The organism is Roseibium suaedae, from assembly GCF_900142725.1.
Lineage (GTDB): Bacteria > Pseudomonadota > Alphaproteobacteria > Rhizobiales > Stappiaceae > Roseibium > Roseibium suaedae.
This window is the reverse complement of record NZ_FRBW01000002.1, coordinates 962,765-1,193,450: the sequence shown is the minus strand read 5'-3', so window position 1 is coordinate 1,193,450 and position 230,686 is coordinate 962,765. Positions and strand designations below refer to the sequence as shown.

General features: G+C 60.2%; 193 protein-coding genes and 1 tRNA gene (2 of these 194 cut by a window edge). 118 read left to right on the top strand and 76 right to left on the bottom strand.

The genetic code is table 11. From position 1 onward, the window contains the following. From ytfR to BUA94_RS12380, 13 genes are all read right to left on the bottom strand, one after another. Window positions 1–202, bottom strand: partial view of a galactofuranose ABC transporter, ATP-binding protein YtfR gene (gene ytfR, locus BUA94_RS12445; RefSeq protein WP_408011931.1) — the start only. 1,355 nt of this gene lie to the left of the window's left edge; 202 of the gene's 1,557 nt are visible here — the first part of the coding sequence; the start codon lies at window positions 200–202; its stop codon lies off the left edge, out of view. 81 nt (window positions 203–283) lie between these two features. After that, on the bottom strand, window positions 284–1,246 hold the full coding sequence (gene ytfQ, locus BUA94_RS12440) for a galactofuranose ABC transporter, galactofuranose-binding protein YtfQ (RefSeq protein WP_073013471.1): 963 nt from the start codon (window positions 1,244–1,246) through the stop codon (window positions 284–286). A 217-nt stretch (window positions 1,247–1,463) separates the two neighbouring features. Further along, complete coding sequence (locus BUA94_RS12435; RefSeq protein WP_073013469.1) at window positions 1,464–2,357, bottom strand: flagellin; 894 nt, start codon at window positions 2,355–2,357, stop codon at window positions 1,464–1,466. Window positions 2,358–2,369: 12 nt separating this feature from the next. Further along, on the bottom strand, window positions 2,370–3,755 hold the full coding sequence (gene flgK / locus BUA94_RS12430) for a flagellar hook-associated protein FlgK (RefSeq protein ID WP_073013467.1): 1,386 nt from the start codon (window positions 3,753–3,755) through the stop codon (window positions 2,370–2,372). 38 nt (window positions 3,756–3,793) lie between these two features. Further along, complete coding sequence (locus BUA94_RS12425) at window positions 3,794–4,255, bottom strand: hypothetical protein (protein WP_073013465.1); 462 nt, start codon at window positions 4,253–4,255, stop codon at window positions 3,794–3,796. A 26-nt stretch (window positions 4,256–4,281) separates the two neighbouring features. Further along, window positions 4,282–4,548 (bottom strand): hypothetical protein, encoded by a 267-nt coding sequence (locus BUA94_RS12420; RefSeq protein WP_073013463.1) that lies wholly within the window; start codon window positions 4,546–4,548, stop codon window positions 4,282–4,284. Next, entirely contained in the window at window positions 4,545–5,801 is a 1,257-nt protein-coding gene (gene flgE / locus BUA94_RS12415; RefSeq protein ID WP_073013461.1) for a flagellar hook protein FlgE, read from the bottom strand. The genes BUA94_RS12420 and flgE overlap by 4 nt, the downstream gene beginning before the upstream one ends. Window positions 5,802–5,813: 12 nt before the next feature. After that, window positions 5,814–6,494, bottom strand: coding sequence for a flagellar hook assembly protein FlgD (locus BUA94_RS12410; RefSeq protein ID WP_073013459.1), 681 nt, complete (start codon window positions 6,492–6,494; stop codon window positions 5,814–5,816). A 305-nt stretch (window positions 6,495–6,799) separates the two neighbouring features. After that, a complete protein-coding gene (locus BUA94_RS12405) occupies window positions 6,800–7,180 on the bottom strand; it encodes a hypothetical protein (protein ID WP_073013457.1) in 381 nt (126 codons plus the stop codon). Between the two features lie 63 nt (window positions 7,181–7,243). Further along, complete coding sequence (locus BUA94_RS12400) at window positions 7,244–7,687, bottom strand: flagellar export chaperone FliS (RefSeq protein WP_073013455.1); 444 nt, start codon at window positions 7,685–7,687, stop codon at window positions 7,244–7,246. A 2-nt stretch (window positions 7,688–7,689) separates the two neighbouring features. Beyond that, window positions 7,690–9,375, bottom strand: coding sequence for a flagellar filament capping protein FliD (gene fliD / locus BUA94_RS12395; protein WP_073013453.1), 1,686 nt, complete (start codon window positions 9,373–9,375; stop codon window positions 7,690–7,692). Window positions 9,376–9,509: 134 nt separating this feature from the next. Next, window positions 9,510–11,066, bottom strand: a complete 1,557-nt coding sequence (locus tag BUA94_RS23975) for a flagellin N-terminal helical domain-containing protein (RefSeq protein ID WP_084081974.1) — start codon at window positions 11,064–11,066, stop codon at window positions 9,510–9,512. A 137-nt stretch (window positions 11,067–11,203) separates the two neighbouring features. Further along, window positions 11,204–11,857, bottom strand: a complete 654-nt coding sequence (locus tag BUA94_RS12380) for an RNA polymerase sigma factor (protein WP_235860577.1) — start codon at window positions 11,855–11,857, stop codon at window positions 11,204–11,206. A gap of 193 nt (window positions 11,858–12,050) precedes the next feature. Here BUA94_RS12380 and BUA94_RS23320 point away from each other — a divergent pair, with 193 nt between their 5' ends. The 3 genes from BUA94_RS23320 to BUA94_RS12370 are packed head-to-tail and all read left to right on the top strand — an operon-like array spanning window position 12,051 to window position 15,718. Next, the gene (locus BUA94_RS23320; protein WP_139251103.1) at window positions 12,051–12,461 is read left to right on the top strand and encodes a hypothetical protein; all 411 of its coding nucleotides are present in this window, start codon (window positions 12,051–12,053) and stop codon (window positions 12,459–12,461) included. 48 nt (window positions 12,462–12,509) lie between these two features. Continuing rightward, a complete protein-coding gene (locus tag BUA94_RS12375; protein WP_073013449.1) occupies window positions 12,510–13,736 on the top strand; it encodes an efflux RND transporter periplasmic adaptor subunit in 1,227 nt (408 codons plus the stop codon). Window positions 13,737–13,747: 11 nt separating this feature from the next. Further along, window positions 13,748–15,718: a MacB family efflux pump subunit gene (locus BUA94_RS12370; RefSeq protein WP_073013446.1), complete on the top strand. Its 1,971-nt coding sequence runs from the start codon at window positions 13,748–13,750 to the stop codon at window positions 15,716–15,718. Window positions 15,719–15,781: 63 nt separating this feature from the next. On the opposite strand, the gene rhaI is transcribed toward BUA94_RS12370, so the two are convergent. Together rhaI and BUA94_RS12360 are read right to left on the bottom strand one after the other, a co-directional pair. Further along, window positions 15,782–17,068: an L-rhamnose catabolism isomerase gene (gene rhaI, locus BUA94_RS12365; protein WP_139251130.1), complete on the bottom strand. Its 1,287-nt coding sequence runs from the start codon at window positions 17,066–17,068 to the stop codon at window positions 15,782–15,784. A 153-nt stretch (window positions 17,069–17,221) separates the two neighbouring features. After that, window positions 17,222–19,324: a bifunctional rhamnulose-1-phosphate aldolase/short-chain dehydrogenase gene (locus BUA94_RS12360; RefSeq protein ID WP_073013444.1), complete on the bottom strand. Its 2,103-nt coding sequence runs from the start codon at window positions 19,322–19,324 to the stop codon at window positions 17,222–17,224. A gap of 186 nt (window positions 19,325–19,510) precedes the next feature. Here BUA94_RS12360 and BUA94_RS12355 point away from each other — a divergent pair, with 186 nt between their 5' ends. From BUA94_RS12355 to BUA94_RS12325, 7 genes are all read left to right on the top strand, one after another. Further along, complete coding sequence (locus BUA94_RS12355; RefSeq protein WP_073013442.1) at window positions 19,511–20,317, top strand: DeoR/GlpR family DNA-binding transcription regulator; 807 nt, start codon at window positions 19,511–19,513, stop codon at window positions 20,315–20,317. Window positions 20,318–20,371: 54 nt separating this feature from the next. After that, complete coding sequence (gene rhaS, locus BUA94_RS12350; protein WP_073013440.1) at window positions 20,372–21,364, top strand: rhamnose ABC transporter substrate-binding protein; 993 nt, start codon at window positions 20,372–20,374, stop codon at window positions 21,362–21,364. 81 nt (window positions 21,365–21,445) lie between these two features. Then, window positions 21,446–23,017: a sugar ABC transporter ATP-binding protein gene (locus tag BUA94_RS12345; RefSeq protein WP_139251129.1), complete on the top strand. Its 1,572-nt coding sequence runs from the start codon at window positions 21,446–21,448 to the stop codon at window positions 23,015–23,017. After that, on the top strand, window positions 23,014–23,997 hold the full coding sequence (locus tag BUA94_RS12340; protein WP_073013437.1) for an ABC transporter permease: 984 nt from the start codon (window positions 23,014–23,016) through the stop codon (window positions 23,995–23,997). The genes BUA94_RS12345 and BUA94_RS12340 overlap by 4 nt, the downstream gene beginning before the upstream one ends. Continuing rightward, on the top strand, window positions 23,994–25,025 hold the full coding sequence (locus tag BUA94_RS12335) for an ABC transporter permease (protein WP_073013435.1): 1,032 nt from the start codon (window positions 23,994–23,996) through the stop codon (window positions 25,023–25,025). Before BUA94_RS12340 ends, BUA94_RS12335 begins: the two co-directional genes overlap by 4 nt. A gap of 13 nt (window positions 25,026–25,038) precedes the next feature. Next, window positions 25,039–25,353: an L-rhamnose mutarotase gene (rhaM, locus tag BUA94_RS12330; RefSeq protein WP_073013433.1), complete on the top strand. Its 315-nt coding sequence runs from the start codon at window positions 25,039–25,041 to the stop codon at window positions 25,351–25,353. A 6-nt stretch (window positions 25,354–25,359) separates the two neighbouring features. Continuing rightward, window positions 25,360–26,733 carry an FGGY-family carbohydrate kinase gene (locus tag BUA94_RS12325; protein ID WP_073013431.1) on the top strand — a complete coding sequence of 458 codons (1,374 nt, stop codon included), beginning with the start codon at window positions 25,360–25,362 and terminating at the stop codon, window positions 26,731–26,733. A 63-nt stretch (window positions 26,734–26,796) separates the two neighbouring features. Here BUA94_RS12325 and BUA94_RS12320 read toward each other — a convergent pair whose 3' ends face one another. From BUA94_RS12320 to BUA94_RS12310, 3 genes are all read right to left on the bottom strand, one after another. Continuing rightward, a complete protein-coding gene (locus BUA94_RS12320) occupies window positions 26,797–28,338 on the bottom strand; it encodes a tripartite tricarboxylate transporter permease (protein ID WP_073013429.1) in 1,542 nt (513 codons plus the stop codon). A gap of 12 nt (window positions 28,339–28,350) precedes the next feature. Further along, window positions 28,351–28,782, bottom strand: coding sequence for a tripartite tricarboxylate transporter TctB family protein (locus tag BUA94_RS12315; protein ID WP_073013427.1), 432 nt, complete (start codon window positions 28,780–28,782; stop codon window positions 28,351–28,353). 124 nt (window positions 28,783–28,906) lie between these two features. Then, complete coding sequence (locus BUA94_RS12310; RefSeq protein ID WP_073013425.1) at window positions 28,907–29,896, bottom strand: Bug family tripartite tricarboxylate transporter substrate binding protein; 990 nt, start codon at window positions 29,894–29,896, stop codon at window positions 28,907–28,909. Window positions 29,897–30,095: 199 nt separating this feature from the next. Here BUA94_RS12310 and BUA94_RS12305 point away from each other — a divergent pair, with 199 nt between their 5' ends. From BUA94_RS12305 to phnN, 7 genes are all read left to right on the top strand, one after another. Next, on the top strand, window positions 30,096–30,767 hold the full coding sequence (locus BUA94_RS12305; RefSeq protein WP_073013423.1) for a response regulator transcription factor: 672 nt from the start codon (window positions 30,096–30,098) through the stop codon (window positions 30,765–30,767). Beyond that, entirely contained in the window at window positions 30,760–32,157 is a 1,398-nt protein-coding gene (locus BUA94_RS12300) for a sensor histidine kinase (protein ID WP_073013420.1), read from the top strand. Before BUA94_RS12305 ends, BUA94_RS12300 begins: the two co-directional genes overlap by 8 nt. Further along, entirely contained in the window at window positions 32,154–33,269 is a 1,116-nt protein-coding gene (locus BUA94_RS12295) for an ABC transporter substrate-binding protein (protein ID WP_084081972.1), read from the top strand. The genes BUA94_RS12300 and BUA94_RS12295 overlap by 4 nt, the downstream gene beginning before the upstream one ends. A gap of 69 nt (window positions 33,270–33,338) precedes the next feature. Continuing rightward, the gene (gene fosX / locus BUA94_RS12290) at window positions 33,339–33,758 is read left to right on the top strand and encodes a FosX/FosE/FosI family fosfomycin resistance hydrolase (protein WP_073013866.1); all 420 of its coding nucleotides are present in this window, start codon (window positions 33,339–33,341) and stop codon (window positions 33,756–33,758) included. Window positions 33,759–33,880: 122 nt separating this feature from the next. Continuing rightward, window positions 33,881–34,573 carry a DUF1045 domain-containing protein gene (locus tag BUA94_RS12285; protein ID WP_073013418.1) on the top strand — a complete coding sequence of 231 codons (693 nt, stop codon included), beginning with the start codon at window positions 33,881–33,883 and terminating at the stop codon, window positions 34,571–34,573. Then, on the top strand, window positions 34,566–35,717 hold the full coding sequence (locus BUA94_RS12280) for an alpha-D-ribose 1-methylphosphonate 5-triphosphate diphosphatase (RefSeq protein WP_073013416.1): 1,152 nt from the start codon (window positions 34,566–34,568) through the stop codon (window positions 35,715–35,717). Before BUA94_RS12285 ends, BUA94_RS12280 begins: the two co-directional genes overlap by 8 nt. Next, window positions 35,714–36,304, top strand: a complete 591-nt coding sequence (gene phnN / locus BUA94_RS12275; protein ID WP_235860547.1) for a phosphonate metabolism protein/1,5-bisphosphokinase (PRPP-forming) PhnN — start codon at window positions 35,714–35,716, stop codon at window positions 36,302–36,304. The genes BUA94_RS12280 and phnN overlap by 4 nt, the downstream gene beginning before the upstream one ends. On the opposite strand, the gene BUA94_RS12270 is transcribed toward phnN, so the two are convergent. Then, complete coding sequence (locus BUA94_RS12270) at window positions 36,301–37,221, bottom strand: AraC family transcriptional regulator (RefSeq protein ID WP_073013408.1); 921 nt, start codon at window positions 37,219–37,221, stop codon at window positions 36,301–36,303. The two genes, phnN and BUA94_RS12270, sit on opposite strands and share 4 nt — an antisense overlap. Window positions 37,222–37,441: 220 nt before the next feature. On the opposite strand from BUA94_RS12270, the gene BUA94_RS12265 reads away from it, so the two are divergent. The 6 genes from BUA94_RS12265 to BUA94_RS12240 all read left to right on the top strand — a co-directional run bounded on the left by BUA94_RS12265 (window position 37,442) and on the right by BUA94_RS12240 (window position 44,417). Continuing rightward, on the top strand, window positions 37,442–38,323 hold the full coding sequence (locus BUA94_RS12265) for a carbohydrate ABC transporter permease (protein WP_073013406.1): 882 nt from the start codon (window positions 37,442–37,444) through the stop codon (window positions 38,321–38,323). A 61-nt stretch (window positions 38,324–38,384) separates the two neighbouring features. Beyond that, on the top strand, window positions 38,385–39,260 hold the full coding sequence (locus BUA94_RS12260) for a carbohydrate ABC transporter permease (protein WP_073013865.1): 876 nt from the start codon (window positions 38,385–38,387) through the stop codon (window positions 39,258–39,260). Window positions 39,261–39,262: 2 nt separating this feature from the next. Continuing rightward, window positions 39,263–40,393 carry an ABC transporter ATP-binding protein gene (locus BUA94_RS12255; protein WP_073013404.1) on the top strand — a complete coding sequence of 377 codons (1,131 nt, stop codon included), beginning with the start codon at window positions 39,263–39,265 and terminating at the stop codon, window positions 40,391–40,393. Window positions 40,394–40,426: 33 nt separating this feature from the next. Continuing rightward, the gene (locus BUA94_RS12250) at window positions 40,427–41,695 is read left to right on the top strand and encodes an ABC transporter substrate-binding protein (RefSeq protein ID WP_073013402.1); all 1,269 of its coding nucleotides are present in this window, start codon (window positions 40,427–40,429) and stop codon (window positions 41,693–41,695) included. A gap of 80 nt (window positions 41,696–41,775) precedes the next feature. Continuing rightward, window positions 41,776–43,299 (top strand): polygalacturonase PglA, encoded by a 1,524-nt coding sequence (gene pglA, locus BUA94_RS12245; RefSeq protein WP_073013400.1) that lies wholly within the window; start codon window positions 41,776–41,778, stop codon window positions 43,297–43,299. Beyond that, window positions 43,296–44,417, top strand: a complete 1,122-nt coding sequence (locus BUA94_RS12240) for a glycoside hydrolase family 88/105 protein (RefSeq protein ID WP_073013398.1) — start codon at window positions 43,296–43,298, stop codon at window positions 44,415–44,417. The genes pglA and BUA94_RS12240 overlap by 4 nt, the downstream gene beginning before the upstream one ends. A 13-nt stretch (window positions 44,418–44,430) precedes the next feature. Here BUA94_RS12240 and BUA94_RS12235 read toward each other — a convergent pair whose 3' ends face one another. Beyond that, window positions 44,431–45,246, bottom strand: coding sequence for a GntR family transcriptional regulator (locus tag BUA94_RS12235; protein ID WP_084081968.1), 816 nt, complete (start codon window positions 45,244–45,246; stop codon window positions 44,431–44,433). A 142-nt stretch (window positions 45,247–45,388) separates the two neighbouring features. On the opposite strand from BUA94_RS12235, the gene BUA94_RS12230 reads away from it, so the two are divergent. From BUA94_RS12230 to BUA94_RS12220, 3 genes are read left to right on the top strand one after another with little or no spacing between them, the layout of a single operon-like run. Next, a complete protein-coding gene (locus tag BUA94_RS12230; protein WP_073013393.1) occupies window positions 45,389–46,360 on the top strand; it encodes a sialic acid TRAP transporter substrate-binding protein SiaP in 972 nt (323 codons plus the stop codon). A 23-nt stretch (window positions 46,361–46,383) separates the two neighbouring features. Beyond that, the gene (locus BUA94_RS12225) at window positions 46,384–46,965 is read left to right on the top strand and encodes a TRAP transporter small permease (RefSeq protein WP_073013391.1); all 582 of its coding nucleotides are present in this window, start codon (window positions 46,384–46,386) and stop codon (window positions 46,963–46,965) included. Window positions 46,966–46,976: 11 nt separating this feature from the next. Then, on the top strand, window positions 46,977–48,254 hold the full coding sequence (locus BUA94_RS12220; protein WP_073013389.1) for a TRAP transporter large permease: 1,278 nt from the start codon (window positions 46,977–46,979) through the stop codon (window positions 48,252–48,254). Between the two features lie 51 nt (window positions 48,255–48,305). Here the strand turns inward: BUA94_RS12220 and BUA94_RS12215 are convergent, their stop codons facing one another. Both BUA94_RS12215 and putA read right to left on the bottom strand, forming a co-directional pair. Then, window positions 48,306–49,175 carry a pyrroline-5-carboxylate reductase family protein gene (locus tag BUA94_RS12215; RefSeq protein ID WP_073013387.1) on the bottom strand — a complete coding sequence of 290 codons (870 nt, stop codon included), beginning with the start codon at window positions 49,173–49,175 and terminating at the stop codon, window positions 48,306–48,308. A gap of 47 nt (window positions 49,176–49,222) precedes the next feature. Then, complete coding sequence (gene putA, locus BUA94_RS12210) at window positions 49,223–52,693, bottom strand: bifunctional proline dehydrogenase/L-glutamate gamma-semialdehyde dehydrogenase PutA (RefSeq protein ID WP_073013385.1); 3,471 nt, start codon at window positions 52,691–52,693, stop codon at window positions 49,223–49,225. Window positions 52,694–52,766: 73 nt separating this feature from the next. On the opposite strand from putA, the gene BUA94_RS12205 reads away from it, so the two are divergent. After that, window positions 52,767–53,270 carry an Lrp/AsnC family transcriptional regulator gene (locus tag BUA94_RS12205; RefSeq protein ID WP_408011929.1) on the top strand — a complete coding sequence of 168 codons (504 nt, stop codon included), beginning with the start codon at window positions 52,767–52,769 and terminating at the stop codon, window positions 53,268–53,270. Between the two features lie 80 nt (window positions 53,271–53,350). Here the strand turns inward: BUA94_RS12205 and iolB are convergent, their stop codons facing one another. From iolB to BUA94_RS12165, 8 genes are all read right to left on the bottom strand, one after another. Continuing rightward, window positions 53,351–54,169, bottom strand: coding sequence for a 5-deoxy-glucuronate isomerase (iolB, locus tag BUA94_RS12200; protein ID WP_073013383.1), 819 nt, complete (start codon window positions 54,167–54,169; stop codon window positions 53,351–53,353). Beyond that, the gene (iolE, locus tag BUA94_RS12195) at window positions 54,166–55,062 is read right to left on the bottom strand and encodes a myo-inosose-2 dehydratase (protein ID WP_073013381.1); all 897 of its coding nucleotides are present in this window, start codon (window positions 55,060–55,062) and stop codon (window positions 54,166–54,168) included. Before iolE ends, iolB begins: the two co-directional genes overlap by 4 nt. Window positions 55,063–55,199: 137 nt before the next feature. Then, window positions 55,200–57,041, bottom strand: a complete 1,842-nt coding sequence (gene iolD, locus BUA94_RS12190) for a 3D-(3,5/4)-trihydroxycyclohexane-1,2-dione acylhydrolase (decyclizing) (protein ID WP_073013379.1) — start codon at window positions 57,039–57,041, stop codon at window positions 55,200–55,202. A gap of 18 nt (window positions 57,042–57,059) precedes the next feature. Continuing rightward, a complete protein-coding gene (locus BUA94_RS12185) occupies window positions 57,060–58,976 on the bottom strand; it encodes a bifunctional 5-dehydro-2-deoxygluconokinase/5-dehydro-2-deoxyphosphogluconate aldolase (RefSeq protein WP_073013377.1) in 1,917 nt (638 codons plus the stop codon). 15 nt (window positions 58,977–58,991) lie between these two features. Beyond that, window positions 58,992–59,771 carry an ATP-binding cassette domain-containing protein gene (locus BUA94_RS12180; protein WP_073013375.1) on the bottom strand — a complete coding sequence of 260 codons (780 nt, stop codon included), beginning with the start codon at window positions 59,769–59,771 and terminating at the stop codon, window positions 58,992–58,994. Window position 59,772: 1 nt separating this feature from the next. Continuing rightward, entirely contained in the window at window positions 59,773–60,915 is a 1,143-nt protein-coding gene (locus tag BUA94_RS12175; RefSeq protein WP_175558033.1) for an ABC transporter permease, read from the bottom strand. A gap of 168 nt (window positions 60,916–61,083) precedes the next feature. Next, complete coding sequence (locus BUA94_RS12170) at window positions 61,084–62,025, bottom strand: sugar ABC transporter substrate-binding protein (RefSeq protein WP_073013373.1); 942 nt, start codon at window positions 62,023–62,025, stop codon at window positions 61,084–61,086. A 134-nt stretch (window positions 62,026–62,159) separates the two neighbouring features. Further along, window positions 62,160–62,978 (bottom strand): MurR/RpiR family transcriptional regulator, encoded by an 819-nt coding sequence (locus BUA94_RS12165; protein ID WP_073013371.1) that lies wholly within the window; start codon window positions 62,976–62,978, stop codon window positions 62,160–62,162. Between the two features lie 121 nt (window positions 62,979–63,099). Between BUA94_RS12165 and iolG the strand changes: the two genes are divergently transcribed. Next, on the top strand, window positions 63,100–64,098 hold the full coding sequence (gene iolG / locus BUA94_RS12160; protein ID WP_073013369.1) for an inositol 2-dehydrogenase: 999 nt from the start codon (window positions 63,100–63,102) through the stop codon (window positions 64,096–64,098). Between the two features lie 163 nt (window positions 64,099–64,261). Here iolG and BUA94_RS12155 read toward each other — a convergent pair whose 3' ends face one another. Beyond that, complete coding sequence (locus tag BUA94_RS12155; protein WP_139251102.1) at window positions 64,262–64,954, bottom strand: TetR/AcrR family transcriptional regulator; 693 nt, start codon at window positions 64,952–64,954, stop codon at window positions 64,262–64,264. 143 nt (window positions 64,955–65,097) lie between these two features. On the opposite strand from BUA94_RS12155, the gene BUA94_RS12150 reads away from it, so the two are divergent. The 13 genes from BUA94_RS12150 (at window position 65,098) to BUA94_RS12090 (ending at window position 84,627) form a co-directional block, all read left to right on the top strand. Then, complete coding sequence (locus tag BUA94_RS12150; protein WP_084081966.1) at window positions 65,098–66,330, top strand: efflux RND transporter periplasmic adaptor subunit; 1,233 nt, start codon at window positions 65,098–65,100, stop codon at window positions 66,328–66,330. A gap of 5 nt (window positions 66,331–66,335) precedes the next feature. Then, the gene (locus BUA94_RS12145) at window positions 66,336–69,479 is read left to right on the top strand and encodes an efflux RND transporter permease subunit (RefSeq protein ID WP_073013364.1); all 3,144 of its coding nucleotides are present in this window, start codon (window positions 66,336–66,338) and stop codon (window positions 69,477–69,479) included. Between the two features lie 13 nt (window positions 69,480–69,492). Continuing rightward, window positions 69,493–71,031, top strand: a complete 1,539-nt coding sequence (locus BUA94_RS12140; RefSeq protein WP_235860543.1) for an efflux transporter outer membrane subunit — start codon at window positions 69,493–69,495, stop codon at window positions 71,029–71,031. Window positions 71,032–71,211: 180 nt separating this feature from the next. Then, window positions 71,212–72,057, top strand: coding sequence for an asparaginase domain-containing protein (locus BUA94_RS12135; RefSeq protein ID WP_073013361.1), 846 nt, complete (start codon window positions 71,212–71,214; stop codon window positions 72,055–72,057). A gap of 104 nt (window positions 72,058–72,161) precedes the next feature. After that, window positions 72,162–73,595, top strand: coding sequence for a sigma-54-dependent transcriptional regulator (locus tag BUA94_RS12130; protein WP_073013860.1), 1,434 nt, complete (start codon window positions 72,162–72,164; stop codon window positions 73,593–73,595). Further along, the gene (locus tag BUA94_RS12125; RefSeq protein WP_073013359.1) at window positions 73,592–75,631 is read left to right on the top strand and encodes a sensor histidine kinase; all 2,040 of its coding nucleotides are present in this window, start codon (window positions 73,592–73,594) and stop codon (window positions 75,629–75,631) included. Before BUA94_RS12130 ends, BUA94_RS12125 begins: the two co-directional genes overlap by 4 nt. Before the next feature lie 224 nt (window positions 75,632–75,855). Then, window positions 75,856–77,565 carry an OFA family MFS transporter gene (locus BUA94_RS12120; protein WP_084081964.1) on the top strand — a complete coding sequence of 570 codons (1,710 nt, stop codon included), beginning with the start codon at window positions 75,856–75,858 and terminating at the stop codon, window positions 77,563–77,565. A gap of 81 nt (window positions 77,566–77,646) precedes the next feature. Further along, on the top strand, window positions 77,647–78,552 hold the full coding sequence (locus tag BUA94_RS12115) for a LysR family transcriptional regulator (RefSeq protein WP_073013355.1): 906 nt from the start codon (window positions 77,647–77,649) through the stop codon (window positions 78,550–78,552). A 120-nt stretch (window positions 78,553–78,672) separates the two neighbouring features. Then, a complete protein-coding gene (locus tag BUA94_RS12110) occupies window positions 78,673–79,152 on the top strand; it encodes a formate dehydrogenase subunit gamma (protein WP_073013354.1) in 480 nt (159 codons plus the stop codon). After that, a complete protein-coding gene (locus BUA94_RS12105) occupies window positions 79,149–80,705 on the top strand; it encodes a formate dehydrogenase beta subunit (RefSeq protein WP_073013353.1) in 1,557 nt (518 codons plus the stop codon). Before BUA94_RS12110 ends, BUA94_RS12105 begins: the two co-directional genes overlap by 4 nt. A gap of 5 nt (window positions 80,706–80,710) precedes the next feature. Then, complete coding sequence (gene fdhF / locus BUA94_RS12100; protein ID WP_073013859.1) at window positions 80,711–83,581, top strand: formate dehydrogenase subunit alpha; 2,871 nt, start codon at window positions 80,711–80,713, stop codon at window positions 83,579–83,581. Between the two features lies 1 nt (window position 83,582). Then, complete coding sequence (gene fdhD / locus BUA94_RS12095; protein WP_073013352.1) at window positions 83,583–84,410, top strand: formate dehydrogenase accessory sulfurtransferase FdhD; 828 nt, start codon at window positions 83,583–83,585, stop codon at window positions 84,408–84,410. Further along, entirely contained in the window at window positions 84,400–84,627 is a 228-nt protein-coding gene (locus BUA94_RS12090; RefSeq protein ID WP_073013351.1) for a formate dehydrogenase subunit delta, read from the top strand. The genes fdhD and BUA94_RS12090 overlap by 11 nt, the downstream gene beginning before the upstream one ends. Here the strand turns inward: BUA94_RS12090 and BUA94_RS12085 are convergent. The 13 genes from BUA94_RS12085 to BUA94_RS12025 form a co-directional block, all read right to left on the bottom strand. Then, window positions 84,624–85,619, bottom strand: a complete 996-nt coding sequence (locus BUA94_RS12085) for a LacI family DNA-binding transcriptional regulator (protein ID WP_073013350.1) — start codon at window positions 85,617–85,619, stop codon at window positions 84,624–84,626. The genes BUA94_RS12090 and BUA94_RS12085 overlap by 4 nt on opposite strands. Window positions 85,620–85,685: 66 nt before the next feature. Next, the gene (gene rbsK / locus BUA94_RS12080; RefSeq protein ID WP_139251100.1) at window positions 85,686–86,612 is read right to left on the bottom strand and encodes a ribokinase; all 927 of its coding nucleotides are present in this window, start codon (window positions 86,610–86,612) and stop codon (window positions 85,686–85,688) included. Next, the gene (rbsD, locus tag BUA94_RS12075) at window positions 86,609–87,019 is read right to left on the bottom strand and encodes a D-ribose pyranase (protein ID WP_073013348.1); all 411 of its coding nucleotides are present in this window, start codon (window positions 87,017–87,019) and stop codon (window positions 86,609–86,611) included. The genes rbsK and rbsD overlap by 4 nt, the downstream gene beginning before the upstream one ends. Then, the gene (locus tag BUA94_RS12070) at window positions 87,016–88,014 is read right to left on the bottom strand and encodes an ABC transporter permease (RefSeq protein WP_073013347.1); all 999 of its coding nucleotides are present in this window, start codon (window positions 88,012–88,014) and stop codon (window positions 87,016–87,018) included. The genes rbsD and BUA94_RS12070 overlap by 4 nt, the downstream gene beginning before the upstream one ends. A 2-nt stretch (window positions 88,015–88,016) precedes the next feature. After that, window positions 88,017–89,585, bottom strand: coding sequence for a sugar ABC transporter ATP-binding protein (locus tag BUA94_RS12065; protein ID WP_084081954.1), 1,569 nt, complete (start codon window positions 89,583–89,585; stop codon window positions 88,017–88,019). Window positions 89,586–89,661: 76 nt separating this feature from the next. After that, complete coding sequence (locus BUA94_RS12060) at window positions 89,662–90,582, bottom strand: sugar ABC transporter substrate-binding protein (RefSeq protein ID WP_073013346.1); 921 nt, start codon at window positions 90,580–90,582, stop codon at window positions 89,662–89,664. Between the two features lie 318 nt (window positions 90,583–90,900). Next, window positions 90,901–91,647 (bottom strand): copper homeostasis protein CutC, encoded by a 747-nt coding sequence (locus tag BUA94_RS12055; protein ID WP_073013344.1) that lies wholly within the window; start codon window positions 91,645–91,647, stop codon window positions 90,901–90,903. Window positions 91,648–91,675: 28 nt separating this feature from the next. Then, the gene (locus BUA94_RS12050; RefSeq protein WP_073013342.1) at window positions 91,676–92,884 is read right to left on the bottom strand and encodes an MFS transporter; all 1,209 of its coding nucleotides are present in this window, start codon (window positions 92,882–92,884) and stop codon (window positions 91,676–91,678) included. 48 nt (window positions 92,885–92,932) lie between these two features. After that, window positions 92,933–94,375, bottom strand: coding sequence for a M81 family metallopeptidase (locus BUA94_RS12045; protein ID WP_073013339.1), 1,443 nt, complete (start codon window positions 94,373–94,375; stop codon window positions 92,933–92,935). Window positions 94,376–94,401: 26 nt separating this feature from the next. Further along, complete coding sequence (locus tag BUA94_RS12040) at window positions 94,402–96,321, bottom strand: beta-N-acetylhexosaminidase (RefSeq protein ID WP_073013337.1); 1,920 nt, start codon at window positions 96,319–96,321, stop codon at window positions 94,402–94,404. 29 nt (window positions 96,322–96,350) lie between these two features. Beyond that, a complete protein-coding gene (locus BUA94_RS12035) occupies window positions 96,351–97,121 on the bottom strand; it encodes an SDR family oxidoreductase (RefSeq protein ID WP_073013335.1) in 771 nt (256 codons plus the stop codon). 43 nt (window positions 97,122–97,164) lie between these two features. After that, the gene (locus BUA94_RS12030) at window positions 97,165–98,028 is read right to left on the bottom strand and encodes a MurR/RpiR family transcriptional regulator (protein WP_073013333.1); all 864 of its coding nucleotides are present in this window, start codon (window positions 98,026–98,028) and stop codon (window positions 97,165–97,167) included. 24 nt (window positions 98,029–98,052) lie between these two features. Next, window positions 98,053–98,439 carry a RidA family protein gene (locus BUA94_RS12025; RefSeq protein WP_073013331.1) on the bottom strand — a complete coding sequence of 129 codons (387 nt, stop codon included), beginning with the start codon at window positions 98,437–98,439 and terminating at the stop codon, window positions 98,053–98,055. 121 nt (window positions 98,440–98,560) lie between these two features. On the opposite strand from BUA94_RS12025, the gene BUA94_RS12020 reads away from it, so the two are divergent. From BUA94_RS12020 to BUA94_RS12010, 3 genes are read left to right on the top strand one after another with little or no spacing between them, the layout of a single operon-like run. Continuing rightward, complete coding sequence (locus BUA94_RS12020; RefSeq protein ID WP_073013329.1) at window positions 98,561–99,052, top strand: hypothetical protein; 492 nt, start codon at window positions 98,561–98,563, stop codon at window positions 99,050–99,052. Window positions 99,053–99,087: 35 nt separating this feature from the next. Further along, entirely contained in the window at window positions 99,088–100,557 is a 1,470-nt protein-coding gene (locus tag BUA94_RS12015; protein ID WP_073013328.1) for a M81 family metallopeptidase, read from the top strand. Then, complete coding sequence (locus BUA94_RS12010; RefSeq protein ID WP_073013326.1) at window positions 100,538–101,653, top strand: D-TA family PLP-dependent enzyme; 1,116 nt, start codon at window positions 100,538–100,540, stop codon at window positions 101,651–101,653. Before BUA94_RS12015 ends, BUA94_RS12010 begins: the two co-directional genes overlap by 20 nt. 64 nt (window positions 101,654–101,717) lie before the next feature. Here BUA94_RS12010 and BUA94_RS12005 read toward each other — a convergent pair whose 3' ends face one another. From BUA94_RS12005 to BUA94_RS11985, 5 genes are all read right to left on the bottom strand, one after another. Then, entirely contained in the window at window positions 101,718–102,842 is a 1,125-nt protein-coding gene (locus BUA94_RS12005; RefSeq protein WP_073013325.1) for an ABC transporter ATP-binding protein, read from the bottom strand. Between the two features lie 104 nt (window positions 102,843–102,946). Continuing rightward, the gene (locus BUA94_RS12000; RefSeq protein ID WP_073013323.1) at window positions 102,947–104,182 is read right to left on the bottom strand and encodes an ABC transporter substrate-binding protein; all 1,236 of its coding nucleotides are present in this window, start codon (window positions 104,180–104,182) and stop codon (window positions 102,947–102,949) included. A 43-nt stretch (window positions 104,183–104,225) separates the two neighbouring features. Further along, window positions 104,226–105,083: a carbohydrate ABC transporter permease gene (locus tag BUA94_RS11995; protein WP_073013321.1), complete on the bottom strand. Its 858-nt coding sequence runs from the start codon at window positions 105,081–105,083 to the stop codon at window positions 104,226–104,228. Beyond that, window positions 105,080–105,964 carry a carbohydrate ABC transporter permease gene (locus tag BUA94_RS11990; protein ID WP_073013318.1) on the bottom strand — a complete coding sequence of 295 codons (885 nt, stop codon included), beginning with the start codon at window positions 105,962–105,964 and terminating at the stop codon, window positions 105,080–105,082. The genes BUA94_RS11995 and BUA94_RS11990 overlap by 4 nt, the downstream gene beginning before the upstream one ends. Window positions 105,965–105,974: 10 nt before the next feature. Then, window positions 105,975–107,156, bottom strand: coding sequence for a Gfo/Idh/MocA family protein (locus BUA94_RS11985; protein ID WP_073013316.1), 1,182 nt, complete (start codon window positions 107,154–107,156; stop codon window positions 105,975–105,977). Window positions 107,157–107,586: 430 nt separating this feature from the next. Between BUA94_RS11985 and BUA94_RS11980 the strand changes: the two genes are divergently transcribed. The 10 genes from BUA94_RS11980 to BUA94_RS11935 all read left to right on the top strand — a co-directional run bounded on the left by BUA94_RS11980 (window position 107,587) and on the right by BUA94_RS11935 (window position 126,843). Further along, a complete protein-coding gene (locus tag BUA94_RS11980; RefSeq protein WP_073013314.1) occupies window positions 107,587–108,339 on the top strand; it encodes a GntR family transcriptional regulator in 753 nt (250 codons plus the stop codon). 17 nt (window positions 108,340–108,356) lie between these two features. After that, window positions 108,357–109,382, top strand: coding sequence for an SIS domain-containing protein (locus BUA94_RS11975; RefSeq protein WP_073013311.1), 1,026 nt, complete (start codon window positions 108,357–108,359; stop codon window positions 109,380–109,382). Continuing rightward, window positions 109,379–110,566: an N-acetylglucosamine-6-phosphate deacetylase gene (nagA, locus tag BUA94_RS11970; protein ID WP_073013309.1), complete on the top strand. Its 1,188-nt coding sequence runs from the start codon at window positions 109,379–109,381 to the stop codon at window positions 110,564–110,566. The genes BUA94_RS11975 and nagA overlap by 4 nt, the downstream gene beginning before the upstream one ends. Continuing rightward, on the top strand, window positions 110,563–111,477 hold the full coding sequence (locus BUA94_RS11965) for an ROK family protein (RefSeq protein WP_073013307.1): 915 nt from the start codon (window positions 110,563–110,565) through the stop codon (window positions 111,475–111,477). The genes nagA and BUA94_RS11965 overlap by 4 nt, the downstream gene beginning before the upstream one ends. A 369-nt stretch (window positions 111,478–111,846) precedes the next feature. Then, window positions 111,847–117,318, top strand: coding sequence for a hypothetical protein (locus tag BUA94_RS11960; RefSeq protein ID WP_073013304.1), 5,472 nt, complete (start codon window positions 111,847–111,849; stop codon window positions 117,316–117,318). Window positions 117,319–117,444: 126 nt separating this feature from the next. Beyond that, window positions 117,445–119,133 (top strand): ATP-binding cassette domain-containing protein, encoded by a 1,689-nt coding sequence (locus tag BUA94_RS11955; RefSeq protein WP_073013301.1) that lies wholly within the window; start codon window positions 117,445–117,447, stop codon window positions 119,131–119,133. 2 nt (window positions 119,134–119,135) lie between these two features. Then, window positions 119,136–121,355 carry a peptidase domain-containing ABC transporter gene (locus BUA94_RS11950; RefSeq protein ID WP_073013298.1) on the top strand — a complete coding sequence of 740 codons (2,220 nt, stop codon included), beginning with the start codon at window positions 119,136–119,138 and terminating at the stop codon, window positions 121,353–121,355. Beyond that, complete coding sequence (locus tag BUA94_RS11945; protein ID WP_084081952.1) at window positions 121,352–122,710, top strand: HlyD family type I secretion periplasmic adaptor subunit; 1,359 nt, start codon at window positions 121,352–121,354, stop codon at window positions 122,708–122,710. Before BUA94_RS11950 ends, BUA94_RS11945 begins: the two co-directional genes overlap by 4 nt. 12 nt (window positions 122,711–122,722) lie before the next feature. Further along, window positions 122,723–123,670 (top strand): response regulator, encoded by a 948-nt coding sequence (locus BUA94_RS11940; protein ID WP_073013857.1) that lies wholly within the window; start codon window positions 122,723–122,725, stop codon window positions 123,668–123,670. Window positions 123,671–123,933: 263 nt separating this feature from the next. Next, on the top strand, window positions 123,934–126,843 hold the full coding sequence (locus BUA94_RS11935) for a hybrid sensor histidine kinase/response regulator (RefSeq protein WP_175558032.1): 2,910 nt from the start codon (window positions 123,934–123,936) through the stop codon (window positions 126,841–126,843). On the opposite strand, the gene BUA94_RS11930 is transcribed toward BUA94_RS11935, so the two are convergent. Together BUA94_RS11930 and BUA94_RS11925 are read right to left on the bottom strand one after the other, a co-directional pair. After that, window positions 126,838–128,370: an efflux transporter outer membrane subunit gene (locus BUA94_RS11930; RefSeq protein ID WP_084081950.1), complete on the bottom strand. Its 1,533-nt coding sequence runs from the start codon at window positions 128,368–128,370 to the stop codon at window positions 126,838–126,840. The genes BUA94_RS11935 and BUA94_RS11930 overlap by 6 nt on opposite strands. A gap of 221 nt (window positions 128,371–128,591) precedes the next feature. Continuing rightward, the gene (locus BUA94_RS11925; protein ID WP_235860542.1) at window positions 128,592–130,208 is read right to left on the bottom strand and encodes a sulfatase-like hydrolase/transferase; all 1,617 of its coding nucleotides are present in this window, start codon (window positions 130,206–130,208) and stop codon (window positions 128,592–128,594) included. A gap of 105 nt (window positions 130,209–130,313) precedes the next feature. On the opposite strand from BUA94_RS11925, the gene BUA94_RS11920 reads away from it, so the two are divergent. After that, window positions 130,314–131,240, top strand: coding sequence for a lysylphosphatidylglycerol synthase transmembrane domain-containing protein (locus BUA94_RS11920; protein WP_073013285.1), 927 nt, complete (start codon window positions 130,314–130,316; stop codon window positions 131,238–131,240). On the opposite strand, the gene BUA94_RS11915 is transcribed toward BUA94_RS11920, so the two are convergent. Beyond that, on the bottom strand, window positions 131,237–132,001 hold the full coding sequence (locus BUA94_RS11915) for a CDP-alcohol phosphatidyltransferase family protein (protein WP_235860541.1): 765 nt from the start codon (window positions 131,999–132,001) through the stop codon (window positions 131,237–131,239). The two genes, BUA94_RS11920 and BUA94_RS11915, sit on opposite strands and share 4 nt — an antisense overlap. A 227-nt stretch (window positions 132,002–132,228) precedes the next feature. On the opposite strand from BUA94_RS11915, the gene BUA94_RS11910 reads away from it, so the two are divergent. From BUA94_RS11910 to BUA94_RS11895, 4 genes are read left to right on the top strand one after another with little or no spacing between them, the layout of a single operon-like run. Beyond that, on the top strand, window positions 132,229–133,194 hold the full coding sequence (locus BUA94_RS11910; protein ID WP_073013283.1) for a zinc-dependent alcohol dehydrogenase: 966 nt from the start codon (window positions 132,229–132,231) through the stop codon (window positions 133,192–133,194). 38 nt (window positions 133,195–133,232) lie between these two features. Next, on the top strand, window positions 133,233–133,631 hold the full coding sequence (locus tag BUA94_RS11905; RefSeq protein WP_073013281.1) for a 6-pyruvoyl trahydropterin synthase family protein: 399 nt from the start codon (window positions 133,233–133,235) through the stop codon (window positions 133,629–133,631). Next, window positions 133,628–134,680: a glycosyltransferase gene (locus BUA94_RS11900; RefSeq protein WP_073013279.1), complete on the top strand. Its 1,053-nt coding sequence runs from the start codon at window positions 133,628–133,630 to the stop codon at window positions 134,678–134,680. The genes BUA94_RS11905 and BUA94_RS11900 overlap by 4 nt, the downstream gene beginning before the upstream one ends. After that, the gene (locus tag BUA94_RS11895; protein ID WP_073013277.1) at window positions 134,677–135,474 is read left to right on the top strand and encodes a class I SAM-dependent methyltransferase; all 798 of its coding nucleotides are present in this window, start codon (window positions 134,677–134,679) and stop codon (window positions 135,472–135,474) included. The genes BUA94_RS11900 and BUA94_RS11895 overlap by 4 nt, the downstream gene beginning before the upstream one ends. 15 nt (window positions 135,475–135,489) lie before the next feature. Here the strand turns inward: BUA94_RS11895 and BUA94_RS11890 are convergent, their stop codons facing one another. Further along, window positions 135,490–136,047: a cytochrome b gene (locus tag BUA94_RS11890; RefSeq protein ID WP_235860540.1), complete on the bottom strand. Its 558-nt coding sequence runs from the start codon at window positions 136,045–136,047 to the stop codon at window positions 135,490–135,492. A 453-nt stretch (window positions 136,048–136,500) separates the two neighbouring features. Here BUA94_RS11890 and BUA94_RS11885 point away from each other — a divergent pair, with 453 nt between their 5' ends. From BUA94_RS11885 to BUA94_RS11830, 12 genes are all read left to right on the top strand, one after another. Then, window positions 136,501–137,130: a TetR/AcrR family transcriptional regulator gene (locus BUA94_RS11885; protein WP_073013275.1), complete on the top strand. Its 630-nt coding sequence runs from the start codon at window positions 136,501–136,503 to the stop codon at window positions 137,128–137,130. Between the two features lie 106 nt (window positions 137,131–137,236). After that, window positions 137,237–138,472, top strand: a complete 1,236-nt coding sequence (locus BUA94_RS11880) for a metal-dependent hydrolase family protein (protein WP_073013854.1) — start codon at window positions 137,237–137,239, stop codon at window positions 138,470–138,472. 81 nt (window positions 138,473–138,553) lie between these two features. Next, window positions 138,554–139,777, top strand: a complete 1,224-nt coding sequence (locus BUA94_RS11875; RefSeq protein WP_073013273.1) for an ABC transporter substrate-binding protein — start codon at window positions 138,554–138,556, stop codon at window positions 139,775–139,777. A 135-nt stretch (window positions 139,778–139,912) separates the two neighbouring features. After that, the gene (locus BUA94_RS11870) at window positions 139,913–140,779 is read left to right on the top strand and encodes a branched-chain amino acid ABC transporter permease (RefSeq protein WP_073013271.1); all 867 of its coding nucleotides are present in this window, start codon (window positions 139,913–139,915) and stop codon (window positions 140,777–140,779) included. Between the two features lies 1 nt (window position 140,780). Further along, complete coding sequence (locus tag BUA94_RS11865; RefSeq protein WP_073013270.1) at window positions 140,781–141,665, top strand: branched-chain amino acid ABC transporter permease; 885 nt, start codon at window positions 140,781–140,783, stop codon at window positions 141,663–141,665. Continuing rightward, window positions 141,662–142,423 (top strand): ABC transporter ATP-binding protein, encoded by a 762-nt coding sequence (locus tag BUA94_RS11860; protein ID WP_073013268.1) that lies wholly within the window; start codon window positions 141,662–141,664, stop codon window positions 142,421–142,423. Before BUA94_RS11865 ends, BUA94_RS11860 begins: the two co-directional genes overlap by 4 nt. After that, window positions 142,423–143,121 carry an ABC transporter ATP-binding protein gene (locus BUA94_RS11855; protein ID WP_073013266.1) on the top strand — a complete coding sequence of 233 codons (699 nt, stop codon included), beginning with the start codon at window positions 142,423–142,425 and terminating at the stop codon, window positions 143,119–143,121. Before BUA94_RS11860 ends, BUA94_RS11855 begins: the two co-directional genes overlap by 1 nt. Before the next feature lie 222 nt (window positions 143,122–143,343). Continuing rightward, window positions 143,344–144,069, top strand: coding sequence for a GntR family transcriptional regulator (locus BUA94_RS11850; protein ID WP_073013264.1), 726 nt, complete (start codon window positions 143,344–143,346; stop codon window positions 144,067–144,069). Window positions 144,070–144,295: 226 nt separating this feature from the next. Beyond that, the gene (gene dctP / locus BUA94_RS11845; RefSeq protein WP_073013262.1) at window positions 144,296–145,357 is read left to right on the top strand and encodes a TRAP transporter substrate-binding protein DctP; all 1,062 of its coding nucleotides are present in this window, start codon (window positions 144,296–144,298) and stop codon (window positions 145,355–145,357) included. A gap of 17 nt (window positions 145,358–145,374) precedes the next feature. After that, entirely contained in the window at window positions 145,375–145,890 is a 516-nt protein-coding gene (locus BUA94_RS11840) for a TRAP transporter small permease subunit (protein ID WP_073013260.1), read from the top strand. Between the two features lie 4 nt (window positions 145,891–145,894). After that, window positions 145,895–147,208 (top strand): TRAP transporter large permease, encoded by a 1,314-nt coding sequence (locus BUA94_RS11835; RefSeq protein ID WP_073013258.1) that lies wholly within the window; start codon window positions 145,895–145,897, stop codon window positions 147,206–147,208. 101 nt (window positions 147,209–147,309) lie between these two features. Further along, the gene (locus BUA94_RS11830; RefSeq protein ID WP_073013256.1) at window positions 147,310–148,269 is read left to right on the top strand and encodes a dihydrodipicolinate synthase family protein; all 960 of its coding nucleotides are present in this window, start codon (window positions 147,310–147,312) and stop codon (window positions 148,267–148,269) included. 77 nt (window positions 148,270–148,346) lie between these two features. Here BUA94_RS11830 and BUA94_RS11825 read toward each other — a convergent pair whose 3' ends face one another. The 4 genes from BUA94_RS11825 to BUA94_RS11810 all read right to left on the bottom strand — a co-directional run bounded on the left by BUA94_RS11825 (window position 148,347) and on the right by BUA94_RS11810 (window position 154,745). Then, on the bottom strand, window positions 148,347–150,080 hold the full coding sequence (locus tag BUA94_RS11825) for an ABC transporter ATP-binding protein (RefSeq protein ID WP_073013254.1): 1,734 nt from the start codon (window positions 150,078–150,080) through the stop codon (window positions 148,347–148,349). Window positions 150,081–150,416: 336 nt separating this feature from the next. Next, window positions 150,417–152,570: a TonB-dependent siderophore receptor gene (locus tag BUA94_RS11820; protein ID WP_073013252.1), complete on the bottom strand. Its 2,154-nt coding sequence runs from the start codon at window positions 152,568–152,570 to the stop codon at window positions 150,417–150,419. 156 nt (window positions 152,571–152,726) lie between these two features. Further along, window positions 152,727–153,611 carry a helix-turn-helix domain-containing protein gene (locus BUA94_RS11815; protein ID WP_073013250.1) on the bottom strand — a complete coding sequence of 295 codons (885 nt, stop codon included), beginning with the start codon at window positions 153,609–153,611 and terminating at the stop codon, window positions 152,727–152,729. 81 nt (window positions 153,612–153,692) lie between these two features. After that, window positions 153,693–154,745, bottom strand: coding sequence for a LacI family DNA-binding transcriptional regulator (locus tag BUA94_RS11810; RefSeq protein WP_175558031.1), 1,053 nt, complete (start codon window positions 154,743–154,745; stop codon window positions 153,693–153,695). A 247-nt stretch (window positions 154,746–154,992) separates the two neighbouring features. Here BUA94_RS11810 and BUA94_RS11805 point away from each other — a divergent pair, with 247 nt between their 5' ends. The 8 genes from BUA94_RS11805 to BUA94_RS11770 all read left to right on the top strand — a co-directional run bounded on the left by BUA94_RS11805 (window position 154,993) and on the right by BUA94_RS11770 (window position 164,931). Then, entirely contained in the window at window positions 154,993–156,789 is a 1,797-nt protein-coding gene (locus BUA94_RS11805) for a heparinase II/III domain-containing protein (protein ID WP_073013246.1), read from the top strand. Beyond that, on the top strand, window positions 156,786–157,769 hold the full coding sequence (locus BUA94_RS11800) for a carbohydrate ABC transporter permease (protein ID WP_073013244.1): 984 nt from the start codon (window positions 156,786–156,788) through the stop codon (window positions 157,767–157,769). The genes BUA94_RS11805 and BUA94_RS11800 overlap by 4 nt, the downstream gene beginning before the upstream one ends. Continuing rightward, complete coding sequence (locus tag BUA94_RS11795) at window positions 157,766–158,638, top strand: carbohydrate ABC transporter permease (RefSeq protein ID WP_084081948.1); 873 nt, start codon at window positions 157,766–157,768, stop codon at window positions 158,636–158,638. The genes BUA94_RS11800 and BUA94_RS11795 overlap by 4 nt, the downstream gene beginning before the upstream one ends. A 2-nt stretch (window positions 158,639–158,640) precedes the next feature. Next, the gene (locus BUA94_RS11790) at window positions 158,641–159,816 is read left to right on the top strand and encodes a glycoside hydrolase family 88 protein (protein ID WP_073013242.1); all 1,176 of its coding nucleotides are present in this window, start codon (window positions 158,641–158,643) and stop codon (window positions 159,814–159,816) included. Window positions 159,817–159,849: 33 nt separating this feature from the next. Continuing rightward, window positions 159,850–160,971, top strand: a complete 1,122-nt coding sequence (locus BUA94_RS11785) for an ABC transporter ATP-binding protein (protein WP_073013240.1) — start codon at window positions 159,850–159,852, stop codon at window positions 160,969–160,971. 22 nt (window positions 160,972–160,993) lie between these two features. After that, window positions 160,994–161,689 (top strand): DUF624 domain-containing protein, encoded by a 696-nt coding sequence (locus tag BUA94_RS11780; RefSeq protein ID WP_073013239.1) that lies wholly within the window; start codon window positions 160,994–160,996, stop codon window positions 161,687–161,689. Window positions 161,690–161,750: 61 nt separating this feature from the next. Beyond that, the gene (locus tag BUA94_RS11775; RefSeq protein WP_073013852.1) at window positions 161,751–162,992 is read left to right on the top strand and encodes an extracellular solute-binding protein; all 1,242 of its coding nucleotides are present in this window, start codon (window positions 161,751–161,753) and stop codon (window positions 162,990–162,992) included. Between the two features lie 109 nt (window positions 162,993–163,101). Then, window positions 163,102–164,931 (top strand): DUF2264 domain-containing protein, encoded by a 1,830-nt coding sequence (locus BUA94_RS11770; protein ID WP_073013238.1) that lies wholly within the window; start codon window positions 163,102–163,104, stop codon window positions 164,929–164,931. 12 nt (window positions 164,932–164,943) lie between these two features. Here the strand turns inward: BUA94_RS11770 and BUA94_RS11765 are convergent, their stop codons facing one another. Further along, window positions 164,944–166,257 carry an NAD(P)/FAD-dependent oxidoreductase gene (locus tag BUA94_RS11765; RefSeq protein WP_175558030.1) on the bottom strand — a complete coding sequence of 438 codons (1,314 nt, stop codon included), beginning with the start codon at window positions 166,255–166,257 and terminating at the stop codon, window positions 164,944–164,946. A gap of 249 nt (window positions 166,258–166,506) precedes the next feature. On the opposite strand from BUA94_RS11765, the gene BUA94_RS11760 reads away from it, so the two are divergent. The 8 genes from BUA94_RS11760 to BUA94_RS11725 all read left to right on the top strand — a co-directional run bounded on the left by BUA94_RS11760 (window position 166,507) and on the right by BUA94_RS11725 (window position 178,119). Further along, window positions 166,507–166,899 (top strand): Nif11-like leader peptide family natural product precursor, encoded by a 393-nt coding sequence (locus BUA94_RS11760; protein ID WP_073013237.1) that lies wholly within the window; start codon window positions 166,507–166,509, stop codon window positions 166,897–166,899. Between the two features lie 110 nt (window positions 166,900–167,009). Then, entirely contained in the window at window positions 167,010–168,500 is a 1,491-nt protein-coding gene (locus tag BUA94_RS11755; RefSeq protein ID WP_073013236.1) for a radical SAM family RiPP maturation amino acid epimerase, read from the top strand. Between the two features lie 89 nt (window positions 168,501–168,589). Continuing rightward, on the top strand, window positions 168,590–169,510 hold the full coding sequence (locus BUA94_RS11750; RefSeq protein ID WP_073013235.1) for a GNAT family N-acetyltransferase: 921 nt from the start codon (window positions 168,590–168,592) through the stop codon (window positions 169,508–169,510). Between the two features lie 124 nt (window positions 169,511–169,634). Then, window positions 169,635–170,405 (top strand): CPBP family glutamic-type intramembrane protease, encoded by a 771-nt coding sequence (locus BUA94_RS11745; RefSeq protein ID WP_139251099.1) that lies wholly within the window; start codon window positions 169,635–169,637, stop codon window positions 170,403–170,405. Window positions 170,406–170,453: 48 nt separating this feature from the next. Next, entirely contained in the window at window positions 170,454–171,704 is a 1,251-nt protein-coding gene (locus tag BUA94_RS11740) for an NHLP bacteriocin system secretion protein (protein WP_073013233.1), read from the top strand. 35 nt (window positions 171,705–171,739) lie between these two features. After that, the gene (locus BUA94_RS11735) at window positions 171,740–173,881 is read left to right on the top strand and encodes an NHLP family bacteriocin export ABC transporter peptidase/permease/ATPase subunit (RefSeq protein WP_208980058.1); all 2,142 of its coding nucleotides are present in this window, start codon (window positions 171,740–171,742) and stop codon (window positions 173,879–173,881) included. Next, window positions 173,878–176,643, top strand: a complete 2,766-nt coding sequence (locus tag BUA94_RS11730; protein ID WP_073013231.1) for an ATP-binding cassette domain-containing protein — start codon at window positions 173,878–173,880, stop codon at window positions 176,641–176,643. Before BUA94_RS11735 ends, BUA94_RS11730 begins: the two co-directional genes overlap by 4 nt. After that, window positions 176,644–178,119: an AprA-related methyltransferase gene (locus tag BUA94_RS11725; protein WP_073013230.1), complete on the top strand. Its 1,476-nt coding sequence runs from the start codon at window positions 176,644–176,646 to the stop codon at window positions 178,117–178,119. It abuts the gene before it with no gap. Here BUA94_RS11725 and metX read toward each other — a convergent pair. The 6 genes from metX to mnmA all read right to left on the bottom strand — a co-directional run bounded on the left by metX (window position 178,102) and on the right by mnmA (window position 184,745). Next, complete coding sequence (gene metX / locus BUA94_RS11720) at window positions 178,102–179,229, bottom strand: homoserine O-acetyltransferase MetX (protein ID WP_175558029.1); 1,128 nt, start codon at window positions 179,227–179,229, stop codon at window positions 178,102–178,104. The genes BUA94_RS11725 and metX overlap by 18 nt on opposite strands. Continuing rightward, window positions 179,216–181,189: a RiPP maturation radical SAM C-methyltransferase gene (locus tag BUA94_RS11715; RefSeq protein WP_073013228.1), complete on the bottom strand. Its 1,974-nt coding sequence runs from the start codon at window positions 181,187–181,189 to the stop codon at window positions 179,216–179,218. Before BUA94_RS11715 ends, metX begins: the two co-directional genes overlap by 14 nt. Window positions 181,190–181,411: 222 nt before the next feature. Next, window positions 181,412–182,098, bottom strand: a complete 687-nt coding sequence (locus tag BUA94_RS11710; protein WP_139251098.1) for a hypothetical protein — start codon at window positions 182,096–182,098, stop codon at window positions 181,412–181,414. A gap of 251 nt (window positions 182,099–182,349) precedes the next feature. Next, window positions 182,350–182,426 (bottom strand) — tRNA-Met (locus tag BUA94_RS11705). A gap of 433 nt (window positions 182,427–182,859) precedes the next feature. Beyond that, window positions 182,860–183,576, bottom strand: a complete 717-nt coding sequence (locus tag BUA94_RS11700; RefSeq protein WP_084081945.1) for a class I SAM-dependent methyltransferase — start codon at window positions 183,574–183,576, stop codon at window positions 182,860–182,862. Beyond that, window positions 183,573–184,745: a tRNA 2-thiouridine(34) synthase MnmA gene (gene mnmA, locus BUA94_RS11695; protein WP_073013224.1), complete on the bottom strand. Its 1,173-nt coding sequence runs from the start codon at window positions 184,743–184,745 to the stop codon at window positions 183,573–183,575. Before mnmA ends, BUA94_RS11700 begins: the two co-directional genes overlap by 4 nt. Before the next feature lie 279 nt (window positions 184,746–185,024). On the opposite strand from mnmA, the gene BUA94_RS11690 reads away from it, so the two are divergent. The 9 genes from BUA94_RS11690 (at window position 185,025) to flhA (ending at window position 196,725) form a co-directional block, all read left to right on the top strand. Further along, window positions 185,025–187,622: a flagellar hook-length control protein FliK gene (locus BUA94_RS11690; RefSeq protein WP_139251097.1), complete on the top strand. Its 2,598-nt coding sequence runs from the start codon at window positions 185,025–185,027 to the stop codon at window positions 187,620–187,622. 30 nt (window positions 187,623–187,652) lie between these two features. Then, window positions 187,653–188,318 (top strand): flagellar hook assembly protein FlgD, encoded by a 666-nt coding sequence (locus BUA94_RS11685; protein ID WP_073013222.1) that lies wholly within the window; start codon window positions 187,653–187,655, stop codon window positions 188,316–188,318. Window positions 188,319–188,615: 297 nt separating this feature from the next. Then, window positions 188,616–188,891, top strand: a complete 276-nt coding sequence (gene sciP / locus BUA94_RS11680) for a CtrA inhibitor SciP (RefSeq protein WP_008194991.1) — start codon at window positions 188,616–188,618, stop codon at window positions 188,889–188,891. Between the two features lie 428 nt (window positions 188,892–189,319). Beyond that, on the top strand, window positions 189,320–190,933 hold the full coding sequence (fliF, locus tag BUA94_RS11675; RefSeq protein ID WP_073013221.1) for a flagellar basal-body MS-ring/collar protein FliF: 1,614 nt from the start codon (window positions 189,320–189,322) through the stop codon (window positions 190,931–190,933). A gap of 2 nt (window positions 190,934–190,935) precedes the next feature. Beyond that, window positions 190,936–191,988, top strand: a complete 1,053-nt coding sequence (gene fliG, locus BUA94_RS11670) for a flagellar motor switch protein FliG (protein ID WP_073013220.1) — start codon at window positions 190,936–190,938, stop codon at window positions 191,986–191,988. A gap of 36 nt (window positions 191,989–192,024) precedes the next feature. Next, entirely contained in the window at window positions 192,025–192,714 is a 690-nt protein-coding gene (locus tag BUA94_RS11665; RefSeq protein ID WP_208980057.1) for a FliH/SctL family protein, read from the top strand. Continuing rightward, complete coding sequence (gene fliN, locus BUA94_RS11660; protein ID WP_073013218.1) at window positions 192,711–193,049, top strand: flagellar motor switch protein FliN; 339 nt, start codon at window positions 192,711–192,713, stop codon at window positions 193,047–193,049. Before BUA94_RS11665 ends, fliN begins: the two co-directional genes overlap by 4 nt. A 17-nt stretch (window positions 193,050–193,066) precedes the next feature. Continuing rightward, window positions 193,067–194,425 (top strand): sigma-54-dependent transcriptional regulator FlbD, encoded by a 1,359-nt coding sequence (flbD, locus tag BUA94_RS11655; protein ID WP_073013217.1) that lies wholly within the window; start codon window positions 193,067–193,069, stop codon window positions 194,423–194,425. Between the two features lie 137 nt (window positions 194,426–194,562). Further along, window positions 194,563–196,725: a flagellar biosynthesis protein FlhA gene (gene flhA, locus BUA94_RS11650; protein ID WP_073013848.1), complete on the top strand. Its 2,163-nt coding sequence runs from the start codon at window positions 194,563–194,565 to the stop codon at window positions 196,723–196,725. A 34-nt stretch (window positions 196,726–196,759) separates the two neighbouring features. Here the strand turns inward: flhA and BUA94_RS11645 are convergent, their stop codons facing one another. Then, window positions 196,760–196,999: a hypothetical protein gene (locus BUA94_RS11645; RefSeq protein WP_073013216.1), complete on the bottom strand. Its 240-nt coding sequence runs from the start codon at window positions 196,997–196,999 to the stop codon at window positions 196,760–196,762. Window positions 197,000–197,145: 146 nt separating this feature from the next. On the opposite strand from BUA94_RS11645, the gene BUA94_RS11640 reads away from it, so the two are divergent. Beyond that, window positions 197,146–197,757 carry a GNAT family N-acetyltransferase gene (locus BUA94_RS11640; RefSeq protein WP_073013214.1) on the top strand — a complete coding sequence of 204 codons (612 nt, stop codon included), beginning with the start codon at window positions 197,146–197,148 and terminating at the stop codon, window positions 197,755–197,757. A gap of 37 nt (window positions 197,758–197,794) precedes the next feature. Here BUA94_RS11640 and mtnA read toward each other — a convergent pair whose 3' ends face one another. After that, window positions 197,795–198,895 (bottom strand): S-methyl-5-thioribose-1-phosphate isomerase, encoded by a 1,101-nt coding sequence (gene mtnA / locus BUA94_RS11635; RefSeq protein WP_073013211.1) that lies wholly within the window; start codon window positions 198,893–198,895, stop codon window positions 197,795–197,797. A 266-nt stretch (window positions 198,896–199,161) separates the two neighbouring features. Here mtnA and BUA94_RS11630 point away from each other — a divergent pair, with 266 nt between their 5' ends. Further along, window positions 199,162–199,767: a hypothetical protein gene (locus BUA94_RS11630; RefSeq protein WP_073013209.1), complete on the top strand. Its 606-nt coding sequence runs from the start codon at window positions 199,162–199,164 to the stop codon at window positions 199,765–199,767. 66 nt (window positions 199,768–199,833) lie between these two features. Here BUA94_RS11630 and BUA94_RS11625 read toward each other — a convergent pair whose 3' ends face one another. Next, entirely contained in the window at window positions 199,834–200,808 is a 975-nt protein-coding gene (locus tag BUA94_RS11625; protein WP_073013207.1) for a metallophosphoesterase family protein, read from the bottom strand. A 425-nt stretch (window positions 200,809–201,233) separates the two neighbouring features. Here BUA94_RS11625 and BUA94_RS11620 point away from each other — a divergent pair, with 425 nt between their 5' ends. Then, window positions 201,234–201,791 carry an NUDIX domain-containing protein gene (locus tag BUA94_RS11620; protein ID WP_084081941.1) on the top strand — a complete coding sequence of 186 codons (558 nt, stop codon included), beginning with the start codon at window positions 201,234–201,236 and terminating at the stop codon, window positions 201,789–201,791. Window positions 201,792–201,804: 13 nt separating this feature from the next. On the opposite strand, the gene BUA94_RS11615 is transcribed toward BUA94_RS11620, so the two are convergent. Beyond that, window positions 201,805–202,773: a glutathione S-transferase family protein gene (locus BUA94_RS11615; protein WP_073013205.1), complete on the bottom strand. Its 969-nt coding sequence runs from the start codon at window positions 202,771–202,773 to the stop codon at window positions 201,805–201,807. Between the two features lie 370 nt (window positions 202,774–203,143). Here BUA94_RS11615 and BUA94_RS11610 point away from each other — a divergent pair, with 370 nt between their 5' ends. Next, window positions 203,144–203,641 (top strand): GNAT family N-acetyltransferase, encoded by a 498-nt coding sequence (locus BUA94_RS11610; RefSeq protein ID WP_073013204.1) that lies wholly within the window; start codon window positions 203,144–203,146, stop codon window positions 203,639–203,641. A 217-nt stretch (window positions 203,642–203,858) separates the two neighbouring features. Here the strand turns inward: BUA94_RS11610 and BUA94_RS11605 are convergent, their stop codons facing one another. From BUA94_RS11605 to BUA94_RS11590, 4 genes are read right to left on the bottom strand one after another with little or no spacing between them, the layout of a single operon-like run. Further along, the gene (locus BUA94_RS11605; RefSeq protein WP_073013203.1) at window positions 203,859–205,931 is read right to left on the bottom strand and encodes a hypothetical protein; all 2,073 of its coding nucleotides are present in this window, start codon (window positions 205,929–205,931) and stop codon (window positions 203,859–203,861) included. 16 nt (window positions 205,932–205,947) lie between these two features. Next, entirely contained in the window at window positions 205,948–208,779 is a 2,832-nt protein-coding gene (locus BUA94_RS11600; RefSeq protein WP_073013202.1) for a DUF4159 domain-containing protein, read from the bottom strand. Between the two features lie 5 nt (window positions 208,780–208,784). Further along, window positions 208,785–209,705 carry a DUF58 domain-containing protein gene (locus BUA94_RS11595; RefSeq protein ID WP_073013201.1) on the bottom strand — a complete coding sequence of 307 codons (921 nt, stop codon included), beginning with the start codon at window positions 209,703–209,705 and terminating at the stop codon, window positions 208,785–208,787. Window positions 209,706–209,734: 29 nt separating this feature from the next. Continuing rightward, the gene (locus BUA94_RS11590; RefSeq protein ID WP_073013200.1) at window positions 209,735–210,751 is read right to left on the bottom strand and encodes an AAA family ATPase; all 1,017 of its coding nucleotides are present in this window, start codon (window positions 210,749–210,751) and stop codon (window positions 209,735–209,737) included. Between the two features lie 324 nt (window positions 210,752–211,075). Between BUA94_RS11590 and BUA94_RS11585 the strand changes: the two genes are divergently transcribed. The 5 genes from BUA94_RS11585 to BUA94_RS11565 all read left to right on the top strand — a co-directional run bounded on the left by BUA94_RS11585 (window position 211,076) and on the right by BUA94_RS11565 (window position 215,104). Beyond that, the gene (locus BUA94_RS11585) at window positions 211,076–211,669 is read left to right on the top strand and encodes a DUF1285 domain-containing protein (RefSeq protein WP_073013199.1); all 594 of its coding nucleotides are present in this window, start codon (window positions 211,076–211,078) and stop codon (window positions 211,667–211,669) included. A 68-nt stretch (window positions 211,670–211,737) separates the two neighbouring features. Further along, on the top strand, window positions 211,738–212,412 hold the full coding sequence (locus tag BUA94_RS11580) for a CoA pyrophosphatase (RefSeq protein WP_408011926.1): 675 nt from the start codon (window positions 211,738–211,740) through the stop codon (window positions 212,410–212,412). After that, window positions 212,412–212,672 carry a DUF6111 family protein gene (locus BUA94_RS11575; protein ID WP_073013198.1) on the top strand — a complete coding sequence of 87 codons (261 nt, stop codon included), beginning with the start codon at window positions 212,412–212,414 and terminating at the stop codon, window positions 212,670–212,672. Before BUA94_RS11580 ends, BUA94_RS11575 begins: the two co-directional genes overlap by 1 nt. Continuing rightward, window positions 212,673–213,908, top strand: a complete 1,236-nt coding sequence (locus BUA94_RS11570) for a CCA tRNA nucleotidyltransferase (RefSeq protein WP_073013197.1) — start codon at window positions 212,673–212,675, stop codon at window positions 213,906–213,908. Between the two features lie 104 nt (window positions 213,909–214,012). Further along, on the top strand, window positions 214,013–215,104 hold the full coding sequence (locus tag BUA94_RS11565; RefSeq protein WP_073013196.1) for an HD-GYP domain-containing protein: 1,092 nt from the start codon (window positions 214,013–214,015) through the stop codon (window positions 215,102–215,104). A 42-nt stretch (window positions 215,105–215,146) separates the two neighbouring features. Here the strand turns inward: BUA94_RS11565 and hemF are convergent, their stop codons facing one another. Both hemF and BUA94_RS11555 read right to left on the bottom strand, forming a co-directional pair. Then, complete coding sequence (hemF, locus tag BUA94_RS11560; protein ID WP_073013194.1) at window positions 215,147–216,073, bottom strand: oxygen-dependent coproporphyrinogen oxidase; 927 nt, start codon at window positions 216,071–216,073, stop codon at window positions 215,147–215,149. A 108-nt stretch (window positions 216,074–216,181) separates the two neighbouring features. Then, window positions 216,182–216,649, bottom strand: coding sequence for a tRNA (cytidine(34)-2'-O)-methyltransferase (locus BUA94_RS11555; protein ID WP_073013845.1), 468 nt, complete (start codon window positions 216,647–216,649; stop codon window positions 216,182–216,184). A gap of 145 nt (window positions 216,650–216,794) precedes the next feature. Between BUA94_RS11555 and BUA94_RS11550 the strand changes: the two genes are divergently transcribed. The 12 genes from BUA94_RS11550 (at window position 216,795) to BUA94_RS11495 (ending at window position 229,347) form a co-directional block, all read left to right on the top strand. Beyond that, the gene (locus BUA94_RS11550; RefSeq protein WP_328586297.1) at window positions 216,795–218,639 is read left to right on the top strand and encodes an ABC transporter ATP-binding protein; all 1,845 of its coding nucleotides are present in this window, start codon (window positions 216,795–216,797) and stop codon (window positions 218,637–218,639) included. Window positions 218,640–218,748: 109 nt separating this feature from the next. Then, window positions 218,749–219,159 (top strand): DUF2177 family protein, encoded by a 411-nt coding sequence (locus tag BUA94_RS11545; RefSeq protein ID WP_328586296.1) that lies wholly within the window; start codon window positions 218,749–218,751, stop codon window positions 219,157–219,159. Window positions 219,160–219,319: 160 nt separating this feature from the next. Continuing rightward, on the top strand, window positions 219,320–220,639 hold the full coding sequence (locus BUA94_RS11540; RefSeq protein ID WP_073013189.1) for a methyl-accepting chemotaxis protein: 1,320 nt from the start codon (window positions 219,320–219,322) through the stop codon (window positions 220,637–220,639). Between the two features lie 394 nt (window positions 220,640–221,033). Continuing rightward, a complete protein-coding gene (locus tag BUA94_RS11535; protein WP_139251096.1) occupies window positions 221,034–221,465 on the top strand; it encodes a hypothetical protein in 432 nt (143 codons plus the stop codon). Further along, a complete protein-coding gene (locus BUA94_RS11530) occupies window positions 221,458–223,296 on the top strand; it encodes an ABC transporter ATP-binding protein (RefSeq protein ID WP_073013185.1) in 1,839 nt (612 codons plus the stop codon). Before BUA94_RS11535 ends, BUA94_RS11530 begins: the two co-directional genes overlap by 8 nt. A 326-nt stretch (window positions 223,297–223,622) precedes the next feature. Next, window positions 223,623–224,183: a ubiquinol-cytochrome c reductase iron-sulfur subunit gene (petA, locus tag BUA94_RS11525; RefSeq protein WP_073013182.1), complete on the top strand. Its 561-nt coding sequence runs from the start codon at window positions 223,623–223,625 to the stop codon at window positions 224,181–224,183. Between the two features lie 24 nt (window positions 224,184–224,207). Next, window positions 224,208–225,473, top strand: a complete 1,266-nt coding sequence (locus BUA94_RS11520) for a cytochrome b (RefSeq protein WP_073013180.1) — start codon at window positions 224,208–224,210, stop codon at window positions 225,471–225,473. Between the two features lie 27 nt (window positions 225,474–225,500). After that, entirely contained in the window at window positions 225,501–226,343 is an 843-nt protein-coding gene (locus BUA94_RS11515; protein WP_073013178.1) for a cytochrome c1, read from the top strand. Window positions 226,344–226,496: 153 nt separating this feature from the next. Beyond that, window positions 226,497–227,372 (top strand): S-methyl-5'-thioadenosine phosphorylase, encoded by an 876-nt coding sequence (locus BUA94_RS11510; protein ID WP_073013176.1) that lies wholly within the window; start codon window positions 226,497–226,499, stop codon window positions 227,370–227,372. Between the two features lie 56 nt (window positions 227,373–227,428). Then, window positions 227,429–227,977 carry an adenine phosphoribosyltransferase gene (locus tag BUA94_RS11505; RefSeq protein WP_073013174.1) on the top strand — a complete coding sequence of 183 codons (549 nt, stop codon included), beginning with the start codon at window positions 227,429–227,431 and terminating at the stop codon, window positions 227,975–227,977. A gap of 2 nt (window positions 227,978–227,979) precedes the next feature. Further along, window positions 227,980–228,636: a 5,6-dimethylbenzimidazole synthase gene (gene bluB / locus BUA94_RS11500; protein ID WP_073013172.1), complete on the top strand. Its 657-nt coding sequence runs from the start codon at window positions 227,980–227,982 to the stop codon at window positions 228,634–228,636. Between the two features lie 231 nt (window positions 228,637–228,867). Next, the gene (locus BUA94_RS11495; RefSeq protein WP_073013843.1) at window positions 228,868–229,347 is read left to right on the top strand and encodes a GNAT family N-acetyltransferase; all 480 of its coding nucleotides are present in this window, start codon (window positions 228,868–228,870) and stop codon (window positions 229,345–229,347) included. A 45-nt stretch (window positions 229,348–229,392) separates the two neighbouring features. Here BUA94_RS11495 and BUA94_RS11490 read toward each other — a convergent pair whose 3' ends face one another. Further along, entirely contained in the window at window positions 229,393–229,875 is a 483-nt protein-coding gene (locus tag BUA94_RS11490; RefSeq protein WP_073013170.1) for a MaoC family dehydratase, read from the bottom strand. Beyond that, on the bottom strand, window positions 229,872–230,345 hold the full coding sequence (locus BUA94_RS11485; protein ID WP_073013842.1) for a MaoC family dehydratase: 474 nt from the start codon (window positions 230,343–230,345) through the stop codon (window positions 229,872–229,874). Before BUA94_RS11485 ends, BUA94_RS11490 begins: the two co-directional genes overlap by 4 nt. 197 nt (window positions 230,346–230,542) lie before the next feature. Between BUA94_RS11485 and mbfA the strand changes: the two genes are divergently transcribed. Continuing rightward, on the top strand, window positions 230,543–230,686 hold the 5' end (the start) of the coding sequence (gene mbfA, locus BUA94_RS11480; RefSeq protein ID WP_073013841.1) for an iron exporter MbfA. Its footprint extends 840 nt past the window's final position; 144 of the gene's 984 nt are visible here — the first part of the coding sequence; the start codon lies at window positions 230,543–230,545; the stop codon falls past the right edge of the window.

Sequence of the window (230,686 nt, the reverse complement as noted above, 5' to 3'; positions counted from 1 at the left end):
GGTGAACGCCGGTGAGGCATTTGATCAGGGTGGACTTGCCTGCGCCGTTTTCGCCGAGGAGGGCATGAACCTCGCCGGCCTTGAGCACGAAATCCACGTTGTCGAGGGCCAAGGCTCCCGGAAAGGCCTTCGTGATGCCCAGGCCGTGCAGCAAGGGCGCACTGGCTTCAAGGCTTTGAGCGCGGTGAGTGGGGGTCTGCACCATCCAGCTCCAGATAAAAGCAATCGGTCAAAGAGAAATGGACCAGACAGGCTGCATCCTGTCTGGTCCTTAAGGTCCGGCTTAGTAGCCGAGGCCCTTCTTTTCTTCGTAGATCTTCTTCGGGTCGTCAGCCTGGGTGTAGAGCTTGGACTCGGTCTGGATGAACTTTGCCGGCTGGGTGCCGTCCTTGAAGAAGGCATCAAGGGCGTCGAAAGCCGGGCCTGCCATGTTCGGCGTCAGTTCCACCGTCGCATTGGCTTCGCCTGCTGCCAGAGCGAGGAAAATATCCGGAACGGCGTCAATGGAGACGACGAGAATGTCCTTGCCCGGCTGCAAGCCTGCTTCCTTGATGGCCTGGATTGCGCCGACAGCCATGTCATCGTTGTGAGCATAGAGGGCGCAGATGTTCTTGCCGCCATCTTCCGCCTTCAGGAAGCTTTCCATGACTTCCTTGCCCTTGGTGCGGGTGAAGTCGCCGGTCTGGCTGCGGATGATCTTGAGGTTGTCGTGGCCGGCAAGTGCCTGCTCGAAGCCGTTCTTGCGGTCGATCGCCGGAGAGGAACCGGTGGTGCCCTGAAGCTCGACGACGTTGCAGGACTTGTCCTTGACTTCAGCCACCAGCCAGTCGCCAGCCACCTTGCCTTCATGAACCAGATCGGAGCCGACGGCGGTCAGATAGAGGTCCTTGTCGCTGTCCACCATGCGGTCGAGAAGCACCACAGGGATTTCAGCTTCCTTGGCTTCCTTCAAGACGGCATCCCAGCCCGTTGCAACCACTGGTGCGATCAGGATAGCATCCACACCCTGGGCAATGAATGAGCGCAGGGCCTTGATCTGGTTTTCCTGCTTCTGCTGGGCATCGGCAAACTTGAGGTCAACGCCGCGCTGTTCCGCCTGCTGCTTTGTCAGGGTCGTTTCAGCGGCGCGCCAGCCGGACTCAGATCCGATCTGCGAAAAGCCGACGGTCAGGGCGAAAGCGGAAGTCGAGGCGAGCGAAAGGGTTGCGAGGAGCGTGGCTCCCGCCAGAGCAGTCTTGAAAGTCATTGGTTCCTCCCAGAACAACAAATGAGGCCTAAGCCTGATCTTTAAAAATCATATAGTATTACTTTTGTAAAGTATGAAAGAGAGTCACCTCTCAGATCTCGCACGCAGGTTGCAGTGCGGGAGGGGCAAGAAGCGCAGAATGCCGGAAAGGGAGGACTTTCTGCGAGCGCTTCCAGACAGGGATGAGGCAAGAGAGCCGCAGGCGCGAGCCGGAGAACTATCTCAGATAGTCGAGCACGCTGAGGCTGGTCATCGTGCCGAGGGCCGAGTAGCTGGCCTCAAGCTGGGTCTTGTAGTTCGCGGCTTCGACGGCAACGACAGCGATGTCGACCGAAGCTAGAGTGGTGGCCAGGTCAGTCACGGTTGCCAGATAGTCTTCCTGGTCGCTGATATAGGTTTCCAGGGTTGACGCCTTGATGCCAGCGACGCTCTGCAGGGCCAGGATCTGATCCTGCGCGTCCACCAGCAATTCGGAGGCAGCTGCAAGGTCTTCCGAGGTCAGATCTGTTGCGCTTGCCAGATAGGACAGGGTCCGGATAGCTGTTTCGAAGGCTGTGTTGTCGGCCGTAATGCCGTAATCGAGGGATCGGTCGCTGCTGAGGCGGACCGACTGCACATAGTCGTCGCCCTGATAGTAGTTCGTGTCTTCCGTCGTCAGACCGGTCGTGGTGAGGCCCGATAGATCAACTGGCTTGGTTTCGGTCTCTCCGCCTGCAAAAAGGTAGCGGCCCTCATACTGGGTGTTGAGCAGCGAGGTCAGTTCTTCAAGCATGGCTTCGGCGGTCGCCTGAAGTGTGTCGTCCGTGTTGACGGAAGCTGCTGAGAGCTGGGCGCGCAAGTCGGTCATGAGGTCGCTCATGGAGCCGAGGGCGTCGTAGATCATCTCGATGCGGGAGAGAGCCTGTTCCGCTGTCGAGATGGAGGCCTCCGTACGGGCGGCGGAGACTTCCAGGCTGGCGACTGCGCCAGCAGAACTGCCCAGTCCGCCGTAGTCGGTTGATATCAGTCCGGTGGATTCCTGAATCTGCTTTTCCGCGAGCCGGGCCTGGGTCTTCATTGCATTTTGAAGAACGGTGGAGGTCTGGCCGAAAGTTGCAACGCGCATGCTCATGGTCAACGCTCCTTACTGTACTGCGGCCAGCAGGTCCTCGAACATCTCCTTCAGGATGCTCAGGATCTGGGAAGACACGGAATAGAGTTGCTCGAGTTCGGTCAACCGGACCGTCTCTTCATCAACGTTGACGCCATAGGTGGAGGAGATGGTGTCGGTGACCGTTGTCAGCTCTGTCTGGGCCAGTTCAAGGGCCTTGTCGGCCGCGTTCGACTGGGAGACGATAAGTGACAGGATGTCGGTCGCATAGGAGGCAAAGTCCTCCTGTCTGGCGCTCAGTGATCCGGCCTTGTCGAAGGATGTTTCGCCCTGAAGCGCATCGAGCAAGGCTTCCGCAGTCTCCGCTGCGGTGCCGCTGCTGCCGCTGAGGAGCGTGGAGGGGTCCGACAGCATGTCCTGATTGACGGCGATATCACTTGCTGATGTTCCGGTCAGGAGATCTGGAATGACCGCATTCAGGGTCGTGATCAGCGCATCCGACAGTTCGTCGAGCATGTCCTGGGCAGCAGGCAGCGTCTCATCGCGAAGCTCCAGGAGGCTGCCGATCGTGCCCGTGCTGATGCTGTCGGTGATGTCGTTGCCGTCGACAGTGATGCCCGAGAGCCCTGAAGACGTGCCGTCATAGCTCTGGCTGGCGGTGATTGTGGCTGTCTCGTCGAATGACAGGGTATGGGCCGTGGAGTCCACCAGTACCTGTCCGGAGGTGGTGTAGACCTTCATGCTCCCGTCGCTTCCAAGGAAGCTGGTCACGCCCAGATACTGGGACAACTCCGCAAGGGCGGTATTGCGCTGATCCTCGAGATCTCCCGTGCTTGCTCCGCTGGCCTTTGCCGCCACGATCTGGTCGTTCAAGGCGTCGATGGCCTCAATGGCAGCATTCGCCGCATCGACACTGGTGGCGATGTCGGAATCTGCGTTTGAGCGCAGGTCCTGAATGGTCGAGGACAGGTCGTTGAGTTCGGTCGTCAGCGTTTCCAGCGCGCTGAGCGTTGAATAGGCAAGACTGGTGCTTTCCGGGGTTCCGGCGAGGTCTGAAACGGCGGTTTCGACATTCGCCAGCATATTCGCAAGCGACGTGCCGGTATCGTCTGAGCTCGTAGTCGACCCCATCGCAGACTGGAGCTGGTCCAGATAATCGGCAGTCTTCTCCGCAGCGGCGGTCTCCGAGGTGGCTGATGTCAGCTGCTTCATAAGCAAGGTGCTGACACCTGAGCTGATGTCGCCGATGGAAACACCACTGCCGGTTCCGGCACTGGTGAGCGCTGAGGTCGTGGCGCTTTTCTTGGTGTAGCCTTCCGTGTCCGCGTTCGCGATGTTGGACGCGGTGACAGACATCTGCACCTGCGTCGCGGCAAGCGAGCTGGAGGCGATTTTCGCAGCTGCAGACAAGGACGTCATGGTAGAAACCTTCTGGTCTCGGGGTTGATGGCCGGGTTCTAGGCCTCTCGTACAGGCCGTAGGGAGACAGGGGCCGCAGGGCGGTCCTTGTATTGTCCGTTGCCGCCATAGACCGCCGGTGGCTTCCGCTCTTCACGGATCACCTGCATGATCGTGTCCACGCGCCGGCGGTTGCTGGTCATGGCCTTTTCAAGATGCTTGTTGTTTTCTGCCAGGCAGACGGAAAGCTCGCGGTTGCGCTCCAAAAGCTCCTCAAACAGCATCGGCGATGCTTGCAGCAAAACGTTCTTCTGGGTGCGAAACAGCTTGATCCAGTTCTCATAGTCGTGGATCAGCTCGCGCTTGCGGGCCAGAAGGTCGTCGATCGCGGGCTGGGCTTCTTCCTGAAGGCGCCGGGATTCCTCGCTGGTCACCGAGATCAGCTCATCCGCGACGCTGATCATGTGCAGGATGGAGCTGTCGATCTTGGCGATGGTGGCCGAAGACAGAGAGATCTGCATGGGAGGAAGGCCTCTTCTTGTGAAAGTCAGGGGGTCTTGGTCTTGATGCGCTGGGCCTGAACCGCGTAGGCGCCTGCGACCCGGCTTGCGGAATGGGCTCGGGACTGGGTGCTGGACACCTCGGCTTTCCCGGCGCGCATTTCCCGCAGGAGGTCCTGCAGATCGTGCTTCAGCAGCAAAAGGTTCAGCCGGGCAGCCGGAGTGTCCAGATTCCGTGCAAGCCGCCGGATTTCCGAAGAAAGCCGGCGAAGCCGAACCAGATTTTCCTCAAGCTTGCCCGGGAGATCTGTCATCTGACGGCATCAAGCAGCGTGTCGAACATGTCACTTGCGGTGGACATGATCTGGGAGGAGGCGGAATAAGCCTGCTGAGCACTCAGCATGCTGGAGAATTCCTCGCTGGTGTCCGTCGTACTGGCTTCCAGCCATCCGCCATTGATTGTGCCGGCACCACCTTCCCCTGCCTCATGCAGCGTGCTGTTGCCGGAGGCGGAGCTTCTCGCATAGACGCCGTCGCTGAGTTCGGTCAGACCGTTGGCATTGGCAAAGGTCGCGACGGGAATCTTGTAGATGACGCGCTCTTCGCCATTGTCGAAGAAAGCCGTCACGGAGCCATCATCAGAGATCTCGATGGAGGTCAGCGAGCCATAGGCCAGACCATCTTGGGTGATCTGCTGGATCTCGATGTCGGGATCGGTGTCGTCAGAAGCGTACTGAGACAGGCCATCGGCACTGCCAACCGTGCCCAGATCGAGGGAAATAGTGCTGTCTGCCGCACCGGTGGTCCAGCCGGAGATGGTGAACTCGGCAGGGCTCGGATCGGTCGAGGCCAGGGTGCCGTCATCATTGAAGACGATCTCGATGGCACTGGTCGAAGAGGTGCCGATGGTTTCGCCCGAGCTGGAGAGTTCAGGGTCTCCGACTTCCATCGACCAGGTGTTTTCAGCCGTCTTCGTCCAGGTGACGGAGACGGTGCTGCTCGTGCCAAGGGAATCATAGACTTCGAACGTGGTCTCGAAGCTGTCTCCGACTGCGGCGTCTGCGGGCAGGTTCGCCTGGAAGCTGACTTCTGACGTCGCATCGACCGAGCTCTTCACGCTGTCGATGTCGATGGCCACAAGCGAGCTTTCGCTTGTTCCGCCAATCACATCCCCATCCGCGTCGGTAGCCCAACCCATTAGGTAGTAGCCGTCGTTGACGAGATAGCCTTCCTCGTCGACTTCAAACTCACCGTTACGGGTGTAATAGGTCTGGCCGCCGTCCGTGTCGTTGGAGACAACGAAAAAGCCGTCGCCTTCGATTGCAAGGTCGGTAGAGCTGCTGGAGGCGACAAGCAGGCCCTGTTCGGTGATGTTCGAACGGGTGGTGGCAGTCACGCCGCCGCTGCTCGAACTGCCGCTGCCGGCAACGAGGCTGGAGAAGCTGGTGTTGGTGGATTTGTAAGCCGTGGTTTCGGAGTTCGCGAGGTTGTCCGAAATATTGGAGAGGGCCTGGCTCTGTGCGTAAAGCGCGGAGATCGCGGAATTGATGGCGCCCATCAAGCTCATGTCTGGAACTCCTTAGCTTGCCAGGATTTGAAGGACGTTCTCGACCGAGAACGACGCATCGCCGATCTTCAGGAGACTGTCGTCGTCGGAGACGTCGAGGCCGGTGACCTTGCCGATCACGGTGGTCGACCCATCGATGGAGTCCCCATCGGAATCGGTGGCCTCGATGCTCAGGGTGTAGGTGCCGCCATCTTCGAGCTGTGTGCCGTCTGTGGTCGTGCCGTCCCAGGAGAAGGAGTGGGTGCCCGCATCGGTTTCACCGCTGCCGGTCCAGACCACATCGCCGTTTTCATCCAGGATATTGATGGTCGTGGAGGCTGCATTGGAATCGAGCGTGTAGGTCCACTCAGCCGAGCTGTCTTCGAGGCTCGTGGTGCTGCCTGTGACTTCAACGGTCTGACCGATGTAGCCGAGTCCGCTGGACGACAGGGTGCTGGAAAGCGTCGAGGTGATGCTTTCCAGATTGTCTGAAATAGCTGTCTGGGTGTCATAGCTCGCATAGGCGACCAGCTTGTCCAGATAGGAATCCGTATCGGCCGGATCGAGCGGGCTTTGGTTCTGAAGTTGTTCGACCATCAGCTGCAAGAAATCCGAGCTGGTGATACCTAGCGTGGAGGAGCTGGAGCTTGTGGAAGACGTTGACGTGCTCGTGCTGCTCGTCGATGTATAGTAATTGACGGAAGAAATGCTCAACGTTTTGTCTCCGTGCAATATGAAAACACTGCAAGGGACGCTGGTGAGCCAATTTTTCCTGCTCTACGATCCCTTTTGTTTTTAAAACGGACCAGGGCCAAAGATCAGGCGAAGAATTTTCTTTTATTTACTGGGAAATTACTGCCCAATACAATGTGCCGGTAGGAAATACCTGCCGGGTAAATAGTGCTCTTGTGGAGTGGGGCTGTTTTGTGAAGTTAACCGTGCCTGGGCATTAAAAAAACCCGGCGCTTGGGCCGGGCTTTGAAATGTCTGGGTCGTGCACTAGGGCAGAGCAGGCAGTGTCAGGCGATGATATCCGTCTTGCTGCCCGTCGTTGCCGTATCTGCAGATGTGGAATTGGCGCTGGAGAAGCTTTCGCTGATCTGCTCGGCCAGACCATAGGCAGGATGAGTTGGATGCAGTTCGTTTTGCTGCCGCTGTTGGAAGGCGCGGTTGGCAATACGGTCTGCCAGACCTGCCGGCGCGCGGAGTGGCGCAGCGCGTGTGATGTAAGTTTCCATCGTATTGACCTCGGCGAGAAGCTCGCGAGCCTCCTCGGACGTGCTCAGAAGTGTTTCTGCGTGTTGGCGGATGCGCTCGGGCCAGGAACCAACTGTGCCGCCGAAACGGTCCAGGTGATCCTCGAAGATCTCAAGCGACATGCCAGCTTTGTGCGCGGTCATTCCGAATCCGACGTTGGGTCAATTTCCCAAATCGTACATGTCCGGAATGTGTCTGTCTATGTCCTAGGCATTTCTGACAATATCATGTTTTATCTCGAATTCCCGCATAAGTGGTTCCAGTGATCTTTGCGACAGGCTGGTCATCTCGGCCCAGGCATTGCGCAGTTCGAGAAGGCCGCTTGCAAGCTGTTGAAGCCGACGGTTTGCATCGGGCTTGCCGATCACCGAATTGATGGCGGAAATGTTGCGCGTGTAGGTGTCGAGGAGCTGCTTGGCCACCGGCCCTCCGGTCTTCAGATCCAGGTTCTGGCGGAGCCCCTGCAGAATGCCGACCGCACGCTGGGAACGCAGATGCGCCTGTTCATACTCCCGGTCCATCAGGTGCCTCGATGTTAGAATCAATGCGTTGAGCACTTCGTCGAAAAGCAAGGTCACTGCGGCCAGAGGGGGCACGGCGACAGCAGCCTGACGATAGGCGCCGATTGCGCGGTTCATGGCATAGCTCATGATCAATCATTTCCCGAGTTAAGAAGGGCTTCTAGATAGTCCAGGGTGGATTCGGCTTCCTCGATGGCCACCTGGTAGGCCGCATAGCGGGCTGCAAGCGTGTCCCGATAGGTTTCCGCACGGCTGCGGATATCATCGGCATCTTCCTGCAGGTCTTCGTTGGTTTCGGTGAGACTGACCATCATGTCTTCCAGGATGCCGTCATCGGAATTGGAATAGGACTCGATGGCCGAATAAAGCTTTTCGACAATCCCGCTGGAGAAGGTGAGATCTACCGACTGGCTTTCATCGCCAGTGAAGACGAAGGTGATGCCTTCATAGATCGATCCCTCGGCGCCCTTGATACGGGAGCCGCTGATGGTGAAGAGGCTGCTGTCACCGTCGACGGAAACACTGCTGATATTGCCATCGCTATCGACTTCGATGTCGAGGCTGAGGCTTTCCGGCATGTTGGAGGAGCGGTTGAGCAGAGCAATATCCGTGGAAGTGGATGTCATCTGGAAAGCGAGCAGGTCCTCGATGGCGTCCACGTCTGCCAGGAGGGCTTCGTTCAATGTGGTCTCATCCAGAACGAGATAGTTGCTTTCGTCATAGGACAGCCCGAGCAGGGCCATGGAATCTGTATCGATGACAGTGGACAGCGCGTCCGCGATCGCCGTGTTGACGGCGCGCAGCGTGCTGTCCCCAAAGAGCACGGCATCATCGGATGCCCCGCCTGCAGACGAGGTCGCTTGCTGGGTGACCGCCCATTCGCGATAGAGGTTGTAGGCATCCACGAGTGCGGTGATCGCCGACTTGATCGAGGTGAGGTCGTTGGAAATCTCCACCGAGATGGAGTCTTCCTCTCCTGTCTCCTGATAGAGATTGAAAGTCACGCCATCGACCAGATCGTCGATGGTGTTGGTTGTGCGGGTCACCTCGATCCCATCGATCTTGATGATGGCCGATTGGGCTTCCTGCAGCTCGCTGGTGAAGCTGCCGTCCTCGTTGGTCAGGCCAAGTGAGCCTGAAACATCATCTCCGGAAACGTCGGTCAGAACGATTTCCTGACCGGTTTCGTCCGCGCTGAGAATGAGCCGGTAGCTGCCTTCCGAGACTTCGAGCACCGTTGCAGAGACGCCGGAAGTGTCCGAGTTGGCGTTGATCGCCTCGGCGATCTCCATCAGGGTCATATCCTCGGAAATCTCGATCTCGACGGCTTCCATGTTCTCAAGCTGAAGGCTGAAAGTGCCGCTGAGCCCGAGTTCGGCTGTCTTGTCCTCGACGGCTGTGCCGGCAATCTTCTGTGCCGACGCGAGCTGGAGGATCTGCAGGTCATAGGTGGTGATCGTTGCATCGGCCTCGGCGGTGACAACGACGGCGCTCTCGGCGTCCACATCTCCTACGGCGGTCAGATAGGCTGCGCGGGTGGAGAAGATATCGTCATTGGCGGTCAAGCTGTCTGCGGTGCCGCGAATGGTTTCCGCTGCGCTGACGATGTCCTGCAGCAGGGACTGCATTTCCTCGTATGCGGCGATTGTCGCTTCATTGTCTGCGATCTTGACATCGATGGAGTCCGCGCGCGTTTCCTTCGCGGCGACTGCAACTTCGATGAGGGCGTCCCAGTCCGTGTCGGATGAACTGGTGGAATAGCTGTAACTGGTGGAGGTGGTCGTCGTTGATGACGTCGTCGATGTCGTTGTTGTCATGGAGGACGATCCTGTAAATCCGGAGGCCAGACGGGCGGAGTGCCTGGCGCAGGCGATAAGGTCCCGGGCTGCGGGTAGGGAAAGGCGGATGCCTCATTGCGGGGTTAACCCGCAGCCCGGAATTCCGCAGCGGATTACTGCAGCAGCTTTAGGAGGTTCTCAGGCATTTCGTTGGCCTGGGAAGCAGCTGCGACAGCTGCCTGAACCTTCACGCTGGCTGCAGACAGCTTTGCCTGTTCCGTCGCGATATCCACGTCGGCGATGGCAGATTCTGCTGCTTCCAAGTTCTCGATGCTGGTTTCGAGCTGGGTCGAGCGGAACTCGAAGCGCGACATGGTCGCACCCATTTCTGCACGTGCCTTGGAGACGTCGTCGATTGCCATGTCGAGAACGGCCAGGGCTTCAGCTGCGCCTTCCTGGGTCGAGACATCCAGTTCCTTGATGCCAAGGGACTCGGTCGTCAGCGTCGTCAGCGTCAGGGTAATGGTGTCGGTGTAGTCAGACCCGACGACGACATCTGCACCCGTGCTCGCGGATTCCGTGGTCGTACCCGTGGCTGCTACGACGCCGGTGGAAGTTTCCGTCAGCCCGAGGTCGCTAGCATCAATGCCAGTGAAGTCGCTCAGGGTCAGAGAGGCATCGCTGCCTTCTTCTCTGGTCGAAATGGTGAGGTTGCCGTCGTCATCCACGGATGCGGTGGCGCTGTAGTCGTTGGCATCAGCCAAGGCGCTGTTGATCGCGTCTGCCACATCCTGTGCGGACAGGGTCTGGGTGGAGGTGCTGTCTGCATCGCCAAGCGTGACTTCGACTGTTCCGATCTTGAAGGAGGCTGTTTCGCCCGCTGCAATGGTAACGGACCCCTCGGTGGAACCCACCGCGCTCGTTTCGGTCAGGCCGAGGCTGGAAGCGTCGAAGGACGAGGCGCCACTTGCCGAGAAGTCGGAAACGGAAATTTCGAGGGCGCCCGTATCGGTCAGGACGAGGTTGCCGTCAGTGTCCAGGCTGGCGTTGGTGGCCCCGGTTGCGGTGTTGATGGCACTGACGATCTGCGCAGCAGTAATGGTCTGTGCGGATACGGAGGTGTCGTCACCAAGCGTGACGGTCGTCTCCGTGCCGTCGATTGTCAGCGTGAAACTTGCGGTTTCACCTGCCGCGAGGCTGAGGTCTGCGAGAGCGGTGGTTCCGGACAGGCTGGCGTCGGAGGCGGTGACGTCAGACAGAGCGCCTGTCGCGGTCGCGGCGGTCTCTACCGTGTCGTCGGCGAAGTCGCTGGTGCCATCCAGAAGGCTCTGGCCGTTGTAACGGGTCGACGTCGAGATGGCGTCAATTTCGTCCTGCAGCTCTTCGAATTCTGCCTGGATATAAGCGCGTTCCGTGTCGGTCACCGTACCGGAAGCAGACTGGGAGGCCAGCGTCTTCATACGTTCCAGAATGTCGCTGACGTTGGCAGCGCCGCCATCGGCGGTCTGAAGGATGGAGATACCGTGGGAGGCGTTGGTGGAAGCCTGCTCCAGAGCGGTCACGTCGGAAGAAATCTTGGTGGAGATCGCGAGACCGGCTGCATCGTCAGATGCGCGGGTGATGCGCGAGCCACTTGCCAGCTTGGCGAGGGAGTCGGACTGGCTCTCCGAGTTGGCATTCAAGTAGCGAACAGCGGTGTTCGCGGCAGTGTTGGTCGAGATAACGGGCATCTTCAACTCCTGATGACATTGGGGCCACGCCCCATTTCTCAGGCGCGGTCTTGGCGCTGAAAACGCGCGCCTGACCCTTCAACGGAAGTAGAGTCCGTAATCAGGCGAAATAAAATGCTCTGACCCGTTCCGAATAGTTAATACTTCGTAAATGTAGATAAGATCTCGCCGCCTGTATTTCGTAGCAAATGGCGGAGTTTCTGCCTTCCGCGCTTCAGCAGAGCTTCGACGGCGGAGATGGAGGTTTCCATGATCTCCGCAATTTCTCCGTTGCTGAGATTCTCCGTATAGGAAAAAACGAGCGCGATCCGTTGTTGATCCGGGAGCTTTCCCATGGCTTCCTGCAGCAGGTCGCTGGCTTCCTGCCGGGCAAGCGACTGCATCTGGTCGCTCCGGTCATCCTCCAGCTCCGGCAAGGTTTCCATGGTCTCGATCCGGGGGCGGCGCAGAAGATCGATGCAGCGGTTGGAAATGACCCGGTAAAGCCAGGTCGAAAATCGGGCGCGGCCTGCTTGCCAGACGGCCCGTCTGGTCCAGACCTGCAGGAAGGCATCCTGGACCACATCCTCCGCATCGGATGCGTTGCGCAGGATTCGGTAAGCCACCGCGTATCCGCGATCCACGTGTCGGTCGACAAGGGTGCGAAAAGCGGTCTCGTTGTCCTGGCGGATCAGTTCGAGCAGGTCTTCATCGGGTAACGTGGACAGGTTCAGGCTTTTCGCCTTTACGATCTCGGCCTTGCGGGCGTCAGCAGCCTTCTGCGCCTCATCTGCGTCGAGATCCTTTTTCATTGATGGCAAGCCCATCTTCTCTGCCCCTGTCGTCCCTGAAGAATGGAGCTCCGCTGATCCACTCATGGTTCTTGAACGGGGGCTGGTGCGAAATCAGGCGCTAAAAATTCACTTAAATCGTTGTTTTTTATAGGAAAAATCTTCCTACTGCCCGGCAGGATTTGCCCAGTCAATAGGAGGTGGGACCCGCCGTGTGGGCAAGCAAGCAAGGGCGCAAGAAGAGCGGTGGAGGACATGGAGCGAAGCAGCTGGCAGTTTTAAAGAGAATTTGTCTTCATTAACTAAATGTAAAATGCTCTTCCTTTTGGGGTTTTTCCTCTATTTTTCATGCTTTCCTAAGAAAATTTGTATTCCATTTTTTTGTATTTTTTCGCAAGATTCATTTATTTGTTTCATCCATTCTTTTGGTTTCCTTACTTGTCGTTTTGTTTCTCCTGATTTCTGTTTGGACTTTACGTTACATTGTTCTGTCTTGAGCTTTGCGGGACAGCTCTATATGCCTGTGCAGCGCCTTGCGGACGGGTGCGCAGCAGATGGTGGGCTGTGCTGGCGCAATGCGGGAGTTCCCTTCGGTGATCCCCGCGCTTTTCCGCAGCGCAGATAGAAGTCCGGCGACATGCGCGCTGGATGCGTTCTGTGCGGAAGATGATTTATGAAGCGAAATTCGGCTCTCAGGGCCACCATCAAGCTGCTGGCTTTTCTCGCGCTCATCGTGGCTGGAGGCCTGACTTGGGCCTATGCGACAGGGCGTCTGGATGAACAGGATCCACTGTCTGCGTATCTGGTCTCGACAGTTTCAAAGGGGACGGTTGAAGAGACTGTCCTGGCGACCGGTATTGTAAAGCCTCAAAATCTCGTGGCGGTTGGGGCCCAGGCTTCAGGCCGCATCACGGCTCTGCACGTGTCCCTTGGTCAGACGATCAAGGCAGGCGATCTTGTCGCCGAGATAGATTCTGTCAGCCAGCAGAATGCCTTGCTGGAAGCGGAGGCTGCCAAGGCCAAGACCGAAGCCGAACTGGTGGAAAAGGAAGCCGAGCTGGTTCTGGCGCGGCAGACCCTCAAGCGCGAGCAGAGCCTTGCGAACATGAAGATCTCCGCAACCTCCGATCTGGATAGCGCTGTTGCAGGCGAAAAAACCATTCTCGCCCAGATGGATTCACTCCGGGCACAGATCAAGTCAGCGGAAGTTGCAGTTGCCGCTGCCGAGGTCGATCTTGGCTATACAAAGATCAAGGCGCCTTCGGATGGGACGGTCCTTGCCATCGTGAGCCAGGAAGGCCAGACGGTGAACGCGGTCCAGTCGGCCCCCACGATCATCGTCCTGGGTGATCTCAACACCATGGCTGTCCGCACCGAGATTTCCGAAGCCGACATCGTCAGGATCCAGGCTGGTCTGCCGGTGACTTTCTCCGTTCTCGGGGCTCCGGATGTGACTTATTCCGCCAAGCTGGAGACCATCGAGCCGGCACCCGAAAGCATTGTTGACGACAGCAGCCTGCCGGACTCTTCTTCTTCCTCCACGACCTCGACCTCCGCGATCTATTATATCGGTGTCTTCCATGTGCCGAACCCGGAGGGCAAACTCAGAACCTATATGACGGCGGATGTCCGTATTCAGCTTGGCCTGGCAGAAAACGTGCTGACAGTGCCCTCTGCTGCCTTGCAAAGCCGCGATGCTGACGGGCGCTACACGGTGCTGGTCGCAACAACCGACGGCGCCATTGAGCAGCGCAAGGTCGAGATCGGTCTCAACGACAAGATCACGGCGGAAGTGCGCTCGGGACTTGATGAAGGCGATCGGGTGATCTCCGGGCAAAAGGCGGCCGGCACGGCTTCGCAGACCTCTACGCGTGGCGGTCCGCCGCCAATGGGCCTTTAAGGAGCTGCGTCATGCTGAAATTGCGCGGTGTCGGCCGGGCCTATCCGTCGGGTGATGGAGAAGTCGAGGTTCTGAAGGGCGTCGATCTGGACATCGGCCGGGGTGAGTTCGTCGCTATCGTCGGCCAGTCCGGGTCTGGCAAGTCGACGCTTATGAACATCCTCGGGTGCCTCGACCGGCCTTCGAGCGGCAGCTATGAGGTCAATGGTGTCGAGATTTCCATGCTCGAGCCGGATGATCTGTCCCGTCTGCGGCGGGAGCATTTCGGCTTCATCTTCCAGCGCTATCACTTGCTGCCGGAGCTGAATGCCATCGGCAATGTAGAAATTCCCGCTATCTATGCCGGGCTGGATGCCAGCCACCGCAGGGAGCGGGCGGTTTCCCTATTGGAACGTCTGGGGCTTGGCGACAGGACCACGCACCGGCCCGGTCAGTTGTCTGGCGGTCAGCAGCAGCGCGTCTCCATTGCCCGCGCCCTGATGAACGGTGCCGATGTCATCCTGGCCGATGAGCCGACCGGAGCGCTGGACAGTCAGAGCGGTGCGGATGTTCTGGCCGAGCTGAAGGAATTGCACAGGAGCGGCAAGACCATCATCCTGGTCACTCATGATACGGACATTGCGGCGACGGCAGAGCGGATCATCGAGATCCGCGATGGCCTGATCATCTCGGACAGCGCCAACCTGGTAGATGGTGGTCAGGGCGGACCAAGCGAAGAGGCACAAACCTCAGCGGGCCCGTCTGGAAGGGCTGGGAGCCAGATGAACTGGTTCCGCTCCCGCATCGACCGGGCTGGAGAGGCCCTGCGCATGGCGGTCCGGTCCATGTTGGCCCGCAAGGTCCGTGCGCTTTTGACCATGCTCGGGATCATTATCGGCATTGCCTCCGTGGTCTGCGTCGTGGCGCTTGGTACCGGTTCCCAACAGAAGGTTCTGGCCAACATCAGCAGTCTGGGTACCAACACGCTCGAGATCTTTCCCGGCAAGGACTTCGGCGACATGCGCTCCGGCAAGATCACCACGCTGGTCGTTGGGGATGCGGATCAGCTGGCACGTCAGCCCTATGTGTCTGCTGTCACGCCAACGGTCTCGACCAGCGCCACCCTGCGCCATGGCAACGTGGAAGCGACAGGCCAGATCAGCGGTGTGGGCGAGGGTTATTTCGTTGCCAAGGGGCTGACCCTTCAAGAGGGGCGCTTCTTCGACGGTTCCAGCGTCACCAGCCGCCAGCCGGACGGGGTGATTGACGAAAACACCCGCAAGTCACTCTTCGCGGATCATATAGGCAGCGTGATCGGACAGGTGATCCTGGCGGACAATGTGCCCGTGCGGGTGGTTGGCGTCGTCGCCAAGCAGCAGGGCTTCGGCGACAGCCAGAACTTGTCGGTCTATTTGCCTTACACCACGGTCCAGACCCGCCTTCTTGGCAGCACAAGTCTCAGAAGCATCACGGTGCGTGTGTCCGATCAGGTGGACATGAGCCTTGCCGAGCAGGCCGTGACCGACTTTCTGACACGGCGGCACGGCACCAAGGACTTCTTCATCCTCAACACGGATGACATCCGGAAAACCATTACCAGCACGACCCAGACTCTGGCCCTGCTGATTTCCGCCATTGCGGTGATCGCGCTGATCGTCGGCGGCATCGGGGTGATGAACATCATGCTGGTCACGGTGTCCGAACGGATTTCGGAGATCGGTGTGCGCATGGCTGTCGGGGCGCGGCAGGGCGATATTCTGCAGCAGTTTCTGATCGAGGCCGTGCTGGTCTGTTTGATCGGCGGCATACTCGGTATCGGGGTCGCGCTGGCGTTCGGTTATGCCTTCAGCTTGCTCAGCACCGATTTCAAGCTGGTCTATTCGACGCAATCAATGGCCGCAGCCTTTGCGGTGTCGAGCCTGATCGGTGTCGTTTTCGGCTATCTACCAGCCCGCAACGCTGCGAGGCTGGATCCCGTCGCCGCGCTCTCCGGAACGCGTTAAGGAAAAAGCCACGGCAGAGGCTCGCGAAAGCTCCTGCCGTGGCTTTTAAGTTGATATCCCAGCCTAGACGATGCCGCCGCCAGCGCCGGAAACCGCCGGACGGATGCCAGCGACCTTTGCCCGGTATCCTGCTGCCCGGTAAGTGCCGACCGGATCGATGGCACCGCCCTGATCCAGTCTGGCCATGGCGAGGATGGGTTCCACGTCCGTGCGGAAGGCGGTCTTCAGGGTGCCGGTCGCCATCAGGGCGTCGTTGGTTTCCTGGAAACCGTCCAGAGCCTTGCGGTCCACCAGCAGAGCCTGGGCATAGGCCCGCTGAACTTCCATGGCGCTGACCATCAGGCTTTCGATCGGATCGGTCACATTGTGTGACTGGTCCAGCATGTGGGCCGGGTTGAAGCCAGGTGCCTTGCGGGTTTCCGCATCCACCAGCTCGTTGAAGACAAGGAACAGCCGGTAGGGATCGATGGAACCGGTGTCCAGATCATCGTCGCCGTATTTGCTGTCGTTGAAATGGAAGCCGCCCAGCTTGCCGAACTGGATGAGGCGGGCAACGATCATCTCGATGTTGACGTTCGGCGCATGGTGGCCAAGATCGACGAGGCAATAGGCCTGATCGCCGAGCTCCTTGGCAATCATGTAGTTGGTGCCCCAGTCCTGCACGACGGTCGAATAGAACGCCGGTTCATACATCTTGTGCTCGGTGAAGAGACGCCAGTCGGCCGGAAGAGCCGCGTAGATGTCTTTCGCCGCGCCCAGATAGCGTTCGAACTGGCGGGTGAAATTGGCCTGGCCCGGGAAGTTGGAGCCATCGCCGATCCAGATGGTCAGGGCCTTGGAGCCGATGGCCTTGCCGATCTCGATACATTCGAGATTGTGCTCGACGGCCTGAGCGCGGGTTGCCGCATCCGTATGGGAGAGCGAGCCGAACTTGTAGGACTTCTCCTGACCGACCTGATCCTGGAAGGTGTTCGAGTTCATGGCGTCGAAGGTCAGGCCCAATTCTTCGGCCTTGGCGAGAAGCGCTTTCGGGTCTTCCTTGTCCCACGGAATATGCAGGGACACGGCCGGCGTCGCGCGGGTCAGCTGCTGAATGACGCCGCAGTCTTCCAGCTTGTCGAAAATATGCCGCGGCTCGCCAGCCCCGGGGAAGCGGGCAAAGCGCGTGCCGCCGGTGCCCACACCCCAGGAGGGAACGGCAACGCCATAGGCCGAGACCTTGGCCTTCACGTCGTCGATGTCGATCCCCCGGCGGGCGAGATGGCCGCCGAGGTTGTCATAGTCCTGCCGCAGCGCGCTTTCGCGGGCGGAATTGTCCTTCTCCAGGACGTCTTTGCCGATCATGGTCATGGACAGACCTTTCCATTCTACTCCCACTTCATCCTGAGGAAGCGCGCAGCGCTGTCTCGAAGGATGGGCGGTGTGTTCCGTGCTTGTGGCCCATCCTTCGAGATGGGCCATGGGCCCTCCTCAGGATGAGGAAGGCTGGTGAGCAGCGTGTCCCTAGCGCGTGAAGGATTGGACGTTGCCTGCGTCCACATTGATGATGTTGCCGGTCGACTTGGCGGAGTTTTCCGAAGCGAAGAAATAGGAGGCTTCGGCGATGTCTTCCGGCAGAACCGAGCGCTTGAGAAGCGAGCGCTGGCGGTAGTGCTCTTCAAGATCGGCGGTGTCCTTGCCATAGGCCTGAGCCCGTTCCTTGAGCCAGTCGCCCGACCAGATCTTCGAGCCGCGCAGAACCGCATCCGGGTTGACCACATTGACGCGAATGCCATCGGGTGCACCTTCCAGCGCCAGGCAGCGGGCCAGATGGATTTCCGAAGCCTTGGCCGTGCAATAGGCGCTGGCGCCCGGGGAAGCGGCAAGACCGTTCTTCGAGGCAATGAAGATGATCGATCCGCCGACCTTCTGGGCCTTCATCACCTTGAATGCTGCCCGAGAAACCAGGAAGTAGCCAGTCGACAGGATCGACATGTTCTTGTTCCAGAGGTCGAGGCTGGTTTCCTCAATCGGTGCGGAGGAGGCGATGCCGGCGTTGGAGACCAGAATGTCGATGCCGCCGAAAGCCACACAGGCATTGGCATAGGCCGCGTCCACAGCCGCTTCGCTGGTCACGTCCATGGTGACGGTTTGCACAACGTCCGAGGTGTAGCGGTTGGACAGCTGCTCGGCCGTCTGGGCGAGAGCAGTTGCATCGATATCAGCGAGAACCACGCAGGCGCCTTCCTTGAGGAAGCGTTCTGCCGTTGCCGAACCGATGCCGCCCGCGCCGCCGGTGACGAAAGCCACCCGGCCCGCCAGGCTCTTCGGCTTGGGCATGCGTTGAAGCTTTGCTTCTTCCAGCAGCCAGTATTCGATGTCGAAGGCTTCCTGTTCCGGCAGGCCGCAATAGGTGGACACACCGGAAGCGCCGCGCATCACGTTGATGGCGTTGGTGTAGAATTCGCCGGAGATGCGGGCGGTTGCCTTGTCCTTTGCAAAGGTGATCATGCCAACGCCGGGAACCAGATAGACAACAGCGTTGGGGTCGCGCAGGGCAGGGCTGTTGGCGTGCTTGCAGCGCTCGTAATAGGCAGTGTAGTCGCGGCGGTAGGCGTCCACGGCATCCGGCAGCCCGGCGAGGGTCGCCGCCACATCCGGGTTCTGCGGATCGAAATCGACCACCAGCGGACGGATCTTGGTGCGCAGGAAATGGTCCGGGCAGCTGGTGCCGAGAGCGGCAAGCGCTTCCATGTCCCTGGCGCAGACGAATTCCAGAACAGCATCACTGTCATCGAAGTGACCGGCCATGTGCTGCTGGCCGCTGACCATGCCGCGGATGGCGGGCATCAGTTGGGCGGCAATAGCGCGACGGTCTTCAGCGGCGAGAGACTGAACCTTCTGGCCGCCAAAGGCTGCCTTGCCGGCAAGCTTGCCTTCAAACCAGCCGATGGCCTTGTTGATGATCTCGACGGTGGTCTCGTAGCATTCCTTGGCATCATCGGCCCAGGTGAAGAGACCGTGGCTTTCCAGAACGACGCCGCGCGCGCTCGGGTTTTCCAGGCAGAATTTCTCCAGCCACAGACCCAATTCGTAGCCGGGGCGCTTCCAGGGCAGCCAGCCAATATCGGCTCCGAAGATCTCTGCGGTCAGGTCCTTGCTGTTTTCAGAAGCAGCAATAGCGATGATCGCGTCCGGGTGCATGTGGTCCACATGCTTTCGCGGCACATAGGCATGCAGCGGGGTGTCGATGGAGGCCGCGCGCGGGTTCAGGTTGAAGGTGCAATGGGGCAAATAGCCGACCATCTCGTCTTCAAACTCGACGCCCCGGTAGAGGTCCTTGAGGGTTCTGAGCTTGTCCATGTAGAGGGTGGCAAAGCCGTCCATCTTGATGGTGCCGACATCGCCGCCGGAGCCCTTGACCCAAAGCACTTCCGCCATTTGGCCGGTCAGCGGATCCTTTTCCATCGCCTTGGCCGAGGTGTTGCCACCACCATAATTTGTAATGCGCTTGTCAGAACCGAGCAGGTTCGAGCGGTAGAGCAGCAGCTCGGATTGGCTCATGGCCGACGCTTTTGCGTCGTCCCAAAGGTTCGCGAGCCGGGATCCGGTGGCGGAATTCTGCATATTTTCCTCCCAAGGGGTGTCTGGCAATCACCAGGAATTTGCCCGAAGACTTGCTTTTGGCAGATCCAATGTCAATCAGTTTCGATCAAAAATGATCAAAATACGCGCTGCATTGCAGCAATATGACGAATTTTGATTGACACTGCTTGGATTAGATGGAAGCCTTGGTTGCATCAGGAGGACTTCATGCACGAGAAAGAGCGTCACAGGATCATATTGTCGGCCGTCCAGGACCGTCCGGTCGTGACCGTGGCCGAGCTTGTGACGCTGACGGATTCCTCCGAAGCGACGATCCGCCGGGATATTGCCTCGCTGCATGTTCAGAAGAAGCTGCGTCGGGTTCGGGGTGGCGCCGAGTCCATCACGCCGCCGCAGTTTGTGGGACTTGCCGGCCGGCCTTTCAGCGTCAACGAGGCGCTGCATGGGCTGCAGAAGCGGGCGATTGCGCGGGCGGCGGTCGAGCTTTGTGATGACGGCGATCCGATCATCATCAACGGCGGCACGACGACATTCCAGATGGTCCATCCGCTGGCAAGCAAGCGGATGCAGATCTTCACCAATTCGTTTCCGATCGCCGAGCATCTGCTCAAGCATTCGAAGAATACCATCATCCTGTCCGGTGGCGTCATCTACCGGGAGCAGAACATCATCCTCAGCCCCTTCGACAATGACGTGACGCGGAATTTCTACGCCAAGCGCATGTTCATGGGGGCTCAGGGCCTGGGGCCGCTGGGGCTGATGGAGGCGGATCCGCTGCTGATCCAGGCCGAGCAGAAGCTGATCGGGCAGGCGGACGAACTGGTGGTCCTGGCGGATTCATCCAAGTTCTCGAGCCGCTCCAGTCTGATCCTGTGTCCGCTGGAGCGCGTGGCGACAGTGGTCACCGATGAGGGAATTCCGGACCATGCGGCCCAGATGCTGGAGCATGCGGGCATCCGGGTGATTGTCGCCGCCGCAGGTGCGGCGCAGGAGGCTGCCACGGCCAGTGGCTGATTTGGTTTCCAGCCGGCGAGGAGGAAATGCCGGCGGAAGTTTGGGAGGAAGACTATGAAATTGTTCAAGACTTTGCTTGCTGCGACCGCCGTCGCCGCAATTGCTTTCACCGCGCCGGCTCACGCTGAAACCAAGCGTATTGCGCTTGTCGTCAAGGCGCTGGGCATCGGCTTCTTTGAAGCTGCCGCCAAGGGCGCGGAAGAAGCTGCCAAAGAACTGGGCGATGTGGAGATCATCTACACCGGCCCGACCGATACGACCGCCGAAGGCCAGATCGAGGTGATCAACGCCCTGATCGCCCAGAAGGTTGATGCGATCGCCATTTCCGCGAACGACCAGGATGCGCTTGTTCCGGCCCTGAAGAAGGCCATGCAGCGCGGCATCACGGTTGTGTCCTGGGATTCCGGCGTCGCACCGGAAGGCCGCCAGCTGCACCTCAACCCCTCGTCCAATCCGCTGATCGGCAACATGATCATCAAGCTGGCTGCGGACAATCTGCCTGAGGGCGGCGATGTGGCGGTTCTCTCTGCTTCCGCGACCGCCACGAACCAGAACATCTGGATCGAGGAGATGAACAAGGTCAAGGGCAACTACCCGGGCATCAATGTTGTCGGCACCGTCTATGGCGACGACCTTGCCGACAAGTCTTACCGCGAAGCCCAGGGCCTGATGCAGACCTATCCAGATCTCAAGGCGATCATCGCTCCGACTTCGGTCGGCATCGTGGCCGCTGCCCAGGCCGTGACGGATGCGGGCAAGGTCGGCCAGGTCAACGTAACCGGTCTTGGCCTGCCGTCCGAAATGGCTGGCCACATCAAGTCCGGCGCTTCCAAGTCCTTTGCGATCTGGAACCCGATTGACCTCGGCTATGCAGCAACCGTGCTGTCCTACAACCTTGCCACCGGCAAGGCGGAAGCCAAGCCGGGTGCTCAGATCCCGATGGGCCGCATGGGCACGCTGACCCTGGACGACACCAACTCCGGCGCCATGGCCGATCCGTTCGTCTATGACAGCTCCAACATCGACCAGTTCAAGGACATCTTCTGAGATCCCTTGGAACAGTTCTCAGCGGTCCGGCGTTTGCCGGACCGCTTCATTCTCCTTTGAAATTCTCGAGTGTCTTGGGACATGGTCATGCTTGCCAAAAGCCCGGAAAAAGAACCGGCAGCAGGTGGGGTGCGCGCGGATGCTGCGCTTGAGACCCGTGCTGTTCTTTCCCTTGCCGGGATCACGAAGTCTTTTCCGGGTGTGAAAGCCCTGTCCGGCGTTGCCCTTGATCTCTATCCAGGTCAGGTCACGGCGCTGATCGGTGAAAATGGCGCCGGGAAGTCGACCATCGTGAAGATCCTGACCGGCATCTATCAGCCGGACGAGGGTGAAATCCGGGTTGATGGCGAGACCGTCCAGTTTCCCACGGCAGAGGCGGCCGCCCGATATGGCGTGACTGCAATCCATCAGGAAACGGTGCTCTTTGAAGAGCTGACCGTTGCTGAAAATATCTTCATCGGCCATGCGCCGAAAACCCGGTTCGGGCTGATCGACCGCAAGCAGATGCTGCGCAGTGCCCGCAGTCTTCTGGAGCGTATCGGCGCAAAGATTGATCCTTCCGTTCCGCTCAAGGATCTGGGCATCGCCAACCGGCACCTGGTCGCAATCGCCAGGGCTCTGTCCATCGACGCCCGCGTGGTGATCATGGACGAGCCGACAGCCTCTCTCTCCCACAAGGAGATCGAAGAGACCTATGAGCTGGTGGACAGGCTCAAGGCCGAGGGCAAGGCCATCCTTTTCATCAGCCACAAGTTCGATGAGATCTTCCGCGTTGCCGACCGCTACACCGTCTTCCGGGACGGGGAGCTTGTCGGCTCCGGCCTGATGCAGGGCGTGGACGAAGGTCAGCTGGTCAAGCTCATGGTGGGCCGTCCGGTCGATCAGGTCTTTCCAAAGCGCACTCCAAATCTCGGAGACGAGGTTTTGAAGGTTGCGGGTTACGCGCATCCCTCCGAATTCGAGGATATCAATTTCAGCCTCCGGTCCGGGGAGATCCTTGGTTTTTACGGGCTCGTCGGCGCAGGGCGCAGCGAGTTCATGCAGGCGCTCTTCGGCATCACCAAACCCTCCAAGGGGGCGATCCGCATCGACGGCGAAATCGCGGTGATCCGAACGCCGAATGAGGCAATTGGCAAGGGCATCGTCTATGTGCCGGAGGACCGCGGCAAGCAGGGCGCGGTCAAGGGCTTGCCGATCTTCCAGAACGTGACCCTGCCGTCGCTCGGTCAGGTATCCTCCAGAGGCTTTCTCAAGATGGCAGAGGAGTTCAAGCTGGCGCGGGACTATACCCAGCGGCTGGATCTCAGAGCTGCCGCGCTTGATCAGGATATCGGCGAATTGTCCGGCGGCAACCAGCAGAAGGTGATCATCGCCAAATGGCTGGCGACCAAGCCCCGGGTGATCATTCTCGATGAGCCGACCAAGGGCATCGACATCGGATCGAAGGCCGCTGTCCATGACTTCATGGCGGAACTGGCCGGGGAAGGACTCGCGGTCATTCTCGTCTCCTCCGAAATTCCGGAAGTCCTCGGCATGTCCGACCGGGTCATCGTGATGCGGGAAGGCCGGATTGCCGCCGAGTTCGAGGGCGAGGGGCTGACCCCTGAAAATCTGGTCCGGGCCGCAGCCGGCATCGAGGAGGCACGGCCATGAGCGGGCGTATTCATATCAGCCGTGAAGTCGTTCTGGGCGGTGCCATGCTGGTCCTGCTCGGGCTGATCGCAACGCGGTTTCCAGCTTTCGTGGAACCGGGCAATCTGGCGAATGTCTTCAATGACACGGCGCCGCTGATCATTCTGGCTCTCGGCCAGATGGCGGTCATCCTGACCCGGTGTATCGATCTGTCCGTTGCTGCCAATCTGGCCCTGACCGGTATGGTTGCGGCCATGATCAACACGGCCATGCCGGATCTGCCGATCCCGCTGATCCTGCTGGTGGCGGTCAGCCTTGGCGTGGCCATGGGTCTCGTCAATGGTCTCTTGGTCTGGCGCCTGTCGATCCCGCCGATTGTCGTGACGCTCGGCACCATGACCATCTACCGGGGGATCATTTTCCTGATTTCCGATGGGCGCTGGATCAATGCGCATCAGATGAGTGACAGCTTCAAGGCCTTCCCGCGTCAGGTTCTGCTCGGGTTGCCGGTCCTGTCCTGGATCGGGATCCTCGCTGTCATCGCGATCTTCATTCTGATCACCCGGACGCCTCTTGGCCGTGCCTTCTATGCCGTTGGTGGCAACCCGAATGCTGCGCAATATGCCGGTATCAACTCCGGCTTCACCCAATGCGCCGCCTTCGTTCTGTCCGGCGCACTGGCCGGTCTGACAGGGTATCTCTGGGTCGCTCGCTATGCGGTCGCCTATGTCGATATCGCAGGCGGGTTCGAGCTGGACGTGGTGGCTGCCTGCGTCATTGGCGGCATCTCGATTGCCGGCGGTGCTGGGTCGGTTGCCGGGGCTGTTCTGGGCGCGCTGTTCCTGGGCATCATCAAGAATGCCCTGCCGGTCATCAATATTTCCCCTTTCTGGCAGCTGGCGATTTCCGGCTCGGCGATCCTGATCGCGGTCGCTGTCAACGTGACGCAGAACCGGCCCAAGGGCAGGGTGATCCTGAAGAAAGCGGAGCACGCGGTATGACATCTGTGGCCCAGACCCAAGCCTCCGATCAGATCCCTCAGGGGCGGCAGATCCCCGACCGGCTGCGCACACCGATGCAGCGGGCCCTTGCCAGCTGGGAAACCCTGCTGCTGGTGGTCTTCGCGCTGGTCTTCTGTATCAATTCCTTCGCCTCGCCCTATTTCCTCGATCCCTGGAACCTCTCGGACGCGACCTTCAACTTCACGGAAAAGGCGATGATCGCCTTCGCCATGGCGTTGCTGATCATCTCGGGGGAAATTGACCTGTCGGTGGCTTCGATCATCGCGCTGGCGTCCACGGCCATGGGACTTGCGGTGCAGATGGGGGCGGACACGCCTGCCCTGGTCGGGATCGGCCTTCTCACTGGCTTGCTCTGCGGCGCGGTGAACGGTGCCCTGATCACCGGCCTCGGCCTGCCGTCCATTGTGGTGACCATCGGCACCATGAGCCTCTTCCGCGGCATTTCCTATATCGTCCTCGGGGATAAGGCCTTCACCGGCTATCCGGACAGTTTCTCCTGGTTCGGCCAGGGCTATGTCTGGTGGGTGTTCTCCTTTGAGCTGGTTCTGTTCTGTCTGCTGGCGGTGGCCTTCGGCATACTGCTTCATGCAACGGCCTTCGGACGCTCGGTATATGCTATCGGCAACAATGATGTGGCGGCGCTCTTTTCCGGCATCCGTGTGCCCCGCATCAAGTTCGGCCTGTTCCTGCTGACGGGTCTGATGTCGGGTCTTGCCGCTGTCTGCCTCACCTCGCGCCTCGGCGCGACCCGGCCTTCCATCGCGTCGGGCATGGAGCTGGAAGTGGTGACCATGGTGGTTCTTGGCGGGGTCAATATTCTCGGCGGCTCCGGTTCCATCGCAGGCGTCGTGATCGCGGCTCTGGTCATGGGGCTTGTGACTTTCGGTTTCGGACTGCTCAATGTTCCGGGCATCGTTATGTCCATCTTTATCGGCATCCTGCTGATCGCAGTGATTGCCTTGCCGAGGCTTGCCCGCCGGTTCTTCCCGCGCCGCGCAGCCAGTTGAGAGGTCTTCAAGTATGGAAAAATACGCGTTCCGCATGACGCTGAAGCCCGGATGCGAGGCGGAGTACAAGAAGCGCCATGACGAGATCTGGCCGGAGCTGTCGCAGCTCCTGAAGGATGCCGGGGTCTCGGATTATTCGATTCATCTGGACCGTGAGACCCATGCTCTTTTTGGCGTTCTCTGGCGGGACGATGATCACACCATGGATCAGCTTCCGCTGCAGCCGGTCATGAAGAAGTGGTGGGCCTATATGGCTGACATCATGCTGACCCATCCGGACAATGAACCGGTAGCGGTGCCGCTCGAAACCGTCTTCCATATGGATTGAGCGGTCATGAAGGAAATCCATACGGTCGGTGTCATTGACATTGGCAAGACCAACGCGAAGGTGGCGGCTGTCGATGCCCGGCTTCTGAAGGAAGTCGCCGTGCGCACCCGGCCGAACACCGTTTTGCGGGAGGGGCCTTATCCCCATTATGGCATTGATGGGCATTGGGCTTTCATCCTGCAGAGCCTTCGCGACCTGAATGAAGAAGTGGGCCTTGATGCCTTGTCCGTCACGACCCACGGGGCCTGCGTGGTTCTGCTCGATGGAGAGGGCGGGCTGGCAGCCCCCGTTCTGGATTACGAGCACGATGGCCCCGACAGTCTGACGGCAGCCTATGATGCGATCCGACCCGCCTTTGCGGAAACAGGCTCGCCGCGGCTTGGCATGGGGCTGAATGCGGGCGCGCAGATTTTCTGGCAGCTGGACCGGGATGCCGGTTTGAAAGACCGGGTGCGGCAGGTTCTCACCTATCCGCAATACTGGTCCTTCCGGCTTTCAGGCGTTGCGGCCAATGAAGTGACCTCGCTTGGATGCCATACGGACCTGTGGGATCCGAATGCCGGTCGCTATTCCACGTTGGTCGAAAGTCTGGGTCTTGCGGGCAAGATGGCGCCCGTGCGTCTGGCTGGCGATTGTCTGGGGCCGGTGACGGAGGCCGTGAGGAAGGCAACAGGACTTGCTGCCGATACGCCGGTCTATTGCGGCATTCACGATTCCAATGCTTCGCTCTATCCGCATCTGCGCCGGCGAGAGGCGCCTTTTTCCGTCGTCTCCACGGGCACCTGGGTGATTGCCCTGTCCATTGGCGGCAAGCCGGTTACCCTCGACCCGGAGCGGGACACGCTCATCAACGTCAATGCGCTGGGGTACCCGGTTCCCTCTGCAAGATTCATGGGCGGGCGTGAGTTCGAGCTTGTTTGCGGCGGTCTTGAGGGTGAGCTGACAGATGCCGACTGGGATCAGGTGCTGCGGGAGAAAGTCTTCCTGCTTCCCGCTATCGAGCAGCGCTCTGGCCCGTTTCAGGGGCGCAAGGGCGGCTGGAGCGTGCCGGAAGATCAGTTGACGCCTGGTATGCGAAAAGCCGCAGTCTCGTTCTATCTGGCGCTGATGACGGCAGAGTGCCTCCGTATGATCGGTGCGGATGGGCCGGTGATTGTCGAAGGACCCTTTGCCCGCAATGAGCTTTACAGGTCGATGCTGGAGGCTGCGGCTGGCCGGCCGGTGATTGCCGAGGGCAGCTCTGCGACCGGGACCAGCATTGGTGCGGCCATGCTGGCTCTGGGCCAGGTCTCGGGCGACGCAACTGTAGTGGCAGCTCAAGTTCTGGCCGATCCAGTGTTGATCGACTATGCGCGGGCCTGGCGATCGGCAGTCAACTGAAGGCAAAAAAACACCCGCTGCATCCAGGATGCAGCGGGCGCAGGTTTTAGGGATTTGGGCGCGTTAGTCTGTGAGCGCGCCTTCTTCATCCTTGGCCATCCGCTTCATGCGTGCCTTCATGACCTTGCCGAAGATCATGGGCAGGACGAAGCCGATGATGGCGAGAGCCCAGAGCGAGGCCGACAGCGGGCTGTCGATCAGGGTCCACCAGTTGCCGTTGTCGATGGTGATCGCACGGCGCATGTTGCTTTCCATCGCATTGCCAAGCAGCGTGCCGAGGATCACGGGCACGAGCGGGACATCCAGCTTGCGCAGAACCCAGCCCATCACGCCGAAGCCAACCATGACATAGAGGTCGAAGGTGGAGCCGGAGATGCCGTAGATCCCGACAAAGCTGACCATCGCAACGATCGGCATCAGGATGCGCGGCGGCACGAGCAGCAAGCGGGTGAAGATCCCGACCATCGGAATGTTCAGCGCCAGCAGCATGAAGTTGGCGATGAAGAGCGCTGCGATCAGGCCCCAGACAACATCAGGCTTCTGCGAGAAAAGCAGCGGACCCGGGGTGATGTTGAGGGCCAGAAGCACGGCGAGCAGCACGGCGGTGGTTCCGGAGCCCGGAACGCCAAGCGCGAGCATGGGAACCAGAGCACCCCCTGCGGCCGCGTTGTTGCCCGCTTCCGGAGCGGCAACACCGCGCGGGTCGCCCTTGCCGAAGGTGCCTTCACGGTCGACCAGCTTCTTTTCCATGGAATAGGAAATGAAGGAGCCCAGCGAAGCGCCTGCACCCGGCAGGACACCGGCGAGGAAGCCGAGGAAGCTGGTGCGGAACATGGTCGGCAGACAGGACTTCAGAACCGCCCAGCTCGGCATCATCCGGCCGATTGCCATCTTGCGGCCTTCCGCGTCGGAGGAACCATGACGGTGCTCCAGGAAGACGAAGACTTCGGACAGGGCGAAGAGGCCGACGATGGCGACCAGGAAGTCGATCCCGTCATAAAGGTGCACTTCGCCGAAGGTGAAGCGGGGAACACCGGTCTGGGTGTCGACGCCGACCATGGCCAGGCCAAGGCCCAGGGCCGTTGCGATTGCGGTCTTGGACTGGTTGGTCGAGGACACGCCGCCAAGGGTCGCAAAGGCGAGGGTGAAGAGGGCGAAATATTCCGCCGGACCGAACAGCAGGGCGATCTTGACCAGCTGGGGAGCCAGAAGGATCAGGCCCCAGGTGGCGAAGAACGAGCCAATGAAGCTGGCGATGCCTGAAAGGGCGAGCGCTTCACCGGCTCGGCCTGCCTTTGCCATCGGATACCCGTCGAGACAGGTCATCATGGCAGGCTCGTCGCCCGGAATGTTCAAGAGGATCGATGAGATGCGGCCGCCATACATGGCGCCGTAATAGACCGAGGTCAGCAGGATCAGGGCCGGGGTCGGGCCGAGGCCAAGCGAAAAGGCCAGCGGAATCAGGATCGCAACGCCGTTAGACGGTCCAAGACCGGGCAATGCGCCGATGATCGTTCCGAGGAAACAGCCGAGCAGAGCCAGCAGCAGGTTCTGCCAGGTCAGCGCGATGATGAAGCCATCGGCAAGGGAAGAAAGCGTCTCCATGGACCAGCTCCATCAAAAGCCCAGAGGACCCTTGGCCAGGGAAAGGCCGAGGATCAGGTGGAAAATGACGTAGATACCGACAGACGTGGTGGCACCGGTGATGACGGATCCGAGCGGCTTGGAGCCAAGGCGCCAGGTCAGGTAGGCGCCGGCTAAAGCCGTTCCGATCACGAAGCCGACGACCGGCAGCATCATGGAATAGAGAAGCAGGATCACGACAGCGGCAGCGATCTCGAGCAGGCGAACCGGGTTCGGCCAATGCGGATCCGGATCCGGCTTCAGGATAACGGTGATCGAAGCCAGGCCAAGAACGGCGGCAATGATCAGGGGGAAAGCTTTCGGCCCGACGGCGTCGGACAAGAAACTTTCTTCGATATTCATGGCTGCCCAGGCATAGCCGATCGAAAGGGCGAGGCCGATGATGCCGAAGATGCGGTCGCTCATTGGGATCTCCTCGTGCAGGTGGTTCTTCACGGCCGGAACAGCCGCCACCCGTCATATGTCGGATAACGCAGTGGAGCGGCGCTTACGCCGCTCCAGAACCCTCGAAAGGGGCGGTTGAAACCGCTTACTTGATGATGCCGATCTCGCGGGAGATGTCCTGGATCTGCTGCACGGAGTCTGCAACGAACTTCTGGAATTCCGCGCCCTGCAGGTCGAGCGGAGCCATGCCGTTTGCAGCCATGGTCTGCTTCCATTCATCGCTGGCATAGAGCGTGCCGATCTTGGAAACCCAGCCGTTGTAGGCTTCATCGGACATTTTGCCCGGAGCGTAGAAACCGCGCCAGTTTGCGCCGATGGCCTCGATGCCCTGTTCACGTGCGGTCGGGAACTTGGCGAATTCGCCTTCCAGACGCTCGGGAGCCAGAACTGCGATCACGCGGATGTCGCCAGCGTCCACGAAGCCCTTGGCTTCGGAAATGTCACCGGTGAAGGCATCAACGGAACCTGCCAGAAGCTGGGTCACGGCTTCCCCGCCGCCATCGAACGCGATGTACTTGACCTTGCGGACGTCTTCCACGCCTGCAGCCTTGGCAGCGATGAGAACCTTGAGGTGATCCCAGCCGCCAACAGCAGAACCGCCAGCAACGGAGACGGAGTTCGGGTCATTCTTCATCTTTTCCAGCAGCTCCGGGAGCGTCTGGATCGGGCTCTTTGCAGCCACGGCGATCACGCCATAGTCAGCGCCAACGGAAGCAACCCAGCGGACCTGGTCCTGGGTGTTGCCCGGATAGGCGCCCTGTGCGAGGCGGGTCGAGGTTGCCGAAGAAGCAGCAACGATGAGGTCATTGTCGCTGTCGCGCTTGGAAACGACATAGGCGTAGGCTGCGCCGCCACCACCACCAGCCAGGTTGGATACCTGCATGGTCTTGTCGATCAGCTTGAGGTCCTGAAGCGTCTTGCCAACCTGGCGGCACGTGAAGTCCCAGCCACCGCCCGGGTTTGCCGGTGCAACGCATTCCGGGTTTTCCGGCATGAAGTCAGCAGCGTTCGCGCTCAGGGCAGACACGCCAAGGACGGCAGCCGCCAGAAACAGGCGGGTCGATTTGAAAGCCATTGTAATGTTTCCTCCAGTCATAGCAGCCGTTCCTCCTGGCTGCTCTCCTCCACCGTCCGGCTAGGCCCGAGGCAGGACAGCTCCTGCGGAACGGCCAATCTGTGTTAGCTCTTGAAACTGTCGTGAACCTGTCACAGGCTCAGTGAGCTGTTGCGCGGATCTTCGCCTTGAGGCAGAACCGGCATAAGGAGACGCGGGCGTGCGATTGTTGCTGGTGGAAGATACGCTGGATATGGCCGAGGCCATTTCCATCAGGCTGGGGCAGGAGGGCATGGCCTGTGACGTTGCCCATTGCCTCGATGAAGCCAGGGCTTTTTTGGATGTGCAGCGCTATGACGTGGTCGTCCTGGATATCAACCTTCCCGACGGACTGGGCACAGACCTCTTGCAGGAACGCCGCTCCATGGGGGACCGGACACCGGTCCTGATGCTGACCGCGCAGTTTTCAGTCGATGACAGGATCTCTTCGCTGAACCTCGGAGCTGACGATTATCTCATCAAGCCCTTTGACCAGCGGGAGCTGGAGGCCCGGATCCGCGCTCTCTACCGGCGCGAACAGGGCGACAAGCGCCATGAGATCCGCCTTGGAAACCTGACCTTCAATCCATCTGCCAAGGTTCTGCGCAAGGACGATGTGCCGATCACACTGACCCGGCGTGAATTCACGCTTCTCGAGATGCTGGTGCGCAATCGGGGCAAGGTGATGAACAAGGAGCGCCTGTTCGAGGGGTTGTTCTCCTTTTCCGATACGGATGTCGGCCTGAACGCCATCGAGCTTTATATCGCGCGGCTGCGCAAGAAGCTTAGCGGCAGTTCCGTCCATATCGAGACCCAGAGGGGTTTGGGTTACAAGCTGGATGTAGATGGCTAGGAAGCTGTTCTCCCTCGGGTCCAGCTCGCTCACCATGCGTGTGGCCCTGGCGGTCACGTCGCTTCTGGTGATCGGCGGAGTTCTCGTGTCGATCGCGGCCTTTGCCTATGGCCGGCAGGCGGCCCAGGAGGCCTATGACCGGCTGCTGCTCGGGGCGGCCAATGATATTGCCGGATCGATTTCGGTGGTGAATGGCGAAGCGGTCGTTGATCTGTCTGCCTCCGCGTTTCAGTTGCTTGCCCTCGCGCCCGATGACCGGGTCGCTTACCGGGTGATCGGGGTCGATGGCCAGACCCTGACCGGATATGACGAACTGATTGTGCCCCCAGGTGCCGATGGAAGCGGCGGCTCCCGGTTCTTTGATGGAACCTTCACGGGTGAACAGGCGCGCTATGTGGTGGTGCTGCGGCGTATCGCGGAACGCAGCCTCAACGGCACCATTCAGGTGATCGTGGGCCACACGATGCTGGCCCGCAATGCCCTGGCGCTGGACATTACCCGCAAGGCACTGCTGGCGGCTGTGGTCTCGGGCATCGCGATGCTGCTGCTCGCGGTCTTTGTCGTTCGCTCGGCCTTGAAGCCCCTTGAACGGATCGCCCAGACCATTGCCGGCCGCGATCCCCATGACCTGACGCCAGTCGACCCCCACGTGCCGCGGGAAGCAGCCGTTCTGATCGGTGCGCTCAATGGCTTCATGGCGCGTCTGGATCGCCAGATGAGCACCATGCGCAATCTGATCTCGGACACGGCCCACCAGTTGCGCACACCCGTCGCTGCGCTTCGGGCCCAAGCGGATCTTGCGGCGGAAGTCGAGGATGATGAGCGCCGCAGGGCTGTTGTTGCGCGCATCCATGCCCGTTCGGTCAGTCTTGGCCGGTTGCTCGATCAGCTCCTGAGCCGGGCCCTCGTCATGCACCGCGGCGACAGCGCCCGGCGCGAGGTCCTGGATCTCAGGGACGTGGCGCTTGATGTCTTTGAAAGCGGGGATTTCAACATTCTTGCCCCTGATGCGGGCGTGCGCCTTGCCATCGGTGAGGAGCCCGTTGCCGTGCTGGCAGATGCCCCGTCCCTGCAAGAGGCGGTCAAGAACCTCGTGACCAATGCGATCAAGCACGGAAAGGCGCCGGTGGAAATCGGCGTGAGCGCGGATAACGGCGAAGGCTGCATCTGGGTGCGCGATGCGGGTGGTGGCTTGCCGCCTTCTGTCGAAGAGGCGCTGGGAGAACGTTTCCTGCGCTCTGCCGTGTCCCGTGGCGACAGTTCCGGCCTTGGGCTGGCCATTGCGCTGGCTGTTGCCGAGGCATTCGACGGGCGTCTCTCCTTCACGCGTCCAGAGACCGGAGGCTTCCGCGTGGCCGTTATGCTGCCGCTCAAGGAGGACAGCAAATGAGGTCCTTTGTGCCGCTTTATCTGAGCCGGGTTTTCCGTCTCTCCATTTTCTGCCTGGCGCTCCTCGCCCCTTCCGGGCTCGTTCGCGCCGGGGAGCCCGAGATCGTCGAGACCTTTGGAGCTGCAGATGCGCCGGGCCGTCTGGTGATCCGGTCCACGATTGATCTGCGGATCTTCGGGCAGGTCGTCGATGCCTATCTCGAAACCCGTCCGGATCTGCAGATCGTCTACCAGCAATGGGGCTCCAACGATCTTTATCAGGACAGCGTCGAGGGTTGCCATGGCGGGGATGATCCTGCCGACATGGTCATGAGCTCAGGCGTCCATCAGATGGTCAGGCTGGTGAATGATGCCTGCGCGCTCAGCTACCGGTCGCCTGCAACGGCTAATCTTCCCTCAGCCTTGCGCTGGCGGGACGAGCTTTGGGGCGTGACGCGGGAGCCGGTCGTGATGGTCTATAACCGCCGTCTCGTGCCGCCCTCCGAAATCCCGCATACCCGCTTTGACCTGCTCGACCTGCTGCGTCCGTCCCTGTCCCGCTATGCAGGCAAGGTTGCGACCTATGACATCGAGCAATCAGGTGTGGGATATCTCTTTGCCTTTGCCGATTCCCGTGAAGCGACGACGTTCGGCGCCTTGCTGGAATCCTTCGGCCGCACGGATGCGGTGGCAACCTGTTGTTCTGCCGAGCTGATTTCCGGCGTTGCGGACGGAACTTACCTGATCGCCTACAATGTGATCGGCTCCTACGCCATGGAGCTTGCCTATGGCGATGACCGCCTGGGCGTGGTCCTTCCCGAGGATTACACGCTGGTTCTCTCCCGGGCGGTGATGATCCCGAAGCAGGCGCATCATCCGGTCGAAGCGCAGGCCTTTCTTGAGTATCTTCTGTCCTCAGCCGGTCAGACCGAGCTCCAGCGGGCGCGTCTGATCATGCCGCTCATAGGTGAAGTCGGCGCAGAAGGTGAGACGATCAGCGAGACTGCCCTGCGGTCGATTAGCCTGTCTCCCACCTTGCTTGTGGCTCTGGACCGGCAGAAGCGCTCGCATTTCATCAGCCGCTGGCGGGAAACCTTCGAAGTGGCCCGCCCGCCTGAATCCGATCCGCAGTAAAGCCCGCGTGGCCACGGGCCTGCCTGAATTCACGGGCACAAGTGCCGGGCTTGGATCTTGGAGGTTCGCTTGGCCACCGGTTTGTCTCATATCACCTTCATCGTCTCCGACCTGGAGCGGATGAGCCTTGTTCTGACCTCGGTGCTGGGCGCGCGGGAGGTCTACTCCAGTGGCGAGGACATGTTTTCCATCTCCCAGGAGAAGTTCTTTCTCGTGGGAGATGTCTGGGTTGCGATCATGAAAGGCGCCCCCCTGACTGAGCGGACCTACAATCATGTCGCCTTCCAGATTTCCGAGGAGGACTATGACGATTGTGTGCGCAAGATCTCCGAGTTGGGACTGGATATGCGCCCGCCGCGTCCGCGCGTGGAGGGCGAGGGGCGCTCGATCTATTTCCACGATCATGACAATCATCTGTTTGAGCTTCACACCGGAACGCTGGATGAACGTCTGAAGCGCTATGCCCAGCTGGCTGCTGCGGGAAAATAGCGCCTTTCCGGGCTTCTCTTTTGTGTCAGGGCGGCTATCTTTCAGGTGCCTGCCATTCGTCGTGCCCGCGTCGCATTCTCCATGCACCCTCGGGCAAACTCACCTGCCGAAGACCGGATTTCATGCGCGCCGCCCTTTATTTTACGCCCTCTGCCGATTCTGATTTAACCCTTGCCGCTGCCGATTGGCTGGGGCGCAATCCGTTCAACGGAGAGGAGATCCGGTCACCTTCTTCTGCCGCAGATGATCTCGTGGCCGCTCCCCGGCGTTACGGATTTCATGGCACGCTGAAGGCGCCCTTTGCCTTGGCAGAAGGCTATGATCTGGCGGGGCTGGAGAGGGAAGTTCAGGCTTTTTGTGCGGAGCATCGGGGCTTTCGTGTGCCGGAGCTGGCACTGGGGCGGCTCGGGTCGTTCTTCGCGCTCGTTCCAGCAATGCCTTGTGCTGCCCTCACTGAATTTGCGGCCAATGTGGTCCGCCATTTCGAACCCTTCCGTGCTCCCTTGACGGAAAAGGATCTCGAACGGCGGCGCAAGTCGGCCCTTTCCCCGCGCCAGGATGCCCTTATGTGCGAATGGGGTTATCCTTACGTCTTTGAAGAATTCCGCTTTCACATGACCCTCACCGGATCAGTGCCGGCCGATCAGCTGGATGAGGTGGAAGTGGTGCTCAAGTCCCGTTTTGCCGCGTTCATCGGCAAGCCGCTTGAGGTGGATGCCCTGGCGGTTTTTTCCGAGCCGGAACCGGGGGCGCCGTTCCAGGTTCAATCCCGTCCTCTCTTGATCCCTGCCGAAATCGAGGAAACACATGCCTGAGCGGTCAAAAGACATCGTCTTCAAGAATGCCCGCCTGGTCCTGCCTGATACCGTGATCCACGGCGCGCTTCTGGTGCGCGATGGCTTGATTGCCGACATCACAGCCGGCAGCACCGAGGTGGATGGGGTGGACTGTGACGGAGACTGGTTGATCCCGGGTCTGGTGGAACTGCACACGGATCATCTCGAGGTTCATTATGCACCGCGCCCGGGCGTGAGGTGGAATCCGCTTGCAGCCGTTCAGGCTCATGATGCCCAGATCACTGCCTCCGGCATCACGACTGTGTTCGACGCCTTGCGGGTCGGCATGGATGAAGATGCCAGGATCACGGCAGCGGACATGCGGCTGCTGGCGGATGCGATCGAGGAGGGCCAGTCCCGCGGACGGCTCAGGGCTGATCACTTCATTCACCTGCGGTGCGAAGTCTCGGGTGGTGACATTATGTCAGGCGTGCGCCTGTTCGAGACCGATCCGCGGTTCCGTCTGGCGTCTTTGATGGATCATACGCCGGGGCAGCGCCAATTCGTCAGCCTTGCCGCCTACAAGCTCTACTATCAGGGCAAGACCGGCATGTCCGATGAAGAGTTCAACATCTATGCTTCCAAGCGCCAAGCCCAGGCTGCGCAATGGTCGGACATGAACCGCAAGGCGATTGCTGCGCTTTGCAAGGAACGTGGCATCGTTCTGGCAAGCCATGACGATGCGACCCTTGAACATGTGAGTGAAGCGATTGGGTTCAACACGCTGGTGGCCGAATTCCCGACAACGCTGGAGGCGGCCAGAGCCTCCCATGATGCTGGGATGAAGGTGCTGATGGGGGCGCCCAATGTGGTGCGGGGCGGGTCTCACTCGGGCAATGTCTCGGCGCGGGATCTTGCGGCTGAAGGTGTTCTTGACATCCTGTCGTCCGATTACATTCCCTTCAGCCTGTTGCAGGCAGCCTTCCAGCTGACCGAGAGCATTGAAGGTCTCTCCGTGAACCAGGCCATCAACATGGTCACGAAGTCACCGGCGGAAGCTGTTGGCCTGACGGACCGCGGGGCGATCGAGGTCGGCCGCCGGGGCGATGTGGTGCGGGTTCATCTCGAGGGGGACGTGCCTCTTGTCCGGTCTGTCTGGCGGGAGGGGCAGCGGGTATCGTGAGCGAGGCCGGCTTTTCTCTCAATGGCACGTCCGGTGTCTTCTTCGCGGTCGTCGGCTCCAGCGGTGTCGGCAAGGACAGTCTGATTGCCTATGCCCGCAAGGAACTGGACACAGATCCCCGGTTTGTCTTCACCCGCCGGACTGTCACACGGACGGCTCATGCGGAGCTGGAGGATCATGACAGCCTGTCACTTGACGAGTTTGAACGGCAGGAAGCGCAGGGCCGGTTCGCGATGACCTGGGAAGCCCATGGCCTGCGCTATGGCCTGCCCGCGTCAATTCTCGGCGATCTTGCGGCGGGAAAGGTCGTCACGGCCAATCTGTCCCGGAAGATGCTTGAGGCCGCCCGGAAAATCTTTGACCGCCTTCAGATCGTCGAGATCACGGCACCTGCAGAGATCCGCGCCCAGCGTCTCGCTTCGCGGGGGCGGGAAAGTGCGGCCGCTGTCGAGGCACGGCTCAATCGAACTGTCGTGCCGGTCGCCGGGCAGAATGTGACCCGGATCGAAAATGCGGGCACGCTGGCGGAAGCCGGGGAACAGCTTGCCGCCCTGCTGAGGGATCTTGCTTATGGGTCCGAGCCTTAAGCAGGCTGCGCCTGACGCTGAGGGTAGTGAATCAGGCCATCTTCCTCGCCCTTGGGAAAGGCACCGTCGCGGTGTTGTTGCAGGTTCTGGACATAGCCGCGCGGACTGGTGCCGATGTGGCGTTTGAACATGCGCGAGAAATAATAGACGTCCTGATAGCCAACCTGGGCAGCGGATTGGCCGACGCTATGGCCTGAGCCGAGGAAATGCATTGCCCGCTCCATGCGCTTGAATTCCTGGAACTTGCGGGGCGTGGAGCCGATGCGCTTGCGGAACTCCCGGTGAAAGTAATCCGGATTATAGGGCGCTGCCTCGACCACCCTGTCGGCAATGTCAGGATTGAGGGGATCGGCGCTGATCTGAGTCGCGGCAAACATGATTGCCAGCGCAAGGGAATCGCCGGTTGCCATTAGTCCCTCTTCCTGATGCTGCCAGGCGATGAAGGCATCATCGATGAAGCTGGTCAGCAGGAACATGAACATGTGGTGCTGGGCCAGCGTGGTCGAGCTCGCCGGAGCGGATTGCCGGTAGTGGCGGGCGAGCGGCTCCAGCAGGGGCCACTTGGACAGATGGACTTTCCGGTGCAGCTTCATCTGGTCGGTGAAGTCGTGCTGGTTGAAGATCTTCAAGGTGAAATGCTGGGCGATGCCGAGATAGGTTTCCGTGCCCGGATTCCAGCCACGGAAGCGGACACCGCGGGGAATGAGCAGCGCATCGCCGGGAGCGATTGAAATCTCTTCCCCCTCGATCAGATACCGGCCTTCCCCCTCCAGCCCGATGATCAGATCCTCCACCACATTGGTCTTGTCGATGTACCAGGAGGGCGAATGCTGCATGGGGATGGTTGACCGCGTCAGGGTGAGCGAGAGCGCCTGCGGCGGAATTTCGGCAAGAATGCTACCTTCGATTTCGTCCATCTTTTTGTCCGGAAATGTCAATTTCATGAAGGGTAATTCAAGGTCATAAACAGGGCAAGACGAGAGCGAATACCCTAGCTGTCAACGGGAGGAGGCGGCCGGCGTTGCCTTTCGGGCCTTGTGTCTGAAAGTCTGATCGCCTGTTGCAACAGCCAAATAATGCACGAAATCGAACTTGATACGCAGGCCTGCGCTTTGTGCTGCGGCCGGGAGGCGTGCCATGGGCAATAACCGGTTTCTCGGGCTTGCCTATCTGGCGCCATACTTGATCGGGCTGTTCGCCTTCACGGCCATCCCCTTCATCGCATCGCTCTATCTGAGCTTCACCGATTACAACCTGATCAGCGCGCCGAAGTGGGCGGGGCTCGACAATTACATCGACATGTTCACCCGCGACCGGACCTTCAAGAAGTCGCTGTGGGTCACGCTGATCTATGTCTTCACGACGGTGCCGTTGAAGCTGGCCTTTGCCCTGTTCATTGCCTACATCCTGAACTACCGGCTGGCCTTCATCAATTTCTTCCGCACCGCCTATTATGTGCCCTCGATCCTGGGCGGATCGATCGCGATTGCGGTCCTTTGGCGCTATATCTTTGCCGATGCTGGTCTGGTGAACATGTTCCTGACCTCGCTTGGCTTCGAGGCGGTCAACTGGTTCGGCGATCCGGCCAACGCCCTCTTCACCATCACGCTTCTGCGCATGTGGCAGTTCGGTTCCGCGATGGTGATCTTCCTGGCGGCGCTCCAGTCCATCGACAAGTCGCTCTATGAAGCGGCAGCGATCGACGGTGCGGGCAAGGTGCGGACGTTCTTCTTCATCACCCTGCCGCTGATCACGCCGGTGATCTTCTTCAACCTGATCATGCAGATGGTTCAGGCGTTCCAGGAGTTCAACGGCCCCTACATCATCACCCAGGGTGGTCCGCTCAAGTCCACCTATCTGCTGCCGCTCTACATCTATGACGAGGCCTTCAAGCGCTTCGACATGGGCTATGCCTCGGCGCTCGCCTGGGTGCTCTTTGCAATCATCATGGTTCTGACAGTTATCGCCTTCTGGTCTTCCCGGAAGTGGGTCTATTACGCTGGCGACAAGAGGAGCTGATCCAATGGATGCACGGACAACTCCCTCTGATCCCCTGTTCAGAGACGACGATACGCAGGAAATGCTGGCAGCGTCCCGGGCCATGGCCGCACGGCAGCTGCGCAACGAACGGATTTCGGCTATCATACGCTATGCGTTGCTGACCGCAGTCGGTTTCGTGATGCTCTATCCGCTGATCTGGCTGATCGGGGCATCCCTGAAGACCAATTCGGAGATCTTCGCGAACCCGGGCTTCATTCCGGATAGCCCGACCTTCGATGGCTATGTGAAGGGCTGGCAGACGTCCACGCCCTATACCTTCGCCCATTTCTTCTGGAATACGTTCCTGATCATCTTTCCGAAGACGCTCGGGACCGCGATCTCCTGCACGGCTGTGGCTTACGGATTTGCCCGGTTCGACTTTCCGGGCAAGAAGATCCTGTTTGCCTCACTGATCGCGACGCTTCTGCTGCCAAATGTGGTCACCCGCATTCCTCAGTATCTCCTGTTCCGGGATCTTGGTTGGCTGGACAGCTTCATGCCCCTGTGGGTGCCCTCTGCCCTGGCCGGTGACGCGTTCTTCGTTTTCATGCTGGTGCAGTTTCTCCGGGCCATCCCGCGTGACATGGAAGAGGCAGCCCGTGTCGATGGCGCCAACAGCTTCCAGACGCTGCTGTTCATTGTCGTGCCCATGCTGGCCCCGGCGCTGATCTCGGTCTGCCTGTTCCAGTTCATGTGGACCATGAACGACTTCCTGGGGCCGCTGATCTACATCTCCTCGGTTGACAAATATCCGGTCAGCCTGGCGCTGAAACTGTCGATCGACACAACGGAAGCCTTTGAGTGGAACCGTATCCTGGCCATGTCCGTCCTGGCACTGGCCCCGGCACTGATCGTGTTCTTCCTGGCACAGAAATACTTCATTGAAGGCATCTCCACCGGTGGGGTGAAGGGATAACCATGGCGCGCTTGCAACTCAGAAATCTCGAAAAAGTCTACGGCAACCAGTTCAAAGCGGTGCATGGCATCAACCTGGATGTCGAGGAGGGCGAGTTCATGGTGCTGGTCGGACCGTCCGGCTGCGCCAAGTCCACCACCCTGCGCATGATCGCCGGACTTGAAACCATCTCTGGCGGTGAAGTGCGGATCGGCGACCGGGTCGTCAACGACCTGGCCCCTGGCAAGCGTGGCATTGCCATGGTGTTCCAGAATTATGCGCTCTATCCGCATATGAAGGTGCGTTCGAACCTGTCCTTCGGTCTCAGGATCCAGAACATGCCAAAGGCGGAGCGGGAAGCGGCAACCCAGGAAGTCGCGCGGATCCTCGAGATCGAGGAACTGCTCGACCGGCTGCCGAAACAATTGTCCGGCGGCCAGGCCCAGCGTGTGGCGCTTGGCCGGGCCTTGATCAAGAAGCCGGAAGTCTTCCTGTTCGACGAACCTCTCTCCAATCTGGATGCCAAGCTGCGGGCTTCCATGCGGGTCCGGATCATCGATTTGCACCGGCGCCTGAAGCAGGAAGGCAAGCCGGCCACCGTGGTCTATGTGACCCATGACCAGACCGAGGCCATGACCATGGGCGACCGGATCTGTGTGATGAAAGAAGGCCGGATCATGCAGGTCGCTGATCCGAAGGCGCTCTATAACCGGCCGGCAAATCTCTTCGTTGCCGGGTTCATCGGATCTCCGGAAATGAACCTGATGCAGGGCCGCCTGGAAGATGTGAGCGATCCCGTCTTCCGCATCGATGGACAGGCCGTGGCCCTTGGCCGTGAACTCGGGGCCCGGCTGACCCTGGGGTCTGCGTCTGATGCGACAGTTGGTGTTCGCCCACAGCATTTCGAGGTGGTCCGTGGTGATACGGATAGCGGCCTGAATGGCCGGATCTCTCACGTCGAATTCATGGGCCATGAGGTCTATCTGCATGTGGATCTGGGCGGCGTCCGGGTCGTCGCTGTTGTTGGCGCTGCGGAATACGAGGCGCTGGACCGGTCGTCCGGCCAGCTGCGGCTACGTCCTAACGCAGCGTCGATTCACGTTTTCGATACGGCAAGTGGTGAAAACATATCGCTGTCCCGGCTGGCGGCGTGAAGCGCCTGAAAGTTCTATTGGGAGGAATGGAAGATGAAGAACTCGCTTTTCCTGAGTGCCGCGGTTGCCGCTCTTGTGGTGACCTCTGCCGCCGCGCAGGCCGCTGACCTGCGCATGTCCTGGTGGGGTGGAGACAGCCGTCACACCGCCACCCAGGAGGCATTGAAGGCCTGCGGCGCCAAATATGGCCACACGATCAACCCGGAGTTCACCGGCTTCAAGGGGCACCTTGAGAAGCTGACGACCCAGATCGCTGGCGGCACAGAGGCCGATATCATGCAGGTGAACTGGCCCTGGCTGCCGCTGTTCTCGCCGCATGGCGAAGGCTTTGCCGATCTGAATGAGCTGTCCGGCACGATCAAGCTGGACAACTGGACCAAGGAGCAGCTCGAGAGCGCGACGGTCGAGGGCAAGCTGAACGGTCTGCCTGTCTCCACAACTGGCCGGGTCTACATGTTCAACAAGACCACATTCGAGAAAGCCGGCATTCCGGTGCCGACCAGCTTTGCCGAGCTGATTGCTGCGGGCAAGGTGTTCGAGGAAAAGCTCGGGGCTGACTATTATCCGTTCCAGTCCAGCCAGGAAAATGCCGTCCTGCTGATCAGCCAGATCGCGACCCAGCTCTCCGGCAAGGATCTTGTCGATCCGGAAACCGGCAAGGTGTCCTGGACCAAGGATCAACTCGTCCTGGCAATCAATTTCTATCAGTCCCTGGTCGATGCCCATGTGGTGCCGAGCTGGAAGGAAGCGGCCTCCGACGGCAACATCATGCTCCATGAAGACCCGCGCTGGGCGAACGGAGAGGTCGGCGGTTCCTATGAATGGGACTCCACCTATTTTAAATATTCCGATCCGCTGAAGGCCAGCGGCGGCGTGCTCGAACCGGTCAAGATCCTGAAGGTCGACGGTGCCGTAACCGAAGGCGTCTACCGCAAGCCGTCCATGCTGTTTTCGATTTCCAAGAACTCGAAGAACAAGGAAGCTGCTGCCCAGATCGTCAACTGCCTGATGAACGAACCCGAGGGTATCACGGCCCTTGGAGCGACCCGTGGCCTGCCCGCCTCCAAGGCGGCTGCCACGCTGCTGTCGGAAGCCGGCCAGGTCAACCCGATCCTGCTGAAGGCGAACGAGATTGTCATGGCCAGCGAAGGTCCGAGCATGTCGCCCTACAACGAGCATCCGCAGATCCGCGACATCTTCAAGGACACGATGGAAGAGTTCGCCTATGGCGCGATCAGTGCGGATGAGGCGGCCGAGCGCATCATCGAGGATGCAAACGACACCCTGTCCGAACTGAACTGACATCTGAAATCCGCCAGCCGCCTCGGGGCGGCTGGCCTCATATGAGCGGTTCGTCTTGCCAGAGATCCGATAAAAGTTTCATGCCCCAGACATTCCTCCGCCTCTGCGCCGCCGGCTCCCGATCTGCGGCCATCGTTCTTGCCTTGCCTGATGCCAGGTATCATTTGCCCCGGCAGGTGAACTGGCGCCTGTCCTCGCAGCGTGGGAACGTGCAGCTTGGCGAGACCCGCACGGTCATGGTCTGTCTGCATGATCTGGAACCTGGAACACGCTACCGGTTCGAGGCGGAAGGGGAACTGCTCGAGTTCCGCACCGAACCTTGCGCCGGAGCGGTCAGACTTGATCAATTCGGTGCCTCGGAAGATGCGGAAGATAACCGTGAAGCCTTTGCCCGCGCGATTGCCGCTGTTCTTCATGGCGGAACGCTGATCGTTCCCCGTGGTACGTGGAAGACCGGACCTGTTCAGCTCAAGTCGGCCATGACCCTTTATCTGGAAGACGGGGCGGTTCTTGCTGCAATTGGCGAGCGGGGAGGCTGGCCGGTTCTCGAGGCTCAGGATGACGATGGCAAGATGCTCGGCTCCTGGGAGGGCCTGCCTGCCCGCTGCTATGCGGGTGTCGTGAATGCGGTCGGTGCGCAGGCGCTTTCGATCACCGGACAGGGTGTCATCGACGGCGGCGGTGACCGGGGGGATTGGTGGACCTGGCCCAAGGAAACTCGTGAGGGCGCAAGGCGGCCACGGCTGATGCATCTGATCGGCTGTGAGGAGGTGCTTCTGCTCGGAGTGACGATCTGCAACTCCCCCTCCTGGACCGTTCATCCGCAAGGCTGCAACCGCCTGATTGCTGCCGGACTTCATATTTCCAATCCACCGGACAGCCCCAACACGGATGGCCTTGATCCGGAGAGCTGCACGGATGTGCTGATCGAAGGCGTCCGGTTCTCGGTCGGGGACGATTGCATCGCAATCAAGTCCGGCAAGCGCACCGCCTCCCAGATCTGTCACCTTGCACCGACACGCGGCGTTACGGTGCGCCATTGTCTCATGGAGCGCGGTCATGGCGGTGTCGTTCTGGGCAGCGAGATGAGCGGCGGCATTCATGATGTGCTGGTCGAGGACTGCGAAATGGTCGACACCGACCGGGGCCTGCGCATCAAGACAAGGCGGGGACGGGGCGGCACGGTCAGTGGTGTCACCTTCCGGCGGGTCGATATGGACGGTGTTCATGCCGCGCTGACCGCCAATGCATTCTATTTCTGCGACCCGGACGGTCACGATGCCTGGGTTCAGGACCGGGCGCCTGCTCTGGTCGATGTCACCACACCCGAAATCCGGGACATCTTGGTCGAAGACGTCCGGCTGAAGAATGTCAGCGTTGCAGCGGGGGCGTTCCTGGGCCTGCCGGAAGCACCGATCACGGGGATCCGGGTGAGGGACATGTCCGTGACCTATGCGCCCGATGGGCAGGCCGGCGTTCCGGTCATGGCCGACGGCGTCCGTTCCATGCGCCATATGCCTCTGGTCATCGAGAATGCGGAACTGATTTGTGAAACAACGGGCTCCGGCCCTCAGCTTGAGATATGCGAGGGAGTGTCGTCATGAACCCGCTTGAGTTTTTCGACCGCTATGCAGAGCGCTACCAGCCCTACAAGGGCGGCAGCTGGTGCTACGAAGATGGGTTGATCTATCGCGGGCTTGCCCTGCTGCACAAGGCAACCGGTGACCAGCGGTTCCTGGATCATCTGCTGCGTCTGGCCAATGCCCAGATTGCGGCTGACGGAACTCTGCGTGGTTATGATCCGGCCGAATATAATATCGACAATGTGATGTCAGGCCGGTGTCTGTTCTATCTCGCTGATGTGAGCGGCGATCCGCGCTACATGGCCGCCGCTGACCGCCTGATCGGACAGCTCCAGACCCATCCGCGCACGCAGTCGGGCAATTTCTGGCACAAGCGGATCTATCCAAGCCAGGTCTGGCTGGACGGGCTCTATATGGGGCTGCCCTTCCAGATCGAATATGGCCAGAGGACTGGTTCCGGTGCGCTGGTGAATGACGCGCTCGATCAACTCGTCCGGGCGCTGGAACTGACCGGACGTGGCGATGGGCTCTATGTTCACGGGTATGACGAGGCCCGCAAGCAGGCTTGGGCGGATCCGGTGACCGGTCACTCTGCCGCCTGCTGGGGCCGGGCGCTGGGCTGGCTTGCCATGGCCCTTTCCGATGTTGCCGCGCTGACCGGTTCGGAAGTGTTCCGGGCCAAAGGCCTCGAGGCACGCAGCCGCGATTTGTTCGAGAAGCTTTTGACGTTGAAGGCCGGGGACGGTCTTTGGCTTCAGGTGATCGACCAGCCGGATCTTCCGGGCAATTACTCCGAGAGCTCAGCATCCGCGATGTTCGCCTATGCATTCCTGCGCGCGGGAACAGCGGGGCTCTGGGCCAAGGGCGAGGCGGAAGGCCGGAAAGCTCTAGCGGCAGTGATCACCTCTGCCCTGAAGACCGGTGAAAATGGCGAAACCGGCCTGCAGCAGATCTGCCATGTGGCCGGCCTCGGCGGCTTTTCCGGCACCTACCGGGACGGCTCGCCCGCCTATTACATCACCGAGACCATTGTTGCGGACGATTCCAAGGGTGTCGGTCCGCTGATGATGGCGGTCTCGGAAGATCTGGCCAGCCGCAGTGCCCATGGGGCACAGGGCGGGGCCCGGGCGTCTGCCTGAGAAGATCGGCTTCTCAGGCAGCGCTATCTGGAAGATTGTCCGGGTCGATGTCGATGATGAAATATTGCGGGTTCTGCGCAACGCCCATGGCGATATAGCTGCGCAGGCCGGTCAGGTGAGTCGCCATTTCACTGGCCGCCTTGTTCAGGTTTCCCGCCTTGATCTCCTCGACTATCGCCGAATGTTCGCGCACGACCAGCCCCATACGGCCGGCCTGTGCGAAGGTGAGCCGGCGGAACCGGTCCATCTGCACCTTGATCTCCTGCACATGCTCCCAAACTCTTGGAAGTCCCGCAATGTGTCCGATCAGCTCGTGGAATTCGTCATCAAGGTGATGAAACCTCGAGACGTCCTCGGAACTGGCGACGTCTGCCTGCAGCGCGAGGTGGGCATCCAACAATTGCCAGTCCTGGGGTGTGGCTCTGGAGGTGGCCGTCCTGACCAGCATGATTTCAAGCGCCCGTCTCGACAGCATGGCTTCCGGCAGGGCGGAGACCGGAATGCGGCCGACATAGGATCCTGACTGGGGAACGACTTCCACCAGCTGCTCTTCCGCAAGGCGCAGGATTGCCTCCCGCACGGGTGTGCGGCTGACGCCTTCAAGATGCGCGATGGCATTTTCGGAAATGGGGGTTCCCGGCAGGAGGTCCAGCTCCACGATGGACGTCCGTATCTTTTGATAGAGCCTTTCGCCGATCGAACTGCCAGACCGCACAAGCCAGTGGGCCGGACCGCTGGGACCGGTGTTTGGCGCACGGATCCGCCGTTTTCGAGGGCGCGGAGAGGCCTGATCTTCGGGAGTTTCGGTTAAGGGGACGTCCGACGTCATACTTATTGCTGCCCTGCGTCATATCTGCGAGCTTGATTTCGCAGCTTATCTTGCATACCAGTTAATAGCGCGGTTGTCCGTTCTGAAAAGAGCGGGGCCCGCAAAAACCAGAGGGAGACTGGTTTTCTAGAGGAGGATTTCTATGATCAAGTCGTTCAAGGCAGCCCTTGCTGCCGGGTGCATTCTTTTGTCTGGTGCATCCACTGGTTATTCTGCCGAAGAATTGAAATGGGCCCATGTCTATGAAGACGGCTCGACCTATCATCAGCAGGCGCTTGTGGCCGCTGCCGAAATCAAGGAGCGCACGGAAGGCCGCGTAGACATCAAGGTGTTCCCGGCCTCGTCCCTTGGCAAGGAAGTGGAGATCAACGAGGGCCTCGGCATTGGCGCCGTGGACATCATCTACACCGGCCCGAGCTTCGTGGAACGCTACTACGGTCCGATTGCGATTTCCGACTATCCCTTCATCATGCGTGGCTATGACCACTGGAAGACCTATCGGACGTCGGATCTGTTCAAGGAATTGTCTGAGGGCTATCACGATGCCACCGGCAATCAGGTGCTGAGCCTGCTCTATTACGGCATGCGTCACGTCACGTCCAACAAACCGATCCTGAAACCTGAGGACATGAAGGGCCTGAAGATCCGCGTGCCGGATTCACCGCTGATGCTCATGTTCCCGAAGGCAGTAGACGCCAATCCGACGCCGATGGCTTTCTCTGAGGTCTATCTGGCGCTTCAGCAGGGTGTTGTGGATGCCCAGGAAAATCCGCTGCCGACCATCAAGTTCAAGAAGTTCTATGAGGTTCAGTCCAACATCAACCTGACTGGCCACCTGCTGAACTCCCTGCTGATTATCGCATCCGATGATGCGCTGAACCGGATCGGGGAAGCGGACGCTGCGATTGTCCGTGAAGTCATGGACAAGACCGCGATGGTCATTTCCGATGAGATCCGCAAGCAGGAAGACGATCTGGTTGCCTGGTTCCGTGAACAGGGCGTTACGGTCAATGAGGTTGATCGCAAGCCGTTCCAGGATGCGGTCCTGCCATACCTGACCGGTGACGGTGTGCCCTACACCATGGAGCAGTTCGAGCGTCTCGGCGCCCTTTGAGGGCAGGACACGGAGCTGTTTTCATGATCAACCAACGAAATGGGGAGGGTGCGCCGGCGGCGCACCCGGACCTGATGACGGATGAGGCCGGCCAGGCCGCTGATGTCTCCGACTTCCGTGTGACGGATGTTCCCGGACTGATTGCCATCTGGGCTCTGACCGTGATCGTCTTCCTGCAATTCTTCACCCGCTATGTGCTGAATGACAGTCTGGCCTGGACCGAAGAACTCGCCCGTTACGTGATGGTGGTCGTTGCCTTCTTCGGGGCGGTGTCCGTATCGCGCAAGGGCCAGCATATTTTTCTGGAGTTCTTCTACCGCTACCTGCCGCTCCGGATTGCCAAGCTGACGGCCGTGGCGATGGAAGCCGTGTCGATGCTGTTCTGGGGCTTCATGGCCTATCAGGCAGTGCTGCTCGGCCAGAAGACCCGCACCAAGATGGCTTCGATCGAGCTGCCGAAGAACCTGCTGTTCTATGCCGCCGCCATCGCCCTGGCCTTCATGGCTCTCTACTCGGCCATCTGGCTGGTCAGAAAGATCCGGCAGCGGCCGGAGGATCTGGTGAGACAGATCGAAAAACAGGCCCTTTCCGAGATCTCTGACTGAGCGGACCCCTCATGGCTCTTGCGCTTCTCTTCATCATTCTCTTTGCGCTGCTGATCGCCGGGGCTCCGGTCGCCGTCGCTCTCGGCGTGGCGTCGCTGACCTATACCCTGATCGAAGGGGTTCCCAGCATGGTGGTGCTGCACCGCATGGTTGGCGGCATCGACAGCTTTCCCCTGATCGCCGTGCCCTTCTTCATCATGGCCGGACACCTGATGAACACGTCCGGCATCACCACCAAGATCTTCACCTTTTCCCGTGCGGCCGTCGGCTGGATGCATGGCGGGCTTGGCCATGTGAATGTCGGGGCCAGTGTCATCTTCGCCGGTATGTCCGGCGCGGCTGTGGCGGATGCGGGTGGTCTCGGAAACATCGAGATCAAGGCCATGCGGGAAGCCGGATATGACACGGACTTTTCCGTCGGCATTACGGCTGCGTCTTCCACGATCGGACCGATCATTCCGCCATCCCTGCCTCTGGTGGTCTATGGCGTCATCGCTGACACGTCTATCGGCCGCCTGTTTGCAGCGGGGCTGATCCCGGGCCTGTTGATGGCCTTCTCGCTGATGATCATGGTCGCCTATTACTCGCGGATCCGGAAATATCCGCGCGATGACCGTTTCCGCTTTGATGTCTTTTTCCGCACGCTCTGGGCTGCTCTCCTGCCGCTTCTGACACCGGTCATCATCGTGGGCGGTATTCTGTTCGGCATCTTCACGCCGACGGAATCGGCCATTGCCGCGGTCGCCTATGCGCTGTTCCTGGGGTTGTTCGTCTACCGGACCCTTGATTGGCGACGGGTGCTCAGAGTGTCCATGGACACGGTCGAGACGACAGCCTCGGTAATGATGATCGTTGCCACCTCGACGATCTTTGCCTGGATCCTGACAGCCAATCAGGTCGCGGAAGTCTTCGCCTCCGGCCTTTTGGATCTGACGGAAAACAAGACGGCCATCCTGCTCCTGATGATGCTGATCGTTCTTGTGATCGGCTGTTTCATGGAGACGATTGCCGCCATCACCATCCTGACGCCGGTGCTCTTGCCGGTGGCCTTGTCGGTGGGCGTGGATCCGGTGCATTTCGGCATCATCCTGATCCTCAACCTGATGATTGGACTGCTGACGCCGCCTGTCGGGATGGTGCTTTATGTCCTGTCAAAGGTCTCGGCGGTGCCGTTCGAGCGCTGCGTGGTGGCAACGGCACCTTTTCTGATCCCTCTGATCTCGGTGCTGCTGCTGCTGACCTTTGTGCCGGAGCTGACCCTCTGGCTGCCGTCGCTTATCTACAAGTGATCTGAAAGGTCCCGGTTGCGCACATAGACCGGGGCCTTTCAGGCTGTCTCCTCAGGCCTGTAAGGGCCGGGCAGATCCCTGGAAGCGCTGATGGGCTTCCGAAATGGCCTCCGGGATCAGCCGGGGCAGGGCGTCATGATGTTCCAGGATGGTCCGGCTGGTCCCGGTCAGTGATGCTTCCTGTTTCAAAGCTGCCGGACTGCGCGGGTCCTGACGCAGCATCGCGGAAGCGCCGAACAGGGTCTGCTGAACAAGGCTCTCGGCAAGGCTCAATGGCATGCCCTCGGTATAGAGCGTCATGATCATCTGCTCTGCGAGGGAGAAGACAAAGCCCGGACCATCGCCGGACACGGCGGAGGCGAGGTCGAAGTGGCTTTCGCTTTCCAGCCAGTTGAACTGACCGACGCTGGCCATCAGTCCGGCCACGGCCTTCAGCTCGGCTTGCGTCAGCGAAGAGGCTCCGCAATGCCCGATGGACATGCCCTCTCCGACCATAACCGGCAGATTGGGCGTGACCCGGGCAACCTTGTCCGTTTCCAGCCTTTCCCGGAGCAGCTCAAGAGAGACGCCCGGAAGGATGGAGACAACGATCGCGTCTCTTGCCAGCTCCAGAAGCGCAGGGCAGGGCTGGTCGAGCAACGTTGGCTTGCCAGCAAGCAAAAGAATGCCCGGCTTCAGCGTCCTTGCCCGGTCCGACCGGCAGAGCAGCCGGATCCGGGAGCGCTTTGGCAAGGTTTCCCGGATCCTGTCGATCTGCGGATCTACAGCCGCAAGGCTTGCCTGCGGGTTCTGTCTTTCCAGCCCTGCCAATATGGCAGTGGCAAGATCGCAGCAGCCGAAGGCCAGAACATCCACATGACCCTTTGCAGATGACGGGCCCCGTTTTTGGGCTTTTTCTTGTTTCGTGGCGGTCTCCAGCATCCATTTTCCCCTTTTGGATTTTGTCAGGATTTCCGTCAGGACAGTTCTTATGATTTCCCTGCAAGTTGTGCCGATTGCACCAGCAGGGCGGCATTGCCCCCTGCAGCTGTGGTGTCGATACAGACATGCCGCTCGTGGGCCACGTGCCCGACATCCGGCAGACCGCCGATCAGTGGCAGGATCGGGCCATTGCGGCTGGCCAGTGCCTGCGCAAAGCTGCGTGCCGTCTGCGCATCGCCCCACCACATCACACCGGAGAAGCCGTTTGCCTCTGCCAGAACGGCCGGATCGACCGGCAAGGGGTGGGCAATGGCGGTTCCGCCCAGTTCCTGCACACGGCGCACCTGTTCTGCCGCAATATCTGCGCCTGGACCCAGGCACAGCACGGGCTCCCGCGGATGGCGGGTCAGGATGTTGCTCTCGCCGGTCGGTCCCGGCATCCCGACGGACGGGCCTTCCTTTGCTGGGGGGGCGGACTTCAGAAGCTTTTCAAGTCCCTTTACCGTTGAGCTGGTCACGCCATCAAGGCTTGCCGCATAGGTGCCAGGTGCCGCGCGGTTCTTGAACCGCGGCAGATAGTTCGGGCCGCCAGCCTTGGGACCCGTGCCCGAAAGACCTTCGCCGCCGAAGGGCTGGGAGCCGACCACTGCGCCGATCTGATTGCGGTTCACATAGATGTTGCCGGCATGGATCGCCTGGCTGACGTCCTTCACGCGCTTGGTGATGCGGCTGTGCAGGCCGAAGGTCAGGCCATAGCCCGTTTCGTTGATATCGGAGATGACCTTGTCCAGGTCTTCCGCCCGGAATGTGGCGACATGCAGGACCGGCCCGAAGATCTCGCGCTGAAGGTCCTTGATGCCGGAGACGCGGATCAGGGCCGGGCCGACAAAGTGACCGGTTTCCGGCGCGTCCAGCTGCTTGATGAGGCGGCCTTCCTTGCGGGCGGTTTCGACATGCTGATCGATGGTGGCCTTGGCTGCCTTGTCGATGACCGGCCCGATGTCCGTGGTCAGCTCCCAGGGATTGCCGAGCAGATATTCATCCATGACGCCCTGGAGCATTGCGATGAAGTCATCGGCAATGTCTTCCTGGACATAGAGACAGCGCAGGGCAGAGCAACGCTGGCCAGCGGACTGGAAGGCCGAGGCGCAGACATCGCGGGCCGCCTGTTCGGGCAGGGCCGTGCTGTCGATGATCATGGCGTTCAGGCCGCCCGTCTCTGCGATCAGTGGCGCGTCTGGGGCCATGCCGCCAGCCATGGCCTTGCGGATGTTGAGGGCGGTCTGGGTGGAGCCGGTAAAGGCGACACCGGACACCCGTGCATCTGAGGTGAGAGCTGCGCCGACGACAGAGCCCTTGCCCAGAACAAGCTGAAGCGCGTCGCGGGGCACACCGGCTTCATGCAGAAGCTTCACGGCGAGGGCGGCGATCAGCGGGGTCTGTTCCGCAGGCTTGGCCAGCACACCGTTGCCCGTTGCAAGGGCTGCCGCGATCTGGCCGGAGAAGATTGCCAGCGGGAAGTTCCAGGGGCTGATGCAGGTGAAGACGCCTTTCGGGTTTTCTGAATGCTTGGCCGCCTGATCTGCATAGTAGCGCAGGAAGTCGACAGCTTCGCGCACTTCGCCGACCGCATCCGACAGGGTCTTGCCGGCTTCTCTCGCAAGTAGATTGAAAAAGGCACCGGTGTTGGCTTCGTAAAGGTCGGCCGCGCGGTTGAGGACAGCTGCCCGGGTTTCGACCGGCGCGCTCCAGCTGCGGGCCGCAGAAAGAGCCTGCTCGACGTCTTCGGCTGAGGCATTGCTGACCGTGCCGAAGGCTTCGCCTGTTGCCGGGTTCACGGCGGGAACACTCTCCCCAGCGCTCAGGTGAGCTGCCAGCAGCGATGTTGCGTTGAGCGGAACGTCCGTGTTGCGGGCAGCCTCGATGGCGGTCAATACACCCCGGCTGGAGATGTCGTGGCCAGAGCTGTTGCCGCGGGACGGCGAGAAGATGTCCGGGCCCGGCGTGACGCTCTTGCCCGGCGTATAGCCGACCGCTTCAAGAGCGGCGAAGGGGCAGGAGACGACGTCTTCCGGAGCGATACTCTTGTCGACGATCTGGTTGACGAAGGACGAATTCGCGCCGTTCTCGAGCAGGCGGCGGACCAGATAGGCCAGCAGATCCCGGTGTGCGCCAACAGGCGCATAGATCCGGCAGCGGGTGCCGTTTTCCTGCTTCACGATGTCATGCAGCTTTTCGCCCATGCCGTGCAGGCGCTGGAACTCAAAGGCGTCCTTGGAAAGGGACGATGCCATTTCCAGAACAGCAGCCATCGTGTGGGCGTTGTGGGTGGCGAACTGCGGATAGACGTGATCTGTCATGCCGAGCAGCTTGCGGGCATTGGCGATGTAGCTTACGTCGGACGAGACCTTGCGGGTGAAGACCGGGAAGCTCGGCAGGCCAACGACCTGGGCATGCTTGATCTCCGCATCCCAGTAGGCGCCCTTGACCAGGCGGATGGTGATGCGGCGGTTGAGCCGCTTTGCCAGGTCATGAAGCCAGTCGAGAACCGGGCCGGCCCGGCGGCTGTAGGCCTGGACCACGATGCCGAACCCGTCCCAGCCGGCAAGGGCTTCATCTTCCAGAACCTTCTCGATCACTTGCAGGGAGAGGACCAGCCGGTCCGCTTCCTCCGCATCGATGGCCAGGTTCATATTGGCGGCTTTTGCCTTGAGGGCCAGCGCCTTGAGCGCGGGAACCAGCTCGGCCAGAACGCGCGCTTCCTTTGCAGTTTCATAACGGGGATGCAGGGCAGAGAGCTTCACGGACACGCCCGGATTGTCGCGCATGTCCGGCTTGGTGCAGGCGCTGGCAAGGGCATCGATCGTGTCGGCATAGCTCTTGTGATAATGGGCGGCGGCCTTGGCGGTCATCGCGGCTTCGCCCAGCATGTCATAGGAATAGGTGAAGCCCTTGGCTTCCTTCTTTTCCGCCCGGTCCATGGCCTTGCGGATGGTTTCGCCCAGAACGAACTGGCGTCCCATTTCGCGCATGCCCTGGGCAACTGCGGCACGGATGACCGGCTCGCCAAGACGCTTCACGGCGCCGCGCACGATCCCGGTCAGGCCCGGCTTCTTGTCGCTCAGCACCTTGCCGGTCAGGGCAAGGCCTATGGTGGAAGTGTTGACCAGCGGCGAGGTGGAGTGGCCCCGGTGTGCATCCCAGTCATGAGGGACGATCTTGTCTTCGATCAGATCGTCAATGGTGGCATCATCCGGCACGCGCAGCAGCGCTTCGGCCAGACACATCAGCGCAATGCCTTCCTCGGTGGACAGGCCGTATTCTGCCAGGAACACTTCCATCAGACCCAGCTCGCCGTCAGCCCGGATCTTGGACACCAGCGCAGCGGCAGCCTGCACGATCGCGGCGCGCTCCTGCGCACTCAGATTTGCTTCGGCGCTCAAGGCCCGCAAAAGGGCGGTCTCGTCCTGAAGCTTCAGGGCATCAATGCGATCAAGCGTGGGATGGGCGGCGAGCATTTTTATTCTCCGATGGAAGTTCGCCTATGATACTGCTGTTCGGGAATTCATTTCGTCTGAAGGATGAGATCTTATGGTCGAAAAAACCAAAGATGATGGCATTGACGATCCAAATGGAATGGCGGACCTCGACAAGATCGACGTTTCGATCCTGAAGGTGCTTGCGGCCGATGCCCGTATTTCGATGACGCAATTGGCAGAAGAGGTCGGGCTGTCGAAAACGCCGGTTCTTGCGCGGGTGCGGCGTCTGGAGCAACTGGGTGTCATCACCGGCTATCGGGCGATGATCTCACCGGTGCGGCTGGGTGTTGCCCATATCGCCTTTGTGGAAGTCAGGATGATGGACACGCGCGAGCCCGCCCTGCAGGCCTTCAATCAGGCCGTTTCGCGCATTCCGGAAGTCGAGGAATGCCACATGATTGCAGGCGGCTATGATTATCTTCTGAAAGTGCGCACGCGGGATATTGCCGACTACCGCCGGGTGCTTGGCGAGAAGATCTCGTCACTCCCCCACGTCTCCGCCACTTCTACATTCGTGGCCATGGAAACGGTGAAGGAAGTGGCGCAGCCGATTTAGGGTCTGAATTTCAAGCTGGCCAAAAAGCAAGAAGCCCGCGCGGGAGGGGGCGCGGGCTTCTCGTATCCGGTGGCCGTTGATCAGGCGTCGCGCTTGGCGATCCAGTCGTGGTCCGGATGGTTCTTGAAACGCCACTTGCGCATCGGGCCGGCCATCACGTTGAGATAGTACATCTCGTAGCCATAGGGCGCGCCGCAGGGGTGGTGGCCCTTGGGGACCAGAACCACGTCGTGGCTGGAGACGGAGACGGTCTCGTCAAGGGTACCATCTTCCGTGAAGACCCGCTGGTGGCCGTAGCCCTGATCCGGGTTGAGACGGTGATAGTAGGTCTCTTCCAGATAGGTCATGTCCGGGAAATTGTCCTCGTCATGCCGGTGCGGCGGATAGGAGGACCAGTTCCCGGCAGGGGTGAAGACTTCCGTCACCAGCAGGCTGTCCGCAACATCGGATTCTTCCATGGCAATCGGGAAGATGTAGCGGGTGTTCGCGCCCTTGCCGCGTACCACCTTTTCGGGCTTGGGCAGGACTCGGGCCTTGTGGCCACCGTTGCCGGGGGCTGTGCACACGCCGATGGTGCAGTCCGTGGTGGCCTTGGCCGACCAGTCGCTGCCGGAGGGGACATAGACGCTGTGGGGAGCGAGCTGCTCGAACACGTTCATCCGCTCGCCCTGCTCGCCGAATTTCTCGCCTGCTGCGGAAATCTCGGCTTTGCCTTCGACCATGACAAGGATGACTTCGAGATCGCCGGTGGTCTCGGACACGGTCTCGCCAGCCTTCAGCCGGAAGAGGCCGAAGCCGACATAGCCCCAGTCCGGGGACTTTGGCCCCTTGGCGCTTTCGATGGTGATGTCATGAACCTTGCCGGCGGTGCCGGCAGGCTTGCGGAGGAGATCGCTCATTTCAGGTCTGCCTCTTTTGCGAGTGTCTTCAGGGTCTTCAGGCCAAGGCTCTGATACTGGAAGGGGTTACGGACTTCCGGATCCTGCTCGGCTTCGATGACAATCCAGCCTTCATAGGCGGAATCCTTCAGGATCTGGATCAGCGGTGCGAAATCGACGCCGCCTTCCTCGTCACCCGGCACGGTGAAGACACCGGCGCGAACGCCATCCATGAAGGACAGGCCCTTTTCGCGGACTTCGTACATCACTGCCGGACGCACGTTCTTGGCGTGGAAGTGACGGACGCGGTCGACGTATTTCTTCAGGATCGGTGCCGGATCAATGCCCTTGCCGCCGAAGTAGCAATGGCCAGCGTCAAACAGCAGCTTGGTGGCCGGACCGGTGGCGGCCATGAAGGCGTCGATTTCTTCCGGGGTCTCGACCACGGTGCCCATGTGGTGGTGGTAGACGAGGTGGATACCCTGGTTTGCGCAGAAGGCAGCCAGTTCCTCGACCTTTGCACCAAAGGCTTTCATTTCATCTGCGCTGAGAACCGGGCTCTGGGACAGATCAGTCTGGGAACCCTGAATGGTGTTCGAGGTCTCGCAGACGATGCAAACCTTGCAGCTGTTGTGCTTCAGTTTGTCGAGATGGGGCTGGATGGCCTTCTTCTCCGCTTCCACGGACTGGGCCAGCAGGTTGAGCGAGTACCAGCCGGAAATGAACTTCAGGCCGTAGCTGCCCAGAAGCTGCTTCAGGGCTTCGGGCTCATCCGGCCAGCGGTGGCCGTTTTCGATGCCGTCGAAGCCGATTTCGGAGGCTTCCTTGAGGATCTGTTCAGTCGGGATATGAGCACCGAGGGTCTGGTCGTCGTCGTTTGCCCAAGCAATCGGGTTGGTGCCGTAGAGGATCATTTCGAAGGTTCCTGAACGAAGGAGAGGGGATCGAACCACTTGCCGGGATTGACCCGGATTTTGTCATTTGCGGGGCGTGCCCGCGTTCAAGTGCCCGGAAGGTTGTCCTCCCGGGCAAATTGTCTTGAGGAGAGAGATCAGTTCACCAGGTTCTGGCGGGTCATGTTCTCCACATAGGAGGACCGGGCCTCCTTGAGCTTTTCGGTCGTGCCCACTTCCGGCACGGCGACATCCCACCAGTGGCCGCCACCGTTCTCGCCCGGACCATGCATCGGGTCCGTGTCGATGACGATCACAGTCGGGATCGCGCGGTCACGGGCCGCCAGGATCTGGGCTTCCAGATCGGCAATATCCTTTGCCTTCACCGAATGGGCACCCATCGAGGCCGCGTGGGCGACGAAGTCGATGTCAGGCTGCTGTTCGACGTTGCAGTCCTTGTAGAGATTGTTGAACTGCTCGCCGCCGGTGCCCATCTGCAGCCGGTTGATGCAGCCGTAGCCGCGGTTGTCTGTCAGCACCACGGTGAAGGGCACGCGGCGCATGACAGCGGTTGCCAGCTCCGAGTTGGCCATCATGTAGGACCCGTCGCCGACGAAGCAGACCACATCGCGCTGAGGCAGAGCGAGCTTGATGCCCATGGCACCTGCAATCTCATAGCCCATGCAGGAATAGCCATATTCCATGTGGTAGCCGGCTTGCGGCGCTTGCCACAGGAGCTTGAGCGCACCCGGCATGGTGCCTGCGGCGCACATGGCGATGGTCTTGTCGGTCGAAGTGCGCTGAACGGCGCCGATGACTTCCGCATCAAGCGGCAGATAGCCTTCCGGAGTGTTCGTGCGGGCGCTGCAATGCGCATCGACCTTGGCCAGCCAGTTCAGGCGGGACTGAGGATCAAAGGCGCTTGCCTTATGGTTGCCGAGTGCCTCGGACAGCTTCTCGAGGGCAATCCTGGCGTCGGCAATCAGGCCGATGGCGCCGTGCTTGCCGGCATCGTAGCCCTGAACGTTGATGGACACGAGCTTGCGGCCCGGTTCATTGAACAGGGTCCAGGATCCGGTGGTGAAATCCTGGAAGCGGGTGCCAACACCGATCACCAGATCTGCGGCCTCTGCCAGTCGATTGGCGCTTTCCGCACCATCCACGCCAGAGGCGCCGAAGTTCATCGGGTGAGACTGTGCAAGAGCCGACTTGCCTGCCTGGGTCTCGATGACCGGAATTCCGTGACGGGTTGCGAAATCGCCAAGCGTCTCTTCTGCCTGCGAATAGATGACGCCGCCGCCGCAGACGATGACAGGGTTCTTGGCTGCCTTGATCAGGGCAACGACGTCACTCAGGTCCTGGGCGTCGGGAGCCGGCCGGCGGATGCGCCAGACGGTCGGCTCGAAGAAGCTTTCCGGATAGTCATAGGCTTCGGCCTGGGTGTCCTGACAGAAGGCCAGGGTGACCGGGCCGCAGTTTGCCGGATCGGTCATGACGCGGAAGGCGCGCGGCAGAGCCGTGAGCAGATGTTCCGGGCGGCTGATCCGGTCGAAATAGCGGCTGACAGCGCGGAAGCAGTCATTGGCAGAGACCGTGCCGTCATCGAAGTCTTCTACCTGCTGGAGAACCGGATCCGGGCGGCGGTTGGCAAACACGTCGCCGGGGATCAGCAGGATCGGCAGCCGGTTCACATGAGCGAGGGCTGCGGCGGTGACCATGTTGGTCGCGCCCGGCCCGATGGAAGAGCAGACAGCCATGGCGCGGGTGCGCTTCTTGGCCTTTGCATAGGCGATGGCGGTGTGCGCCATCGTCTGTTCGTTCTGACCGCGCCAGGTCGGCATGGCATTGCCAGCCTTTTCCAGCGCTTCTCCGAGGCCTGCGACATTGCCATGGCCAAAGATGGCCCAGACACCGTCGATGAAACGCTCGCCGTCTTCGGTCATTTGGGCCGATAGGTAGCGGATCATTGCTTGCGCGGCGGTGAGACGGATCGTGCTCATTACGCGTATTCCTCGAAATCAGTTTTGGTTGTGCCGCTTCATCCGGGCGTCATCCCAAATGCGGCACAGTCTGGTGAAGCGGGCGGTCATGTCAGAGATGGCGTCTTCGCTGGTCATGTTTCCGGCGAGCCACTTGCGGGCAGCATCGGCAAAGATCGTACGGCCAACCGCAAATCCTTTCACGAGATCGAAACGGGCAGCTTCTGCAAAGCTGGCGGCGAGAGCCTCTTCCGGTGCGTCGAGGCCGAGGACCACGATACCACGGGTATTGGGATCGTTGCGGGTGATAGCGTCGCAGGCCAGTGCCCAGGCTTTCTCCGTCGTCATTGGCTCCAGCTTCCACCAGTCCGGGTAGAGACCGATGTCATACATGCGCTGGATCACCTTCGCGGTGGTCTCGTCATCCACTGGGCCAACCTTGGACGGGATGACTTCCAGAAGCACTTCCAGACGGTTGCGGCGGGCGGCAGAGAAAAGACGGATGAGCGTGTCTTCCTGGTCTGCCTTCATCTCGTCCGTGTCGTCCGGATGGTAGAAACACAGCACCTTGACCACGTGCTCGACCGGCCATTCGGACAGGCCGCCGAAGTCGGGTCCAAGTTCCGGCTCAAGGGTCAGCGGACGGGAAGCCGGCCATTCGACCGGGTGACCAATCCAGAGCCCAGTCCCGGCAGCCTCATAGAGAGCTTCCCGGCCAAGACGGCTGTCGCAAAGAATGCCGTAGCCAGACCTGCCGCCGGCCACATCGCGGGCGGCCTTCAGGCATAGGCCCTTGAACTCGCCGATCTTGTCATGGGAAACGCCGGCCGCATCTGCCATCTCTTCGAGCTGAATGCGATGGTCGAAGGCAAAGACCCGCATTTCCGGCCAGTCCAGATCCCGGTTGGTTGCCCAATGGATCTGTTCCAGTTCGCCGTCCTTGCGCAGGGCAGGGGTCTTCACACCGCGCTTGAGGAAGAATTGCAGCTCTTCCCAGCTCGGATAGGCGGGGGTGCAGCCATGGCGGCTGACAGCAAAGGCGCCACAGGCATTGGCATAGGTCAGACTGGTAACCCAATCGCAGTCGGTCATCCAGCCGGTCAGGAGGCCGGACATGAAACCGTCGCCAGCGCCCAGCACGTTGAACACTTCGATCGGGAATCCCGGCCCGGACAGGCCTTCGTCCAGAGTGTCTGGAACATCGCCGGTAAAGGCGGCAGCGCCCATGGCTCCACGCTTGCAGACGAGCGTTGCCTTGGAGACCTTGCGGACATTGCGCAGTGCCTCGATGGTGTTGGTCGAGCCGCCAGCGATATGGAACTCTTCTTCCGTGCCGACGATGAGGTCGAAGAGATGCAGGGTCGACTGCAGCTTTTCGGTGACCTGGGCAGATTCGATGAAGCGGTTTTCACCGTCGCCATGGCCGGACAGGCCCCAGAGGTTCGGGCGGTAGTCGATGTCGAGTGCGGTGCGGCCGCCGGTTTCCCTGGCAAGACGCAGTGCCTTCAGGACAGCAGCTTCCGTGCGGGGATTGGACAGATGCGTTCCGGTTGCCACAACGGCGCGCGCCGAGGCGATGAAGTCAGGGTCGATGTCATCTTCACACAGCGCCATGTCAGCACAGTTTTCGCGGTAGAAGATCAAGGGAAACTGATGTTCATCGCGGATGCCGAGCAGCACCAGAGCCGTCAGCCGCTCCGGATCCGTCTTCACGCCGGTGACATCCACGCCTTCACGCACAAGCTGCTCACGGATGAACCTGCCCATGTGCTCGTCGCCGACACGGGTGATCAAGCCGCTTTTCAGGCCGAGCCGCGCCGTGCCTGCTGCCATGTTGGTGGGCGAACCGCCAATATACTTGTTGAAGGAGGCCATATCCTCCAGGCGCCCGCCGATCTGCGCGCCGTAGAGATCCACGGAGGATCGGCCAATTGTGATGACATCTAGTTTCTTCAAGGGTCTATCCGTTCGTCAAACTGTTCCGCCGAGGGAACCTTCCAGTTCTGCCAATTCCTGACCTCCCGCCATCAGATCCTGCAGCTCCTCCGCTGCAATTTCGCCTTTCCTTGCTGTGCCGAGCGTCTTGCCCCGGTTTAGAACCGTGAAACGGTCTCCGACCGCCATGGCGTGGCGCACATTGTGTGTGATGAAGACAACCCCGATGCCCTTCTTGCGGACCTTGTCGATCGTGGCGAGCACATTCGAGGTCTGGCGCACGCCAAGTGCCGAGGTCGGCTCATCGAGGATCAGCACCTTTGCGCCGAAATAGACGGCGCGCGCGATGGCAACGGTCTGGCGTTCCCCGCCTGACAGGGTGCCGACAGCCTGATCGGGAGAGCGCAGATGGATGCCCATCTTCGCCATTTCTTCCATGGTCACTGCATTGGCGAGGCCAAAGTCGAAGAACTTGAAGGGGCCAGCCCGACGTTGAGGTTCGCGGCCCATCCAGAAATTCCGGGTCACGGACATCAGCGGGATCATCGCGAGGTCCTGATAGACCGTCGCAATGCCCGAGGTCATGGCCTCGCGCGGGTTGTCGAACTTCACTTCCTTGCCATCCATCAGGATCTGGCCCCTGGTGGGCTTGTGGACCCCGGACATGGTCTTGATGAAGGTGGACTTGCCAGCTCCGTTGTCGCCCAGCAGGCAGTGGCATTCGCCGGGCAGGACCGACACTGACACGCCGTTCAGGGCGATGACCGGGCCGAACTGCTTCTCGATGTTGACGAGTTCGATAAGGGGAGTCGTCATGTCAGCGTTCTCCCGTGATCATTCGGCGGATGTATGTGTTGAGGATCACTGCCAGCAGCAGGATCACCCCGAGGAACACGCGGAAGAGGGAACTTTCCACGCCTGCAAAGAACAGCCCCTGTTGAACGACACCGAAGATCAGTGCGCCGAGGGCTGCCCCGACCACCGAGCCATAGCCGCCTGTCAGAAGCGCTCCGCCAATCACGACCGAGATGATGGCTTCGAATTCCTTCAGCAGACCGCGGTCGGCAGCAGCTGATCCGAATTCCATGACCTGACAGGTCGCAAAGACCGTGGCGCAGAATGCGGTCAGCATGAACATCAGGATCTTCACCCGGTCGACGGGAACGCCGACGTAGCGTGCAGCCTGGGCATCGCCGCCTGCAGCAAAAATCCAGTTTCCAAAGCGTGTGCGGGTCAAAAGGATATGGCAGACGATGATCAGGAGGAGGGCCCAGATGAGCAGCATGGGTATGCCCTCAACGACCGGCTGGCCAGCCTTCGGACCCGCAACGAACTTGCCCACGACCCCCATGTCGGCGAGCCATACAAAGAGTCCGTTGAAGACCTTGCCACCAAACAGCCAGGCAATCGGATCGCCTTCCGCCGCTTCGCGCACGCCGCCGATGATGGTCTTGCGGGTGGTGGTGATGGAAATGAAGATGGTCAGGCCGCGAAGGATGTAGAGGAAGGCGAGCGTGACGATGAAGGAAGGCAGTCCGGTCTTGATCACCAGATAGCCGTTGAGGGCACCGATCAGCAGTGCCAGCGCAAAGGCGGTCAGGATCGAGACCCAGGCCGGGAAGCCCCATTGCACGGTCATCAAGGCGATGATGATACCGGAAAAGCCGATCATCGAGCCGACGGAGAGGTCGAATTCCCCGGCGATCATGAGCAGGCAGGCGCCGACCGCGATGATCGCGAACTGGGCGGACACCGTGCCCCAGTTGATAATGCCTTCAGGGGCGAACATGCCGCTGCTGCCCGCGATGGAAAGGAAAAAGGCGAAGACGAGAACGGTGCCGCAGATAGCGCCAAGCTCGGGCCGGATCAGGGCCTTGCGCAGCGGAGAAATCTCGCGGAGCCGCTCGTCCTTGATCGCTGCGGTGATCTGTTCGGGTGTCTGGCCGCTGGTTTCAGCCATTGCATCCTCCTGCCAGCCGCGAGCTGAGCCCGGGCCGTCCGACTGTCTGCTCCCGCAAGAGCAGCTAACGCTGTTGGTGATCCTGATGGAATGAATGCCTCTCGAGGGGAGGCTCCGGCGTCACACAATGGGGCGTGACGCCGGTCCGCCTAAGCGGAAGGCTTGTCCTTAGCGGTACTCACCTGCGTATTTTTCGACCAGTCCGATGTTGTTCTTCGTGACAAAGCCGGGGCCCGAGTTGATCGAGTTACCCGGAACAACGCCGTAGCGGGTCAGGTTGGTCAGGATCACGACCGGCAGGTAGCCCTGAAGGTAGGGCTGCTGGTCGATGGCGAATGCAATGACGTCGGACTTGATGGCTGCGGCGATTTCGCTGGAAAGGTCGAAGGTGCCGAAGTGGATGGTGCCGGACTTGCCCATTTCTTCAAGGGCGGCGAGGGTCGGGTGGGCAGAGGTCGGCCCGAGGGTCAGGATGCCGTTGGTGTCCGGGTTTGCCTGCAGATAGGCCATGACCTTGGACTTGATTTCAGCGGGATCCTGGCCGCTGTCGATCATCTGGTTGCCGAGCTCGACGCCAAGCGCATCGGCATAGCCCTGGCAGCGCTCAACTGAAGCCGGGTTGGTGATGTAGTGGTTTACACAGAGGAACTTGGTGACGCCGGCTGCCTTTGCCTTTTCGCCTGCGCCCATACCTGCTGCGTGTTCAGGCTGACCGACATGCATCAGGGCACCAATGGCCTTGGACTGCTCTTCGGAGCCGGAGTTGATGGTGATGACCGGAATGCCCTTGGCCACAGCATTGGACAGCGGGCCCGACAGAACATCATAGTCTGCAATCGTCGCGATGATGCCATTCGGGTTGGAAGCGGTCGCCTGCTCGATGATGCGTGCCATATCGGCAAGGTCGCCCGTCGGCGGGTTGAGATATTCAACGGTCACGTCCATCTGGTCGCCAGCAACCTTGATGGCGTTCTTGATGGTATTCCACCAGCTGTCGCTGTCCGGAGCGTGGCTGACCAGAACATAACGTTCGCCTTCAGCCTGAGCTGGCATTGCTACCGAAGTCAGGGCAAGGGCGGCGGCTGCCATTGCCAGGAATGTCTTTTTCATTGTGTCCCTCCCAGAACATTTGACCTGACCGGAGTGCCGGTCAGAAATTTTCTATGGCCAGCCACTCCTCGGGCTCGGCCATGAAATGGAATATAAATTCCAATTCCAGAATCGCGCAATGAAATTTTTCTATGTCAGGCTTTTTCCCGACGGGCACCGACTGAAACCGCAAGCGCAATGGCGAGCGCGAAGCTTGCGGAGAGGGCACGGAAGTCGCCGACATCAAGCTCGACGACCAGCAGGCTGGTTGCTCCCATCCGGACAAGGGGGCTTGTGACCAGATCGGTGATGGCGATCAGATCCGCACCCTGTCGCTGTGCGGCCTCTGCGATTTCCAGGGTTTGCTCGGAATAGGGGGCAAAGGTGACCGCGAGCACCGCATCGCCCTTCTGGATTGTGTGATCGAAGCGGATGTTGCCGATGCCGGTATGAAGGACGCTTGGGACCTGCATCTTTTCAAGCGCATAGGCGAGATAGGAGGTAACGGGAAACGCCCGGCGGAAGCCCACCAGATGGATAGTCCGCGCCTTTGCGAGGGTTTCCACCGCCTTTTCCAGCGCTGCGGGGTCAATGGAACTCATCAGGTTCTCGAGGGATGCCCGGCCAACCTCGACAAATTCGGCCAGGAGAGCCGACGGGGTTTCTCCGCCATGCTCACGCAGCTTTGCAAGACGTGTCCCGTAATCAGGCCATTTTTGCGAGAAATCTGTGCGAAACAGCTTCTGCATCTGGGAGAAACCAGAAAAGCCCATCTCCTGGCAGAAGCGCATGAACGCGGATGGCTGAACATCCGCGCCTGCAGCCAGTTCCGCGACGGTTGAAACGGCGACCCGGTCCGGATTGGCGGCAATGTAATCGGCACACTGCTTCAGGCGCTTTGGCAGGGAATCTGCCCTTTCCCCGAGCCTTTCAATGAAGGCGTCGATGGTCTGCGGTGCCGGGTCTGTCGTCATCGGTTGTCTTTTCGGTCTTGACACGTTCTATTGAAAGTGATTTTGGAATTTTTATTCCAAGCTGGCAACCCTGATGACCGGAGACCCGGTCCTGCCAAGTTCTTCCGGGAGGATACAGATTATGACGCTCAACGTTGCGCTGCTCGGTGCGGGCCGCATCGGCAAGGTTCACGCGAAGGCCATCGCAGCCACCGAAGGTGCGCGTCTTGTTGCCGTCGCTGATGCAGTTGCGGATGCTGCCCAGGCTCTTGCTGCCGCATATGGCGCAGATGTGCGCAGCATCGATGCGATCGAGGCTTCGGATGATGTGAATGCTGTCATCATCTGCACCCCGACGGATACCCACGCCGACCTGATCGAACGCTTCGCCCGCGCCGGCAAGGCCATCTTCTGCGAGAAGCCGGTCGATCTGTCCGTGGAACGCGTGCGTGCGTGCCTTAAGGTTGTCGAGGAAACCGGCGCTGTGCTGATGCTCGGCTTCAACCGCCGTTTCGACCCGCATTTCCGCGCAGTTCGCGCCGAGATCGATGCCGGCCGTATTGGTGCAGTCGAGATGGTCCAGATCACGTCCCGCGATCCGGGTGCTCCGCCGCCCTCCTACATCAAGTCCTCGGGCGGCATTTTCCGCGACATGACCATCCATGACTTCGACATGGCCCGCTTCCTGCTGGGTGAAGAAGTCGACAGCGTCATGGCAACCGGTTCGGCTCTGGTGGATCCGGAAATCGGTCGTCTGGGCGATTTCGACAGCGCTTCCGTCATCCTGACAACGGCCAGCGGCAAGCAGTGCACGATTTCCAATTCCCGCCGTGCGACCTATGGCTACGATCAGCGCATTGAAGTTCATGGTGCGAAGGGTGCGGTGAGCGCCGAGAACCAGCGTCCGGTTTCCATCGAGGTGGCGACCGCTGAAGGCTACACCCGTCCGCCGCTGCATGATTTCTTCATGACCCGCTACACCGAAGCTTATGCAGCTGAAATTGCGGCCTTCGTGAAGGCTGTCGACGGCGGTGCCCCGGCAAGTCCGAACGGCAAGGATGGACTGGCGGCGCTCCTGATTGCAGAAGCTGCTCTCAAGTCGATCGCTGAAAAGCGTGCGGTCTCGATCAGCGAAATCTGATCGCGCGGAGGTCCAGGAACTGGCGGTCGCCGCCAGTTTCATCTTGGGACCTCCCGGTCGTTTCCTGATGCGAAGGACAGGGATCTGTTCGTGAGACACTCAATGGATGCGCCTTGGGCTTTGCCCCGGGCGCATTTTTTGTTTCCGCGCGTGTCTTTCGTTCTCAGCGAGGGCTAAGACCGCGGGCAATCACTTTCATCAGCGTCTTTCGGTATTTGAGATCATTGCTGAAAGATTCGGGCACTCCCGGACAGGTGAGCGGCATGGCAACACGCACCGCAATCATCATGTCGATCAGGATTTTTGCCGCTGCAGACACATCATCTGTCTCGATCCGGCCTTTTTCCACCTGATCGGTGATCCAGTCGGTCAGGAGCGTGTGTGTATTCACACCACCATGTTCCGTGATCATCTCGTCCAGTTCTTCAGTCGCGGGAGTTTCCATGAAGAAGACCCGGAGAATCGCGTTCTGGCGGGCGAACTCCTCTTCGGTCTGGTTGAAACGGCAGATTTCCATCAGCGCCTCCTCCAGGGGAAGGTGATCGTAGTTACCCGGCAGGGCGATGATGGCTGTGCGGTGTGTATCTATCATCTCCTTGAAGAGGCTGGTCTTCGAAGGGAAGTAACCGTACAAGGTCCTTTTTGAAATGCCGCAGTGCGAAGCGACAAGATCCATTGTCGTTCCGGCATATTGATGATCGACGAATATTCTAAGCGCTGCGTCAATGATCGCAGATTTTAGCTCGCAATCGTCATTAATTCTTGGTCTTCCGCGACGATTACATATTGATACAATTTTCCTGTTTGCCGGTTTCGAGGTTTGGGGCGACAAGGATGTGTCATTTCGGTCATTCATCTTAAAAAGTTCCCCCAGCACTCGCGATTATCATTTGACTCGCCCCTCGCTTCGACATTAATGGTACTCGCAAGTTTCCTAAAACTCAATGAACGTGGCAGGTGTGTGACGTGATTAGCGGTGCCGGTACGCAGAATGCTCCAATGGGCAAGGCGTTTAGTTTTTCCCGTCAATTCAAGGTCGCAACCGCGGCAGCGCTTTTGTCCGCTGTTGCTCTTGCTGGATGTAACGAGCAAGGCGGCGACAAGAAGGCAGGCGCAGGACCTGCGGCAATGGGCGGCAAGCCTGAAGTTGGTGTTGTCGAACTGCATCCGCAGTCTGTTGCCATCACGGCCGAATTGCCAGGTCGCGTCAGCGCGGCGCTGATCGCCGAGGTTCGTCCCCAGGTCAGCGGCATCGTCAAGGAACGTTTGTTCCGGGAAGGTTCCGAAGTTGAGGAAGGGCAGCTGCTCTACCAGATCGACGATTCGACCTATCGCGCCGAATATGACAGCGCCCTTGCCAATCTGGAAAAGGCCGAGGCTTCTGTCCCGAGCGCCCAGACCAAGCTTGACCGGTATCAGGATCTGATCAAGCAGAACGCTGTTGCCAAGCAGGACCTGGATGACACGATTGCAGCGCTTGCTGAAGCCAAGGCGGACGTAGCTGCAGCCAAGGCAGCTGTCGAAGCTGCACGGATCAACCTGGACAACACCAAGATCAAGGCGCCGATTTCCGGCCGCATTGAAAAGTCGTCCCTGACGGTCGGTGCGCTCGTAACGGCGAACCAGACCACCGCGCTGACGACAATCCGTCAGCTTGATCCGATCAATGTGGATGTGACTCAGTCCAGCACCAATCTCCTGAACCTGCGCAAGGCAGTCCGGGACGGCCGGGTGAAGCTCAGCGGTGACAATGTTCAGGTCCGCCTGAAGCTGGAAACCGGTGAAGACTACAGTGAAAATGGGCGCCTGGAATTCTCCGAAGCCTATGTGGACGAAACCACCGGCACTTACACTCTGCGCGCCGAGTTCCCCAACCCGGATCGCCTTCTTCTGCCGGGCATGTATGCCCGCGCTATCGTGGAAGAGGGTGTTGCCCAGGATTCCTTCCTGGTTCCCCAGCGCGGCGTTTCCCGCAACACCCGCGGCGAAGCTGTCGCTCTTTTCGTCAATGACGAGGGGAAAGTCGAAGAGCGTATCCTCGACGTGAAGAGCAACATCGGCACCAACTGGCTGGTGTCCGACGGCATCAAGGACGGTGAACGCGTCATCGTCGAAGGCAGCTTGTTTGTGCGCTCTGGCCAGGAAGTCACCACTGTGCCGGTCACGATCGATGAGACGACCGGTGAAGTCCGGACCCGGGGCACGGCCTCCGGGAACTCTGACGGGAAATAACGCTGATGTCCGCTTTCTTCATTAACAGGCCGATCTTCGCCTGGGTGATTGCGATCGTCACGATGCTGGGCGGCCTTCTGGCCATCACCGGCTTGTCGATTTCGCAATACCCGCAGATCGCTCCGACGACTGTGAACATCAATGCCACCTATCCGGGCGCAGATGCCGAAACAGTTGAAAACTCGGTCACCAAGGTGATCGAACAGGGTATGTCGGGGATCGATTATCTCGACTACATGACTGCGACCTCGTCCTCGACGGGTTCGGCTCAGTTGACCCTGACCTTCACCAACGAAGCTGATCCGGACGTTGCGCAGATGCAGGTTCAGAACAAGCTTCAGCTTGTGACGAGCCAGCTGCCGCAGGCGGTTCAGAACAACGGCATCACGGTGACCAAGTCCACCTCGGGCTTCCTGATGGTGCTTGGCTTCGTTTCCAACGACGGCCGGATGACGCAGACTGACCTTGCCGACTACGTCGACAGCACGCTCAACGACACCTTGAAGCGTGTCGAAGGCGTGGGCGAGACGCAGCTCTTCGGTTCCGGCTATTCCATGCGTATCTGGCTCGATCCGGAAAAGCTGACCAAATACTCCTTGATGCCCAGCGATGTCACTTCGGCCATCGAGGCGCAGAACACCCAGGTGTCTGCTGGCCAGCTCGGTGGTCTGCCGCAGGTCGGTGGTCAGCAGCTCAATGCGACGGTTACCGCGAGCAGCCGTCTCCAGACCGTTCAGCAGTTCCGTGACATCATTCTCAAGTCCACCGGCGAAGGTTCGCTTGTGCGCTTGAACGATGTTGCGCGGGTTGAAATCGGTGCTGAAAGCTACACGACTTCCGCGCTTTACAACGGCAAGCCGGCGACCGGTCTGGCGATCAGCCTGGCAACCGGCGCGAATGCCATCAGCACGGCTGAAGCTGTCCGCTCCGCCGTTGATCGTCTGTCGTCGACTTTCCCGGCGGGCGTCGAAGTCGTCTATCCCTATGATACGACGCCTTTCGTGCTGCTCTCCATCGAGGAAGTTGCCCGCACTCTGATTGAAGCCATCGTGCTCGTGTTCCTCGTGATGTTCCTGTTCCTGCAGAACATCCGCGCAACCCTCATTCCGACCCTCGCCGTTCCAGTGGTTTTGCTTGGTACCTTCGGGATCCTTGCGGCCTTCGGCTATTCCATCAACACCTTGACCATGTTCGCCATGGTGCTCGCGATCGGCTTGCTGGTTGATGATGCGATCGTGGTGGTGGAAAACGTTGAACGCGTGATGGCCGAAGAAGGCTTGCCACCCAAGGAAGCCACGCTGAAATCCATGAAGGAAATCACGGGCGCGCTGATCGGGATCGCGACAGTTCTGTCCGCCGTGTTCATTCCGATGGCTTTCTTTGGTGGTTCGGTGGGTATCATCTACCGCCAGTTTTCGGTGACGATCGTCTCGGCGATGGTGCTCTCGGTTCTGGTAGCGTTGATCCTGACGCCTGCACTCTGTGCGACAATCCTCAAGAAGCAGGACAATCACGGTCAGCGGAAGGGTTTCTTCGGCTGGTTCAACCGGAACTTTGACCGCACGGCCAATGCCTATCAGGCTGGTACCGGCGGGATCTTGAAGCGCAGCAAGCGGTTCTTCGTCCTGTTCCTGATCCTTGCAGGCGCCATGGGCTATATGTTCACCAAGCTTCCGGGTTCGTTCCTGCCAGAAGAAGACCAGGGCATCCTGATTGCCAGCGTGACCTTGCCGACCGGCGCGACACAGGACCGCACGCTGCGTGTTCTGGACAAGGTCCGGGGCCACTTCATGGAGAATGAAAAGGACGCGGTTGAAAGCGTGTTCACGGTCGCAGGCTTCGGCTTTGGCGGCCAGGGGCAGAACGTCGGTCTGGCCTTTGTGCGCATGAAGGACTTCGAAACCCGGACATCTCCTGCCCAGACAGCTCAGGCAGTTGCCGGGCGTGCGATGGGTGCCTTCTCGCAGATCAAGGAAGCCCGCGTCTTTGCCCTTGCGCCTCCGGCGATCCAGGGCATGGGCAACACCAACGGGTTCACCTTCTATCTTCAGGACATCAATGGCGCTGGCCATGAAGCCCTGATGAACACGCGAAACAGGCTACTTGGTCTTGCAGGTCAAGACGCCAAGCTGGCTGCCACCCGTCCGAATGGTCAGGAAGACACTCCCCAGTTCTCGGTCCATATCGACAGCGAAAAGGCCCGGGCTCTGGATCTGTCCTTCTCCGACATCAACTCCACGCTTTCCACCGCATGGGGCAGTTCCTACGTGAACGACTTCATCGACCGTGGCCGCGTGAAGCCGGTGTATGTCCAGTCGGATGCGCCGTTCCGTATGCAGCCATCGGATCTTGAACTCTGGCATGTGCGCAATTCGAATGGTGACATGGTTCCCTTCGAGGCGTTCTCAACTTCGCGCTGGACTTACGGTTCGCCGCGGCTTGAGCGCTACAACGGGTCTTCGGCCGTGCAGATCCAGGGTCAGGCAGGGGCTGGTGTCAGCTCCGGTGATGCGATGAACCAGATCGATGAGCTGATGACGCAGCTTCCCTCTGGCTATGCCCATGAATGGACGGGTCTTTCCTATCAGGAACGGCTGTCCGGCGATCAGGCGACCGCACTTTATGCGATCTCCATCCTGGTCGTGTTCCTGAGCCTTGCGGCGCTGTATGAAAGCTGGTCGATCCCCTTCGCGGTCATGCTGTCTGTTCCAATCGGTGTGTTTGGGGCGCTTGCCGCAGCACTCCTGTTCGACCAGAGCAACGACGTGTATTTCAAGGTGGGTCTGCTCACGACAATTGGTCTGGCGGCGAAGAATGCGATCCTGATCGTGGAATTCGCCATCGAACGCCAGAACGAGGGCCGTGGTCTGATCGACGCCACCCTGGAAGCTGCAAAACAGCGCCTGCGTCCGATCCTGATGACATCCTTTGCCTTCATCCTCGGCGTTACGCCGCTGGCAACAGCGAGCGGGGCCGGGTCTGGAGCTCAGAATTCCATCGGCATCGGGGTGATGGGCGGCATGATCGCTGCTACAGTGCTCGGCGTCTTCTTTGCCCCCCTTCTGTTCGTCGTCGTCCGCAAGGTCTTCGGCGGAAAGACTGCCACCACCGCGCCGGCTTCTCCTGATGCCAGCTCTCCTGCTGAATGAGTGTTCTGTCGCCATGTTCCGTAAAAACGTTCCGATGAAGTCCGCGACGCGGTCCCGTGCCGGTGGTCTGGTCAGAGGTGTGAAATATGCTGGTCTGATTTCTGGAACCGCGCTGCTGCTGGCAAGCTGTGCAGTCGGTCCTGACTATCAGACCCCGAACATGCCCCTGTCCTCGAGTTGGCGGAATGCCAATGCGGATACGCCTTCCCGTCCGCCGGAACTTGCGTTCTGGTGGAAGAAGCTCGGTGATCCGCTGCTCAACCAGCTCATCGAGGAAGCCATCGAGAACAATCTCGATGTGCGGAGTTCGAAGGCCAGCGTGCGCGGCGCACGTGCCAGCTATCGTCAGGCAAACGGTGCGCTGTTCCCGTCTCTGGATGGGTCGGCAGGTGCCACGCGCAGCAAGTCGGCAAGCTCCGGCGGGTCCAGCAGTACGGTTGGCAACCTGTTCAACGCAGGCTTTGATGCCAGCTGGGAGCTTGACCTCTTCGGCGCCAACCGCCGGGCGTCCGAGGCCGCAAAATATGGTCTGGATGCTGCCGAGGAAGAACTGCGTGCAACGTTGCTCACCCTCATTGGCGACGTGACCACGAACTATGTGGAAGCACGCGGCTATCAGGCCCGTATCGCCCTGGCTCAGCGCACCGCTGCGTCTCAGAACGAAACGGCCAAGCTGACCCGCAACCGCTTCCAGGTCGGTTCCTCTTCTGGTCTGGACGTTGCCAACGCGGAAGGTCAGGCTGCAAGCACTTCGGCAAACATTCCGACGTTGCAGACGGCTCTTGCCGCTTCCGTTCATCGCCTCGGCGTGCTGACCGGCCGCGAGCCGACCGCATTGACCGACCGGATGAAGCGTGTGGCAAGCATCCCGACGCCGCGTCTGCCCATGCCGTCAGGTGTGCCTGCGACCGTGCTTCTGACCCGTCCTGACGTCCGTCTGGCCGAGCGTCAGCTGGCCCAGTCTACGGCGCTGATTGGTGCGGCTGAAGCCGCCAAGTATCCGGCCATCAGCCTGACAGGCAGCATCGGCACGTCGGCTGCCAAGTTCGGCGATCTTGGCAAGAACTCCTCCATCAGCTGGTCTTTCGGTCCGACGCTTTCCGTACCGATCTTCAATGCCGGCAAGCTGGCAGCTGCTGCGGATCTCGCCCGGGCAGAGCGTGACCAGTCGTTCCTGGCCTACAAGGGCGCGGTTCTGGGTGCACTTGAAGATGTCGAGAATGCGCTCGTTGGCTTCTCCCATGAACGGGTGCGTTTGCGCAGCCTGCAGAAGTCGACCGATTCCTATCGCAGTGCAGCCTCTCTGTCCCAGTCGCTTTACCAGACGGGTGCCGTCAGCTTCCTTGATGTGCTGGATTCGGAGCGCTCGCTCTATTCCGCCGAGGATAGCCTGATCCAGAGCAAGGTCCTGCTGACCACCTATTACATCTCCCTGCAGAAGGCGCTGGGCGGTGGCTGGAGCGGCGAAGTCGACACGACCAAGCCGGAAGTGGTCGATCAGAATGCTGGTCCGCGTCTGGCGCTGACCAAGGCCGAGACCAAGGCCCAGTAACAGGGCGCCGGCTCCATTGGAGCCGTCCTTCAAGATCAGATGCCGGGTTGCAGGTCGCAGCCCGGCATTTTCTGTTTTCGGCCCCTCTTGATCTTCCGCGCCTGCTGGCGGAATAAGGCACCCGAAAGCGGGCGTGGCCGCGATGTTGCGGTGATTGACGCGAGAGGCACAAGACATCCAATGACTGTTCTCCTGATACACACTGGCGGCACGATTGCGATGGGCCACACGCCGCAGGGGCTCACCCCAGTCGATGGTCTGGTGGAGGAGGCTGTACGTCAGCGTCTTGCGCAGGGAGAAGAGCTCAAGACCCATGTGTTCCGTCCGCTGCTGGACAGTTCCGATGTGGGGCCTTCCCATTGGAACGAGATGCTCGACGTGATTGACGCGGAGCCGGATGCGGATGTTCTGCTGACCCATGGCACGGACACGATGGCCTATACCGGCGCGGCTCTGTCGCTGGCGCTGACGGGGTTGGGCCGCCGGGTTGTCATGTGCGGGTCCATGGTGCCACTGCATATGGACGGGGATGCGGAAGCCAATCTGGATCTTGCCATTTCCGCTCTGCGCAACGCCGGAGAGGGGGTTAAACTCGCGTTTTCGGGAGAGCTGCTGCAGGCGGATGGTCTCGTCAAACACGAAAGCCATGCGGCCAACTCGTTCCGCTCGATCCCGCAGGATCCGCTGGAACGTCCCAAGGTCCGGCGTTTCGATCAGCGCAAGCTCGGTGTTCTGACCTTGTCCCCTGGAATGCCCGCAGATCTTCTAACCACATCGCTTTCGGTGCTCGATGGTGCCGTCCTGCGGGTGTTTGGCTCAGGCACGGCCATGTCTGACCCATCAGTTCTCGAAGCCTTGAGCCGGGCGGCCGAAGCTGGCAAGCGCATCCGGGCAGTCAGCCAGTGCGAGACGGGCGGTCTTGCTCCTGGCGGATACGCTGCAGGCGCCGGCTTATGGGCGACGGGCGTTGAAAATGGCGGCAAGCAGACCGTTGAGGCGGCGCTCATCGACCTCTGGCTCAACTGACAGCTTTTTCAAGTCCGGCCATTTCAGGCCGGGTGCTTGACTTTCGGCAGGCGAACATGGTCTCGCTGTAAGGGTAGCGGAGGGGAGGGCCGCAGACCGTGACCATCAGCAAAGATCAAGTTCTGCCGCGCAGCAACCATGCGACCGGACAGCCCGTCAATTCCGGGGCGGGGCCTGCAGCAGGGTCCGGCAAGGAATTCGGCCCGCTCCTTGCCCGCGCCTCCATTCTTGTGGTCGACGATGAACCGGGCATGCGCAATTTCCTAAAGCGGACCCTGGGGCCGCGCTGTGCGCATGTGGATGTCGCCGCGGACGTCGCGGAGGCCACGGCCCTCGTTGATGAGAACCGCTATGACATCGTCATCCTCGACAATGTGATGCCGGGAAAGAGCGGATTGGAATGGCTGGAAGAACAGCGGGCCATCGGCTTCTTTTCTGACGTGATCCTGATGACGGCCTATGCGGATCTGGAAACCGCGATCCAGGCCCTTCGGGCTGGGGCAATGGATTTCGTCCTGAAGCCTTTCCGCTCCAATCAGATCCTCAACGCCATGTCCCGCTGTCTTGAGCGGCGTAATCTGCAGCGGGAAAACTTCGTCCTGCGCCATGAATTGATGGCCGCGAGTGACCATCTTGCCCTGCGTCACCGTCTGATAGGTCACTCGCAAGGGGTGGAGACCATCCGCGAGACCATTACAAGGGTCGCTCCATTGCCGACGTCCGTGCTGATCTGTGGTCCGTCTGGATCGGGCAAGGAAGTAGCGGCCCGTTCCCTGCACGCCCTGTCTGACAGGTCGGGCAAGCCCTTCGTGCCGGTCAACTGCGCTGCCATTCCGGCAGACATGATCGAGGCGGAGCTGTTCGGCCACGTTAAGGGTGCTTTCACAGGGGCTGGCGACTCCCGGGAGGGGCTGTTTCTTCATGCCCATGGCGGGACGCTGTTTCTAGACGAAATCGCAGAATTACCCTTGCCGCTTCAAAGCAAGCTGCTGCGGGCTCTGGAAGATCGCAAGGTGCGGCCGGTCGGGTCCGAGCGTGAGGTCTCCGTTGATCTGCGTTTCGTGTTTGCGACCAACTCAGATCTGGAACGGGCTGTTGCCGAGGGCCGGTTCCGAACCGATCTCTACTATCGCATCAATGTCATGCGCATCGACATGCCGCCTCTGAAAGATCGAGGCGATGATGTGATCGAGCTGGCGGAGCTGTTCCTGACCAAGCTTGCCCAGCAGCTTGGAATGCCGCCCATGGACCTGACAGAAAGTGCAAGGACCGCTTTCCGCCGGTATGACTGGCCGGGCAATGTTCGTGAGCTGCGCAACCTGATCGAGCGCTCCCTGATCCTTGGAAAGTTCCCGGATCTGACACCTGCCGTGCCCGTGGTTCCCGTTGCCGCTGGAGACACGCTGGAGAATATCGAGCGGGATCACATTCTGAAAACCCTCGAGCAGTGTGATGGCAATCGCTCCGAGGCCGCCCGCAGGCTTGGCGTCTCGCGCAAGACCATCGAACGCAAGCTGGCGCAATGGGACGGGCAATGACCCCTGACGAGGGCCGCAGACGTCCGCGGCTGCCTGTCCGCTACCGGCTTCTTGCCATTGCCTTGTTGCCGACGCTTGTCGTTATCCCTGTCCTTCTGGGCGCCACGATGCTGCGGTGGAACGCCAAGTTTGACGGCATCCTGATTTCCAAGGTCCGCAGTGATCTGACCGTCGCCCATCAGTATTTCAGCCGTATTCTGGAAAGCACCAGCGATGATCTGACGGCACTAGGCGAATCCGTTGCCTTTCATGCCGCTGTTGAAACGGCAGTTCCCGGCAAGCCGAACGGTCAGCTCGCCGGTCTTCTCAATACGCGGCGGACGGCTCTGGGGCTTGATTTTCTCTATGCCGCCCGCAGCGACGGCACGTTGATTTCTGCGGCCGGCGGACGAGCGCCGGACCGAGCGGACCTGAAATGGCCTGTCATTGCCAAGGCTGTTCAGGGGGAACCCGCCGTCGCCATCGATATCTTTTCCGGTGCTGAGCTTTCGGAAATTGCAAGCCGTCTTGCCGCCAGAGCCTCGCTGGAGCTGATCCCTACGGAAAACGCGGTGCCCAGTGAAACGGACAGCAATTCCCGGGGGATGGTTGTTCATGCCGCTTCCCCGGTCATGCTTGAAGATGGCGAGCGGCTGCTTCTGGTTGGCGGCATCCTGCTCAACCGGAACCTGGAATTTATCGATACGATCAATGATCTGGTCTATCAGCCCGGCAGCCTGCCACAGGGCAGTCAGGGCACGGCAACGCTGTTTCTGGATGATGTCCGGATCTCGACCAATGTCCGCCTCTTCGAGGGAAAGCGTGCCTTGGGGACGCGCGTTTCTGCGGTGGTGCGCAACTCGGTTCTGGGGCAGGGCCATGTCTGGCTCGACCGGGCCTTTGTGGTCAATGACTGGTACATCTCGGCCTATGAGCCGATCACCGACAGTCATGGCGAGCGTGTTGGCATGCTCTATGTCGGGTTTCTGGAAGCTCCCTTCTGGCAGACGAAGATCATCACACTGGTCATGGTGGTGCTGACGTTCGTGGCAGTGGCAGCTGCGTCCGTGCCGCTGTTCATGCGCTGGGCAGGCGGCATCTTCCGGCCACTGGAGCGGATGACCGACACGATCAACCGGGTCGAGGGCGGGGATCTGGATGCAAGATCAGGCATGCCCGATCTTGGAGACGAGATTTCCCACGTGGCAAGCCACCTTGATGATCTGCTCGACCGGATCCAGAAGCGCGACAGCCAGCTCCGGAGCTGGAACGAAGAGCTGAACACGCGGGTGGAAGAGAGAACCTCCGAATTGCGGGAAGCGAACCGTCAGCTGGAGAGCACCACCAAGCAGCTTGTCATGTCGGAGAAACTCGCGGCCATCGGGGAGATCACGGCAGGCGTCGCCCACGAGATCAACAATCCGATCGCGGTCATTCAGGGCAATCTCGAGGTGCTGCGGGAGATCGTCGGCGACCGGGCAGAGGACGCGCGCACGGAATTCAGCCTGATTGACGAGCAAACCGAGCGCATGCGCCAGATCGTGACCAAGCTGCTGCTGTTCGCCCGGCCGGATGAATTTTCCGGCGGCGAAGAGGCAAGCAGCACCGACGAAGTGGTGCGGGATTGTCTGCCACTCGTCCGCCATCTCATCCGCAAGCAACAGATCTCCGTCCGGGAAGACCTCCATGCCGAAACGCTTGCAGCCATCAGCCGGACGGCCCTTCAGCAGGTGCTCGTCAATCTCATCGTCAACGCCATCCAGGCGATGCCGAATGGGGGAGAGCTGGTTCTAACGAGCGAGGATCAGGTGCAGGAGGGCAGGAATGGCGTTTTGCTGAGCGTTGCAGACACCGGCACTGGCATGGATCCCGAAGTGGCTTCCCGCATTTTCGATCCCTTCTTCACCACCAAGAAGGGGACCGGGACAGGGCTTGGTCTTTCCATCAGTCATATGATCGTTACGGAGGCTGAAGGGACGATCAAGGTCAGGAGCACGCCGGACGCGGGAACCGTCTTCTCCATCTGGCTTCCCGAGTTCTCAGCCTTCGACGATTAGGACAAAATGTCCCGCACTGGACAAAATGTCGCACCCTGAGGGGCCGTTCGGGTCGGATGCCTTGTCGAAAGCGGCCGCATTCTGCCGATTTTCCGTTTCCTTTCAGTTGGTACGCCCATTGCAATCCAGTTCCCGTGTGCCGCGCCTGAGGGGGATGCGAGGAACGCCCGGACCGGATGCCCGCCGGGTTCCGCCGATGCGACGGCCGATTTGGGAGGAACTACATGTTTGACAGTTTGAAGAAGGAGCACATCGTCGCTGGCGATGACTTCAACCGGTGGAAAGTGCCCCCGGCATCCATCGCGATCCATCTGTGTATTGGATCGGTTTACGCGTGGAGCATTTTCAACCCGCCGCTCACCAAGGAATTCGGTGTTGTAGCGGCCTCTTCCGGCGACTGGGGACTGCAGTCCGTTGTCTGGATCTTCTCGGTTGCGATCGTGTTTCTCGGCCTGGCCGCTGCTTTCGGCGGCAAGTGGCTTGAAGAAGTCGGCCCGCGCATGGTTGGCGTTGTCGCTGCCATCTGCTGGGGTGGCGGCTTTCTCATCGGTGGCTTCGGCATCATGACCCATCAGCTCTGGCTGGTGTATCTGGGGTATGGCGTCATTGGCGGCTGCGGTCTCGGGCTTGGCTATGTGTCGCCTGTGTCCACGCTGATCCGCTGGTTCCCTGACCGCCGCGGCATGGCGACGGGCATGGCCATCATGGGCTTCGGCGGCGGCGCGATGATCGCAACGCCGATCAAGGAATGGCTGCTCGGCCTCTACTATCAGGCTCCGACCTATCTGGGAGCGGAAAGCGCAGTCACGCTGGTCACCGAAGGCGGCAAGCGCATGGCTGATGTCAACGGCCAGATGATGGAAGTGGTTGTCGCAACCGCCAAGCAGCTTGCGTCTGCCCCGATCCCGCTTCAGGAAGGCGTCTATGTGGTCGGCTCCGGCAACACCGGCGCAGCCGCAACCTTCTTCACCCTGGGCGTTGCCTATTTCATCGTGATGATGATTGCCTCCTTCTCCTACCGTGTCCCGCGTGAAGGCTGGCTTCCGGCTGGCTGGACCCCGCCTGCGGCCGCTTCCCGCAAGATGATCACCCATGCCAACGTGCATATCGATCAGGCGCTTAAGACCCCGCAGTTCTGGCTGCTCTGGATCGTGCTCTGCTTCAACGTGACTGCCGGTATCGGTGTGATCGGTGTGGCGAAGACCATGATGACCGAAATTTTCGGCAGCACCCTGCCGACAATCGTGAACTCCGCCTTCGCGGCGACCTATGTGTTCATGATCTCGGTCTTCAACATGGTCGGCCGCTTCTTCTGGGCGTCCACCTCTGACTACATCGGCCGCAAGAACACCTATCATGTGTTCTTCGTTCTGGGTGTCATCCTCTACCTGTCCATCCCCTTCGCGGCGGAGCAGGTGTCGATCAACCCGGCGGTGACCTGGCTGGTGATGTTCTATGCCGCAACCATGATCATCTTCACCATGTACGGTGGCGGGTTCGCGACGATCCCGGCCTATCTGGCGGATATCTTCGGCACCAAGTTTGTCGGTGGCATCCATGGGCGTCTTCTGACGGCCTGGAGCACGGCAGGCGTTCTGGGCCCGCTCGCCATCACCAAGCTGCGTGAAATCTCGATCGGCAACTCCGTTCGGGATCTGGCGGGCAAGGTGGATCCGTCTGCCTTCCAGGAAAAGTTCGGTGCCGGTCTTGACCAGCTCGATACACTTGTGGCTGCCAAGACGGTGACGATTGCCCGCCTGATGGAGATTGCTCCGGCAGGTACGGTCGATCCGACCCCGAGCCTCTACAACACGACCATGTATGCCATGGCCGGGTTGCTGGTGATTGCCCTTGTTGCCAACATGATGGTACGTCCTGTGGATGACCGCCATCATATGGAAGCGGGTGCCGCTCCGGCGCCGGGCAAGGCCTGATCCCTTGAGGAATAGGATGCTCCGGCAAATGCCGGGGCATCCGCTCCTTTCGGGGATGGCTGGACCTGCCGGATCTGGGACATGATCGACAAGCTGGAACTGTTCATGGCACTGGCGCGCGAGCGCCATTTCGGACGTGCTGCGGAGGCCTGTAATATCGGCCAGCCGACCCTGTCTTCCGCCATCAAGCAGCTTGAGGATCAGCTGGGTGTTCAACTCGTCCGCCGGGGGTCCAGGTATCAGGGCCTGACACCGGAAGGCGAGAAGGTGCTGGACTGGGCACGCCGGATTGTCGGCGATTACCGGTCGATGCATGCGGATATCCAGGCCTCCCGGAAAGGCTTGTCAGGCAATGTGACGATTGCCGTCATTCCGACGGCCCTCGCCATGGTGCATGAGTTGACCAGCTCGTTTCATGAGGTCTACCCGGATGTGTGCTTTTCCATCCTGTCCAGGACATCGGTTCAGATCCTCGATCTGATCGGTAATCTGGAGGCGGATTTCGGCATCACCTATCTGGAGAATGAGCCGGTGCCGACGATGGTCACCGTTCCGCTGTATCTGGAAAGGTACCTGTTCGTGACCGCAGACGAGGCGCTCTTTGCCGGGCGGGACCGGATCACATGGGCGGAAGCCGGCGGCGAACAGCTTTGTCTTTTGACACCAGACATGCAGAACCGAAGGATCATTAACCGCTATCTGACATTATCAGGCGTGGAGCCCAAGGCGGGGATCGAGACGGATTCCGTTCTGGCCATGGTCTCCCATATCCGCACGGGCCAATGGTCCGGTATCCTGCCGGAGAAACTGGCGGGCGTCTTCAGCGAAGCGGGGTCGATCCGGACCTTGCCGCTCAGCCAGCCGGATGGCACGCAGCTGGTCGGTGCCATAGCCGCGCGGGCCGAGCCGCGCACACCCGTCGTGGAGGCGCTGCTGCGCCACGCGAAGCAGATTTCAACCATTGGTGAGGCCGTCGCGGGCCTTTGATGGCAAGATTTGATCGTTGGGGCCCGGCTTGATCGGGATTTGCAATCGCTCAACGGAAAGTCGGTATTGAACGGGAAAGAGCCATAGGCGACTCTTGTCGGCTATGGGAGGAGAGCCCCAATGAGAGTTGTTCTGTCCGAGAAGGACATTGCCGAGCGGACGCGCGCGGTTGTCGTAGCCCATTCCGAGCTGAAGGGGCCCTTGCTGCCGATCCTGCACGAGTTGCAGCATGAATTTGGTCATGTGCCGGAAGGGGCCCTCAGGGTCATTGCGGACGAGCTGAACCTCAGCCGGGCCGAAGTTCACGGCGTCGCCAGTTTCTACCATGATTTCCGGGAAGCTCCGGCAGGCCGTCATGTCCTGAAGATCTGCCGGGCGGAAGCCTGTCAGTCCATGGGCGCTGATGATCTGGCCGGACAGGCCGAGTCCCGCCTGGACATCGCCTTTGGCAACACGACCGCAGATGGCGCCGTGACCCTCGAGGCCGTCTACTGCCTTGGTCTGTGCGCTTGCGGTCCTGCTGCCATGGTCGATGGCAAGATTGTCGCCCGGCTGGACGCTGGCAAACTCGACACCCTTCTTTCGGAGTGCGGCCAATGAGCGTGACTGTTTACGTGCCGCTGGATGCGGCGGCGATTGCCCTTGGCGCCGATGACGTTGCCGATGCCATCAGCAAGGAAGCAGCTGCCCGTGGTGCGGATGTGAAGATCATCCGCAACGGATCGCGCGGCATGGTCTGGCTTGAGCCGCTGGTAGAAGTGGTGACCGACGCAGGGCGTGTGGCCTTCGGACCGGTCTCGGAAGGCGATGTCGCAGGTCTGTTCGACGCAGGTTTCCTGACGGGCGGTGATCATGCGCTGAACCTCGGCCTTACGGAGGAAATCCCCTTCCTGAAGCGCCAGACCCGCTTGACCTTCGCTCGCTGCGGCATCATCGATCCGCATTCGCTTGAAGATTATGAAGCTCATGGCGGGCTTGCCGGTCTGCGCAATGCGCTGAAAATGTCGCGTGCGGATATCATCCAGCAGGTGACCGACTCTGGCCTGCGCGGCCGAGGCGGCGCCGGGTTCCCTACCGGCATCAAGTGGAAGACCGTCCACGATGCGCCGGGCACGGAAAAATACATCGTCTGCAACGCGGACGAGGGTGACAGCGGCACCTTTGCCGACCGCATGATCATGGAAGGCGACCCCTTCATCCTGATCGAAGGCATGGCGATTGCCGCCATCGCGGTCGGGGCGGAGCATGGCTACGTCTACACCCGCTCCGAATATCCCCACGCCATCAAGGCGATGAATGATGCGATCGAGATTGCCCGCAAGGCAGGTCTTCTCGGTCCCTCGGTTCTGGGCTCCGGCTACGCTTTCGATATGGAAGTGCGCATGGGGGCAGGTGCCTATGTCTGCGGTGAGGAAACCTCCCTGCTGAACTCGCTGGAAGGCAAGCGTGGCGTCGTGCGCTCCAAACCGCCGCTTCCGGCGCTGGAAGGGTTCCTTGGCAAGCCCACTGTCGTCAACAATGTGATTTCCCTGACCTCGGTTCCGGTGATCATGGACAAGGGAGCCGCATTCTACCGGGACTTCGGCATGGGTCGGTCTCATGGTACAATCCCGATCCAGATTGCAGGTAATGTGAAATACGGTGGCCTGTTCGAGACTGCCTTCGGGCTGTCTCTGGGCGAGATCGTCGATGATATCGGCGGCGGTACGGCGACGGGCCGTCCGGTACGTGCGGTGCAGGTCGGTGGTCCACTTGGGGCCTATTTCCCGAGGGATCTGTTCGACACGCCGTTCGACTACGAGGCCTTTGCTGCCCGGGACGGCCTGATCGGCCACGCGGGCGTTGTGGTGTTCGATGACACGGTGGACATGCTGAAGCAGGCCCGCTTTGCGTTTGAATTCTGCGCGGTTGAAAGCTGCGGCAAGTGCACGCCCTGCCGTATCGGCTCCACGCGCGGTGTCGAGACGCTGGACAAGCTCAAGGCCGGCATTGAACCGGAAAAGCAGATCGAACTTGCAAGCGATCTTTGCAACACCATGAAATTCGGATCGCTTTGCGCTCTGGGCGGCTTCACGCCCTATCCGGTGATGAGCGCGATCACGCATTTCCCTGAAGACTTCAAGCCAGCGCCGATGGCACAAGCAGCGGAGTGACGAAGATGGGTCTGGTACACGAAACCGATTACGGTACGCCCGCCTCCAAAGCGGAAAAACAGGTTACGCTGACGGTCGATGGCTTTGAGGTCACCGTTCCTGAGGGCACGTCCATCATGCGGGCGTCCATGGAAGCAGGCATTGCCATTCCGAAGCTTTGCGCGACGGACATGGTCGATGCGTTTGGGTCCTGCCGCCTCTGCCTGGTGGAAATCGAGGGCCGCCGCGGCACGCCGTCGTCCTGTACGACGCCTGTGGCGGACGGCATGGTGGTTCACACCCAGACGGGACGTCTGAAGGACATCCGCAAGGGCGTGATGGAGCTCTATATCTCCGACCACCCGCTGGACTGCCTGACCTGCGCCGCCAATGGCGATTGCGAACTGCAGGATATGGCAGGCGCAGTTGGTCTGCGCGATGTGCGCTACGGCTATGAGGGTGGCAACCACGTCAAGGCGCGGGATACATCCGGTGAGCAGAATGCCCGCTGGATGGCAAAGGATGAGAGCAATCCGTACTTCACCTATGACCCGTCCAAGTGCATCGTTTGCTCGCGCTGCGTTCGTGCCTGCGAGGAAGTGCAGGGTACCTTTGCACTGACCATCGAAGGCCGGGGCTTTGAAAGCCGCGTGTCTCCGGGCATGCATGAGCAGTTCCTGGCGTCCGAATGCGTGTCTTGCGGTGCCTGTGTGCAGGCCTGCCCGACCGCGACCCTGACGGAAAAGTCGGTGATCGAGATCGGCCAGCCCGAACATTCGGTTGTCACCACTTGCGCCTATTGCGGCGTTGGCTGTTCCTTCAAGGCGGAAATGCGCGGCGAAGAGCTGGTGCGCATGGTGCCCTACAAGGATGGCAAGGCGAACCGCGGTCACTCCTGCGTCAAGGGCCGCTTCGCTTATGGCTATGCGTCCCACAAGGACCGCATTCTCGAGCCGATGATCCGCGACAGCATCGATCAACCCTGGCGGGAAGTGTCCTGGGATGAAGCGCTGACCTTTGCCGCCAACAAGCTGCGGGCGATCCAGTTCGAGCATGGCCGGGAGTCTATCGGCGTTATCACTTCCTCGCGCTGCACCAATGAAGAAACCTATCTGGTGCAGAAACTGACCCGTGCCGTGTTCCGCAACAACAACACGGATACCTGCGCCCGCGTCTGCCACTCGCCGACCGGTTATGGCCTTGGTCAGACCTTCGGCACGTCCGCCGGTACCCAGGACTTCGACAGTGTCGAGGACTCCGATGTGGTGGTGGTCATCGGGGCCAACCCGACGGATGGCCATCCGGTGTTCGGTTCGCGGCTGAAGAAGCGTCTGCGCCAGGGGGCGAAGCTGATCGTCATCGATCCACGCCGCATCGATCTGGTGAAGTCACCGCACATTCGCGCCGCGCATCACCTCGCTCTGCGCCCGGGCACCAACGTCGCCGTTGTCACCGCTCTGGCTCATGTGATCATCACCGAAGGTCTCTTCGATGAGGCTTTCATCCGTGAGCGCTGCGACTGGGACGAGTTCCAGGATTACGCCGAGTTCGCGGCTGATCCGGCGCACAGCCCGGAAGCCGTGGAAGCGGTAAGCGGCGTTCCCGCCGAGGAACTGCGCAAGGCGGCCCGTCTTTATGCGACTGGCGGCAATGGCGCGATCTACTACGGTCTGGGTGTCACCGAGCACAGCCAGGGGTCGACGACCGTTATCGGCATCGCCAACCTCGCCATGCTGACCGGCAACATCGGCCGGCGCGGTGTGGGCGTGAACCCGCTGCGTGGCCAGAACAACGTCCAGGGTTCCTGCGACATGGGCTCGTTCCCGCACGAGCTGCCGGGCTACCGTCACGTCAAGAACCCGGAAGTGCGTTCGATTTTCGAGAGCCTCTGGGGCGTCGAGATTTCCGACGAGCCGGGCCTGCGCATTCCGAACATGCTGGACGCGGCTGTCGAAGGCACCTTCAAGGGCATCTACATTCAGGGCGAAGACATTCTGCAGTCGGATCCGGACACCCATCACGTATCCGCCGGTCTTGCCGCCATGGATTGCGTGATTGTCCATGACCTGTTCCTGAACGAGACTGCAAACTACGCTCACGTCTTCCTGCCGGGGTCTACCTTCCTGGAAAAGGACGGCACCTTCACCAATGCGGAGCGCCGGATCAACCGGGTGCGCAAGGTGATGAGCCCGCGCAACGGCTATGCGGACTGGGAAGTCACCCAGCTTCTGGCCAATGCCATGGGCGCAGGCTGGTCCTACAAGCACCCGTCCGAAATCATGGCGGAAATCGCGGCCACCACGCCGAGCTTCGCAAATGTCACTTACGAGATGCTGGAAGAGAAAGGCTCCATCCAGTGGCCGTGTAATGACAAGACGCCGGAAGGCTCGCCGATCATGCATGTGGACGGGTTTGTCCGCGGCAAGGGCCGGTTCATCCGCACGGAATATGTGGCAACCGACGAGCGGACTGGTCCGCGCTTCCCGCTGCTTTTGACCACGGGCCGCATTCTCAGCCAGTACAACGTCGGGGCTCAGACGCGCCGAACGGAAAATGTGGTCTGGCATGAGGAGGATGTGCTCGAGATCCATCCGCATGACGCAGAACAGCGCGGCGTGAAGGATGGCCAGTGGGTCAAGCTTGCGAGCCGGGCCGGGGAAACGTCCCTCCGTGCCAAGATCACCGACCGCGTGGCTCCGGGTGTCGTCTACACGACGTTCCACCACCCGGCGACACAGGCCAACGTGATCACCACCGACTATTCTGACTGGGCGACCAACTGCCCGGAATACAAGGTGACGGCGGTGCAGGTTGGACCGTCCAATGGCCCGTCCGACTGGCAGACCCAGTATCAGGAACTGTCGGACCGGTCGCGCCGGATCGAGGCGGCCGAGTAATATGGACCGCTCCCGCCGTTCCGAGGGACATGCGTACCGCGCAGGCAGCTTTCAGCGTCTGACGCGGGAGCTTGCCTGCGAAACGGCGGTGGCCATCAGCTACAACGGCAGCTCCCATGCCGTTCTGATGGCCACCCCTTCGGATCTTGAGGATCTGGCGCTGGGCTTCACGCTCAGCGAGGGGATTGCGCGGCAGAACCAGATCGAGCGGATCGAGGTGGTGGAGACGCCCCTTGGTGCAGATGTTCAGGTCTGGCTTACGGAAGAAGCTGCCGACACCCTGGCGAAACGCCGCAGGGCTCTGGCAGGGCCGGTTGGCTGTGGCATGTGCGGTCTTGAAAGCATCGAGGCCGCCATGCGCCATGTGCCGGATGTTGCCAGCACTCTCAGGCTTCGCCCAGGGCAGATCGTCGAGGCCGTTGCGCGGATGGAGCGCGGGCAGGAGCTGAACCGTCTGACCCGCGCCGTTCATGCTGCCGGTTTTTATGATCCGGCGACTGGCAGTGTCATCGTGCGCGAGGATGCTGGCCGCCACAATGCGATGGACAAGCTGATCGGTTCGCGCGCCCGGACCACGGGCGGCGTTCCGGCAGAAATCTTTGCGGGCGGGGCTGTGGTCATGAGCAGCCGTCTGTCGATCGAACTGGTTCAAAAGGCTGCGATTGCAGGCTGCGGCATTCTGATTGCCGTGTCTGCGCCAACGAGCCTTGCGGTGTCTGCTGCAGAGAATGCGGGCATGACCCTCGTTGCGCTCGCCCGTGGCGCTGAATTTGATATTTACACCCGGCCAGACCGGATCATTGATGGAGTTATGCCAGATGTCGCCTGATAAACTGGCCCGTATGGCCAATCAGATTGCCACTTTCTTCAAGAGCCGGCCGCATCAGGAAGGGATCGACGGGGTCGCAGCGCATCTCAGCGATTTCTGGGAGCCCCGCATGCGCACGCAGCTGTTTGAGCTTCTGAAGACCAGCCCTGACCTGTTCGATCCTCTTGTGCAGGAAGCGGCCAGCAAGGTCCGTCCGGTCGAAGCCAAGGCAAGCTAAAGAGACTTGGCGCCCGGTGGTGGCGCGGATGTTTCCCGGATGACGAGATCCCCGGCGATGGCCTCATCGCCGGGTTCTTTTTCTGCGCTGTTGAAGAGCCGTTCTACGGCGGAAATGGCAAGAGCTTCAAAGGGCTGGCGGATCGTTGTCAGGCGCGGGACGACGAGTGAGGCAAGCGTGATGTCGTCGAACCCGGTAACGGTCAGTTCGCCTGGCACGTCGACCTTCAAATCCCGTGCGCTTCTGAGGACGCCTATGGCCAGCTGATCGCTGGCAGCCGCAATCGCTGTCGGCCGCTGCGGCCCGGACAGGATCCGGTGGCCAATTTCCTCGCCGGAATCATAGTCGAAGTGCCCTTCGTGAAGGGTCAGTTCAATCGGATCTTCCGGGGTGTTCAAGGCCTCGATGCGCGAGACAAAGCCACTCTTGCGCTGCTGGGCCACATCCATCGACATCGGACCGGCAATATAGGCGATTTTCCGGTGCCCGAGCGCATGAAGATGATCGGCGATCTTCCCGGATCCATCGAAATGGTCAGTGGCCACCAGGGCATAATCGCCATAGCGCCGGTCGAGTGAAACGATCGGCAGGTCGACAGCCCGTCTCACCTGGCTGCCATGGGTCGCAACCACGATGATCCCGCGCACAGCCCGGTCGCATAGGGCGGTGACCTGAACGGCCTCTGCTTCCGGGTCGTCATGGGAGTTGGAGAGCATGACGGAATGGCCGCGCTTGGCTGCCTCCATCTCGATGCCCTTGGCCAACTGAGCGAAGAATGGATTGGTGATGTCCGGAATGATCAGCCCGAGCACGTCGATCCTGTTGGTACGCAGCGCACGGGCGGTCAGGTTCGGCGAATAGTCCAGTTCTGCCATGGCCTTGAGCACCCGCTCGCGCAGGGGCTGCTTGACCGTGTCATTCTTGGCGAGCACGCGGGAGACTGTGCCGACGGATACTCCGGCTTTCCGGGCAACGTCCTTGATCGTCGGCATGCAGGCATTTCTCCAAGAGGCGGGGCAGTTTTGCCGTCTTATACCCTATTCCCGCGCAATATCGCCTTATCCTCCCGTTGAAGACAGAAATGACAAGACTTCTTCGCGAGACGGAAGGGACGAGGACGCGCCCTTGCGGGTTGTCGCGATGGCTGCAGCATGCATGGCAAAGCGAATGGCCGCCTCAAAGCTCTCGCCTTCCGCAAGGCGGGTGGCAAGGGCTCCGTTGAAACAGTCGCCTGCCGCCACCGTATCAATGGCCTTTACCTTCGGCGCTGGCAGAGCGCCGGTTTCCGCATCAATGGCCCAGGCTGCCCCCATGCCACCCATGGTGATGATGGCGCCTTTCAGACCCTGAGCCTTGAGTGCGCGCGCTGCGTCCTGCGCTTCCTCCAGGGTTTGGGGCGTCGTTCCCAGAATGGCGCCAGCCTCTTCCGCGTTGGGGGTCATGATGTCGAAACAGGTGAAGGTCTCAGGCCCCCAGGCCGGAACCGGCGCGGGGGCAGGATCCATGATCACCAGAACGCCTGTCTTGCGTGCAATGCGGGCAGCTTCAAGGGAGGTTTCCAGCGAGATTTCGTTCTGGAGCAGCAGAACGCTGCTCCGCTCGATCTGCGCGGCATTTTCCCGGATGGTCCCGGCAGACAGGCTGTTGTTGGCGCCGCCAGCCAGACGGATGATGTTGCTGCCGTCCGGAACCACGTCGATGAAGGCCATACCGGTGGAAACGTCTGCATATTCCGCCAGCTGTGTCTTCACGCCCTTGGCTTCGAGCTGCTGGCGCACATCTGCACCAAAACTGTCCTTGCCGGTCGCGCCCAGCATGGTCACGTCTGCTCCCAGAAGGGCGGCGGCGGCAGCCTGGTTCGCCCCCTTGCCGCCAAGCGAGTTGGCGGTTTCACGCACGGCGATGGTCTCGCCCACCTTCGGCCAGCGGTCGAGGTAGTTGATCAGATCAAGGTTGATGCTGCCGACAACGGTAACGGGTTTCAAAATGCTACCCCGCATACAAGAATAATGTTGGCATAGGGTGTGATTTCGCCGGTGCGGATTACGGCCAGAGCCGACTGGCTGCGGGTCTTGAAGTCGGCATGGGAAAGGGTCGAGGTGGCGACCTGCTTACCGGTCGCGTCAGCCCAGCTGTCGGCCTCAGCCTTCATCATGGCGCGGACCTCTGCTGAGGCTTCGTTCGCCCAGACTGCGCTCTCGATCACGAGTTCGGAACGCAGCGCTGCCAGAACATCCTGAAAGCTGGGCAGGCCGGGTGTAATCGCGAGATCGATTACTTCCACGCCGCGCGGCATGGGCAAGCCGGCATCTGCCACGACGATCTCATCCAGATGCCCGGCGCGGGCGATCAGGGAACTCAGGTGGCGGTTCAAGAGAGCTGTACGTTTCATTTGCTGGCGAACCTTGCGCGATAGTAGTCCAGGATCACGGCGACGATGATAACCACACCGGTGATCATCTGACGCATGAAGTCACTCAATCCATACAGAATGAGACCGTTTGCGAGAACCCCGATGATGATCGCACCAAGCAGGGTGCCGATCACCGAACCGCGTCCACCGCTGAGGCTTGTGCCGCCGATGATGACGGCCGCGATGGCGTTCAGCTCGAAGCCGATGCCTGCAATCGGGCTGGAGATGTTGAGGCGGGCCATATAGACGACCGCCGCGACACCCGCCGTCAGGCCGCAGATGGTGAAGGCAGCGACCTTGTACCAGAAGACGGGATGGCCCGCGAGCCGCACGGCTTCCTCATTGTTGCCGATGCCGTAGAGCAGCCGGCCGAAGACGGTGAAGTTCAAAATGAACCAGGCAATCAGCACGAACAGCAGGGCCACCAGGAACACGACCGGCACGCCATAGACCATTGCCGAGCCGAATTCCTCGAAGGCAAAGGGGAAGGAGTAGATGGTCTGGGCGCCCGAGATCTGCAGCGCGCCACCTCGGGCGATGTTCAGCATGCCGAGGGTGATGATGAAGGACGGCAGGGACCAGAAGGCGCTGGCGATGCCGTTGAAAAGACCGCACAGGACGCCGGTCATCGTGGCGGCGAAGATGGCGAGGGCAATGGCTTCCGCATCGCCAAACCCCGGCATGGTGATGGCCTTGCCCGCCACCACAGCGGCAAAGGCCATGACCGAGCCGACGGAAAGGTCGATGCCACCGATCAGGATCACGAAGGTCATGCCGACAGCCAGCACGAGATTGATCGTGATCTGGGTCAGGATGTTGGTGATGTTGTTCGGCGTCAGGAAATGCTCGGTGGTCACCGAAAAGAAGATGATCAGGGCCAGCAGGGCCAGGCCGATGCCGGAGTTCTGCATGAGAACGCGCAGGGACAGGCCTTCCCTTGCAGGGGCTGCGGATTTGAGGGTGTCGGTCGTCATCGTTACTGTTCTCCGGCCGTCTGGTTTTGCCCGTAGGCCAGTTTCAGGATGTTTTCTTCAGAGAAATCCGGGCGAGCGAGTTCGCCCTGGATTTCGTGTTCCGCAAGCACAAGGATGCGGTCGGCCAGGGTCATCAGCTCCGGCATTTCGGAGGAGACGACGAGCAGGGCCACGCCTTCCCGTGCCAGCGCCTTGAGAATGGCGTAGATCTCCGCCTTCGCGCCGACGTCCACGCCCCGGGTTGGTTCATCCAGCAGCAGCACCTTCGGGTTCCGTGCGAGCCATTTGGCCAGAACCACCTTCTGCTGGTTGCCGCCGGAAAGACTGGAGACTGCGTCTGCCAGACGCCCGTATTTCAGCTTGAGGCGTTCCCCGCCGGTCCGTGCCAGCTCACGCTCGGCCGCAAAGTTCAGGATCCCGGAGCGGGAGACGGCCTTCATGCTGGCGAGCGATGCGTTGGCTGCAATCGGCATGTCCAGGATCAGGCCTTCGTCCTTCCGGTCTTCGGTCACGAAGCCGATGCCGGATGCGATTGCATCGCGAGGGCCGGAGAAGTGAACCGGCTGGCCGTCGCGCAGGAGGGTGCCGGAGCGGGCAGGATCGATGCCGAAAATTGCCCGCAGGAGTTCCGTGCGGCCTGCGCCGACAAGACCGGCGATCCCGACGATTTCGCCATAGTGCAGGTCCAGCGAGACGCCCTTGTCTTTCGGGTTCTGCCGGGTCTGGAGATTGTCGAGGGACAGGGCCATTGCTCCAAGAGCGGAGCGTTCTTCTTCCGCTGGATCGCTTGTCTCCAGTTCCCGCCCGACCATGCGGCGGACCACACCTTCCGGCGACGTCTCGCTGATGTTCTCCGTGACAATGCTCTGGCCGTTGCGGAACACGGTGACCCGGTCGCAGATGGCAAAGACTTCGTCGAGGTGATGGGACACGAAGACAACCGTCACGCCACGGGCCTTGATGGCAGCGACGATCTCGAACAGGCGCCGGGTTTCGCGCTCGGTCAATGTGGCCGTCGGCTCGTCCAGGATCAGGATGCGGCTATCGGATTGCAGGGCGCGGGCGATCTCGACCAGCTGCCGGTGCGCGATGCCGAGCGAATTGACCGGAGAGCGGACGTCAACGTCGGTCAGGCCGATGGCATCAAGGGCCTTGCGGGCGCGGGCGTTCATTTCCTTGCGGTCGAGCAGGCCGAAGCGGGTCTTCGGCATCTTCTCGATGGAGATGTTCTCGGCAATGCTTAGATGGTCGAGGAGGTTGAATTCCTGATGCACCACCTGAACGCCCGAGGCCTTCGCGTCATGCGGTGAAGCCGGGCAGTAGGGAGCGCCGTCGAACTGGATGGTTCCGGCGTCATAGGGGAATACGCCGGACAGGATCTTGATGAGAGTGGACTTGCCTGCGCCGTTTTCTCCGACCAGGGCATGCACTTCGCCCTGTTTCAGGGAGAAGCTGACGCCATCGAGGGCCTTCACGCCGCCGAAGTGTTTCTTGACGCCATCAGCCTGGAGAAATGCCTGTTCCGGGTGAGCTGCCATGGAAGGCGCTGCCGGGAGCGGGGAAGAGGTCATCGGGCCTCCGGAAAGTGGAGCAGCTAAAAATCAACTCCCGCCCCGGAGACCGGGACGGGAGCTGGGAGGACGGATGTCAGTCTGCGGTAACGAGCTCGATCGGGGTCTTGACCCAGCCTTCGAGCGGCTTGCCGCCTGCGACGACGCCCAAGGCCATGTCGATGGCATTTGCAGCCATGTCCGTGCCGAACTGGTCGACGGTGGCCAGCATGCGGCCATCCTTGATCATCGGGACGACAGCCGGGATGTTGTCGAAGCCGACGACCTGGATGTCCTTGCGGCCTGCGCTTTCAAGCGCCTTGACCACGCCAATGGCCATGGAGTCGTTGGCTGCCATCACGCCCTGAATGTCCGGATGCGCGGTCAGCATGGTGGAGAAGACAGAGTTGGCTTCTTCCGTTTCCCAGTGAGCGGTGCGGCTGTCGAGCAGGTTCAGCTTGTACTCGGCAACGGAGTCTTCAAAGCCGAGACGGCGCTGGGTTGCGTTGTCCGCACCCGGGTTGCCTTCGACGATGACGACCTTGGCGCCTTCGCCAAGCTTCTTGGCCAGTGCGTCACCGGCCAGCTTTGCGCCGCCACGGTTGTCCGGGCCGACGAAGGCCAGTTCCACGCCCTGCTGCTTCTTGGCATCTTCATCGAGTGCCACGTCGAAGTTCACGACGACGATGCCGGCTTCCATGGCCTTCTTCAGCGGACGAACCATGGCGCGGGAATCCGCCGGGGCTACCACGATCGCATCAACGCCCTGGGTGATGAAGTTTTCGACCGCGTTGATCTGGGATTCGAAGTCGGTTTCGTTCTGCATGCCGACAGCAACGAGTTCATAGTCGCCGCGCTTCTGCTGATGGGCTTCGGCACCCTTCATCATGTTCTGGAAGAACTCGTTGGCGAGGGACTTCATGATGAGGCCGACGACAGGCTTGTCAGCAGCCTGGGCGGTGCCAGCAAGCAATACGAGGCTGGTCGCTGCGGCGGCAGCGAGCTTGGAAAATTTCATTGTATTCCTCCCAAAATATGCCGCTTCCCGCGTGGAAGACCAACGCGCCGAGCGGCTGCAATATTGAAATCACGACGAGGGAGGATTGGTCAATATGAAACGATACAAAAATTTGTATCGTTTCATTTTTGAAGCAAAATCAGCAACTTGAGCGATTGATAACTCGAGGTGGTGATGTGGATCAGTTCACTTCAGTGCTTCCGAACCAACGGAAAGTGTCCAATTGAATAATAAAGACTGCTGAAATTATTGATATTTTCGCCGCCGATGGACCAGAGCGTTTTCCTGTAATGGCGACTGTCGTGCTTCTCTGGGTTGTCAGGCTGGGATCAGGGCCTTCAGCTGGCGGACGATGCTGGCATCGGTCTGCTTGGGCGCGCCGGACAGGAAGCCAAGGTCCATCAGGCGTTGATTGCTGACCGTCTGGGCGGAGGAGCAGGACGCGTGGATTTCCTTGATGGCAAGGGCGGGGGTGAATCTCTCGGCATTGCCGGGGTTGATGCCGCTTCCGGGCATGATGGAAATCCTGCCGCCAGCGCGTTCGACAAGAGCCGCGAGCTGATCCAGTCCTGCCTCTGCGGAGGGGGCACCGCCTGAAGTGAGGATGCGGGAGAAACCGAGGTCGATGGCCGTCTCCAGCGCTTCGGTGAGGTCCGGGGCAAGATCGAAGACGCGGTGGAGCGTCACGTCCATCGCTCCGGCATGTTTGATCAGATCCGAGAGGGTCTTCGTGTCCAGGCAGCCATCTTCGGTACTGACGCCGATCACGACCCCCGGCAGGCCAGCGTCTGCAGCTGCGTCGATATCGCGCTTGATGATGTCGATCTCGGCTTGCGAGTAGTGGAAGCCGCCCTGACGTGGACGGATCAGGGGATAGACCGGGATTCCTGCGCCAGCCGCCTGTTTCATGAAGCCCAGGGAAGGGGTCAAGCCACCGATCGACAGGGCCGAGCAGAGTTCGATCCGGTCTGCCCCGCCTTCGACGGCGGCCAGAAGCCCGTCCATCGTGTCGACGCAGACTTCGAGCAGGACGCTGGCCGGAGTGGCGGGCGAAGAAGTGGTCATGGGTCCGGTCTCCGTTTGGGACAAGAAGTTAGTTTGTGGCAGCCGGCTTGCGGCCATCAAGTCCATAGACAAGGGCAACACCAAGCAGTCCGGCAAGACCCCCGATCATGGAGGTTCCGGCATAGCCGGACACATATGTCCCGAATCCGAAGAGAACCGAGCTAAGCCCAGCGCTGATGAAGAGGTTTACCGAGATCAGTGAACTGCCGAGCCCTGCAAGATCCGGGATGAGCTCCTGGAGATAAGTGATCGGTAGGCTGATGATGGCTGCGGCCCCAAAGCCGCTGATCAGGCAGAGCGCATAGATGTGAAGCGGGGACGAGGACAGGCCCAGGAGCACTAGATAGACCGTGTAGAGCGCTGCACCCAGGCAGATGGACACAACGGAGCCGAGCTTCGGCTCCATGCGGCCCCAGAAGACGATAAAGACGATTTCCAGCACCGCGACAATTCCGATGACGATGCCGACATCGGTCAAGGTTCCGCCCGCGGCTTCCGTGGTGATCAGCGGCAGGACGGCCGCGTTCACATGCAGCATGGATGTGATGAGCGAGATGGCGAGAAGCCGCACGAGCACGCCCGGCCTTGCGACCCGGCGCAGCGAGGACAGGAACTGGATTTCCGTCTTCAAACGGCCCTCGGAGGGCAGCTTGCGTGGCAGGGCGAACTGGAAGAGGCCGAAACAGACAAGACAGGCACTCATGGAGATGAGATACGCAGGCAACATGCTGCCCGCGTTGGCGAGCACCATGCCGACGAGGCCCGGCACGAGGACCCAGGATAGGGAAATCATTGCGCGGACTGCGGCATTGATGCCTGCCAGCTCATTGCCCGGCAGCGTCACCGAATAGGCCCGTACATTGGCAAAGATCAGGGAATTCAGGGCGCCGAAGATCGGCAGCAGGGCGAGAAGTCCGATCAGGAAGCTGACCGTGTTCGCTCCGAAATAGATGAGGCCGGAGCCCGCGATGCCGAAGCAGCTGACGATGATCAGCGCGCGCCGGTAGTCGCCGAGCCGGTCAGAGAATATGCCGATCACCACGCTGGCGATCACGTTGATGATCGCGGCAAACAGGATCACCGCTGAATAGGCTGCATCGCTCAGGCCGAATTCCTGAATGGCAATGACGGACTGGAAGGGGCTGGTTGCAGCGCCTGCAAAGCCGAAGAAGAAGATGGCGATTGCGCAGACCCGGATCGGGGCATGGCGGAAGGCTGCCGCGTACATGGAGAACATTTGGGAAAACCGGAAAGGGGCTGCCGGACGATCCGGCAGCCGGGATGGTTATGCCTGCCAGCGGGCGGAAAGGCGAGCCGCAGGTGTATAGGTGAATGTCTTGTCGAACGGGAAGGCAGGAGCGGAGCGGCGGGCATTTGTCAGCCGTTCGATGTCCTGATTGACCACCCCGTCCGTCAGGGCCATGAGGTTGGGGGCAGCGATCGGCGCCAGTTCCGGCGACAGATAGCCGGATTTGACCACGACCAGCCGTGCCGTCTTCGGATCAAGCCCGAGGCGGGTGAAATCCGGGATGTTGTGATAGGGCCTGCGTCTTGCAGCCAGAACCACAGTGTTCCCGGCAATCTCCACCACGGCCTGGCGCTCGTCCCGTGTGCCGCCTGGGGTGTCGTCCAGTTTCAGCACCTTGGCTGTGACTCCAACTTTCTGGCTGGAGGGATCCAGCGAGCCGCCGATGGTGAGATGAACCGTGTTGCCTTCTCCGGCGGCGATGCAGGCTTCGACGGCAGGCTTGTCGGTGATGCCGGCCACCACGGCTCCGGTGAAGCCGCGACGGAGCAATTCGGCCAGAACATCTGCCCGGTCCCCCACGCCGCCTCCGGTCGGGTTGTCGCCGGAATCAGCCAGAATGACAGGCGCAGTCGTTGCCTGCTCGGCGAGATCCATCATGTCAGACAGCGGACCCGTAACAGGTCCGAACTGAAAGTCGTTGCGTGCATCCCAATAGGACTTGGCAATGGTCTCCGCGGTCTGCATCGCCGCCTGTCGGTCTGTGCCCGTGACGACGGCGCAGGCCGTTCCCCGTGGCTCATCCGCCCAGACATAGCCGACCATGAGATTGGCATCGAGCACGCCGGGCGTCTCGTCATGACCGGGCAGGGCTTCGTAAAGCCCAGCCGCCGGATGATCCTCCGTCGAGGTGCGCTCACCCGGCAACAAGACCGGAACGGGAGCCCAGGCGACGCCGGGACGTGTCCCGGTCGTCAGACAGTCCACCAGCATCGTATAGGCCCGGACCATGGTCTCACGCACGTCGATATGAGGTGCTGTGCGATAGCCGGCGAAGATGTCGAGCTGGTCGATGATCTTCTGGCTGACATTGCCATGAAGGTCATAGCTGGCGGCAATCGGGATGTCCGGTCCGGCCAGATCCCGGACAGCCGAGATCCAGTCGCCTTCCGCATCATCCATGCCTTCCACATTCATCGCGCCATGCATGGCGAGATAAATGCCGTCGGCGGGCAGGGCGGATTTCAGCCGCTCAAGGAACTCGGCCTTGAAGGCTTCATAGGTTGCCCGGGCCACGGGACCGCCGGGGACAGCGCGGGCATGAAGAAGCGGGGCGATCTCGATGCCGGGTTGAGGCAGAAAGGAGAAATACTCCGACTTCGGCAGATCCTCCCCGCGCATGACGAAGAAGTCTTCCGGCTGCATCAGCACCGGCGAGTATGTGCTGCATTCGGTATGAATGCCGCCAACTGCGATACGCATCTGTTCAGATTTCACAGCTTCGGGCCTCACAGCTTCGGGGAATGGGGGGCAAGGGCAGCAAAGCGCTGCCAGTCCTTGACAGACTTCGGCGACCAGGCGGCCTCAGCGACCGCGCAAAGGCGCGGGAAGACCAAGTGGTTGAAATAGCCGCGCGAGAGGAAATGCTCAGACCAGATGCAGGCCTGGACACCTTTCATCCGGGCGCGCAGGTCTTCCGGGAAGTCGCCTTCCGCCTCATAGCCGTAGCTGTGCTCGGGCGGAACGGTGCCGGCCCAGCTTGCACCCGGTTCCTGCCAGGCTTCGCTCTGAACCATGTCCAGGTAATAGGCCTGGCCCGGGGTCATCACCACGTCGTAGCCCTGGCGTGCCAGCTCGATGCCGACTTCCGGCTTCTGCCAGGCCATAAGCAGGGTGCCGTCCGCACTGACGCCGCCGCCATGGGAGACTTCATCCCAACCCGCCAGGAGCTTGCCGCGTTCCTTCAGCATGTCCTGAATGCGCTTCATGAAATAGGACTGAAGTCCGAAGGTGCCTTCGAGTCCTTCCTTCTGCATTAGTTCCTTGGCACGGGGTGAGGCCAACCAGGATCCATCCGCCACTTCATCCCCGCCAATGTGCAGGTAGCGGCAGGGGAAGAGCTCGACCATTTCGTCAAAGACGGTGGCGAGGAAATCGTAGGTGTCCTCGATGGCCGGGTTGAGCGCATTGTTCGGATAGCCTTGGACCGAGTGATAGCTGTCCGGTGCTTCCTGACCGTCCGAAAGATTTTTAAGCACTGCGAGGGTTGCCGTGGAGTGGCCGGGAATATCCACTTCCGGGACAACCTCGACATTGAGGCTCAGGGCGTGGGCGACAAGTGTCTTCACGTCTTCCTGGGAATAGAAGCCATCCACCGGCTCCGCGCCGTTGCCGAGCTGCGGCAGCAGGATTGCGTCCGGCCCCCGGGTTGCGCCGACGGTCGTCAGCTCCGGATAGGCCTTGATTTCCAACCGCCAGGCTTCGTCATCGGTCAGATGCCAATGGAAGATGTTCATCTTGAACCAGGCCAGAATGTCGACCAGGCGGGAGACATCGGCGAGGGGATAGAACTGGCGCGACACATCCAGATGGCAGCCGCGCCAATCATAGCGCGGAGCATCTTCAATCGTGCCGGCAACCGGGAACAGGTAGTCTCCGCTGTCCAGTCTTGCGCCATGGAGAAGCTGGGCAAGCGTGGTCAGGCCATATTGAAGACCAGCGTCAGTGCCATAGGACAGAGCGACCTTGTCGACACCGAATGTCAGCTTGTAGGCCGGGCCGGTGAGGCTGTCGGTCCGGCTGAGGGAAAGGTCGCGGCCCTCATGGATCGGGCTGAGGGAGAAGGGCACATGGGCTGCCTCGAACAGGCGCTGATAAAGCGACTGAACCTTCTGGACGGCTTCCTTTTCTTCCGCAGTCGCCTCTGTCAGGCAAAGCGCCACCGGATAGGCTGCGCCTTCACCGAGAGCGGCAGATTTTGGCCAGGGCTGCAGGAAATACGGCGTCTGGACCTTGCCTTCCGGCAGGAGCGGATGGGCCGGTTCGCTATGCGCACCCTCCAGCATCAGATCCCCCACGGCACATGGCTTGTGTGTTCCGTCGGCCAGGGTCACATAGGCGGATTTTGCGCCATCCGTGCGATGCCGGGCAGGGCGGTGCAGACCATCGACCTTGAAGGACCAGGAGGCACCGGGAGCCAGCTTGAAACCGGCCGGAGGGCTGAACTCGTGGAAGTTGGCATTGCGCCGAAGGAAGACCGCATTTTCGCACACGACTTTTGACGTGACCCGGGTCAGGCTGGTGTAGACGACGCGAAACCCGGAGATTTCCGCCCCGGACATGTTGTGCAGGACGAAGGAAAAGCCGCCGGTCAGATCGCCCTCGATCGCATGCCAGCTGTTCTCAAGCACAAACGGAAGGTTGGCCATGAATGGTTCCTCTGGAAGTCTGATTGTTTTTAGTAATTGTCAGATTGGCTGAAGGTGCGGGCGAGTTCTGCCTGGCCTGCAAGAAGTCCGCAGTCGACCGGCAGGCAGACGCCCGTGATCGCTGAAGCTTCGGCGCCGGACAGGAAGGCCACTGCGTTGGCGACATCCTTCGGGTCGACGACCCGTTGCAGCGGATACCAGCGCTTGGCATCCTCGAAGACATTCGGGTTGGCGGCGGCACGCGCTTCCCAGGCCTGCGTCTTCACCGTTCCCGGCGCAATTGCGTTGCACCTGATGCCGTATTTTCCATATTCCACCGCGATCAGCTTGGTCAGGTGGATGAGACCGGCCTTCGCTGCGCTATAGGCCGGGTGGCCGAAGACGGCGAGGCCGTTGACCGAGGTAATGTTGACCACGCTGCCGCGCGTGGACTTTAGGTCTGCTTCCAGCGCCTGAAAGGCCAGAAACGCCGCTTCCAGATTGAGAGCCGTGTCCTGCCGGAAGATGTCTGCCGTGGTGTCGCCCAGGCTGACGGCGCGGGCAGCACCTGCGTTATTGACGAGCACGGAGACGGTGCCATGGCCGGCAGCTTCTGCGGCAAGGGTCGCGCAGTCTGCTTCCCGTGTCACGTCGCAGGTCACTGGAACGAACTTGTCCCTGTTGCCCTCGCAGAGCTTCGTGACCGCTTCTGTATTGATGTCGGCAAGAATGATCTTGTCGTGGGTTTGGGAGAGGCGCTGGGCAATGGCCAGGCCGATATCACCGGCGGCGCCGGTGACAACTGCTACGGTTCCAGACATGTCGAGTCCTAGTGGTAGGGGGAGACAGGAACCGCGTGGGCGGTCAGTCCCCGAGAAGCTGCCTGTCGTCTCCATCACGATGGGCAACCAGTTGATGCTTGATGTGGCGCAGGGTGACGGTGGCCTGCGCCCGGTTCTGGTAGGCGGTGAGGTTCGCCAGAATGTCGACGAGTGCCAGATAGGCAAAGCGGGTCGAGGTCGGGCGGAAGATGTTGTCGCCTTCCGGCAGATCGATGGTCAGGGCATGGTCGGCAGCTGCTGCCACGGCGCTGTCCGACTGGCTGAGAGCAACGGTCGTTGCTCCTGCTTCCCGCGCCAGGGTGAACGCGCGGACCAGTTCCATGTTCCGCCCGGAGAACGACGATCCGATGATCGTGTCCTCCGGCCGGGCCGCCGCAGCGATCATCATCTGCATATGATGGTCGGTGCAGGCGGAAACCCTGAGCCCTAGCCTGAACAAGCGGTTTTGCAGTTCCTGGGCGATCATCGAGGAATTGCCGCCCGAGCCGAAGGCATAGATCATGCCGGACCTGGACAGGGTTTCCGCGACAACCTGGGCCTGCTCCGGCTTGAAGGCATGGTGGAAGAGATACAAGGCGTTCTGGGCCTTGGTGACGATGTCTTCCGCCACATCTGCCGGGGCTGTGCTGCGGGTGCCCGGATTGAGATACCGGGCGCCGACGAACATGGTCTTCGCAAGCTGGATCTTGAAGTCAGCGTAGTTTTGGCAATTGAGGCGGCGGCAGAAGCGCGTCACCGTCGGCGGTGAAACCTCCGCGCGCTCCGCCAATTCAACGATGGACGCATTCACCGCGAAATCGAAGTCATTGAGCAAAATTTCCGCGATCCGCTTTTCGGATTGCGAAAATTGGTCCTGCTCATTCTGTATCCGCGCAAGAATGTCCATCGTGCCAGTGCCTTGTCTGCGTGTTTAAGCCTTTGATTTATAGGCTACGCAGTCGATTTCGATCTTGCAATCGACCATCATCGAAGACTGGACGCAGGCGCGTGCCGGCGGATGTTCGCCGAAATAGCTCTGGTAGATCTTGTTGAAGGTCCAGAAGTCACGTGGGTCATCCAGCCAGACGCCGCAGCGCACGACATCTGCCGTGGTGTATCCTGCCTCTTCGAGGATGCTCAGGACGTTCTGAATGGTCTTGTGGGTCTGAGGGATGATGCCGCCCTCAATCACTTCACCATCTTCCATTGCGACCTGGCCGGAAACGTAAAGCCAGCCGTCCGCCTCGACGGCACGGGCGAAAGGAAGTCTCTGGCCGCCTGCACCGGCTTTCTCGGCGCCATATCTCTTGATGCTCATGAGGATAGATGTGCTCCGTTATGGAAATTATTTTCTTTATCGATTGACATCGAACCATATCAGCAGGAAATTGACTAGGAAAAATCGCAGATTATGAAAAGAATTTAGATAAGAGGCGTGAATGCGGGATCCTTTTCTCAATCCGTTCCCCGAGCAGGACCATGATCGCAGAGCCATCTGGGAGATGCTCGTCAGCCGGGACATAGCAGCCTTCCTGGCGGCAGACTGGTCCATGGTGGAAGCCGACTTCATTCCGGAAGGGTTCCTGGGCATCAGCGGCAACAAGACCCGCAATCCGGATGACTGGACGCTGGCTTTCCCGACGCTGGAACGCTACCGGGACGAATGGCTGCGCCAGGCGAAGGACTTTGCCTCTGTGAAACTGGCAGAAGATGCCAGCACTGCGATCCACACGGCCACACGGCTGGAAGAGATCGACATCCAGGACGGCACTGCCCTGGTGCGCAAGAAATTCGACGGCGGCATCAAGCTGGCCGATGGCGGTTTCGACGTCATGCAATGGCAGACGCTTTATTATTGCCGCTTCCATGACGGCCGCTGGAAGATCTCCGGTTTCACCGGCTATCTGCCTTATCCCTGGAAAGACGCCTGAACAGCACGCGCTGCCCTCAAGTCAGGAAACATCCCTTGAAACTCTTCACTGCAGTCCTCGCGACGGAAACCAACACGTTTTCGCCGATCTGTATCGACAAGCGGGCCTTCGAGGCGTCGCTTTATGCAAGGCCGGGTGAGCATCCCGTCACGCCGACGCTCTGCTCGGCGCCCTTGACGGTGGGCCGCAGGATCTGTGCGGAAATGGGCTGGACCCTGGTGGAGGGAAGCGCTGCCTGGGCTGACCCTGCGGGCCTGATCAACCGGCAGACCTATGAAGGTCTGAGAGACGAGATCCTGGATCAACTCCGTGCTGCCATGCCGGTCGACGGTGTCATCCTCGGGCTTCACGGGGCCATGGTGGCCGATGGCTATCTGGATCCGGAAGGGGATTTTCTGAGCCGGGTCCGGGACATCGTCGGGCCGGACATTCTGATCTGCACGGAACTTGATCCCCACAGCCATCTGACGGCGAAGCGGGTGGAGGCTGCGGATTTCTTCGTTGCCTTCAAGGAATTCCCGCACACGGATTTCGTCGAAAGGGCAGAGGATCTCTGGCGCATCGCAGTGGACGTGCTGGAGGGCCGGGTGAAGCCGGTCATGTCCGTCTTCGACTGCCGGATGATTGACGTCTTCCCGACGTCCCGTGAGCCAATGCGATCCTTTGTTGATAAGCTGCAGCAGATCGAAGCGGAAGACGAAGACGTTCTTTCTCTCTCCGTCATCCATGGCTTCATGGCTGGCGATGTGCCGGAAATGGGCACCAAGCTGATTGCCGTGACCAATGGCAAACCGGAAAAGGGCGCACAGCTCGCCCGCTCTCTGGGCATGGAGCTTTTCGCAAACCGCGGCCGCCACATGATGCCTCAGCTGACTGTTGATGAAGCGGTCAGTCAGGCAATGAAGGCTGATGCCGGTCCGGTGGTGATTGCCGACATGTGGGACAATCCGGGCGGCGGCACGGCCGGGGACGCCACAGTTCTGCTTGCCGAGCTTCTGGCCCGCAAGGCTGAAGGTGTTGCCGTTGGCACGATCTGGGACCCGATTGCGGTTCAGATCTGCATGGCTGCGGGCGAGGGCGCGGAAATTCCGCTGCGCTTCGGTGCGAAGTCTGCGCCTGGCACCGGCAATCCGGTCGATGGCCGGGTGACGGTGGTGAAGCTTGTCCGGAATGCGGAAATGCGTTTCGGCGAAAGTTTTGCCCCCTTTGGGGATGCGGCGCATATCCGGCTGGATGGTACGGACATCATCTTGAACTCCGTCCGCGCCCAAAGCTTTGATCCGTCTCTCTTCTCCGTTATGGGCATCGACCCGACCACGAAGAAGATCCTGGTCATCAAGTCGACGAACCATTTTCACGCATCCTTCTCTAGAATTGCGTCCGAGATCCTGTATTGCTCTGCAGGAACGCCCTATCCCAATTCGCCCGCGCACAATCCCTATCGTCTGGTGCGCCGGGACATCTGGCCAATGATGGAGAACCCGCATGGAACGGAAGCTGCCTGACCCGACCCCAGGCGCCGATCTGACCGGCTCGCGCATCGAGCAGCTTTCAACGCCGGTTCCGGTCATTGATGAAGACCGTCTGGCTGCGAATATCGCGCGCGTGCAGGCCTATATGGATGGCCAGGGAAAGGCTTTCCGTCCGCATATCAAGACCCACAAGATCCCGGCTTTGGCGGAGCAGCAAGTTGCCGCCGGTGCGAAGGGGATCAACTGTCAGAAGGTGACGGAGGCGGAAGTCTTCGCCGATGCCGGCTTTGACGATATTCTGATCACGTTCAATGTGCTGGGGCCTGAAAAGCTGGAACGGCTTGTCGCCCTGAATGAGCAGATCTCCGGCCTGAAAGTCGTTGCCGACAATGATGTCACGGTTCAGGGGCTCTCTGGCGCTTTTGCAGATGCCAAGCGCCCGCTGGTCGTGCTGGTGGAATGTGATACCGGCGGCGGCCGCTGCGGTGTTCAGTCACCGGAAGCGGCCCTGGGCCTTGCCGAGGCCATTGTTGCGGCTCCCGGCCTGACCTTCGGCGGGATTCTGACCTATCCGAAAGCCTTCACGGAAGAGGCTGTCGAAAGCTTCTTTGCTTCCACCCTGAAGCTTCTGGAGGGCAAGGGCATTGCCTGTCCGATCGTCAGCAATGGTGGCACGCCGAGCCTGTTCGACGCTGGCAAGGTGGCTTCCGCAACGGAGCACCGGGCTGGCACCTACATCTACAATGACCGTGCGATGGTTCGGTCCGGCCACTGCAGCTTTGATGATTGCGCCATGCATATCCTTGCGACGGTGGTTTCCCGCCCGACAGACAGCCGTGCGGTCATCGATGCCGGGTCAAAGGCTCTGACGTCTGATCTGCTCGGGTTTGATGATTTCGGCTATGTGGTGGACTATCCGGAGGCGGTGATCACCGGTCTTTCCGAAGAGCACGGCGTACTGGATCTCAGCAAATGTGCGCCAGATGCGCGGCCGCAGATCGGCGAACGGATCCGTATCATTCCGAACCACACCTGCGTTGTCTCCAATCTGGTCGACAGCATGGTGTTTCATCGCAATGGGGTTGTCACCCGGGTGGAACCCGTCGCTGCCCGCGGCCGCGTCTGGTAAAGCGGTCTTCACTTGGCAAAGAACATCCGGCCCCGGAGCAATCCGGGGCCGGCTTTTTTAAGGCCTACTGGCTGGCAAGCTGTTCGAGGTCGATCTCGGTGAGTGCCGTGCGGCGCTCAAGAGCATTCTCATTCGCATCGAACAGGTGGCAGTCGGCGGCGTTGAAACCGATGGTGACCGGCTTGTCGACGACAACGGGGGCCGCTCCTGGAAGCAGGGCGCTGAAACGGTCGTCGCCACTGGTCGAGGAATAGACGATCGTGTTGACGCCCAGGCGCTCGACCACGGTCGGGGTGATCTGGAAGTCCAGTTCGCCCTTGCCGATGAATGTGTGTTCCGGCCGGATGCCGAGGGTCAGGCTGCTGCCGACCAGATCCTGGCGCGGCTCGACGGGAATGGTGACATCCCGGCCGAGGCAATGGACGGTAACACCTTCGTCGCTGACAGCCTTGCAGGTGGCCGGCAGGAAATTCATCTTCGGATTGCCGATGAAGCCCGCCACGAACATGTTCTGCGGCTTGTGATAGAGCTCGAGCGGCTTTCCGGTCTGGGCAATATAGCCGCCGTTCAGAACCACGATGCGGTCCGCCATGGTCATGGCTTCCACCTGGTCGTGGGTCACGTAGATCATGGTGGCTGCGAGATCGTGGTGCAGCTTGGTCAGTTCGATCCGCATGTCTGCGCGCAGGGCGGCATCAAGGTTGGACAGTGGTTCATCGAACAGGAAGATCTTGGGTTCGCGCACGATCGCGCGGCCGATGGCAACACGCTGGCGCTGGCCGCCGGACAGCATGCCGGGTTTCTGCTGCAGGCGCTGGTCGAGCTGGAGCACCTGAGCGACGCTCTCCACCTTTTCCTTGATCTGCGCTTCAGGCATCTTTTCCACGCGCAGCGGGAACGCGATGTTCTCGAAGACCGACATGTGCGGATAAAGAGCATAGGACTGGAACACCATCGCGATGCCGCGATTGACCGGTGCCAGATCATTGACCTTCAGGCCATCAATGACAATGTCGCCCTGTGTTGCGTCATCCAGCCCCGCGATGATGCGCAGCAGCGTGGACTTTCCGCAGCCGGATGGGCCGACGAAGACGACGAACTCGCCGTCCTGAATATCGAGTGTGACACCCTTGATAACGTCAAGATCCCCGAAGGACTTGGTTACCTTGTTGAGATAGAGCTGTCCCAAGACTGACCTCTTTCCATCATTGCCATCTCGTCAGGCAATGAGACTGGCGTGGGCGGTGCATGCCGCCGCAACCGGTTAGGGCTGCGGCGGCGCGCCAACGCGGCTTACTTGTACTGCTCGAGGTCGGCAGCGGCTTTTTCGAGAGCGGCCTTCGGTTCGGCCTGGCCGGTCACGACAGACTGGACCATCTCGATCATCACGTTCTGGAAGCCCTTGTAGTCGTTGAAGAGCGGCTCCGGACCTGCATTGGCGATACCGTCGATGAACGGCTTCCAGTACGGGTCCTTCTTGACGAATTCGTCCACCTGAGCGGAGGGGCGCAGCGGCGTCAGGCCGGCACCGCCCTGCAGCTCATACTCGCCCTGCGGACCAGGGGAAGTGATGTACTTGGCGAATTCGGTTGCCTTTTCCTCAACGCCCGAGCCCTTGAAGACGGCCAGGCTGTCGGTGATCAGCAGGGTGCCGGGGCCGGTTGCGGACGGGCCGAGCGGCAGGGTGGTGACACCCCATTCCATGCCGGCGTCCGCTGCGCGGACGGCAGCGCCCGAGCTGGACTGGAGCATGGCAACCTTGCCATCCAGCCAGACAGCGCGGATTTCGTTCTGTTCGTAAGCGGTCGGACCTTCAACGGAATAAGGCGTGATGTCCTTGTAGGCCTGAAGGGCTGCGAGCACTTCCGGGCTGTTCATCACGATGTTGCCTTCGGCGTCGATGATCTTGCCGTTGTTGGTGTAAACCCAATGCAGGAACTGGTGCATGGTGTTGTCGAAGGTCTTCGCGGGCAGGCCATAGCCGGCAATACCGGTCTTTTCCTTGATGATCTTCGCGAATTCGATTTCTTCAGCCCAGGTCTTCGGCGGAGTTTCCGGGTCAAGGCCAGCCTGCTTGAACAGCGCCTTGTTCCAGTAGAGAGCCTTGGTCGAGAATGCGACCGGAACGCCCCACTGGGTGCCATCGAAGGTCACGGTGTCGACGATGTTCGGATAGTAGGTTTCCTTTTCCGCATCGGTCATCGGCACTTCGATGATGAGGTCGTTCTCGGCGAGCTGCTTCAGCGTACGCGAGCCCACATAGGCCATGGCGACCGGGGAGCCGGCTGCAGCCAGCGTGGTTGCCTTGTCCTGGCACTGGGCCCAGCCGACGACTTCTGGCGTGACTTTCCAGCCCGGGTTCTTTCCTTCCCATTCCGCGATGTACTTTTCGTGGATCGGGTCGATCTTGTCGCCGCAATAGATCCAGCTGATTTCCTGGTCTGCAGCCAGTGCGCTGAGCGAACCGGCGGACGTGGCTCCCAGAAGCGCCAGCGCGCAAACCCCAAGTTTCATGGACGTCAGTTTCATCGTCTTTATCCCCATACTCTGGTGTGGATTTTCGTTGTTGTTTTTATTTCACCGCGCCAGCGGTCAGACCGCTGACGAGATATCTTTGCAGGAAGAAGATCACGATCATGGCGGGTGCAATGCCGACAAAGCTTGCAGCCATGAGTTCGTTCCAGATCACTTCCTGGCGGCCGAAATAGGCGAACAGCCCAATCGGCAAAGGCATGTATTCCGTCTTGGAATTGAAGGTCAGCGCAAAGATGAACTGCTGCGCATAGGCCCCGATGAATGTGGTGATGGCGACAACCGTGATGCCGGGCATGGCAAGCGGCAGGATGACACGGCGGAAAGTGTAGAAACGGCTTGCACCATCCACATAAGCGGCTTCTTCCAGTTCCTTCGGGATGCGGATCATATAGGTCCGCAGCAGCCAGATGGCGGTCGGGATCAGGAAGGCGACACCCGGAATGATCATCGCCGCATAGGTGTTCAGAACCCCCATGGACCGCATCAGCCTGAACAGCGGGATCAGCAGCACCGCGCCCGAGAACATGTTGACGGCCAGGAAGGCTGCCAGCAGCGGACCGCGGCCCGTGAATTCAAAACGGGCGAAGGCATAGGCCGCCGGAACCACGAGCACCAAAACGATGGCGGTCGCGATGGTCGACAGGAAGATGGAGTTGAAGACGTAGCGGGCAAAGCCCGGCACGCTGTCCCACATGGTCACATAGGCGTCGAAGGAGCCGTGTTCCGGCCAGAACCGGTAGGGAGACGAGAACAGGCGGCTCAGCGGTTTCAGGGAAACCAGGAAGCCTTCGACAAAGGGGGAGAGCACGAAGATCAGGAACAGGGCAATCCCTGCATAGATCGCGATCATCTCGTACCACTTGTAGCGGTTGATCATGGCCGTCTGATTGCTCATCGTGCCGTCTCCGTCGAAAGCCGGTTGGTCACCCGGAAGTAGAAGAAGCAGAAGATCGACAGGAAGATGCAGATCAGCACGGCACGGGCAGCGCCCTCGCCATATTTGTAGGAGCCGATTGCGGTCTTGTAGGTGTCGATGATCATGGTGGTGGTGGAGCCGCTCGGGCCGCCCTGGGTCAGGATCCAGATGATGTCGAACGAGTTGAAGGTCGAGATCAGCGAGATCATGGACATGGTGATCAGGGAGGGAACCAGAAGCGGCAGGGTGATCCGGCGGAAGCGGTACATGCGTCCCGCGCCATCGGTCCAGGCAGCTTCGTAGAGATCCTGCGGAATGGCCTGGATGGCGGCCAGCATGTAGAGCGTCACCATGGGAACGCCGATCCACACGTCCGTGACAACGGTTGCCCAGAAGGCGGTCGTACCATAGGCGAGGAAGGCGACCGGTCCGTCGACAAGGCCCCAGTTCTGCATCACGCCGGAAATCATCCCGAACTGGCCATTGTACATCCAGCCCCACATGAAGATGCCGATGGCCATGGGAACGATCCAGGGCGGCATGGTCAGGATGCGGAACAGGGCGCGGCCGGGAACAGCCGTGTTGAGCATGATCGCGCCGAACGTGCCGATGATCATCTTGATGAGCACCGAGAAGAACGTCCAGATGAACGTTCTGATGATGACGGCGGCGAAGGTCTCGTTGAAGATCTTGTCGTAGTTGAGCCAGCCCACGTAGTTGTAGGTCTTGCGCAGCGACGCGTTGGTGAAGGACAGGTTCACCGTGTCGATCAGGGGGTAGATGACGATTGCCGAGATGTAGAGGACTGCGGGAAGCAGCAACATCCAGGCAAAGATGACAGCACTCCGCTTGGCGTTCATCGTTCCCCCCTTATGCCGACTTCAGGCGCTGATCCGCCGCCGTGCCGTTCAGGGCTGCGTCATAGCGCTGCCAGACCGGCTCGAGATCGATGACCTTGCGGGTCTTGCGGGCTTCATCCATGGTCAGGGCCAGAATACCGGCCTCCAGGGCATCGAGCGCAGAAACGGGCAGGGCCGCGCCATCGCGCACATGCTTCACGACATCTTCTGCCATCTGCTCGTCCGCGCCATAGTGGTGCGAGGTCTTGCTGGGCGCCTGATAGGTGTTGGCGATCACCTTCTCGTTGTTGCGGGCATTGTGCACATCGAGGAACCCGCGCACGAAGTCACCCTCGGCCATGCCCTTTGCACCGATCACGCAGAAGCGGCGGAATTCGTCCGGCACATTGATGTTGGTGTGGAAGGTCATGGACACGCCGTTCTCATATTCGACGATGGCGGTCTGGTAGTCGACGATGTCGCCATCGCTGTCGAAGACCTTGTCCGCTCCCAGCCAGCCGCTTGGCTTACGGTGGTAGACTTCCAGATCATTGACGCCCTCGTTGGCCGGGGCATTTTGCGGTGTGAAGCTCTTGCGGCCGCCGAAGCTGGCAACGAAGCGCGGGCGCGCGCCTACAACACCGTTGTAGAGATCCAGATCGTGGCAGCATTTTTCCAGCATGAAGCTGCCGGCGTAGTTTTCATAGCGCCGCCAGTCGCGCATGAAGAAGGCGCCATGATAGGGCTGGATATGCTCGGAAGCCTCGATTGAGACGACGTCGCCGAGCAGTCCTTCCAGCTGAGCCTTACGCAGGTCCTTGTAGAGCGGGGAGTAGCGCAGGACCAGGCCGACCAGCAGGCGCTCGTGGCCATGCTGATGCAGGAGTTCGGCAAGCTCATAGCTCTGGTCAATCGTCATGACGATCGGCTTTTCGCTGAAGACCTTCAGACCAGCTTCCAGACCAATCCGGATATGTTCGAGGTGGAGATGGTTCGGGGAGCCGATCATGAGGAGATCCATCTCCTCGTTCGCAATCAGGTCCTGCGGTGTTTCGTAGGACTTGCCTGCGGAAATGCCTTTTTCCTCAAGCACGGGCAGTCCGGCTGGCGCTGGGTCCACATAGCCAACGATTTCGAAATCCGGGTCCATCTGATCGAATACGAACCCGAGATAGCCTAGACGGAATCCCAGACCGATAATTCCAACCTTCATTCCTGACGCCCTCTGAGCTTGTAATTTATTTTCTTGAAGGTGCGACATCTCAGGGGGATCGTCAACATGGAACCGCTCTATATGTGTAATTCTGAAAATAAATTTCACATACCTGCATGGCATTCCGGATTTTTCCGGATTTGCGCGCGTCGCGTCCTGTTCCCTGCAGCCATCGCGTGGCCTTGACCTGATGAAAACCAATTATTGATACCAATGCAATACCAGAAATGCGCCAGTTAATGCCGTGTTAATAGGCGGCGTTGAAATAATTTCATTAAATCAATTGCTTGAGGCTTGAAAAAAATTGAGGCGGCGGAAATGTGAAAAAAATGTTCGACAGATCGTAATTTGGTATCTATTTGGTATTTAAAGCCGTCGCAGCATTCTTCCTCGTTGCGGCGCTGCGCATTTTGCGCCGGGGAAGGGCGTCATGAACAGTATTTCAGGGCTTCAGGGATTTCAGGACCGTTTCGACGGCCCTCTCTACATGCGCCTGAAACTGGCCTTTGAAGCGTTCATCCAGGCCAGGCATCTCCAGCAGGGAGATGCACTTCCATCCGAGAGAGACATTTCCGAGATCTGCAAGGTGTCCCGTGTCACCGTGCGCCGGGCGATAGATGCCCTGGTCGATGAAGGCGCATTGGTCCGAAGGCATGGATCCGGCACATTCGTTGCCGCGCCGCGCGAACGGCTCGAGCAGCCACTGTCTCTCGCGACCTCGTTTTCGGAAGACATGACGCGCCGGGGAATGGTGTCCTCTTCCACCTGGCTGGACCGGGGGCTGTATCTGCCTGGCGCGGATGAAATGATGACCCTTGGCCTGACCGGAAATAGCAAGGTTGCCCGTCTCAAGCGCCTTCGTCTCGCTGATGGCGTGCCGGTCGCGCTGGAGCATGCCTCGCTGCCGTCTGACATTCTGCCGGATCCGGAGAATGTCGATCTGTCCCTCTATGCGCATCTTGCCCGCCTGAGGGCGCGCCCGGTGCGGGCCGTGCAGCGCATTTCAGCCCGTTTGCTGACCCAGGAAGAGGCGCGGCTGCTGGTCGTGCCTGAGGGGGAGGCGGGGCTTGCCGTGCACCGGGTGGCCTATCTCGCCAGCGGCCGCGCCATTGAAACCACCAAAACCCTTTATCGCAGCGATCTTTATGATCTCGTCACCGAGCAGATCATCGGTCCTGCCTGAACCAAGCCGGAAAGTACATGACGCAATCCCATATGCTCCAGGAAGTTCACGAGATCCCGGACGCTCTCGAGCGGCTTTTCTCAAATTCTGCCAGCGTTCTGACCGCGTGCGGTGCGCAATTCCGGGAGCTTGATCCAGCTGTTGTCGTGACCATCGCACGTGGGACGTCAGATCATGCTGCCGGATTCCTGAAATACGCTATTGAATTGCAGGCTGGAGTGCCGGTCGCCTCGATTGGGCCGTCTCTTGCGTCGATCTATCAGCGTTCCCTGAAGCTCAAGAATGCTGCCGCAATTGCCATTTCACAGTCCGGGAAAAGCCCGGATATTGTCGCCTTGGCCCAGTCTGTCACGGACAGCGGGGCGCGTTCGGTCGCTCTGGTGAATACGGTTCCTTCGCCGCTTGCTTCTGCATGTTCTGTGACCGTTCCTCTAGAGGCCGGGCCGGAACTGGCTGTCGCAGCGACCAAGTCCTATGTCGCCTCGGTCGTTGCAGGGCTCGCGATCCTAGCCGAGTGGACGCAGGACGAGGCGCTCAAGGCTGCGCTTTCGAAGCTTCCGGACCACTGCCGCAAAGCGCTGGATCTGGACTGGGGAGGTCTCACCAGCCATCTGGAAGAGGCTCAGTCGCTTTATTTCCTTGGCCGCGGTCCGTCGCTCGCTGTCGCTGCTGAAGCAGCCCTGAAGTGCAAGGAAACCTGTGAACTGCATGGCGAGGCCTATTCCTCGGCAGAAGTGCTGCACGGGCCTGTGTCACTGGTTGGGGGCGGTTTTCCGGTTCTGGTGTTTGCTGCTGCCGATGCTGCGGAAGCCTCTGCAGCAGGCATTGCGGACAAGCTGGCTGAAAAAGGCGGCACGGTGTTTTCGACCTCGCCGCTGTCCAGCGTTGCAAATGTTCTGCCGACTGTCCGCACCGGTCATCCGCTGACAGATGCGCTGATCCAGATTGTGCCCTATTACAAGATGGTGGAGCGGCTTTCGTTCCTTCGCAACCTCAATCCGGACGCCCCTGCCGCCCTTCAGAAAGTAACCGAGACCCTATGACTTTAAGAGCCGAACAGGCGGGCAATCAGGTGTTTGCCGGCGCCCGGATATTTGACGGCCAGTCCTGGCATGACGGCAAGGTGCTTGAAGTCCGGGGCGGTGAGGTGGCTGCGCTTTCCGCCGCTGCACCTGCTCAGGCTGAAAACCTGCGCCAGTTGCCGGAAGGCAGTCTCATCGTGCCGGGCTTTGCCGATCTGCAGGTCAATGGCGGTGGCGGTGTTCTGTTCAACAATGACCTAACGGTCTCGGGCATCGAGACCATATGCCGGGCTCACCGTCAGTTTGGCACCACGGCACTTCTGGTGACCTTGATCACGGACACGCCGGAGAACACCCGGTTAGCTGTCGCTGCGGGTATTGAGGCAGCGAAGAAGGGTGTACCTGGTTTTGCCGGGCTGCATCTGGAAGGGCCGCACTTGTCCGTTGCCCGAAAGGGCACCCATGCGCCGGAGCTGATCCGTCCGATGACGGATGAGGATCTGGCCTTGATGCTTGCGGCAGTGAAGGAGCTGCCCTGTCTGCTGGTCACGCTCGCGCCGGAAAATGCGACGCCGGATCAGGTCCGCAAGCTTGTGGAGGCTGGCGTTGTCGTCAGTCTGGGTCATAGCGATGCCGGTGTCTCGCAGATCAGGCCCTTTGTTGAGGCCGGAGCCTCCATGGTGACACATCTCTTCAATGCCATGAGCCCGCTGCAGCATCGCGAGCCGGGTCTGGTTGGCGCTGCGCTTTGCTATGGGGAGCTGAGCTGCGGTCTAATTGCCGATGGCTATCATGTCGATCCTCTGGCGATACAGGTTGCCTTGAGGGCAAAGCAGGGTCCTGGACGGATCTTTCTGGTAACGGATGCCATGTCCTCCATTGGCTGGGAAGGTGACCGGTTCCAGTTGAATGGCCGTGAAGTCTTTCGGCGGGACGGGAAGCTGACATTGGCGGACGGGACGCTCGCCGGTGCCGACATCGACATGCTGTCCTGCGTGCGTTTCATGGTGGACCGTATCGGTCTGGAGCTGGAAGAAGTGCTTAAAATGGCCGGCACTTATCCGGCTGACGCTGCCCGTCTTTCGGCGATAGGGCGTCTGTCCGCCGGCAAGCGAGCCGACTTTCTGGTTTTGAATTCCGATCTGACCATTCACGCCAGCATCTGTGGCGGCCAGTGGCTGGAACACGGCAAGGTATCTGCATGATCGTCTGTTTTGATATTGGTGGCACGGCCATCAAAGGTGCCTATGCCCGCACACCGGAAGCCATTCAGCCTTTGCCAAGGATCGCAACGCCTGGGCATGATCTGGATGCGTTCGTTGCAGCTCTCGCTTCTGTCGTTGATGCCGCGCCGGAGCCGGTTGAAGCTGTGTCCCTGTCCATTGCAGGCGTGATTGATCCGGATACTCGTCAGGCCATCGTCGCCAACATTCCCTGCATTCATGGCATCCGCCTGCAGGAAGAGCTTGAGCGCCGCCTGTCGCTCCCGGTGGTCATCGCCAATGATGCTGACTGTTTTGCCATGGCTGAAGCCGGCTTCGGAGCGGGGCAGGGTCATGATGTCGTTTTCGGCGTGATCCTGGGGTCCGGCGTTGGTGGCGGTCTTGTCGTTCGCGGCCGCCTGATCAATGAGGGTGGGGGCTATGCGGGGGAATGGGGTCATGGGCCGATCTCTGCAACCATCGCCGGAGCTGCCCGCCATTCTGTTCCGCAATTTGCCTGCGGCTGCGGACAGACCGGGTGTCTGGATGCAATTGGCAGTGCCCGCGGACTGGAGCGACTGGATAAACATCTGCACGCTCGCGAGCTGTCCAGCATCGACATCATTTCCGCTTGGGAACAGGGGGAAGACAAGGCCGCTGAAACAATCGATGTTCACATCGATATTCTTTCAGGGCCGTTGGCTGTCCTGATTAATGCCACCGGTGCTTCCAGAATCCCGGTTGGGGGAGGCTTGTCCAACTCGAAGGCCTTGATCGGGCGTCTGGATACGGCAACCCGGGCGAAGACCCTGCGCCGGTTCTCAGGTCCTTTGGTCGTGCCTGCAGCCTGTACCATCGAGCCTGGGCTGATAGGTAGCGCCATTCTCGGCTTCCAGCGGGTTGCTCAAGGGTAGCGCCCCAGATTTGCTTCGTGAGCGAGCGTCGGATTGCCTGCATTCGTGGGTGATTCCGGCGCTTTTTTGCATCCGAACCTATGCGCGCAGGATCTTTCACCACATTTTTTGCTGGAGGCTTTTCAAACTTTTCGTGAAGTGGCGAGCGCTATTTAATCTATATCACGTATACTTTTTGTCATTACGAAGCGTTAGTTTTGGCCGTTCGTGATATATAGTTATAATTTTAAGTATTGTTAAAAGTGACAATCCAAGTGTTTGCTATGTATTTGATTGAGTTAACTTGAGAATAACCTATATCGTCGGTCTATTTATTACTTCCTTAAGCTGGTGCGTATTAAACCGTACCCACAGGAAGGTAGAACCAAAATGGCTGAAGATGTTGTCGACGCGCCGCTAGAGGCAAAGTTATATGAAGCTGCAGACCAGTTTGCAGCTCTTGACGGCTTCGCTGGTCCCAAGGGGCAAGAAGGTATTTTGCCGGATGCAAGCCTTGGTACGGCCGAGGCATCAATCGTTCGGCCTGAAGATAGCCGCGGCGACACCGGAGCTGTTTCAAGCTCTGCCTCCGCACGCGCTGACGGTACATCCGGTCAGCTTGCACGCCCGAATGATGCAGGCGGGACGGATGGCGCAATTGATGCTGTCAATCTGGCAGGCCCATCGGTCGGAGACGCCGTGTTTGGAAATGCCGCGGGCTTCAACCCGGATGGCATCGACACGGGCGAGGTCGCCACGGCGAGCGGGCTTGCCGCACCGGCAGCCTCGCGCAACCTGTCCAGTCCTTCTGTCACTTCCAACGTTTCGAATGTCTTCGCCCGCACCGGCGATGTGACAACTCCTGTGGGCGCGGAGGAGCCGACAGGAGACGGTTCCGATCCGACCGATCCTTCAGGGCCCGGTGAGACGCCTGTCGATCCAGTTCCGGGTGAAGATCCCGGCCCGACGGATGGCCCTGGTCCCGGTGAAAATCCCGGCCCGACGGATGGTCCTGGCCCCGGTGAAAATCCCGGCCCGACGGATGGCCCTGGTCCGGGTGAAGATCCCGGCCCGACGGATGGTCCCGGCCCGGGCGAAAACCCCGGCCCGACGGATGGCCCTGGTCCCGGTGAAAATCCCGGCCCGACGGATGGTCCTGGCCCGGGTGAAGACCCCGGCCCGACGGATGGCCCTGGCCCGGGTGAAGACCCCGGCCCGACGGATGGCCCTGGCCCGGGTGAAGACCCCGGCCCGACGGATGGCCCTGGCCCGGGTGAAGACCCTGGCCCGACGGATGGTCCTGGCCCGGGCGAAGATCCCGGTCCCACGGACGGTCCTGGACCTGTCGATGATCCAGAAACAGACTTTGACCTCGTCGTGGATACGATCGTGGATCTGCCGATCCTTGACCCGATCCTTGGCGACATTGATGTCAATCTCGATCCGATCGAAGAGTTGCTCGATCAGGACATTGATATTGATATCGATCTTGGCATCGATGCAGACGATATCCTTGATCCGATCCTCGACCCCATTCTGGGGGGCGGCGATCCGAACGAGGAAGGCGATACGGATCTTGTCGTGGACACGATTGTGGACCTGCCGGTCCTTGATCCGATCCTTGGTGATATTGACGTCAATCTTGATCCGGTCGAAGACCTTCTCGGTCAGGACATCGACATTGATATTGATGTCGTTGGTGATGCTGAGGAATTGATCGATACTCTGCTTGGCGGTGGTGATCCGAACGAGGAAGGTGATACCGATCTCGTCGTTGATGGCCTGGTCGATCTGCCCGTTCTCGATCCGATTCTGGGTGACATTGATGTCAATCTGGATCCTGTCGAGCAGCTTCTCGGCCAGGATATCGACATTGATGTGGATCTGGTCGGCGATGCCGAGAACCTGATCGATGGCCTGCTGGGCGGTGGCAATCCGTCCGAGGAAGGGGACACGGATCTCGTCCTCGATGGCATCACGGATGTGAACCTCGACCCCGTCGAGCAAATTCTCGGCACGGATATCGACCTTGGCGTGGATCTCGGCGGCATCGGTGATGGCGTCGGCGACGTGCTGAATGGCGCGACAGATGGTCTTCTCGATGGAGATCCGTTGGATGGCCTTCTCGGCGATGGGAATCCTGCTGGCGATGGCGACACGGATCTGGTGGTCGATGGCATCCTGGATGTGAACCTTGATCCGGTGGAGCAGTTGCTCGGCACGGATATCGATCTTGGCGTTGATCTTGGTGGCATTGGCGACGGTGCCGGGGATCTTCTGTCTGGTGATCCGCTTGCAGATCCGCTGGGAGGCCTTCTTGGCGGTGGCGATCCGAACGAAGAGGGAGACACGGATCTCGTTCTTGACGGGATCACCGATGTGAACCTTGACCCGGTCGAAAACCTGCTCGGCACGGATATCGATCTGAGTGTGAACCTGGGTGAGAGCCTTGATGGCCTTCTTGGTGAAGGCGGCACGGGCGATCTCCTGTCCGGCGACCCGCTGACGGGTGACCTGCTGGGCGATGGCAGTACGCCTGTTGACGATCTGCTTGAAGGCGCGGGGGATCTTCTCTCCGGTGGTCCGGATGCAGGGGACCTGCTTGATGGCATCCTCGGTGGCGGCGGCGACGGATCTGGAGATGGTGACACAGATCTTACTCTGACTGGCCTGGCCGAAGTGCCGCTGGATCCGGTTGAGGGTCTTCTGGGCACTGACATTGATGCTGAGCTTGATCTCGGTGGCACGGTCAATGATCTTCTTGGTGACGGCGGAGTGGGCGACCTTTTGTCGGGAGACCCGCTGACGGGGGATCTGCTAGGCGACGGCGGTACGCCTGTTGACGATCTGCTTGAAGGCGTTGGAGATCTTCTGTCCGGCGATCCGCTTGGCGGACTTCTGGGCGGCGGCGAGACCGGCGGTGAAGGGGACACGGATCTTGTCCTGACCGGCGTTACGGAAGTGCCGCTGGATCCGGTTGAGGATCTTCTGGGCACGGACATCGATGTCGAGCTGGACCTTGCCAACGGCACAGGTGACCTTCTGGGCGGCACAGATGAGCTGCTTGGTGGCACAGATGAACTGCTCGCAGGTGCCGAAGATCTCCTGTCCGGTGACCCGCTCTCTGGCGACCCGCTTGGTGGCCTGCTGGGCGGTGGCGATACCGGCGGTGATGCCGACACGGATCTTGTCCTGACCGGCGTTACGGAAGTGCCGCTGGATCCGGTTGAGGATCTTCTGGGCACGGACATCGATGTCGAGCTGGACCTTGCCAACGGCACCGGTGATCTCCTGGGCGGCACAGACGAACTGCTCGGTGGCACGGATGAACTGCTCGCAGGTGCCGAAGATCTCCTGTCCGGTGACCCGCTCTCTGGCGACCCGCTTGGTGGCCTGCTGGGCGGTGGCGATACCGGCGGTGATGGCGATACGGATCTTGTCCTGACAGGCGTTACGGAAGTTCCGCTGGATCCGGTCGAGGATCTTCTGGGCACGGACATCGATGTCGAGCTGGACCTTGCCAACGGCACCGGTGATCTCCTGGGCGGCACGGATGAGCTGCTTGGCGGCACGGAGGAACTGCTCGCAGGTGCCGAAGATCTCCTGTCCGGTGACCCGCTCTCTGGCGATCCGCTTGGTGGACTGCTGGGTGGTGGTGATACCGGCGGTGATGGTGACACGGATCTTGTCCTGACAGGCGTTACGGAAGTTCCGCTGGATCCGGTCGAGGATCTTCTGGGCACGGACATCGATGTCGAGCTGGACCTTGCCAACGGCACCGGTGATCTCCTGGGAGGTACGGACGAGCTGCTTGGCGGCATCGATGAGTTGCTCACGGGCGATCCACTTGCTGGAGATCTGCTGGAAGATCCGCTGAACGGTCTCCTCGGTGGGGCAGAAGAGCCAACAGGCGACGAAGACACTGACCTCGTTCTGACGGGTTTGACGGAAGTTCCGCTTGATCCGGTTGAAGACCTGCTTGGCACGGATATCGATCTTGAGGTGGATCTGACCAACGACACGGGTGAACTGCTCGGTGACTCGGAACAGATCCTGAGCAGTCTTGATGAATTGCTGTCTGGCGACCCGATATTCGGCGACCTGTTCTCCGGCGAACCTCTGGAAGATCCGCTTGGCGATCTGCTGGGCGGTGGCGAGACCGGCGGTGACGGCGACACGGATCTCGTTCTGACGGGCGTGACGGAAGTCCCGCTTGATCCGGTCGAAGATCTGCTCGGCACGGATATCGACGTCGAGCTGGACCTTGCCAATGGCACGGATGAGCTGCTTGGTGACACAGATGAGCTGCTGGCAGGGGCCGAAGATCTCCTGTCCGGTGACCCGCTCTCCGGTGATCCCCTTGGTGATCTGCTGGGCGGCGGCGAGACCGGCGGTGACGGCGACACGGATGTTGTTCTGACAGGTGTGACGGAAGTCCCGCTGGATCCGGTTGAGAACCTGCTTGGCACGGACATCGATGTCGAGCTGGACCTTGCCAATGGCACGGGTGACTTGCTGGGCGGCACGGATGAACTGCTTGCAGGTGCCGAAGATCTCCTGTCCGGTGACCCGCTCTCCGGCGATCCGCTTGGCGACCTGCTCGGCGGTGGTGATACCGGCGGTGACGGCGACACGGATGTCGTTCTGACAGGTGTGACGGAAGTCACGCTGGACCCGGTCGAGGATCTGCTCGGCACGGATATCGACGTCGAGCTGGACCTTGCCAATGGCACGGACGAGCTGCTGGACGGCACGGATGAGCTGCTTGCAGGTGCTGAAGATCTTCTGTCAGGTGACCCGCTCTCCGGGGACCCGCTTGGTGGCGACCTTCTCTCCGGCGATCCGCTGGAAAACCCGCTTGGTGATCTGCTGGGCGGTGGCGACACGGGCGGTGATGGCGACACGGATCTTGTCCTGACCGGCGTAACGGAAGTTCCCTTGGACCCGGTTGAGAACCTGCTTGGCACGGATATCGATGTCGAGCTGGATCTGACAGATGGCACCGGCGACCTGCTGGGGGGCACAGACACCTTGTTGTCTGATGATCCTCTGGGCGGCCTCCTCGGCGATGGCAGCGATACGAGCACTGCGAGTGGCGACACGGATCTGACGGTCGACGGCAACGTTGATGTTCCGGTCCTTGACCCGATCCTTGCAGATGCAGACGTGACGCTGGATCCGGTTGAAGATCTTCTGGGCACTGACATTGATCTCGATGTGGATCTCGACGCGGTGCTGGATGACGGTGGCAACCTGGTCAACACCCTCGGTGATGACACTCTGGGAGATCTGACTGAAGACCTCACAGGTGATCTGCTCGCCGGTGATGGGAGCTCCGGGGCTGACGGGGATACGGACCTGACCATTGACGGCATTGTCGATGCGCCGGTTCTGGATCCAATCCTTGCCGATGCGGATGTGACGCTGGATCCGGTCGAGGATCTCCTGGGTACGGATATCGACATCGACCTGGATGCGGATACAGGCGCTCTGCTTTCCGGGAATGATGCTGATCTGCTCGATCTCGATATCGCCCTGGATGACAACAGCCTTCTCTCGGATGACCTGCTGACAGGCGATCTTGCCGAAGTGGATGCGCTGCTGAATTCGGATCTCAATCTGACGGGAGATACGTCCGGCACAGATGACTCTTTGCTTGGCGAGTTGTCTTCCCTGTCCGAGGGCAACACGGGTCTGGATGATCTGCTCCTGGCAGATGACACCACCGATCCTCTGGATACAGGCGGGGATCTTCTCGATCCCCTGCTGGATACGACAACCACACTGCTGGATGACACGACCAGCCTGTTGACCGGTAGCCTCGGTGGGGGAGGCGGCGGAGGTCTGTTTGGACTGCACTAGATCGGCCTGCTGAAGCCGGAACCGGCTTGAGACCAGAAAACCGGTCGAACTTGAAGCGGCGGAGGTTCGTGCGCGCGTAGTGAAGGCACGAGACCTCCGTTCGCAGTTGGGGAGTTGGGGGTGAGTATGCGTTCTCAAGTTGGCGGAACAAGCCAGGCAGCATCGACGCCGGTGATGAGCTTGCTTTCATTGACAATGGCGTTGAACTTGCTCGGATTGAGCGTTCCTATTGCAGCTCAGCTTGTCTTCAACCGGATACTCCCTTCGCCCGATGCGCCGACCTTGCCGCTGATTGTCGGCGGCGTGGTCATCGCGGCAATGCTGGAAGCCATTTTACGCTTCACGCGCTCTTTCATCATTCTGGAAAACCGCAGGATCTTCTCGACTTCGATCACGCGGCAGCTCATGTCCCGCATTCTCACGACCAATTTCGAGGCGGGAGAGCGCGGGGCTGCGCAAAGTCTCGACTATTTCAACAGCATCTCCCAGGTCTCCGACAAATATGCCGGTCAGTCTCTGGTGGCTGTGGCGGAATTGTTCTTCCTGCCCGTCATTCTGATCGTGATGCTCTACATCTCGCCGGTCGCGGGGCTTCTCGTGGTGCTGTGTCTCCTGGGGGGGATTTCCATGATCCTCCACAACGGTACCCGCATGCAGAAGAGCTCCCTGGTACTGAAGCGGTTCACCGAACGCCGCTACCGGTTTCTGCTGATGGTCCTTCATGCCATTCACCCGCTGAAGGCTCTGGCCATCGAGCGGCAGGTGCTGCGGACCTATGAAGCCATTCAGGGAGAAATCGCCCGCACCAGCCTGATCTCGGCAAAGGCGGCCGCCCGTCTGATGAACGGCACCTTGATAACCAATCAGATCATTGTCGCGGTTTGTCTTGTCTACGGAGCCTTCGCGGTCAGCCAGGGCATCATGACCCTTGGGGCCGTGTCGGCCATCGTCCTTCTGGGCGGGCGCCTTGCTGCCCCGATGCAGCGCGCCGTGTTCATCTTCATCCAGTCCAAAGATCTTTGCCAGGCAGAGGACACGCTGAATGCCATGTTCAAGGAGCAGCCGCGCCGCCCCCTGATCAAGCAGAAGGAGCGGTCCAACCAGGGCCACATTCAGGTTCAGGATCTGGAGTTCACGGTCGGGGGGCTCCGGGACAAGGAGGTCTACCGTTACATCGATCTTGAGCTGCTGCCGGGAGAAACCGCGCATATCGAGGGCAAGAACCCGGCTGCGGTTTCCAAGCTGCTCCGGTTGCTTGCCGGCGTGGAGGACCCGGACGCGGGGACCATCCTTCTGAACGAGCAGGATATCCGCACCTTCAGCCAGGTCGATCTGAACCACAGCGCCGTCTATGTGTCCGGCAATTCGCCCATGTTCCACGGAACGATCCGGGACAACATCACCCGCTTTGGGCAGGTCACACTTGATGATGCCATGGAAGTAGCTGTGATGATGGGCATTCAGGATCTCATCAGCGAGCTGCCCAAGGGTGTCGATACCGAGTTGACCGGCATGGCTGACGAGAATGTTCCTGCCGGCCTGTGTCAGCAGCTCGCCATTCTGAGATCCGTCGTCAAGCGTCCGCGGCTCATCATGCTCGACAACATTGACCGTGGTCTGGACCGGCAAAGCTACGGCCGTCTGCAGAAGTTCCTGTCCCTGATCCAGGGGCAGGCGACCATGCTCGTTGCTTCTTCCGATTTGAACATGACAGCCAGCGCGCAGAAGCGGTTTGTCCTGAGCCTGGGCGGCCTCAAGGAGCATCAGCTCGGCGTTTCCCGGAAACTCGTTCCCTACAGGAGTTTGAAGCTGTGAACATGACGGCAACTCCCCTGTCGGGGGCAATCTTCGGAGTGGATGGCCATGTTCATCCACATGAGGCAGCGGAACTCGAGCGTGCCTATGTGAAGTCGCTTCAAACCCGGGTCGACAAACTCACGGCCATGCTTGAAGTCCTGGGCCTGCCTGTCGAGGCAAGCCGCCTCTACAGCGCCCTGACGTTGCAGAGCGGCAAGGACTTCGGGGTGAAGGACATCCTCGCGGCGTGGCCTGCCAGTCTGCAGTTCCGGGATCACAATGCGGTTCTGGCAGCCATGGCCAACCTGGGGTTCCTCGTCCGGCAGGTCATGCCCAAGCGTGCCTTGAACCGGTCCAACCGCAGGCCTTTGCTTGTCGCTGACGAAAACGGAGCGATCGTGCTTCTGCCAATTGGCCAGAGCTGGGCCGTATGCAGCGGCACTGGTCCACTTGAAATCCTGCCTGCTGGTGCCTTCGATGAAACGGATCTGACCTTCTGGGAAGTTTGCGAGAATGCGGATGACAGCCCGGTTTCGCAGGTGGCCCGCAGTCATACCGGCTATTCCTGGGTCCGGGCACTCTTGTCCCGGTTTCCCTATCTGGGCCGTTCGCTGATTATTGCGACAAGTGTGCTCGCTCTGTCGGGCCTGCTGGTTCCGCTGCTGATTTCTGCGGTCTTTGGCCAGGTGATCGGCCTTTCCTCCATGCGGAGCCTTCCGGCTCTGGTGATCGCTTTCCTGCTGATCCTGGGTGTCGAGGCATTCTTCCTCACGCAACGCGCAAGAATTGTCGCCTACACCGCCAACCGGCTCGAGTTCCTGATCAACACCGCTTCTTTCGAGCGGATCCTGTTCCTCTCGCCCTTTATCTCCGAGCGGGCCTCACCCACCAGTCAGGCTGCGCGGTTGCGGTCGTTTGAGAACATCCGTGATTTTCTCGTCGGCCCCGCATTCTCCTCGATCCTCGACATGCCGGTCGCGCTGATCAGTCTTGGAGCCGTTGCCTATCTGGCGCCGGCAGTCACGCCGGTTCCCATCGCGGCGATCTGTCTCTTCGCACTGATCTTCTACGTCAGTCTCAGAAGTGTGCGGATCCTGACCAGCAAGGCGGCGGATGAAGCCACCGAAATGCAACGGCTTGCCATTGAAACCCTGGACAAGCTTCAGGCCATCCGGGAAAACGGGCTTCAGGATGCCTGGTCCAAGCGGATTTCTTCTGCCGTTGCACGGGACCAGAATGCGCAGTTCCGTCTGCGCCTTGCCGGGCGCGTGACGGAATCCTGCTCTGCGCTGGTCTATACGAGCTCTGTGGTTTTCATGCTGGCGGCCGGGGCCTATTCGGTCTGGGACGGCAGTGCGAGCAATGTGGGGCTTCTGGCAATCACCATTCTAGGCCTCCGCTCCTTGCTGCCATTCCATACGCTTTGCATGTCCGTGCTGCGTTTCGAGCAGATCCGCCGCAGCTTCAGCCAGATCAACACGCTGATGGACTTGCCGACGGAATCACAAGGGGCGCGTGAAGATTATCTGATCGGGCCTGTCACTGGACGCCTCAGCCTTGTGAATGTCGGGTTCCGGGCCAAGGACACCAGACCGGTTTTCGTCGGCCTGGAACTGGAGGTCGAGCCTGGTGATGTTGTCGGTATTTATGGGGCTCACGGCACGGGCAAGACGACACTGTTCAAGATGATCCTGGGCATGAATGACGTGCTGCTTGGGACCGTGCGGATCGACGGTGTCGATATCCGGCAGTTGCCGCTGACTGAGCTGCGCCGCCGCATTTCCTACATCCCGCAGCGTCCGCGGATCTTCCCCGGAACGATCAAGCAGAACCTCTTGCACGCCAATCCTCTGGCGACCGCCGAGCAGATCACCAAGATCCTTGAGCGGGTGGGGCTCCGAGACGAAATCGAGGCATTGCCTGCCGGTCTGGAGCATCTGATTTCCGGTGCACCCGGCGACGAGTTCTCCCTCGAGTTCCGCTATCGTTTTGCGATTGCCCGTGCCTTGCTGGTCAACAGCCAGTTGCTCCTGATCGACGAGATCCCGAATGCGCTGCTTGATGGCGAGATTGGCGTGCTGCTGAAGCGTATCCTGACGGAGTTTCGTGGCAAACGGACAATCCTGTTCGCATCTCACCGGTCCGACTTCCTGTCGCTTGGCGACAAGGTGATCGCGCTGCGTTACGGCCGCGTGCCTCTCATTGGCCAGCCGAAGACTATCCTGGAGGGCACAGCATGAGACGATTGCTGAAAACACGAGACCTGATCATGAGCGGCATCTTGCCGAGCCGCAATGACCTGCTGTCGGAAGTCGGAATGCCAGGATTGGTGGAAGAGCGGCTTCATATGCGCTTTGCCAAGGTGTTCGGTATTGCCGCTTCCTTCGCGATCTTCTCGGCAGTTGCCTGGTCGGCCTTTGCCAAGGTCAACGAAGTGTCGATCGCAAAGGGGGCCTTGCAGCCTATCGGGTTCGAGCAGACCGTCCAGCATCTTGAAGGTGGGATCGTTCAGGACATCCTGGTGCGCGAGGGCCAGGTCGTTCAGCGCGGCGACACGCTTCTGGTGATGAATGACACCACGACGCTGGAAGACGATGAGACGCTGGAGCGTCAGAACCTTGACCTTCTGGGGCAGCTTGAGGGGCAAAAGGCCCTGCAGGAAGGCCGCGCGCCAGACTTCAGCTTCATACCTCCGAACCGGAATCTGGAGCGTCTGAACAATCTGAATGCCTATACGGATGCCAAATCGTCACTCGAGGCTCAACGTCTCGGTTTTGACAGCCAGATCCATCAGACCAGCTTTGCCCTCGAAGCCTTGAAGGCGCAGGTCCGGGGGGCGGAAGAGGAAGCAGAGCATGCTGAGGCTGAAGAATCCCGGTTTGGCAAGCTTCTGAAAAAAGGCGTGGTGACCGACATCCAAGCCTCGGAAAAGCGCCGGCAGCGTCTGCGTGCCCAGGCTGACCTTGCGGCTCTTGTCAGCCGTGAGGCTGCGGCAGCTGCCCGAAACGAGGAGGTCGTCCGGCAGAAGCAGAGCTTTGAAGCGACGCAGAAAGCAGCCTTCTCCCAGCGCATTCTCGAGATCGAGGGGGCGTTGACGGCGCTGGATGGCCGTATCCGCAAGAAAGACAATCGTCTGCAACGCCTGACGGTGGCCGCTCCCATTTCCGGGGTGGTGAAATCCGTAAACATCCGCGGAACCGGCGCTGTCGTTGCGCCAGGACAGGCGCTTGTCGTGCTGGTGCCTCTGGACAAGCCCCTCGTGGCTGAAACCCGGATTGGGGCCGAACAGATTGGTTATCTGCGGCTCGGTCTGCCAGCCCAGGTCAAGATTTCTGCTTTTGATTTTACGCGTTACGGCTGGCTGCCGGGGCATGTGGAGAGCATTTCTCCTTCTGCCTTCGAAACGGAATCCGGCCGGTCCTATTACATCGTCCGGGTTGCCCTGGATCAGACCAGCCTTGAGCGGGCACCTTCCGCCCGTCTTCTGCCAGGGATGGATCTCACCGCAGATATCATCACGGGCGAAAAAACTTTTCTTCAATATTTGCTGACGCCGTTGCAGCGGACCTTCAGCGAAGCTTTCGGGGAGCGCTGATTGATGACTGTCATGACCAAACCCATTGCGCAATCGTCTTCCCTGGCCATCGGCCAGGGAGAAAGAGTTCTTCTGGTCGATGATGACCGGATGTCCCTGACGGTCATTCAGTCCGAAATCGAGGATCTGGGGTTCATCGTCGATACGGCCGTCAATGGTGCTGAAGCTTACGCCATGATGCGCGAGCATCCGGACCGTTACAGCATCGTGGTGACTGACCGCATGATGCCTGTCATGGATGGGCTGGCGTTGACCCGGCGTCTCAAGAACGACCCATCGACCTCCAATGTTCCGGTGGTTCTGCTGACCGGGGCGACAGAGCCCGCAGATGTGAGCGCAGGGCTTGAAGCCGGCGCGTTCTACTATTTGACCAAGCCGCCGGAGACAGCTCTGGTCCGTTCTGTTCTCGGCTCTGCTTTGAAGGAGGTCCGGCGCCAGAAGTCCGCCTCCGACCGGCTCGCAAGCCATCAGAGTGCCTTCCGGAACATTCAGGTTCTGCGCATGACGCTCAGCACGCCAGACGAGGTGGAGCCGGTGTGCAGCCTGCTCTCAAGCCTTCATGATGAACCGGAAAAGATTGTGCAGGGCGTTTTTGAACTGGTTCAGAACGCGGTTGAGCATGGTGTTCTCCGGTTTGGACTGCAGGAAAAGGCCCGCCATCTGGAGGCTGGTTCCTGGGACCGGGCACTTGCGACCCGCAGCCGTGATCCGGCCTATGCGAAGGGCAGTGTCGAGGCGACAATCCTGCGGAAAGATGCCGGGCTGGTGCTGATCGTCAAGGATACGGGTCCCGGCTTTGACTGGAAGCGGTTCCTTGCCGCAGATCCTTCCCGGTCTGCGCTCAAGTGTGGCCGCGGGATCGCCCGTGCGAATGCCTTCATCTTCGACAAACTCGTCTACAATCAGGCCGGAAATGAAGTAACGGCTGCAATCCGGCAGGAAAGGCCGCTCAAATGGTAGCTGTCGCAAATACCCTGACCAGAATCTGGTCTTCTCTTTTCTCCGGACTGCACCGTATTTTAGCTGTCATTTTTTGCGTCCTGACTGCTGGCCTGATCGTTTGGTATTTCCATGATGCGATGGAACAGCATTCTGAGAGAGCGGCAGGCGAAAGCCAGTGGCTCGCCCGTTCAATCCAGAGCGAGGTGGATGCAATCTTCGTTCGCATCAAGGATTTGGCCAGTTTTACCGCAGCGGGGCAGGGGGATTTGATTCAGCAAAAGTTGACCCAAGCAACCCGTGGTTCGGTTTATCTGCGGGAAATGGGTTTCATCACCATGGGAGAAGAGACCCGGCACGAGTCCTTTTATGTCAAGAAATCGCTCATGGTTCTGGAGGATCAGCAGCTTGAGAAGATGACTTACTTCTTGCTGTTGCGTCCGGGCTTGATAACGGCCTTTAGTCCGGAAAGATACCGCAGTCTTTTCCCGACCATCTCCAAATACGATTTGATTTTGGCGCAAGCCATGCCCGTTCAGCAGGATAACGGGCTGCGTCTGACCAACCAGAAGCAGGGAGTGGTGGTCTCTTACGCTATTTTCAACCTCGAAGACCTGTTTCGCGATGCCACGAATATGCTCGAGCTGAACGATGTTCTGGAAATGCGATATGCTCTGGATGGCAAGGCCTACAAGCTTGAGATGCCTCATGTGCACGACTGGTTGTCTTCCCTGATGAATGCTGACAACTACTATGCGCAGGCAGAGATTTCCCGTGATCTTGTTGTGACTATCGAACTGGAAGAAAAATTCACGGACACCACTGGATTGACCTATTTCTCGCTTGGTCTGGTCGCCATGATGGTCATTGCCTTTGCCCTGATCGGTGTGTTTGCCAAGCGCGGCCGCCAGGCACAGCGTGAATTGGCGCAGGCCGTTGAATTTGCCAACCGGGCGAATGAGGCGAAGTCAGATTTCCTCGCCAATATGAGCCACGAAATCCGGACGCCACTCAATGGTGTTCTGGGGATTGCCGAAGCCTTTGGCCGGACCCAGCTCAATCCGGCACAAAAGCGCTATGTGGAACAGATCAAGTCATCCGGCTCTCTGCTTCTGAGCATTCTCAACGATATTCTCGACATGTCGAAGCTGGAGCACCGGCAGCTGGTCATTGATCCGGTTCGCAGCAATTTACCTTCGCAATTGCTGGAAACCGTCACGTTCTTTCATGCCAGTGCCCGCAAGAAGCAGATCGGCCTGCTCATCGACGTCGATCTGAGTGTTCCTGAGTATGGCACCATGGATCCGATGCGCCTGCGCCAGATCATCGGCAACCTGGTCTCCAATGCCATCAAGTTCACACCCAAGGGCGAAGTCGTCGTTTCAGTCCGCTTTGAAGCAGATGAGGCTGATCCCGAAAAGGGCGTTTTGGTGATCAAGGTAAGCGATACTGGCATCGGTATCGGGCCGGAGGAAATCAGCCTCTTGTTCAATCGCTTCTCCCAGGCAAATGCAGGAATGTCCAGACGGTTTGGAGGAACGGGTCTTGGCCTGTCGATCTGCCGCGAGTTGAGCCTGGCCATGGGCGGGAGCATCACGGCGGACAGCTCACGTGGCACTGGGTCAACCTTCACGGTTTGCTTGCCGGTTACGGAGGTTTCGTTCCAGGACATGCCTGATCTCTCGGGAGCGCGCGTGGCCGTTGTTGGCACCACACCGACACATCTGCGTCTGTTGACCACACGCTTCAATCAGCTTGGCGCCTCGGTGATCGGATTCGATTATTCCGAAGAACTCGTCGATCACCTTGTCTTCGACGCTGAGCGGAACGGGGAATTCGCTGCGGTCTTCTTTGAAGAAGGGGTGGATATCGAAGAAGCCGTGATGCAGTGGCAGCGTTACAAGACAAAGACTGGTCATACGGTTGGCGGCATCATTATGGGCGAGCGGCAGCTCAACAAGAGCTACCTCAACTTCGACCGGGCCTTGATTAAGCCCTTCCTGACCGCGCAGGCCGCGGAATTTGTCGATGAATTCCGCAACGGCTTCCTGGACGAAGCTAAGGTTGTTGATGACGAAGAGGAAGTGGGCGGCGAAGCCATGGAGTTCAACGGCTGCCGTTTGCTGGCGGTCGATGACAATCAGGTGAACTTGATGGTTGTGGAAGAGCTGTTCGCTGAGATGGGTTTCATCATCGATTCTGTCGAAAGTGGCGCCAAGGCGGTCAGCAAGGCCAAACTGAAATCCTATGACCTGATCCTGATGGATTGCCAAATGCCTGGCATGGATGGCTATCAGGCAACTGCCGAAATCCGCGAATTGATGAATCTCGGCAAAACGGCTTCCTGCCCCATCGTCGCCTTGACCGCGAACGCCCTGAAGGGGGACCGGGAGAAATGTCTCGATGCGGGTATGGATGACTTTGTCTCTAAGCCTCTGAAACTTCAGATTATTTATGACCTTCTGGAGCGTCTGAAGGCTGATCCGCGTTATCGGTTCAATTTCATTCCAAAGACCCCGCGGCCGACATTCACACCCGAGCGGTTGGCAGATGGAGCACCGGCGCTGGTAGCTGGCGAGGAGGCCGCAATGCCGCCTGAGCCTAGACAGATCGAGGTTCCGCAGGAAACTCTGGAGCGTGCGGATCAAATCCTCAATGCACAGACGGCGGTCTATCCGGACGATGAACCTCAGGAAGTGGCTGAGCACCAGCAACCGGTTCTGAGGATGGAAACCGTGAAGCCCGCAGCTTCTACGACGGTATCTTCTCCGGCCCCGGCCCCGGCCCCGGCCCCGGCCCCGGCCAAGGGCAAGGTTCCCCTGATGGATATGGGCGAATTCAACCGTACCCGTCAGGCGATGAAGAAGTTCGACACGCTCTTGTCCCTGTACCGGTCGGACACAGCTGCCTATCTCAAGAACCTGCGTATGGCTCTGGAGAGCGGGAAGGGAGATGAAGGCGTTCTTCCCGCCCACACGATCAAGAGTTCCAGCAAGATCGTCGGGGCCGTGGGGCTGGCGACCTTGTCGGCCGCCATGGAAGAGCGTCTGCGGACTGGCAAGGTTTCCAACACCGCCGATCTATTGCCCTTGCTGGCAAAGATGGATCAAGCCTTCGCAGCGACCCTTCGCCAGATTGATCTGGCCATGAAGTCACCTGCGGAAGAGGCTAGTCAGCTGGCCAGAGCCTCATGAGGCGCGGTTGAGACGAAGGGGCGCGCCGGTCGCTTTGTGAGTGACCGGCGCAGATCCCGAACCGGAAAGAACCGGCACTGGAACGGGGCGGATCTTCTGCTGCTTCAGGGAATCATTGATTGGCAGACGTTCGGTCACGGCAGACCCTGCCCCAATGGCCACCTGCAGGGAAACATAGCCCTTGGCAAGGTTTCTCTGGCTTTCTGCCAGGGCAAGGCGTGCCTGACCAAGTGAACGCTCTGCGGCCAGAACATCCAGGATGATACCCGTTCCGCCCTTGAAGCTTTCGAGGGCGAGGGCCCGCGTTTCCTCATAGGAGGCTGCCATCTGTCGGTAGGCCTTCATTTCCTGCTCATCCCGGTTGACCGAGATAAGGGCGTTCTCGACTTCCTCGACAGCCGTCAGAACCGTTTGTCTCCAGGCAAGGTACTGAGCCCGGCTGTCCGCCTTGGCAATGTCGACATTGGCGCGCAAGCGGCCGCCATCAAGGATGGTTGCAATGATGGAGGGGCCGAAGGACCAGGTGGCAACGGATGCGGTCGCCCCGGCGCTGATCAGACGGGCAACGTCAATGGTGCCGATGAGGGACAGGGCTGGATAAAGCTGGGCTTCCGCGACCCCGACTTCCGAGGCGGCAGAGGCGAGAAGGAACTCTTCACGCCGGATATCCGGGCGGTAGCGCAGGAGATCTGCCGGAACGCCGATGCCCTTGAGTGAGCCAGGCTGAGGCTGGCGGCGGGACTTCGGCTTGCGGCTTGAGAATTCCGTCGCACTGAGTCCAAGCAAGGTCGCAATGTGGTTGGCCGCCTGCTGCAGCCCCTTTTCCATGGCGGGCAGTTCAGCACGTGCCGAATCCACCAATGCCTTGGCCTGTGCGACGTCCAGGTTGGTCGCAATGCCTTCGTCCCGCATGTCGCTGGTCAGGGTGAAGGTCTGGTTATAGGAATCCAGGTTCGACCGCATGATTTGCAGTGAGCGCTGGAAATACTGGTAGTCGATGTAGCTGGAGACCAGATCTGCCTGGAAGGCGAGACGGACGGCGCGAACATTGGCGGCGGCGGCCAGATAGCGCTGGCGCGCGCCTTCCTTGGCCTGGCGATGCTGGCCGAAAAGATCGAGATCCCAGCTGAATTCGAGATTGCCGCTGCCGCGTCCACCCTTGCGGTAGGAATTGCCAACCTTGTCGATGCGGCCGAACAGGTCGCCCTGGGTGGTGACAGAGGGACGCCCACCGGCGCCTGCAGCAATCACGCCGTAATGGGCTGCTTCCAGACGGGCAACGGCCTGGCGGAGGGTCAGGTTTTCCTGCAGCCCCTGTTTCATCAACCCGTCAAGCTGCGGATCTTTGAAGGAAGACCACCAGGTCTTGTAGACGATATCCTCATCGGCCATCTGCTTGCCGGACTTCGTGTAGGCAGAAGGCAGCGCGATTTCCGGCGGAGGAGCCTGTGTGGTCTTGCAGCCGCCAAGTGCGGCAGTCAGCGCTAGGAGCAACCCGTAATGGACAGTTCTGTTCGTATGGCGCATGTCAAAACCTAGGCTGCGATGGGACTTCCTTTTCTTGGTTAAAATGTAAATTTACAGATTTAATAATGCGTTAAGCATGTTTTTCTGTTTGTATTAGGTAAAACTATCAAGCATTTTTGAATGTATACTTTATTTATATGGTTTAGGGCGCGCTGAGGGTTTTTGCTGCCTTTGCGGGAGCTTGACTGGCGGTGGGGAGGCGCTTGACCGCTGGAAATCAGCTATTTCTCAGCGGGAGATGGACTTGCGCTGAAGGCCTCGATCAGCGTTTCCCGCAAGCGGTCCATCCGAATTTGCCCGGTCTCGCTGTTGGGAAGCATCCCGGAGGTGAAGTCCCGGTCTTCAAGGCGTCGGATCAGCGCCTTGTCCTTGCTGATGACATGGACCGGAACGTCCCGCGTTGCGTCTGGCCCGGTCACGATGTCTGCTGGTTGATGATCGCCGAGGATGACGAATATCGCATTCTCGCCGAAGTGGCTGACATAGCTGCCCAGCGTCTCCAGGGAGTAGTTGATCGTGCGGATGTAATGGTTCTGGATCTTCTTCTGATCCGACCAGACGGCTTCCGGTGTTTCGCCGGACGTGGCCTGGTCATTGAAGATGGTTCCGTCTCCCACATCTTTCCAGTCAATGAGACGGGCAACAGGTGTCCAGGGAGCGTGGCTGGAAATGAGGGCAATTTCGGCCATCAGGGGACGGTTCTGCGGATCTTCCACGTTGCGCGACAGCCGGTCGAAGGCCGTCAGCGTATATTGATCGGGCATGGTGACCCAGTTGTAGGGCTTGCCCTGATAGTCGAGATCCTTTGCCTGCAAGGTCTGGTCGTAGCCGAAGTAGGTCTGCTCGGGCCAATCCATCGTGATGGCGGGCATGATGGCACTTGTCCGCCAGCCGGCACCGGAAAAAAGCCGGTTCAGACTTGGCCACTGGCTTGCCATCAGCCGGTCATAGCGCGCCTGATTGTCCACCCAGAGGCCGGAGAGCAGTGTTCCATGGGCGAGCCAGCTGAGCCCGGCAACGGTTGGCGAGCCGGACCAGAGGCTTGCGGAAGAAAACCCGGCGTCGGTCAACGTTTGCTCGATGTTCACCAGCCGGGGGGCAATCAAGGGCCGGAAGCCGGGGTTCTCAATGGCGCTGCGGCCATAGGATTCAATGAAGACGAGGACGACGTCCCGCCCTTTGATGGCCTCAAAAAGCCCCGGATTTGGAAGGGCGGGGGCCGTGCTTAATTCCGCTTCGAAAGCCTGAAGATCCCGCGCGGACTGGACGATGCCCGCCACGCGTTTTCCAATTCCCTGCGCGGCTTGAAGCGTTCCTGTGACGGGCAGCTGGCTTTGGGGGGGGAGCAGGGCCAGTCCGCCAATCACTGCTGTGGCAAGTGCAAATCCTGCAAGAAGAATGGTCCTTTGCCGGCCTCGCGCCCGTATCAGGCCGGATTGGGTGCGCCAGATCAGGAATGCAACGCCTGCGCAGGCTGAAAGGGCCAGCATCAGGGCAACGGCTATCTTGAAGAGGCCGAAGGTGGCCGAGAGGAACAGCCAGCCATTCTTCACCAATGTAACGTCAAGATAGAGGTTGAACGGTCGTTGAAAGGCGGTCTGAACTCCGAGATCTGCCAGTTTCAGCAACAGAAGTGCCAGAAGGAGCAGGCTTACCAGGACGGCCAGAGGTTTTGCCGTCTTCTGCGGTAAAAGCAGCAAGGCCAGGGCAGCAAGCGGCACTTCCAGAGGCAGCCGCAGAAACCATGGGCCTGAAAGGCCGGCGGGATAATCAGGCAGGGACAGGATGACGAGTGCGCAGGCGCAGAACAGGACCGCTGAAAGGAGCGCCCGGAGCAAACTCTGCTCTTGATCTCTCTTGCCGCTGCCGGATTTCCGCGTCATGACAGGCATCTTCCGCCTTGGTTTCTGGTAGGGCGGCCAAGCTAAACGAAAGCGCTTGACTTGCCTATCCTCAGCCTCCTGTCGGTTGTTTTCTGCGGTGCCATCCTCGTTCTGGTCCTGGTTCTGGCCGGTCCTGAGGGCATTTGGGCAAGCTTCACGCATGTTTCTTCCGGTCATTTGGCCTGGGGCTTGTTTCTCGTTCAGACGCAGATCTGGCTGTCAGCCTTGCGTTGGCGCTTTACTGCGGCGCGGCTGGGACAGGACCTTCCGTTCAGGCGGGCGCTGGGCGAATATTATGTCAGTTCCGCGCTCAATCTCGTTCTCCCCGGTGGCATGGCGGGCGATGCACTGCGTGCCTATCGTGTTCGGACAAGCCAGCCGGGAGGCTGGAAGCGGCCTGCGTCTGCCGTGCTCCTCGAGCGGGCCTCGGGGCAGCTGGCGTTTTTCCTTCTGGCGGGAAGCGGACTGATTGCGTGGCCATTGTTTCTTGCCGACCGGTTTCCGCAGGAGTTCCGACCGCTGCTGGCCGGTTTCTGGTCTGTCGCCGTGTTGCTGGCGCTGCTTGCTGCGGCGGGTTTCCGATGGGTCCTGCTGCCACGCTACCAATCTGTTGCACATGAGCTTGCGGAAGTGTTCTGGCGCAAGGGGGCATTTCTGATCCAGTTTGGGCTGAGCGCACTGATCGTGGCCTCTTATGCTTTGACATTTCTTCTGGCTTCGGAGGCGGTTGGTGCCCCCTTGCCGGTGCTGGCTGTTGTCACCGCCGTGCCCCTTTGCCTTCTGTCCATGGTGCTGCCGGTCAGTGTTGGCGGATGGGGGACGCGTGAGGCCGCCGCTGCGGCGCTGTGGCCTCTCTTCGGATTGACTGCTGCCCAAGGCGTCTCCGCCAGCCTGCTCTATGGAACGCTGTGCCTGGCGGGGGCTGCGGCTCCCGCTGTTGCAATTGCCGTCTGGAGTTTCGTGCAAGGCAAGGGACGCCGTGCCTAGGCCTTGCCCTTCCATAGCGCCCGGACATCGACGGCGAAGGAGTAAGTGAGCAGGCACAGGGCGCCCGCCGCGATCAGGTTGGAAAAGGGCGGCACAATGAAGGGCAACAGCAGACCGCAGAGCGCGCCGACCTGAACCACGCAAATTAACTGTCTGCGGAAGGACGGGGAGAGGGACCCGCGCAGGCGCGGCAAGAGCATCTGCGCCAGCATAAAGCCATAGCGCATCAGGCCGATGGCCAGAACCCAGAGCCCTGCCTTGCCCAGGATGTAAGCCGCGGCCGAGAGGATCAGAACGAGAAGCGCATCCGTTTCCATGTCGAACCTTGCGCCAAGGACGGAGGATTCCCCGTTCCGCCGGGCGAGATAACCGTCTACGCCGTCAAGCAGCAGGGCGGCTGCGGTGAGTGCCGCAAGGCCCCAGAGAATTTGATCCGAGGTGGCAATGTTATCTGCAAGCAGGATCGTTGCACCGGCCAGGCACACCATGGCGGCGCGAATGGCTGTCACCAGATTTGCAGCCCCCAGTCTGGGATGGGGGTGATGGCGCAGACCACCGAGAACAAGCGCATAAATGCAAAAGAGGGCAGTGGCCGCCGCGACTGGCGCTGCAAGGCCAAGGCCCGGATGAAACCCTGCATAGGCAAAGACGGCGAGGGCTGCGGCAAACACCGCGCCGAGGGTCTTCAGTGCACTTGTCATCAGAGGGGAGGGAATGGCATTCGCGCCTCTGCTTCCCTGCTCCTCCCACATGCTGGACATGGTGATACTCCTTCACGCTCACATCTTGTGAGTGCCTTGCTTACGCGGCAAGGTTCTTTGCAGACCGGTCACAAAAATGTTTTCAAGCTCAGGGGCATATGAACCTCTTCGGCGGTTTGCGGCACTATATGGTAAAAGATTGAAGCCCTTGGGTTTCGGATGATTTGAGATATCCAGCTGAGTTTCGTGCCTTGAACAGACCGCTTTCCAAATCCGGAGCATGTGACGTGACCTCTGCCCGGGCGTTCTGGATTTCCAGGGCAGAGACATCAGAGCTTCGAACAGAGACCCTTGCGCCGCTGAAAGCTGGTCATGTCCGGGTGAAGACGCTCTTCAGCGGCATCAGCCGTGGCACGGAGGCGCTTGTCTTCAAGGGATTGGTGCCGCCAGGCGAGCATGAGCGCATGCGCGGGCCGAACATGGGCGGGTGTTTCTCGTTCCCGGTCAAATATGGATATGCAGCCGTTGGCCGGGTGGAAGAGGGCAGCGCCGATCTGGCCGGGAAGCCGGTCTTTTGCCTTCATCCGCATCAGGACCATTTCGTCGTGCCGGAGGCGGCCGTACGCCCTATCCCTGAAAATGTGCCGGTCGAACGGGCTATCCTCGCAGCGAACATGGAAACGGCCCTGAATATTCTTTGGGATGCGGAAGTACTGCCGGGAGATCGGGTTGCCGTTTTCGGTGCGGGTGTCGTCGGTGCCCTTGTTGCTTTTCTTGCCGCCCGCATTCCTGGAACCGAGACGATCCTGATTGACCCCAACCCGGCCCGCTCCGCTCTAGCAGCAAGTCTCGATCTTTCCTTTGCGCGCCCCGAGCAGGTCAACGGGCCGTTTGACGTGTTGATCAATGCCTCTGCAACCGGTGAAGCCCTGTCACTTGCGATCGAACAGGCCGGTCAGGAGGCACGGGTCGTTGAGGCAAGCTGGTTTGGCGAGGCCCGTGCGTCCCTCTCCTTGGGCGGCGCATTTCACGTGCGCCGTCTGTCGCTGATCAGCTCGCAGGTTGGCAATCTCCCTGCCCGGCAGCGGGCCCGTTGGGACTATTCCCGCCGGATGGATAAGGCCTTGAGCCTGCTGTCCGATCCAAGGCTTGATGCCCTGGTGTCAGGCGAGACCCTGTTTGAGGATCTGCCCGGGGCCTACGGGCGTATCCTCATGGATCCGGCAACGCTGTGTCACCGTATCCGCTACTGACCGATTTTCTATTCCCTCTCTGAGAAAGCTCTTTTTGCATGTTTGCAGTTGAAGTCCGTGACCACATCATGATCGCTCACAGCCTGCCGCGCCCGGTTTTCGGTCCAGCGCAAGGCATGCATGGAGCGACCTTCGTGGTTGATGCCGCGTTTTTCACGAAGGATGTGGATGAGGACGGTCTTGCGGTCGATATCGGTGCAGCGACCGAAGTGCTCGGCGAGGTGCTGAAACCGCTGAACTATCAGAACCTTGATGAAGTCCCGGTCTTTCAGGGCAAGGTCACGACTACGGAAGTCATCGCCAAGCATATCTTTGACCGGCTTGCAGAGGCCGTTCGGGACAAAAAGCTCGGCGAAGGAAGTCACCGGATCTGCCGGCTGAAAGTGACCTTGCACGAATCCCATGCGGCTCGCGGCTGGTATGAGGCGGATCTTTGACCCGCACGCTGAGCTTTGCCTATCCGGGAAATCTGGAGCTGCGCACCGGCGGTTATGGCTATGACCGCCGCGTAATTCAGGGATTGCGCGATCTCGGCTGGCAGGTTGATCTTCTGCCGCTGGGGGAGGGGTTTCCGTTTCCATCCGACGAGACAAGGCAGGATGCGGAGCAGCGTTTGTCCAGCCTTCCCGATGGGGCGCTGGTTTTGGTCGACGGACTTGCCTATGGGGTTCTGGAGCGCTGGGCGGAACGGGAAAAAGGCCGCCTGAAGATCGTGGCTCTCGTCCATCATCCGCTGGCGCTGGAAACCGGGCTTCAGCCTGCACTGGCAGACAAGTTGCGAGGCGGTGAGACCCAGGCGTTGGCGTTCGCCTCAGCGGTGATCGTCACTTCTCCCATGACGGCCAAGGAACTGGACGCGAATTTCGGGGTGCGTCTTGACCAGATCACCATCGCCATTCCGGGAACGGATCCAGCCGCGGCGCCCCGGAGGGACAGGCTTCCGGGTGAGCCTTTGCGGATCCTTTCGGTGGGAACGCTGACGCGCCGCAAGGGGCATGATGTTCTGATCAAGGCCCTGAAGCTTATCGAGGATCTTGCTTGGCAGGCGAGGATCGTTGGCAGCAGGACGCTAGATCCGATCATCGTGGATGAGCTGGATAGGCTGGTGGCTGACCTGGGTCTTGAAGGCCGTGTCAGCCTGCCTGGGGAATGCAGCGACAGCCGGTCGCTGATGGCGGATGCGGATGTTTTCGCTCTGGCCAGCCGGTATGAAGGCTTTGGTATGGTGTTCGCCGAGGCGCTCGTGGACGGCTTGCCAATTGTTGCTTGTAAGGCCGGGGCTGTTCCGGATGTGGTGCCGGAAATGGCGGGGCAGCTGGTGCCCGTGGATGACCCTGCCGCCTTTGCCGATGCACTCCGGGTTCTGATCTGTGATGATGAGGCGCGCTTGCGCTACGAGCAGGGGGCCTTGGCAGCTGGAAAGGGCATGCCCGGCTGGCCAGAAACCGCAAGGCTCATTTCCAACCGGTTGGAGACATTGCGATGAGCGGCTTTGATCCGGGCTGGTTGTTCTTGCGCGAGCCGGCCGATCGCCTTGCGCGAAGCGAGGACCTTGCCCGCGAAGCCGGGAGCTGGCTGGCGGCGCAAGGGAGTGCTTTGGAAGTTCTGGATATCGGTTGTGGCACTGGATCGACCTTGCGCAGTCTCGCGCCGGTGTTTCCGCAGGCAGCACGCTGGATCTTGCTCGACAACGACCCGGCCCTGCTGGAACAGGCGCGGCAATTGGCCGGAGAGACGGTGCATGTTTCCTTTGCCCGTCATGATCTGAATGACATTGCGGGTTTGCCGCTTGAAGGCGTGTCCCTGCTGACGGCCTCCGCCCTGTTTGATCTGTGCTCGGAAGGGTTCTGTGCGCAGCTGGTGAAACGGGCCGCCTCTGAGGGATGCGCTGTCTATGCCGCGCTGAATTATGACGGGGTGATGCGCTGGTCTGTTGCCCATCCTCTGGATCAAGCTGTCCGGGCGGCCTTCAACCGGCATCAGCAGACTGACAAGGGATTTGGCACGGCCCTCGGGCCGGATGCTGCTTCCCGTCTTGCGGTCTTGCTTGAGGCGGAAGGATATCGTGTCCGTCTTGCCGAAAGCCCCTGGGTGATGGGGCCGGGGGAGGCGGACCTTCAGAGAAGCTTTCTGAAGGGGTTCCGGCAGCCACTCATGGAGATTGGCGAGCTGCCGGAGACGGGCATCGATGATTGGCTTTCATTCCGGCTCAAGGCAGTTCATATGCCAGAAAGCCGTTGCGAGGTCGGGCATCTGGATCTTCTGGCCCTGCCGGCCTGACTTCGCTTCCCGGGTTCAAAGGATCCGGTAGAGGGTGGTGTCCCGCTTGATGACGTGATGCATCAGCACGGCGCCGATATGGAGCGCAAAGAGGCCGAGAAGGATCCAGGCGCTCCAGGCATGGATGCCGGACAGGGTCCATGCGATATCCGGCGTCTTTCCAATGGGGCTCCAGACCTCGACAAGCCCGAACCACTTGAGCGGGAAGCCGTGGGCATTGGTGGCCAGAAAGCCGCTGACGGGCATGATGATCAGGAACAGGTAGAGCAGTCCATGGACGGAGTGCGCGGCAATCTGCTCGATCCGGGGACCATCATGCTGTGGCGCCTTGCTCGTCAGTTTCGCGCCAACGCGTAAAAGCATTACCCAGAGCACCAGAAACCCGAGGCTTTCATGGACGAGATAGAAGTCCAGGGTGACTTCCTTCTTGGTGAAACCGATCATGAGGCCGAGTGGCCAGGTGGCGAGCACCAGCGCAGCCACGATCCAGTGCAGAAGTCTGGCGGCAACCGAGTAACGCGGAATGCTGCTGAGGGTGGGGCTCGCAGATGTGTTGTGATCCAGAACGGTCAATTCTCTCTCCCGGTATGAAAGATCAGCAATCAGGTCTGGCTGCAGGTGTCGCGTCGCGGCCAATTTTGCCCTGAAGTGCCTTGATGAGTCTACTCATCCGGTGAGTGACCCTGCCGGGCAGATTGGTTCATTCGAAGGTGGTTTCATCCTCCTTGCGATGGAAAAAGCCTGTCGTTCGTCCGGTAAAATGGTGAGTTTCCTCAGGTCTTTACGTCTTGAATCTGAGGGAGATGCCGCTTGTCGTGTTTTGCCTGATCGCGCAATAATGGCATCAAGTCGTTGATGCGATTACAGGTTTTATTCTCGAAATTTTGTCACCTTTCAAACAAACAAACTTGACTGTTTGTAAATTGGAGTCCTTACTTGAATTACAAACAGGCGTGCTTGTTTTTTAGGCGTTAGAGTGGAGCCGCATATTCTTCTGCCAAAGACAGACGCTGAGGAGGTCATGGGATGGCAAGTTCAAAGAAGCCACGGACGCAGGAGGAGCGGAGTGCGGAAACGCTCGCCCGGATCCGCAGGGCAACCATCGACGTTCTTTATGAGCGCGGGTTCAGCCGGACTTCGACCACCGAGATTGCCAAGGTCGCGGGCCTGTCCCGCGGTGCGATGACCCACCATTTCGCCAGCAAGGAAGAGATCCTTACCGACGCCATTGCGGCGATGCTGGAAGAGGTCAATCAGCGGCTCTTTGCCTTCGCCGAGGAATATGGCGAGCGGGGCGGCACGACGGACGAGATCGTCGACTACATCTGGCAGTTCATGTCCGATCGTCTGTTCTATGTGACCATGGAATACCTGCCGGAAACCCGTCACAACGAGGAGTTCAAGGCGCGTCTGATCCCGGTCGTGCGCCGCTTCCACGAAGGCCTCGATGCCATCTGGTCGGCACTCGCCCGCAAGCGCGGCGTGCCGGAAGACCATGCGCGGATCGTGATGAACACGACCATGTGCATCGTGCGCGGCATGATCGCCCAGACGGTTCTGCGTCAGGACGGAGGCTATTACGCCGACATGCTGGCCTTCTGGAAAAACGAGGTGCGCCGCCAGTTTCCTGCCCCGCAAAAGGAGGGCAGTTCCTGATGGCTTTTTCCCACTCCCAGTCGGCGCGTTGTCCCGGCCCGGGCTTGTCCCTTCGCAGGTCTGAGGAAACAGCCTGCCTCTTCCTTCATTCATCTGGAGTTTGATCGTGTCCGCTTATCTTCTGTCAAATGCCCGTATCGTAGACGGCACCAGCGCCGAACCTTCCGCGCCGGTCGACGTTCTCGTGGAAGGCAACGTCATCCGCGAAGTCGGCGAAGGCCTGAAGTCGTCGGCTGTCGAGACGATCGATCTCAAGGGCAAGACCCTGATGCCGGGGCTGATCGATGCCCATGTGCACGTGGTCGCAAGCCTTGCGGATCTTGGCAAGAACGCCAAGCTGCCGGATGCACTGGTCACCATTCGTGCCTTCAAGCTGATGGGCGAGATGCTCGGCCGTGGCTTCACCACGGTTCGGGACGTTGGCGGTGCCACCCATGCACTGGTTGCTGCCACGGAAGAAGGCATCCTGCCTGCGCCGCGGCTTGTGGTCAGCGGCAAGGCGCTCAGCCAGACCGGTGGGCACTGTGATTTCCGAGGCCCGTTCGATGACCGCTCTGTCGAACAGACCGGTTTCAGCCTGGGTGCTCTCGGCCGCGTGTGCGACGGCGTGCCGGATGTGCGCCGTGCTGCCCGCGAAGAGATCAAGGGCGGTGCCCGTTTCATCAAGATCATGGCCAATGGCGGCGTGGCCTCGCCGACCGATCCGATCCATTTCCTCGGCTTCTCCCGTGAGGAAATCATTGCGGTCGTCGAAGAGGCGCGCAATGCCGGAACCTATGTCTCCGCCCACCTCTACACCGATGAGGCAATCCGCCGTGCGGTTGAATGTGGTGTGCATTCCCTTGAGCACTGCAACCTGATCGAAGCGGAAACTGCTGCCTTTGCCGCTGAGCAGGGCGCCATCGCCGTTCCGACGCTTGTCACCTACGACAAGCTGTCCAGCGAAGGTGCCGAAATGGGCTTCCCGGCAGACTCCGTTGCCAAGATCGACAATGTCCGCCTGAACGGCATGGCGTCTCTCGAGATCATGCGCAACGCAGGTCTTGCCATGGCTTACGGCAGTGATCTTCTCGGCGGCATGCACCGTCACCAGTCGGAAGAATTCGTCATTCGCGGCCGTGTGCTTCCCGCCCAGGAAGTCATCGCCTCCGCAACCTACATCGCGGCCAGGCTGCTGCGCATGGAAGGTCAGATCGGCGTCGTCAAGGAAGGTGCCTTCGCTGATCTGATCGTGGTCGACGGCAATCCGCTGGCCGATCTTTCTCTCCTGACCGGTCAGGGCAAGCATATGCCGATGATCATGAAGGATGGCGCCTTCATCAAGAGAAACTCCCTTTCGTGAACCAGGACGAAGCCCTTCTGGGCTTCGCCCCCTCACTGAAGCGCCGGCGGGCCGGCTAATACAAACCAGAGGAATGGACACATGAAGTTTAATCGTCGTCAGACCCTTGCAGGTCTTACCGCCCTTCTGGGCACGGCTGCCATGCCGCGCCTTTCCTTCGCCCAGGATGCCGGCGTTCTGCGCATCGGCGCCCTGAACCCGATCACCGGTGCCGGCGCTCCCTATGGATCCGGCATGCAGAAGATGATCCTGCAGGCTGCCAAGCTCGTGAATGATGCGGGTGGAGCCGGTGGACGCACGCTCGAAGTCTTCGCCGAAGACACCCAGACCCAGCCGCAGGCTGCCGTTCTGGCTGCCAAGAAGCTGATCGAAGTCAACAAGGTCAATGCCATCCTGGGCACCTGGTCTTCTGGCATTTCGCTCGCCGTCATGCCGCTCACCAATGAAGCCGGCATTCCGCTGTTCAATACTTCTGGCGCTCCGGCTCTGTCCGTTGCTCCGGCCAATGAAAAGCACCTCGGCTACCGGTTCCAGGCAACCAACGACCGCTTTGGCCGTGCCTTTGCGAAGATCGCCGAGAAGGAAGGCTTCAAGCGTCCGGCGACCATGGCGTTCAACAACGCTTCCGGCATTGGCAACACCGAAGGCTTCCGCAAGGCCTGGGAAGCCAATGGCGGCGAAGTCGTGGCTTCCGTTGTCTACGAACCGTCCCAGCCGAGCTACCGTGCAGAATTGCAGAAGGTTCTGGATGCCAAGCCGGATGTGATCATCATGGGCTCCTATCTGGCCGACACCACGGTCATTCTGCGCGAATGGTACCAGACCGGCGAAGAGAACAAGTGGATCATCCCGGCCTGGGCTGCCAATCCGAAGCTCGCCGAAGCTCTTGGCCCGGACGTTGTCGAAGGCATCATCGCGGTCGACAGCATCTCCAACGAAGGCTCGCCTGCCTTTGCCGCCTATGACGCAGCCTATCAGGAGGCTCTCGGTCAGCCGGGTCTTTCCAACGTCTATGCCGCAATGACCTGGGACATGGTCATCGTTCTGGCTCTGGCCATGGAAGCAGCCGGCCCGGGTGCGGACATTGCCGCCATTACTGCCAAGCTGCATGAAGTGGCAGGCCCGGACGGCACCAAGGTCAGCACCTTCGCGGAAGGCAAGGAAGCGCTGAAGAGCGGCCCGATCAACTATGAAGGCGCGTCGTCCGTCCTCGACTTCGATGAGTTCGGCGACGTGACCCCGGACTTCAGTGCCTCCGTGTTCACTGGTGGTGAAGCCAAGCGGAACTACATCGTCAAGATCTGACGACATGTGCCGGGGCCTTCGGGTCCCGGCATTACACCCGCACGGGAGGTGCGAAAGGGCATTGTCCGGCAGGCTCTTTCGCCTTTCAGCCGGCCGTCCGCCGACCAACAGTCAGAAGATATCCGAGCAAACTCAATGACAGGCTTTGCAGAACTACTCTTTTCCGGATTGATGTCCGGACTCATCATCGGCCTGGCGGGGCTTGCGGTTACGCTGGTCTTTGGAATTGCCCGGTTTTCCAATGCGGCAACAGGCGACACCATGACACTTGGCGCCTATGGCGCTCTGGTTGGCAGTGCCTTTACCGGATCGGTCATTCTTGGCAGCCTGATCGGGCTTGCGGCAGGGGCTCTGGCCTCGGTCGTGTCCTATCTTCTGGTCTTCCGGCCGCTGCAGGGCCGTTCGCCGATCTCGTCGCTGCTGGCGTCCATCGGTCTGGCCTTCTTCATCCGGGCGATCATCGGTCTGGTCTTCGGACATGACCAGAATGTCTTCCAGCTCGATATTGTCCGCCCGATCAAGTTTGCAGGCATCCGTATCCAGCCGAATGATCTGAAGTTCGCGGCTGTGGCGATCTCGACGCTCGCCGTTGTCTTCATCATCCTGCACCTGACACCGATCGGACGGCGGATGCGGGCGGTTGCCGACAATCCGCTGCTGGCCAAGGTCTCGGGCATTTCCCCGCGTCCCGTCATGCTGGCGCTTTGGTCCATCGCGGGGGCTGTCTCTGCCATTGCCGGCATCATTCTGGGCATGAAGACGGTGGTCTCTCCGGAAAGCGGCTGGGAAATGCTGCTGCCTGCCTTTGCCGCTGCCGTTCTCGGCGGGATCGGTCATCCAATCGGAGCCATCGTCGGCGGTCTGCTGATCGGGGTCGCACAGGAGTTGGCAACGCCGTTTGTCGGCTTCACTTACAAGATCGCTGTCTCATTCATCGTGCTTCTCCTGGTGCTGCTGATCCGGCCGAAGGGGTTGTTCGGACGTTCGGAAGGGGTGCGCTGATATGGAAGCCTATCTGATTGCCATCGGCATCTTCGCCGGGATCTATCTCCTTCTCGCTCTCGGGCTAAATCTCCAGTTCGGCATGACCGGGCTGATCAACTTCGGCCATGTCGGCTTCTTCTGTATCGGCGCCTACACCAGCGCGCTGCTGGCCACCAATGGGGTTCCGGTTGCCTTGTCTCTGGCAGCCGGTGGATTTGCCGCCATGCTTGCGGCCTGGCCTCTCGGGGTGGTGAGCATCCGCTTGCGGGAGGACTATTTCGCGATTGCCTCGCTCGGCTTTTCCGAGATCGTCCGGCTTGTGGTGACGTCCGAAGGCTGGCTGACCAAGGGCGTGCAGGGCATTCCCGGCATTCCGCGGATCTTCCCGGGCGTGTCCAGCCAGATGCAGAGCATGCTGATGTTCGGCCTCGTGATGGTCCTTTGTCTTCTCGCCATCCTTGCCATGCGCCGCATCGTCAAGTCGCCGTTCGGCCGGATGATCGAGGCCATCCGCGACAATGAGGAAGCTGTCCGCTCCCTCGGCAAGGAGCCGGCAGGCTTCAAGATGCAGGTGCTGCTGCTCGGCTCGCTGCTCGCAGGTGTGGCTGGCGGTCTCTATGCCCATTACATCGGCTATATCTCGCCGGATCAGTTCATCCCCTTCATCACCTTCCAGATCTGGATGGCGATCATCATGGGCGGGGTGGGGCGCATTTCCGGGACGGTCGCGGGCGTGATCATTCTGATGACCTTCCTTGAAGGTTCGCGGTTCCTGCGGGACGTGGCACCCTTCATTCCGGAAGTGGCCATGGCGAGTATCCGTCTCGGCGTGATCGGTCTCGCGCTCATGCTCTTCACGATCTACCGGCCTCAGGGCCTGATGGGAGATTACACGAAGCGATGACCCTCGAAATCAAGAACATGACGAAAGCCTATGGTGGGCTCCGGGTGGTCGATGATGTGTCGATCACCATGGAAGACAATGACATCATCGGCGTGATCGGTCCCAATGGCGCGGGCAAGTCCACGCTGTTCTCGCTGGTTACCGGCTTTCTGGACGGCAACAGCGGCAGCGTGACCTTCCAGGGCAAGGAACTGGGCGCGGCTTCGGCAACGGTCCGGGCCCAAGCCGGTCTGGTGCGCACCTTCCAGGTGCCGCGCGAGTTCAGCCACATGACCGTTCGAGAGAACCTCATGGCCGCTGTTCCCGATCAGCTGGGCGAGAACCTGCTCAACACCTTCTTCCGGCCGGGCCAGGTGGCGCGTCAGGAAGTGGAAAGCGCTGCCAAGGTGGAAGAGACCATCGCTTTTCTGAAGCTTAGCGCTGTGGCGGATGTGCCCTCCGGCAGTCTCTCCGGCGGGCAGAAGAAGCTGCTGGAGCTGGGCCGTGCGCTGATGACCGGTGCAAAGCTGATCATGCTGGACGAACCATTTGCCGGTGTGAACCCGGTTCTGATTGGCGAGCTCTCCGAAAAGATCCGGGAGCTGAATGCCCGGGGCATCGGTTTCCTGATCATCGAGCATGACCTGGGTGCGCTCAGCAAGCTGGTTCACAAGATGTATGTGATGGACCGGGGACGTCTGATCTCCTCGGGCGATCCTGCAGCGGTTCTGTCTGATCCGGTGGTTCGCGAAGCTTATATCGGTGGGGGTGTCACCTGATGCTCAAGATTGAAAACATGACCGGCGGCTATGGCGAGGTCGACATCCTCAAGGGGATCGACCTGACTCTTGAGGCCGGTGAGATCCTGACTGTTGCGGGCACCAATGGCGCGGGCAAGTCGACCCTGGCCAAGGCTGTGGTCGGACTGCTTCCCCGAGTTGGGGGCAGGGTGCTTCTGTCCGGTGAGGACATCACCAAAGTCCCGGCCGAACGCCGCGCCCGGACGGGCATCGGCTATGTGCCACAGACAGCGAATGTCTTCAGCAGCCTGACGATTGTCGAGAACCTGGAAGTGGTTGAAGGGGTGAAGGACAGGAAGGCCCGCATGGCCGAAATGTTCGATCTCTTTCCGGCTCTTGCGGGTCGCCGCCGCTCCCGCGCCGGCAGCCTGTCGGGCGGTGAACGGCAGCAGCTGGCCTTTGCCCGTGCCCTGATGACCAAGCCTCCGGTGATCGTTCTGGATGAGCCGACGGCAGCCTTGTCCCCGATCATGGCGGACGAGAGCTTCAGCCGGATCAAGGCGCTGGCCGGAACCGGCACCGCCGTGCTCTTGATCGAGCAGCGGGCACGTCAGGCTCTGGAGATCTCCCACCGGGGCGCGATCATGGATGGCGGCAAGGTGGCGCTTGAGGGAGAGGCCAGGACACTGCTGGCCGACGAGCGGGCAGCCGAGCTCTATCTCGGTGTTGGTCACTGACCCTTTGAACCTGCTGGACTGACTTCTGGCTGCGCCGTCCCATCCGGGATGGCGCAGTTTTTCTTTATATTGCTTGTCTGCCGCGTCCTGCTGCTCAATTGCCGGGCTTGTTGCAAAGCAAACTGTGATCTTTTGCCACTCTGGTCTGTTAAGGCGTCGACAGAGCGGAAATTCCTTGCTCTGGTCTTTGGTCAAGGAACTTCCGGCAATTGGACATGAGCAATGGACGCGGACAGCAAGGGCAATGCGGTGGAGGCTGCAGGGGCAAAACCCCGGCGCGGGCATGGTGTTTCGACCGCTTACGACACCTTGAAGCAGGAAATTCTGGAGCTGAAGCTGCGTCCGGGCAGTCCGGTGGATGAGACCGAGCTTTCAACCCGGTTCGGCATGTCCCGCACGCCGATCCGCGAGGCTCTGATCAAGCTTGCCAATGATGGTCTCGTCGTCACCTTGCCAAACAGGTCGACGATTGTTGCCCCGCTGGATTTCCTTGAACTTCCCAGCTTCTATGATGCCCTGACCCTGATGTACCGGGTGACCACCCGTCTGGCGGCCCAGAACAGGACGGACGCGGAAGTGGTCCGGATCCGGAAGTTCCAGACGGATTATGCCGAAGCGGTGGCGGCGAAGGATGTCTCCCGGATGATCGAGGTCAACCGGCACTTCCATTCGATGATCGCCCGGGCGGGCAAGAACCGGTACTACATTGAGCTCTTCGACCGGCTGCTCGATGAAGGGCGCAGGCTGCTGCGTTTCTACTATTCCTCCTTCAACGACGAACTGCCCCAGGTCTATCTGGACGAGCACGAGAAGATGGTCTGCGCCATCGAGGCGCGGGATGTAGAGACGGCAGACCGGATCGCCAAGCAGCACGCGGACCAGATCGTCCGGCAGATCCAGAGCTACATCGTCGACGACCGCAGGCTGAACGGCGACATCGCTTTCTAGGGCGCGCCGATCTTTTTCACAGCAGGGAACCTGGGAATCCGGCTCATTCCAATGGGTTGGATGAGGGGGCCTTTTGTTGGTCCTCGTTTTTGTATTTTATGTGTCGACAAGAAATATATTTTGCCGTAGCGTGCCCTCAATACGAAGTTCCGGCGGCTTGAGAAGGCGAACGGAACCCTTTCCAGACTGAGGGCGCAGCGCCCTGTGCATCAACAGGAGACTTGTGATGTTTGATCGTTTGAAAGCTTGGGGACTTGCGGTCTCCCTGCTGGCCGTGACGGCGCCGGCAATGGCGCAGGAAATTACCTGGCAGGTTCCGACTTCGGTTCCGGAAGGCTCGCCCTTCTATGTGAACTTCCTTGAGCGTTTCGCTGACAACGTGAAGCTGATGACCAGCGGCCGCGTCGAGATCGAGCCTTTCGGGGCCGGCGTGCTGGTTCCTGCGCTGCAGGTCTATGACGGCGTCAAGGACGGTGTCATTCAGGCAGGTCACTCCACCCCGAGCTACCGGGTGAACCAGGATCCGGAAAACGCGATCTTCGCGGGCTTCCCGGGCGGTATGGGTCCTGAGGCCTTCATCACCTGGATCTATGAGGATGGCGGCAAGGAAGCCCTTTACGACTTCCGCGCCAAGGAAGGCTTCAAGAGCCTTGTCGTCGGCATCGGTTCCTCCGAAATCATGGCGCATTCCAACGTGCCGGTGACCAAGGCCGAGGACCTCAAGGGCCTCAAGTACCGCACGTCCGGCCCATGGGCTGAAGTGATGAAGGAATATTTCGGTGCTGTGCCGACCGTCGTGCCGCCGGGGGAAATCTACACCCTGCTGCAGCGCAAGGGCGTTGACCTGATCGAGTGGGGCCCGCCCTCCGCAAACCTGCCGGAAGGCTTCCATGAAGCTGCCAAGTACATCATCGTTCCGGGCGTCCACCAGCCGACCTTCCTGTGGGAAGTGGTTCTGAAGCAGGAAACCTGGGATGCTGTGCCGGACGACCTGAAGCCCTTGATCGAAAAGGCAGCCGAAGTGACGACCATGGAAGGCCTGATCCACTTCTACAGCGCCGACGTGAAGGCTCTCGAGACCTATCGCAAGGGCAAGAACGAGATCATCACGCTGGAGCCGGAGTTCATCAAGCAGCTTTCCGACGCCGGCAAGGACTGGATCTCCAAGAAGGCCGAAGCCCAGAAGGCGGAAGGCAAGCCGGAAATGGCGGATCTTCTGGCCAACTACATGGCTTTCATGGACAGCTGGTCCTCTGAAAGCAGCTACCTCATCCGCAACGGCAAGTGATGGGAAGGGGGATCGGGATGACGGGTCTTTTCAACGCGATCGATATGATTTCAAAAATCCTGTCGCGCATTGCGGAGGCTGTGACGCTCGTCCTGGTCGCCTCCATGATCTACGAAGTGGCGGCGCGTTATGTCTTTAACGCGCCGACCATCTGGGCCTTCGATATCTCCTACATGTGTACCGGCACGCTGTTCGTGCTGGGGGCTGCCTATGCACTGCGCGAAGATGCTCATGTGCGGATTGATTTCCTTGCTCAGAAAATGCCTCTCCGTCTTCGCGAATGGATCGAGGGATTGGTGTTCGTGTGCCTGCTGACTCCGATCTATGGCGGTCTTGCCTGGTTCGCGATCAAGCGCGCGTGGCGGGCGTTCGAGACCTCCGAGGTCGAGATGGTCAGCCCCTGGGCGCCGCTTGTCTGGCCCTTCTACGGCCTTTTGGCTCTTGGTCTGACGGCATTGACCCTTCAACTGGCGGTGCAGGGGCTGCGTGCCTTTGCCGGTGCGCCCAATGGCAGCTTCGAGCTGAAGGCCTGATCCGATGTCTGTCGCAGCCTTGATGTTTCCGCTTCTGTTCCTGCTGGTTCTGGCAGGAATTCCGATTGCCCTGTCGCTGACGATCGTCTCGGCGGGAGCAGGTCTGATTGCCTTCGGACCGAATGTCTTCGCCCAGCTCTACGGCTCCTTCTATTCTGCCGCGACCAACTTCATTCTGGCCGCCATCCCGATGTTCGTCCTGATGGGAGCGATCCTTGAGCGGTCCGGCATTGCCGAGCGCCTGTTCAAGGTGATGCAGCTCTGGCTTGGCCGTCTGCCGGGCGGGCTTGCGGTGGCGACCATTGCAATGGGCGCTGTCTTTGCGGCGGCAGCCGGTGTGGTCGGCGCTGTGGAGGTCATGATCGGCATGATGGCGATCCCGGCAATGCAGCGCTTCCGCTATTCCAACAGCCTGGTCGCTGGCACGATCTGCGCTGGCGGATCGCTTGGAACCATGATCCCGCCGTCGGTAATTGCCGTCATGTATGCCTCGCTGGCGCAGATGTCCGTTGGCGAGTTGCTCGCCGGCATGATGTTCCCCGGGCTGCTGATGATCGTGCTCTTTATTGCCTACATCATCGTCCATGGCCTGATCTGGCCGCCGGAAAAGACCGAAGCCCAGGCCGAGATGGACGAGATCCCGCTCCGGGAAAAGGTCACCCTGACCATCACCTCGCTTTTGCCGATCTTTGCTCTGATCTTTGCGGTTCTGGGGTCTCTGCTGGCAGGCATTGCCTCGCCAACGGAAGCAGCCTCCGTCGGTGCGGTTGGTGCGCTTGCCCTGTGTGTTGCCTATGGCCGCTTCAGCTTTTCGATGCTGCGGGAATCCCTCCAGATCACGGTCCGTATTTCCGCAATGATCCTCCTGATCGTTGCTGCGGGCACCATGTTCATGGGTACCTTTGCTGCAAACGGTGGATCCCGTCTCATCCGCAACGCGGTGGAAGCGGCAGGTTTCGGTGATGCGGGCATCATCATCTTCTTCCTGGTGATCGTGTTCCTGCTGGGCTTCGTGCTCGACTGGACGGCGAATGTGCTGATCTGCGTTCCGCTCTTCACGCCCATCATTCGTCAGACCGGCATCGATCCGGTGTGGTTCGGCACCATGGTGATCGTGGTCATCCAGACCAGCTACCTGACCCCGCCCATGGCGTCCTCGATTTTCTATCTGAAGTCGATCGCCCCGCCGGACATGACCTACGGCCAGATGTGCCGCGGCGTCGTCCCCTTCATCCTGCTGCAGCTCTTGACCCTGATCTTTCTTGCGCTCTTCCCCCAGCTCGCAACCTGGCTGCCTGAACAGATCGTGGGCTTCTGACGGCCCTTCTGGAAATCGCTGGCTCCTTCTGTGCGGGGCCGCAGACAAGACCTTGAGAATACCCCGGCGCTGGCCGGGTTCAGAACCTGAGGAACTGAAACATGGCTGATACGACTTTCACCGGCTGCATGCCGGCGCTGATGACCCCCTGCAAGGCTGACAGGACACCGGACTTCGATGCCCTGGTGAAGAAGGGCAAGGAACTGATCGCGGCCGGCATGTCCGCCGTTGTCTATTGCGGCTCCATGGGCGACTGGCCGCTCCTGACCGATGACCAGCGCAAGGAAGGCGTTGCCCGTCTCGTTGCCGCCGGCGTTCCGGTCGTCGTGGGAACCGGTGCGATCAACACCAAGAGCGCTGTCTCTCTGGCTGCACACGCTGCGGAAGTCGGTGCGCGTGGCCTCATGGTCATCCCACGCGTTCTGTCGCGCGGTTCTTCGAGTTCCGCCCAGAAGGCCCATTTCAAGGCGATCCTGTCGGCCGCGCCGAAGCTGCCGGCCGTGATCTACAACAGCCCTTACTATGGCTTTGCCACCCGCGCCGATCTCTTCTTCGAACTGCGTCGGGATCATCCGAACCTGATCGGCTTCAAGGAGTTCGGCGGGGCTGCGGATCTGCGCTATGCAGCTGAAAACATCACCTCCCAGAGTGATGACGTCACCCTGATGATCGGTGTCGACACCAATGTCTTCCATGGCTTCGTCAACTGCGGTGCAACCGGTGCCATCACCGGCATCGGCAATGCCCTGCCCAGGGAAGTCCTGCATCTGACGGCTCTGTGCAAGCTTGCGGCTGCAGGTCACGTGGAAGCCCGTGTGAAGGCAAAGGAACTGGACGAAGCGCTGCATGTCCTGTCCACCTTCGACGAAGGCCCGGACCTTGTCCTCTTCTACAAGCATCTGATGGTTCTGACCGGCGATGCGGAATACACGCTGCATTTCAACGAGGATGATGCCCTCAACGATGCGCAGCGCAACTATGTCGAGGCACAGTTCAAGCTGTTCCGTGACTGGTACGCAGGCTGGTCCAAGCAGCCGGGCATCGTGTCCGAAACGGCCTGATCTCGCGTTCGTTCCTGAAATGCAAAACCCCGCCCGGAGCGTCCTCCAGGCGGGGTTTTTGTTTGGCTTCTGAGAGATCAGCTGATCTCAGCTTCTTCCAGAAACTGCACGTCGTGCATGCGCCGGTAGAGGCTGTTTTCGCGGGACAGGAGATCCTTGTGGGTGCCCTGTTCGGCGATCCGTCCCTTGTCGATGACGACGATCCGGTCGGCCTTGCGGATGGTCGCCAGACGGTGGGCGATGACCAGGGTGGTCCGTTCGCGTGACAGTTCTTCCAGCGAGGCCTGAATGTCCCGCTCCGTCTGGGTGTCGAGAGCGGAAGTTGCCTCGTCCAGGATCAGGATGGGAGGATCCTTCACGAAGATCCGGGCGATGGCGAGGCGCTGCTTCTGACCGCCGGAGAGTTTCACCCCGCGCTCGCCAATCACCGTGTCCAGGCCTTCAGGCAGGGTCTCCAGAACCTTGTCGAAGCTGGCGCGGCGCAGGGCTTCCAGGATCTCGTCCTCACTGGCGCCGATCCGCCCATAGGCGACATTCTCGCGCAAGGTGCCGCCGAAGAGGAAGACGTCCTGCTGGACGATGCCGATATTCCGGCGCAGGGAAGCCAGCGTCATGTCGCGGACATTCTGGCCGTCGATCGAAATCGCGCCTCCTGTCACGTCATAGAAGCGCGGCAGAAGCGAGCAAAGCGTGGTCTTGCCTGCGCCAGAAGGACCAACGAAGGCGATGGTCTCGCCGGAGCGGACATCCAGGCTGATGTCCTGAAGGATCGGGCGCTCGGCATTGTAGCCGAAGCTGACGGCATCAAAGCGGATGTCTCCGGCCAGATGCTTGACCGGCTTGGCATCTGGCAGATCGGCAACATCCGGTTCAGTGCCGAGCAGTTCGAGGTACCGGCGGAACCCGGCGATGCCCTTCGGATAGGTCTCGATCACCGCGTTGATCTTTTCGACTGGGCGGAAGAACACGGTCACCAGCAGAAGGAAGCTGACGAAACCGCCGTAGCTCAGATGGTCGCGCAGCACCATGTAGCTGCCGGCCAGCATGACGGTGAGCTGGACCAGGCGCATGCTCATGTAACTGAGCGAAGTGGACGCCGCCATGATCTTGTAGGCTTCCAGCTTGGTGCTGCGGTAGCTGGTGTTGGCCTTGGCAAAGAGCTTGCGCTCGTGGTCCTCGTTGGCAAAGGCCTGGACCAGCCTCATGCCACCGACGTTTTCTTCCACGCGCACATTGAAGTCGCCGACCCGTCCGTAAAGCGCCTGCCAGTTCCGCGTCATGCGCCCGCCATAGCGGCTTGTCACCCAGGCGACTAGCGGCACGACGACGGCGGTAATCAGCGCGAGTTCCGTGTTGATGAACGCCATCAAGATGAAAGCGCCGATGAAGGTCATGATCGCGATGAAGAGGTCTTCGGGGCCATGGTGGGCCACTTCGCCGATTTCCTCCAGATCCTTGGTAATGCGGGCAATCAGGTGGCCGGTTTTCTGATTGTCGTAGAACCGGAAGGACAGCTTCTGCAGATGCTCGAAGGCCTTGCGGCGCATGTCGGTCTCGATGTTGATGCCGAGCATGTGGCCCCAATAGACGACCACGGCGTTCAAGGCGGTGTTGGCGACATACATCACCAGAAGACCGGCCGCGGCGATCAGGATGAGTTCGATGCTCTGGGTCGGCAGAAGATCGTCGACGAAGAGCTTCACTGCCATGGGGAAGGCAAGCTCCATAAGGCCCGCGAGGACGGCGCTGCCGAAATCGAGCAGGAAAAGGGTCTTGTAAGGCGCGTAATAGGCAGCAAAGCGGCGGAGCATCAAGTCTGTTCCAGGTTGTCTGTCGGGTAAGACGGGTCTTCGGGGCAAGAGGGGATCCTGCCAGGAAACAAAAAGACCAACGGGCTCAGTTGAGTGGCGGGGGGAATGGCTGGCTCAACTTCCACTGGTGGAGACAGAGACAGATGACGCAGGTCCTGTCAACGGAAGGGATCTGGCAGAAGGTTGCAAGACGCGGACTGGCCCGTTGCCATGGCTCAGTCTCTCATGGAATGCCGGGCGATCTGCCTTGTGGAAAAGGTGGCAAGTGGGGCCTGGAAAAGAATAGCAGCTGGCGGTCAAATGCGACCGCCAGCTGTCTTATAGTGCCTGCGGGGCTTACCAGGTCGCGTGGACCTTGAGGCGGATGGCGCGGCCTTCGCCGTAGGCACAGGACGATGTCGTCTGGCAGGCGGAGACATAGGTCTCGTCGAACAGGTTGCTGACATTCAGGTCCACGCCCCAATTGTCGCGCTTGTAGCCGATCCTTGCATCCACCAGCAGGGTTTCGGGAACCTTGTAGAGATTCTGCTGGTCCGCCCAGCTCTGGCCGAGGTAGCGCAAACCTCCGCCGATGGAGAGCCCCTTTACGAAATCCTCGTCAAAGGCATAGTCGAGCCAGAGCGAGCCTTGAACTTCCGGAACGATATAGGGGGTCTTGCCGACGATGGTCGCGTCATTGTCCTTCGTGATTTCGAGGTCGTAGGCGGTGAAAGCTGCGGTGGCGGTCAGGTTGTCGGTGAGCTTGCCCTTGGCTTCCAGCTCGATACCCCGCGAGCGGACTTCACCGGTCTGGACCTGGTAGTTGATGTTGACCGGATCGACGGTCAGAACGTTCTGACGGGTCAGGTCGAAGAGCGAGACCGTGAACAAGGCATCCATGAAGGTCGGGGCGTATTTCAGGCCGACTTCATACTGGGTTCCGGTTTCCGGGCTGAACATCTTGCCGAGGCGGGTGGTGCCGATCTGCGGATTGAAGAAAGTGGCAGCGCTGACATAGGGCGTCAGGCCATTGTCAAATTCATAGGCGAGGCCCGCACGGCCGGAAAACGCGCTTTCGTAGCTGTCGTTCCGGGTGTCCTGAGATGGGGCGTAATAGGTCGGGCGGTCATGGGTGTCGGTCCAGACACTGTCATGACGACCATTCAGGGTCACGATCCAACCTTCCGAAAAACGGAGCTGGTCCTGCATATAGAAGCCGAGCTGGTTCTGGGTCAGGTCCTGATTGAGGTAGCTGACAGGCGTTGTCTGGGCTGTACCATAGACCGGGTTGATGACGTTGATATCGGTCGTGGTGCCCCAAAGCGCAGAAGACTGAACCTGGTCAATGTTGAAATACTTGTAGTCGACCCCCGCAAGGAGCGTGTGCTCGACCGGACCGGTGTTGATCACGCCTTCGATCTGGGTATCGGCCAGAAAGGTCTTGATGCTGGTCTCGTGGGCGAAGTTGATGCGGCTCAGCATCGGCTCGGTGCTGTAGCCATTGCCATAGAGGAACTGCTCGTCGATATCCGCTGCGCCAAACCGGACATTCTGGCGGAAGGTCCAGTTCTTGTTGAAGGCATGCTCGAACTCGTAGCCGATGGAAGCTTGCGTCCGGGTGTAGCTGTCGAGATCCGGTTCGGTGAAGTTCCGCTCCGGATCGATCTTGCCGAAGGAGGCATCCACCACCGTGCCGATATAGGGCAGGAAGGCGCCGCCATTGTGGGTCTCGTCCGTGCCGGTGTAGTTGGCGAGGATGGTCAACTTGGTTGCATCGTTCAGATGCAGGGTCAGGCTCGGCGAGATGCTGCCGCGAATACCCTCTTCAAAATCTGTGTAGCCGTCGCCGCCCTGGATGCGGCCGGAGACGCGGAAGTCGAAGGCATCCTTGATCCGGTCGCCAATGTCGAAGCCGAGATAGGCGGTGCCGGCGTCATTGATGCCGCTTTCGACATAGCGAAGGCGTTCGCCGGTCGGGCGCTTGGACACATAGTTGATGATCCCGCCCGGGTTGGAGCCGCCATAAAGCACGGAAGCCGCGCCCTTGAGCACTTCGATACGTTCCAGATTGAAGCTGTCCACGTAGAAGCTGCCGAAGGCATAGCCGAAGTTCTGCAGGCCATCGAGATAGGTGCCGCTGGCCGTTGCCTGGAACCCGCGGATGAACATCCAGTTGGTGTCGCTGTCATAGCCGAAGGGCTGGGTGAAGACACCGGCGGTATAGCGAAGGGCCTCGTCCGTCTTCTGGACGCCCTGGTCATTCAGCTCATCGCGGCCGATGACGGAGACAGACTGCGGGATTTCGAGAAGCGGAGTTGCCGTCTTGCTGCCGGAAAGTGTGCTCGGTGCGAGATAGCCATCGAATGGAGCATTCGGGTCGGAAATGCCTTCAACGCTAATCTCGTCCAGAACGGTTGAAGACCCCGCGTCCTGTGCCAGTGCCGCCGACGACAGGATCAGTGCCATGGCCGTGCCGGCAAGTGTCCCGGCCTTGAGTGTGCCCCGCTTCATTTTCTTTTCCCCTTGGGACCTGCTGACCGGAAACCGGCCGCCTGTCCGGTTGCCCTTACAGATTAAGCGGAGCTTTTAAGTCATGTATTTCCGGCGCGATTGTCGGATCATGTGATTTCTGGAACGAAACGCCGATGAAACCAGTTCTCGCAGGCTCTATTTCGACAGGTTTCGGAGCCAGGCAGCCGGTGTGGTGCCTTCAAAGCGGCGGAAGGCGCGGGTCAAATGGGATTGATCGGAGAAGCCGGTGGCAAGGGCGGCATCGATCACGCTCATGCCATCGGTTTCCAGCAGGGACTTCACCGTTTCGATCCGCCGTTGCATTTGCCAGCGGTGTGGAGGCAGCCCCATCGACGCCTTGAAGGCATGCGAGAAATAGGAGCAGGACAGTCCGGCGATGTCGGCGAGTTCCTGTAGGGCGATGTTTCTGGCGTGGTTCTGGTCGATGTGCTCGAGGACCTTGTTGAGGCGGCGCGGTGTCAGCCCGCTCATGGAACCGGAAATCTCTCTCTGAACATTGCCCAGAACGGTCAGCAGACCTGCGACAATGCTGTCGCCATAAAGGCTGTCGAGGTCGCTCGGTTCGCAGCATTCGGCGGCAATCAACCGGGCAAGTGACATGATCCGGTCGTCATTGAAGCCGAAGTTGGTTTCCTCGAGCGCAGGAAGATTGAATCGGGTGCCGAACCGCTCTGTGAGAGCCTGAACGTCGAGATGCAGGTCCAGATGCTTGAGGCGGCCGGACTTGCTGATGGAGGACCATATCGGCACGCCTGCAGGAATGAAGCACATCGGATTGCGGCTGCTAAGGGTAACCCGTTCCCGGCCATCCGGGTGCATCATCAAGTCGATGTCCGTCGTTCCATCTGCGTCCAGAAGCAGGAACAGGCGGGGAGCCTTGGAAACATATTGCCCGTGTGCACCCGCGCAGCATTCCACATCCCAAACGTCGGCGAGCAGCCCCGGCCAGGCGCGCCAGTTCAGGTCTTTGATGGGCTTAACGCCGTGGACCTTGCTGTCCATGTTGGGGTGGAAAGGCATTTTCTGGATCTGGAACTGAAGATGACCAGATCGCAATAGAAAATATGAGTATATAAGTCAAGTATTATGCAGGTCGGCAACTCAGGTGTTGCTGCGAACAGGTGCGGTGGACTCTCGTACAACCAGACTGACCGCCGTTTCGGTATAGGTGGCAAGGTGGTCCTGACCCCGGACCCGTTCGAGCAGCCGGTTGACGCTGCGCGCCCCGATATCTTCCGCATCCACGTGGATGGTTGTCAGCGGCACGGAGTTGAGGGCTGCGGTCGGAATGTCATCGAAGCCGACGACGGAAACGTCCCCGGGCACATTGATGCCCGCTTCGTTCAAGGCCGCGATCGCCCCGAAGGCACAGGCGTCATTGCAACACAGGATCGCAGTGAAATCAGGGGATCCCTGAGCCTCGATCCGTTGCTTGATGGCCTGATAGGCCAAATGGGTGCGCATGGCTTCAAGTTCCACGACCAGATCGTCGTGGTCTTCAAGCCCGGCATCCAGCATCGCCTTCACGCAACCGGCCATCCGGTCGCGGATGGTCGGACGGGGAGAGTGGGTCAGCCTCAGGATGCGGGTGTGGCCAAGTTGCGTGAGATGGCGGGCGCCCAGGTAGCCGCCGGTCCTGTTTGCGGGCGCGACGGCGTCAAGGCGCATCAGGGGTTCGCGGCCATTGACGATGACGGCCGGAATGCCGCGCTCGTGCAACAGGGAGACGATGTCTTCATGCTGCATGGAAAAAAGCAGATAGCCGGAGGTTGCCGCATCCGGATCAAGCTGGCGCATGGCCGCCGGATTGACCAGCTGCATGGACATGGGCAGGCCCAGCTCTCTCGCACGCTTTTCCATACCGGCTTGAACGGCCTGCATGAACTCTCCGGTCGCGCTTTCTGCAAGGTGGAGATCTGACAGGACCGTCAGCACCCCGCCGGGCTGCGAGGTGCCTGCGTAGTTGAGCCGTTCGGCTGCCTGTTGAATTCGGGAGCGGACTTCCGAGGAAATTCCCGGCATGCCCTTGAGTGCCCGCGACGCGGTGCTGATGGAAACACCGACTGCGTCGGCAATGTCCTTCAGGGTCACCTTGCCGGAAGCCGGGGGCTGGAGAGCGTGCTCGCCTGCATGTGCGCGGTCGCTGTCGGTCAAGGTCATCCCCGTTTTAGAATCGTTCTATCTGTCCGGACGCCCCGCATTTTTAGGGGCTCAGGATCTATTTTGCAATTATGCAAAAGTTACGCAAAAAAGCAAATTTGCGTAAATTGCAAAAAATAATTGACTTTGCAATGATGGTTTGTCTGACTAAGGCCGTTCGCCGGGAGGGCGACAGGAGGAGTTTGCCGTCGTGGATTTGGCTGGTCAGGAGCAGGCCCCGGAACACCGGGTATCTGGATGCGTGAATGCATCCGGTGCAGTCTTGCGCTCGTTCGTGCCGGGTCCAGATGCGGCAGACCGGTCTTTCTGGAGCAACTTGCCTGCTCAGATCCGAGCCGATCTTCTTGCCGGTGGCGAGGAGGCTCTTGCGGGCGAGTGGGGTCTTTTGACCGCTCACGGCTACCGGGCTTACCGGGAGCAGGGCGACCGGGCCGGCTATGAGGCTATCTATTTCCAGCGCCGCCGTGAGGTGAATGCTCTGGCTCTTGCGGAAGCGGTCGATGGGCAGGGGCGGTTTCTCGATGCGCTCGTCGATGGCCTTTACCTGATCCTAGAGGAAAGCGGCTGGCAGCTTCCGGCTCACAACGCCCACCAGCGGGGCGGGGTGCGGGATCTCCTGCCGGATCCGGATAATCCGGTCGTGGATCTCTTTGCGGCGGAAACCGCCGCCCAGCTCGCGGTCGTTGCCCATCTTCATGGCGATGCGCTGGATCGCTTGTCTCCGGCGATCCTGTCCCGGATCGACAGGGAGGTCCTGCAGCGCGTCCTGAAGCCTTATCTCGACCGGCATTTCTGGTGGATGGGGAACGGCGACGAGCCGATGAACAACTGGACCGCATGGTGCAGCCAGAATGTCCTCATCAGTGCTTTTACCCGTCCTTTCGACGCTGAGCTCCGGCAGAAGGTCTTGCAAAAAGCGGCAGGAAGCCTGGATGCCTTTCTGAAGGATTTCGGGGAAGATGGCGCTTGCGAGGAGGGGGCCTTCTACTATCGTCATGGCACGCTCTGCTTGTTCGGAGCCTTGAACGTGATTGGTCAGGTGGCTCCGGGCAGCGTCTCGGCGCTGTGGAACTGGCCCAAGCTCCGCAACATGGCGGAGTTCATTGCTCACAATCACGTTGCCGGCCGGACCTATATCAATTTCGCGGATGCTTCCGCCGTGCTGGAACCTTGTGGAGCACGGGAGTTTCTGGCGGGCAAGGCCGTGGGCTCGAAGCCGCTCTGTGCGCTGGCGGCGAAAGACGCGAAGGCCAACCCGCGTCCGGATCTGCCCGGGGAAATCAATCTGTCCTACCGTTTGCTTGCCCTCAGAACCCATGCCGAAATGCTGGCCCATGATGTGCCTGTGGCGGATCTGCCTGATGTCTATTATCCGAGCTGCGGCGTGTTTATTGCGCGGGACGGCCAGTTTGTTCTGGCTGTGAAGGCGGGGGACAATGACGACGGCCATAATCACAATGATGTCGGCAGTCTGACCCTCTACAAGGATGGCGAGCCGGTTCTGATCGATGTCGGCGTCGAGATCTATACCGCCAAGACCTTTTCCCCGCATCGCTACGAGATCTGGACCATGCAGTCCGGCTTTCACAATCTTCCAAGCTTCGGCGGCGTCCAGCAGCAGGCAGGTCTGACCTTTGCCGCGCGGGATGTGAGCGTTGATCTGTCTGAAGAGGTTGCCTCCATCCAGATGGATATTGCCGGGGCCTACCCGGAAGAGGCGCAACTGCGCAGCTACCGGCGCACGGTCCGGCTGCTGAAGGGCAGGGGGATCGAGCTTGAGGACCGGCATGACGGGGATCTGCCCGCGGTGCTCTCCCTGATGCTGCGCGACCGGCCCGAGATCTCCGGCACGTCGCTCCGCTTGACGTCCGGTGTCTCTCTCGCGCTGGAAGGCGCGGGGCAGTTGAAGCTTGAAGAGATTCCCGTCACGGATGCGCGTCTGCGCCTTGCCTGGCCGGAGAGCATTTACCGCGTGCTGGTGCCGCTTTCAGGGCCGCTGTTGCGCTTGCGGATCGAACAGGAGGAAGCAACCGGGTGACGACCTCGACGGAAAAGACAGCGGCAGCAACCGGTGCCGGGCCTTCAGTCCATGCGGCTGCCAGGCCTCCGGTCCGCACGGCGGTTTCAAAACGCCGGCGCAAGATCATGAACACGCTGATTGCCTATTCTTTCATTGCTCCGAACTTCATCGGCTTTGCGGTCTTCACGCTCGGCCCGATCCTGTTCGCCTTCGTCCTGGCCTTCATGCGCTGGGACGGCAGCAATCCGATGGAATTCGCAGGTCTCGACAATTTCTGGCGGCTTTTCTCTGACCGGGTGTTTCAGGCCGCCTTCTGGAACACGATCATCTTCACCGGCTTCGTGGTGCCGCTGACGCTGATCTGTTCGCTTGGACTTGCCATCCTTTTGAACCAGAAGATCTTCGGCCGGAATTTCTTCCGCACGGTGGCATTCTTTCCCTATGTGGCCTCGCTCGTGGCCGTCGCTGTCGTCTGGAACATGATCTTCAATCCGGAGTTCGGGCCGGTGAACATGATCCTCTATACGCTGGGCGTCGATCCGAGCAACCTGCCGGGCTGGGCTGCCGACCGGCATTGGGCCATGGTCACGGTCATCCTGTTCTCCGTCTGGAAGAACATGGGCTACTTCATGGTCATCTATCTGGCCGGACTTCAGGGCATCAGCGCCGAACTTTATGAGGCGGCCGATATCGACGGGGCAACGCCCTTGCAGAAGTTCTGGCGCATCACCCTGCCGCAGCTTGCACCGACCACATTCTTTGTTTCGGTGATGCTGACGATCCAGTCGTTCAAGGTGTTCGACCAGATCTTCATGATCACCCAGGGCGGCCCCGGCACCTCAACTCTGGTGCTGGTCTATCACATCTATAACCAGGCCTTCATCTCCTGGGACCTCGGCTATTCGAGCATGGTCGCGCTCGTGCTGTTCCTGCTGGTGCTGGCCATCACGATCATCCAGTTCCGCTGGAGCCAGAGGAATGAAGGAGACACCGCATGACCTCTGCCAGCCTTGCCTCGTCTTCTGAAGCGCTGAAGCGTCCACCCCGCAGGATCAACTGGGGCCTGATCCTGACCTATGCGGTCGTGATCATCGTCACCCTGACCATGCTGGCCCCCTTCGTCTGGATGCTGTCTGCCTCGCTGAAACTGGACCGGGACGTGTTCGCCTTCCCGATCGAGTGGATCCCGTCCGAGCCGCGCTGGCAGAACTACATCGACATCTGGACCAAGATCCCGCTTGGCATCTTCGTGTTCAACACGACCAAGCTGACGGTCATCGTCACCGTCTTGCAGCTGCTGACATCCAGTTTTGCCGCCTATGCCTTCGCAAAGCTGCAGTTCCCTTACCGGAATGCGCTGTTCCTGGCCTATATCGCCACGATTGCGATGCCCTGGCAGGTCTATATGGTGCCGCAGTTCATCCTGATGCGCGAGTTCGGGCTGAACAACACCCACATGGCGCTGATCTGCCTCCAGGCCTTCACCGCCTTTGGTGTGTTCCTGATGCGCCAGTTCTACATGTCGATCCCTGATGAGCTGTGTGAGGCCGCGCGGATCGACGGCATGAGCGAATACGGCATCTGGTGGCGCATCATGCTGCCCCTGTCCATGCCCGCCCTGTCGACGCTGACGATCTTCACCTTCGTCAACACCTGGAACGATTTCCTCGGGCCCTTGATCTACCTGACCAAGACCGACCTGAAGACGATCCAGATCGGCATCCGGATGTTCATCACGCAATACACCCAGGAATACGGATTGATCATGGCCGCGTCCGTCGTGTCACTGATCCCGGTTCTGATCGTGTTCCTCGCACTTCAACGCTTCTTTGTCGAAGGCATCGCCTCGACGGGACTTAAGGGATAATCATGCTCGACGCAGCCGACCGCGCCCACACCATTGCCGCCATCACCGACGACGAAGTGGCCGATGCGATTGAGGCCGCCGTTTCGCAGATCCGGCGCAATCTGCCCAGCTTCACCTATGCGGCGCAGAACCATTCCAGCGTGAACAACTTCTACCCGCCGGTTCCCAATGACCAATGGACCGCAGGGTTCTGGCCGGGAACGATCTGGCTTGCCTATGAGGCGACCGGCGACAAGCTGTTCCGCTACGCAGCCCAGATCCATGTGCAGAGCTTCCTGCACCGGATCGAGAACCGGATCGCGACGGACCATCACGACATGGGCTTCCTCTATTCGCCGACCTGCGTTGCCGCCTGGAAACTGGTGGGAGATGAGGATGGGCGGCATGCGGCTTTGCTCGCGGCTGACCAGCTTCTGGAGCGCTTCCATGAAAAGGGCGAGTTCCTGCAGGCCTGGGGCGCAATGGGCGCACCGGACAATTACCGTTTCATTATCGACTGTCTGGTGAACCTGCCGCTGCTCTATTGGGCCAGCCATGAGAGTGGCAATCCGGTTTACCGGGACAAGGCGCTGAAACACGCAAGGACGACGCTGGCCCATTCGGTTCGCCCGGATCATTCCACCTATCACACGTTCTACATGGACCCGGAAACCGGTGCGCCGGTGCGCGGGGCAACCAAGCAGGGCTACAAGGACGACAGCGCCTGGGCGCGTGGTCAGGCCTGGGGCATCGCGGGCATGGCGGTCTGCTACCGCTATGAAAAGGACGAGGCCTATCTGGAGGCGTTCGAGAACCTGCTCGCCTACTACCTCAAGCGTCTCCCGGACGATCTGGTTCCTTACTGGGACCTGACCTTCACCGAGGGCGATGAGCCGCGGGATTCTTCTGCCGCTGCCATCACCGCCTGCGGCCTTCTGGAAATGGCTGAGCTGGTGGACGAGCACCGGGCAGCGGAGCTCAAGGATCTTGCCGCGCGCATGCTGGCAAGCCTCTGGCGCAATTATGCGGTTCGCGATCCTGAAGTTTCCAACGGGCTGGTGCTGCACGGCACCTATTCCAAGAAGACCCCCTACAACACCTGCCGGGGCGAAGGCGTCGACGAGTGTGTTGCCTGGGGGGACTACTATTATTTCGAAGGTCTGACGCGCTTGTCGCGGCAATGGGCTCCCTATTGGTGAGTGCGGACAAGGCTGAGAGGACAGGCAAGACGAATGGCCGGTATTTCACTTCGTAAACTGCGGAAAACCTACGGCGAACTGCGGGTGATCCACGACATCGACCTTGAGATTGCAGACAAGGAATTCATCATCCTGGTCGGTCCGTCCGGCTGCGGAAAGTCAACGACCCTGCGCATGATCGCGGGGCTGGAGGAAATTTCGGGCGGTGATCTCGTGATCGGCGACACCATCGTCAATGACGTCCCCTCCAAGGATCGCGACATCGCGATGGTGTTCCAGAACTACGCGCTCTATCCGCATATGACGGTCTACAAGAACATGGCCTTCGGGCTGGAGCTGCGCCGTCACCCGCGCGAGGAAATCGATCGCAAGGTGAAGGATGCCGCCGAGGTTCTGGACATCACCCATCTGCTCAACCGCAAGCCGAAGGCGCTTTCCGGCGGTCAGCGGCAGCGCGTGGCGCTGGGCCGTGCGATGGTCCGTTCGCCCGAAGTCTTTCTGCTCGACGAGCCGCTCAGCAACCTGGACGCCAAGCTGCGCACAGCCATGCGGGCGGAAATCACCAAGCTGCACCGCCGCCTGGACGCCACCTTCATCTATGTGACCCATGACCAGGTTGAAGCCATGACCATGGCCGACCGCATCGTGGTCATGAAGGACGGCTACATTCAGCAGGTGGACACGCCGCAGGTTCTCTATGACGAGCCGGCCAACGTGTTCGTGGCAGGGTTCATCGGGGCGCCTCAGATGAACTTCCTGGATGTGGTCATCCGCAAGACAGCGGGCGGATTGGCCGCGGAGTACGAAGGCCAGCTCCTGCCTTTGCCGGAGCATCTTGCGCGGGCTGTTTCTGGTCATGAGGGCCGCAACTGCGTGCTGGGTCTGCGTCCGGAAAACTTCCACGAGCGCCCGCCGGTGGACGTCGATCCTGCCCTTACGGCTCCGGTCGAGATGTCGGTGGAACTGGCCGAGCCCATGGGGGCGGAAGTGCATCTGAACGGCAAGCTGGGAAGCCAGGGGATCATCGCGCGGGTTTCGCCGCGCTGCAGGGCGAGAACCGGAGACACGGTGCCGCTGATCGCAGACCTTTCTGCCGCTCATCTTTTTGACAAGGAAACGGAAATCGCGCTCCGGACTGGCCGTCCGGCGCAATGAGACCGCAAGGAAACAAGACCATATGAACTGGGTCGCCAACTTCTATTTTCGCGAAGGGCCGGGCATCGACAAGGATGCGCCGAAGCCTGAAGGGCTGCGTCTGCTTGGCGCTGTCCTTGTCCGCGAATGGTGGGACTTGCTGCGGCTCAACGTGTTGTTCATTGCGGCCTGCCTGCCTTTGGTGACCGTGCCGGCGGCCTATTTCGCGTCGGTTTCCGTCTGCGTTGCCATGATCGAGGACCGGAACGTCTATCTGTGGCGGGACTTCTGGGACGCTTTCCGGTCGCGCTTCTGGGCCGCGACGCTGGGCGGGGTGGTCTTTGCGGCGGCAGGGGCGCTCGCCTGGCTCGCCCTTCCTGCCTATGCGGCTGAGGCACGGAGCAATCTGGTCTTTGCGGTGCCTTTCGCGCTTGTCCTGGCGGTGTCCGTCTTGCTGCCGCTTCTGGCAAGCAGCTTCCTTGTCAGTCTGGCAAAGGCAAAGGGCCGGTCCGCCGGACAGGTCATCAGGATCTCGGCTCTCGCGGTTCTGGCCCGTCCCCTGCCGGGGCTTGCCGCCCTCTCGGTCGTGGGAGCGCTTTGGCTGGCGCATATCCTTTTCTATCCGGTGTCGGTGTTTCTGCCGGTGCTGGTCAACTTCTCCCTTGGCGCATTGCTCATGAGTTTCGCGATGCTCAAGGGGGTGGAACTTGGCTGCTCGCAGGCGGCCCGGAAGCAATGACCTGTCCAAGGGAGACGGGACAGGTCTGGAAGTCGAATGTGAATTGGAGGAGACAAATTTCATGCGCAGATTGATGAAGCCGGTCCTGATGGCCGCAACTGCTCTCGCCTTTCTTCCTGCCCATGCCATGGCGGAAGACATCAAGCTGAACTGGGCTCTGTGGGACTGGGACAAGGTCGCCTATTACCAGCCGCTGATCGATGCCTATCAGAGCGCTCACCCGGATGTGAAGATCGAGCACACGGACCTGGGCTCCAGTGACTACAACCAGATGGTCATGACCCAGTTGACCGGTGGCGGTGATGACATCGACATCGTCACCATCAAGGACGTTCCGGGCTATGCCCAGATGGTCAACACCAGCCGTCTGATGAAGCTGGATGCTCCGGCGCAGACCGGCGGCTATGGCGGCTTGATCGAGGCTCTCGAAGTGGGGGGCGGTCTCTATGGTCTGCCGTTCCGCACCGATTTCTGGGTGGTCTATTACAACAAGGACGCCTTTGACGCCGCTGGTGTGGACTATCCGACCAACGACATGACCTGGGCCCAGTTTGACGAGAAGGCCCGTGCCACGACCAAGGGTTTTGGCCCGAACAAGGTCTATGGCGCGCATTTCCATACCTGGCGGTCCACGGTCCAGCTTCCGGCAATCCAGAGCGGCGAGCACACGCTGGTCTCCAAGGACTATAGCTTCCTGAAACCCTGGTATGAGCGGGCCCTGTCGCTGCAGAAAGACGGCGCCGTTCGCTCCTATGCATCTTTGAAGACCTCGCAGACCCATTATTCCGGTCCCTGGTTCGCAAGCCAGATCGCCATGCTGCCCATGGGCACCTGGTTCATCGGTACCCAGATCGCCAAGGTCGCGTCCGGCGAGTCCAAGTCCACCAACTGGGGCATCGTGAAGTATCCGCATCCGGAGGGCGTTGCTGCCGGGTCGACTGCTGGTCAGGTGACCTCGCTTGGCGTGAACGTCAACTCCAAGCATGCGGAAGCTGCGAAGGACTTCGTGTCCTGGGTCTCCGGTCCGGAAGGTGCGGCCATCATCGCTTCCACCGGCACCATTCCGGCGCTGCGTGATGACAACGTGATCGAGACCATCACGTCCAAGCCGGGCTTCCCGCAGGACAAGGCCAGTGCGGAAGCTCTGACGACCACCGCCACCTATTTGGAAATGCCGGTGGATCTGAAGGCCGCGGAATATGAGCTGGTGCTGAACCGGGTGCATGACGAGATCATGACCGACAACATTGCCATCGACGATGGCATTGCGCAAATGAATGCGGATGTCGCAGGCATCAAGTAACGCCTAGCCCTGATCATGGTGGAGCTTCTGCCTTTCTTTGTGGAAGCTCCGCAGGTCCAACGCGGAACCGGCCCTTTGCGGCCGGTTCCGTCCTGCCGGAACCACTCAAGTGCCCAATACTTCCTTTTCCGAAAACCCTTTCTGCAGCCGGAGCGATGTTCTGGCCGCTGTTCATCAGTTGTTTGAACCGCTGTTGCCGCATTTCTCCAGCTCTGGCGCGCGCGTCCGGCTGAGCAGCATGTCGGCCCATTTCGATCAGGCCGCTGCGGAGCTGGAAGGCTTTGCCCGCCCGCTCTGGGGGATTGTGCCCCTGACTGCAGGCAGGGGGACTTTCGAGCACTGGGAGCTCTACCGGGAGGGATTGAAGACCGGCACCGACCCGGATCACCCGGATTATTGGGGCGGCATTTCCGACATCGATCAGAGACAGGTCGAGCTGGCGGCCATCGGCCTCGCCCTGCGGCTGGCGCGGAGTGAAATCTGGGATCCGCTGGATGAGATATCGAAGGAAAAGGTCGCGGCCTATCTCAAGTCCGGCCGGGATCATGAGTTCGTCAATAGCAACTGGAAGTTCTTCCGGATCATGGTGGATCTCGGCCTGGAGCATTGCGGCGTGCCGGTCGATGCTTCCATGCGGGAGGCCTATCTGGATGACATCGACGGGTTCTATATGGGCGAGGGCTGGTATCGCGACGGGCCGATCCGCAGCGCCGATCACTATATTCCCTTCGCCTTCCATTATTACGGCCTGATCTACGCTGAGCTCTCTGGCGATCAAAAGCGGGCAGAGCGTTACAGGCAGAGAGCGGCCGCCTTTGCCCGGTCGATCCGGCATTGGTATGCTGAAGATGGGGCCGCCTTGCCGTTTGGCCGCAGCCTGACCTACCGGTTTGCCCATGCGGGCTTTTGGGGGGCGCTCGCCTTTGCCGGTGTCGAGGCGCTGCCCTGGGGCGAGATCAAGGGCTATTACTTGAGGAACCTGCGCTGGTGGGCCCGTCAGCCCATGTTCGAGCGGGATGGCGTTCTGTCCGTCGGCTTCAGCTATCCCAACCTCCTGATGAGCGAAGGCTACAATTCCGCCGGTTCGCCCTATTGGGCGATGAAGGCCTTCCTGCCTTTGGCCTTGCCGGAAGATCACCCGTTCTGGACCGCAGAGGAGATCGCGCCCGAGGCCTCAAAGGCTCCCGTCGCGCTGCCCGAGGCGGGGATGGTCATGCAGGACCTTCCCGGACACACGGTCGCCCTGACCTCCGGTCAATATTACGCTCGCTGGCGGGGAACGCCGGAGAAATACGCCAAGTTTGCCTATTCCACCCGCTATGGCTTTTCCAATGAAGCCAACGAGCGGCATTTCCCGAGCGCGGCGGCGGACAACATGATCTCCTTCTCGGCGGATGGTCTGCATTTCCGGATCCGCGAGACCTGCGAAGAGGCGCAATATGCCGGAAACGTGCTCTATTCCCGCTGGAGCCCGATGGACGACGTGATGGTCGAAAGCTGGGTCTATCCGGACGGGCCTTGGCATGTGCGCCTGCACGAGATCAGGACTTCCCGGCCGCTGGAGGTTGCCGAAGGCGGGTTTGCGATCGCAAAGCCGGACTTCAAGGCCTGGCAGGAAACCTGCGGGGATGGTCTCGCACAGGTTGCGACCCGGAGCGATGTGAGCGCGATCAAGGCCTATGACGAGCGGACGCCCGTTGTTCTGAGCCCGCTGAGCAACACCAATATCATCAATGCCCGTACCCTGGTGCCCCAGTTGCGTGGGACGGTTCAGCCTGGAAAGACCGTGCTTTCCTGCGCGGTTCTCGCCCGCACAGGCGGCCTCGACACGACTTTGCCTCCCGCGCCTGATCGCCCCGGCACTGACGTCTTGCGCGAGCTGATCCGGCGGGAGGGAAAGGTGGTGCCGGTGTTCGATCTGAACCACCGGGCCGTGTGACGGGCAAAGGCGTCAGACCCCCAGCCGGTCCCGCAGCGCGTACCACCAGGAGCCCATGACCGAATAGGGCACGCGGAACATTCGCCCGCCCGGGAACGGGTACCAAGGCACCTTCTCGAAGACGTCGAAGCGGCTGCGGTCGCCGCTGATCGCTTCGGCCAGAATGCGCCCGAATGTATGGGACCCTGTCACGCCATGACCGCTGTAGCCGTGGGCGAAATAGGTGTTGTCGCCCAGGCGCCCCATTTGCGGAACGCGGCTGAAGGAGAGGGCGAAATTGCCGCTCCAGGCATAGTCGATTGCAACGCCCTTGAGCTGAGGAAAGACCTTCTCCAGGTTCGGCAGCAGCTTGGCCTTGATGTCCTTCGGGTCCGTGCCGCCATAGACGAGGCCGCCGCCGAAGATCAGGCGCTTGTCTGCGGACAGGCGGTAGTAGTCGAGGATGTAGCGGACATCTTCCACGCAGACATCCGTCGGAATGAGGGCATTGGCGCGGTCTACTCCAAGCGGCGCTGTTGCCAGCATCTGGGTGGAAACGGGCATCACGCGCGCGGTGAGCTCTGGAACCACATGGCCGAGATAGGCATTGCCGCACAGAACCAGCGTGTTGCAGGTGATTGATCCGCCGGAGGTCATGACCTTCGGTCTGGCAGCAGCGGTGTCCACCTTCACCACGGGGGACTGTTCGAAGATGACGCCGCCAAGGCTTTCAAAGGCGGCAGCTTCCCCAAGCGCCAGATTGAGCGGATGAATGTGCCCGCCCGAGTGGTCGATCATGCCGCCTGCATAGACATCGGAGGCAATATGATTGCGCAGCTGTTCCCGGCTGAGCATTTCCTGATTGTGCAAGCCGTAGCTCGCCCAGAGCTTCAGCCTGTCTTCCAGCTCCCTCATGTGCGCACCCGTGTAGGCCGCGAAGATGTTGCCTTCCTTTAGGTCGCATTGGATGTTGTAGGTCTTGATCCGCTCGCGGATGATCTCTCCGCCTTCCTGGACAAGGCCTGCAACAAAGCCGGCTGTCTCTGCACCATAGCGTTTGCGGATGGTCTGGAGGCTTGCGTTGAGCCCGGCAACGATCTGCCCGCCATTGCGGCCTGATGCGCCCCAGCCGACCTGCGCGGCCTCGATCATGACCACCTTGTAGCCCTTCTCGGCCAGGTGCAGTCCGGTGGACAGGCCACTGTAGCCCGCTCCGACAATGCAGATGTCGGTGGAGTGATCGCCGGTCAGCGGCGGGCGGTGAGGCGCCGGATTGGCGCTGGCGGCGTAGTAGCTTCCGGTATGGGGTGTTGGTCCGGTGCGGGCAAAATCTTCACGGGGCATCATGCGACCTCGGGCAGGGCTGTCTGACACCACGCTATCCTGCTTTCACCGCCTTTGAACAGGGGCCGCCGTATTGTCACGACTTCAAGAACTGTTCGGTTGCCTAAGGTAAATTCCGGCAGAAACTGAATTAACTACAATTTATGGTGGACGGTTATTTGCAAATAGCCCTACCTTGCAAGTGGTATTGTGAGGGATGCCGCATTTTTGGAGAGTGTGCGGGGTCTTTCGTCCCATTTCAGGAGAACCGAGATGTCTATTTCTGACGCACAACGATTTGCAGACGATATCGCCAAAGATCCGGAACTGAGAGATGCCGTAAAGGGAGCGGCAACAGGACTTGCCTCTATCGTGGAATTTGCAAAGTCGAAGGGATACGAATTCTCGATCGACGAAGCCAAGGAATATATTCTTTCCAAGTCTCCCAAGGACCTGACCGACGAACAGCTTGACGCCATTGCGGGCGGCAAGCATCACCATAGCTCTGTTGCAACCTCCAGTACGGTCGCGCAGACAACGGCTGTCGCCAGCACCGCAGTGGAAGCTGCGGAAGTGGCCACAAGCGCCGTGCAGGTGGCTGAAGCGGCTGCGGATGTTGCCGCTGCGGTCGAAGTCGTGGCTGTGGCTGCTGCCGTCCTGACCTGATCCGGCCTGACACTGTGCCGGTACTGTTCGGTTCCGTCCCTTGCGTCCCGTGACGCAAGGGCGGAGAGCGGTGCCAATTTGCGGATCGGTTGAGAAGGGCGTTTTGCTCGATGAAGATCACCAAGGCCACGCGGCATTACCGCGGTATTTTTGAAACCCGGAGCGCGGAGCAAATTCGCGAACTGGCCCATACCAAGCGTTTCATGGAACGGCTTGCGACTGACCCTGCCTTCCGCCAGGCGCTGGGTGAAAACCTGGCTTGCCCGTCGAAGGCGGCGGAGGCCTTCGGCCTTGAACTGGATCCGGCAGAGGTTCCGACCCTCTGGCGCGTGGATCACCGCAAGTGGCGGCATTCCGACGAGCGCCAACGGTGGCCAAAGGCAGCCGCCTGGGACGATTATATCAAGGACATGCTCACCCACCGCGACATGATCCGCGACGAGGGTGCAACCGAGCATATTCATCCGAAATTTGACCGCTGGCGGCAGAGACAGATCCGCCGCTCCTACAGCGAACTTGGCGCTTCTGCCCATGCAGTGGTTCATCCCATCGTTGCCTTTGAACTGAGCGAAGGCTGCACGGTCGGTTGCTGGTTCTGCGGCCTGTCTGCAGACAAGTTCCGAGGTCATGTCTCCTATGACGAAAAGGGCGAGATGTGGAAGGGGGTGGTCAAGGCGATGAATGACCGCTTTGACACAGCGGTCCAGACGGGCTTCTGCTATTGGGCCACTGATCCCTGTGACAATCCGGACTATGACCGGTTCATCGAGGATTATTATCACATCACCGGTGCGCTGCCGCAGACCACCACGGCTGCACCGCTGAAGGATGAGGCCTTGACCCGCCGGGTTCTGGCGCTCTTCGACAAGTTCAAGACGGTCACCAACCGCTTCTCCGTCCTGAGCGTCCGGCATCTCGACAAGATCCATGGGGCCTTCACGCCGGAAGAACTCATGGGCGTGGAGCTGGTGCTGCAGAGCAAGCATTCGCTTTCGGCCAAGGCTCATGCGGGACGTGCCCGCGAGCGGGTTCAGAAGCTGCGCGAAGCGGGCCGGTCGGAGAAGATTTCTGAGCTTGAGATCGATCATACGACGATTGCCTGCGTTTCCGGTTTCCTGGTCTCGATGGTCCGGCAGACCGTTCAGCTCGTTGTGCCAGTTCCGGGCAGTGACAAGTATCCGCTGGGCTATCGTGTCTTCGGCGAGCGGCATTTCGAGGATGCGGCTTCTTTCGGGGCGGCAATCGATGATCTGATCGATACGCACATGATGGCCGACATGCCTGCCCATTGGCCGGCGCGGTTCCGCGCGGATCTCGTCTGTGAGCCAGTGAAGAACGGTTTCCGCCTGATCTCCCGGTGCCAGGAGCACACGATCGAGAACCCCTCATGCGGGCGGCTGGCCGGGGAACTGATTGTCTCCGGACATCACACCATGGGCGAAGTCGTGTCTGCTCTCGTGGAAGCGGGAACCGACCTCATGGTCGCGGCAGAGTTCATGGACACGGTCTTCAGTGCCGGTGTGCTTGAAGAGTACAGCTCCGATGTGGAGGCGGACACTTACCGGGCCGAAGCCCTGGCGGCTGCTGTTCCGGCAGAGTGAACATCGACAGGGCGGTGTCAGGTGATGCCGCCCTGGTCATTTTTCGCCTTTGCGCGAAAGCGGACCAGACGTGAGGAACGGGGGCGAGCGTGACATTTCTTTCGCAGATCCCAATTCCGGCAAGGGCTGATGCCGGTGTGGACATTACGCTTGCGCCGCTGGAAGCTTTTGACGCTGTCGCGCATCTCACGTTCCCCGTGCTCCGGGAAAAACTCATCGGCAAGACCGGCGTGAGGCTGGCCATCGCGTCAGATGGTGGCTTTCCCTGTGGCCTTGCCGTTGGTGTGCCCGGGTCGAATGCGGATTTTGAACTCGCTTCGCTCTATGTGCTTCCGCTCTACCGGCGTCAGGGCCTGGGCTCCCGTCTGCTGCAGCAGCTAGAACAGGCCTTTGTAGCTGAGGGCGTACGCCTCGGTGCGAGCTATGTCACGGTGAAGCCGGAAGATCAGAGCCCGCTGCTGTTCCTGAGGGCGTCCGGCTGGTCGCAGGTCCGGGTGATCGGGCTCAACTGCCGGACGACACTCAAGAATGCGTTCGAGACATCCTGGCTGGTCAAGGCGCGGTTGCCGGATCCCTTCGAGATCATTGGATGGGAGGACGTGGACGAGGCACAGCGAAACGATATCCTTGCGGCCGTTGGAGACTGGGCACCGCGGGATTTGAACCCTTTCCTCTTCGAGGGCGACGCCCACCAGCCAACCAGTGTTGCCTTGCGGGACAAGCGGGATGGCCGCATCCGCGGCTGGATCATTACCCACCAGATCGGGCCGGATCTCATCCGCTGGACTTGCTCATTCGTGGCTCCAGAGCTTCAGCACCAAGGCATGATCATTCCGCTCTGGCTGGCCTGCGCGACGCGGCAAAAGGCTTTGAACACCGCCAGCCGCTTTTGTTTCACGGTCTTCATGGAACAGCCGAGGATGGCAAAATTCGTTGCCCGGCGGATGAAGCCGAAACTGGAAGAAATGAACTATTCATGCATGGTTCTTAAGAACCTTTTACCAGATTGATGGTCAGATAAAGGCATCGGGCGGTGCATTTACCGCCCTTGTCTAGAGATCGGTATTGATGATTTGTGGGCGGGCTTTTCCGTCTGGTTTTAAATTGTAGTCAAAGGCTCAAGGGGGGACGCGAGTGATTATCAAACTGCGCGCAACGGCACTTCTTACCTTTGCCTGTATATTGGGTTCCTTGTCGATCCTTCCGACGATTATTGCCGCCAGGGCCCGAATTCACGCTCCGGACGTGCCGGACTGGGAGCTCTATGGCTCAGCGGTTCTTCAGTCGGTCATTCTCTTTGCCCCGGCAGCGTTTCTGGGTCTTTGCGCAGCGCAGGCCTGTGGTCTGAAGGGCGCCCCGCTGGTCGAACGCTGGGTTGGCGCAGACGGCAAAGGCGCCGAGCCTTTCGGCTTTCTGCTGGCGGCTCTGGCAGGTATCGCCGGGGGCACTGCAATGGTGCTGGCGGATGTGCTCGTCTTTCAGGGCCATACTTTCGGTCTGCGGCCGGGTTTCGCCAATGTCTTTGCGGTTCAAACCTTCTGGACCGGATTGCTGGGTGGCATCCTCTATGGCGGCATCAATGAAGAAGTCCTGATGCGGCTGTTTCTGGTTTCCTCCCTGATCTGGGGACTTTCCAAGATCGGGGGCGAGGAGGCTGCTCAAAGCCAAAGTCTCCGGTTCCTTGTGGTGATCGCAGCCGCGCTGATCTTTGGCCTCGCCCATCTGCCGCTGACCTCGACAATGGTCAGCATCGACATGCTCGTCATCACCCGTGCCCTGGTGCTCAACGGCATCATCGGTGTTCTCGCCGGGCTAGTGTACCTGCGCTACGGCTTTGAAGCGGCGGTTCTGACCCACGCCATTTCACATATTCCCATCCAGATTGGCGGAGGTGTTCTGGTTTGACCGCTTTCCCGATCCGTTCCCGTCTCATTCCGCTCAGGGGCTTCTGACATGGCTTTGAAACCCAGCATCCCCGAAGAGCCGCTGCGCTCGCCTGACCAGTTGAACAGTGCGATCCGTCTCACTTCCGCGTCGAGCTGGGTTCTCCTTGCGGTGCTCACGCTCTGCATCGGATCGGTGGTGGTCTGGAGCCTGGTCGGCCGCTTGCTGGTCTATGTGCATGGACCAGGAGTGATGGAGTTTACCGGGGGCGACATTGCCGTCATCCAGGCGACAGCTCCGGGCGTGGTCAAGGACATCAAGATCAAGCCCGGGCAAGAGGTGAAAGCGGGTGATGTCCTGTTTGTCGTCGATCAATCCACGATCCAGGCGCAACGGGACGGGGCTGCCAAGGCGTTGAAGCAGCAGCAGGAGGAGGTCGACAATTACGAGAAGACCTCCACGGCAGACATCAACACCCGGAAGACGAACCTCGATCAGCAGCTCGACTTCCTGAACAATTATCTTGTCAGCCAGAAACAAAACGAAGCCCAGCTTCAGGACATCTACAAGGGCAATCAGGAACTCGCCAAGAAGGGGCTGATGACCCAGCCGGTGCTCCAGCAATCCATGGAACGGCTGATTTCGGTGCAGCAGGACATCAGCGACAAGATCAGCTCGATTGCCCAGCTGAAGCAGCAGCAGGTGGAGTTCGAGAACTCCGTCAGCAACAACATGTCTGCCCTCAAGATCGATCTGGCCACGGCGCAGGGGACCCTCAACGACTACGAGGCCCAGCTGAAGTTCGGTGGGGCAATCCTGTCGCCAGTCTCCGGAACGGTCAGCGAACTGGCAACCGAGATCGGCAAGGTCGTGACGGCGGGAGAGGAACTGGGGGCCGTGCAGTCGGGTCTGCCGGTCTTGACGGTTCAGGGCTATCTGCCGATCGGCAAGGGCAAACAGGTGGAGCCGGGCATGACCGCCGAGATCTCGCCGTCGTCGGTGGAGCGGAACATTTATGGCTCGATCCGCGGCACGGTGACAGAGGTCAGTCCGCTGCCGGTGACGGAATCCGTGCTTGAAAACAGCCTGGGCAATTCCGCCCTTGCGGCCCAGATGATGGCGGAGGGCGCACCGATCAAGGTCACGGTAAAACTCGATACGGATGTCGCCACCAAAAGCGGATTGCGCTGGACATCTTCCGAAGGGCCGCCCGTCGAGATGAGCGCGGGCACAACGGCTGACGTCCGGGTTCTGACCGAACTGCGCCAGCCGATCAGCCTGCTGCTGCCCGTGCTGCAAACCTGGTTCACGGTGCAGTGATGAGCATGGCTCGGACCGGCCCCCGCAAGAGGCGCGTGACCACGCCGACCGTCCTTCAGATGGAGGCGATGGAGTGTGGCGCGGCAGCTCTCGGGATCATTCTCGGCTACTACCGCCGCTTTGTGCCGCTGCCGGAATTGCGCCGGATCTGCGGTGTTTCGCGCGATGGGATCCGGGCATCTCAGATCGGCCATGCAGCCGAGAAATTCGGCATGGTGTCAAAAGGGGTGCAGCTTGACGCCGATCAGGCACTGGAACTGCCAGTGCCTTTCATTGCCTTCTGGAACCACAACCACTTCGTGGTCGTGGAGGGCATGAAGCGCGGCCGGATCTGTCTCAACGATCCGGCGGAAGGGCGCAGGACTGTTTCGCACAAGGAGTTTGAAGACAGCTTTTCGGAGATCGCCCTGGAGCTGAAGCCTGGTCCTGACTTCAAAACGGGTGGCCGTCAGATCAGAACCTGGCCGTCGCTTTTGAACTGGTCACGGGGATCCTTGAAGGCGGTGTTTCTCGTTGCGGCGATCAGTCTTCTTCTCGTCGTGCCGACGATCTTCATGTCAGCGGTGCTGCGGGTGTTCATCGACGAGGTGCTGACCCAGAATTTCAACTCCTGGCTCTTTCCGCTCTTGCTGGGGCTGACTATTGCCGGGGTCTTCAACACGGCGATGACCTGGCTACAGCAATCGGTGCTTCTGCGGCTGCAGATCAAGTTTGCGGTGACGATCGCCACGAATTTCACCTGGCATCTGCTGCGGCTGCCGGTGATGTTCTTTTCCCAGCGCTACAGCGGCGACATCATTTCCCGGCTGCAATCGACCAATTTCATCGCGCTGCTTCTGTCCAGCCATATCCCGCAGGCGGTCGTCAGCCTGATTTCCGCCCTTGCCTATGTCTCCTTCATGGCGATCTTCAGTTTGCCCCTGACGCTGGTGGCGGTGCTGATGACGGCGGTCAATCTGCTCGTCGTCGTCATCGTTCAGCGCAAGATGCGGGATCTGAATTCCTCACTCCTGAACACCAGCGCCAAGATCACCGGTGCGGCCATGTCCGGGCTGCAGTCGATCCAGACCCTGAAGGCGACAGGGGCAGAGAGTGACTTTTTCGGCATCTGGTCGGGCTATCAGACCAATGCTGTCAATGCAGCCCAGCGACTGGAGCGGATTTCGACCTGGATGATGGCGGTGCCGACGCTGCTGAGTGCGGTGACGACGGCGGTCATTCTCGGGTTTGGTGCCTATCTCATCATCCAGAGCAATCTCTCCATTGGCGGCATTGTCGCCTATCAGATGCTGCTCGGTCATTTCATGACGGCGGTTCAGCAGCTCATGGGCTTCAACAGCCAGATGCAGGCTGCCTATGGTCATGTGAACCGGCTCAACGACGTGTTCGAAACGCCCCCGGATGCCTTGCTGGAGGCGCAGGTCAAGGCGGCTCCCATGCCCAAGGGGCACGGGTTGCTCAATGGCCGGATCGAGCTGCGCAACGTGACCTTCGGCTATTCCGTCATCGAACCGCCAGTGATCGATGAAGTCAGCCTGACCATTGAGCCGGGCCAGCGGATTGCGCTCGTCGGTCACAGCGGCTGCGGCAAGTCCACCTTGCTGCGCCTGATCCTCGGTCTGTATCAGCCGCTGAAGGGTGAGGTCCTCTATGATGGCCGCCCGATTGCGGAGATCGACCGGCAGAGCTTTGCCTCTTCCCTCGGCTGGGTCGATCAGGAAAGCGAACTGTTCGAAGGATCCGTCCTTGAGAACCTGACGCTCTGGGATCATACGGCCCCCATGTCCTCTGTCATGACGGCCGCGAAGGACGCCTGCATCCATGAGACCATCATGAGCCGGGCAGGGGGCTATGGCTCCAAGGTGATGGCGGGCGGCAGTAATTTTAGTGGCGGCCAGCAGCAGAGGCTCGAGATTGCCCGGGTTCTGGCCAGCGAGCCTGCGATCCTGGTTCTGGACGAGGCGACATCGGCGCTCGATGCGGAGACCGAGGCGAACATCATCAGCAATGTTCAGCGCCGCGGCATCACCTGTCTCACGGTTGCTCATCGGCTCAGCACGATCCGTGACTGCGAAGCCATTCATGTTCTTCAAAACGGCAAGATTTCCGAAAGCGGGGGGCATCGTGACCTGATGCGCCTCAAGGGGATTTATGCCCAGCTGGTGGCATCCCAATGAGCTTTCTGGACGACATACTGGGCGAAAGCTCGGCGCTGGAAAAGATCCTGGAGGCCAACTGGCAGGATCCGGCAGCTTCCATCGTGCGTGGGCTGGGGCTCGCGGATACACGGCAGGTTTTGGATGCCTCCGACCGGCTGGACCTGTGGGGCAAGGGCACCTGCTGGCTGGTCTTGTCCGGCTCTCTCGATATTCTCTGGTCCTGTCCCGAGGGACGCGTCTATCTGGGCAAGGTGGAGGCTGGCGGGTTGGCTGCCGCGCTTTCTGCTGAAGGCACAGAGGTCCATGCCATTGCCATTCCCTCCGAGGATACGGAGGTCGTGCAGACGACACTGGAAGTCCTGCATGGCTTCTCGGGTCAGAACGGAACCGTCCCGATTGAAAGCCTTCTGACAACCTGGCTGGAAACAGTAGGCGCCGGGAAGACGTCACTGCAACAGGCCGCACTTGGGGCATCTCCAGATGCTTTCCGGCAGGCCCTGGCCGAGGTCAGTGCGGCGATCCTGGAGGAAGGTGCTGCCCAATTCGGCTCCATGCGCCACAGCCGCGACACGAGGTCTGAGGTCTCCAGGCTCAAGGTCGAGGCCAATGTGGCGGCTGCCCTTGCCGAAACAGTGGAGCTTGTCGACAGACACTTCCGGCCGACGGAAACAGGCGGCGCCACCTTCCATTCCGTGGCACGTCAGGTTCTAAGAGCGACGGGCTATCTCGGGTCTCCGGAAATGGTTCTGCCCCGGACGGATGACAGCGAGATGGATCTCGCCGTCCGCTTCTGCCGCCGCAACAATCTTCAGCTTCGGGCCGTCCGGCTGGACGAGAAATGGTGGAGCGGCGATCACGGCGCCTTGCTCGGCTATATGCGGGATACGCGCGAACCGGTTGCGCTGCTGAATGTGCCCGGCGGCTATGAAATCAGCACGCCGCAAGGCCGCAAACGGGTAACGTCGCAGATCGCTGCGACCATTGATCCGCTGGTCTATGCGTTCTTCCTGCCAACGCCTGAGGGCGAGCAGAACCCCTGGCTGCTGATGCGCTTCGGTCTTTTCGGAAGAGGTAGGGACGTTCGCAACATCATTTTCTGTCTGGTTCTGGGGGCAATCTTCTCGCTGGTGGCACCGATCTCCATCGGCTGGCTGATGGGTTCTGTCATTCCGAGTGCGGAAATGGGGCAGGTGAAGGTCTTCACCGCCCTGCTGCTGGTGACGGCCGCCGCGACGGCCATGACCGGCATTGTCCAGTCTCTGGCCGCGCTGCGCATGGAAGGCGGCATGCAATACAGGGTGCAGACGGCGGTCTGGGTCCATATCCTCAATCTGCGCGCCCAGTTCTTCCGCAAATACAATGCGGGGGATCTGGCCAACCGGGCGGACAGCGTGGATGCCATGCGCTCGACCGCAGCGCAGGCCGTTTCCATGCTGATGACGAGCTGTGTCGGAGCGGTCTTCAGCTTGCTGCTGATGTTCTATTACGACTGGAAGGTCACCTTGATGGTGCTTCTGGTCTCGTTGGTCTTCTCGGTGGTGGCGATTGTCTATGGCAAGCTGATCCTGAGCTATAACCAGAAGGTGCTTGATCAGAGCGGCAAGCTGCAGGGCCTGATGCTGCAGATCACCAACACCGTGCCGAAGCTGCGCGTGGCCGGGGCCGAGAACCGGGCCTTCGCCTACTGGATGCGCGAGTACCGCGCCATGGTCGGCCTGTCCCTGCACCAGAGCATTCAGAACTACCGGCTCAAGGTCATCCGTTCGGCCTTTCCGTATCTTCTGTCCCTTGTCGTCCTCGGCATGATCGGCTTTCAGCTCGGCATCCTGTTCGACTTCTTTGCCTCGACACCGCTGCCGGTCGAGAAGGGCAATCTCATCATGCCGACCTCGCGCTTCGTCAGCCTGAATGTTGCTATCGGCCAGTTCACGTCCGCCATGTTCATGGCGACCCGGGGCATCCTGCATTTCTATCTTCTGAAGCCGCATTACAACCGCGTTCTGCCCATTCTGGAAGCCGAACCGGAAGAGGATGCGGACTATGAGGAGCTGACGGAAATCCGGGGCGACGTCGAGTTGCGGGATGTTACCTTCCGCTATTCGACCACCACGGGGCTGGTTCTGTCCAACCTGTCTTTCATTGCCGAACAGAACAAGACGACGGCGCTTGTCGGTACGTCAGGCGCCGGCAAGTCGACGATCCTCCGCTTGCTTCTCGGCTTTGACGAGCCGGAAAGCGGCACGGTGCTGGTGGACGGCAATGACGTGGCCTTCCTGAACAAGAAGAGCCTGCGGCAGTTGTTCGGTGTGGTCATTCAGGATGGCAGCCTGCTCAGCGGATCCATCTATGACAATGTCGCCGTCGGGCATCCTTACACGATGGAAGAGGTCAGTGCGGCGCTGGAGATCGCGGGCTTTGCCGAAGAGATCAAGTCCTGGCCGATGGGGCTGAACACCATGATCGGCGATGGGGCCGCGATGATGTCCAAGGGGCAGCAACAGCGTCTGATGATTGCCCGTGCGGTGATCCGCAAGCCACGTATCCTGCTTCTCGACGAGGCGACCAGCGCGCTCGACAATATCACCCAGGCCAGGGTGACGGAAAACCTGAACAAGATGAACTGCACGCAGATCATCGTTGCCCACCGCCTGTCGACCATCAAGACCGCCGACAAGATCATCGTTCTGGACAAGGGACAGGTGGCGGAAGAGGGAACTTTCGATGAGCTGATTGCCGCCAATGGCCAGTTCGCACGTCTTGTCATGCGGCAGATGAAATAGATGAGTTTGACCAGTGCCTGGGCGACCCTCTGTCATCATTGCGATGGCATCGCCACCGGAACCCTTCACGAAGCCCTGCATGAGTTCGGCGCTTACAGCCTTCTTGCGCGCGGTGATGCGACGGCTGACAGCCTTTCTGAGGCAACCGGAATTCGCTCCGGTTATGCCGCGCTGGTGCTGAAGCTTCTGGTTTCTCAGGGGCTCGCCTCCGGTACGGAGGGAACCTATGCGCTGACGCCGGACGGTCAGTGGATCGCAGCCCGGTCTGATTGGGCATCGGGAGCGCGGCAGCATGTTGCCTTCGCCCGCCGTCTCCTGCGCGATGGACCGCTGCCGCCGGATCTCAATGTCGAGGAGATCGCCCCGCTGGAGGATGTGCCGGAGCGGTTTGCCTTGCAGCGGATCGGGCCGGTCTGTGCGGCGCTCTGGTACCGGCTGTCGCGAGACAATGGCTGGAGCGATCCGGCTGGCGATCTTGCATTGGCGTGGGTGCGCGATCTCTTGCGCCGGACAGGCTGGTATGATGGCCAGAGCTGGACGGACGAGGGTTTAGGTGCCAGGCCGCTTGCGCCCCAATATGTCTATCCCCTGGCCTATCTGCCGACCTATCAGGCTGTGTCCCGAATTCTGGTCAAAGGAGCTGCCAGTGGCGAGGCCGGGGACACGGTTGACCGTGGATTGGACATCGCCTTCAGCGGCAAGGTGTTCTCCAATGCCTGCAAGCCACCGGTTCTGGCCGCTGTCCTGCCGGTCTTCAATGGTCCCTTGAGTGACCAGCCGGCGGCATTGATTGACACCGGCTCCGGCGACGGAACGGTTCTTGCGGAGCTTTACGAGGCCATCGCCACCCAGACTGAGCGGGGCAAGGTGCTGAACGAGTATCCCCTGACGCTGGTCGGTGTGGAGTATGAGGAAGTTGCAAGGGCAACGACCGAGCGTCGTCTGGCAGCGCTTGGTTGCCCGTTCCATTCGGTTCAGGGCGACATTGGCGCGCCTCTCAAAATAGCAGAGACACTCGCCGCGCTGGGCATCGATGCGGCCAATGCGCTGCACATCAACAAGTCGGTCGTTCACAACAGGTCTTACGCTCAACCGGAAGAGCTTTTATCCTCGCCACCGACCCACGCGGTGTTCTGCGATCCCTCCGGGGGGGGCATTTCAGCCGATCAGGCCTACAGTTCCCTTGTGGCCCTGTTCCGGTCCTGGAAGCCATTGATCGCGCGTCACGGCATGGTCTGTATCGAAGCCCATACGGTCGATCCGGCAAGGGCGGCCGGTCATATCGGCCGCAGCCTGATTACCGGACTGGACGCTGCCCACGGCTATTCCGGTCAGCTCCTCACCGAGATCTCCGTTCATCGGACGGCGAGCAAGGCCGCCGGGCTCATTTCCCGCTCACAGGTCGATCTCGGCCATGCCATGATGGGGGACCCGATCATGTCCGTGGATCATCTGGTGCTAACGGAGAAATTCTGACAGCGCCGGGCTCAGGCTCTCGAACTCGTAGAGAAAAGCTCCATGTCCCATGGCGCTGTCGAGGGTGAGGTGCCGATGGAGAACCCCAGTCGGCAGAGCCTGTGCGATCCGGTCCATTTCCTCCACTGGATAGCGCCAATCCGAGGCGTAGCTGACCAGCAGAACCGGATCCTGAACCCCCTTCAAAGCTTGCTCCAGCGTTCCGGCATCCCGGGCGAGATCGAAATAATCGATGGCCCTTGTCAGGTAGATCAGGCTGTTGGCATCCAGCCGGCCTTTTGAAGCATTGCCTTTCACCGAATTCAGGAATTGCTCGACCGCGAAATCCGGCTCCATCGTGTAGCGGGGCACGCCGGACATTGGGGCAACGCCGAACTTGTTCTCCAGTGTCTCGCGGGACATCCAGAAGAGGGCCCCGGTCATGGCGAGAAGTCCGAGACCATCGGAGGGCGAAGGGCCATCATAATAGTCTCCTCCGCGCCAGTTCGGGTCGCTCATCAAGGCTGCACGAAGAACCGCCCAAAGAGCGGTGTTGTGCGCACTGGTGCGCGCCGTTGCGCTGATGATGACGGACTTTCCGGTACGGGCAGGACAGGAAGCCAGCATCTCCAGAACCTGAAATCCGCCGAGACATCCGCCGATGGTTGCATGCAGCTTGGCGATACCGAGCGCGTCCAGCAACACAGCATGAGCGCGGGCCATATCCGCCAGCGTGATGACCGGAAAGCGCAGACCATAGGGCCGTCCGGTCGAAGGGTTCCGTGAGGCCGGAGACGTGGTGCCGCAGGCCCCGCCCAGAACATTCGGCACGATGACGAAATAGCGGTCTGTGTCGATCGCCTTGCCGGGACCGATCGCGACATCCCACCATCCAGGTTTTCCCGCAGGTCCGCTGGAGGCGCCTGCCGCATGCTGGTCGGAGGTCAGGCCATGAAGCACCAGAACCGCATTGTCCCGCGCCTCGTTCAGATGGCCATAGCTCTGGCAGGCAATCTGCACCTCGGGCAGCACGGCACCGCTTTGCAGGGGCAGGGGATCTGCAAGCCTGATGAGATGCGCGCGGGCATTGAGTCGGCCATCAGAGCGTTTTTCTGGTTCAGAACGCAGCAAGGAGCGTTCCCAACTTGTCGCGGCCTGATGCAATGCTGCCGCCCGGGAAAGCGGAGGGCAAGGGAACAGGCTGGTGAGGGGCGGTCAAGGCAAGGCCGATGATGCGGCCGTCGATCCGGATCAGGAATTTCTGCGCTTCCAGTTCCGCCATGACCTCCAGCACTTCTTCTTCTGTGTGTCCGGTTTCGGTCAGGGTCTTGATCACCTGATGCTCCGAGGGGCCATCGTCGGAGAGTTCCAGAACCGACCGGTGAAGACCCGTCAGCAGCATTGTGACGCCGCCGGGCCGGCTGTCCTCCAGCACAAGGGCTTCTTGCGTGGCCGTCATGGACAGGACCGGAGGTGGACCGTTGCGCCAGGCCTTGAGCCAATTGGTCATGGCTGCGCGCATGGATTTGACGCCCGGGCGGTCTGCGGGATCAGTATCAGCTTCATTTTCAAAGAAATACACCTGCCGGAACAGATGTTCGTCAGACAGTGGATAGGCGTAGCGGTAGCGTTCGGCAGGCTTGAGCTTGAGCTTGTAGGCCTGCGGGCGGGTGAAATAGGGCGAATAGCGGTCAAAGCGCAGGGGCACCATGTTGCCGGGCTGCAGATGGGTGAGGGCGGGCACAAGCTCTGCCATCGTTTCGTACCAGCTGTCTTCTTCTCCCGGAAAATGGCTGATGATCGACCAGCTGGCGCGCACGCCAAACTGGCGGCACCATTTCAGCAGCATGATGTTCTGCGCGGCAGTGCAGCCCTTGCCCATCAATGTCAGGATGCGGCTGTCGAGGCTTTCGATGCCGGGCTGGATCCAGATGACCCCCGCATCGGCCAGTGCCTTCACCTGATCCTTCTTCAGGTTCGCCTTGGTCTCGAAGAACAGACGGAACGGCTTTTCCCTTTCTGTCAGCTCGGGAAGAACCGTCTTGAAGTAGCGAAGGTCCATGATGTTGTCGACGGCCTCGACCCGGTCGACATTATAGCGGGAGGTCAGGGCGGTCATGTCAGGGACGACAGTTTCCGGTGCCCGTGCCCGGTAGGCCATCGACCCGCCATTCAGGCCGCAAAAGGTGCAATGGCTTTTGGCACCCCACCAGCAGCCGCGTGAAAACTCCATGGGCAGACCCGGCTCGATCACGCTGCTGTAGAGGAACTGGCGCAGTTCCTCGAAATAATCATCATAGTCGGGCAGAGGCAGATTTCGGGCATCCTGGGTGATGGCGCGCGGAACTCCGTCCCCCTGATCCGTGACCGGATAGCCTGCGAGACGGTGAATGGGCCCCATCACTCCGAAGGGCAGGTCCTCTGCTTCAATTTCGCACCCGGTATCCAGAACGTCCTGCATGAAAGGAACGATGAAACTGTCTGCCTCGCCCGACACCACATAATCCACCCAGGTGAAGTGGCTGTGGGTGGTCAGGCCCATTGTGGTCTCGCAATTGGCGCCGCCCAGCATGGTCACCACATCGGGCGCGATTTGCTTGATCCGGCGCAGCAGGGCAAGAGCGGGCACGTGCTGCTGAAAGGTGGACGTGCAGCCGACAATGCGCGGGGACCGCCGGAGGATCTTATCCGCCGTCCAGTCCGTGAAAGCCTGTATCTTGCCTCTGAGGTCCAGAAGGATTTCGGACGTAATGCCAGCGCGGCCAAGCTGCGGCGCCTTCTTCTCCATCAAGGCGAGATAGAGGTCGTGATCGGGGGAAAAATCCGGAAAGGCGGCTGCGCCGAACAGCCAGTCCACCAGAGCGTCTTCCGGAGGCACGGTCTGCAGCACACGGCTTAATTCCAGACCAAAATATTCGGCGAACCAGAGATTGGCATAGATGGATTTGGTGCTGATGCCTGCGCCTGTAAGCAGGGCCTGAAGCTGGCCGAGGGCGATGGACGGGCGTTCGAGCCCGGAGAGCGGCATGTTTACGAAACAGACATCCTGGCTGGACTGGGACTGGTCTGACGCTTGGAGCAGTTTGTTCATTGGCTCTCCCATGGATCTTCGCCAGGCACCCTGCATGCCGCAACGTCCATCTTGGCTTGTGGGGAGAGATTGTCAAACCATTGGGTGAGTTATGGAAAATTTCGGGCAGCAAGGCTCTGCCAGATGCAGCTCCATGCGGGAAACAGAAAGGGCCGCCCTGCGGCAGCCCTTTGCGTTCTTTATAATGGTCTTGGTATCGCAAACGCGGACCATTGCGCTTTTTTAGCGGATGCTGCAGCTGCCGGACACCGAATTGACCTTGATCGTATAGCGCCATTTGGTCTTGCCGCCGTAGTAGCTCAGGCAAGGACCATCGCAATAGGCTTCTTTGGCATCCGTTGTTTCAGAAAAGCTGATGAACTTGCAGCTGTCACCGTCATAGGAGAACTTGTAGCTCCTGTTCGTGGTGCTTTTCTGGCTCGGATCCTTCTCTAGCTCTGTCACCTGAACCACACCATTGCTGTAGGTGTAGCTGGAACAGATGTTCCGCTTGTAGCCTTCTTCCAGAACAAGCTGGGAGCAGACTGTCTTGCCCTTTCCAGAGATGCTGCCGGAAGATTTGACGCTCTGGTCGTTGACGAAGACAGTGCCTTCTTGATTGTCAGGGTCTGCGATGAGCAAATTGTTGCCGTTCTGGCGGATAAGGACAGCGCTTGACCAGTTTCGGGTGTTCGTATCGGTGAAGGAACCCTTGTTGGTATTGGAATAAAAGTCCTTTTGTTCAACTTTCGTGTTTGCAGTCAGGAAGATCTTCTTTTTGCCTATGTCGAAGGTCGCAGGCGCATTGGTGACTTCTGCGGCCGCAGGGGCTGCCGCTGATGTTGCTGCAGGCGCGCTACCCGGTGTGGATTGGCAGCCAGCGAGCGCAAGACATGCCGCGGCAAGCATCGGTAGGATCAATTTCGTCAAGGCAGTTTCCCCTCAGCCTAGTCTAAAAAACTTCAACAGTTCGTAGCGTAACTTGATGAAGTTATGACATTTTTGGGCGGAGGACTACCGAGGGGAGGGGGATTCATAGTCCTGTCGGGCGGAATATCATTCTCATCCGTCCAAGACTTGCACTTATGGGTTTATGCGGGCGGAAGTGTGCAATCAAGCCTTGCGAAGGACTCAAGCAGAGTCGACATCTTACGCGCTGTTTGATTTTGTTTTAAGAGAAGTGGTAGCGGAGGAGGGACTCGAACCCCCGACACGCGGATTATGATTCCGCTGCTCTAACCGGCTGAGCTACTCCGCCATCCGTCGCGAGTGCGGCGAGGCGCCGCTGCGAATGTGGGGTGCTTATAGTGAGCGGAAGGGCTGGCTGTCAAGCGGTCGCAGGCCTGCTTTTCAACAATTGCAGCAAGCCTTTGAAATCGGGCCAGTGCCTGTGGAAATCGCAAGGGGCGGAGAGGCGGGAAAGGCTGGAAGACGCCAGGTTCTCGCCAATCAGGCGGGGATCGGATCTTTCCCGGCTCAGGGAATTCTGCAGTGATTTGAAACGGAGTGACGGTTGCAGGAGCGTTTGGCGGGATCGCTGCTTTGCCAATTGATGCCATGCGCCCAGTCGGAGGCGCATGGCATCAGGTGCTCAATTTGGGGTGGATGGCAGATCCCTGATATGGCGCTCTGAAGGCGGGGCATGTCGAGGAATCATGCAGAACCGGACTGGCCAGCCAGCCTGATCTGCGTCAGGCCTGAGGATCTTCCGCCTTGCGGAAACTCATCAGGGTGAAGAGACCGAAGGGGGCAAGGGTCTCTTCGTCTTCCAGTACCATGGACGTGTGGCGCAGCACGCGGGACTTGGGGAACTCCGGGTTCCAGCCCAGCCGGTCCGCATAGCGCTTCAGCCAGCGTTCCACCACGGCGCGCGGGCCGTGATCGGTTGAGAAGTGATTGACCAGAAGGACAGTGCCGCCCGGCCGGGTGACCCGCTCCAACTCGCTCAGGACCTTTGCGGGGTCCGGAACAACGGGCATCACGTACATGGCCACCGTCACATCGAAATGATTGTCCGGGAAGGATAGGTCACTGGCATCCATGCAGATGAGCCCTGCAATGTTGATCATCTCGGCGGACCGGATCCTTGCGCGCTCCAGCATGGCTTCGCTGAGGTCGATGCCTGTGACCGTCAGATGCTTGCCGTAGTGAGGCAGGGACATTCCCGTGCCGATGCCCGCTTCCAGAACATGGCCTTCGAGCGCATTGATGCGCTTTACGGCGGCGTGGCGCCCCCAATAGAGAGGGGCGCGGAAGACCATGTCATAATAGGGTGCCCAGCGGGCATAGGCCGTCTGAACGGCGGTTTCGTCCAGACGGCGGGCCTCCCGAGAGATCCCCTTCCATCGCCCTTGCATCCAAAGCTTCAGTTTGCGCAGGCGGTCCGGAAGGGTGTCACTCGTAGTCATGCGGAGGCTGCCTTTTCAGGTTGCTTGTCTATGGTCCAGGTGCCGGCTCTTTCGGCTCTTGCAATCCAGCCGCCACCCAGGACCCTCGCCTCATCTCCATCATTGTCGAAGAAGACGCAGGCCTGGCCGGGGGCAACGCCCGTTTCACCGGTCACCAGATCGACACTGGCTTGACCGTTTTCAAGACGCAGACGTGCCGGCGCGGGCGGGCGAGTGGATCGCACCTTGGCAAATATGTCTAGTTCGCAGCCTTCGTCCATAGGGATGTCGCCGATCCAGTTCAACTCGCGCAGGTAAATGCGCCGGGTTGCCAGTGCTTCGCGCGGTCCAACCAGCACCCGGCGCGTGTCTGCATCAAGGCGCACAACATAAAGCGGTTCGCCGGTTGCTACGCCGATGCCGCGCCTCTGTCCGATGGTGAAATGGATGATGCCGTCATGCTGACCAAGAACCCGTCCGTCGATGTGGACAATTTCTCCTGGCTCGGCAGCATTTGGGCGAAGCTTCTTGATCACATCGGCATAATTGCCGTTCGGGACGAAGCAGATGTCCTGGCTGTCCGGCTTGTCGGCAACGGAGAGGCCAAACTGGCGGGCAAGTTCCCGGACCTCTGCCTTGGGCATGCCGCCGAGGGGAAAGCGGATGAAATCCAGCTGTTCCTGGGTGGTGGCAAACAGGAAGTAGCTCTGGTCACGATCCAGGTCCGAGGGGCGGAACATGGCGCGCTTGTTGCCCTGAACGGTCGAGCGAACATAATGACCTGTTGCCAGAACGTCTGCACCAAGGTCCTTTGCGGTCTTCAGGAGATCCTGAAACTTGACGGTCTGATTGCAGGACACGCAGGGCACAGGGGTTTCGCCGGCGATATAGCTGTCGGCAAACCGGTCCATCACCGCTTCCTTGAAGCGGCTCTCATAGTCCAGGACATAATGAGGGATACCGATCTTTTCCGCAGCCCGGCGCGCATCGTGAATGTCCTGGCCCGCGCAGCAAGCCTTTGCCTTGCTGACCATGGCGCCATGGTCATAGAGCTGCAGGGTCACGCCGATCACGTCATAGCCCTGATGTTTCATCAGGGCGGCAACGACAGAACTGTCGACGCCGCCTGACATGGCTACGACGACGCGTGTGTCTTCGGGGCGGCCGGGAAGATCCAGGCTGTTCAGCATTACGGTTCACCAAGGTGTTCAGGCCGCAGGAATGCGCGCTTCGCGCGGCAATCGCCTCTGGTTGGGGCCGGGTTCGTGCCGGTCCGGCGGCAAACAGGTTTCAGTTGGGGTGCACTATACAGAAATGGGGTGGGCAAGCCAATTGTGCCAGAACTTCACCCGGCAAGCTTTGCCGGGAGTGGGAAAACCCTGCCGGGAATGAAGGGGCTTTGTCCCTCTAGTTGCTGCTGGGATATTGATAAATAAGGGTTTTTTCGTTCTCTCAGAGTGGCGTGGTGCTTGCATACTCTTGACCGAGTTGGTCTGTCCGGATCTGCCGGGCTGGAAAATGCGGAAATGGGGGCACCCTTGCTGCCAGTTGGTCTCTACACTGAAGTCTCCTCAAATGCCTTGTCTGCAGGGCAGGGTGCTGCTGCGGGAGCGCCCGCGAGTGCAATGGATGCCTTTTCGCAGGTCCTCGCCAATCTGTCTGGCGACGGTGAGGCTGGTGCTGAGGCTCTCGGGTCGGCAGCTGTTGATCCCCTATCGGTTTCGGCGAAGGTAAAGCTTGCGACGTCTCCGGTTGCAAATGCAGGCTTGCCCGGTCTTTCGTCTCTGACTGAAGTGACTTTCGGCGCGGAGATCCAGTTGCCGGTTCTGGGTGGGGCTGAACTGGATGGCGTGCCGCTGGACGCAGACGCTGCTGCACCTGTGCTGACGGATCAGCCTGAAACGGCGAATTCTGCTGAGTTCGAACTTCCGGTTCAGGACGCTGATGACACGGATAGTGTGACTGGTGATCTCGGAGCCGAAGAAGCGCTGGCCATGGTGCAGCCGGTTCCAGCTTCCCCGTCTCCTGTTCAGTTCGCTGCAGAAGTGGGGCTTGGTGCTGAAACCCGTCTGAATGGCGGGGCAGTGGATGCTGATGGCGAGCTTCTTCCTGCCGCTCCCGCTCAGGCTGGCGCGCCGGGATTGGACGCGGGCGAGGAAACTCTTGCCGGCAAGCCGCAAGTGGCGGCTCCGGTCCTGCCGCAGGCTGAGGTGCTAAACAGGCTGAAGGCTCCCGTTGCTTCCGCTCCGGTTCAGCCGTCAGCTGTTTCGCAGATCCCCGTCTCTGATATTTCTGCCCAGCAGGTGGCGGCTGTTGCTCCTGCTCTGACTGCTCCGGACCTTTCTGCCGGGGCTTCGTTGGACGCTTCGCAGTTCTCGGGCCTTGCCGGGGATATGTCGCAGGTGGATGCTGGCGTTGAAGCGCTGGTTCCGGCAGGCAAGTCTCAGGCTCCTGGTCAGGCGGCGACAGGCGCGCCGGCTTCCGCAGACCTCTCCGAGGGCGAAGCTGTCATTGTCTCTTCTTCCGTGAAGGGCGGGGCTCAGGTCGATGTTAAAACGGCTGTCCCTGAAAAGGTTGAGGGGCTTCCCGCCCAAGCGCAGGCTGTTGGGCTTCGTGACCTGCCCCCGGCAAATGCTGCTACTGAAAACGCGGCAGCTCAGGCGAGTGCCCCGGTTGCTGCCGGTCTGGATCTGGATCAGGCCGTCGCTGTTGGGGTTCGCGACAGGATGAGCGGGGTGGTTCCTGCTGCCGCGGCCGGCAACGGAAACTCCCAGACTGCCACGACTGAATCTGTGACTGCAGCTTCTGATGTTGCTGCGGATGAAAGTGTCGTGATTATCCCGGCAAAGGCGCCGGGAAAGCGCTGGATGTCGGAACTGCCTGAAATTGCCCGCTCCGCGCAGCCAATTCAGTCGCAATCTCAAGCTCCGTCTGTTCAGCAGGCTGTTCCGGCTGAGCCTGTTCTTCAGCAGAGCCAGGCACCAGTCGGTATCGTCAAGGACGGGATTTCTCAGCCAAGTCCTACGCTTGTGGCGAATGGGGACGGTGGCAACAGCCTGCTGGCCGGGGAAAAGGCGCAGTCCATTTCCGGTTTGAACACTTCTGGTGCTGAAGAAGGAGTTGTCGCGTCGGTGAAAGCGTCGTCGCAGGCGGCTTCTTCGGCTTCGATGGTCCAGACTGCAGCGGGCGCGCAGGTTCCCAAGCCGGGGCAGGGGGCGCAGAAGACTGGTGACGCATCCAGCGCTGCTGCGCAGCCCGTGATCGGGGAGGTCACTGACGAGGCAGATCGGGTCGTATCGACTGTTTCTTCGGCGGATCCGGTTGCCGCTGAAGGAGATGTGACCGCCGCACTTCCGCTGAAGCCTCAGGCTGTTGCTGAGGGTGCAGATGTTCCGGGGACACCGGTGACGGCGGGTACGCAGAAAAGCGATGCGGCTGCAAAGTCTGAGGCAGCCAGCCCGGTTGCCATGGCTACAGCTGGTGCAGTTGTTCTTTCTGAAGATGACGGCACGTCGGACACAGACGGCTTGATGATGGATGGTGAGTTTGCAGCTCAGGTGCGCACCACCAACCAGCATCTCGCCCGGATGGACGCGGCAACTGCGCAGGCCCAGACCCAGGCGCAGTCGCAGACCGGGCAGGCTGCGTCCCAGATTGCTTCTGCGATGGCCCGGACGCTCAACAATGGGGACACCAAGTTCCAGATGCGGCTGGATCCGCCGGAGCTTGGACGGGTCGAAGTGCATATGAAGGTTGCCAAGGACGGCAGCGTTCAGGCGCACATGATCGTGGACAGCCCGGAAACCCTGGACATGTTCATGCGGGATCAGCGCGGTCTCGAGCGGGCGCTGGCAAATGCTGGACTGAACACGGATTCCAGCAGCCTTCAGTTCTCGCTCCGCGATGACGGCAATCAGGGTTTCGCTTCGTCCCAGGACAATGGCTCAGGCAACGGGCGGTCTGACCGCAGCCAGTCTTCGCTGAGGGATGTTGACGACGTGAGCAGTGAACAGGCCGCAGGCGTATATGCGGCTCGCAATCAATCCGGTTTGGATATCCGGATCTAGTCCGGGACAGCCAGACATGGGAGTTGGCACATGAGTATCTTATCGACCAGTTCGTCTTCTTCGTCGTCTACCACGTCGAGCAGCAATGCGGCTTCAAATGCGTTGAGCGGCAATTACGAGCTGTTTCTGACCCTGTTGACCACTCAGATCCAGAACCAGGATCCGCTCGATCCTCTGGACTCGGCCGAATATACCAACCAGCTGGTGCAGTATTCTTCCGTCGAGCAATCGATCCAGACCAACCAGTATCTCGAAACTCTGGTTTCTGCGATGGAGGCGAGCCGTGCCTCCAGCTATGTCAGCTACCTTGGGGCGGAAGTCACAGCATCTGGCAGCTCGACGATGCTGACCGGGGGCGAGGCCAACTGGTCCTATAATGTCAGTGAGGCGGCAACGGGTACGGTCGAGATCCGCAATACCTCCGGTGCCCTGATCTACAGCGGTGACATGGAAATGGAAAAGGGATCCGGCACCTACAGCTGGGATGGCACGACCAACAGTGGCACAAAGGCGGATGACGGCAGCTACTCCATTACCTTTAAAATGAAGGACAGTGCGGGGAATACGGAAACCGTTTCCACCCAGTTCACCGGTGTCGTGGACGAAGTAGACCTGTCGTCAGGTGAGGCATATCTGAAGATTGGCTCGCTCCGGATTCCGGTCAGCTCGGTTCTCTCGGTCAGCAAGGCGACTTAAGGAACTGCGTTCGGGAAAGAATCCAACCGATTGTAAAAATTAATTTTTCGGATTTAGGCGGCGTCCTCGGCATCAAGAGGGCGCCGTTTTGCATTTTGCCAACCACTCTGCGCATGGTTAACAAAACCTCGGCACTTAGTTACGAATTGAGGTAAGTTCTAAGGGTTTTTCTTAAATATCATTCAGAGATTCGAGGTTTTATAGTTAATATTCTGTCTATGAGCGCTTAGGTAAATTTTAAACAGCTGCCTGTACTCTCAACATCAACCTTGGTCATGGTTTGTGTGTGAGAGTACAATGACCGAACAAATTCGTTCGCGTGTAAAATATGTCATCGGGCCCGATGGGAGCCCCCTTACCATCGCGGATCTTCCGCCGACTTCAACGAAGCGGTGGGTGATACGTCGAAAGGCAGAGGTGGTTGCGGCCGTGCGCGGTGGTCTCCTTTCTCTTGAAGAAGCCTGCCAGCGGTATACGCTGACTGTAGAGGAATTCCTCTCCTGGCAGAGCTCGATCGAGAAACATGGACTTGCTGGTCTTCGGGCCACGCGAATCCAGCAGTACCGGAACTGACGTCCGGCGCTGTCTGCCAAGGCGGTAAAACACATTAATTCCGATGTTCGGGATGCTGAAACAGGGTGGCCGCTGGCTGCCCTTTTTTGTTTTCCCGACGTCACTTTACGCCCGGGACGGAAGTTTCCGTGCTTTCAGTGGATTAGCCAAAACCGGGTCTCGGCAGTCGCTTCGAACGCCTGTAGGTTGCGCGCGAATTGAGATTATTTCTCAAGAGTTAACGCGCTAGGCAGCTTTTCCCCACCTCTCTTGCAAATTGCATAACTGAGAATGGCAGAAAATGGCCAAATCAGGCATGTCTAGGATGTGGCGTTAACCACTTGTTAACCTTCTGAACGGCAAATTTTGCCTATTGGTTAACGCGTGTGTGACCAAAGGGTTCCAAAGGAATCCGACGGCGGGGCAAATAAGAGCGCGAGCGGGCAATCGTGAACGGATTGATCGAATTCATTAAAACGCTGGGACCAACCCGTGTTGCGGCCATGGGGGCGGTCGCGGCCATTCTGGTTGGCGTCTTTGCGTTCATCATCTTCCGGGTGACGGCGCCCCAGATGACCCAGCTCTATTCCGATCTGACGCTCGAAGACTCCAGCGCGATCGTCAATCAGCTCGAGTCTCTCGGTGTCGAGTTCGAGATCAAGCGCGACGGCAGTCAGATCCTTGTCCCCGCAGAGCAGGTTGCCCGGCTGCGCATGCGTCTTGCCGAAGACGGCCTGCCGACGGGCGGCAACATCGGTTATGAGATCTTCGACCGTACCGATACGCTCGGCGCGACCAGCTTCGTTCAGAACATCAATCACCTGCGCGCAATCGAAGGCGAACTGTCCCGCAGCATTTCATCGATTGACCGTATCAACTCCGCGCGCGTGCATCTGGTGATCCCGGAGCGTCAGCTGTTTCAGCGCGACCGGCGCCCGCCGTCTGCTTCCATTGTCCTGAATGTGCGCGGCTCGCTGGGCCCGGGTGAGATCCGGGCGGTTCAGCATCTCGTTGCAACCGCCGTGGAGGGCTTAGATCCTGAACATGTCTCTATCGTCGATGAGACGGGCCGCTTGCTTGCCTCAGGGACGGATTCCGATCAGGAAGGGATTGTCTCCGGCTCGCTTCAGGAGCGGGTTGTCGAGATTGAATCCCGGCTGCGCAATCAGGTCGAGGAGATTCTGAACAGCGTTGTCGGCCCGGGCCGTGCCCGCGTTCGTGTGGCTGCGGACGTTGATTTCAACCGCACCACGGAAACGACCGAGAGCTTCGATCCGGAAGGTCAGGTTGTCCGGTCGACCCAATCGAAGGAAGAGGCGTCTTCCAGCACCGAAGCGCAGAATGAAGTCACTGTCGGTAATCAGATCCCGAATGGTGGCAACAACAACCAGGGGCCGGGGCGCCGGGACGACTCCAGCGCGACCGAGGAAATCGTCAACTACGAGATTTCCAAGTCCACCAAGACCCAGATCGTTGAGGCCGGCCAGATCAAGCGGCTCTCCGTTGCGGTCCTGATTGACGGGGTCTATGCGCCCAACGCGGATGGTCAGGTTGCCTATTCTCCGCGCTCCCAGGAAGCCCTGGACCGGATTGCCGTGCTCGTGCGTTCCGCAGTCGGCTTTGATGCGACCCGGGGCGATGTGGTTGAGGTTGTGAACCTCCAGTTCGCGCAGCCCCCGCAGGTTGAAGACGTCGCGACCGCTGGCCTGTTCGACTTCACCCGCGAAGACATCATGCGCTTTGCAGAACTTGGTGTCCTGCTGCTGATCTCCCTTCTGCTCCTCCTCTTCGTGGTTCGCCCGCTGCTCCGCCGCATCGTGACGCCGGAAGAGCGCATGCCGCAGGAACTGGTCATCGGTCCGGATGGCATGCTGATCGCCGAAACCGCCCTGCCGGCCGAAGCAAAGGATGAGGAAGACGAGTTCCGCATCGAGTGGATTGAAGAAGCCAAGCAGGAAGGCGCGCTCCAGGCCAGCTCGATCTCCAAGGTTGGCGCCATGATCGAGGATCATCCGACAGAGGCCGTCAGCATCGTGCGCGGCTGGCTTGAGGAGGCTGCCTGATCATGGCTGGGGGTGATGCGCTTCAGAAACAGCTGACAGTCTCCGCAGATGAGACAGACCGCGAGCTTCGTGGGGCGGAAAGAGCTGCCGTTCTACTGCTCGCCCTCGGTGAGATGCACGGAAAGCCGATCTGGGAGCGCCTTGATGAAATCGAGGTGCGTCAGGTATCTGCGGCCATGGCCAATCTGGGGCCTGTGACGCCGACGATGCTGGAGTCGCTGTTCAAGGACTTTGTTCGCAAGATCGCCTCCCGCGGTGCGCTGACAGGCAACGTGGATGCGACCGAGCGGCTGCTGGCCAACTTCCTTCCGGGTGACCGCGTCAGCATCATCATGGAAGAAATCCGTGGCCCGGCAGGCCGCAACATGTGGGAGAAGCTCTCGAACGTTCAGGAAAACGTTCTGGCGAACTATCTCAAGAACGAATATCCTCAGACCGTTGCTGTGGTCTTGTCGAAGATCAAGTCCGACCACGCCGCTCGTGTCCTTGGCATTCTGCCGGAAGAGCTGGCGCTTGAAGTCGTCAGCCGCATGCTGCGCATGGATGCGGTCCAGAAGGAAGTTCTGGAAAAGGTTGAGCAGACCCTGCGTGTCGAGTTCATGTCCAACCTGACCAACACATCGCGGCGCGACAGCCATGAGATGATGGCGGAGATCTTCAACAATTTCGACCGCCAGACGGAAGCCCGCTTCCTGGCGGCGCTGGAAGAAGAGAACCGCGAAGCAGCAGACCGCATCAAGACGTTGATGTTCACCTTCGACGATCTGATCAAGCTGGATGCGGCAAGCTGCCAGACCCTGCTGCGGAACGTCGAGAAGGACCGTCTCGCCATCGCACTCAAGGGCTCCACGGATCAGGCGCGCGAGTTCTTCTTCGGCAATATGTCGTCGCGTGCAGCCAAGCTGCTCAAGGACGATATGGATGCGCTCGGTCCCGTGCGTCTTAGGGATGTGGACGATGCACAGACCGGCATGGTGAACACGGCGAAGGATCTGGCCGCGAAGGGCGAGATCATGATCTCCAAGTCGAAGAGCGATGACGAGATCATCTACTGATAACAGGACAGCGATCGTAACTAGATTATGGGCAGAATGACCAATCCGTCAAAATTCCTGTTCGATATGGACTTCTCCGAGCCGGTAGAGCCTGTGGTTGAGGCCGCTCCGGAACCGCAGATTCCAATGATCCCGGTGTCGGAGCACCAGGCATTGGTGGAGGCTGCGCGGAAAAAGGGCTTCGAACAGGGGCGTGCGGAGGCGCTGAAGGATCTCCAGGCGACCCAGGAAAAGATCCTCACGGATGAGGTGAACCGCCTTGGTGGCGCTGTTGCGCAGGTTCTTCAAACCATCGACGAGGGGATCAATTCCCAGGAGCGGGATGCCGTCGGCCTGGCGTTTCTGGTAGCCCGCCGCCTTTGCGCGCATCTGATTGCCCGTCAGCCGCTGGCCGAAGTTGTGGCGCTGGTCTCTGAATGTCTCGGCCCCTTGCGCCGCGCCCCGCATCTGGTGATCCGGATCGCGCTGAAGGATGTCGAGAACCTGAAAAAGCGGATGGATCCGATCATTCGCGAGAAAGGTTTCGACGGACGTCTGGTGATCCTTGGCGAGGATAATATCGGGCCGGGCGATTGCCATATCGAATGGGCCGACGGCGGGATCCGGCGGGACCGCAAGGAACTGGAAAAGCAGATCGACACAAGCATCAGGGCCTATCTGGCGGCGCGGGCGGCGAAAGCCGCGCCCAAGGCAGCTGCAGACGAGGCTAAGGACACCGGGCAATGAGCAAAGACAACGATGGCGGTATCCCGCTGGACGAACTGGAAGTGCCGGGCCGCGAGTCCCGTGACGGTTCGGAAACCCATGGCCCCCAGTCGGCGGCGGATCTGGAAGCCGTATTCGACGTTCCTGTCCGGATCTCGGCAGTTCTCGGTCATTCCCGAATGCATGTGTCCGAGCTTTTGAAACTTGCCTCAGGAACCGTGCTGGAACTCGACCGCAAGGTCGGTGAGGCCATCGACATTTACGTGAATGACCGGCTGGTTGCGCGCGGCGAAGTGGTTCTCGTTGAGGACAAGCTCGGCGTGACCATGACGGAAATCATCAAGGCAGATCGTTAAGGGGTCAGGAGCCGGTCATGCGACTTCTTATTGTTGGTACACTGGGCGGCCAGCTCACAACGGCGACCAAGATCGCCATGCAGCGCGGGGCGCAGGTCACCCAATCGGATGATATCGAAGGGGCCTTGAAGGTTCTGCGTTCCGGCCGGGGCGCGGATCTGCTGATGGTCGATGTCGGTCTCGACATTGCAAGCCTTTTGAACAAGCTACAGGCCGAGCGGGTGCATGTGCCGGTGGTTGCCTGCGGTGTTGAAACGGATGCTCAGGCCGCCGTTTCCGCCATCCGCGCTGGCGCGAAGGAATATATCCCGCTGCCGCCGGATCCCGAGCTGATTGCGGCGGTTCTGGCAGCCGTGTCGCAGGATCAGGGCGACCTGATTTACCGGGATGATGCCATGGCCTCCGTCGTGCGCCTGGCCGAGCAGATTGCGCCGTCCGATGCGTCCGTCCTGATCACCGGTGAATCCGGGACCGGTAAGGAAGTCATCGCCCGCCATGTGCACCGCTGCTCCAACCGCTCCAACAAGCCGTTCATTTCCATCAACTGCGCTGCGATCCCCGAGCATCTGCTGGAGTCCGAACTCTTCGGGCATGAAAAGGGCGCTTTCACCGGCGCCGTGGCACGCCGTGTCGGCAAGTTCGAAGAGGCTGATGGCGGCACGCTTCTCCTCGACGAAATTTCCGAAATGGATGTGCGCCTCCAGGCCAAGCTGCTCCGCGCGATCCAGGAACGTGTGATCGACCGCGTTGGCGGCACGCGACCTGTGCCGGTCAACATCCGGATCCTTGCGACTTCGAACCGGGATCTCGGTGAAGCGGTGCGGGAAGGCTCGTTCCGCGAGGATCTTCTCTTCCGTCTCAATGTGGTTAATCTGAAGCTGCCGCCGCTGCGGGACCGTCCTGCGGACGTTCTGGAACTGGCGCGGTTCTTCGTCGAGCACTATGCCAAGATCAACGGTGTTCCGGCGCTGCCTCTGTCGGTCGAAGCCCGGCAGGCGCTGACGGTGAACCCGTGGCAGGGCAACGTGCGCGAGCTGGAAAACACCATGCACCGCGCTGTGCTCCTGGCGCATGGCGATGAGATTGGCGCGGAAGCGATTTTGATGCCGGATGGCAGCCCGATCCAGAATTCGCGCGGGCCCGCAGAACGGGCAGCCCAGGCGGCAGAAGCGGTGTCCCGGTCCTTCGTCGGGCGCACTGTTGCCGATGTGGAACGGGATCTGATCCTCGACACGCTGGACCATTGCCTTGGCAACCGGACCCATGCGGCAAAGATCCTCGGCATCTCGATCCGCACCCTGCGCAACAAGCTCAATCAATACACGGATGAAGGGCTTCAGGTGCCAGGACCGGGGGAAGTCCGGTCGGCCTACTGAGAGCCTAATGCGGGGATTAGCCTTCGGACCGGCAACCTGAACGGTTGTTTGTCCGAAGCATTCCCGGCGAATCTGGCAAGATGACCCGGCAGGCAGTTCGATAGGACTGACAAGGTCCCTGCCTTCAGGAAATGAACATGGCGGATACGACGTCTGGAAATGAGGGGAAGGTACCGAGCGTACCTGATCAGCCGGCTGGCACAGCCGGCGGTTTCTCCATGGCCAGTTTCGCCGAAATCGCCTCCACGCTGAGACGCGGCGACACGGGGCTCGCCATCGGCGTCATGGTCATCCTGACCATGATGATCCTGCCGATGCCCTCGATCATGCTGGACATGTTCCTGGCAGTGTCGATCATCTTCTCGGTCCTGATCCTGATGACGGGGCTGTTCATCCAGAAGCCCCTCGAGTTCTCGTCCTTCCCGACGGTTCTGCTGATCTCCACCATGCTGCGGCTGGGATTGAACATCTCGTCCACGCGCCTGATCTTGTCCAACGGGCATGAAGGCACGGCGGCAGCAGGCCAGGTGATCCAGTCCTTCGGCAACCTGGTGATGGGCGGCAACTTCGTCATCGGTGTGATCGTCTTCGCGATCCTTGTGATCGTGAACTTCATCGTCATCACCAAGGGTTCCGGACGTATCGCGGAAGTCGCGGCGCGTTTCACCCTGGATGCCATGCCCGGCAAGCAGATGGCGATCGACGCCGACCTGTCCTCGGGCCTGATCGACGAGAATGAAGCCCGCACCCGCCGCCGCGACCTGGAATCCGAGAGCGCGTTCTTCGGGGCCATGGACGGTGCGTCCAAGTTCGTGCGCGGTGATGCTATCGCGGGCCTGCTGATTACCTTCATCAACATTCTGGGCGGCATCTTCATCGGCGTCGCGCAGATGGAGCTGTCCTTCTCGGAAGCTGCGAACAACTACACCCTGCTGACAATCGGTGACGGTCTGGTGTCCCAGATCCCGGCGCTGATCGTGTCCACCGCAGCCGGTATCCTCGTGTCCAAGGCCGGGGTACAGGGAGCTGCCGACAAGGCGCTGGCCACCCAGTTCACCGGCTATCCGAAGGCACTCGGCATGTCCTCGGCGGTCATGGTGATCCTGTCTCTGCTGCCGGGCATTCCGATGATCCCGTTCCTCGGCCTCGCCGGTGGTGCGGGCTATCTGGCCTATACGATCGGTAACAAGAAGAAGGAAGTTGCCACCGCCGCCGAGGTCAAGAAGGCCATTGAATCCGCGCCCAAGCCGCCGCCGGAGCCGCCGATCACAGACGCGCTCAAGATGGACGAACTGCGCATCGAGCTGGGCTATGCTCTGCTGCCGCTGATCAATGGCCGGGAGCCGGGTGGCGGCGACCAGCTGACCGAGCAGATCAAGGCGCTGCGCCGCCAAGTCGCGACCGATATGGGCGTGATCATGCCGCCGGTCCGGATCCTCGACAACATTCAGCTCGGCGCCAACGAGTACATCATCAAGGTCAAGGAAGTGGAGGCTGGCCGCGGCATCCTCTATCCGAACCATTTCATGGTGATGGATCCGGCTGGCGGACAGGTCAAGCTGCCGGGCACCCATACCACCGAACCCACCTTCGGTCTGCCTGCGACCTGGGTGGAAGCGCAGTACCGCGAGGATGCCTCCTTGCGCGGATACACGGTGGTGGACCCGGCAACGGTTCTCTCCACTCACCTGACCGAGACCATCAAGAACAATGTTAGCGAGATCCTGACTTACGGCGACGTCCAGAAGCTGCTCAAGGAAATGAAGGGCGATCAGGCAAAGCTGGTGGACGATCTCATTCCGGGTCAGATCACCGTGTCCGGTCTGCAGCGTGTTCTTCAGACGCTGCTGGGCGAACGGGTGTCGATCCGCGATCTCGGTACTATTCTGGAAGGCGTCTCCGAAGTCACCGGCATGACGCGCAACACCAGTACTATTGCCGAGCATGTCCGCAGCCGACTTGGCCGCCAGATCTGTGCCGCCAATCTGGCACCCGGCGGGTATCTGCCACTGATTTCCATGTCTCCGAAGTGGGAGCAGGCGTTCCTCGAGGCCATCGTCGGCGAAGGGGATGACCGCCAACTCGCGATGCAGCCCAGCAAGCTGCAGGAGTTCGTGGTGAAGGTGCGCGATGCGTTCGAAGCCGCTGCCCAGCAGGGTGAGGTTCCGGTGCTGCTGACTTCGCCCCAGACCCGTCCTTTCGTCCGCTCCATTGTCGAGCGGTTCCGGGCGCATACGACGGTCATGAGCCAGTCGGAAGTGCATCCGCGGGTAAAGCTGAAGACGATTGGGGCGATCTGATCTTGCGGTTGAAGACCGGATCAGGCGATTTCTGTCAGACCAGAATGTTGACGCGGGCCATCGCACTGGCCGTCGACGAGTAGCTGCCCTGAATGGCGTTGACCGTCTGCTGCTGGCTGATGGTGACCGTGGTCGAAAACACACTCGTCAGGTTGGAGCGCAATTGCTGCCCCTGCTGGATCGCCTTCTTGCGGGTGCTGGACCAGGCCTTGTTGAAATCTGCAAGGCTAGGTTTTTCATTCCGCTTGGCGTAATTGTTTCCGACTGCTGCCATTCAGATACAATCCGGCATCGTGGTTAACAGGAGGTTAATCATGATTGAACAGGCTTTTGGGATCAGGTTGTTACGCCAGGTTGCGTATTGACCCTTGGCGCGGGGAAGCGCTAGGCGTGGGCAAGCTCAAATCGTCAGGAAACCCGATGCCACAGACCCTTCCGCTCGATCTGGACGGCTACACAGATCTGCCCAAGGGCAAACTGGTCTTCGCCGTCACCTATCTGGAAATGTTCAGCCGCCCCTCCGGGGAGGCGCCCTTGCGGGAAGACCTGTGCCTGGAACCGTGGCTCAATCCTGATCTTGATGAATACCGGGATCTTTTCCGGGCTGTGGGGCAGGACTGGCTCTGGTTCGGCCGTCTGCAAAAGCCGGATGAGGAGCTGCGGGCGATCTTGCACGACCCTGCACGCCTGCATTTCCGCCCCCTCAAGGATGGCAAATCCGTCGGTGTGCTGGAACTGGACTTCACCGATCCTGCGCAGCCGGAGCTTGCCTATTTCGGCCTTGTTCCGGAAGCTGTTGGGGGCGGGGCTGGCCGATGGCTGATAGCGCAGGCTCTGGAGATCGTCTGGAGCCGTCCGGAGACGCGCCGCTTCTGGGTGCACACCTGCAATGCGGACAGCCCCCAGGCTCTTGGGTTCTATCAGCGCAGCGGCTTTGCTCCCTACAAGATGGCTATTGAGGTTGCGGATGATCCTCGTCTCAAGGGTCTGTTGCCGCGCTCCTGTGCTCCTCATGTGCCCCTGATCGGATGACGACACTCATGTGCCGGAGCGGCGATGGCGTTCCGGCCTATCCTGCAACCCGCTCGGGGAATGCGGCAGCAAGGGACTGACGGTCGGCAGACAGGACGCCGCGCTCGGTGATCAGTCCGGTCACAAGCCGGGCAGGGGTGACATCGAAGGCCGGATTGGCAACGTCGGAGCCGGGGGCAACGATCTCGATCGTCTCGATCCTGCCACCGGCTGTAAGCCCCGTGATGTGACTGACTTCGTCTCCGATGCGTTCCTCGATCGGAATTTCCCTCAGGCCGTTGGACAAGGTGAAGTCGATGGTGGGGGAGGGCAGGGCGACATAGAAGGGCACACCGCAATCCTTCGCAGCCAGGGCCTTCAGATAGGTGCCGATCTTGTTGCAGACGTCGCCCTCGGCTGTGGTTCTGTCGGTTCCGACGATTACCATGTCCACCTCTCCGTGCTGCATGAGGTGTCCGCCGGCATTGTCCGCCACCACCGTATGGGGGACGCCATGCTGGCCAAGTTCCCAGGCAGTCAGGAAGGCGCCCTGGTTCCGTGGGCGTGTTTCATCCACCCACACATGAACCGGCGTCCCGGCATCGTGGGACATGTAGATCGGGGCGGTGGCTGTGCCCCAGTCGACGGTCGCCAGCCAACCGGCATTGCAATGGGTCAGGATATTCACCGGTTCGCCTGGCCGCTTCCGGGCAGCAACCTCTGAAATCAGCTTCGCGCCATGTGTGCCGATGGCCATGTTGATTGCGACGTCCTCGTCGCAGATCCGCTCTGCCATGCCATAGGCGCGGGCCAGGCGCTGCTCCGGCGGCACGGGGAGCAAGGTCTTGCGCATGAGATCCAGTGCCCAGCGGAGGTTGACCGCGGTCGGACGCGTGTCCAGCAAGGCGCCGCAGGCCGTCATGAGCCCCATGTCGGATGTGTCGTTGCGGAGGGCAAGGCACAGGCCATAGGCGGCGGTGGCGCCGATCAGAGGGGCGCCGCGGACCTGCATGATGCGGATGGCATGGGCTGCCTGCTCGAGGGTTTCCAGTCGAATCGTCTCGAAGGCGTGAGGGAACCGTGTCTGGTCGATGATCTCGACGCCCCAGCCGTCGTCCGCGAGCCAGATCGTGCGATACTTGCGTCCATTCACGTTCATTGGCGGCCCCACTTCTGTATTGGAACGCTCCAGGCTGGTTATCCCAAGCAGAGTTTACCAGCAAACGCCGGGCCAATCAGCGTTCTGGTGTTGGGGGCGGAAATGTCTTAACATCTGTTAACCATTCCGGCTTGAATGACAGTGGATGAGGGCCTCATCAGCACGAGCCGCCATTTCCAGCCGGTAAGATTTGATTAAGAATGTTCTTAACTTGGCCTGATTTGGCCAGAGCAGGAATGCACCGCCAGAATGGAGACGGACAGTCTATGCCCGTGGTGAAGGATAACGTCGTACCCCATTCCAGGGTCAGGTCTCTGCGTGAGGCGATCCGGAAGGTACAGATCGGTGAGGTCGAGCGCTCTGACGTGGTCGTCGAGCTGCAGGACACCGAGCGTGCGCGGCTGGAAATGCTCGCGGAAGAGATGAAGGACGTCTTCAAGGAAATCCCTGAGGACGATGACCAGTTTTCGCTCCAGATTGCAGCAGGTTCTCTGCCGCGCCTCTGGATCGACGTCACCAGCCATGTTGTCGTTGGCGGTGACCGTCGGACCTACCGGTTCCTGAAGGACACGCGGCTCGGCCGGGTCGTCATTCTGGAAACGCCCGAAATTGACGACATGGCAGACTGCCTGACGGAATATATCGCAGAGCGTATTCTGGAGCGGGAAAAGGCTCTGGAAGGCGATTGGCTGAATCGCCGTCTGCGTGAAGTCGCGATGGAAAACACTGCCGTTGCCAAGGTGAAGAAAGAGGCTGACACCGGCCGCGGCCTTCATTGGCTCACGGTTGCTGCAACCTTTGCCTTTGGTCTTTGCGCGGGCATCGGCACTCTGGTTGCGTATGCGTGGTTTGCGCATCCGCTGCCGGTCTGATGGCTGATCCGGGGCGGGCCGATGTTCGACGCGCCGCCCCGTTTTACCCCGGTTGGAGCCCCGCCTCTAGACTGAAGGCGCGTGGACGGACCGGGTTTCAGGGGTCTTATGCTGATCCTGACTGGCGGGGATTTCGATCTTGTCAGTGACAATCGAGCTGACTGGAAGTCCCTTTTCGGTGAAGCCGCGCTCTTCCATCTGGCACGACCAGCGGCCGTTTTCCTTGAAGATCGAGAACAGATTGTAACGGGCACCTGGCTTTTTGCCGCCGGGTGCGTTGCTCGCCGAAGGCACGCCGATGACCGGCACCGACCCATCCGGTCCATCGATCGATGAACGGCTGACAATATGTGTATGGCCATGCAGGATGAGTTCTGCGCCCACCCGCTTGATGACCGTGCGCACGCGGGAGGCATCGGACAGGCGCTTATGCCAATGGGTGGCGTTGTGGAACGGGGGGTGATGGATCATGACCACCCGGAACAGACCTTCCTTGCCCAGATCCTCCAGGATCTTCCTGAGCCGCCGGGTCTGTTTGATGCCGACCCGGCCCGTTGCGAACCAGGGGCCAGAGGCGCGGGCCGTCGAGACGCCGACAATCGCCAGATCTCCACGCCTGCGCACATAGGGAAAGACGGCATCGCTGCCGGGAGCAGGTGGAGTGGTATCGGCGTCGTCGCCACACATATAGGGAAGCCAGGCGGCCCGTGCACGTCTGAGAGCGCCGGGCACATAGGCATCATGGTTGCCGGGAACAACGGAAACATCGTGGGGCTCTCCCACGTCTTCCAGCCAGTTCCGTGCACCAATGATTTCGAGGGGCAAGGCAATGTTGACGAGATCGCCGGTCACGGCAATGTGGTCGGGCGCTTGCGCCTGCATGTCCTCGACAAGCTGTTCCAGGTAACTGGCTGTCATGGAACCGGAGCGGTTCCGTCGCCAGTTGAGATATCCGAGGATACGCTTGGAGAAGAGCTGGATCAGTTTGGGATCCGGCAGGGGACCCAGATGCGGGTCGGAAAGATGGGCAAGCTTGAACATGCCGGCATCATCGGAGCTGAGCGGGTCGCGTCAAGGAAAAATGCGCGTTGCCCAGCTATATTGGCATCCGGTCCCCGGAACCGGCGAACAGAGCCGCCGGACGGATTTGCTTAGTTGGCCGCGAAGGTCGACAGAGCAGCAGCAATGCGCGGATTGCTGAGGTCCACAGCCGGCTTCCACTGGTAAGCGCGGGCGCGGCGGAGGTTGGTGAAGAACACGCTGAACATGATAGGTCTCTTGGTTGGGATCTGTGAAGGACTGCCTGTCTCTTCATCAGGATGACTATAAAATAGACATTCAATTGAATATGAGGAGTGCAATTTCCGGTGGGGCAGCCCTGCAAATGGCGCATAGGTCCGGGCCTTAAGGTAAGCAATCTCTTAATTCTTGGTGCCACCTAAGGGTTGTTCGGGTAAAACTCCTGCATGATCAAACTCTTGTCCTTCCTTCCCAGCAGTCTGACCAAGCGGCTCGTTCACGCGGCAGCCTTGATGAGGAACCCATATTGTGTGGGTGTGAGGGTTCTGGTGATCGGAAAACCGCTTGAAACCGGGGTTGGAGACCCTGCCGGTCTCACATCTGCGGCCTCTCCGGAGCCCTGCGAATCCGTTCTGCTTGTGCGTCACAGCTATCTGCCAGGCTGGTATCTTCCGGGCGGGGGCGTCGACCGGGGCGAGAGCATGCAGGCCGCCGCCAGACGGGAACTCACCGAGGAAACCGGGATCGTGGCTGAAGGAACCTTGAGGCTTCTGGGGGCTTATCTCAACCGGCAGGGACTGGGCCGGGACCACGTCGGTCTGTTTCTGCTGCGCGACTGGACGAAGGGGGAGGGGTATCTTCAGCCCAATGCGGAAATCTCCGAGGCTGCCTTCTTCCCGTTGAATGCCCTTCCGGCGGATGTCAGTCCTGCGACGGCAAGGCGTCTGCAGGACTGGATGGAGAAGGGGGAGGGCATGGCCGCCCAGGACGAAGGCTACTGGTAGCCTTCAGAACTCGTCAGAGCTCGACCGGGCCTCTGTTGTGCGGGCGCATGAAGTCCAGTTCTGGTCCGAGCGGAATGATGCCGGTCGGATTGATGGTCTTGTGAGACCCGTAGTAATGGGCCTTGATCGTGTCGATCTGTACGGTTTCGGCAATGCCCGGCACCTGATAAAGCGCGCGGATGTAGTTCGACAGGTTCGGATAGTCCTCGATCCGGCGGATGTTGCATTTGAAATGGCCGACATAGACCGCGTCAAAGCGGATCAATGTGGTGAAGAGGCGCCAGTCGGCTTCCGTCAGCCTGTCCCCGGCAAGATACTTCCTCGTCCCAAGCCGTGATTCCAGCTCGTCCAAAGCCGCAAACAGGGCCGTCACGGCCTTCTGGTAAGGTTCTGGCTTGGTGGCGAAGCCAGCCTTGTAGACGCCATTGTTCACGCTGTCGTAGACAAACGCGTTGATCTCGTCGATTTCGCCGAGCAGGTTTTCCGGGCACAGGTCCAGTGTCGAGCCGGTGAGGCCGTCGAAGGCGCTGTTGAACATGCGGATGATTTCGGAGGATTCGTTGCTGACAATCGTGCCGGTTTTCTTGTCCCAGAGCACGGGCACGGTCACCCGGCCACTGTAGTCCGGTTTTGCGGCCTTGTAGATCTGCCAGAGGAAGTCGGCCCCGTGCAGCGGGTCCGGTTCGGCGAAGGTCCAGCCGTTTTCCAGCATCAGGGGCTCCACGGCCGTGACCGGGATGATCTCTTCCAGCTGCTTCAGGCGGCGGAAAATCAGGGTTCTGTGCGCCCAGGGGCAGGCGTAGGACACATAGAGATGATAGCGGCCGGCCTCAGCGGCAAAGCCGCCCTTGCCGCTTGGACCAGGTGCCCCATCGGCGGTGATGCAGTTGCGGAAGGCCGAGGCCGAACGTTCGAACCGGCCACCAGTTGAATCCGTGTCATACCACTTGTCTTTCCAGACGCCGTCGACCAGCAATCCCATCTCGTCTCTCCTGTGTTGCCCACTCAAGATAGGAACTGGGGCAGTGCGCGTCTTCCGCAAGCGGGCTGAATTGACTGTTCAATAATTCTGGACAGCCACGGGTATTTTGTTCGAGGTTCAATTTCTGCTGGACCGATCCGATCCCCCCATGCTATCGGCAAATTCCGGTTCGCAAAGAGCCGTGTGATCAAACTGATGATCAAGTGAGAGACGGAACCTGATGACCTCTGGTCTGAGCCTGCGACGACGAACCACCCGACGAGACATGTCTCGTCCGTTCGCGCGCGCCTGACCGGTCAACCCTCTTTCCATGACGAAAGACACCCCCGGTCAGACGCGAGAAGAAACTCGCTCGACAGGTGACCTTTCCATGAAGCCCGAAAATTGGTTCGTCCGTCTCGAAGAATCCGCTGACGCAGAGCAGATTGAAGCTCTCCAGGCTGAAGCCTTTGGTCCCGGCCGCTATGCTCGGACCGCATTCAAGATCCGCGAAGGCGTGCCGCAGGCTGACAGTCTCTGTTTTGTCGGGTTGAGCGGTGTGGAACTCGCAGGTTCCGTGCGCCTGACACCGATCCGGATTGGCAACACGCCTGCCATGCTGCTAGGGCCGCTGACGGTTGCGCCGGTCTACAAGAACCGTGGTCTCGGCAAACTGCTGTTGAAGACCGTTCTGGATGTTGCTGCCACTCAGGGCGAAACGGCCGTTCTTCTCGTTGGCGATGCGCCTTATTACGGCCCGTCCGGCTTCGGCAAGGTGCCTTTCGGCAAGATCACATTGCCAGGGCCGGTCGATCCCGACCGCCTTCTGATCGCCCTTTTGAACGGTGCGGACATGCCCTCCGGCATGGTGCGGGGCGGCCGTCCTTAAGTCCTCTGGATGATCGAGTGCTGCTTGTGCAGCATTCAATCGACGAAGAGCCGCTTGTGGGGGGCCTGGATTGCTGACAAAGGGAGCGTATTTCCCCGTTCGTCATGGTCGGGCTTGACCCGACCATCTGCAAGCCATTGACTTGTTTAGGTCCTCGGCTCAAGGCCGAGGATGACGGTGGAGAGGTGGCAGCTTTGTCAGTAGTCTGAGCCGCTTGTCAGCGGCCCTCGCGATACCAGGTCATTGTCAGGACACCAAGCAGCAGGGCGAGGCCCAGAAGGCCGAGGAACAGCGGATAGCGGTCCACACCCTTCAGGATGCTGGCCTGGCTTGTCTTCAGACCGATCCAGCCATTGCCGGAATATTGCGCGGCCTGTTTCAGCGCCACGACCTTGGGCACTGTCACGTTGCCGCCGACATCGGCAAGCCGCCTGCTGACACCGCCAGTTGCTTCCGCCATCGGCGCGAGCAGGCCGGTCGTCGACAGAACGTTGCTGTATTCCTTGGGGTTCTGCGGCCCGACATGCACCAGCGCGGAGCGATCCCCCTCGGTGACGGTGTAGAGACCGGTTTCACTGGCTGGCAGGCTGGCCCGCCAGAGGCCCGGTTCATCTTCTGACAAGGTCAGTTCGGAGCGCTCGCCCGAGGGTGCCGTCAGCTCGACCGGACCAATGGAATCGCCAAGCGTCTGCCGCTCAACGACCAGATCCGCACCACGGAGGCTCAGACGGAGCGCCTCTTCTTCCAGATCCGGCTCTTTCATCAGCCAATGGCCGAGACGGCGCAGCAGCTGGACATGGGGGCCGCCGCCTTCAAAGCCACGGGCCCAGAGCCAGACATGGTCGGAAAGGAGCATGGCCACCCGTCCTTCACCTTCCCGGTTGAGCACGAGAAGCGGCTTGTCCTGCGGTCCGGACATGAGCACTTCGCCATTGGCCACATTGGTGTCCACCAGCCGGAACCAGCGGCTCCAGGCGGGTGGCTCCTGGCTTGCGCCGGGCAGGCCGCGGGTGACCGGATGGCGTTTGCCCATGTCTGCCAGATGAGCATGGAAGGGCTCTTCCAGAATGGCTCCAGTTGGTTCTGCGGGCAGGATCGGGGCCAGCGGCGTCCGGTAGAGGCTGCCACTGCCCGCATAGTCCGGCCCTCCGGCCAGAAGCACTGCTCCGCCATTGCGCACATAGCGGGCGATATTGTCGAAATAGAGCATCGGCAGCACGCCGCGCCGCTCATACCGGTCAAAGATGATCAGGTCGAACTCGTCGATCTTCAGCGAGAACAGTTCGCGCGTCGGGAAGGCGATCAGGGACAGCTCATGGATGGGCGTGCCGTCCTGCTTTTCCGGCGGGCGCAAAATGGTGAAATGCACCAGATCGACAGAGGAATCCGACTTCAGCAGGTTCCGCCAGGTGCGCTCACCCGCGTGGGGAGACCCGGAGACCAGCAGCACCCGGAGATTTTCGCGGATGCCATCAATGGTGACCACAGCCTTGTTGTTGACCGGTGTCAGTTCCCCGTCCAGAAGTCCGGCTTCGATCTCGAAGATGTTGTTGCCGCCATGGGCAACCTCGACCGGAATTTCGACAGTCTCACCCGTGCCGACCCGTGTCTCGCTGATGACCGAGCCATCGCGCTTGATCGTGAGCAGGGCTTGGCCGGAAGCCGATGCCGGAGCGTTCTGATCTTCTACCTTGAGGGTGATGACCTGCTCTGACCCGACCAGCCCGAAGCGAGGGGCCTTTTCCAGCACCAGACGGCGGTCCCGCTCGTTGGGACGGCCAGTGATCAGGCCGTGAAGTGGGGCGTTGAAGCCAAGGGCGCCCGCATTGGCCGGAATGTCGTGAACCTCACCATCCGTCACCATGATCGCGCCGCCAACACGGTCGGGCGGCACGTCAGACAGGCCGTTGGCAAGCGTCTGGAACAGCTCGGTGCCGGTTCCCGAGTTGCCCCGGTTTTCCAGAACCCGCAGTTCGAAGCCGGGCAGGGCAGAGATTTCCGCGCTGAGAGCCTTCACGGTTTCATCGGTGACGCGGGTGCGGTCCTCAAGTCCCTGGCTCTGGCTGTGATCGGCAACGAGCGCGATAACACTCGACAGGGGCTGGCGGTCCTCCCGCTCCAGAGCCGGGTTGGCAAGGGCCAGCAGCAGCAAGGACATGATGGCCGCGCGCAGCGGCCAGCCGCGCAGGCCCATGAAGGCCAGAAGACCGGTCATCACCACAGCAGCGGCGCCGCCGGCGATCAGCAGCCAGACGGGCAGCAACGGGTCAAAGGAAAGCGACCAGATCATTTTCCGTCCGTTCTCCTCATTGGCCAAGGCGCTCCAGAAGCGCGGGAATGTGAACCTGATCGGCCTTGTAGTTGCCGGTCAGCGTATACATGACGATGTTGACCCCGGAGCGGAAGGCGTAGTCGCGCTGGACCGGATCATCCGGCACCGTGGGGTAAAGGAAGGATCCGCTGTCATCGACCGCCCAGGCAGCCGCGAAGTCGTTGCCGGTGATCATGATCGGTGACACGCCATCCCCGGCGCGCACAGGCCGCTCGCCATTGGTCGCGGTCTGCTCAAGGCTCTCGACCCACAGGGGGCTGGTGGCGTAACGGCCGGGGAAGGTGTCCAGAAGATAGAAGGTCTTGGTCAGGACGTGATCCGGTGGAACGGGCTCCAGCGGCGGAATATCCAGCCCGTCGAGAATTTCCCGCAGCTTCAAGGTGGCAGGGGTGCTGCCGAAGCTGGTCGTCGAGGATGTCAGGGAATCTCGGGTGTCGAACAGGATCGTGCCGCCGTTGCGCATGAAGGTGTCGATGCGCGAAATCGTCCGCGCATCTGGTTTCTCCGCATCCGGATCGATCGGCCAATAGAGCAGCGAATAGAAGGCCAGCTCATCACGGGAGATATCGACCCCGAGTGGGGACCCTGGCTCCAGAGCGGTTCTGTCCGCCAGAAACATGCTCAGACCGGAAAGGCCTGCTGCGCTGGCCTCATCGATTTCCGGCACGCCGGTGATGACATAGGCGAGCCGGGTTTCCAGCGTGGCTTCAAGGGCACGCACGTCATCCGAGGAGCTTTGCGCCCGGCTATCCTCCGGAAGAGCGGCCAGACCAAGCAACAGGCCGAGGGCCAGGGGCAGCATGGCGCGCGTGGTTGCCCGGGATGTCATGGGGCGCAGGCGCAGCCAGCTGATGCCACCCATCAGCAGGATAACCGCTGCGGCGTCCATCAGCAGCAGCAGGAAGGCCAGCGAGAACAGGATGGCTCTGAGATCCATTGTGTCATTGGAGGGATAGGTTCTGACGTCTGCCGCGCCGTTGAAGGCACTGAGGTCCAAAGGCAGAAGGGCGGCTTCCGGACCGAGAAGGTTGAGGGCCTGGAAGCCATCTTCCGAACCATAGAGACCGGCCGGCGTCTTGCGGCTGGCTGAGGCATGCTGGAAGTCAGCGACCGTGATCGGGGTCACGTCTGCCGGGGGCGAGGTGAACCGGCCGAAGCCGTCCAGCAACCGCAGGGGCGGCAGCACGCTCTGGTCTGCACCGGAAGAGCTGTTGGCTGTGGCAGCACCAGAGCTTGCCAGCGCAAGCGTGCGGCGCAGGAGATCAATGAAGGTTCCGGAGAGAGGCAGGTTGGACCAGTTCGTGTCAGCCGTCACATGGAAGAGCACGAGGGTGCCCTTGCCGGTCTGGCTGGCGGTGACGAGCGGGGTGCCGTCTTCCAGTGTTGCCCAGGTCCTGTCGGGAAGATCCGAGGTGGGTTCGGCCAGAACCTGGCGGCTGACGGTCACTTCATCGGGCACTTCAAGCCCTGCGAAAGGAGACGTGTCGGCAAAGGTCGCGAGCTTTTGCGGCTGTTTCCAGGACAGGCTGCCACCGAGGGTGCGGTCACCGGCACGCAAGGTCACGGGGATCAGGTCGTCCGTACCCCCGGCCGTGCGGGGACCAGCAAAGCGGATCAGCATGCCGCCGTCTTCCACCCATTTCGAAAGGGTGGCGCGAGTATCCTCCGGCAGGCGCCCGACATCCGCGAGGATCAATACCGAAATGCCCTGATCGATCAGCTCGGGCACCGCATCAGCGATATCCGTCTGCTCAGGAAGGCGCAGATCGGAGAAGGGGCTGAGCGCACGCTGCAGATAATAGAGCGGAGAGAGAAGCGGCTGGGCGAGATCTCCAGCTTCACCGGAAATCAGGCCGACCACCCGGCGGCGCCAGCTGTCATCCAGAAGCTGTACCGCCCCGGCTGCCTGGGTTCCGGCAATCTCGACACGGGCAATGTCATTGCGCAGCTCGCTCGGCAGATCGAACTTGGCAACGGCCTCAGTGGCATCCGCATCAAACTGAACGGCCGTCTCCGCCAGCGGGACGCCTTTCAGGTCCAGCGCTGTCAGGATGGCAGCCGGTCTGCTGTCCTCCGGATGCCGGAGGACGGTGACATTCAAAGCCTGCGCAGTGTTGTCGAGGGACTTCAGTCCCATCGGAATGCCAAGCCCCTGATAGACGGTGACGGGTGTGCCGCCGGCAATTCGGGAGAGGTCCTGCTGGAAGGTGGTGCCGCTGTCGGGCTGGGTGCGGTCAGACAGCCAGATGATGGCACCGGGCGTGACGTTCCCGGCGCTCTTGCGCAGGCCTGTGGTCAGTTCACCACGGTTTGCGGTCCAGGGACGGGGTTCCAAGGCCCGCAGCCGGTCCTGTGCGGCGACAGCGCTGCCTGGCTCGAAGGATTGGGCCGGTCCATCGGCCGTGGCGACCAGCAGGACAGGCCGGCCAGTTCGGGATGCGTCGGACAGAATGCGGTCAGCGGCAGCTGACCGCTCGGTCCAGCTGCTGGCTGCGGTCCAGCCGTTGTCGAGCAGGACCCAGAGCGGTCCGTCGTTCATGGCAACGTCCTTGGCAGGGCGCCAGACCGGACCGGCAAGGGCGATGATGAGAATGGCTGCGAGCAGCAGTCTGAGAAGTGTCAGCCACCAGGGACTGCGTTGCGGCGTTTCCTCCCGCTCCTCGATGTCGAGCAGCAGCCGGGTCGGTGGAAAGGGCACTTGCTTCGGGCGCGGCGGGGTCAGGCGCAACAGCCACCAGATGACCGGCAGCAGCGCCAGGGCGGTCAGGATCCAGGGAGAGGAAAAGGCAATCGGCAGGAACCCCATGTCGGTCAAAATCCTCCATGAGAAGGCGATCCGCCTCCCGAAAGTGCGGCGTGCAGGGCAAGCAGGGGCTCGGCGGCAGACCGGTCCGTGTGATGCAGAATGAAGGTCCAGCCCGCCCGGCGGGCAGCATCCTTCAACTCTGCCCGGTGCCGTTCAAGCCGTTCCTGATAAGCTTCCCGCCAGCTTTCCGCCCGACCTGTGGTCAGGCGAGTGCCCCGTTCCTGATCGTGAAACTCCACCCTCCCATCGAAGGGAAAGGTTTCCTCGATAGGGTCCAGAACCTGAACGATGTGCCCCCGCGCCCCAAGACCTGCGGCGTGAGACATCCAGGCCGTGATTTCCGATACGGGATCGAGAAAGTCCGAGATCAGCACGATATCAGAGAAGCGCTTGATGCCCGCGGTTTCCGGAAGAGCTTCGGGGGCAGGGGTGTGCGACAGGATCTGCGCCAGCGTTTCTGCGGAGTTGCGCCCCGATAGTGACCGGCTTAGGCCAGGCAAGCCGACCCGCTCGCCGGAGGTCGCCAGCATTTCCGCCAGCGCCAGCATCAGGACAACGGCCCGGTCGCGTTTGAGAACCGGCGAGAGCCGGGACCGGAAATTCATGGAGACGGAGAGATCCGGCCAGAGCCAGACCGTATGGGCCTGTTCCCACTCGCGCTCGCGGACATAAAGACTGTCGTCCTTTGCGGAGCGGCGCCAGTCGATGCGTCTTGCGGGTTCGCCCATGTTGAAGGGGCGGAACTGCCAGAAGCTTTCACCCGGCCCGGAGCGTCTGCGCCCGTGCCAGCCGGCAATCATTGCGCTCGCAACCTGGCTTGCCTCGACGAAAAGATCCGGCAGGGCTTCGGCAAGCGAACGGGCTTCCCCGATGACCGAAGGCCAGGAATCCTGATCCGTTATGCCGTCCTGCTGGCGTTCCGCCATGGCTGGAGCCCTCTTTCCGCGGGATTGTCTCAGCCCAGCTTTGCCTTGAGCTGGGAAATGACACTGCGCACATTGTGCCCGTCTGCCCGCGCCGCAAAGGTCAGTGCCATACGGTGCTGCAGGATCGGTTCGGCGAGGGCCAGAACGTCATCGACAGATGGGGCAAGGCGTCCATCAACCAGCGCTCTTGCGCGCACGGTCAGCATCAGCGCCTGGCTGGCACGGGGGCCAGGGCCCCAGGCAATCAGCTTTTGCAGGTCGCTGGAGCCGCCGTCTTCCGCCGGGCGGGCGGACCGGACGAGGGTCAGGATTGCCTCGACAACGGATTCGCCAACGGGCATGCGGCGCACCAGCTGCTGGAAGCTGGCGAGTTCGTCGCTGGTCATGGCGGGTTGGGCGTGAGCCTGCTCGGCGCCCGTGGTTGCCAGAAGGATCTGCCGTTCGGAGGCAAGGTCCGGATAATGCACGTCGATCTGCATCAGGAAGCGGTCGAGCTGGGCTTCAGGCAGAGGATAGGTTCCCTCCTGTTCCAGCGGGTTCTGGGTGGCCAGCACATGGAAGGGACGGGGAAGATCATGAGACTGGCCTGCCACCGTCACATGATATTCCTGCATCGCCTGCAGCAGGGCTGACTGGGTGCGGGGGCTGGCGCGGTTGATTTCGTCGGCCATCAGAAGCTGGGAGAACACCGGCCCCTTGATGAAGCGGAAGGCTCTGCTGCCGTCAGCGGCCTGCTCCATGACTTCGGAGCCAAGGATGTCGGAGGGCATCAGGTCCGGAGTGAACTGAATGCGGCGGGCATCAAGGCCAAGCACCGTGCCAAGCGTTTCGACGAGCTTGGTTTTGGCCAAGCCGGGCACGCCGACGAGAAGGCCGTGTCCACCCGACAGGATGGTGACCAGCGTCTGCTCGACCACGTTCTCCTGACCGAAGATGATGCGTCCGATTTCCGCCTTTGCGCCGGTTATCGTCGCCAGGGCAGCTTCTGCGGTCTCGGCAATCGCGCTCATGTCTGTGGAGGCGGGGGGCTGGCTCATGACGCTCATCGTGTACCTTCCTGACTGGGCGCGGTTCCAGATGAGGCAGGTCCGGAACGGCCCTTCTGATGGGGCAATCTTGTCATGCCGCAGGCCATTTTCACCATCCCTCAGGCAGGAAAAATGCCCGTTTAGGAGGCTTTCAGGCGCGCAAGTCTCGCGACTCGTGCAGTTTGACACCATATTGTCGGTTAGATAAGCGGCAAATTCAGGCGGGACAGTGACCCTTGATAAATGCAACAGGGGGAATGAGCCTTTGAAAACGCGGACAAAACCGGGGCAGGGACAATCCGGTTCCTTTGGTTTGATCACCCCCTTGGAGGAGGCACAGGGATGACGGACATCGCCACCCGGGATCTGCCGGCAGGACTTGCGGCCCTGATCAACCGTGCGGGCAGTTCCGGCAAGGGAAAGCCTCCGGTCGACAAGTGGAATCCGCCATTTTGCGGTGATCTGGACATCCGCATCGCCCGGGACGGCAGCTGGCACTACATGGGCACCCCAATTGGCCGTGAACCTCTGGTCCGCCTGTTCGCCTCCGTGCTGCGCCGGGATGAAGATGGCCGTCACTATCTCGTGACCCCTGTGGAAAAGGTGGGAATAACCGTCGAGGATGCGCCGTTCCTGGCGGTGGAGATGGATGTGCAGGGGGCAGAGAGGGAACAGGCACTGACCCTTCGAACCAACGTCGGTGACTTGATCGAAGTTGGTGCGGATCATCCCTTGCGCTTTGAGATCAATGAGGCAAACGGCGGCCTGAAGCCCTATGTTCTGGTGAGAGGCAGGCTGGAAGCCCTGTTTGCAAGACCGCTGCTTTACGAATTGGCCGAGCACATGTCGGACGCCGATCCGGAAGGTGCCGGACGCTTTGGCATCTGGAGCAAGGGGGCATTCTTCCCGGTTCCGGAACAGTCGTCAGGGACCTGACACAAGCGCATGAAGTTCTTAAGCTGGAAACGCGAACAAGGCAGGAAATGGGTCAGGTGATGAGGGGCTTGGAAGACAGACCGGCAGGGGAACGGCATCCGCTGGAGCCAGGAAACGCCAGCCCGGGAAACGCAAGCTATGACAGCTTCCGCTCCCAGTTGCTGCGTCTGGCTGCAGGACGGATGGCGCGGGACACGGGCGACCATGTGCTGAACCCGGATCTGGGCCCCTATGCCCGCTGGACCGGCGCACCGCGGGACGCTGCCGTGCTGATCCCGGTGGTCATTCACGAGGCGGAACCTACCGTCATTCTCACCCTGCGCACACCTCACCTCAGCTCCCATGCCGGTCAGATAGCCTTTCCCGGAGGCAAGATCGACGGCACGGACGGTGGTCCCTGGCAGGCCGCGCTCCGGGAAGCAAATGAGGAGATCGGGCTGGATCCTCACTCTGTCGAGAAGGTAGCTGAACTTGCTCCCTATCTGACCGGATCCGGCTACAAGGTCACGCCGGTCGTGGCGGGGATCCGGCCAGGATTTTCGCTTCAGCCAAATCCGGGTGAGGTTGCCGATATCTTCGAAGTTCCGCTGTCCTTTCTGATGAACCCGGCCAACCACCTGAAACAGAGCCGGGACTGGGAAGGAAAGCCCCGATATTTTTACGCGATGCCCTATGGCGAGCGGTACATCTGGGGTGTAACCGCCGGCATCATCCGGTCCCTCTATGAAACGGTATATGGCTGATGCTGCGGGTTGTTCTGTCTCACGTCCTTCTCTTTCTGCTGCCCTTCATGGGCTATGCCCTTTGGCTCTGGCTGCAAAAGAAGGAACAGACCTCGGAAGAATGGCGTAAGGGGCCGCTGCGCTGGCTGGCGCTTGCCGGTATCGCGCTGGTTCTTGTCAGTCTGGGGCTGTTTGCAAGCTACCGTGAGGCGCCAGACGGGGCGGAGTATATTCCCTCCCATATGGAAGATGGCGTGTTCGTGCCGGGCCGGTACCAATAGATGAGCCGCTTTCTGGAGCATGCCGACTGGTTGCATCACCCCTCGGTGCAGGCTGTCCTTGCCGCGATCGAGCAGGATGGGGATGAGGCCCGTGTTGTTGGCGGCGCGGTCCGCAATAGCCTTCTTGGCGAGCCTGTCGGGGATGTCGATATCGCGACCACCGCCTTGCCCCAGACTGTCATGGCCCGTGCCAAGGCCGCAGGGCTCAAGCCCGTACCGACCGGCATTGACCACGGAACCATCACCATCGTCAGCGGCGGCCTTCCCTATGAGGTGACAACCCTCAGAGAGGATGTCGAGACTTTTGGCAGGCAGGCCAAGGTACATTTCGGCCGGGACTGGACAAAGGATGCGCTGCGTCGGGATTTCACCCTCAACGCGCTCTATGCAGGACGAGATGGACGGATTCATGATCCGCTGGGAGGGCTGGAAGACTGTCTGGCCCGCAGGATCCGGTTCATCGGCAATCCGGAACAGCGGATCCGGGAGGATTATCTGCGCATTCTCCGTTTCTTCCGCATTCATGCAAGCTATGGACGTGGGGCCCTTGATGCGGCCGGGCTTGCTGCCTGCACGTCTCTCCGCCTCGGGCTGACGCAGCTTTCCGGAGAGCGGGTAGGGGCGGAGATGAAACGCCTAGTCTTGGCACCTCTGGCTTCGGCATGCCTTCAGGCTATGCAGGAAGCAGGCATCCTGCCGGTCATTCTTGGCGGCGTTTCCCGCCCCGGACGGTTTGCCGCGTTTCGCGCCTTCAGCGATATCGTTCCTGGCGTGCAGGACCCAGCTCTTGGCCTTGCGGCTCTTGCCGGCTTTGTCGAGGAAGATGGCGAGCGCCTTGCCCAAAGGTTGCGCCTGTCCAATGCAGAGCGGGACCGGATGGTCCAGGGTCTTGCGGGCGAGCGGAGGGTGGCCGCGCTGGGGAACAGACTGTCATCCCGTCTGAAGGAGATGATTTTCCTCTACGGCAAGGACGCCCTGGTGTCAGGCGTGCTTTTGCATACCGCGTCAGAACGGTGGCCCGTTGAGCGGACTACGGCCCTTTTGGCAGAGATTCTCGCCTGCTCTGAGCCAAAGTTTCCGGTGTCGGGATCGGACCTGATCGCGCTTGGTATCAAGCCCGGCCCGGATATAGGAACATATTTAAAGAAATTGGAAACTATATGGATTGCTGACGGTTTAAAAATGGACCGCAGTGAATTGCTTGTTTGCCTTTCGCATGTAATGTCCGGCGAATAAGACGTAGCAAGAGGTCAAAGGCTACGTAGATGTCCGGATGAGGATATTTGGAAGGCTTTGTTTACACCTTCCTCCCTACTGTCCGGATAGTCGGAGGTGGGGAAATGCAGAACGTCTTGTTTCTGTCTGCAGATTTGGATCAGTGCGCTGAGGCGCTCACAGCCGCTGCATGTATTTTTCCCGGCCAAACCATCTGCTTTTCCGATCTCGCCGAGGTATCCCTCGCCAATGTCGCGATTGTTATTGCCGATATCGAAGGGGCGACTGGCACGGATCTGAAAACCTTCAAATCCAAGCTCGATCTCCACCCGGCCATCGAGCGGCTGGGTCTTGCAGATTTTTCAAAGCGGAAAGACCTCGTACAAGCCAAGGCAATTGGCTTGTCGAATGTTGTCGATCGCCGTAGTGGCGTTGATGGGCTCATCAATCTTCTCAGGGGCCGGTTCGGAAAATATGGACTACCCGCTCTGGATACAGAAACACCGGAGAAGACGGCTCAAGCTGTGGTTGCCGGTTGCGCTTTGCTGGAAGACGCATCGATTGCCGCAGTGCTGAATATGGCACTGCCGGTCGAGGCAGCCATGACGATGCACAAGAAGATCGGTGAGGCATTGAATGCCGACGGTCTCGATGCCTTGCTCGGGGCAGTGCAAAGCCATCACAGCCATACATTCTGCCATTCCATGCTGGTGACGGTCTATGCGGTCGCCTTTGCGGAGGCGCTTGGGCTGTCTGAGCGGCAAAAGGCTTTCATCAGCGCCGGTGCGCTGATTCATGATCTGGGCAAGGTGCGGATTCCACTTTCGATCCTGGACAAGCCAGGCAAGCTCGATCCGCAGGAAATGGAGCTGATCAGGAAGCATCCTGTCTTTGGCCGGGAACTCATTGAGCAGCACTCGGAAGTGCCGTCCGAAATCATCAAGATGATGGTGAGCCACCATGAGTATCTGGATGGAAGTGGCTATCCGGAAGGGTTGACGGCCGATCAGATCGGCCCAGCTGTCCGGCTGATCACGATCTGCGATATCTATGCGGCATTGACCGAGCGTCGGTCATACAAGGAAAGCTACAGCCCGCGTCAGGCATTTTCTGTACTTGTCGAGATGAAGGGCAAGATCGACCAGCAGCTCCTGAAGCAATTCAGGCCCGTGATTTTCCCGGCGGATGTCAACGTCCCGCGCCGGGTGGCCCGCTAGCGCAGGCGGAGACCTTTCAAGGTCTGCCGCCTGGCCGTCAGCTTACGGCCATTTCACCACAGGCGGCATGGAAGACAGGATCGAGGCGACGTTGCCACCGGTCTTCAGGCCAAAGATAGTGCCTCGGTCGAAGAGCAGATTGTATTCCACATAGCGTCCGCGCCGGATCAGCTGTTCTTCGCGTTCGGCTTCGCTCCAGGTCTTCAGAAAATTCTTGCGCACCAACTCCGGATAAATGCGGTGGAATGCCTTGCCGACTTCCTGGGTGAAGGCGAAGTCCGCTTCCCAGCGACCGCTGTGGAGATAGTCATAGAAGATCCCGCCAATACCGCGCGGCTCATTGCGGTGTTTCAGGAAGAAATACTCGTCGCACCAGGCCTTGTAGGCCGGATAATCCGCGACATCATGGCCTGCGCAGGCAGCTTCCATGGCAGCATGGAAGGCTTGCGTGTCCGGGTCTTCCTGGGTACGGCGGGCATCCAGAACCGGTGTCAGGTCCGCGCCGCCGCCAAACCACTGGCGGGTGGTAACCACCATGCGAGTGTTCATGTGCACGGCCGGTACATGCGGGTTCTGGGGGTGCGCAATCAGGCTGATGCCGGAGGCCCAGAAACGCGGGTCTTCGCTTGCTCCGGGGATCTGCCCCCGGAACTCGGGAGAAAACTCGCCATGAACGGTGGAGACATGGACGCCGACCTTCTCGAACACGCGCCCATGCATCATGGACATGACGCCACCACCACCCTTCGCGCCCGTACTGTCGGTGCGCTCCCAGGGGATGCGTACGAACCGGCCAGCCGGTTGATCCGCCAAGGGCCCGTTCAGTGCGCCGATCTCGTCTTCCAGCGCTTCAAACGCCCGGCAGATCCGGTCCCGAAGCTCGGCAAACCACGCGGTTGCGGTTTCCTTCTTGATCTCGATCCCATCGGGCACGGGGCCGCCGCGTTGTTCAGGGGAAGGGGCGCTCATGGCAAGCTGGCTCCGGTTCTCTGGTCGTTGGTTTGCTGACCGGTTTCTAGTGGGTTTGAAACCTGTTGGCCAGACGCCCTTTCGCATGATCTGTCGCGGGCAAGGCCCTTACACGGGGAGGGGGAAGCCATCGGTCTGCCGCAGAGCTTCGCCGAGCACGATAGCTGCCGAAATGGCAACGTTCAGCGAACGCATTCCTTCTGCCATGGGGATCGTCAGCCGCGCGTCGGCGCCTTCATGGACAAGGTCGGGCACTCCGGCCGATTCCCGCCCCAGCAGCAGCAGGTCATCGGTCCTGAACGAAAACCCGGTATAGGGTTCTGCGGACTTTGTGGTCAGAAGCACGAGGCGCCGCCTCTCTTGCCTGCGCCAGTCTTCGAAGGCGTCGAAAGTCAGGTGGCGGACAAGGGCAGCCCGTTCGAGATAGTCCATGCCAGCCCGCTTGAGCGCACTGTCAGACAGGGGAAAACCGGCCGGTTCGATCAGGTGCACCGATATTCCGAAACAGGCAGCCGTGCGCAGGATCGTGCCGGTATTCTGCGGAATGTCGGGTTGGAAAAGTACGAGATCGGTCATTGGGGCCTCCATCTGATCGCGGCCCGCCAAGTGGCAGGTTCGCCGCGCTCTTGCAAGCCCTGCCAATAGTCCTAGTCTTGTGAGGTGAGGGCGACTCGGCCTCAGTTCGCCGCATTTTCCTCCTCATCCACCTCCGGAGATACCCGTGACACCCGTCTTTCGCCTGTTCGAGCGCTGGATCGATCCCTATCGGGATGGTCCGCCGATTACCGGGACGGAGACGCCCTTTGCCATGTTCCTGATGTTTGTCAGGCAGGCAAAATGGCCGTTTGTCTTGATGCTTCTGGTCGGCGGGGCCATGGCGGGCCTGGAGGCGGCGCTTTACAGTTTCATCGGCTGGATCGTGGATCTTCTGGACACCAATGCCCGGGAGACCTTCTTTCAGGATAATCTTTGGCTCCTGCTCTTGATGGCATTTGTGATCCTGGTGGTGCGGGTGATCGTGGTCGCCCTCAGTGCCTTGACCGAAGAACAGACCGTGGTGCCGGGGTTCTTCAATCTGGTCCGCTGGCAATCACACCAGCATGTCATGCGTCAGTCGCTGAGCTTCTTCCAGGACGAGTTCGCCGGCCGTCTGGCAGCCAAGGTCTGGCAGGCAGGCATGGCCAGCGGCGATTTCATGAACTCGCTGCTTCAGACGGTCTGGTACATTCTCGTCTATGCGCTCACCACGATGGTCATGGTTGGCAGGCTCGACTGGGTTCTTGGAGCGATCATTGCCCTCTGGCTGGCAATCTATGCAGTCATGTCCCGCTATTTCATTCCCCGGGTCCGCCAGCGGGCAAAGGAGCTGGCCCATGCCGGTTCCGGCGTCAGTGGCCGTTTTGTCGACACCTACAGCAACATCCAGACGGTCAAGCTTTTCAGCACGCTTGAAGGCGAGAACCGCGGTGTCCGGCAAACCTATGACCGGTTCCTCGACCGGCTGATGGATTTTACCCGGATGCTGACGATCGTGCGGATCAGCAATGGTGTCTTGAGCGGCGCGATGATTGTGCTGATTGCGGCTTTCTCGCTCGTCTTTTGGCAAACTGGGCAGCTCTCGACCGGTGAAGTCGCCTTCACGCTGGGGCTGACCCTGCGGCTCAATCTCCTGCTGAACCGAATGCAGGGCCAGCTCAATGGCCTGTTCCGCTCCTACGGAACATTTCAGGACAGCATGGATACGATTGTCCGGCCGGTGGCCGTTCAGGATCAACCGGAAGCCGCCGCTCTCAAGGTGGAAAAAGGCGCCGTCCGGTTTGAGGGCGTGCGGTTCCACTATGGCAAGGCGGGCGGCGTCATTGACCATCTCGACCTTTCCATTCGCGCGGGCGAGCGTGTTGGTCTGGTGGGACCTTCAGGGGCAGGCAAGTCCACCCTGGTCAGTTTGCTTCTGCGGTTCCATGACGTGGAAGCAGGCCGGATCCTGATTGATGGCCAGGATATCCGCGAAGTCTCTCAGGCGTCCTTGCGGGCCCAGATCGGAATGGTCGCGCAGGATACGTCTCTGCTTCACCGGTCGATCCGGGAGAACATTCTCTTCGGCAAGCCGGGTGCAAGCGAAGACGAGATGCGGGAAGCCGCCCGCCGGGCCCATGCGCTGGGCTTTATCGAGAGCCTGGTGGATGCCAAGGGCCGCAAAGGGTTTGATGCCCAGGTGGGTGAGCGAGGAGTGAAGCTCTCGGGCGGTCAGCGGCAGCGGATCGCCATCGCCCGGGTGCTTTTGAAAAATGCCCCAATTCTGGTCCTGGACGAGGCGACTTCAGCGCTTGATTCAGAGGTTGAGGCCGCCATTCAGGAGAACCTTGCCGAACTCATGACCGGCAAGACCGTGATTGCCATCGCGCACCGGCTCTCGACCATTGCCGCGATGGACAGGCTGCTGGTGATGGATGGCGGAGCGATGGTTCAGGACGGACCGCATGATGCGTTGCTGGAGGACAGGGAAGGTCTCTATTCTCAGCTGTGGGAGCGGCAGTCCGGAGGGTTTCTTGATCGCGAAGAGTGAGAAAAGAGGTTGGATGTCGAGCGCACTTTCTGATCCGCGGAGATGATCCGCTCAGATCATTGCGGCGTAGCTATGCATCAAGACTGGACCACCTGAACTGGGAGTAGGCATGGTCATGCAATATGTGATTGCCTATCTGACAACCGCAGCCGTGTTCCTGGCGCTCGATTTCATCTGGTTGAGCAAGGTGGCAACGAAATTCTATTTCGACCGCCTCGGCCATCTCCTCATGGAGAAACCCAATCTGGCTGCCGCTGCACTCTTCTATGCCGTGTATGTGGTCGGGCTGGTGATTTTTGCTATCGGACCGGCGGTGAGTTCTGGCCGGATGTCCACGGCACTGGTTTACGGTGTACTTTTCGGCTTCTTCACCTACGCCACATATGACATGACCAACTATGCGACCCTGCGTGGCTGGCCCGTTGCTGTGGTTGTTCTGGACATTGCATGGGGGATGGTCATCAGCGGCGTGTCCGCGGTTGCAGGCTATTATCTGACCCGGTTGATCATTGCGTCCTGAGGTAAGGTACGGGCGTCAAGATGTAGGTATATCTACCAGTGTGCCAGATTTTGGGCACTGAAGTTACGCAATTTTTACGTCTAGGCTCAACTTTAAGTGTGTCTGCGAGTGTCCCATCCCCGGACGCCCGGCATGTCTTGTAGAAGAGTTGGCAAGTAGAATGACGCTTTCAATCCAGGGCCGCTTTGTCACGATGGTCGCAGCGGCCGCTCTCATCATGCTGGGTGGCACTGGTTACGCATTTTATGTTTTCCGAACGGCACTGGTTGCAGAACTTGGTGACACGCAGGCGGCCGCGAATTTCATCGGATCGAACGTCTCCGAACGGATTGATGGTCTGATCCTGGATCAGATGATCCAGATCGCTCTGGTCTGCGCACCGGTCGGCATCGCCTTCCTGGCTCTGGCGGTCACTTTGGCGCTGGGCTTGATCCGGCCTTTGGGCCGCCTGGAAGCCTGCCTCAAGAGCCTGTCCGATGGCGATCTTGATGTTGAGGTGAAGGGAACGGAGCGCCGGGACGAGATCGGCCTGATTGCGCGATCCGTGACCGGATTCCGCACCAAGCTGGCGGAACGGGCCGAAGCGGAAGCTGAGGAAAAGGCAGAACAGCAGCGCCGGATGGATTCAGAACGCGCCGAGCTGATGGAAGATGTCGCTTCCGATTTCGAGCGCACGGTCATTCATGTGGTCGAATCCCTGTCCCGCGCCGCGCGGACTGTTGGCGCAAACTCATCTGAACTGCGCGGGGCGGTTGCCTCGTCTCTTGCGGCCGTGGGCGAAGTGGAAAATGCTAGCCAGGAAGCCGGACAGTCGGTCGATGGTGTGTCTGCCTCCGCCGAAAGCCTGGCTCATTCGATCGAGAGCATTGGACGGGATGTAGATCAGGCAGCGATGATCGCCGGTCAGGCGGTTGCGGAAGCGCAGGCCACCGATGCGGTTGTGGGGCGTTTGTCCGATTCCAGCCGTGCCATCGGCGAGATCGTCGATCTGATCACGCAGATTGCCAGCCAGACCAATCTTCTGGCGCTGAATGCCACCATCGAAGCTGCCCGGGCAGGCGCAGCGGGTGCGGGCTTCGCGGTCGTTGCCAATGAGGTGAAGACCCTGGCAGAGCAGACCACCAAGGCGACAGCGGATATTTCCGCTCAGGTGACCGAAGTGCAGGACGTGGCCATTCAGGCCGAAGAAGCTATCCGGTCAATCGCTTCGACAATTGATCAGATCAGTTCCATCTCCGTTGCTGTGCGTGAGGCGGTCGAGGACCAGACTGCGGCCACCCAGAAGATTGGTGCGAATGCGCGGGTCGCGAATGCCAGTTCCGACCGGGTGGAGAGGAATATCGGCACGCTTGCCGAGGCCATGAATGCCAGCCAGGCGGCGACCCATGAAATGGAACATGCTTCCGAGGAACTGACGGTTCTTTCCAGCTCGCTTCAAGATCAGGTCCGGCAATTCCTCCAGAGCATCCGCGCTGCCTGATCAGGCTCTGCGCTGCTACATCGAGGCTGCGTGATCGCGCAAGGATGCTGTGTTGCATTTTTGCTACATATGCAACTTTGACGTAACCAAATCGACCATTGCTGGTTGAAACCTGCAATGGCTCGTGTACTGTCCACGAACCGCAGCCCTTGCGGTCCGGTCCACCACGAAAAGAGGAGGGTGTATATGTCAAATATGAATCACACGCTCTCCCTGTGCTTTGTGGACGGAATTGCTCGACGCTGATCAGCGCGGCTTTTTTCCCTTTCCCAAACTGATCCATCGCCAGTCGTAAAGCCTGACGCCTGTGATTCCGCAGGGACTGACGGCTGCGCCGCTTTCCATGTGGGCGTTTCGATGGCGTTTCTGAGTTTTCGATTCCTGGAGACGATCCATGTCGGCTCGATATCCCCTGGACCCGTTCGCACTTCCCGAACGGCCAGATATTCCTATTTCTCTTGACCGGGCCGATGGCGTGGCGCCGGTCACTGCGATGGTGCTGTTGAAGAGAGGGCTCACTGTCATTCTGATCACAATCGGATTGGCTACAGCAGTCTTCATGCCGGCCTTGCTGTTCGATGTTTCTCGTGTGGAGACCATTGTTCTTGCAGGGCAATCCATGACGTTGCCGGCCTATTCGGCGCGGGTCATCGACATGTATCTCGGCGCACTTGTGGTCGCCGTCGCTGTTGTCAGCTTCGTTCTTTGCGCAATGATCTGCGCGAGCGAGCATACTGAATGGAGCCGTCCTGACAGGGGCGCTGCGCGCAGGCGCAGCCGCCGTGTTGCGGGGCGGCATGGAATGATTGAGGTTCTCGATGTTTAAGCGTTTTGAGAAGCTGATCGACCCCTTTGAAAACACGGCACTCGAGATGCCGCCAAAGGGGTTCCTCGCTTTTTGCTGGTACTACACCAAACCGGTCTGGCCGATCCTTGCGGGGATCGCGGGTCTCGGGGCAATCGTTGCCCTGTGTGAGGTGGTGATCTTCACCTACCTCGGTGATCTGGTGAACTGGCTGGAATCCGAGAGCAGGGAGACCTTCTTCCAGGACAATTGGCCTGCCCTTCTGGGGATGAGTCTTGTCCTTCTCGTGCTCCGGCCTCTGCTTGAAGCCGCCTGGCAGCTCCTGTTCCACCAGGGGCTGGTCGGCACCTATCCGATGTCGGTGCGCTGGCGGGTTCACCGCTATCTGCTCCGGCAGAGCGTTTCCTTCTATCAGAATGACTTTGCTGGCCGGATCGCCAACAAGCTGATGCAGACTGCTCTGGGCGTGCGCGAGGTCGTGACCAAGGTCGCGGATATTCTCGTCTATGTGGCGGTCTACTTCACTGCGGCGGTGTTCGTCGTCAGCAAGGCCAATATTGCCCTGGCGGCACCGTTCCTGATCTGGTTCGCCGCCTATGTGGTGGTGCTGCGCTATTTCATTCCGAAGCTTCGGGATGTGTCCAAGGTGCAGGCGGACGCAAGGTCGGTCATGACCGGCCATGTGGTGGACGCCTACACCAACATTGCGACCGTGAAGCTCTTCTCCCATGCCTCGCGTGAGGAGGAGTACGGGCGCCAGTCCATGTCGAACTTCCTGGGTACCGTGTTCAAGCAGATGCGCTTGATCACGTTGCTCAACATCGCCCTGACGACCATGAACATGATGCTTCTGTTCGGGGTTGGCGCACTGTCCATCTCGCTTTGGCAGGCCGATACGGTCACCACGGGGGACATTGCGATTGCCATCGCACTGGTGCTCCGCCTCCAGGGCATGGCTCATTGGGTGATGTGGGAGCTTGCCGGGCTCTTTGAAAACGTCGGTACGGTTCAGGACGGCATCACCACGATCTCGCGCGAGCGGGATGTGGAAGACCAGCCTTCCGCCGGCATTCTTTCCGTTCCCCGGGGTGAAATCCGTTTTGAAGGCGTCAACTTCCACTATGGCAAGAAGGGCGGCGTAATCCAGGAAATGGATCTGACCATCCGTCCGGGTGAGAAGATCGGTCTCATTGGCCGCTCGGGTGCGGGCAAGTCCACACTCGTCAATCTGCTTCTGCGTTTCTATGACGTAGAAAAGGGGACAGTGCGGATCGACGGGCAGGATATCTCTGCCGTCCTGCAGGATGAACTGCGGGCCAACATAGGCGTGGTCACCCAGGATACGTCCCTTTTGCATCGCTCGATCCTGGAGAATGTCTCCTATGGGCGGCCGGATGCGACCCGTGCGGAAGTGGAAGAGGCTCTGCGCAAGGCTCATGCCTATGAGTTCGTGCAGACCCTCTCCGACCAGGCGGGCCGGACAGGACTTGATGCCCATGTGGGCGAACGAGGGGTCAAACTCTCGGGTGGCCAGCGTCAGCGGATTGCGATTGCCCGTGTTCTTCTGAAGGACGCACCTATCCTGATCCTGGACGAGGCGACGTCTGCGCTCGACTCGGAAGTGGAACTGGCCATTCAGGACAGTCTCTTCGATCTGATGGAGGGCAAGACCGTGATCGCCATCGCTCACCGCCTGTCGACGATTGCGGCCATGGACCGGCTGATCGTCATGGACAAGGGCCGAATCATAGAAGAAGGCACACATGAGACCCTTCTTCAGCGCAACGGTCTTTATGCCCAGCTGTGGGCTCATCAGTCCGGCGGGTTCCTGGAAACCGCCCAATCGGCGTGATCTGGCCGCTTCAGCAACCGGAAAGTTCCGGCGCCGCGCATCTTTTGGTGCGCGGCGTCTTGCGCTTCATGCTCAAAAAAGGGCAGAAAAAAGGACGCGGCGCACATTTGTATGCGACATTTGCGCTTTGAACCGTTTGTCGATCTGGACAACAGTTTGGAACGGTGCAAAAAGACAAGCCGCTTGGGCCGGTGCGGGATCTTGCCGCATCCGGTCACTGTTGAGACCCGCTATGATCTGCCTATCCTGAAAGCATCTGCTGAAGGGCAGGCGAGCTCATTGCGGGCTTTCGGTACAGGTTGAACAGGTTTCGAGAGGACGCGACCTTGGCACATTCGGATACGGCGGAACCTACTCGCCGCGATTTCCTCTATATAGCGACCGGCGCCATGGGCGCTGTGGGCGCAGGCGCGCTGGCATGGCCGTTCATCGATCAGATGAACCCGGATGCCTCCGCATTGGCTCTGGCTTCAATTGAGGTCGACGTGACGTCTGTTCAAGAGGGACAGTCGGTTACGGTTAAGTGGCGCGGCAAGCCGGTATTCATCCGGAACCGCACCGCGAAGGAAGTTGAAGAGGCAAACAGCGTTCCGGTCGGCGATCTGCCCGATCAGCTGGCCCGCAACTCCAATCTCCCGGACACCGCAGAGGCGACTGACGCCAACCGCTCGGCCGAAGGCAAGGAAGCCTGGCTCGTCATGGTTGGTATCTGTACCCACCTTGGCTGCGTGCCGCTCGGTCAGCAGGGCGACTACGATGGCTGGTTCTGCCCGTGCCACGGCTCGCACTACGATACGGCCGGACGTATCCGCAAGGGACCGGCTCCGCAGAATTTGCTCATTCCGCCGTATGAGTTCGTGTCTGACACGAAGGTCAAGATCGGCTAACGGCAGGGATTTGAGGAGACAGCCATGGCTGGACATTCTAATTACGTACCGCAGAGCGCTGCCGCAAAGTGGCTTGAGAGCCGCCTGCCGGTCATTTCGCTCGTGCGTGGTTCTTTCGTCGACTTTCCGACCCCGAAGAACCTGAACTACTGGTGGACCTTCGGTGGCATTCTGGCAATCATGCTTGTTGCCCAGATCATCACCGGCATCGTGCTCGTGATGCACTACACCCCGAGCACCGGCGCAGCGTTCAACAGTGTTGAACACATCATGCGCGACGTGAACTTCGGCTGGATGCTGCGCTATCTGCACGCAAACGGCGCCTCGATGTTCTTCATCGCCGTATACATCCATATTTTCCGCGGTCTCTACTACGGATCCTACAAGGCACCCCGTGAAATCTCCTGGATTCTCGGCGTCGTGATCTTCCTGATCATGATGGGCACCGCTTTCATGGGTTACGTTCTGCCGTGGGGCCAGATGTCCTTCTGGGGCGCAACGGTTATCACGAACCTGTTCTCGGCAATCCCGCTGGTTGGTGAAGCAATCCGCACCTGGCTGTGGGGTGGTTTCGCGGTCGACAACCCGACCCTGAACCGCTTCTTCTCGCTGCACTACCTGCTGCCGTTCATGATCGCCGGCGTTGTGATCCTGCACGTCTGGGCCTTCCACACCACGGGCAACAACAACCCGACGGGCGTGCAGCCGAAGACCAAGCAGGACACCGTTCCGTTCCACCCCTACTACACGATCAAGGATCTGTTCGCGATTGTCGTGTTCATGATCTTGTTCGCCTGGTTCGCATTCTACGTGCCGAACTACATGGGGCACCCGGACAACTACATCGAAGCGAACCCGCTGGTGACCCCGGCGCACATCGTTCCGGAATGGTACTTCCTGCCGTTCTACGCGATCCTGCGTGCGATCCCGGACAAGCTGGGCGGCGTTCTGGCCATGTTCGGCGCCATCGCGGTCCTGTTCGTCCTGCCGTGGCTGGACACGTCCAAGGTCCGTTCCGGCACCTACCGGCCGCTGTTCAAGCAGTTCTTCTGGATCTTCGCGGTTAATGCGGTTGCCCTGGGCTACCTCGGCGCGATGCCGGCTGAAGGCACCTATGTCATTCTGTCGCGTATCTGCACCGCCTATTACTTCGCGCATTTCCTGATCATCCTGCCGCTGCTCGGTTTCCTCGAAAAGCCGAAGCCGCTTCCGGCATCGATCTCGGAAGCCGTGCTCAAGGGTGGTTCCGCTTCGCCTGCTGGTGCGGTTTCTGCACCGGAAACCAAGTGACACGGACTGGATCAGGAGTTTTATGAGATGAGCACCATGATCAAGATGGTTCGTGCCCTGACTGCAGCTGCGGCAATCGCAGTTGCAGCACCGGCCCTGGCTGCTGGCGAAGCCCCGCACATCCCGCGGGAGCAGTGGTCCTTCGCCGGTCCCTTCGGCACCTACGACCAGGCTCAGCTGCAGCGCGGCTTCAAGGTTTACCGTGAAGTCTGCTCCGCGTGTCACAGCCTGAAGCAGGTTTCCTTCCGGAACCTGGCCGAAGACGGTGGCCTCGGCTACACCGAAGAACAGGCAAAGACGATCGCGGCTGATTACACCGTGACCGACGGCCCGAACGATGACGGCGACATGTTCGACCGTCCGGCCATCCTGGCCGACAAGTTCCCGTCGCCGTTCCCGAACGAGCAGGCCGCTCGTGCCTCCAACGGCGGTGCCTATCCGCCGGACTTCTCCCTGCTGGCCAAGGCTCGCGCAGCGCACCGCGGTTTCCCGTGGTTTGTCTTCGATGCTTTCACCCAGTATCAGGAACAGGGCCCGGACTACATCCATGCCCTGCTGACCAGCTATGAAGAAGAAGTGCCGGAAGGCGTGACCATTCCGGAAGGCAAGCACTACAACCCTGCTTTCCTTGCTGGCAATGCAATCGGCATGGCTCAGCCGATCACCGACGAAGCTGTCGAATACACCGATGGCACGCCGATGACGGTTGATCAGTACGCTCGCGACGTTGCAGCCTTCATGATGTGGGCAGCTGAGCCGCACCTCGAAGAACGCAAGAAGATCGGCTTCCGGGTCATCATCTTCCTGATCGTCTTCGCTGGCATGCTGTACTTCACCAAGCAGAAGCTGTGGCGGAACGTCGAGCATTGATCGCTCGGGCAATCAGCCGAAAATAACGAGAAGGCCGTGGGTAGATCCCGCGGCCTTTTTTCTTGGGGTTCCGGCTGGTCATTTCTCGCCTGCCGGAATTGACAGGGCCTCGCGAAGCGGGGCTAACTCCATTGGCATCAATGGGGAGCAGATATGACAAGATCGGTTTTGGGAATTGTCGGCGGTTCCGGCATCTATGACCTGCCGGGTCTGGAAGACGCGCAATGGGTCACGGTTTCAAGCCCCTGGGGCGCCCCCTCCGATCAGGTTCGCATCGGCACGATCGACGGCCTCAAGGTCGTGTTTCTGCCCCGTCATGGGCGCGGCCATGTCTATGCACCTTCCGATATCAACTACCGCGCCAACATCGATGTGCTGAAGCGTTGTGGCGTTACCGATCTCGTGTCCGTCTCGGCCTGCGGCTCACTCAAGGAAGAGCTGGCGCCAGGAACCTTCGTTCTGGTTGACCAGTTCATCGATCGCACGATTGCCCGGGAAAAGAGCTTCTTCGGCAAGGGCTGTGTTGCCCATGTCTCCATGGCCTTTCCGGTCAGCCCCAAGCTGGTCGACAGCATCGAGAAGGCCGCCCGCGCAGAAGACCTGACCTATCGCCGGGGCGGCACCTATCTGGCCATGGAGGGCCCGCAGTTCTCGTCCCTGGCGGAAAGCCATATGTACCGGGCCTGGGGATGCGACGTGATCGGTATGACCAACATGCCAGAAGCAAAACTCGCCCGTGAGGCGGAGATCTGCTACGCGAGCGTTGCCATGATCACGGACTATGACAGCTGGCATCCAGACCATGGCGCGGTAGACATTCAGACGATCATCAAGGTGCTGCACGAGAACGCAGGCAATGCCCAGCGGCTGGTTGGCCGCCTGGCGCGGGATCTGCCGCGTGAGCATGAAGCCTGCCCCCATGGGTCGGACACCGCACTGGAATACGCCATCATGACGGCCCCGGACAAACGCGATCCGGAACTGTTGGCGAAACTGGACGCGGTAGCAGGGCGCGTTCTGAACGCATGACAACGTTCTGGCACTCACCGCCGGAGCCCGATTTTGACGGATTGAAAGAGAAGAAAATGACTGAGACAACAGTCCAGGAAGAACTGATGGCGGCCATCCGGACCATTCCGGACTATCCGAAGGAAGGCATCATCTTCCGCGACATCACCACGCTGCTTGGCAATGCCCGTGCGTTCCGCCGTGCGGTTGATGCTCTGGTTCAGCCCTGGGCGGGATCCAAGGTGGATCAGATCGCCGGCATCGAGGCACGCGGGTTCATCCTTGGTGGCGCAGTCGCCCATCAGCTTTCTGCGGGTTTCGTGCCGATCCGCAAGAAGGGCAAGCTGCCGCATGAAACCGTCCGCATCGCCTATTCTCTGGAGTACGGCATCGACGAAATGGAGATGCACAAGGACGCCATCACACCGGGCGACAAGGTCATTGTCGTCGACGACCTGATCGCCACCGGTGGCACGGCGGAAGCTGCCTGCAAGCTCTTGCAGTCCATGGGTGCCGACATCGTGGCAGCCTGCTTTATCGTTGATCTGCCGGACCTCGGCGGACGGTCCAAGCTGGAAGCTCTCGGCGTGCCGGTTCGCACACTCGTCTCCTTCCCGGGGCATTGATCATGAGCGGGCCGCGCGCCGGGGATGCGCCGGTCTTCCGGGATGCCTTTTGTGAGGACTTCGAGACCCTCGTCAGGTGGCGGCGCGACGTGCGCCGCTTCCGTTCCGATCCGCTTCCGGATGGCGTGCTGAGCGATCTGCTCGAGATTGCTGATCTCGCCCCCTCTGTCGGCAACAGCCAGCCCTGGCGTCTCGTACTCGTCGAGGATGCGGCAAGGCGCGGTGAAATCGTCCGGCAATTCGAGGGCGAGAATGCCGCCGCGCTTGCCCAGTACCGGGGAGACCGGGCAGACACCTATGCGTCCTTGAAGCTGGCAGGTCTGAGAGAGGCACCGGTGCATCTGGCCGTCTTCTGCGACAATGACCCGGAGCAGGGCCATGGCCTTGGCCGCTCGACCATGCCGGAAACCCTGGCCTATTCGGTGGTGGGCATGATCCAGACCCTGTGGCTTGCGGCAAGGGCGCGCGGTGTCGGGCTCGGCTGGGTGTCGATCCTCGATCCCAAGGCCATTGCCGGCCTGCTGGATGTTCCGCAGGACTGGGCATTTATCGGATACCTCTGCCTTGGCTATCCGGAAGAAGAGCATGAGGATCCGGAGCTGGAGCGGGCGGGCTGGCAAGCGCGCACGAAGCTTTCCGAGCGTCTCCTGCGCCGTTAACAGAAGCTTAAGCGCGGACAGGAAACCTCCGCAGGAGAATTTCTTCTTTTGTAAGCGCCCTCTGGCTGACTATGCTTGCGGCGGCTTGTCCGATGCTGGAACCGGTGGATCTTTGCCAGTCCAGTGTTGTGATCGGTGCGCCTTTTGTGCGTTTCTGTGATTGCTGAAGAGGAGCAGGCGGCCGCGAAGGCTGCAGGCTGCTTCACGCATCAAGGGGAAAGTGGAGGCTTCATGAGTGTAGAGATCCGTCCGACATCCGATGAGGATCGCATCACAGTCCGCAAGCTCTTGACCGATCGGTGGGCCGGACCGGAGATGCTGCTGGATGGCGAGATGATCGATGCCTCGGCCTTGCCCGGGTACATTGCTTATTCGGGGGCAGATGTTGCGGGCCTGGTCACGGTCATCAAGCGCGCAGAGGAGTGGGAAATCCTGACACTCGATTCCTTGAGCCGCTGGAAAGGGACCGGGACGCTGCTGCTCGACGCCCTGGTGGAGGAAGCGCGGGGCGCGGGCATCAACCGCATGACCGTGCGCACATCCAACGACAATCTGGATGCTTTCCGCTTCTATCAGCGGCGTGGCTTCCGCCTGGAGCGCATTGCCCAGGGCGTCATCGACAGGGAGCGCAGCAAGAAGCCGGAAATCCCGACCCGCGGCGATTACGGCATTCCGATCCATGACGAGGTGCTGTTTGCCCGCAGCCTTTGAGGCTGCAGGCAAACCAAGGCGTTGCTGACCAGGCTCGCGGAGGTCTCACTCCGCAGGGCGCCGCTCCAGAAACACACTGCTCTTGAAGAAGAACACGGCTTCGCCATTCTGGTTGGTGCCGTGGTTTTCCGCATGAACAATGCCCCATTGCGGGCGGCTGCGGCTCTCGGTCTTGCCGGTGATGATGCTCTTGTAGCTGATCGTGTCTCCGGCAAAGACAGGCCGGATCCAGCGCAGGTCCTCAAAGCCGGGAGAGGGGCCGCGCTTGGCGACAGGCAAGCCTTCGCTCTCAGCCTTGGCCTCATGGGCATGAACGGTCCGCATCAGTGCGCCCATATAAGCAGAGGCGGTGTGCCAGCCAGATGCGCAGAGGCGGCCGAAATGCATGGCCTGCGCGCCTTCCTCGCTGAGGTGGAAGGGCTGCGGGTCGAATTCTTCTGCAAAGGCAATGATCTCTTCGGCCGTGAAGAGATGGGAGCCCAGGGGAAGTTCAAAGCCGATTTCCGTGTCTTCGAAATAGCCGATCATTGACCGTCCTGTGCCTCCATTGCCGCCTTTTTCTTGAACAGGATCGGGATCACCTGATGCATCACCTTGGTGCCGTCTGCCTTGGCTGCCGTCAGCTCGAATGTGACGATGCCCAGATCAGGCTTGGTCAGCAGGGTGCGCTTGTCCAGAACCGTTGCGGCGGCATGAAGCGTGTCGCCGGGGTAGACCGGTGCAAGCCATTTCATCGATTTCACGCCGGGGCTGCCCTGACAGCTGGACCGGATCAGAAGCTGGTCGACCAGAAGCCGCATGACCATCGACGCCGTGTGCCAGCCAGACGCGGATAGTCCGCCCAGAATCGAGGCCTTGCCGGCTTCTGCGTCGAGATGAAAGGGTTGAGGATCGAAGGCTGCGGCAAAGCTGAGAACCCGTTCCTTCTCCACATGTGTGGATCCGAGATCGAAACTCAGCCCGGGCAGGCAGTCCTCGTAGAAAATGCTGATGCTCATGGCGGGGAGAATAATGCAGAGACTCACGGCGTGCGACAGGAAAAAGTTGGATGCAAGGTAAGCGCTGTTCCTGTTGCCGGTCGCCATTTCTTGAGGATGGTTTCAGGTGCGCTTCATTGTCCGTGGTGGCTTTTCCGGATTGCCAGTCATGACCAATCCGTCCTAGCTAGATTCATCAGATACGTTTGGATGTTCCCATGCTCAGCCGCTTCTTCAGTTTTGGCCGCCGCGATTTTTCCTCTCTTTCGGAGCAGGAGATCCTGGCTTTGGCGATCTCTTCGGAAGAAGAGGACGGACGGATCTACAAAGCCTATGCGGATGGTTTGCGGGAGCAGTATCCC

Coding starts and splice junctions, on each gene's coding strand:
- ytfQ (WP_073013471.1), bottom strand. CDS start 1,246: ATGACTTTCAAGACTGCTCTGGCGGGAGCCACGCTCCTCGCAACCCTT.
- BUA94_RS12435 (WP_073013469.1), bottom strand. CDS start 2,357: ATGAGCATGCGCGTTGCAACTTTCGGCCAGACCTCCACCGTTCTTCAA.
- flgK (WP_073013467.1), bottom strand. CDS start 3,755: ATGACGTCCTTGTCTGCAGCTGCGAAAATCGCCTCCAGCTCGCTTGCC.
- BUA94_RS12425 (WP_073013465.1), bottom strand. CDS start 4,255: ATGCAGATCTCTCTGTCTTCGGCCACCATCGCCAAGATCGACAGCTCC.
- BUA94_RS12420 (WP_073013463.1), bottom strand. CDS start 4,548: ATGACAGATCTCCCGGGCAAGCTTGAGGAAAATCTGGTTCGGCTTCGC.
- flgE (WP_073013461.1), bottom strand. CDS start 5,801: ATGAGCTTGATGGGCGCCATCAATTCCGCGATCTCCGCGCTTTACGCA.
- BUA94_RS12405 (WP_073013457.1), bottom strand. CDS start 7,180: ATGACCGCGCACAAAGCTGGCATGTCGCTTGAGATCTTCGAGGATCAC.
- BUA94_RS12400 (WP_073013455.1), bottom strand. CDS start 7,687: ATGAGCTATGCCATGAACCGCGCAATCGGCGCCTATCGTCAGGCTGCT.
- fliD (WP_073013453.1), bottom strand. CDS start 9,375: ATGACAACAACGACATCGACGACGTCATCAACGACGACCACCTCCACC.
- BUA94_RS23975 (WP_084081974.1), bottom strand. CDS start 11,066: ATGCCCGTTATCTCGACCAACACTGCCGCGAACACCGCTGTTCGCTAC.
- BUA94_RS12380 (WP_235860577.1), bottom strand. CDS start 11,857: ATGAAAAAGGATCTCGACGCAGATGAGGCGCAGAAGGCTGCTGACGCC.
- BUA94_RS12375 (WP_073013449.1), top strand. CDS start 12,510: ATGAAGCGAAATTCGGCTCTCAGGGCCACCATCAAGCTGCTGGCTTTT.
- BUA94_RS12370 (WP_073013446.1), top strand. CDS start 13,748: ATGCTGAAATTGCGCGGTGTCGGCCGGGCCTATCCGTCGGGTGATGGA.
- rhaI (WP_139251130.1), bottom strand. CDS start 17,068: ATGACCATGATCGGCAAAGACGTCCTGGAGAAGGACAATTCCGCCCGC.
- BUA94_RS12360 (WP_073013444.1), bottom strand. CDS start 19,324: ATGCAGAATTCCGCCACCGGATCCCGGCTCGCGAACCTTTGGGACGAC.
- BUA94_RS12355 (WP_073013442.1), top strand. CDS start 19,511: ATGCACGAGAAAGAGCGTCACAGGATCATATTGTCGGCCGTCCAGGAC.
- rhaS (WP_073013440.1), top strand. CDS start 20,372: ATGAAATTGTTCAAGACTTTGCTTGCTGCGACCGCCGTCGCCGCAATT.
- BUA94_RS12345 (WP_139251129.1), top strand. CDS start 21,446: ATGGTCATGCTTGCCAAAAGCCCGGAAAAAGAACCGGCAGCAGGTGGG.
- BUA94_RS12340 (WP_073013437.1), top strand. CDS start 23,014: ATGAGCGGGCGTATTCATATCAGCCGTGAAGTCGTTCTGGGCGGTGCC.
- BUA94_RS12335 (WP_073013435.1), top strand. CDS start 23,994: ATGACATCTGTGGCCCAGACCCAAGCCTCCGATCAGATCCCTCAGGGG.
- rhaM (WP_073013433.1), top strand. CDS start 25,039: ATGGAAAAATACGCGTTCCGCATGACGCTGAAGCCCGGATGCGAGGCG.
- BUA94_RS12325 (WP_073013431.1), top strand. CDS start 25,360: ATGAAGGAAATCCATACGGTCGGTGTCATTGACATTGGCAAGACCAAC.
- BUA94_RS12320 (WP_073013429.1), bottom strand. CDS start 28,338: ATGGAGACGCTTTCTTCCCTTGCCGATGGCTTCATCATCGCGCTGACC.
- BUA94_RS12315 (WP_073013427.1), bottom strand. CDS start 28,782: ATGAGCGACCGCATCTTCGGCATCATCGGCCTCGCCCTTTCGATCGGC.
- BUA94_RS12310 (WP_073013425.1), bottom strand. CDS start 29,896: ATGGCTTTCAAATCGACCCGCCTGTTTCTGGCGGCTGCCGTCCTTGGC.
- BUA94_RS12300 (WP_073013420.1), top strand. CDS start 30,760: ATGGCTAGGAAGCTGTTCTCCCTCGGGTCCAGCTCGCTCACCATGCGT.
- BUA94_RS12295 (WP_084081972.1), top strand. CDS start 32,154: ATGAGGTCCTTTGTGCCGCTTTATCTGAGCCGGGTTTTCCGTCTCTCC.
- BUA94_RS12285 (WP_073013418.1), top strand. CDS start 33,881: ATGCGCGCCGCCCTTTATTTTACGCCCTCTGCCGATTCTGATTTAACC.
- BUA94_RS12280 (WP_073013416.1), top strand. CDS start 34,566: ATGCCTGAGCGGTCAAAAGACATCGTCTTCAAGAATGCCCGCCTGGTC.
- BUA94_RS12270 (WP_073013408.1), bottom strand. CDS start 37,221: ATGGACGAAATCGAAGGTAGCATTCTTGCCGAAATTCCGCCGCAGGCG.
- BUA94_RS12265 (WP_073013406.1), top strand. CDS start 37,442: ATGGGCAATAACCGGTTTCTCGGGCTTGCCTATCTGGCGCCATACTTG.
- BUA94_RS12260 (WP_073013865.1), top strand. CDS start 38,385: ATGCTGGCAGCGTCCCGGGCCATGGCCGCACGGCAGCTGCGCAACGAA.
- BUA94_RS12255 (WP_073013404.1), top strand. CDS start 39,263: ATGGCGCGCTTGCAACTCAGAAATCTCGAAAAAGTCTACGGCAACCAG.
- BUA94_RS12250 (WP_073013402.1), top strand. CDS start 40,427: ATGAAGAACTCGCTTTTCCTGAGTGCCGCGGTTGCCGCTCTTGTGGTG.
- pglA (WP_073013400.1), top strand. CDS start 41,776: ATGCCCCAGACATTCCTCCGCCTCTGCGCCGCCGGCTCCCGATCTGCG.
- BUA94_RS12240 (WP_073013398.1), top strand. CDS start 43,296: ATGAACCCGCTTGAGTTTTTCGACCGCTATGCAGAGCGCTACCAGCCC.
- BUA94_RS12235 (WP_084081968.1), bottom strand. CDS start 45,246: ATGACGTCGGACGTCCCCTTAACCGAAACTCCCGAAGATCAGGCCTCT.
- BUA94_RS12230 (WP_073013393.1), top strand. CDS start 45,389: ATGATCAAGTCGTTCAAGGCAGCCCTTGCTGCCGGGTGCATTCTTTTG.
- BUA94_RS12225 (WP_073013391.1), top strand. CDS start 46,384: ATGATCAACCAACGAAATGGGGAGGGTGCGCCGGCGGCGCACCCGGAC.
- BUA94_RS12220 (WP_073013389.1), top strand. CDS start 46,977: ATGGCTCTTGCGCTTCTCTTCATCATTCTCTTTGCGCTGCTGATCGCC.
- BUA94_RS12215 (WP_073013387.1), bottom strand. CDS start 49,175: ATGCTGGAGACCGCCACGAAACAAGAAAAAGCCCAAAAACGGGGCCCG.
- putA (WP_073013385.1), bottom strand. CDS start 52,693: ATGCTCGCCGCCCATCCCACGCTTGATCGCATTGATGCCCTGAAGCTT.
- BUA94_RS12205 (WP_408011929.1), top strand. CDS start 52,767: ATGGTCGAAAAAACCAAAGATGATGGCATTGACGATCCAAATGGAATG.
- iolB (WP_073013383.1), bottom strand. CDS start 54,169: ATGAGCGATCTCCTCCGCAAGCCTGCCGGCACCGCCGGCAAGGTTCAT.
- iolE (WP_073013381.1), bottom strand. CDS start 55,062: ATGATCCTCTACGGCACCAACCCGATTGCTTGGGCAAACGACGACGAC.
- iolD (WP_073013379.1), bottom strand. CDS start 57,041: ATGAGCACGATCCGTCTCACCGCCGCGCAAGCAATGATCCGCTACCTA.
- BUA94_RS12180 (WP_073013375.1), bottom strand. CDS start 59,771: ATGACGACTCCCCTTATCGAACTCGTCAACATCGAGAAGCAGTTCGGC.
- BUA94_RS12175 (WP_175558033.1), bottom strand. CDS start 60,915: ATGGCTGAAACCAGCGGCCAGACACCCGAACAGATCACCGCAGCGATC.
- BUA94_RS12170 (WP_073013373.1), bottom strand. CDS start 62,025: ATGAAAAAGACATTCCTGGCAATGGCAGCCGCCGCCCTTGCCCTGACT.
- BUA94_RS12165 (WP_073013371.1), bottom strand. CDS start 62,978: ATGACGACAGACCCGGCACCGCAGACCATCGACGCCTTCATTGAAAGG.
- iolG (WP_073013369.1), top strand. CDS start 63,100: ATGACGCTCAACGTTGCGCTGCTCGGTGCGGGCCGCATCGGCAAGGTT.
- BUA94_RS12155 (WP_139251102.1), bottom strand. CDS start 64,954: ATGAATGACCGAAATGACACATCCTTGTCGCCCCAAACCTCGAAACCG.
- BUA94_RS12150 (WP_084081966.1), top strand. CDS start 65,098: ATGGGCAAGGCGTTTAGTTTTTCCCGTCAATTCAAGGTCGCAACCGCG.
- BUA94_RS12145 (WP_073013364.1), top strand. CDS start 66,336: ATGTCCGCTTTCTTCATTAACAGGCCGATCTTCGCCTGGGTGATTGCG.
- BUA94_RS12140 (WP_235860543.1), top strand. CDS start 69,493: ATGTTCCGTAAAAACGTTCCGATGAAGTCCGCGACGCGGTCCCGTGCC.
- BUA94_RS12135 (WP_073013361.1), top strand. CDS start 71,212: ATGACTGTTCTCCTGATACACACTGGCGGCACGATTGCGATGGGCCAC.
- BUA94_RS12125 (WP_073013359.1), top strand. CDS start 73,592: ATGACCCCTGACGAGGGCCGCAGACGTCCGCGGCTGCCTGTCCGCTAC.
- BUA94_RS12120 (WP_084081964.1), top strand. CDS start 75,856: ATGTTTGACAGTTTGAAGAAGGAGCACATCGTCGCTGGCGATGACTTC.
- BUA94_RS12115 (WP_073013355.1), top strand. CDS start 77,647: ATGATCGACAAGCTGGAACTGTTCATGGCACTGGCGCGCGAGCGCCAT.
- BUA94_RS12110 (WP_073013354.1), top strand. CDS start 78,673: ATGAGAGTTGTTCTGTCCGAGAAGGACATTGCCGAGCGGACGCGCGCG.
- BUA94_RS12105 (WP_073013353.1), top strand. CDS start 79,149: ATGAGCGTGACTGTTTACGTGCCGCTGGATGCGGCGGCGATTGCCCTT.
- fdhF (WP_073013859.1), top strand. CDS start 80,711: ATGGGTCTGGTACACGAAACCGATTACGGTACGCCCGCCTCCAAAGCG.
- fdhD (WP_073013352.1), top strand. CDS start 83,583: ATGGACCGCTCCCGCCGTTCCGAGGGACATGCGTACCGCGCAGGCAGC.
- BUA94_RS12090 (WP_073013351.1), top strand. CDS start 84,400: ATGTCGCCTGATAAACTGGCCCGTATGGCCAATCAGATTGCCACTTTC.
- BUA94_RS12085 (WP_073013350.1), bottom strand. CDS start 85,619: ATGCCGACGATCAAGGACGTTGCCCGGAAAGCCGGAGTATCCGTCGGC.
- rbsD (WP_073013348.1), bottom strand. CDS start 87,019: ATGAAACGTACAGCTCTCTTGAACCGCCACCTGAGTTCCCTGATCGCC.
- BUA94_RS12070 (WP_073013347.1), bottom strand. CDS start 88,014: ATGACGACCGACACCCTCAAATCCGCAGCCCCTGCAAGGGAAGGCCTG.
- BUA94_RS12065 (WP_084081954.1), bottom strand. CDS start 89,585: ATGACCTCTTCCCCGCTCCCGGCAGCGCCTTCCATGGCAGCTCACCCG.
- BUA94_RS12060 (WP_073013346.1), bottom strand. CDS start 90,582: ATGAAATTTTCCAAGCTCGCTGCCGCCGCAGCGACCAGCCTCGTATTG.
- BUA94_RS12055 (WP_073013344.1), bottom strand. CDS start 91,647: ATGACCACTTCTTCGCCCGCCACTCCGGCCAGCGTCCTGCTCGAAGTC.
- BUA94_RS12050 (WP_073013342.1), bottom strand. CDS start 92,884: ATGTTCTCCATGTACGCGGCAGCCTTCCGCCATGCCCCGATCCGGGTC.
- BUA94_RS12045 (WP_073013339.1), bottom strand. CDS start 94,375: ATGCGTATCGCAGTTGGCGGCATTCATACCGAATGCAGCACATACTCG.
- BUA94_RS12040 (WP_073013337.1), bottom strand. CDS start 96,321: ATGGCCAACCTTCCGTTTGTGCTTGAGAACAGCTGGCATGCGATCGAG.
- BUA94_RS12035 (WP_073013335.1), bottom strand. CDS start 97,121: ATGTCTGGAACCGTAGCAGTTGTCACCGGCGCCGCCGGTGATATCGGC.
- BUA94_RS12030 (WP_073013333.1), bottom strand. CDS start 98,028: ATGGACATTCTTGCGCGGATACAGAATGAGCAGGACCAATTTTCGCAA.
- BUA94_RS12025 (WP_073013331.1), bottom strand. CDS start 98,439: ATGAGCATCAAGAGATATGGCGCCGAGAAAGCCGGTGCAGGCGGCCAG.
- BUA94_RS12020 (WP_073013329.1), top strand. CDS start 98,561: ATGCGGGATCCTTTTCTCAATCCGTTCCCCGAGCAGGACCATGATCGC.
- BUA94_RS12010 (WP_073013326.1), top strand. CDS start 100,538: ATGGAACGGAAGCTGCCTGACCCGACCCCAGGCGCCGATCTGACCGGC.
- BUA94_RS12000 (WP_073013323.1), bottom strand. CDS start 104,182: ATGAAACTGACGTCCATGAAACTTGGGGTTTGCGCGCTGGCGCTTCTG.
- BUA94_RS11995 (WP_073013321.1), bottom strand. CDS start 105,083: ATGAGCAATCAGACGGCCATGATCAACCGCTACAAGTGGTACGAGATG.
- BUA94_RS11990 (WP_073013318.1), bottom strand. CDS start 105,964: ATGAACGCCAAGCGGAGTGCTGTCATCTTTGCCTGGATGTTGCTGCTT.
- BUA94_RS11985 (WP_073013316.1), bottom strand. CDS start 107,156: ATGAAGGTTGGAATTATCGGTCTGGGATTCCGTCTAGGCTATCTCGGG.
- BUA94_RS11980 (WP_073013314.1), top strand. CDS start 107,587: ATGAACAGTATTTCAGGGCTTCAGGGATTTCAGGACCGTTTCGACGGC.
- BUA94_RS11975 (WP_073013311.1), top strand. CDS start 108,357: ATGACGCAATCCCATATGCTCCAGGAAGTTCACGAGATCCCGGACGCT.
- nagA (WP_073013309.1), top strand. CDS start 109,379: ATGACTTTAAGAGCCGAACAGGCGGGCAATCAGGTGTTTGCCGGCGCC.
- BUA94_RS11965 (WP_073013307.1), top strand. CDS start 110,563: ATGATCGTCTGTTTTGATATTGGTGGCACGGCCATCAAAGGTGCCTAT.
- BUA94_RS11960 (WP_073013304.1), top strand. CDS start 111,847: ATGGCTGAAGATGTTGTCGACGCGCCGCTAGAGGCAAAGTTATATGAA.
- BUA94_RS11955 (WP_073013301.1), top strand. CDS start 117,445: ATGCGTTCTCAAGTTGGCGGAACAAGCCAGGCAGCATCGACGCCGGTG.
- BUA94_RS11950 (WP_073013298.1), top strand. CDS start 119,136: ATGACGGCAACTCCCCTGTCGGGGGCAATCTTCGGAGTGGATGGCCAT.
- BUA94_RS11945 (WP_084081952.1), top strand. CDS start 121,352: ATGAGACGATTGCTGAAAACACGAGACCTGATCATGAGCGGCATCTTG.
- BUA94_RS11940 (WP_073013857.1), top strand. CDS start 122,723: ATGACCAAACCCATTGCGCAATCGTCTTCCCTGGCCATCGGCCAGGGA.
- BUA94_RS11930 (WP_084081950.1), bottom strand. CDS start 128,370: ATGCGCCATACGAACAGAACTGTCCATTACGGGTTGCTCCTAGCGCTG.
- BUA94_RS11915 (WP_235860541.1), bottom strand. CDS start 132,001: ATGTCCAGCATGTGGGAGGAGCAGGGAAGCAGAGGCGCGAATGCCATT.
- BUA94_RS11905 (WP_073013281.1), top strand. CDS start 133,233: ATGTTTGCAGTTGAAGTCCGTGACCACATCATGATCGCTCACAGCCTG.
- BUA94_RS11895 (WP_073013277.1), top strand. CDS start 134,677: ATGAGCGGCTTTGATCCGGGCTGGTTGTTCTTGCGCGAGCCGGCCGAT.
- BUA94_RS11885 (WP_073013275.1), top strand. CDS start 136,501: ATGGCAAGTTCAAAGAAGCCACGGACGCAGGAGGAGCGGAGTGCGGAA.
- BUA94_RS11875 (WP_073013273.1), top strand. CDS start 138,554: ATGAAGTTTAATCGTCGTCAGACCCTTGCAGGTCTTACCGCCCTTCTG.
- BUA94_RS11870 (WP_073013271.1), top strand. CDS start 139,913: ATGACAGGCTTTGCAGAACTACTCTTTTCCGGATTGATGTCCGGACTC.
- BUA94_RS11865 (WP_073013270.1), top strand. CDS start 140,781: ATGGAAGCCTATCTGATTGCCATCGGCATCTTCGCCGGGATCTATCTC.
- BUA94_RS11860 (WP_073013268.1), top strand. CDS start 141,662: ATGACCCTCGAAATCAAGAACATGACGAAAGCCTATGGTGGGCTCCGG.
- BUA94_RS11855 (WP_073013266.1), top strand. CDS start 142,423: ATGCTCAAGATTGAAAACATGACCGGCGGCTATGGCGAGGTCGACATC.
- BUA94_RS11850 (WP_073013264.1), top strand. CDS start 143,344: ATGGACGCGGACAGCAAGGGCAATGCGGTGGAGGCTGCAGGGGCAAAA.
- dctP (WP_073013262.1), top strand. CDS start 144,296: ATGTTTGATCGTTTGAAAGCTTGGGGACTTGCGGTCTCCCTGCTGGCC.
- BUA94_RS11840 (WP_073013260.1), top strand. CDS start 145,375: ATGACGGGTCTTTTCAACGCGATCGATATGATTTCAAAAATCCTGTCG.
- BUA94_RS11835 (WP_073013258.1), top strand. CDS start 145,895: ATGTCTGTCGCAGCCTTGATGTTTCCGCTTCTGTTCCTGCTGGTTCTG.
- BUA94_RS11830 (WP_073013256.1), top strand. CDS start 147,310: ATGGCTGATACGACTTTCACCGGCTGCATGCCGGCGCTGATGACCCCC.
- BUA94_RS11825 (WP_073013254.1), bottom strand. CDS start 150,080: ATGCTCCGCCGCTTTGCTGCCTATTACGCGCCTTACAAGACCCTTTTC.
- BUA94_RS11820 (WP_073013252.1), bottom strand. CDS start 152,570: ATGAAGCGGGGCACACTCAAGGCCGGGACACTTGCCGGCACGGCCATG.
- BUA94_RS11815 (WP_073013250.1), bottom strand. CDS start 153,611: ATGCCTTTCCACCCCAACATGGACAGCAAGGTCCACGGCGTTAAGCCC.
- BUA94_RS11795 (WP_084081948.1), top strand. CDS start 157,766: ATGACCTCTGCCAGCCTTGCCTCGTCTTCTGAAGCGCTGAAGCGTCCA.
- BUA94_RS11790 (WP_073013242.1), top strand. CDS start 158,641: ATGCTCGACGCAGCCGACCGCGCCCACACCATTGCCGCCATCACCGAC.
- BUA94_RS11785 (WP_073013240.1), top strand. CDS start 159,850: ATGGCCGGTATTTCACTTCGTAAACTGCGGAAAACCTACGGCGAACTG.
- BUA94_RS11780 (WP_073013239.1), top strand. CDS start 160,994: ATGAACTGGGTCGCCAACTTCTATTTTCGCGAAGGGCCGGGCATCGAC.
- BUA94_RS11775 (WP_073013852.1), top strand. CDS start 161,751: ATGCGCAGATTGATGAAGCCGGTCCTGATGGCCGCAACTGCTCTCGCC.
- BUA94_RS11765 (WP_175558030.1), bottom strand. CDS start 166,257: ATGATGCCCCGTGAAGATTTTGCCCGCACCGGACCAACACCCCATACC.
- BUA94_RS11760 (WP_073013237.1), top strand. CDS start 166,507: ATGTCTATTTCTGACGCACAACGATTTGCAGACGATATCGCCAAAGAT.
- BUA94_RS11755 (WP_073013236.1), top strand. CDS start 167,010: ATGAAGATCACCAAGGCCACGCGGCATTACCGCGGTATTTTTGAAACC.
- BUA94_RS11740 (WP_073013233.1), top strand. CDS start 170,454: ATGGCTTTGAAACCCAGCATCCCCGAAGAGCCGCTGCGCTCGCCTGAC.
- BUA94_RS11730 (WP_073013231.1), top strand. CDS start 173,878: ATGAGCTTTCTGGACGACATACTGGGCGAAAGCTCGGCGCTGGAAAAG.
- BUA94_RS11725 (WP_073013230.1), top strand. CDS start 176,644: ATGAGTTTGACCAGTGCCTGGGCGACCCTCTGTCATCATTGCGATGGC.
- BUA94_RS11715 (WP_073013228.1), bottom strand. CDS start 181,189: ATGAACAAACTGCTCCAAGCGTCAGACCAGTCCCAGTCCAGCCAGGAT.
- BUA94_RS11700 (WP_084081945.1), bottom strand. CDS start 183,576: ATGACTACGAGTGACACCCTTCCGGACCGCCTGCGCAAACTGAAGCTT.
- mnmA (WP_073013224.1), bottom strand. CDS start 184,745: ATGCTGAACAGCCTGGATCTTCCCGGCCGCCCCGAAGACACACGCGTC.
- BUA94_RS11685 (WP_073013222.1), top strand. CDS start 187,653: ATGAGTATCTTATCGACCAGTTCGTCTTCTTCGTCGTCTACCACGTCG.
- sciP (WP_008194991.1), top strand. CDS start 188,616: ATGACCGAACAAATTCGTTCGCGTGTAAAATATGTCATCGGGCCCGAT.
- fliG (WP_073013220.1), top strand. CDS start 190,936: ATGGCTGGGGGTGATGCGCTTCAGAAACAGCTGACAGTCTCCGCAGAT.
- BUA94_RS11665 (WP_208980057.1), top strand. CDS start 192,025: ATGACCAATCCGTCAAAATTCCTGTTCGATATGGACTTCTCCGAGCCG.
- fliN (WP_073013218.1), top strand. CDS start 192,711: ATGAGCAAAGACAACGATGGCGGTATCCCGCTGGACGAACTGGAAGTG.
- flbD (WP_073013217.1), top strand. CDS start 193,067: ATGCGACTTCTTATTGTTGGTACACTGGGCGGCCAGCTCACAACGGCG.
- flhA (WP_073013848.1), top strand. CDS start 194,563: ATGGCGGATACGACGTCTGGAAATGAGGGGAAGGTACCGAGCGTACCT.
- BUA94_RS11645 (WP_073013216.1), bottom strand. CDS start 196,999: ATGGCAGCAGTCGGAAACAATTACGCCAAGCGGAATGAAAAACCTAGC.
- BUA94_RS11640 (WP_073013214.1), top strand. CDS start 197,146: ATGCCACAGACCCTTCCGCTCGATCTGGACGGCTACACAGATCTGCCC.
- mtnA (WP_073013211.1), bottom strand. CDS start 198,895: ATGAACGTGAATGGACGCAAGTATCGCACGATCTGGCTCGCGGACGAC.
- BUA94_RS11630 (WP_073013209.1), top strand. CDS start 199,162: ATGCCCGTGGTGAAGGATAACGTCGTACCCCATTCCAGGGTCAGGTCT.
- BUA94_RS11625 (WP_073013207.1), bottom strand. CDS start 200,808: ATGTTCAAGCTTGCCCATCTTTCCGACCCGCATCTGGGTCCCCTGCCG.
- BUA94_RS11620 (WP_084081941.1), top strand. CDS start 201,234: ATGATCAAACTCTTGTCCTTCCTTCCCAGCAGTCTGACCAAGCGGCTC.
- BUA94_RS11615 (WP_073013205.1), bottom strand. CDS start 202,773: ATGGGATTGCTGGTCGACGGCGTCTGGAAAGACAAGTGGTATGACACG.
- BUA94_RS11610 (WP_073013204.1), top strand. CDS start 203,144: ATGAAGCCCGAAAATTGGTTCGTCCGTCTCGAAGAATCCGCTGACGCA.
- BUA94_RS11605 (WP_073013203.1), bottom strand. CDS start 205,931: ATGATCTGGTCGCTTTCCTTTGACCCGTTGCTGCCCGTCTGGCTGCTG.
- BUA94_RS11600 (WP_073013202.1), bottom strand. CDS start 208,779: ATGGGGTTCCTGCCGATTGCCTTTTCCTCTCCCTGGATCCTGACCGCC.
- BUA94_RS11595 (WP_073013201.1), bottom strand. CDS start 209,705: ATGGCGGAACGCCAGCAGGACGGCATAACGGATCAGGATTCCTGGCCT.
- BUA94_RS11590 (WP_073013200.1), bottom strand. CDS start 210,751: ATGAGCGTCATGAGCCAGCCCCCCGCCTCCACAGACATGAGCGCGATT.
- BUA94_RS11585 (WP_073013199.1), top strand. CDS start 211,076: ATGACGGACATCGCCACCCGGGATCTGCCGGCAGGACTTGCGGCCCTG.
- BUA94_RS11575 (WP_073013198.1), top strand. CDS start 212,412: ATGCTGCGGGTTGTTCTGTCTCACGTCCTTCTCTTTCTGCTGCCCTTC.
- BUA94_RS11570 (WP_073013197.1), top strand. CDS start 212,673: ATGAGCCGCTTTCTGGAGCATGCCGACTGGTTGCATCACCCCTCGGTG.
- BUA94_RS11565 (WP_073013196.1), top strand. CDS start 214,013: ATGCAGAACGTCTTGTTTCTGTCTGCAGATTTGGATCAGTGCGCTGAG.
- hemF (WP_073013194.1), bottom strand. CDS start 216,073: ATGAGCGCCCCTTCCCCTGAACAACGCGGCGGCCCCGTGCCCGATGGG.
- BUA94_RS11555 (WP_073013845.1), bottom strand. CDS start 216,649: ATGACCGATCTCGTACTTTTCCAACCCGACATTCCGCAGAATACCGGC.
- BUA94_RS11545 (WP_328586296.1), top strand. CDS start 218,749: ATGGTCATGCAATATGTGATTGCCTATCTGACAACCGCAGCCGTGTTC.
- BUA94_RS11540 (WP_073013189.1), top strand. CDS start 219,320: ATGACGCTTTCAATCCAGGGCCGCTTTGTCACGATGGTCGCAGCGGCC.
- BUA94_RS11535 (WP_139251096.1), top strand. CDS start 221,034: ATGTCGGCTCGATATCCCCTGGACCCGTTCGCACTTCCCGAACGGCCA.
- BUA94_RS11530 (WP_073013185.1), top strand. CDS start 221,458: ATGTTTAAGCGTTTTGAGAAGCTGATCGACCCCTTTGAAAACACGGCA.
- BUA94_RS11520 (WP_073013180.1), top strand. CDS start 224,208: ATGGCTGGACATTCTAATTACGTACCGCAGAGCGCTGCCGCAAAGTGG.
- BUA94_RS11515 (WP_073013178.1), top strand. CDS start 225,501: ATGAGCACCATGATCAAGATGGTTCGTGCCCTGACTGCAGCTGCGGCA.
- BUA94_RS11510 (WP_073013176.1), top strand. CDS start 226,497: ATGACAAGATCGGTTTTGGGAATTGTCGGCGGTTCCGGCATCTATGAC.
- BUA94_RS11505 (WP_073013174.1), top strand. CDS start 227,429: ATGACTGAGACAACAGTCCAGGAAGAACTGATGGCGGCCATCCGGACC.
- bluB (WP_073013172.1), top strand. CDS start 227,980: ATGAGCGGGCCGCGCGCCGGGGATGCGCCGGTCTTCCGGGATGCCTTT.
- BUA94_RS11495 (WP_073013843.1), top strand. CDS start 228,868: ATGAGTGTAGAGATCCGTCCGACATCCGATGAGGATCGCATCACAGTC.
- BUA94_RS11490 (WP_073013170.1), bottom strand. CDS start 229,875: ATGATCGGCTATTTCGAAGACACGGAAATCGGCTTTGAACTTCCCCTG.
- BUA94_RS11485 (WP_073013842.1), bottom strand. CDS start 230,345: ATGAGCATCAGCATTTTCTACGAGGACTGCCTGCCCGGGCTGAGTTTC.